General features: G+C 71.6%; 186 protein-coding genes, 2 tRNA genes, 2 pseudogenes and 1 riboswitch (1 of these 191 cut by a window edge). Of the genes and pseudogenes, 113 read left to right on the top strand and 77 right to left on the bottom strand.

What is annotated here, in order from left to right; translation table 11 throughout:
• The 6 genes from ACIQPT_RS08425 to ACIQPT_RS08400 form a co-directional block, all read left to right on the top strand.
• On the top strand, positions 1-723 hold the 3' portion of the coding sequence (locus ACIQPT_RS08425; protein WP_401153909.1) for a PmoA family protein. It extends 159 nt beyond the left edge of the window; the window shows 723 of its 882 coding nt (coding positions 160-882); its start codon lies off the left edge, out of view; the stop codon is at positions 721-723.
• The gene (locus ACIQPT_RS08420; RefSeq protein WP_401153906.1) at positions 720-2,276 is read left to right on the top strand and encodes a family 43 glycosylhydrolase; all 1,557 of its coding nucleotides are present in this window, start codon (positions 720-722) and stop codon (positions 2,274-2,276) included. Before ACIQPT_RS08425 ends, ACIQPT_RS08420 begins: the two co-directional genes overlap by 4 nt.
• A gap of 62 nt (positions 2,277-2,338) precedes the next feature.
• Positions 2,339-3,673 (top strand): ABC transporter substrate-binding protein, encoded by a 1,335-nt coding sequence (locus tag ACIQPT_RS08415; protein WP_401153903.1) that lies wholly within the window; start codon positions 2,339-2,341, stop codon positions 3,671-3,673.
• Between the two features lie 188 nt (positions 3,674-3,861).
• Positions 3,862-4,710, top strand: coding sequence for a rhamnogalacturonan acetylesterase (locus tag ACIQPT_RS08410; RefSeq protein ID WP_401153900.1), 849 nt, complete (start codon positions 3,862-3,864; stop codon positions 4,708-4,710).
• Positions 4,711-4,863: 153 nt separating this feature from the next.
• Positions 4,864-6,207: a polysaccharide lyase family 1 protein gene (locus tag ACIQPT_RS08405; RefSeq protein ID WP_401153898.1), complete on the top strand. Its 1,344-nt coding sequence runs from the start codon at positions 4,864-4,866 to the stop codon at positions 6,205-6,207.
• A 119-nt stretch (positions 6,208-6,326) separates the two neighbouring features.
• Positions 6,327-7,439: a pectinesterase family protein gene (locus tag ACIQPT_RS08400; RefSeq protein ID WP_401153895.1), complete on the top strand. Its 1,113-nt coding sequence runs from the start codon at positions 6,327-6,329 to the stop codon at positions 7,437-7,439.
• Positions 7,440-7,585: 146 nt separating this feature from the next.
• Here the strand turns inward: ACIQPT_RS08400 and ACIQPT_RS08395 are convergent.
• Positions 7,586-8,797, bottom strand: a pseudogene (locus ACIQPT_RS08395) (polysaccharide lyase family 1 protein); the annotation flags it as partial.
• 423 nt (positions 8,798-9,220) lie between these two features.
• Between ACIQPT_RS08395 and ACIQPT_RS08390 the strand changes: the two are divergent.
• From ACIQPT_RS08390 to ACIQPT_RS08360, 7 genes are all read left to right on the top strand, one after another.
• The gene (locus ACIQPT_RS08390; RefSeq protein WP_401153893.1) at positions 9,221-10,165 is read left to right on the top strand and encodes a TIGR03619 family F420-dependent LLM class oxidoreductase; all 945 of its coding nucleotides are present in this window, start codon (positions 9,221-9,223) and stop codon (positions 10,163-10,165) included.
• A gap of 11 nt (positions 10,166-10,176) precedes the next feature.
• Positions 10,177-10,986, top strand: coding sequence for an SDR family NAD(P)-dependent oxidoreductase (locus ACIQPT_RS08385; RefSeq protein WP_401153890.1), 810 nt, complete (start codon positions 10,177-10,179; stop codon positions 10,984-10,986).
• Between the two features lie 109 nt (positions 10,987-11,095).
• Positions 11,096-12,223: an LLM class flavin-dependent oxidoreductase gene (locus ACIQPT_RS08380; RefSeq protein WP_401153887.1), complete on the top strand. Its 1,128-nt coding sequence runs from the start codon at positions 11,096-11,098 to the stop codon at positions 12,221-12,223.
• Positions 12,224-12,472: 249 nt separating this feature from the next.
• Positions 12,473-14,212: an amidohydrolase family protein gene (locus ACIQPT_RS08375; protein ID WP_401153886.1), complete on the top strand. Its 1,740-nt coding sequence runs from the start codon at positions 12,473-12,475 to the stop codon at positions 14,210-14,212.
• Entirely contained in the window at positions 14,209-15,672 is a 1,464-nt protein-coding gene (locus ACIQPT_RS08370; RefSeq protein ID WP_401153884.1) for an aldehyde dehydrogenase family protein, read from the top strand. The genes ACIQPT_RS08375 and ACIQPT_RS08370 overlap by 4 nt, the downstream gene beginning before the upstream one ends.
• A gap of 239 nt (positions 15,673-15,911) precedes the next feature.
• Positions 15,912-17,501 (top strand): APC family permease, encoded by a 1,590-nt coding sequence (locus ACIQPT_RS08365; RefSeq protein ID WP_401153881.1) that lies wholly within the window; start codon positions 15,912-15,914, stop codon positions 17,499-17,501.
• 80 nt (positions 17,502-17,581) lie between these two features.
• The gene (locus ACIQPT_RS08360; RefSeq protein ID WP_401153880.1) at positions 17,582-17,944 is read left to right on the top strand and encodes a DUF6463 family protein; all 363 of its coding nucleotides are present in this window, start codon (positions 17,582-17,584) and stop codon (positions 17,942-17,944) included.
• An 86-nt stretch (positions 17,945-18,030) separates the two neighbouring features.
• On the opposite strand, the gene ACIQPT_RS08355 is transcribed toward ACIQPT_RS08360, so the two are convergent.
• On the bottom strand, positions 18,031-18,759 hold the full coding sequence (locus tag ACIQPT_RS08355) for a siderophore-interacting protein (protein ID WP_401153877.1): 729 nt from the start codon (positions 18,757-18,759) through the stop codon (positions 18,031-18,033).
• A gap of 124 nt (positions 18,760-18,883) precedes the next feature.
• Here ACIQPT_RS08355 and ACIQPT_RS08350 point away from each other — a divergent pair, with 124 nt between their 5' ends.
• Positions 18,884-21,757 carry a GNAT family N-acetyltransferase gene (locus ACIQPT_RS08350; RefSeq protein WP_401153875.1) on the top strand — a complete coding sequence of 958 codons (2,874 nt, stop codon included), beginning with the start codon at positions 18,884-18,886 and terminating at the stop codon, positions 21,755-21,757.
• A 120-nt stretch (positions 21,758-21,877) separates the two neighbouring features.
• Here the strand turns inward: ACIQPT_RS08350 and ACIQPT_RS08345 are convergent, their stop codons facing one another.
• Together ACIQPT_RS08345 and ACIQPT_RS08340 are read right to left on the bottom strand one after the other, a co-directional pair.
• Positions 21,878-22,360, bottom strand: a complete 483-nt coding sequence (locus tag ACIQPT_RS08345) for a sel1 repeat family protein (protein ID WP_401153873.1) — start codon at positions 22,358-22,360, stop codon at positions 21,878-21,880.
• Between the two features lie 63 nt (positions 22,361-22,423).
• Positions 22,424-23,959, bottom strand: coding sequence for a CehA/McbA family metallohydrolase (locus ACIQPT_RS08340; protein ID WP_401153871.1), 1,536 nt, complete (start codon positions 23,957-23,959; stop codon positions 22,424-22,426).
• Here ACIQPT_RS08340 and ACIQPT_RS08335 point away from each other — a divergent pair.
• Entirely contained in the window at positions 23,952-24,206 is a 255-nt protein-coding gene (locus ACIQPT_RS08335; RefSeq protein WP_401153868.1) for a hypothetical protein, read from the top strand. The genes ACIQPT_RS08340 and ACIQPT_RS08335 overlap by 8 nt on opposite strands.
• Before the next feature lie 83 nt (positions 24,207-24,289).
• Complete coding sequence (locus ACIQPT_RS08330; protein WP_401153865.1) at positions 24,290-25,135, top strand: LLM class F420-dependent oxidoreductase; 846 nt, start codon at positions 24,290-24,292, stop codon at positions 25,133-25,135.
• 12 nt (positions 25,136-25,147) lie between these two features.
• On the opposite strand, the gene ACIQPT_RS08325 is transcribed toward ACIQPT_RS08330, so the two are convergent.
• Together ACIQPT_RS08325 and ACIQPT_RS08320 are read right to left on the bottom strand one after the other, a co-directional pair.
• Entirely contained in the window at positions 25,148-25,372 is a 225-nt protein-coding gene (locus ACIQPT_RS08325) for a tautomerase pptA (protein WP_401153864.1), read from the bottom strand.
• 1 nt (position 25,373) lies between these two features.
• Positions 25,374-29,228: an amino acid adenylation domain-containing protein gene (locus ACIQPT_RS08320; protein ID WP_401153861.1), complete on the bottom strand. Its 3,855-nt coding sequence runs from the start codon at positions 29,226-29,228 to the stop codon at positions 25,374-25,376.
• 304 nt (positions 29,229-29,532) lie between these two features.
• Here ACIQPT_RS08320 and ACIQPT_RS08315 point away from each other — a divergent pair, with 304 nt between their 5' ends.
• The 14 genes from ACIQPT_RS08315 (at position 29,533) to ACIQPT_RS08250 (ending at position 46,472) form a co-directional block, all read left to right on the top strand.
• Positions 29,533-29,838, top strand: coding sequence for a chorismate mutase family protein (locus tag ACIQPT_RS08315; protein ID WP_401153858.1), 306 nt, complete (start codon positions 29,533-29,535; stop codon positions 29,836-29,838).
• Entirely contained in the window at positions 29,835-31,910 is a 2,076-nt protein-coding gene (gene pabB, locus ACIQPT_RS08310) for an aminodeoxychorismate synthase component I (protein ID WP_401153855.1), read from the top strand. Before ACIQPT_RS08315 ends, pabB begins: the two co-directional genes overlap by 4 nt.
• Positions 31,907-32,782: a prephenate dehydrogenase/arogenate dehydrogenase family protein gene (locus ACIQPT_RS08305; protein WP_401153852.1), complete on the top strand. Its 876-nt coding sequence runs from the start codon at positions 31,907-31,909 to the stop codon at positions 32,780-32,782. Before pabB ends, ACIQPT_RS08305 begins: the two co-directional genes overlap by 4 nt.
• 51 nt (positions 32,783-32,833) lie before the next feature.
• On the top strand, positions 32,834-34,510 hold the full coding sequence (locus ACIQPT_RS08300) for an AMP-binding protein (RefSeq protein ID WP_401153849.1): 1,677 nt from the start codon (positions 32,834-32,836) through the stop codon (positions 34,508-34,510).
• Positions 34,507-35,127, top strand: coding sequence for a DsbA family protein (locus ACIQPT_RS08295; RefSeq protein ID WP_401153847.1), 621 nt, complete (start codon positions 34,507-34,509; stop codon positions 35,125-35,127). Before ACIQPT_RS08300 ends, ACIQPT_RS08295 begins: the two co-directional genes overlap by 4 nt.
• A 117-nt stretch (positions 35,128-35,244) precedes the next feature.
• Positions 35,245-37,860: an ATP-grasp domain-containing protein gene (locus tag ACIQPT_RS08290; protein ID WP_401153845.1), complete on the top strand. Its 2,616-nt coding sequence runs from the start codon at positions 35,245-35,247 to the stop codon at positions 37,858-37,860.
• The gene (locus tag ACIQPT_RS08285) at positions 37,860-39,101 is read left to right on the top strand and encodes an MFS transporter (protein ID WP_401153842.1); all 1,242 of its coding nucleotides are present in this window, start codon (positions 37,860-37,862) and stop codon (positions 39,099-39,101) included. Before ACIQPT_RS08290 ends, ACIQPT_RS08285 begins: the two co-directional genes overlap by 1 nt.
• Positions 39,098-40,300: an ATP-grasp domain-containing protein gene (locus ACIQPT_RS08280; RefSeq protein ID WP_401153840.1), complete on the top strand. Its 1,203-nt coding sequence runs from the start codon at positions 39,098-39,100 to the stop codon at positions 40,298-40,300. Before ACIQPT_RS08285 ends, ACIQPT_RS08280 begins: the two co-directional genes overlap by 4 nt.
• A gap of 14 nt (positions 40,301-40,314) precedes the next feature.
• The gene (locus tag ACIQPT_RS08275) at positions 40,315-41,268 is read left to right on the top strand and encodes a PLP-dependent cysteine synthase family protein (RefSeq protein ID WP_401153838.1); all 954 of its coding nucleotides are present in this window, start codon (positions 40,315-40,317) and stop codon (positions 41,266-41,268) included.
• A 26-nt stretch (positions 41,269-41,294) separates the two neighbouring features.
• Complete coding sequence (gene epsC / locus ACIQPT_RS08270; RefSeq protein WP_401153836.1) at positions 41,295-41,864, top strand: serine O-acetyltransferase EpsC; 570 nt, start codon at positions 41,295-41,297, stop codon at positions 41,862-41,864.
• Entirely contained in the window at positions 41,861-43,159 is a 1,299-nt protein-coding gene (locus tag ACIQPT_RS08265) for an ATP-grasp domain-containing protein (RefSeq protein WP_401153833.1), read from the top strand. The genes epsC and ACIQPT_RS08265 overlap by 4 nt, the downstream gene beginning before the upstream one ends.
• On the top strand, positions 43,156-44,424 hold the full coding sequence (locus tag ACIQPT_RS08260; RefSeq protein WP_401153830.1) for an acetyl-CoA carboxylase biotin carboxylase subunit family protein: 1,269 nt from the start codon (positions 43,156-43,158) through the stop codon (positions 44,422-44,424). The genes ACIQPT_RS08265 and ACIQPT_RS08260 overlap by 4 nt, the downstream gene beginning before the upstream one ends.
• On the top strand, positions 44,421-45,671 hold the full coding sequence (locus ACIQPT_RS08255) for an MFS transporter (protein ID WP_401153829.1): 1,251 nt from the start codon (positions 44,421-44,423) through the stop codon (positions 45,669-45,671). Before ACIQPT_RS08260 ends, ACIQPT_RS08255 begins: the two co-directional genes overlap by 4 nt.
• A gap of 123 nt (positions 45,672-45,794) precedes the next feature.
• Positions 45,795-46,472 carry a TRM11 family SAM-dependent methyltransferase gene (locus ACIQPT_RS08250; protein ID WP_401153827.1) on the top strand — a complete coding sequence of 226 codons (678 nt, stop codon included), beginning with the start codon at positions 45,795-45,797 and terminating at the stop codon, positions 46,470-46,472.
• A 64-nt stretch (positions 46,473-46,536) separates the two neighbouring features.
• Here ACIQPT_RS08250 and ACIQPT_RS08245 read toward each other — a convergent pair whose 3' ends face one another.
• Complete coding sequence (locus tag ACIQPT_RS08245; RefSeq protein ID WP_401153825.1) at positions 46,537-47,670, bottom strand: histidinol-phosphate transaminase; 1,134 nt, start codon at positions 47,668-47,670, stop codon at positions 46,537-46,539.
• An 87-nt stretch (positions 47,671-47,757) separates the two neighbouring features.
• Positions 47,758-48,549: a LuxR family transcriptional regulator gene (locus ACIQPT_RS08240; protein WP_401153822.1), complete on the bottom strand. Its 792-nt coding sequence runs from the start codon at positions 48,547-48,549 to the stop codon at positions 47,758-47,760.
• 648 nt (positions 48,550-49,197) lie between these two features.
• Between ACIQPT_RS08240 and ACIQPT_RS08235 the strand changes: the two are divergent.
• The 5 genes and pseudogenes from ACIQPT_RS08235 to ACIQPT_RS08215 form a co-directional block, all read left to right on the top strand.
• Positions 49,198-51,138 (top strand): annotated as a pseudogene (locus ACIQPT_RS08235) (FAD/NAD(P)-binding protein); the annotation flags it as partial.
• Between the two features lie 132 nt (positions 51,139-51,270).
• Positions 51,271-52,629: a lyase family protein gene (locus ACIQPT_RS08230; RefSeq protein WP_401154196.1), complete on the top strand. Its 1,359-nt coding sequence runs from the start codon at positions 51,271-51,273 to the stop codon at positions 52,627-52,629.
• The gene (locus ACIQPT_RS08225; RefSeq protein WP_401153820.1) at positions 52,626-53,867 is read left to right on the top strand and encodes a 3-deoxy-7-phosphoheptulonate synthase; all 1,242 of its coding nucleotides are present in this window, start codon (positions 52,626-52,628) and stop codon (positions 53,865-53,867) included. Before ACIQPT_RS08230 ends, ACIQPT_RS08225 begins: the two co-directional genes overlap by 4 nt.
• Before the next feature lie 2 nt (positions 53,868-53,869).
• The gene (locus tag ACIQPT_RS08220; RefSeq protein ID WP_401153818.1) at positions 53,870-54,595 is read left to right on the top strand and encodes an isocitrate lyase/phosphoenolpyruvate mutase family protein; all 726 of its coding nucleotides are present in this window, start codon (positions 53,870-53,872) and stop codon (positions 54,593-54,595) included.
• Positions 54,596-54,824: 229 nt separating this feature from the next.
• Positions 54,825-56,309, top strand: a complete 1,485-nt coding sequence (locus tag ACIQPT_RS08215) for a peptidoglycan D,D-transpeptidase FtsI family protein (protein WP_401153815.1) — start codon at positions 54,825-54,827, stop codon at positions 56,307-56,309.
• 146 nt (positions 56,310-56,455) lie between these two features.
• Here ACIQPT_RS08215 and ACIQPT_RS08210 read toward each other — a convergent pair whose 3' ends face one another.
• A complete protein-coding gene (locus ACIQPT_RS08210; protein ID WP_401153813.1) occupies positions 56,456-57,595 on the bottom strand; it encodes an Lrp/AsnC family transcriptional regulator in 1,140 nt (379 codons plus the stop codon).
• A gap of 86 nt (positions 57,596-57,681) precedes the next feature.
• On the opposite strand from ACIQPT_RS08210, the gene ACIQPT_RS08205 reads away from it, so the two are divergent.
• Both ACIQPT_RS08205 and ACIQPT_RS08200 read left to right on the top strand, forming a co-directional pair.
• Positions 57,682-58,941: a M20 family metallopeptidase gene (locus tag ACIQPT_RS08205; RefSeq protein ID WP_401154193.1), complete on the top strand. Its 1,260-nt coding sequence runs from the start codon at positions 57,682-57,684 to the stop codon at positions 58,939-58,941.
• Positions 58,938-60,380, top strand: coding sequence for an MFS transporter (locus tag ACIQPT_RS08200; RefSeq protein ID WP_401153810.1), 1,443 nt, complete (start codon positions 58,938-58,940; stop codon positions 60,378-60,380). Before ACIQPT_RS08205 ends, ACIQPT_RS08200 begins: the two co-directional genes overlap by 4 nt.
• Positions 60,381-60,405: 25 nt before the next feature.
• Here ACIQPT_RS08200 and ACIQPT_RS08195 read toward each other — a convergent pair whose 3' ends face one another.
• Complete coding sequence (locus tag ACIQPT_RS08195) at positions 60,406-61,323, bottom strand: SMP-30/gluconolactonase/LRE family protein (protein WP_401154190.1); 918 nt, start codon at positions 61,321-61,323, stop codon at positions 60,406-60,408.
• A 127-nt stretch (positions 61,324-61,450) separates the two neighbouring features.
• On the opposite strand from ACIQPT_RS08195, the gene ACIQPT_RS08190 reads away from it, so the two are divergent.
• A complete protein-coding gene (locus tag ACIQPT_RS08190) occupies positions 61,451-61,909 on the top strand; it encodes an Lrp/AsnC family transcriptional regulator (RefSeq protein ID WP_401153808.1) in 459 nt (152 codons plus the stop codon).
• An 82-nt stretch (positions 61,910-61,991) separates the two neighbouring features.
• Here ACIQPT_RS08190 and ACIQPT_RS08185 read toward each other — a convergent pair whose 3' ends face one another.
• Positions 61,992-62,717 (bottom strand): HAD family hydrolase, encoded by a 726-nt coding sequence (locus ACIQPT_RS08185; RefSeq protein ID WP_401154188.1) that lies wholly within the window; start codon positions 62,715-62,717, stop codon positions 61,992-61,994.
• 150 nt (positions 62,718-62,867) lie between these two features.
• On the opposite strand from ACIQPT_RS08185, the gene ACIQPT_RS08180 reads away from it, so the two are divergent.
• Together ACIQPT_RS08180 and ACIQPT_RS08175 are read left to right on the top strand one after the other, a co-directional pair.
• Positions 62,868-65,450, top strand: a complete 2,583-nt coding sequence (locus ACIQPT_RS08180; RefSeq protein ID WP_401153805.1) for a bifunctional FO biosynthesis protein CofGH — start codon at positions 62,868-62,870, stop codon at positions 65,448-65,450.
• 166 nt (positions 65,451-65,616) lie between these two features.
• The gene (locus tag ACIQPT_RS08175) at positions 65,617-66,285 is read left to right on the top strand and encodes a class I SAM-dependent methyltransferase (RefSeq protein WP_401153803.1); all 669 of its coding nucleotides are present in this window, start codon (positions 65,617-65,619) and stop codon (positions 66,283-66,285) included.
• A gap of 74 nt (positions 66,286-66,359) precedes the next feature.
• Here ACIQPT_RS08175 and ACIQPT_RS08170 read toward each other — a convergent pair whose 3' ends face one another.
• Positions 66,360-67,412 carry an aldo/keto reductase gene (locus tag ACIQPT_RS08170; RefSeq protein ID WP_401153800.1) on the bottom strand — a complete coding sequence of 351 codons (1,053 nt, stop codon included), beginning with the start codon at positions 67,410-67,412 and terminating at the stop codon, positions 66,360-66,362.
• Between the two features lie 176 nt (positions 67,413-67,588).
• Between ACIQPT_RS08170 and ACIQPT_RS08165 the strand changes: the two genes are divergently transcribed.
• Complete coding sequence (locus tag ACIQPT_RS08165; RefSeq protein ID WP_401153797.1) at positions 67,589-68,488, top strand: NPP1 family protein; 900 nt, start codon at positions 67,589-67,591, stop codon at positions 68,486-68,488.
• Between the two features lie 16 nt (positions 68,489-68,504).
• Here the strand turns inward: ACIQPT_RS08165 and ACIQPT_RS08160 are convergent, their stop codons facing one another.
• Positions 68,505-69,518 carry a GlxA family transcriptional regulator gene (locus tag ACIQPT_RS08160; protein WP_401153794.1) on the bottom strand — a complete coding sequence of 338 codons (1,014 nt, stop codon included), beginning with the start codon at positions 69,516-69,518 and terminating at the stop codon, positions 68,505-68,507.
• Between the two features lie 149 nt (positions 69,519-69,667).
• Between ACIQPT_RS08160 and ACIQPT_RS08155 the strand changes: the two genes are divergently transcribed.
• On the top strand, positions 69,668-70,552 hold the full coding sequence (locus ACIQPT_RS08155; RefSeq protein ID WP_401153791.1) for an NAD(P)-dependent oxidoreductase: 885 nt from the start codon (positions 69,668-69,670) through the stop codon (positions 70,550-70,552).
• Entirely contained in the window at positions 70,549-71,184 is a 636-nt protein-coding gene (locus ACIQPT_RS08150) for a maleylpyruvate isomerase N-terminal domain-containing protein (RefSeq protein WP_401153789.1), read from the top strand. Before ACIQPT_RS08155 ends, ACIQPT_RS08150 begins: the two co-directional genes overlap by 4 nt.
• A gap of 23 nt (positions 71,185-71,207) precedes the next feature.
• On the opposite strand, the gene ACIQPT_RS08145 is transcribed toward ACIQPT_RS08150, so the two are convergent.
• Entirely contained in the window at positions 71,208-72,104 is an 897-nt protein-coding gene (locus ACIQPT_RS08145) for a MerR family transcriptional regulator (protein WP_401153786.1), read from the bottom strand.
• A 107-nt stretch (positions 72,105-72,211) separates the two neighbouring features.
• Between ACIQPT_RS08145 and ACIQPT_RS08140 the strand changes: the two genes are divergently transcribed.
• Both ACIQPT_RS08140 and ACIQPT_RS08135 read left to right on the top strand, forming a co-directional pair.
• On the top strand, positions 72,212-73,489 hold the full coding sequence (locus ACIQPT_RS08140; protein WP_401153783.1) for a hypothetical protein: 1,278 nt from the start codon (positions 72,212-72,214) through the stop codon (positions 73,487-73,489).
• Positions 73,490-73,600: 111 nt separating this feature from the next.
• The gene (locus tag ACIQPT_RS08135) at positions 73,601-74,467 is read left to right on the top strand and encodes an effector binding domain-containing protein (protein WP_401153780.1); all 867 of its coding nucleotides are present in this window, start codon (positions 73,601-73,603) and stop codon (positions 74,465-74,467) included.
• 24 nt (positions 74,468-74,491) lie between these two features.
• Here ACIQPT_RS08135 and ACIQPT_RS08130 read toward each other — a convergent pair whose 3' ends face one another.
• The 4 genes from ACIQPT_RS08130 to ACIQPT_RS08115 form a co-directional block, all read right to left on the bottom strand.
• Positions 74,492-75,079 (bottom strand): hypothetical protein, encoded by a 588-nt coding sequence (locus ACIQPT_RS08130; protein ID WP_401153777.1) that lies wholly within the window; start codon positions 75,077-75,079, stop codon positions 74,492-74,494.
• 112 nt (positions 75,080-75,191) lie between these two features.
• Complete coding sequence (locus ACIQPT_RS08125) at positions 75,192-75,725, bottom strand: GNAT family N-acetyltransferase (protein WP_401153774.1); 534 nt, start codon at positions 75,723-75,725, stop codon at positions 75,192-75,194.
• 102 nt (positions 75,726-75,827) lie between these two features.
• Positions 75,828-76,031: a DUF397 domain-containing protein gene (locus ACIQPT_RS08120; RefSeq protein ID WP_401153772.1), complete on the bottom strand. Its 204-nt coding sequence runs from the start codon at positions 76,029-76,031 to the stop codon at positions 75,828-75,830.
• Positions 76,028-76,855, bottom strand: coding sequence for a helix-turn-helix domain-containing protein (locus tag ACIQPT_RS08115; protein WP_401153769.1), 828 nt, complete (start codon positions 76,853-76,855; stop codon positions 76,028-76,030). Before ACIQPT_RS08115 ends, ACIQPT_RS08120 begins: the two co-directional genes overlap by 4 nt.
• Positions 76,856-77,003: 148 nt before the next feature.
• Here ACIQPT_RS08115 and ACIQPT_RS08110 point away from each other — a divergent pair, with 148 nt between their 5' ends.
• Positions 77,004-77,300 (top strand): sulfatase, encoded by a 297-nt coding sequence (locus tag ACIQPT_RS08110; RefSeq protein WP_401153766.1) that lies wholly within the window; start codon positions 77,004-77,006, stop codon positions 77,298-77,300.
• Between the two features lie 60 nt (positions 77,301-77,360).
• Here ACIQPT_RS08110 and ACIQPT_RS08105 read toward each other — a convergent pair whose 3' ends face one another.
• Positions 77,361-77,735, bottom strand: coding sequence for a MerR family transcriptional regulator (locus ACIQPT_RS08105; RefSeq protein WP_401153764.1), 375 nt, complete (start codon positions 77,733-77,735; stop codon positions 77,361-77,363).
• Between the two features lie 60 nt (positions 77,736-77,795).
• On the opposite strand from ACIQPT_RS08105, the gene ACIQPT_RS08100 reads away from it, so the two are divergent.
• From ACIQPT_RS08100 to ACIQPT_RS08065, 8 genes are all read left to right on the top strand, one after another.
• Positions 77,796-78,593 (top strand): SDR family NAD(P)-dependent oxidoreductase, encoded by a 798-nt coding sequence (locus ACIQPT_RS08100; protein WP_401153762.1) that lies wholly within the window; start codon positions 77,796-77,798, stop codon positions 78,591-78,593.
• A gap of 62 nt (positions 78,594-78,655) precedes the next feature.
• On the top strand, positions 78,656-81,061 hold the full coding sequence (locus tag ACIQPT_RS08095) for a tetratricopeptide repeat protein (protein WP_401153759.1): 2,406 nt from the start codon (positions 78,656-78,658) through the stop codon (positions 81,059-81,061).
• A gap of 497 nt (positions 81,062-81,558) precedes the next feature.
• Entirely contained in the window at positions 81,559-82,572 is a 1,014-nt protein-coding gene (locus tag ACIQPT_RS08090) for a hypothetical protein (protein WP_401153757.1), read from the top strand.
• 70 nt (positions 82,573-82,642) lie between these two features.
• The gene (locus ACIQPT_RS08085) at positions 82,643-83,908 is read left to right on the top strand and encodes a DUF4145 domain-containing protein (RefSeq protein WP_401153755.1); all 1,266 of its coding nucleotides are present in this window, start codon (positions 82,643-82,645) and stop codon (positions 83,906-83,908) included.
• Between the two features lie 2 nt (positions 83,909-83,910).
• Positions 83,911-84,768 (top strand): carbohydrate kinase family protein, encoded by an 858-nt coding sequence (locus ACIQPT_RS08080; protein ID WP_401153753.1) that lies wholly within the window; start codon positions 83,911-83,913, stop codon positions 84,766-84,768.
• Positions 84,765-85,391, top strand: a complete 627-nt coding sequence (locus tag ACIQPT_RS08075) for a 2'-5' RNA ligase family protein (protein WP_401153750.1) — start codon at positions 84,765-84,767, stop codon at positions 85,389-85,391. Before ACIQPT_RS08080 ends, ACIQPT_RS08075 begins: the two co-directional genes overlap by 4 nt.
• Entirely contained in the window at positions 85,388-86,176 is a 789-nt protein-coding gene (locus ACIQPT_RS08070; protein ID WP_401153748.1) for an inositol monophosphatase family protein, read from the top strand. Before ACIQPT_RS08075 ends, ACIQPT_RS08070 begins: the two co-directional genes overlap by 4 nt.
• A gap of 189 nt (positions 86,177-86,365) precedes the next feature.
• Positions 86,366-87,481: an ADP-ribosylglycohydrolase family protein gene (locus tag ACIQPT_RS08065; protein WP_401153745.1), complete on the top strand. Its 1,116-nt coding sequence runs from the start codon at positions 86,366-86,368 to the stop codon at positions 87,479-87,481.
• A gap of 36 nt (positions 87,482-87,517) precedes the next feature.
• Here the strand turns inward: ACIQPT_RS08065 and ACIQPT_RS08060 are convergent, their stop codons facing one another.
• Positions 87,518-89,110: a sodium:solute symporter family protein gene (locus ACIQPT_RS08060; protein WP_401153742.1), complete on the bottom strand. Its 1,593-nt coding sequence runs from the start codon at positions 89,108-89,110 to the stop codon at positions 87,518-87,520.
• A 390-nt stretch (positions 89,111-89,500) separates the two neighbouring features.
• Positions 89,501-90,283 carry an SDR family oxidoreductase gene (locus tag ACIQPT_RS08055; protein WP_401154186.1) on the bottom strand — a complete coding sequence of 261 codons (783 nt, stop codon included), beginning with the start codon at positions 90,281-90,283 and terminating at the stop codon, positions 89,501-89,503.
• A 100-nt stretch (positions 90,284-90,383) separates the two neighbouring features.
• Here ACIQPT_RS08055 and ACIQPT_RS08050 point away from each other — a divergent pair, with 100 nt between their 5' ends.
• Positions 90,384-91,223 (top strand): hypothetical protein, encoded by an 840-nt coding sequence (locus ACIQPT_RS08050; protein WP_401154184.1) that lies wholly within the window; start codon positions 90,384-90,386, stop codon positions 91,221-91,223.
• Positions 91,224-91,374: 151 nt separating this feature from the next.
• On the opposite strand, the gene ACIQPT_RS08045 is transcribed toward ACIQPT_RS08050, so the two are convergent.
• The 3 genes from ACIQPT_RS08045 to ACIQPT_RS08035 all read right to left on the bottom strand — a co-directional run bounded on the left by ACIQPT_RS08045 (position 91,375) and on the right by ACIQPT_RS08035 (position 93,648).
• Positions 91,375-91,581, bottom strand: a complete 207-nt coding sequence (locus ACIQPT_RS08045) for a DUF397 domain-containing protein (protein WP_030576821.1) — start codon at positions 91,579-91,581, stop codon at positions 91,375-91,377.
• A 221-nt stretch (positions 91,582-91,802) separates the two neighbouring features.
• Complete coding sequence (locus ACIQPT_RS08040) at positions 91,803-92,660, bottom strand: helix-turn-helix domain-containing protein (protein ID WP_401153739.1); 858 nt, start codon at positions 92,658-92,660, stop codon at positions 91,803-91,805.
• A 268-nt stretch (positions 92,661-92,928) separates the two neighbouring features.
• Positions 92,929-93,648 (bottom strand): GPP34 family phosphoprotein, encoded by a 720-nt coding sequence (locus tag ACIQPT_RS08035; RefSeq protein WP_003968450.1) that lies wholly within the window; start codon positions 93,646-93,648, stop codon positions 92,929-92,931.
• A gap of 192 nt (positions 93,649-93,840) precedes the next feature.
• On the opposite strand from ACIQPT_RS08035, the gene ACIQPT_RS08030 reads away from it, so the two are divergent.
• The 3 genes from ACIQPT_RS08030 (at position 93,841) to ACIQPT_RS08020 (ending at position 99,355) form a co-directional block, all read left to right on the top strand.
• Entirely contained in the window at positions 93,841-96,207 is a 2,367-nt protein-coding gene (locus ACIQPT_RS08030; RefSeq protein WP_401153736.1) for a serine hydrolase, read from the top strand.
• Between the two features lie 201 nt (positions 96,208-96,408).
• The gene (locus ACIQPT_RS08025; protein ID WP_401153734.1) at positions 96,409-98,322 is read left to right on the top strand and encodes an MFS transporter; all 1,914 of its coding nucleotides are present in this window, start codon (positions 96,409-96,411) and stop codon (positions 98,320-98,322) included.
• Between the two features lie 163 nt (positions 98,323-98,485).
• Positions 98,486-99,355, top strand: a complete 870-nt coding sequence (locus tag ACIQPT_RS08020; protein WP_401154182.1) for an adhesin — start codon at positions 98,486-98,488, stop codon at positions 99,353-99,355.
• 113 nt (positions 99,356-99,468) lie between these two features.
• Here the strand turns inward: ACIQPT_RS08020 and ACIQPT_RS08015 are convergent, their stop codons facing one another.
• Entirely contained in the window at positions 99,469-100,257 is a 789-nt protein-coding gene (locus tag ACIQPT_RS08015) for an ATP-grasp domain-containing protein (RefSeq protein ID WP_401153731.1), read from the bottom strand.
• Between the two features lie 136 nt (positions 100,258-100,393).
• On the opposite strand from ACIQPT_RS08015, the gene ACIQPT_RS08010 reads away from it, so the two are divergent.
• Positions 100,394-101,272 carry an aminoglycoside phosphotransferase family protein gene (locus ACIQPT_RS08010; RefSeq protein ID WP_401153728.1) on the top strand — a complete coding sequence of 293 codons (879 nt, stop codon included), beginning with the start codon at positions 100,394-100,396 and terminating at the stop codon, positions 101,270-101,272.
• Positions 101,273-101,384: 112 nt separating this feature from the next.
• Positions 101,385-102,050, top strand: a complete 666-nt coding sequence (locus ACIQPT_RS08005) for a DUF4333 domain-containing protein (protein WP_401153725.1) — start codon at positions 101,385-101,387, stop codon at positions 102,048-102,050.
• A 77-nt stretch (positions 102,051-102,127) separates the two neighbouring features.
• Here the strand turns inward: ACIQPT_RS08005 and ACIQPT_RS08000 are convergent, their stop codons facing one another.
• Positions 102,128-104,368, bottom strand: a complete 2,241-nt coding sequence (locus ACIQPT_RS08000) for an MMPL family transporter (RefSeq protein ID WP_401153722.1) — start codon at positions 104,366-104,368, stop codon at positions 102,128-102,130.
• A gap of 277 nt (positions 104,369-104,645) precedes the next feature.
• Here ACIQPT_RS08000 and ACIQPT_RS07995 point away from each other — a divergent pair, with 277 nt between their 5' ends.
• A complete protein-coding gene (locus tag ACIQPT_RS07995) occupies positions 104,646-105,428 on the top strand; it encodes a TetR/AcrR family transcriptional regulator (protein WP_401153719.1) in 783 nt (260 codons plus the stop codon).
• Between the two features lie 60 nt (positions 105,429-105,488).
• Here the strand turns inward: ACIQPT_RS07995 and ACIQPT_RS07990 are convergent, their stop codons facing one another.
• The gene (locus ACIQPT_RS07990; RefSeq protein ID WP_401153716.1) at positions 105,489-106,424 is read right to left on the bottom strand and encodes a helix-turn-helix domain-containing protein; all 936 of its coding nucleotides are present in this window, start codon (positions 106,422-106,424) and stop codon (positions 105,489-105,491) included.
• Positions 106,425-106,561: 137 nt separating this feature from the next.
• On the opposite strand from ACIQPT_RS07990, the gene ACIQPT_RS07985 reads away from it, so the two are divergent.
• On the top strand, positions 106,562-107,611 hold the full coding sequence (locus ACIQPT_RS07985; protein WP_401153713.1) for a saccharopine dehydrogenase family protein: 1,050 nt from the start codon (positions 106,562-106,564) through the stop codon (positions 107,609-107,611).
• A 116-nt stretch (positions 107,612-107,727) separates the two neighbouring features.
• Here ACIQPT_RS07985 and ACIQPT_RS07980 read toward each other — a convergent pair.
• The 10 genes from ACIQPT_RS07980 to ACIQPT_RS07935 form a co-directional block, all read right to left on the bottom strand.
• Positions 107,728-107,800 (bottom strand) — tRNA-Arg (locus tag ACIQPT_RS07980).
• A 103-nt stretch (positions 107,801-107,903) separates the two neighbouring features.
• A complete protein-coding gene (locus tag ACIQPT_RS07975; protein ID WP_401153711.1) occupies positions 107,904-109,154 on the bottom strand; it encodes an acetyl-CoA carboxylase biotin carboxylase subunit family protein in 1,251 nt (416 codons plus the stop codon).
• 56 nt (positions 109,155-109,210) lie between these two features.
• Positions 109,211-110,521, bottom strand: a complete 1,311-nt coding sequence (locus ACIQPT_RS07970; RefSeq protein ID WP_401153709.1) for an MFS transporter — start codon at positions 110,519-110,521, stop codon at positions 109,211-109,213.
• Positions 110,514-111,260: a thioesterase II family protein gene (locus ACIQPT_RS07965; RefSeq protein ID WP_401153708.1), complete on the bottom strand. Its 747-nt coding sequence runs from the start codon at positions 111,258-111,260 to the stop codon at positions 110,514-110,516. Before ACIQPT_RS07965 ends, ACIQPT_RS07970 begins: the two co-directional genes overlap by 8 nt.
• The gene (locus ACIQPT_RS07960; protein WP_401153706.1) at positions 111,257-114,310 is read right to left on the bottom strand and encodes a type I polyketide synthase; all 3,054 of its coding nucleotides are present in this window, start codon (positions 114,308-114,310) and stop codon (positions 111,257-111,259) included. The genes ACIQPT_RS07965 and ACIQPT_RS07960 overlap by 4 nt, the downstream gene beginning before the upstream one ends.
• Positions 114,310-116,337, bottom strand: a complete 2,028-nt coding sequence (locus ACIQPT_RS07955) for a non-ribosomal peptide synthetase (protein ID WP_401153705.1) — start codon at positions 116,335-116,337, stop codon at positions 114,310-114,312. The genes ACIQPT_RS07960 and ACIQPT_RS07955 overlap by 1 nt, the downstream gene beginning before the upstream one ends.
• Before the next feature lie 41 nt (positions 116,338-116,378).
• The gene (locus ACIQPT_RS07950) at positions 116,379-116,951 is read right to left on the bottom strand and encodes a hypothetical protein (protein WP_401153704.1); all 573 of its coding nucleotides are present in this window, start codon (positions 116,949-116,951) and stop codon (positions 116,379-116,381) included.
• Between the two features lie 58 nt (positions 116,952-117,009).
• Positions 117,010-118,287: an MFS transporter gene (locus ACIQPT_RS07945; RefSeq protein ID WP_401153702.1), complete on the bottom strand. Its 1,278-nt coding sequence runs from the start codon at positions 118,285-118,287 to the stop codon at positions 117,010-117,012.
• Positions 118,278-120,902: an ATP-grasp domain-containing protein gene (locus ACIQPT_RS07940; RefSeq protein ID WP_401153700.1), complete on the bottom strand. Its 2,625-nt coding sequence runs from the start codon at positions 120,900-120,902 to the stop codon at positions 118,278-118,280. Before ACIQPT_RS07940 ends, ACIQPT_RS07945 begins: the two co-directional genes overlap by 10 nt.
• A gap of 11 nt (positions 120,903-120,913) precedes the next feature.
• Entirely contained in the window at positions 120,914-121,141 is a 228-nt protein-coding gene (locus ACIQPT_RS07935) for a hypothetical protein (protein WP_401153698.1), read from the bottom strand.
• Between the two features lie 292 nt (positions 121,142-121,433).
• Here ACIQPT_RS07935 and ACIQPT_RS07930 point away from each other — a divergent pair, with 292 nt between their 5' ends.
• Positions 121,434-122,654, top strand: coding sequence for a helix-turn-helix domain-containing protein (locus ACIQPT_RS07930; protein ID WP_401153697.1), 1,221 nt, complete (start codon positions 121,434-121,436; stop codon positions 122,652-122,654).
• Here ACIQPT_RS07930 and ACIQPT_RS07925 read toward each other — a convergent pair.
• Positions 122,651-123,859 carry an MFS transporter gene (locus ACIQPT_RS07925; RefSeq protein WP_401153695.1) on the bottom strand — a complete coding sequence of 403 codons (1,209 nt, stop codon included), beginning with the start codon at positions 123,857-123,859 and terminating at the stop codon, positions 122,651-122,653. The two genes, ACIQPT_RS07930 and ACIQPT_RS07925, sit on opposite strands and share 4 nt — an antisense overlap.
• A 147-nt stretch (positions 123,860-124,006) precedes the next feature.
• On the opposite strand from ACIQPT_RS07925, the gene ACIQPT_RS07920 reads away from it, so the two are divergent.
• The 9 genes from ACIQPT_RS07920 to ACIQPT_RS07880 all read left to right on the top strand — a co-directional run bounded on the left by ACIQPT_RS07920 (position 124,007) and on the right by ACIQPT_RS07880 (position 139,498).
• Complete coding sequence (locus ACIQPT_RS07920) at positions 124,007-125,287, top strand: ATP-grasp domain-containing protein (RefSeq protein ID WP_401153693.1); 1,281 nt, start codon at positions 124,007-124,009, stop codon at positions 125,285-125,287.
• Positions 125,284-127,608 carry an ATP-grasp domain-containing protein gene (locus ACIQPT_RS07915; protein WP_401153691.1) on the top strand — a complete coding sequence of 775 codons (2,325 nt, stop codon included), beginning with the start codon at positions 125,284-125,286 and terminating at the stop codon, positions 127,606-127,608. The genes ACIQPT_RS07920 and ACIQPT_RS07915 overlap by 4 nt, the downstream gene beginning before the upstream one ends.
• Entirely contained in the window at positions 127,605-129,599 is a 1,995-nt protein-coding gene (locus ACIQPT_RS07910) for an alpha/beta hydrolase family protein (RefSeq protein WP_401153690.1), read from the top strand. The genes ACIQPT_RS07915 and ACIQPT_RS07910 overlap by 4 nt, the downstream gene beginning before the upstream one ends.
• 54 nt (positions 129,600-129,653) lie before the next feature.
• Positions 129,654-130,841, top strand: a complete 1,188-nt coding sequence (locus ACIQPT_RS07905; RefSeq protein ID WP_401153688.1) for a fatty acid desaturase family protein — start codon at positions 129,654-129,656, stop codon at positions 130,839-130,841.
• Positions 130,838-131,833: a proline dehydrogenase family protein gene (locus ACIQPT_RS07900; RefSeq protein WP_401153686.1), complete on the top strand. Its 996-nt coding sequence runs from the start codon at positions 130,838-130,840 to the stop codon at positions 131,831-131,833. Before ACIQPT_RS07905 ends, ACIQPT_RS07900 begins: the two co-directional genes overlap by 4 nt.
• A gap of 92 nt (positions 131,834-131,925) precedes the next feature.
• Positions 131,926-133,056 (top strand): aminotransferase class V-fold PLP-dependent enzyme, encoded by a 1,131-nt coding sequence (locus tag ACIQPT_RS07895; RefSeq protein ID WP_401153685.1) that lies wholly within the window; start codon positions 131,926-131,928, stop codon positions 133,054-133,056.
• The gene (locus ACIQPT_RS07890) at positions 133,053-136,406 is read left to right on the top strand and encodes an AMP-binding protein (RefSeq protein ID WP_401153683.1); all 3,354 of its coding nucleotides are present in this window, start codon (positions 133,053-133,055) and stop codon (positions 136,404-136,406) included. Before ACIQPT_RS07895 ends, ACIQPT_RS07890 begins: the two co-directional genes overlap by 4 nt.
• Entirely contained in the window at positions 136,403-137,596 is a 1,194-nt protein-coding gene (locus ACIQPT_RS07885; RefSeq protein WP_401153681.1) for a cytochrome P450, read from the top strand. The genes ACIQPT_RS07890 and ACIQPT_RS07885 overlap by 4 nt, the downstream gene beginning before the upstream one ends.
• A gap of 150 nt (positions 137,597-137,746) precedes the next feature.
• On the top strand, positions 137,747-139,498 hold the full coding sequence (locus ACIQPT_RS07880; RefSeq protein WP_401153679.1) for a class I adenylate-forming enzyme family protein: 1,752 nt from the start codon (positions 137,747-137,749) through the stop codon (positions 139,496-139,498).
• Here the strand turns inward: ACIQPT_RS07880 and ACIQPT_RS07875 are convergent.
• Entirely contained in the window at positions 139,485-140,762 is a 1,278-nt protein-coding gene (locus ACIQPT_RS07875; protein ID WP_401153677.1) for a M6 family metalloprotease domain-containing protein, read from the bottom strand. The two genes, ACIQPT_RS07880 and ACIQPT_RS07875, sit on opposite strands and share 14 nt — an antisense overlap.
• Before the next feature lie 266 nt (positions 140,763-141,028).
• Between ACIQPT_RS07875 and ACIQPT_RS07870 the strand changes: the two genes are divergently transcribed.
• Both ACIQPT_RS07870 and ACIQPT_RS07865 read left to right on the top strand, forming a co-directional pair.
• Positions 141,029-141,724, top strand: coding sequence for a TetR/AcrR family transcriptional regulator (locus tag ACIQPT_RS07870; RefSeq protein WP_401153676.1), 696 nt, complete (start codon positions 141,029-141,031; stop codon positions 141,722-141,724).
• Between the two features lie 182 nt (positions 141,725-141,906).
• On the top strand, positions 141,907-143,433 hold the full coding sequence (locus ACIQPT_RS07865) for an MFS transporter (protein ID WP_401153674.1): 1,527 nt from the start codon (positions 141,907-141,909) through the stop codon (positions 143,431-143,433).
• Positions 143,434-143,529: 96 nt separating this feature from the next.
• Here the strand turns inward: ACIQPT_RS07865 and ACIQPT_RS07860 are convergent, their stop codons facing one another.
• Positions 143,530-144,042, bottom strand: coding sequence for a MarR family winged helix-turn-helix transcriptional regulator (locus tag ACIQPT_RS07860; RefSeq protein WP_401153672.1), 513 nt, complete (start codon positions 144,040-144,042; stop codon positions 143,530-143,532).
• Positions 144,043-144,306: 264 nt separating this feature from the next.
• On the opposite strand from ACIQPT_RS07860, the gene ACIQPT_RS07855 reads away from it, so the two are divergent.
• On the top strand, positions 144,307-145,089 hold the full coding sequence (locus ACIQPT_RS07855; RefSeq protein ID WP_401153671.1) for a dioxygenase: 783 nt from the start codon (positions 144,307-144,309) through the stop codon (positions 145,087-145,089).
• A gap of 50 nt (positions 145,090-145,139) precedes the next feature.
• Here ACIQPT_RS07855 and ACIQPT_RS07850 read toward each other — a convergent pair whose 3' ends face one another.
• Complete coding sequence (locus ACIQPT_RS07850) at positions 145,140-146,219, bottom strand: questin oxidase family protein (protein ID WP_401153670.1); 1,080 nt, start codon at positions 146,217-146,219, stop codon at positions 145,140-145,142.
• A 628-nt stretch (positions 146,220-146,847) separates the two neighbouring features.
• Here ACIQPT_RS07850 and ACIQPT_RS07845 point away from each other — a divergent pair.
• Positions 146,848-147,849 (top strand): RNA polymerase sigma factor RpoD/SigA, encoded by a 1,002-nt coding sequence (locus tag ACIQPT_RS07845; RefSeq protein WP_401153669.1) that lies wholly within the window; start codon positions 146,848-146,850, stop codon positions 147,847-147,849.
• Between the two features lie 130 nt (positions 147,850-147,979).
• On the opposite strand, the gene ACIQPT_RS07840 is transcribed toward ACIQPT_RS07845, so the two are convergent.
• A complete protein-coding gene (locus ACIQPT_RS07840; RefSeq protein ID WP_401153667.1) occupies positions 147,980-149,065 on the bottom strand; it encodes a helix-turn-helix transcriptional regulator in 1,086 nt (361 codons plus the stop codon).
• Between the two features lie 61 nt (positions 149,066-149,126).
• Here ACIQPT_RS07840 and ACIQPT_RS07835 point away from each other — a divergent pair, with 61 nt between their 5' ends.
• On the top strand, positions 149,127-150,653 hold the full coding sequence (locus ACIQPT_RS07835) for an MFS transporter (protein WP_401153665.1): 1,527 nt from the start codon (positions 149,127-149,129) through the stop codon (positions 150,651-150,653).
• Positions 150,654-150,719: 66 nt separating this feature from the next.
• Here the strand turns inward: ACIQPT_RS07835 and ACIQPT_RS07830 are convergent, their stop codons facing one another.
• Positions 150,720-151,487, bottom strand: a complete 768-nt coding sequence (locus ACIQPT_RS07830) for a DUF6227 family protein (RefSeq protein WP_401153663.1) — start codon at positions 151,485-151,487, stop codon at positions 150,720-150,722.
• 305 nt (positions 151,488-151,792) lie between these two features.
• Positions 151,793-152,890 (bottom strand): P1 family peptidase, encoded by a 1,098-nt coding sequence (locus tag ACIQPT_RS07825; protein ID WP_401153662.1) that lies wholly within the window; start codon positions 152,888-152,890, stop codon positions 151,793-151,795.
• A gap of 217 nt (positions 152,891-153,107) precedes the next feature.
• Between ACIQPT_RS07825 and ACIQPT_RS07820 the strand changes: the two genes are divergently transcribed.
• The 6 genes from ACIQPT_RS07820 to ACIQPT_RS07795 all read left to right on the top strand — a co-directional run bounded on the left by ACIQPT_RS07820 (position 153,108) and on the right by ACIQPT_RS07795 (position 158,582).
• Positions 153,108-154,217 carry an MFS transporter gene (locus ACIQPT_RS07820; RefSeq protein ID WP_401153660.1) on the top strand — a complete coding sequence of 370 codons (1,110 nt, stop codon included), beginning with the start codon at positions 153,108-153,110 and terminating at the stop codon, positions 154,215-154,217.
• Entirely contained in the window at positions 154,214-156,541 is a 2,328-nt protein-coding gene (locus ACIQPT_RS07815) for a molybdopterin oxidoreductase family protein (RefSeq protein ID WP_401153658.1), read from the top strand. The genes ACIQPT_RS07820 and ACIQPT_RS07815 overlap by 4 nt, the downstream gene beginning before the upstream one ends.
• Before the next feature lie 8 nt (positions 156,542-156,549).
• Positions 156,550-157,152: a 4Fe-4S dicluster domain-containing protein gene (locus ACIQPT_RS07810; RefSeq protein WP_007452552.1), complete on the top strand. Its 603-nt coding sequence runs from the start codon at positions 156,550-156,552 to the stop codon at positions 157,150-157,152.
• Positions 157,149-157,901, top strand: a complete 753-nt coding sequence (locus ACIQPT_RS07805; protein ID WP_401153656.1) for a Rieske (2Fe-2S) protein — start codon at positions 157,149-157,151, stop codon at positions 157,899-157,901. The genes ACIQPT_RS07810 and ACIQPT_RS07805 overlap by 4 nt, the downstream gene beginning before the upstream one ends.
• On the top strand, positions 157,898-158,293 hold the full coding sequence (locus ACIQPT_RS07800) for a hypothetical protein (RefSeq protein WP_401153654.1): 396 nt from the start codon (positions 157,898-157,900) through the stop codon (positions 158,291-158,293). Before ACIQPT_RS07805 ends, ACIQPT_RS07800 begins: the two co-directional genes overlap by 4 nt.
• A gap of 61 nt (positions 158,294-158,354) precedes the next feature.
• Positions 158,355-158,582 carry a hypothetical protein gene (locus ACIQPT_RS07795; RefSeq protein WP_401153653.1) on the top strand — a complete coding sequence of 76 codons (228 nt, stop codon included), beginning with the start codon at positions 158,355-158,357 and terminating at the stop codon, positions 158,580-158,582.
• A 16-nt stretch (positions 158,583-158,598) separates the two neighbouring features.
• On the opposite strand, the gene ACIQPT_RS07790 is transcribed toward ACIQPT_RS07795, so the two are convergent.
• The 6 genes from ACIQPT_RS07790 to ACIQPT_RS07765 all read right to left on the bottom strand — a co-directional run bounded on the left by ACIQPT_RS07790 (position 158,599) and on the right by ACIQPT_RS07765 (position 164,592).
• Positions 158,599-159,141, bottom strand: a complete 543-nt coding sequence (locus tag ACIQPT_RS07790) for an MscL family protein (RefSeq protein ID WP_401153651.1) — start codon at positions 159,139-159,141, stop codon at positions 158,599-158,601.
• Between the two features lie 113 nt (positions 159,142-159,254).
• The gene (locus ACIQPT_RS07785) at positions 159,255-159,734 is read right to left on the bottom strand and encodes an RcpC/CpaB family pilus assembly protein (RefSeq protein ID WP_401154179.1); all 480 of its coding nucleotides are present in this window, start codon (positions 159,732-159,734) and stop codon (positions 159,255-159,257) included.
• Between the two features lie 278 nt (positions 159,735-160,012).
• Entirely contained in the window at positions 160,013-160,897 is an 885-nt protein-coding gene (locus ACIQPT_RS07780; RefSeq protein ID WP_401153649.1) for an S-methyl-5'-thioadenosine phosphorylase, read from the bottom strand.
• A gap of 103 nt (positions 160,898-161,000) precedes the next feature.
• Positions 161,001-161,351 (bottom strand): FmdB family zinc ribbon protein, encoded by a 351-nt coding sequence (locus ACIQPT_RS07775; RefSeq protein WP_401153647.1) that lies wholly within the window; start codon positions 161,349-161,351, stop codon positions 161,001-161,003.
• A 66-nt stretch (positions 161,352-161,417) separates the two neighbouring features.
• Positions 161,418-162,698: an MFS transporter gene (locus tag ACIQPT_RS07770; RefSeq protein ID WP_401153646.1), complete on the bottom strand. Its 1,281-nt coding sequence runs from the start codon at positions 162,696-162,698 to the stop codon at positions 161,418-161,420.
• 310 nt (positions 162,699-163,008) lie between these two features.
• Positions 163,009-164,592, bottom strand: coding sequence for a potassium/proton antiporter (locus ACIQPT_RS07765; RefSeq protein ID WP_401153645.1), 1,584 nt, complete (start codon positions 164,590-164,592; stop codon positions 163,009-163,011).
• Between the two features lie 277 nt (positions 164,593-164,869).
• On the opposite strand from ACIQPT_RS07765, the gene ACIQPT_RS07760 reads away from it, so the two are divergent.
• The gene (locus tag ACIQPT_RS07760; RefSeq protein WP_401153644.1) at positions 164,870-167,614 is read left to right on the top strand and encodes a penicillin acylase family protein; all 2,745 of its coding nucleotides are present in this window, start codon (positions 164,870-164,872) and stop codon (positions 167,612-167,614) included.
• Positions 167,615-167,660: 46 nt separating this feature from the next.
• Here ACIQPT_RS07760 and ACIQPT_RS07755 read toward each other — a convergent pair whose 3' ends face one another.
• Positions 167,661-168,272: a 5-formyltetrahydrofolate cyclo-ligase gene (locus ACIQPT_RS07755; RefSeq protein WP_401153642.1), complete on the bottom strand. Its 612-nt coding sequence runs from the start codon at positions 168,270-168,272 to the stop codon at positions 167,661-167,663.
• 93 nt (positions 168,273-168,365) lie between these two features.
• Here ACIQPT_RS07755 and galU point away from each other — a divergent pair, with 93 nt between their 5' ends.
• From galU to ACIQPT_RS07720, 7 genes are all read left to right on the top strand, one after another.
• Positions 168,366-169,268 carry a UTP--glucose-1-phosphate uridylyltransferase GalU gene (gene galU / locus ACIQPT_RS07750; protein WP_103511285.1) on the top strand — a complete coding sequence of 301 codons (903 nt, stop codon included), beginning with the start codon at positions 168,366-168,368 and terminating at the stop codon, positions 169,266-169,268.
• 4 nt (positions 169,269-169,272) lie between these two features.
• Positions 169,273-170,583, top strand: a complete 1,311-nt coding sequence (gene glp / locus ACIQPT_RS07745; RefSeq protein WP_401153641.1) for a gephyrin-like molybdotransferase Glp — start codon at positions 169,273-169,275, stop codon at positions 170,581-170,583.
• 101 nt (positions 170,584-170,684) lie between these two features.
• Entirely contained in the window at positions 170,685-171,194 is a 510-nt protein-coding gene (gene moaC / locus ACIQPT_RS07740; protein ID WP_401153639.1) for a cyclic pyranopterin monophosphate synthase MoaC, read from the top strand.
• On the top strand, positions 171,191-171,721 hold the full coding sequence (locus ACIQPT_RS07735; protein WP_401153637.1) for a molybdenum cofactor biosynthesis protein B: 531 nt from the start codon (positions 171,191-171,193) through the stop codon (positions 171,719-171,721). Before moaC ends, ACIQPT_RS07735 begins: the two co-directional genes overlap by 4 nt.
• Positions 171,722-171,738: 17 nt before the next feature.
• The gene (locus tag ACIQPT_RS07730) at positions 171,739-172,365 is read left to right on the top strand and encodes a GNAT family N-acetyltransferase (RefSeq protein ID WP_401153636.1); all 627 of its coding nucleotides are present in this window, start codon (positions 171,739-171,741) and stop codon (positions 172,363-172,365) included.
• Positions 172,366-172,526: 161 nt separating this feature from the next.
• Entirely contained in the window at positions 172,527-173,738 is a 1,212-nt protein-coding gene (glpR, locus tag ACIQPT_RS07725) for a gephyrin-like molybdotransferase receptor GlpR (RefSeq protein ID WP_401153634.1), read from the top strand.
• 104 nt (positions 173,739-173,842) lie between these two features.
• Positions 173,843-173,916, top strand: a tRNA-Ala gene (locus ACIQPT_RS07720).
• 549 nt (positions 173,917-174,465) lie between these two features.
• Here the strand turns inward: ACIQPT_RS07720 and ACIQPT_RS07715 are convergent.
• From ACIQPT_RS07715 to ACIQPT_RS07650, 14 genes are all read right to left on the bottom strand, one after another.
• A complete protein-coding gene (locus tag ACIQPT_RS07715) occupies positions 174,466-175,677 on the bottom strand; it encodes a glycosyltransferase (RefSeq protein ID WP_401153632.1) in 1,212 nt (403 codons plus the stop codon).
• A 149-nt stretch (positions 175,678-175,826) separates the two neighbouring features.
• Positions 175,827-176,900, bottom strand: a complete 1,074-nt coding sequence (locus ACIQPT_RS07710; RefSeq protein WP_401153630.1) for a glycosyltransferase — start codon at positions 176,898-176,900, stop codon at positions 175,827-175,829.
• A complete protein-coding gene (locus ACIQPT_RS07705; protein ID WP_401153628.1) occupies positions 176,897-178,222 on the bottom strand; it encodes a bifunctional folylpolyglutamate synthase/dihydrofolate synthase in 1,326 nt (441 codons plus the stop codon). The genes ACIQPT_RS07710 and ACIQPT_RS07705 overlap by 4 nt, the downstream gene beginning before the upstream one ends.
• The gene (locus ACIQPT_RS07700; protein WP_401153627.1) at positions 178,219-180,018 is read right to left on the bottom strand and encodes an AMP-binding protein; all 1,800 of its coding nucleotides are present in this window, start codon (positions 180,016-180,018) and stop codon (positions 178,219-178,221) included. Before ACIQPT_RS07700 ends, ACIQPT_RS07705 begins: the two co-directional genes overlap by 4 nt.
• Before the next feature lie 4 nt (positions 180,019-180,022).
• Positions 180,023-180,844 carry a phytanoyl-CoA dioxygenase family protein gene (locus ACIQPT_RS07695; RefSeq protein WP_401153625.1) on the bottom strand — a complete coding sequence of 274 codons (822 nt, stop codon included), beginning with the start codon at positions 180,842-180,844 and terminating at the stop codon, positions 180,023-180,025.
• 43 nt (positions 180,845-180,887) lie between these two features.
• Entirely contained in the window at positions 180,888-182,060 is a 1,173-nt protein-coding gene (locus ACIQPT_RS07690) for an acyl-CoA dehydrogenase family protein (protein WP_401153623.1), read from the bottom strand.
• A 52-nt stretch (positions 182,061-182,112) separates the two neighbouring features.
• On the bottom strand, positions 182,113-182,898 hold the full coding sequence (locus tag ACIQPT_RS07685) for an SDR family NAD(P)-dependent oxidoreductase (RefSeq protein ID WP_401153622.1): 786 nt from the start codon (positions 182,896-182,898) through the stop codon (positions 182,113-182,115).
• A gap of 14 nt (positions 182,899-182,912) precedes the next feature.
• On the bottom strand, positions 182,913-183,452 hold the full coding sequence (folE, locus tag ACIQPT_RS07680) for a GTP cyclohydrolase I FolE (RefSeq protein WP_401154176.1): 540 nt from the start codon (positions 183,450-183,452) through the stop codon (positions 182,913-182,915).
• Positions 183,453-183,582: 130 nt separating this feature from the next.
• Positions 183,583-184,488: a dihydropteroate synthase gene (folP, locus tag ACIQPT_RS07675; RefSeq protein WP_401153620.1), complete on the bottom strand. Its 906-nt coding sequence runs from the start codon at positions 184,486-184,488 to the stop codon at positions 183,583-183,585.
• 27 nt (positions 184,489-184,515) lie between these two features.
• On the bottom strand, positions 184,516-184,851 hold the full coding sequence (locus ACIQPT_RS07670; RefSeq protein ID WP_401153618.1) for a 4a-hydroxytetrahydrobiopterin dehydratase: 336 nt from the start codon (positions 184,849-184,851) through the stop codon (positions 184,516-184,518).
• Positions 184,852-185,150: 299 nt separating this feature from the next.
• Entirely contained in the window at positions 185,151-186,308 is a 1,158-nt protein-coding gene (locus tag ACIQPT_RS07665; RefSeq protein WP_401153616.1) for a phosphoribosylaminoimidazolecarboxamide formyltransferase, read from the bottom strand.
• Positions 186,309-186,339: 31 nt separating this feature from the next.
• Positions 186,340-186,425, bottom strand: a riboswitch (ZMP/ZTP riboswitch).
• Between the two features lie 61 nt (positions 186,426-186,486).
• Entirely contained in the window at positions 186,487-188,001 is a 1,515-nt protein-coding gene (locus ACIQPT_RS07660; RefSeq protein ID WP_401153614.1) for a phosphopantetheine-binding protein, read from the bottom strand.
• Complete coding sequence (locus ACIQPT_RS07655; protein ID WP_401153613.1) at positions 187,998-189,470, bottom strand: class I adenylate-forming enzyme family protein; 1,473 nt, start codon at positions 189,468-189,470, stop codon at positions 187,998-188,000. The genes ACIQPT_RS07660 and ACIQPT_RS07655 overlap by 4 nt, the downstream gene beginning before the upstream one ends.
• Positions 189,467-190,381 carry a transglutaminase domain-containing protein gene (locus tag ACIQPT_RS07650; protein ID WP_401153612.1) on the bottom strand — a complete coding sequence of 305 codons (915 nt, stop codon included), beginning with the start codon at positions 190,379-190,381 and terminating at the stop codon, positions 189,467-189,469. Before ACIQPT_RS07650 ends, ACIQPT_RS07655 begins: the two co-directional genes overlap by 4 nt.
• A 384-nt stretch (positions 190,382-190,765) precedes the next feature.
• On the opposite strand from ACIQPT_RS07650, the gene ACIQPT_RS07645 reads away from it, so the two are divergent.
• The 5 genes from ACIQPT_RS07645 (at position 190,766) to ACIQPT_RS07625 (ending at position 198,841) form a co-directional block, all read left to right on the top strand.
• Positions 190,766-192,493: a condensation domain-containing protein gene (locus ACIQPT_RS07645; RefSeq protein ID WP_401153610.1), complete on the top strand. Its 1,728-nt coding sequence runs from the start codon at positions 190,766-190,768 to the stop codon at positions 192,491-192,493.
• A 48-nt stretch (positions 192,494-192,541) separates the two neighbouring features.
• Positions 192,542-194,506 (top strand): ABC transporter ATP-binding protein, encoded by a 1,965-nt coding sequence (locus ACIQPT_RS07640; RefSeq protein WP_401153608.1) that lies wholly within the window; start codon positions 192,542-192,544, stop codon positions 194,504-194,506.
• Entirely contained in the window at positions 194,503-196,293 is a 1,791-nt protein-coding gene (locus tag ACIQPT_RS07635; protein WP_401153607.1) for an ATP-binding cassette domain-containing protein, read from the top strand. Before ACIQPT_RS07640 ends, ACIQPT_RS07635 begins: the two co-directional genes overlap by 4 nt.
• 77 nt (positions 196,294-196,370) lie before the next feature.
• Positions 196,371-197,372, top strand: coding sequence for a proline racemase family protein (locus ACIQPT_RS07630; protein ID WP_401153605.1), 1,002 nt, complete (start codon positions 196,371-196,373; stop codon positions 197,370-197,372).
• A 248-nt stretch (positions 197,373-197,620) separates the two neighbouring features.
• Positions 197,621-198,841 carry a S1 family peptidase gene (locus ACIQPT_RS07625; RefSeq protein WP_401153603.1) on the top strand — a complete coding sequence of 407 codons (1,221 nt, stop codon included), beginning with the start codon at positions 197,621-197,623 and terminating at the stop codon, positions 198,839-198,841.
• 58 nt (positions 198,842-198,899) lie between these two features.
• On the opposite strand, the gene ACIQPT_RS07620 is transcribed toward ACIQPT_RS07625, so the two are convergent.
• Positions 198,900-199,913, bottom strand: coding sequence for a multiprotein-bridging factor 1 family protein (locus ACIQPT_RS07620; protein ID WP_401153601.1), 1,014 nt, complete (start codon positions 199,911-199,913; stop codon positions 198,900-198,902).
• A 138-nt stretch (positions 199,914-200,051) separates the two neighbouring features.
• Between ACIQPT_RS07620 and ACIQPT_RS07615 the strand changes: the two genes are divergently transcribed.
• The 3 genes from ACIQPT_RS07615 to ACIQPT_RS07605 all read left to right on the top strand — a co-directional run bounded on the left by ACIQPT_RS07615 (position 200,052) and on the right by ACIQPT_RS07605 (position 202,982).
• Entirely contained in the window at positions 200,052-201,581 is a 1,530-nt protein-coding gene (locus ACIQPT_RS07615) for a sigma-70 family RNA polymerase sigma factor (RefSeq protein WP_401154173.1), read from the top strand.
• Positions 201,582-201,641: 60 nt separating this feature from the next.
• Positions 201,642-202,103, top strand: a complete 462-nt coding sequence (locus ACIQPT_RS07610; protein ID WP_401154170.1) for a GNAT family N-acetyltransferase — start codon at positions 201,642-201,644, stop codon at positions 202,101-202,103.
• 102 nt (positions 202,104-202,205) lie between these two features.
• On the top strand, positions 202,206-202,982 hold the full coding sequence (locus ACIQPT_RS07605; protein ID WP_401153600.1) for an SAM-dependent methyltransferase: 777 nt from the start codon (positions 202,206-202,208) through the stop codon (positions 202,980-202,982).
• A 34-nt stretch (positions 202,983-203,016) separates the two neighbouring features.
• Here ACIQPT_RS07605 and ACIQPT_RS07600 read toward each other — a convergent pair whose 3' ends face one another.
• Complete coding sequence (locus ACIQPT_RS07600) at positions 203,017-203,508, bottom strand: GNAT family N-acetyltransferase (protein WP_401153599.1); 492 nt, start codon at positions 203,506-203,508, stop codon at positions 203,017-203,019.
• Between the two features lie 50 nt (positions 203,509-203,558).
• Between ACIQPT_RS07600 and ACIQPT_RS07595 the strand changes: the two genes are divergently transcribed.
• Positions 203,559-204,374 (top strand): exodeoxyribonuclease III, encoded by an 816-nt coding sequence (locus tag ACIQPT_RS07595; RefSeq protein WP_401153597.1) that lies wholly within the window; start codon positions 203,559-203,561, stop codon positions 204,372-204,374.
• Positions 204,375-204,383: 9 nt separating this feature from the next.
• Here ACIQPT_RS07595 and ACIQPT_RS07590 read toward each other — a convergent pair whose 3' ends face one another.
• Complete coding sequence (locus ACIQPT_RS07590; RefSeq protein WP_401154168.1) at positions 204,384-205,025, bottom strand: MerR family transcriptional regulator; 642 nt, start codon at positions 205,023-205,025, stop codon at positions 204,384-204,386.
• A 168-nt stretch (positions 205,026-205,193) separates the two neighbouring features.
• Between ACIQPT_RS07590 and ACIQPT_RS07585 the strand changes: the two genes are divergently transcribed.
• The 4 genes from ACIQPT_RS07585 to ACIQPT_RS07570 all read left to right on the top strand — a co-directional run bounded on the left by ACIQPT_RS07585 (position 205,194) and on the right by ACIQPT_RS07570 (position 208,938).
• Positions 205,194-206,792: a flavin-containing monooxygenase gene (locus ACIQPT_RS07585; protein ID WP_401153595.1), complete on the top strand. Its 1,599-nt coding sequence runs from the start codon at positions 205,194-205,196 to the stop codon at positions 206,790-206,792.
• Entirely contained in the window at positions 206,789-207,742 is a 954-nt protein-coding gene (locus ACIQPT_RS07580) for an alpha/beta fold hydrolase (RefSeq protein ID WP_401153594.1), read from the top strand. Before ACIQPT_RS07585 ends, ACIQPT_RS07580 begins: the two co-directional genes overlap by 4 nt.
• Positions 207,739-208,632, top strand: coding sequence for an SDR family oxidoreductase (locus ACIQPT_RS07575; protein ID WP_401153593.1), 894 nt, complete (start codon positions 207,739-207,741; stop codon positions 208,630-208,632). The genes ACIQPT_RS07580 and ACIQPT_RS07575 overlap by 4 nt, the downstream gene beginning before the upstream one ends.
• A gap of 111 nt (positions 208,633-208,743) precedes the next feature.
• Positions 208,744-208,938, top strand: a complete 195-nt coding sequence (locus ACIQPT_RS07570) for a hypothetical protein (protein WP_401153591.1) — start codon at positions 208,744-208,746, stop codon at positions 208,936-208,938.
• A 151-nt stretch (positions 208,939-209,089) separates the two neighbouring features.
• On the opposite strand, the gene ACIQPT_RS07565 is transcribed toward ACIQPT_RS07570, so the two are convergent.
• Together ACIQPT_RS07565 and ACIQPT_RS07560 are read right to left on the bottom strand one after the other, a co-directional pair.
• Entirely contained in the window at positions 209,090-209,743 is a 654-nt protein-coding gene (locus ACIQPT_RS07565) for a hypothetical protein (protein ID WP_401153590.1), read from the bottom strand.
• A 74-nt stretch (positions 209,744-209,817) separates the two neighbouring features.
• Positions 209,818-213,222: a S41 family peptidase gene (locus ACIQPT_RS07560; protein WP_401153588.1), complete on the bottom strand. Its 3,405-nt coding sequence runs from the start codon at positions 213,220-213,222 to the stop codon at positions 209,818-209,820.
• Positions 213,223-213,406: 184 nt separating this feature from the next.
• Between ACIQPT_RS07560 and ACIQPT_RS07555 the strand changes: the two genes are divergently transcribed.
• A complete protein-coding gene (locus ACIQPT_RS07555; protein WP_401153586.1) occupies positions 213,407-213,979 on the top strand; it encodes a TetR/AcrR family transcriptional regulator in 573 nt (190 codons plus the stop codon).
• A 120-nt stretch (positions 213,980-214,099) separates the two neighbouring features.
• The gene (locus ACIQPT_RS07550; RefSeq protein ID WP_401153584.1) at positions 214,100-216,334 is read left to right on the top strand and encodes an MMPL family transporter; all 2,235 of its coding nucleotides are present in this window, start codon (positions 214,100-214,102) and stop codon (positions 216,332-216,334) included.
• 208 nt (positions 216,335-216,542) lie between these two features.
• Here ACIQPT_RS07550 and ACIQPT_RS07545 read toward each other — a convergent pair whose 3' ends face one another.
• Positions 216,543-216,974, bottom strand: a complete 432-nt coding sequence (locus ACIQPT_RS07545; protein ID WP_401153583.1) for an SsgA family sporulation/cell division regulator — start codon at positions 216,972-216,974, stop codon at positions 216,543-216,545.
• A gap of 222 nt (positions 216,975-217,196) precedes the next feature.
• On the opposite strand from ACIQPT_RS07545, the gene ACIQPT_RS07540 reads away from it, so the two are divergent.
• The 7 genes from ACIQPT_RS07540 to ACIQPT_RS07510 all read left to right on the top strand — a co-directional run bounded on the left by ACIQPT_RS07540 (position 217,197) and on the right by ACIQPT_RS07510 (position 224,234).
• The gene (locus tag ACIQPT_RS07540) at positions 217,197-218,258 is read left to right on the top strand and encodes an energy-coupling factor ABC transporter permease (protein WP_401153581.1); all 1,062 of its coding nucleotides are present in this window, start codon (positions 217,197-217,199) and stop codon (positions 218,256-218,258) included.
• 1 nt (position 218,259) lies between these two features.
• Positions 218,260-219,021, top strand: a complete 762-nt coding sequence (gene cbiQ, locus ACIQPT_RS07535; protein WP_401153580.1) for a cobalt ECF transporter T component CbiQ — start codon at positions 218,260-218,262, stop codon at positions 219,019-219,021.
• On the top strand, positions 219,009-219,800 hold the full coding sequence (locus ACIQPT_RS07530; RefSeq protein WP_401153578.1) for an energy-coupling factor ABC transporter ATP-binding protein: 792 nt from the start codon (positions 219,009-219,011) through the stop codon (positions 219,798-219,800). Before cbiQ ends, ACIQPT_RS07530 begins: the two co-directional genes overlap by 13 nt.
• Before the next feature lie 208 nt (positions 219,801-220,008).
• Positions 220,009-221,175, top strand: coding sequence for a serine hydrolase domain-containing protein (locus tag ACIQPT_RS07525; RefSeq protein WP_401154165.1), 1,167 nt, complete (start codon positions 220,009-220,011; stop codon positions 221,173-221,175).
• Entirely contained in the window at positions 221,172-221,957 is a 786-nt protein-coding gene (locus ACIQPT_RS07520) for an SDR family NAD(P)-dependent oxidoreductase (protein ID WP_401153576.1), read from the top strand. The genes ACIQPT_RS07525 and ACIQPT_RS07520 overlap by 4 nt, the downstream gene beginning before the upstream one ends.
• A gap of 41 nt (positions 221,958-221,998) precedes the next feature.
• Positions 221,999-222,484, top strand: coding sequence for a GNAT family N-acetyltransferase (locus ACIQPT_RS07515; protein WP_401153575.1), 486 nt, complete (start codon positions 221,999-222,001; stop codon positions 222,482-222,484).
• Between the two features lie 154 nt (positions 222,485-222,638).
• Positions 222,639-224,234 (top strand): DUF4157 domain-containing protein, encoded by a 1,596-nt coding sequence (locus ACIQPT_RS07510; protein ID WP_401153573.1) that lies wholly within the window; start codon positions 222,639-222,641, stop codon positions 224,232-224,234.
• A 17-nt stretch (positions 224,235-224,251) separates the two neighbouring features.
• On the opposite strand, the gene ACIQPT_RS07505 is transcribed toward ACIQPT_RS07510, so the two are convergent.
• The 6 genes from ACIQPT_RS07505 to ACIQPT_RS07480 all read right to left on the bottom strand — a co-directional run.
• Positions 224,252-224,743: a GNAT family N-acetyltransferase gene (locus ACIQPT_RS07505; protein WP_401153571.1), complete on the bottom strand. Its 492-nt coding sequence runs from the start codon at positions 224,741-224,743 to the stop codon at positions 224,252-224,254.
• Positions 224,740-225,288 carry a hypothetical protein gene (locus tag ACIQPT_RS07500; protein WP_401153570.1) on the bottom strand — a complete coding sequence of 183 codons (549 nt, stop codon included), beginning with the start codon at positions 225,286-225,288 and terminating at the stop codon, positions 224,740-224,742. The genes ACIQPT_RS07505 and ACIQPT_RS07500 overlap by 4 nt, the downstream gene beginning before the upstream one ends.
• 538 nt (positions 225,289-225,826) lie before the next feature.
• Positions 225,827-227,995 (bottom strand): permease, encoded by a 2,169-nt coding sequence (locus tag ACIQPT_RS07495; protein WP_401153568.1) that lies wholly within the window; start codon positions 227,993-227,995, stop codon positions 225,827-225,829.
• The gene (locus ACIQPT_RS07490) at positions 227,995-228,648 is read right to left on the bottom strand and encodes an ABC transporter ATP-binding protein (protein WP_401153567.1); all 654 of its coding nucleotides are present in this window, start codon (positions 228,646-228,648) and stop codon (positions 227,995-227,997) included. The genes ACIQPT_RS07495 and ACIQPT_RS07490 overlap by 1 nt, the downstream gene beginning before the upstream one ends.
• A 112-nt stretch (positions 228,649-228,760) precedes the next feature.
• Positions 228,761-228,934, bottom strand: a complete 174-nt coding sequence (locus ACIQPT_RS07485) for a hypothetical protein (RefSeq protein WP_319272376.1) — start codon at positions 228,932-228,934, stop codon at positions 228,761-228,763.
• 750 nt (positions 228,935-229,684) lie between these two features.
• A partial coding sequence (locus tag ACIQPT_RS07480) for a hypothetical protein (protein ID WP_401153565.1) occupies positions 229,685-230,686 on the bottom strand: 1,002 nt, incomplete at its 5' end.

Here is a 230,686-nt window from a genome sequence, read left to right as displayed (position 1 = left end):
GCCGGCCGCACCGTCACCCAGGACCGCCCCGCCGACCACCGGCACCACCTTGGCGTCTCCGTCGCCGTGCCCGACGTGGCCGGCCGCAACTTCTGGGGCGGCCGCACCTACGTCCGGGGGCAGGGACCCACCGAGCTCGACAACCACGGCGTCCAGCGCAGTCTCGGCCTGGAACGGCACGGGCCCGGCGGGTTCGCGCAGTCGCTCGCCTGGGAGGCGGACGGCGTCGAGCTGCTCCGCGAGCACCGCACGGTGAACGCGGTCGAACTCTCTGCCACCGCCTGGGCGTTGGGCCTCTCCTTCGCGCTCACCAACCACGCGGCCGACGGCCTCTCGCTCGGCAGCCCCGCGACCAACGGCCGCCCCGGCGCCGGTTACGGCGGCTTCTTCTGGCGTGCCCCCAAGGAGGCCGTGCCGCCGGACGTGTTCACCGCCGACCGGGTGGGCGAGGAGGCCGTGCACGGCCGGACCGCCGACTGGGTCGCCCTCGCCGGGGACGGCTGGACCCTCGTCCTCGCCGGGGCGGACGAGGAGACCCGGCGTGACCCGTGGTTCGTGCGGACGGCCGAGTACCCGGGCGTCGGCTCCTCCCTCGCGGCGGACGCACGGCTGCCCGTGCCCGCCGGAGCCACCGTCGTACGCCGGATCGTCACCGTCGTCGCCGACGGCAGGCTGGACCGGGAGACCGCCGCCGGGTACGCCCGACGGGCGGTGACCTCGTGAACCGGCCCTGGACCGCCGACCTCGGCGACGGCACGTACCGCAACCCCGTGCTCAACGCCGACTGGTCCGACCCGGACGTCGTCCGCGTCGGTGCGGACCACTACCTCACCGCGTCCAGCTTCGGCCGGGCCCCGGGGCTGCCGCTCCTGCACTCCCGCGACCTGGTCAACTGGACGCTCGTCGGGCACGCCCTGGACCGGATCGAGCCCGCCGCCGACTTCGCCCGGCCCCGCCACGACGCCGGGGTGTGGGCGCCCTCCCTGCGGCACCACGCCGGCCGGTTCTGGATCTTCTGGGGCGACCCCGACCACGGCGTCCAGCAGATCAACGCCGAGCACATCGAAGGACCGTGGAGCGCCCCGCACCTGCTCAAGCCCGGCCGCGGGTACATCGACGCCTGCCCCCTGTGGGACGAGGAGACCGGCGAGGCCTACCTCGTCCACGCTTGGGCCAAGTCCCGCTCCGGGATCAAGAACCGCCTCACCGGGCACCGCATGAGCGCCGACGGACGCGCACTCCTCGACGCGGGCCGGACCCTGATCGACGCCGACCGGATACCCGGCTGGTTCACCCTGGAAGGCCCCAAACTCCACCGCCACGACGGGCACTTCTGGATCTTCGCCCCGGCCGGCGGGGTGGAGAGCGGCTGGCAGGGCGCGTTCCGGTCGCGGGACTTCTCCGGCCCGTACGAGGAACGCGTCGTGCTGTCCCAGGGGCGCACCGACGTCAACGGCCCGCACCAGGGCGCCTGGGTGCGGACCGCCGCGGGCGAGGACTGGTTCCTGCACTTCCAGGCGCGCGGGGCGTACGGGCGGGTCGTCCACCTCCAGCCCATGGGCTGGGACGCGGAGGGCTGGCCCGTCATCGGGGACGCGGGCGAACCCGTCTCCACGCACCGCAAACCGGCCGCCCCCGAGCAGCCCGTGGCCGCGCCCGCCGTGGACGACGACTTCCCCGGCGGCGCCCACGGCAAGCAGTGGCAGTGGACGGCCAACCCCCGCCCCGACGTGCGGACCGAGCGCCCCGAGAACCCCGCGTACCCCGGGCGTTTTGCCGATGGGCTGCGGCTCGCCTGCGTACGCACGCCGGACGCGCACGACCTGCGGCTGCTGCCCGACGTCCTGGTCCAGCGGCTGCCCGCCGAGGAGTTCACCGTCGAGGTGGACCTCGTGCTGGACAGCGACGAGCCGGGCGCGAAAGCGGGCCTGGCCGTGCTCGGGGACGCCTTCTGCTGGATCGGTCTGGAGGCCGGGGCGGACGGGACGCCCCGGCTCGTGCACCGGTACGCCGAGGGCGTCGCGGAGAGCGAACGCGACGCGGCCGAGGCCCGCGCCTCGCCCGGCGGCCGGGCCCGGCTGCGTATCGAGGTCACGGCCGGGGCCCGCTGCCGCTTCTCCGCCGACACGGGCGACGGGTTCCGGCCCTCGGGGCAGGTCTTCGCCGCCACCCCGTGGCGCTGGGTCGCCGCGCTCCTCGGCCTCTTCGCCACCGCGCCGGCCGGGACGGGCCCCGCCGGCACGGCGCTGTTCACCACCTTCCGCGCCACTCACTGACCCCCCGCAGAAGCGCAGACGTACGGAACCACCCCGACACATCCGACAGGGAAGAGCCGACCATGACCATCTCGAAGACCCGGCGGGGGCGTACCGCATCCGCTGTCTCCCTCGTAGCAGCCCTCGCGCTGACGGCCGCCGCGTGCGGCGACGACGGCAGCGGAGCCGGTACGGAAGGAAGCGGAAAGGGCGAGATCACCTTCTGGGACAACAACGGCGGGCCGCGCACCGCCATCTGGACCGAGATCATCAAGGACTTCGAGAAGCAGCACCCGGACATCAAGGTGAAGTACGTCCCGATCCCCATCGCCGACGTCCAGTCCAAGTACGACACCGCTATCGCCGGCGGCGGACTGCCCGACGTGGGCGGGGTCGGCACCGCCTACCTCGCCAACATGGTCTCGCAGGAAGCCCTGGAGCCGGTCAACAAGCGGCTGAAGGGATCGGCCCTGGAGGGCAAGCTCGTCGACTCCATGGTCGAGAGCGTCAGATCGGCCGCCGGACGGGGCGACGACATCTACTCCGTCCCGACCTCCGCGAACAACGGCGTGCTCTGGTACCGCACCGACCTGTTCGAGCAGGCCGGGCTGAAGGCCCCCGACACCTGGGCCAACTTCTACACCGCGGCCGAGAAGCTCACCGACGCCAGGAACAACAAGTTCGGCTACACCATCCGCGGCGGCGCCGGCTCCATCGCCCAGGCCCTGGACGCCGTCTACGGCCAGTCCGGCATCACGGAGTTCTGGGACGGCGACAGGACGACGCTCAACGACCCCAAGAACGTCACCGCGCTGGAGAAGTACGCGGGCCTCTTCAAGAGGACCACGCCCGCCGCCGACGTCAACAACGACTTCACCAAGATGGTCGCCCAGTGGGACACCGGCACCATCGGCATGCTGAGCCACAACCTCGGCTCCTACCAGGACCACGCGAAGGCCCTGGGCGACAGCAAGTTCGCGGGCATCCCGGCCCCCATCGGGGACAGCGGCACCCGCGTGCAGGTCTCCAACCCCGTCGACGGACTCGGCCTCTTCCGGTCGAGCGACAACAAGACCGCGGCGTGGAAGTTCATCGAGTTCGCCGCCTCCCACGCGTCCAACAGCAAGTGGAACGAGTCGGCGGGCGCCATCCCGGCCAACGTCGAAGCGGCGAAGGACCCGTGGATCAACGAGACCGAGTCGACCGCGCTGGCCGCGAAGGCGCTGACGGACGGCTCCACCGAGGTCGTCGACCTGCCGTACTACCTGCCCGACTGGAACAACATCAGCAAGGCGGACAACGAGCCGGAGTTCCAGAAGCTGCTCCTCGGCAAGATCACGGCCAAGCAGTTCCTGGACAAGATGGCCGAGGAGCTGAACGCTGCCAACAAGGAGTGGGCGGAACTGGGCAACGGCTGAGTCCCCGCTGTCCCCACCCGTCTCCGCCCCGATGACGGGAGACCGGCGGCGGCCCGGAGCGTCGCGCCCGGCCGCCGGTCCCCTTCCCCGGGAGTGGGTTCCCCCGGAAGCGAGTCCCCCAGAAGCGCGATCCCCCGTTGGCGAGTTCCCCCGAACGCGAGCACGCCCTTCGAGAGAGGCAGCTCCTCGTGTCACTCACCCGCAGACAGACGGCCACCGCCCTGCTCACCCTCCCGCTCACTCTCCCTCTCGCCCTCACCGCCGCCGCACCGGCGTTCGCCCACAGCGGCGGCGGAACGGGCCGGCCCCGCCCCCGTACGCTCCACATCGCCGGCGACTCCACCGCCGCCACGAAGACCGCCGACGCCGCGCCCGAGACGGGCTGGGGCATGGCGCTCCCCTTCTTCCTCGCCCACCACCTCCGGGTCGCCAACCACGCGGTGAACGGCCGCAGTTCCAAGAGCTTCATCGACGAGGGCCGCCTCACCGCACTCCTGGACGGCGTCCGTCCTGGTGATCTGCTCCTCGTCCAGTTCGGGCACAACGACGAGAAGACCGAGGACCCGGCCCGCGGCACCGACCCCGACACCACCTACCGGGAATACCTGCGCCAGTACGTCCGGGGAGCCCGGGCCCGGCAGGCCCGGCCCGTGCTCCTCACCTCCGTCGAGCGGCGCCGGTTCGCCCCCGACGGCACCGCCCGGCCCACCCACGGCGAGTATCCCGCCGCGATGCGCGCCCTGGCGGCCGAGGAGGGCGTCCCGCTGCTCGACCTCCAGGCGCTGTCCCTCGCCCGCTGGCAGCAGCTGGGCCCGGACGGCACCCTGCCGCTCTTCCTGTGGCTGAAGCCGGGCGAGTCGCCCAACCACCCGGACGGCACGGAGGACAACACGCACTTCAGGCCGCCGGGCGCGGTCGACGCGGCCCGGATGACGGCACGTGCCCTGCTGGACGCGGGCGTACTCGCGGCCCGCGACCTCCGCCGCCTCGACGATCCGGTCCCGGACGAGTGGATCACCTGGGACCGACCGGCCTGACCGGTACCGGACCGGACCGCACCGCACCGCACCTCGCGCCTCACCACACCACACCTCGCGCCTCACTGCACGTCATCTGCTCCCGCCATCTCCGCTCCCGCCATCTCCGCTTCCTCCGACTCCGCTTCCTCCGACGACAGAGAAGGTTTCGCCATGCCCGCACGCACGCGTCACACCCGCGCCGTCGCCGTCACCCTGGGCTGCGCCTCGCTGGCCCTCGCACTGAGCGTTCCCGCCCAGGCCACCCCCCGGCCGGGCCCCCACAGCACGGGGATCGAGCGCGCCGTCCTGCCCGCCGGGGACGGCTGGGCCGCCGCCGAGGGCTCCACCACGGGAGGCGCGGCCGCCGCACCCGAGCACGTCTACACCGTGACCGACCGGGCCGAACTCGTCGCCGCCTTCGAGGAGGCGGGCGACGCGCCGAAGATCGTCAGAGTCGCCGGCACCATCCACGGCAACTCCGACGCCGACGGCACCCCGATCGGCTGCGAGCAGTACGAGACCGACGGCTACACCCTGGAGAAGTACCTCGCCGCCTACGATCCGGAGGTCTGGGGCAGCGACCGGGTCCCCGAGGGCCCGCTGGAGGACGCCCGCGCGGCCTCCGCGAAGCTTCAGCAGGCGGCCGTCGAGGTCCGGGTCCCGTCCAACACCACCCTGATCGGGGTCGGCGCGAACCCCGAGATCATCGGCGCCAGTCTGCAGGTCCGGGACGTCTCCAACGTCATCGTCCGCAACATCTCCTTCGAGGACACCTACGACTGCTTCCCCCAGTGGGACCCCACGGACGGCGACGAGGGCGCCTGGAACTCGGAGTACGACAACCTCGTCGTGTACGGCTCCCGCCACGTCTGGGTCGACCACAACACCTTCAGCGACGGCGACCGCCCCGACGCCGACCAGCCCCGGTACTTCGGTCAGCTGTACCAGCAGCACGACGGCCTCTTCGACATCGTGCGCGGCGCCGACCTGGTCACCGTGTCGTGGAACGTCCTCAAGGACCACGACAAGACGATGCTCATCGGCAACAGCGACAGCGCCGGCGCGACCGACCGCGGCAAGCTCCGGGTGACGCTCCACCACAACCTGTTCAAGGACGTCAAGGAGCGCGCTCCCCGCGTCCGCTTCGGCCGGGTCGACTCGTACAACAACCACTTCGTCGCCACGCGCGGCAGTTCCTACGGCTACTCCTACGGCATCGGCGCCGAGTCCCGCCTGGTCGCCGAGCACAACGCGTTCACCCTGGCCGGCGACGTGGACCGGGCCACCGTCCTGAAGAAGTGGTCGGAGGCCCCGCTCACCGCGGCGAACAACTACGTCAACGGACGCAGGACCGATCTGATCGCCGTGCACAACGCCGGAGTCCCCGGCGAGCAGCTCGCCGAGGGCGCGGGCTGGACCCCCGGACTGCGCACGACGGTCCACCACCCCTGGACCGTCCCCGTACTGGTCGGCCTCAAGGCCGGGGCGGGCAGGGCGTCGGCGTCCGGCCGCTGACGCCCGGCGCGTACGCCCGAAGAACCGGCCGGAGCGGCACCGCATGCTTTCCCCCACCCCGGAGAGCGCCGCTCCGGCCCTTCGCCGTTCACTCCCTTCCCCCTTGGAGGAGTACCGCCATGCCCACCCGACGTACCGCCCTGTACCTGATCGCAGGCACGGGCGCGGGCGCCACGCTCGCCCTCGGCGCACCGGCCGCCCTTGCCCGGTCCGCCACGGCCCCCCGCCCCTTCGGCCGCTACGGCTCACCGGCCCGTCGCCTCGACCCCCGCACGCTGTACGTCGACGCGCACGGCCGGGGCGACCACGCCGATGTCCAGGCCGCCGTCGACGCGGCCACCGGAACCGGCCGCACCATCGTGATCGCCGCGGGCGTCCACCGGGCCACGGTCGTCATCGGCGCCGCCCACCGCGACCTCACGCTGGTCGGCGCGAGCGCCGACGCCCGCGACACGGTCCTGGTGTACGGCAACGCGGCGGGCACGCCCCGGCCGGACGGCTCCGGGACCCTGGGCACCAGCGGATCGGCCTCCGTCACGGTCGGGGCCGAGGGCTTCACCGCCCGCGACCTGACCTTCGCCAACGACTGGCTGCGCTCCGACAACCCCGAGTACACCGGCACCCAGGCGGTGGCGATCAAGGTCCAGGGCGACCGGTCGGCGTTCCACGGCTGCCGGTTCCTCGGCCACCAGGACACGCTGTACGCGGACTCACCCTCCCTCGACGTGTTCGCCCGGCAGTACTACCGCGACTGCTACATGGAGGGGGACGTGGACTTCGTCTTCGGCCGCGCCTCCGCCGTCTACGACCGCTGCCACTTCCGCACCCTCGCCCGCCCCGACCTGCCGGCCGCGCCCCACGGCTTCGTCTTCGCGCCCAGTACCGCCGGGGCCCATCCGTACGGCTACCTGGTCCTGCGCTCCCGCGTGACGAGCACGGCCCCCGACGGGTACTACAAGCTGGCGCGCCCCTGGGTGCCGTCCTCCGACCTCACCGCGCACCCGATGCTCACCGTCCGCGAAAGCCGTCTCGACGCGGGCATCGACGCGTCCGCGCCGTACGCCACGATGTCCGCCGGCCACCCGTGGCAGGAGCAGCGCTTCGCCGAGCACCGCAACTTCGGTCCCGGCGCCCGGATCACCGTCCCGGCGAACCGGCCCCAGCTCAGCGCCTCCGAGGCCCGTGCGCACACGCCGGCCCGCTGGCTGGGCGACTGGCGCCCGTTCGGATGACCGGGAGGCGCACCGCCGCCGGGCGCTCCACACCGCGCAGGGCCCGTACTCCCCGCCGAGCGGGGAGTACGGGCCCGGGCCGGTGCGCGGGGAGCGGGCCGACCGCTCTAGGAGGCGTAGGTCTCGTACTCGGCGATCCTCGGGGTGCCGATGCTGAGGCTGGTCCCGCTCGGCGGCGTGGGGTCGGTGGGGTCGGGGGCCGGGTCCGTCGGGTCCGTCGGGTCCGGTGCGGGCTCGGTCGGCGGCTGGGTCGCGCAGGCGCCGTCCGAGACCTTCAGGCCCTTGCCGGCGCCCGCCGTCCGGCTCACGACGTCCGGCACACAGCCGGCCGCGTCGGGGGTGTAGGCGTAGGGGATGCTGACGGTGGTGGTGGACTTCATGTCCGGTCCGGCGGGGTTGTTGTCCTTGCCGGGGCTCGACCAGGTCACGTTGTCCAGCGTGTTGCCGTCGGCCTGCCAGTAGCCGGCGGCGTCGGTGTAGAAGGTGCCCAGGACGTCCTTGGAGTCCTCGAAGTAGTTGTTCTCCACCTTGGCGCGCGCGCCGGCGCGGGAGTTGATGCCGGACGAGTTGAGCCGCACGTAGTGGTTGTTGTACATGTGGCCGATGCCGCCCCGCAGCAGGGGCGCGCGGGAGTCGATGTTCTCGTACAGGTTGTGGTGGTACGTGACGAACCCGTTGGAGACGTCGCTCTCGCTCGACCCCACCAGGCCGCCGCGCCCCGAGTTGCGCAGGACGCTGTAGGAGAGGGTCACGTACCGGGTGTCGGCCTTCATGTCGAAGAGGCCGTCGTACCCTTCGGACTCGCCGCCCGACGCCTCCAGCGTCGTGTGGTCGACCCAGACGTTGCGGACGCCGGACTCCATGCCGATGGCGTCACCGCCGTTGGAGGTGGGGGACCCCGACTTCTTGACGTTCCGGACGGTCACGTTCTGGATGACGATGTTGCTGGACTCGCGTATGTGGATGCCGATCTGGTCGAAGACGGCGCCCCCGCCGACGCCCACGATCGTGACGTTGCTGATCTGCTTCAGCTCGATCACGCCGTCGGCCGTGTTGCAGCTGCCGCCGGACACCTTGCTGGTGTTGCCGTGGTTGATGGTGCCTTCGACCTCGATGACGATCGGCGTGCTCTTCGCGGCGCGGCCGCACAGGGCGGCGTGGATCGCGGTGCCGGTGGTGGCCCGCACGGTCTGTCCGCCGGCGCCGCCGGTGGTTCCGCCGTTCTGGGTGGCGTAGCCCGTGGCGCTGCCGGCCGCCGCCGACGCCTCGGGCGCCGTCAGGACGATGCCGCCGGCCGCGGCCGCGAGGGCCAGGGTGGCCAGTGCCGCTTGAAGCCGTCGTGTGACGGGTTGCCTCATGTTCTTCTCCCTGCGTCTTCGGGGGTGGGCGATGTTCCGGCCGTGACGCCGACTGCGCGTAAAACTGTCAGGGGCATGTCAAATAGGAGCGCTCCCATGCATGCCGACACGACCCTTCGTTCGAGAAGGGGTTCTCCTGTGATTAGAAAGCGCTTACTGCGCTCTTCTCCAGTGAACATAGGGGGAGTCGGAGGCTCTGGCAAGGTGTGTGCGGCGGTCGAATTCCGCGTGGAAGCGCTCCCATTTCCCGCTTTCACTCGCTCCTGAAAGCGCTCGGCTCGTCGCTGCGGCGTGTCCGGGGGTATGCCCCGGGGTGTGCCCGGGGGTATGCCCGCACCCCTTGTCTGATGACCCGTCAGGTACGACGATGGCGGCCGTCACCCGGGGCGGGACCGTCCCGGGCCTGAGGGGAAGGAGGCCGCCGTGCCGATACTGCCCAGCGGGCCGCTGTCGTACGGGATGCAGCTGCCGGTCCAGTCGCAGAGCGTCATCTACGCGGAGTCCTGGGAGGCGGCGGCGACCCCCGCCGATCTCGTCCGCACAGCCCGCGCCGCCGATGACGGCGGCTTCGCCTACATCGCCGGCTGTGACCATGTCGCCATCCCGCGGCGGCTCGCGGACGGCATGAGCACCGTCTGGTACGACCCCGTCGCCACGCTCTCGTTCCTCGCCGGGGTGACGAGCCGTGTCCTCCTGATGAGCCATGTCGCCGTCGTCGGGCTGCGCCACCCGCTCGTCACCGCCAAGCAGTACGCCACCCTCGACCACCTCAGCGGCGGGCGGCTGATCCTCGGGGTCGGGGCCGGGCACGTACGGGAGGAGTTCGAGGCGGTCGGGGCGGACTTCGACGGGCGCGGGGCCGTGCTGGACGAGTCGATCGACGCGCTGCGGGCCGCGCTCGGGCCCGAGGAGTACCCGGAGTTCGCGGGGGAGCGGTTCTCGTTCGGCGGGCTCGGGCAGCTGCCCCGGCCCGCCCAGGAACGGGTGCCGGTCTGGGTGGGCGGCTCGTCGCCCGCCGCCACGCGCCGGGCCGCCGTACGCGGCGACGGGTGGCTGCCGCAGGGCGATTCCCGGGAGCGGCTGCCCGCGCAGATCGCCCGGGTGCACGCCCTGCGGGAGGAGGCGGGCGTCGAGCAGCCGATCGTCATCGGCGCGATCACCGAACCGCTGTACGTCGGTGAGCCCGGGTGGCCCGTCGGGCGGCGGACGCTCGCCGGAAAGCCCGAGGTGCTCGCGGAGTCGCTGCGGGAGTACGCGGCGATCGGCGTGCATCAGATCCAGGTGCGCTTCCGCAGCCGGAGCGTGGACGAACTGACCGATCAGATGGCGGCGTTCGGGGCGGACGTGGCCCCTCATCTCGACAGGTAGGGGAGAGCGTTATGGGCAAGCTGGACGGGCGGGTCGTCCTCGTCACCGGGGCGGCGCGCGGGCAGGGCGAGCAGGAGGCGCGGCTCTTCGCGGCCGAGGGCGCGCGGGTGGTCGTCGCCGATGTGCTGGTCGAGCAAGGGGAGGCGCTGGCCAAGGAGTTGGGCGAGGAGTTCGGTGAGGGGCCCGGTGCGGACGTCGCCCGGTTCGTCCGGCTGGACGTGGGGAGCGAGGACGACTGGGCCGCCGCCGTCGCCGTGGCCAAGGAGGCTTTCGGGAAGATCGACGGGCTCGTCAACAACGCGGGCATCCTGCGCTTCAACGAACTGGTCAACACCCCGCTGGAGGAGTTCCAGCAGGTGGTCCAGGTCAATCTGACGGGGGGCTTTCTCGGGATCCGGGCCGTCGCGCCGGAGATCGAGGCCGCGGGCGGCGGGACGATCGTCAACACGTCCTCGTACACCGGTCTGACCGGGATGCCGCTGGTCGGCGCGTACGCCGCGACCAAGCACGCGGTGCTGGGCCTCACCAAGGTCGCCGCCATGGAGCTGGCGGGGAAGGGCATCCGGGTCAACGCCGTCTGCCCGGGTGCCGTCGACACCGCGATGAGCAACCCGGCCCTGCTGGACGCGGACGCCGACCTGGCGGCGTCGAGCTCCGCCCTGGACGCCTACTACCGCAAGCTCGTGCCGATGGGGCGGATCGGCCGGCCCGAGGAGGTCGCCGCGCTGGTCCTGTTCCTGACCGGCCCGGACTCGTCGTACATCACCGGGCAGCCGTTCGTCATCGACGGGGGATGGCTGGCCGGGGTCAGCCCCTTCTGACGAAGCGTCAGCTATTGACGGGTCGCGGTGGCGGTGGAACAGTCGGTCGCATCACAATCTGACGATGCGTCAGAAAGTTGCCAGGCAAACTTGAGGACGGTGAACCTCCGTGGAATTCGGGCTCTTTGTTCAGGGGTACGTGCCCGCCGCGCGTGCCAAGGTGGACCCCGAGGCAGAGCACAAGGCGCTGATCGAGGAGACCGAGTACGTCATCCAGGCGGACAAGTCCGGCTTCAAGTACGCCTGGGCCTCCGAGCACCACTTCCTGGAGGAGTACTCGCACCTCTCCGCCAACGACGTGTACCTCGGCTACCTCGCGCACGCCACCGAGCGGATCCACCTCGGTTCCGGCATCTTCAACCCGCTCGCGCCGGTCAATCACCCGGTGAAGGTCGCGGAGAAGGTCGCGATGCTCGACCATCTCTCCGAGGGACGCTTCGAGTTCGGCACCGGACGGGGTGCGGGCAGCCACGAGATCCTCGGGTTCATGCCGGGCATCACCGACATGAACCACACGAAGGAGCTGTGGGAGGAGACGATCGCCGAGTTCCCCAAGATGTGGCTCCAGGACGAGTACGTCGGCTTCCAGGGCAAGCACTGGTCGCTGCCGCCGCGCAAGATCCTGCCGAAGCCGTACGGGAAGTCCCACCCGGCCATGTGGTATGCGGCCGGGTCGCCGTCCTCGTACGCCATGGCGGGCAAGAAGGGGCTCGGGGTGCTGGGCTTCAGCGTGCAGAAGGTCTCCGACATGGAGTGGGTCGTCGAGTCCTACAAGAACGCGGTCAAGGACGCGGAGCCGGTGGGGGCGTTCGTCAACGACAACGTGATGGTGACGTCCACCGCGATCTGCGCGGAGACGCACGCCAAGGCGGTGGAGATCGCGGTGGGCGGCGGGCTGAACTACCTGCAGTCGCTGCTGTTCCGCTACCACGACACGTTCCCCCGGCCGGAGGGGATTCCGGAGTGGCCGCAGCTGCTGCCGGAGTACACCGAGGAGATCGTCGAGCTGCTCATCGCGGAGGAGCTGATGATCTGCGGTGACCCGGACGAGGTGCTGAAGCAGTGCCGGCGGTGGGACCGGGCGGGGGCGGACCAGTTGAGCTTCGGGCTGCCGATCGGGATCAGTCCGGAGGACACGATGAACACGATCAAGCTGATCGGGGAGCACGTGATTCCGCAGATCGACACGGATCCCGTGCATCGGACCTCGCGGTTCCGGGCCGCCGCCACGGACTGAACTCCTCGGGCACACGTCGGGGCTCCGCCCCGAGCCCCGCGCCTCAAACGCCGGCGAGGCTGGATTTGCCCCGCTCCTCAATCGCCGGAGGGGCTGAAAAGACTCGCCTTTTCAAGCCCCTGCCGATAAGCCGGGCGGCGTCTTCCCGGACCGTCGCCCTGTGAGCCGGGGTGCGTACCGCGGCCCAAAGCGTGCGCACCCCGGCTGTCCCACCGAGCCCAAGAAGGAACCCACCGGAAGGGAACCGTCATGCTCGACCACCTCATCCGCCGCGCGACCGTCGTGGACGGCACCGGCGGCCCCGCCCGCACCGCCGACGTCGGGATCCGCGACGGCAGGATCGCCGTCATCGCCGAGCCGGGGACGGTCACCGAGGAGGCCGTGACCAGCGAGGACGCCGACGGGCTCGTCCTCGCCCCCGGGTTCGTCGACCCGCACACCCACTACGACGCCCAGCTCTTCTGGGACCCGTACGCCACCCCCTCCATGAACCACGGCGTCACCACCGTCGCGGGTGGCAACTGCGGGTTCACCCTCGCGCCCCTGCACCCCGACCGGCCCGAGGACGCCGACTACACCCGGCGGATGATGTCCCGGGTCGAGGGCATGGCGCTGAAAGCCCTGGAGGAGGGCGTCGACTGGACCTGGTCGACCTTCCGCGAGTACCTCGACGCCCTCGACGGCCGCATCGCCGTCAACGCCGGGTTCATGGTCGGGCACTGCGCCCTGAGGCGGCACGTCATGGGCGCGGACGCGGTCGGTGGGCAGCCGACCCCCGCGCAGATGGACGCCATGCTCGCCCTCTTCCACGACGCCATGGACGCCGGCGCCTGGGGGCTCTCCACCACCCAGTCCTCCACGCACTCCGACGGCGACGGCGAGCCCGTCGCCTCCCGGCACGCCCTCCCCGAGGAGCTGCTCGCCCTCTCCCGGGCGGTCGGCGAGCACGAGGGGACGCAGCTGGAGGCGATCGTCGCCGGGTGCCTGGACCAGTTCTCCGACGAGGAGATCGACCTCTTCGTCGACATGACCGCCGCCGCCGGACGCCCGCTCAACTGGAACGTCCTCACCATCGACGCCGCCGTCCCCGAACGCGTACCGCGCCAGTTGATACCGAGCGAACGTGCCCGCGCGGCCGGGGGCCGGATCGTCGCCCTCACCATGCCGATCCTCACCCCCATGAACATGTCCCTCGGCACCTTCTGCGCCCTCAACCTCATCCCCGGCTGGGGCGAGATCCTTGCCCTCCCCGTCCCCGAACGCATCGAACGGCTCCGGGACGCCGGCACCCGCGCCGAGATGCTGCGCCGCGCCGACAGCAAGGAGGCCGGGGTCTTCCGGCGGCTCGCGAACTTCGGCCGGTATGTCATCGGGGACACCTACAGCGCCGCCAACGAAGGCCTCAGCGGGCGCGTCGTCAACGACATCGCGGCCGAGCGCGGCCAGGACGCCTTCCACTGCCTGGTCGAGATCTGCGCCGCCGACGACCTGCGGACGGTCCTGTGGCCGATGCCCACCGACAACGACCCGGACTCCTGGGCGCTGCGGCAGCGGACCTGGGAGCACGAGGACGTCATGCTCGGCGGCTCCGACGCGGGCGCGCACCTGGACCGGATGTGCGGGGCCCCGTACACCACCCGCTTCCTCGGCGACTGTCTGCGCGGGCGGAAACTCGTCCCGCTCCCCGCCGCCGTCAAGATGCTCACCGACGACCCCGCCCGCCTCTTCGGGCTGCGCGAACGCGGCCGGATCGAGGAGGGCTTCCACGCCGACCTCGTCCTCTTCGACCCCGAGCGCATCGACGCCGGACCCGCCACCCTCGTCCACGACCTGCCCGGGGACAGCCCGCGCCTGGACTCCAAGGCCATCGGGATCGTCTCCGTACGCGTCAACGGCGTCGAGACCCTGCGCGACGACAAGGTGACGGGGGCGGTGCCGGGGACGGTGCTGCGCTCGGGCCGCGACACCCGGACGGTGAGTACGGCGTGAGCCCCGCACCTGAGCGGCTGTTCATCGGCGGGGAGTGGGTCGAGCCCGCCGACGGCCACTACGAGATCGTCGACCCCGCCACCGAGGAGGTCGTCGGCCTCGCCCCCGAGGCGAGCCGCGCCCAGGTGTACGAGGCGGCCGCGGCCGCCGAGGAGGCCTTCGGTCCCTGGTCGCGCACCCGCCCCGAGGAGCGCGCCGCGATCCTCGACCGGGCGGCGGACCTCGTCCAGCGCGACTTCCTCGCCCACGCCGACGTCGCCCGCGCGGAGAGCGGAGCCACCGCCTCCACCGCCCGGGGCATGCAGGTGGGGGTGGGCATCGCGCGCTTCCGGCGGTACGCGAAGGGCGCCCTGGAGCCCGTCGAGGACGCCATCGCGCCCCAGATCAACGAGGCCGGACCGATGGGCCGGGCCGGGGTCTTCGGGGCGCTGGCCGTCCGCCGGCCGGTCGGCGTGGTCACCTGCATCACCTCGTACAACAACCCCTGGGCCAACCCGGCCGGCAAGATCGCGCCCGCGCTCGCGATGGGCAACACGGTGGTGGTGAAGCCCGCCCCGCAGGACCCGCTCTCCGTCTACCGGATGGCCGCAGCCCTCGCGGAGGCGGGCGTTCCGCCGGGCGTCGTGAACGTCGTCACCGGCTCGGGCGCGGAGGCGGGGGAGGCCGCGGTCGACTCCCCGGACGTCGACATGGTCAGCTTCACCGGCTCCACCGCCGTCGGGCAGCGCATCGGGGAGGTGTGCGGGCGCGGGATGAAGCGGCAGTTGATGGAGCTGGGCGGCAAAGGCGCCGCGCTCGTCATGGAGGACGCGGACCTGGACTCGGCCGTCGCGGGCATCGGGACGACGTTCTCCTTCTACAGCGGACAGATCTGTACGGCTCCGACCCGCGTCCTGGTCCACCGGTCCCGCCAGGACGAGCTGATCGCGAAGCTGGCCGCGTACGCGAACGCGCTCACCGTCGGCGACCCCTCCGACCGGGCCACCGTGGTCGGCCCGGTCATCTCCGCCGCCCACCGCGACCGCGTCGAGGCGTACGTGGAGCTGGGCCGTAAGGAAGGGGCGCGGGTCGTCACGGGCGGCGTCCGGCCCGGCCACCTGGACCGGGGGTTCTACGTGGCCCCCACCCTCCTCGCCGACTGCACGCACGACATGCGGGTCGTCCGCGAGGAGATCTTCGGGCCGGTCGTCGTGGTCGTCCCCTTCGACGACGAGGAGGAGGCCGTGGCGCTGGCCAACGACAGCGACTACGGCCTCATCGACTACGTGTGGTCCGGCGACGTGGCCCGCGCCTTCCGGATCGCCGGCCGGCTGCGCGCGGGCGGGGTCGGCGTCAACACGGTCGGCCGGAACATGGAGGCGCCCTTCGGCGGGTTCAAGAAGAGCGGGGTGGGGCGGGACGTGGGCTCGTACGCGCTGCACGCCTACAGCGAGACGCAGGCGATCGTCTGGCCCGGCTGACGGTCCGGCCGAGGGCGTTCCCAGGTGGCGCGGGAAATTTTTGAACCGGCATAAAACGGACAGTGCTTCGATTACCGTACGTGGCCGCCCTCGCGCGCCCGGCATGCATTGCAAGGCTTCATGCTCATGTGGCCTTGAATTGATGAAGTGTTCATCGAGAATCGGTCGGGGTAATCAAGGGTGAGACGTTGGAGTCTCACGCTCCGGATGTGGATATCGCAGCGCATAGCGTCCTTCTCATGACTCAGCTGGACGCGCGGCCACAGGCCGGAGACGCGGTACGGGGAAGCGCCCCGGCCGACGGCGGTGGCGGCCGCGACGGCCGTGTACGCGGCAAGGGGCTCGGCGGGAACTCCGTCGGCCTGACGGGCAGCGCCGTCATCGGCATCTCCACCGTCGCCCCCGTCTACTGCCTGACCTCGACCCTCGGCTCCACCGCCGGTGAGGTCGGCGTGCAGATGCCCGCCGTCTTCCTGGCCGGGTTCCTGCCGATGCTGCTCGTCGCCTTCGCCTACCGCGAGCTCAACAAGGTCATGCCGGACTGCGGCACCTCCTTCACCTGGACGGTGAAGGCGTTCGGCCCGCGCGTCGGCTGGATGTGCGGCTGGGGCCTGGTCATCGCGACGATCATCGTCCTGTCCAACCTGGCGGGCGTCGCCACTTCGTTCTTCTGGCTGCTGGCGGGCGAGGTCACGGGCAGTCCCTCCGTCGCCGCCCTGGACGACAACAAGCTGGTCCACATCGGCACCTGCCTCGCCCTCATCGCCGCCGCCACCGCCATCAGCTACCGGGGCATGACCGCCACCAAGGGCATCCAGTACGCCCTGGTCGGTCTGCAACTCGCCGTGCTGGCACTCTTCGTGACGATGGCCCTGAACAAGGCCGGCAGCGGCGGCGCGGACTTCGCCACCTCGCTCGACTTCTCCTGGTCCTGGCTGAACCCGTTCGCCGTCCAGTCCTTCGCGGCCTTCACCGCCGGTCTCTCCCTCTCCATCTTCATGTTCTGGGGCTGGGACACCTGTCTGACCGCCAACGAGGAGACCACCGGCAGCGACAAGACGCCCGGCCGCGCCGCCCTCATCGCCATGGTCGTCCTGGTCGGCGCCTACCTGGCCACCGCCGTCGCCGCCCAGATGGCCGTCGGCTCCGGCACCACCGGGCTCGGCCTCGCCAACCCGGAGACCGGCGAGAACGTCTTCTCCGCCCTCGCCGGACCGATCATGGGCTCCGGGCTCGGCGTGCTGCTCTTCGTCGCCGTCCTCGCCTCGGCCGCCGCCAGCCTCCAGACCACGTTCATCCCGGTGGCCCGCACGGTCCTCGCGATGTCGACGTACGAGGCGATGCCGGCCTCGTACGCGAAGGTCCACCCCCGCTTCAAGACGCCCGGCCGGGCGACGGTCGTGGCGGGCATCGGGACCGGCGTCTTCTACACCGTGATGACCCTGGTCAGCGAGCACGTGCTGATCGACACCATCTACGCGCTCGGCCTCATGATCTGCTTCTACTACGCGCTGACCGCCTTCGCCTGCGCCTGGTACTTCCGCGCCGAACTGACCCGCTCCGCCCGGGACCTGGTCTTCAAGGGCCTCTTCCCGCTCGTCGGCGGCATCCTGCTCGCCGCCGTCTTCGCCAAGACCCTCTACGACATGTGGGACCCGGCGTACGGCTCCGGCTCCTCGGTCCTCGGCGTCGGCTCGGTGTTCGTCATCGGGGTGGGGCTGCTGCTCCTCGGCGTGGTGCTGATGGTCGCGATGGAGCGCCGCAGCCCGGCGTTCTTCCGGGGCGAGATCCTGACGAAGGAGACCCCGGCCCTCGTGGTCGAGGACTGAGGTCTCCGGCAGAACTCCGGCAGGACTCCGGCAGGACTCCGGTGCGGCGCCGGGCCGTGCGGGACCCGTACGCTGAGGCCATGAAGCAAGCTTCGGCGGGGCGCTGGCTCCAGGTGGTCGGTATCGCCCATGGCGCCATCGGTGCGGTGATCTACCGCGACGTGCTCGCCGACATGGGCCGGCACGTGGTCGGCTCCGTGCCCGAACGGGGCGACCGCGCCGCCGCGTTCTGGTTCATGGCCGCCGCCCCCACCCTGTGGCTGGGCGGCCGGCTGCTGCGGTCGGCGGAGGAGCACGACGACCTCCCGGCCCAGCGCGCCGCGGGCATCGCCCTGGCCGGCGTCGGCGTGGTGGGCACGGTGGCCATGCCGAAGAGCGGCTTCCCTAGCCTGGTGGGCATCGGCGGGGTCCTGCTGCACAGGTCGCGCAGGTCGCACGGGTAGCGCAGACCGCACAGACCGCACGGGTAGCGCAGACCGCACGGGTAGCGCAGACCGCACGGGTGGCGCAGGTCGCTGCGGTCCGGGATCTACGGCCGCCAGTAGCCCAGCGCGTTCACCCGGTCCTTGGGCAGGCCCAGCTCCTTGCGGAGGTACGCCGACAGGGTCCGGGTCGTCGACGTGTCGCAGGCGACCCAGACGTACGCGTCCGAGTGGTCCTCGCCCAGCAGCTCCGGCAGGGCCGCCTTCACCTCGGAGACGAGGTGCGCGCCTCCCTCGCGGCGCTCCACGTGGTGCAGGGTGTGGTGGGCCTCGTCGAGGCGGAACGGCAGTTTCCGGTCCTCCTCGTGCGCGGTCTCGAACCAGATCGTCGCCGGGGTCGAAGGGATCGCGTCCAGCAGGGAGTTGACCGCGGGCAGCGCCGCCGCGTCACCGATCACGAAGAGCCGCGAGGGCGCCGGGTCGGGCAGGGTGAAACCGGTGCCCTGGAGCGTCGCGTCGATCGTGTCGCCGGCCTTCGCCTCCCGCGCCCAGGTGCACGCGGCCCCTTCGTGCAGGGCGAATTCCAGACTGAAGGTGCCGGCCTCGGGGTCCGGGTCGACCAGGGTGTAGGCCCGCTGATGCGGTTTGCCGTCCTTCTCGAACCACAGCCGCACCCACATGGTCGGGTGGGCCCCGCCGGTCGCGGCGAGCAGCCCGCCGTCGGTCACGTGCACCCGGCGGAAGCGGTCGGTGACCTGTTCCGTGCCGGTCACCGTGAAGGTGAAATCACGCCCCCGGAACAGTTTGAGAACGACGCCTTCCCAGCCATGCCCCATGGTGTCTCCTGCCTCGCCCCGGTGCCCGGGCCCACTGCCCAAAGGGTCACTTTAGGTTAGGCTAACCTAAATTCCGGGGGCTGGGGAGTGGCTGAAAAGCACCGGAAGTGGGGATGGGCAAGCGATGACCGCCGACGTCGACAGCGACAGACCGAGCGACAGACCGAACGAGGGGCCGGGCGCGAAGGCGAGGGCGCGGCCGGACGAGGAGTCGGGCGAGAGACCGGGCGAGAGACCGGGCCGGGCGCCGGGGGCCGCCTTCGAGGTGTTCCGCGACGACTGGGGGATCCCGCACCTGCGGGCCGCCGACGCCCTCGCGCTGGCCCGCGCCCAGGGCCACGTCACCGCCCTGGACCGGGCCTGGCAGCTGGAGACCGAGCGGCACCGGATACTCGGCACCTCCGCGTCCCACCTCGGCGCGGACGCCGTCGACTGGGACCGGTTCGTCCGGCGGGCCCGGATCGCCGACACCGCCCGCCGCTGTTTCGACCGCCTCGCACCGGAGACCGCCGCCTGGGTCGGCGCGTACGCCGACGGCGTCAACGAGGGCCTCACCGAAGGGGCCGCCCTCGCCCCCGAGTTCGCCGCGGTGGGCCTCGCCCCCGGCCGCTGGGAGCCCTGGACCCCGCTCGGCGTCTGGCTCTCCACCCACATCCTGTTCGCGGGGTTCCCGACCAAACTCTGGCGCGAAGAGGTCGCCCGCCGACTCGGCGAGGAGCGCCTGACGCTCTTCGCCACCGACGGCCCCGGCACGGCCGGCAGCAACGGCTGGCTGCTCACCGGCGCCCGCACCGCCACCGGAGCGCCCCTGATCGCGGGCGACCCGCACCGCTTCATCGAGGACCCCGGCGTCTACCAGCAGATCCGCCTCGCCTGCCCCGAGTTCGACGTCGTCGGCCTCGCGGTCCCGGGCGTCCCCGGCATCGCTCACTTCGGGCACACCGGCGGCGTCGCCTGGGCGATCACCAACGCCATGGCCGACTACCAGGACCTGTACCGGGAGCGGATGCGCCGCACCCCGGACGGCGGGGTGGAGGCGCTCGGCCCGGACGGCTGGTACCGCGCCCACGCCCACACCGAGACGATCGAGGTGGCGGGTGCGGACCCGGAGACGGTCGAGGTGATCGAGACGGACCGGGGCCCGGTGGTCATCGGCGACGATCCCGGGTCCGACGCGCCCACCGCACGCCCCTTCATCAGCCTGCGCTACCCGCCCCGCGTCACCGGCGAGTCGGGCTTCGACGCGCTGCCCGCACTGCTCCGGGCCCGTACGGTCGCCGACCTCGACACCGCCCTCGACCGCTGGGCCGAGCCCGTCAACGTGGTCCTGGCCGCCGACACCGCCGGAGGCACCCTGCACCGGGTCGCCGGACACGTCCCGGTGCGCCCGTACGTCAACCGGCTGCGGGTCGTCCCGGCCGAGGATCCCGCGTACGCCTGGCGCGAGGGCGAGGCCGTCCCCCTGCCCCGTACCGACGTGGACGGCCCCGGCGGGATCGCCGTGATGGCCAATGAGCGCGGCCTCGCCACCCCGCTCGGCGTCGAGTTCGCGCCCCCGCACCGGGCCCGCCGGATACGGGAGTTGCTCGACGCGCGCACCGACTGGACCCCCGAGGCCCAGGCCGCCGTCCACACCGACACCCGCCTCGCCTCGTCCCGCCCGCTGCTCTCCCTGCTGGCCTGGGCCCCCGACCTCGGGCCCGCCGCCGAACGCCTCCGGGACCGGCTGCTGCGCTGGGACCGCCACATGGACGCGGACAGCACCGACGCGACCCTCTACGCCCGCCTGCGCACCGACGTCGTCCACCGGCTGGCCGGCCACCCCGCCCTGCGGCCCGTCACGGGCGACGCCGACCCCTGGCGCTCGACCGCCTACCCGGCGCTCTTCCGCCCCTGGCTCGCCGCCGTCCCCCGGATCGGCTATGCCCTGGAGAGCCTGCTCTCCGTCGGACTCCTGCCGTACGAGGACCGGTTGGCGGTGGTCGCGGCCTCGGCCGAGGCGGTCGCCGCGGCGGCCGAGGAGTCTCCGCCGGGCCCGTGGGGCGAACTGCACCGGCTGTCCCCCTGGCAGGCCCTGCCGGGCTCCGCACCCGACGAGGACGCGATCCGGCCGGGGCTCGCGGGCGACCACGACTGCGTGCTGTCCACCTCCAGCGTCCCTGGCGTCACCGACCTGTTCGCCCGTGGCCCGGCCGCCCGTTACGTCTGGGACCTGGCCCGCCGTGAGAACAGCCGGTGGGTGGTCCCGTTCGGTGCGTCCGGAGTCCCCGGATCCGCCCACCACCGCGACCAGACGTCCCTGTGGGCGCGGGGAGCACTCGCCCCGGTGGTCACCGACTGGAACCTGCTGCACCGCACGAAGCGCCACGGCACGAAGCACCACGGCACGTCGCACCACCCCGAGGAGAACGCCGCCATGACCGCAGCCCCCGCCCTCCGCGCCGCCGTTCACGAGCAGAAGGTGGAGGGCTTCGGAGTGGTCCGCCTGGTCCCGGTCGTCCCGGCGGCCGACGCCGACCTGCTGCACGGCTGGGTCACCGAGGAGCGGGCCCGCTTCTGGGGCATGGGCGACCACACCCGCGAACAGGTCCTGGAGATCTACGAGTTCGTCGACTCACTCCCCACCCACCACGCCTACCTCGCGCTCCGCGACGGGGCCCCGGCCGCGCTCTTCCAGACGTACGAGCCGGACGCCGACCCGGTCGGCGAGTGCTACGACGTCCGGCCCGGCGACTTCGGCATCCACCTGCTGATCGCGCCCGCCGAGGGCGAAGCGGCGGTGAAGGGATACACGGACGCTCTCCTCACCGCGTTCATCGGCTTCGTCTTCAGCGACCCGGCCCACCTGCGGGTCGTCGTGGAGCCCGACGCCCGCAACGAGAGAGCCCTCGCCCGGATGGTCCGGGTCGGCTTCGAGCTGGGGCCGGAGATCGTGAAGCCGGAGAAGACGGCCCGGCTCGCGTTCCTGACGAGAGAAGCCGCGCTGGGACTCGCGTAGGCGTCGACCCGGGCGGACGGAAACGGGCGGACGGAGACGGGCGGGCCCCACGGGGGTGGGACTGCCCGTCTCCGTCCGCCCGTATGCGTCCGCGCATGCGCATGCGGACGGGCCTATGGGTTACGGCGCCGGGTCCGCCCCGTCCGGGTGCAGCGCGCCGCCCGGCCGGAACAGCCGCTTGGCCACCGCGTGCCCGCCCTCCGCCGCCATCCGGAACCACGGTTCCGCCTCCGCCAGGCCCTCGCGCTGCTCGACCAGGCGGCCCAGCTCCCACATCGACTCCACGTCGCCGGCCTGTACCGCCTGCCGCAGCAGCCGCTCGGCGGCGTCGGGACGCCCCTCGGCGCGCGCGGCCAGGGCGAGTGCGCGCAGCTTCCGTACCGCCCGGGCGTCCCCTGCGGCAGCCGCCGCCGCGAGTACCCGTGGATCGACGGCGCGGCGGGAACGGTTCCGGAACAGCAGCAGGATCCCGAGCACCCACATGATCCAGCTCAGGCTGATCAGCGTGGCGTTGCCGGTGATGACCCCGGTCAGGCTCAGCGCGCCGCCCGCAGGCAACAGGAAGTACCCCAGCCCCGGTCCCGATCCCGAACCCGGTTCCATCGCAGTTCCTCTCCGTCCGGTCCACCCGGCCTCCGTTACGCCTGCATCGTCCCTTCCCGCTTCTCAGCCCGGTGTACCGGCCTCCGTGTCGAGGAAGACCGGGTTGGTGAGCGCCGCGAACGCACCCGGCAGCTCCGGAGGCCCCGGAACGGCCGGAGCATGCCGGACCTCGGCACGGACGTAGGCGGCGTGGGCGGGAGTCGTACGCCACTCCACCACGCCCGTGCCCGAGGCGGGCAGCGAGGTGGTCAGCAGGGTCCCCTGATCGGTGACCAGCCGCACGGTGCCGTCGGCGGGTGCGCCCGTCACCTCCAGCCGCACGGTCACGGGGGCGTCCGCGGCCGCCCGCAGCCGCTCGCCGATGCCCGCGTACCGGCCCCGCCCGTCCGTCGCGCCGAAGGAGAGGGACAGATCGGCGGACTCGGCGAGGTAGGAGCGCCCGGCCCGGATGCCGGCGAGGACCGCCTGCCGCGACAGCGCGTCGGCCAGGACGACGGTCTGCGGGTGGCCCACGCGGTCCGGCTCGCGGTGGGCGTCGCTGTTGCCCATCGCGGGGAGCCAGCGCCGGGACCGTGCCCCCTGCCCCGACCCCGACCCCTGCCCCGACCCCGGGTCCGGGCCCCGGTCCCGTACGGAGGCCACCAGCGTGTTGTCCCACTCCGCGAGGGCGATCTCGTCGTCCGGGGTCCAGGGCCCGTTCCACACCTCGACCGCGTCCGCGTCCGCGAGGCCGAACTTCCAGTTGCAGCCGATGCAGGTGGCGTGCGGATGGGCGGGCACGACGAGCCCGCCGGCCCGGCGCACCTGTCGCGCGTACCGGCCGAAGCGGTCGTCGCGGGCCCGGTAGCGCCAGTCGACGAAGACACCCGGATCGGTGCCGATGGCCAGCACGTGCCCGTTGCGGGTGGTGACCTCCTCGCCGGTCAGGATCAGCAGGTCGTCACCCCACAGCCCCTCCCACGCGGCGTGCGCGGAGGTGGTGTTGTGCTCGCTGCTGTTGATGAAGTCGAGCCCGGCGGCCCGCGCCGCGGCGGCGACCTCGGCCGGGGTGCGCCGCCCGTCGGAGTGCGTGGAGTGGACGTGGCAGTCGCCCCGGTACCAGGCCCGGCCGCGCCCCTTCGCCCGCTCGGGCGGATAGACGGGCGCGGGGGTGCGGGCGCCCTCCCCGAAGCGCAGCGTGACGGTCACCTCGTACGGCAGCCCCTCGGGGGCCACGGTGTAGGGGGCCAGGGCGATGTGCCAGGTCCCGGGGCGTACGGGGCCGGGGAGATAGCCGGGTGTCGCGGTGTCGCCCCGGACGAAGAACGAGGTGCGGGCCCCGCCGGACCAGCCGCGGAAGCCCCGCCCGCCGAGCTCCGTACCGCGTTCGTCGAAGAGGCCGATGTCGAGGGCGTTGCCCTGGACGCCGGGCGGCACGGGCGGCTTGCCGTAGGAGTACGAGACGGCGAACTCGGCCACCCCGTCCGGCACGTCGACCGGCAGGTACACATAGTCGGGAGACCCGGCGGGCAGCGTCCCGCGCACGGTCCGGGTGCGGTGGGGGCCGCCGGGCCCGGATCCGGTGCGGTCCCCGGCGTGGGCGAAGCTCACGGTGGCCAACGTTAAGCCCGTCGCGGCGGTCCCGGCGAGCAGGCTGCGCCGGGCGATCGGGGGCGAGGGCGGAAGCGGGGCCGGGGCCGGGGGCGGTTTCTGGGCATTCGGTTCGCGGTCGCTGTTCATGGCTGTCACGGTCTCGGATTTCATCGACGTACGGCTTACGTTGGCGCTTCGCACGGACGACGTACTGAAGGACGACGTACTGAAGGACGACGTACTGAAGGACGACGTACTGAAGACGACGTACTGAAGACGACGTACTGAAGGACTGCGTGCGGACCGGCGACGTACCGGCCGGCGACGTACCGGCCGACGACCACGGAGGTGTTCTCGATGCGGATCGCCACAACGATCTTCCTCACCGACGAGACGGTGACCCCGGTCAGGCTCGCCCGCGAGCTGGAGCGGCGGGGGTTCGCCGGGCTGTATCTGCCCGAGCACACGCATATCCCGGTGAGCCGGCGCACGCCGTACCCGATGGGCGGTGAGCTGCCCCGCGAGTACGGCCGCACGCTGGACCCCTTCGTCGCCCTCGGCCAGGCCGCCGCCGTCACCGAGCGCCTCACGCTGGGAACCGGCATCACGCTGGTCGCCCAGCACGACCCGATCGACCTGGCCAAGCAGGCGGCCACCCTGGACCACCTCTCCGGCGGCCGGTTCACCCTCGGCATCGGCTACGGCTGGAACGTCGAGGAGGCGGCCGACCACGGGGTGGAGTGGGCGACGCGCCGGGACCTGGGGCGGGACCGAATGGCCCTGATGCGGGCGCTGTGGGCGGACGAACCGACCGGTTACGAGGGCGAGTTCGGGTCGGTGCAGGCGAGCGAGGCGCACCCGAAGCCGGCCCAGCGGCCCCGGGGCCCGGTCAACGGCCCGCGCACCCTGATCGGCGGCGGGGCGGGCCCGAAGCTGTTCGCGCACATCGCGGAGTACGCGGACGGCTGGCTGCCCATCGGCGGCGGAGGCCTCACCGAGTCCCTGCCGAAGCTGCGGGCGGCCTGGGAGGAGGCCGGGCGCGACCCGAAGGATCTCCAGGTGGTGCCGTACGCGGTCCTGCCCAGCCCCGGGAAGCTCGCCCACTACGCGGAGCTGGGCATCGAGGAGGTCGTGCTCCAGCTGCCCCCGGCGGACGAGGCGGAGGTCCTGAGGACGTTGGACACGTACGCCGCGTACCTCTGACGCCGCCCCGGGTCAGTAGACGGGTGTCTTGATCAAGGCGTCCCGGCCGTCCGTGATCTCGGGGCGGTAGACCTGTTCGTCCCAGAGTTCGGGAGCGACGGGCTGGAGAGCGATGGAGACAGCACCTTCGTCGCAGGCGAAGGCTTCCTGGACCGCCACCGTCAGCGCCTCGGCGAGCCGGGCCTGCTGGTCAGGTGCGAGGGACTTCGGGAAGTGCTTGATGGACACGTGCGGCATATCAGTTCCTTGTCTGTCGGGTGGTCTCGCTGAGGACGGCCCTGGCGAGTTCGTCGATGCCCGGGTCCCGGAGCACCTCGTAGTGGTCCGCCTCCAGGCGGACCACTACGGGAGCGGCGGACACATGGGCGGGATCGCGCTCGATGAAGGAGGGTGTGTCGCCACGGGCCTTGAAGATCGTCACGGGCGCTCGCAGACGGCGCCGGCCGGGACCGGTGAGGTCGTCCGGGAAGCCGTGGGTGAGGCACACCACCGCGATCACCCGGCGGATCAGCCCCGCGTCGAGCTGCGGAAACCGGCGGATCACGAACTCCGTGAAGCTCTGCGCGTCGTGGGTGGCCCGCAGACAGGCGTCCAGGAGCGGGCCGCTGGTGGTGGCGGCGAAGACGGAGAAGAGGAGGGTGACGAAGTCCGGGGAAGTGAAGTCGGCGTCGGCCCGGGGCCGGGTGTTCCCGCCGGGGAGGCGCGGCGACCCCGGCGCCAGCAGGAACAGGTGGTCCACCTGGGCGCCCGACCGCTCCAGCTGCCGGGCCGCCTCGAAGGCGACGCGGGAGCCGAAGGAGTAACCCCACAGGCTGTAGGGACCGTTGGGCTGGACCCGGCGCAGTTCCTCGATATCGGCCCGGGCCATCTCCTCGATGCTGGAGTACGGCGTCTCGCCGCTGTTGATGCCGTGGGACTGGATGCCGTGGAACGGGCGGTCCCCGGCGGTCCGGTCCGCCAGCAGGCGGAGGTTCATCGCGTAGCCGCCGAGCCCGGGCCAGCAGAAGACCGGCGGGGCGGAGCCTTCGGTGCCCAGCGGGATCAGCCGGGACGACGCCGCGCTGCCCGGGCCGTCGACGCGTACGGCCAGCTGTTCCACGGTCGGCGATTCGAAGATCACCTGGAGGGGGAGGGAGCGGCCGAACGCGCGGTTGATCCGGTGCACCAGGGCGACCGCGATCAGAGAGTTGCCCCCGCATGCGAAGAAGTCGTCCTGGACGGAGACGACATCGCGTTTCATCGCCGCCTTCCACAGGTCGCAGATTCTCGATTCGGTCTTCGTGCGTGGGGGGACGACCCGGCGGCTGCCCGAGCTGGCGGTCCGGTCGACGTGTGCTTCCAGGGCCTTGTGGTCGATCTTGCCGTTGGCGGTGTGCGGCAGCCGGTCCATGACCAGGATCCTGTTGGGCAGCATGAACTCGGGCAGGAGAGCCGCCAGGTCCTCCTTGACCAGTTCCGCCGGACCCTTCATATGGACGGTGTCCTCGTTCATGCCCTCGTGGGCGAGCTGTTCGTCGTTCACCGCGCCGCCGACGGAGAAGTACGACGGGCCGGCAGGCCGGCCGGCGTCGCGGAGGATGCCGGTCATCCGCCGGGCGGCCGGAAGGTCGTTGCCGGTACGTGAGCTGTAACCGGACGACATGAACCCGAGGTTGCCCGTGTTCAGCATCAGGTGCTGGAGCCTTCGGCCCAGGTCCAGATAGCTGCGGTGCTCCTGATCGGTCCGGCTGACGATCGTGATGCCGAACCGGGCCCGCTCGTACACCGCCTGGTTGATGGCGATGACATGGCGTTTGAGAATCAGCTCGTCGGAGACCCGCTCCAGCCGTCCGTCCACGTACAGGTACTGGCCGGCGGGAAGGCCGGCCCCGCTGCCCGGGTGGAACTGGACATAGATATCGGCCATGTCCCGCTCCCGGGGACCGGGTTCCGTGTCCCGGGGAGCCAGGGCGAAGCTGCCCAGGTAGTAGTCGTCGGGCGCGCACTTCAGCTGCTCCCGCCGGCCGGGATCGTGGGGTGCGGGGACGGCAGCGAGGCCGTAGGCCGGCAGAAGTTCGTCGAACAGCCCGACCATGTGGCCGGCTTCGATCTCCAGGACTTCACGGATGTTGTTCCGGTAGACCGGCTCGATCGCCCGTCTGCGGCCGATGAAGTGCAGGCGGACCCCGGACGGTGCCCCGGCCTCGGCCCCGGCTTCCTCGATCGGATACAGCTCGTGGTGGACCGGGTGGTAGTAATAGGACCCCGGGCGAAGGCCGTCGATCCCCGCGATCTCCAGGTGGAGCTGCACCGCGTAGAGCGATCCGGGCGATGCGTAGGCGTACTTCGGCAGCAGCCGCTCCTGGCTGTGGAACTGGCCGAAGTTGCGCAGCAGTTCACCGAGTTCGTCGAGCGTGATCTCTTCGGGGGAGCGCGGTGAGGCGCCCTCCGCGCGGCGTCCCAGGGCCGCCAGCAGGTCCGGGGAGCCGACGTGTTTGCCGTCGTAGAAGCGGTACGTCTTCCGGGCGAACGCACGGCGACGCTGCTGCGGCGTGGCCGTGGCGCCGGGCAGGCTGACCGCCGCCCCGGCCGACTCCGTGAGATCCCGGACGCCGGGGCTCGACAGCTGGGCCCTGACCTGGAGCTTGGACTCCTTCGACAGATGATGGGTGTCGTGGTTGCCCTGGTCCATCAACGCGGCTTCACGGGGACTGAGTTCGATGCAGACGACGAGGTTCTGGAAGCCGGTGTGCGGGTCGTCGCGCACCAGGACCGCCGCGTTCTTCACCCAGTCGTGGGCCTCGATGGCCAGGCGTATCTCGTCCAGTTCGATGCGGAAGCCGCGCAGCTTGACCTGGTTGTCCGCCCGTCCCGCGAACTGCAGAGTGCCGTCCGGGTTCCAGTACGCCAGATCACCCGTGCGGTAGAGCCGGTCGTGGGGGGCGGGATCCCCGAAAGGGCTGGTCACGAAGCGGTCCGCCGTGAGGTCCGGGCGGTGCAGGTACCCGCGGGCCAGCTGGATGCCGCTGATGTACAGCTCGCCCGTCTCGCCGGGCTTCAGGGGCCGGCGGTGAGCGTCCAGGACGTGGTGTCGCAGCCCGGCCACGGGGGTGCCGATGGGAACGGACAGCGGGCCGTCGCCGAGAGCCGCCGGATCGACGGTGTGGGCCGAGGTGTTGATGGTGCACTCGGTCGGTCCGTAGACATTGACGACGGTACAGTCCGGCAGGATTTCCGTGCACTGCCGTGCGAGATTACGGGAGAGGGCTTCGCCGCCGCTGAATATATGTGTCAGAGAGAGACATCGGTGCAGTTCGTCGGTTTCGACGAGTGCTTGCAGCAAAGTGGGGACGCACTGGACCGTGGTGATCTGTTCGCGGATCACAGTCTGGATGAGCAGATGCGGATCGCGGTGGATTCCCGGTGCCCCAAAAATGACTGTGCTGCCGCAGGAAGAGGCCAGGAACTCCCACTGTGCCGCGTCGAAACTCATCGGGGTCTTCTGGAGTACGACGCTCGTGGAGTCGAGGTGGTAGGTGTGCCGGAGCCAGTTCATCTGGTGCACGATGCTGCGGTGCTCGATCATCACACCCTTGGGTTTTCCGGTGGATCCCGAGGTGTAGATGATGTAGGCGATGCTTCGTGGATCGGGGTTCTCGAGAGGGTCGCTCTGCGTTTCGCCGAAGTTGGCCTTCCGGTATTCCGCCGCATTTTCCGGTGTGGTGATCTTCACGTGCGGGGGAGCCAGGTCCTCAAGACGGCTCCGCAGTGACTCCTGACAGAAGACGACCGTGACTCCGGCGTCCTCCAGCATGTACCGAAGGCGTTCATCCGGATAATCGGGCGACAGCGGAAGATAAGCGGATCCGGCGAAAAGAACACCCCAGGTGCCTACCGCGAGATCGAGTGAGGGGTCGACCAGGACGCCCACGCGGCTGTCCCGCTCCGCCCCGAGATGTCTGAGATGGTGGGCCAGATCAACGCTGTCGGCGACCAGTTCGCGGTACGTCAGGCTGTCGTCCCCGTGCCGGACGGCGATGTCGTCCGGCCGTTTCCTTGCCTGTTCGATCAGCAGGTCCGTCAGGCATCTCTCCACGATAATCGGGTCTTCCATCGTGTTTCCCCCCATGGCCATACGTCTGCCCGCTGCCGTAATGCTGGAGAGTATGCGATCAGGAATCTGCATTTGGCAACCGGGCGGATGTTGATGGGCCGGACGCCCGGGCCGACGCTTGCGGCCGGCTCGATATTCGATCTCTGGCCCTCGACTCCTGCGTCGATTTGTACCCTTTTGCATCTGTATCTCAACCCCTGAATTATGTGCAGTGCGGTGACCCGAGCCATGAAAGTCGTGGCGGATCGGCTGGGTGCCCGGGCAGGATTCAGGGGAGCGGAATATCCGGGGAGAGGGCCCAATCATGCTGGAGAGACACCCGGCGTCAGAAGCGACGATCGAAGACTTGCGGGCGCAGCTCGACGCGATCGACGAGCGCCTCCTTCAGGAGCTGCGTAATCGTATCGAACTGTGCGTGGAGATCGGTCACTTCAAGCGAGAGCGCAATGTTCCGATGATGCAGCCGCATCGCATCGGTATTGTCCAAGCGCGTGCAGCCCGGTTCGGCGATCAGCACGGGATCGATCAGGAATTCCTCCGGCGGCTGTACGAGCTGATCATCGAGGAGACCTGTCGTGTCGAGGATCTCATCATTGGGGACCCCGTATGAGAACCCTGCTGATCGACAACTACGACTCCTTCACCTATAACCTTTACCAACTTCTCGGCGAGGTGAACGGCCGCCCGCCGGTGGTCGTCCGCAACGGAGCCGACTGGTCGGACCTCCGCTTCGAGGAATTCGACGCGGTCGTCATCTCGCCCGGCCCCGGTCGGCCCGACCGGGAGCGTGACTTCGGGATCAGCGCCCGGGCCATCCTGGACAGCGGGCTGCCGGTGCTCGGGGTCTGCCTCGGTCACCAGGGCATCACCCATCTCTTCGGGGGCCGGGTCGGACTCGCTCCTGAGCCGGTCCACGGCAGGGTCTCCCAGGTGCACCACACGGGTGAAGGCGTCTTCGCGGGCCTGCCCTCCCCGTTCGAGGTGGTGCGCTACCACTCGCTGGCCGCCACCGAGGTCCCCGACGAGCTGGAGATCACCGCCCGCATTGAGGACGGCGTCGTCATGGGGGTGCGGCACCGCACCCGTCCCATCTGGGGCGTGCAGTTCCACCCCGAGTCCATCAGCAGCCAGTACGGCCGCGAACTGCTCGCCAACTTCCGGGACCTGGCGCTCGCTCACGGCCGGGAGCGGAAGCCCGTCCGCACCGTGCACGTACGCAAGGTCGCCGTGCGGCCCGACACGGAGGCCGCCTACCGTGAGCTCTTCGCCGCCGACGACCACAGCTTCTGGCTGGACAGCTCGAACGTCGTCGAGGGCCTGTCCCGGTTCTCCTTCCTCGGCGACGGCTCCGGCCCGCTGGCCGAGTACGTCACCTACCGGATCAGCGACGGCGTCGTCACGATCATTGCCCCGGGCCGGGCCGGCCGGGGCGAGGAGATCGTCGGGCAGAGCTTCTTCGACTACCTCGACGCGCAGCTGAGGGCGCGTGAGGTGCCGGTCCCCGAAGGCCTGCCCTTCGAGTTCAACCTCGGCTATGTCGGCTTCCTCGGGTACGAGATGAAGGCCGAGACCGGCTGCGGCGCCGTGCACAAGTCCGAAACCCCCGACGCCGCCTTCCTGTTCGCGGACCGGATGCTCGTTGTCGACCACGTCCAGGGCGACAGCTACCTCCTCGCGCTCTCCCAGGGCGACGACACCGAGGCCCGGCGGTGGATGGCGGAGACCGAGGGCCGGCTGCTGCGCCTGCCGCAGGCCGCGGAGCCCGATCCACTGCCGTTCGACGGCGTGGGCATGACCGATCCCGCCGCCGAGGGAACCGCCGTGCTGCGCCACGGCAAGGACGCCTACCTGGAGCGGATCGCCGAGAGCCTGGAGGAGATCCGGCAGGGCGAGACGTACGAGGTGTGCCTGACCAACTCGGTCACGCTCAAGGCCCGGATCGACCCTTTGAGCACCTACTCCCGACTGCGCCGCATCAGCCCCGTCCCTTACGGGGCGCTGCTCGACTACCCGGGGGTGGCGGTCCTCAGCGCCTCGCCCGAGCGGTTCCTCACCGTGGGTACGGACGGGGTCGCCGAGTCCAAGCCGATCAAGGGCACCCGGCCCCGGGGCGCGACGCCCGCCGAGGACGAGGCACTGCGCCAGGACCTCCTCGGCCATGAGAAGGACCGCGCCGAGAACCTGATGATCGTGGACCTGATCCGCAACGACCTCAACACGGTCTGCGAGGTCGGCTCGGTGCATGTGCCGCGGCTCTTCGACGTCGAGACCTACGCGCCCGTTCACCAGCTGGTGTCCACGATCCGTGGCACCCTGCGGCCCGAGGAGTCGGCGGTCTCCTGCGTCCGTGCGGCATTCCCCGGCGGGTCCATGACCGGTGCCCCCAAACTGCGTACGACGGAGATCATCGACCGGCTCGAAGAGGGGCCGCGCGGGGTCTACTCCGGGTCGATCGGCTGGTTCTCGCTCAGCGGCGCGACGGACCTCAACATCGTCATCCGCACCCTGGTCGCCACCGAGGACCAGCTCAGCTTCGGTGTCGGCGGCGCGATCATCGCCCTGTCGGACCCCGAGGAGGAGTTCGAGGAGACGGTCGTGAAGTCCCGGGCGGTGGTGACCGCGGTCCTCGCGACGGCGCTGACCTCCGCAACGCTCCCGGACGGGCGGGGAGGCGACCGGTGATCCGGCGTGCTGTCGTCATCGGCGGGGCGGGTGCGGTCGGCACTCTGTTCACCGGACGGCTCCTGGAGGCGGGTGTGGCGGTCACCGTCGTGGACCGTGCCGCCGCCACGTCGTCCGACGAGCGGGTCCGGCGGATTCGCGGGGATGCCACGGCCGTCGGCCCGGGCTTCGCCGCCGAGCTGGCACGGGCCGACGTCGTCGTCCTCGCCCTGCCGGACGCGGTGGCCCTGGTGGCGGTCCCCGGGCTGGCCGGCGCATTGCGGTCCGACACTCTGCTCGTGGACACCCTGTCCGTCAAACAACCCATCGCCGAAGCCGTCCGCACCCACGCGCCGGGGGTCCAAGCCGTCAGCGTGAACCCCATGTTCGCGCCCTCCCTCGGCTTCCCGGGGCGGCCCGTGGTGGCCGTCACGGTCAACGACGGCCCGCGCGTGGCGGAGTTCCTGTCGCTCGTCGAGGACTGGGGCTCCCCTGTCGTACGGGTCGGCGCGGCAGAGCACGACCGGCTGGTCGGCGCCGCACAGGTGCTGCCCCATGCCGCCGTCCTCGGCTTCGGGCTGGCCCTCGCAGGACTCGGCGTCCCCGCCGTCGGCCTGCGTGAGATCGCCCCGCCGCCCATGAACACCCTGCTGGCCCTGCTCGCCCGGATCGCCTCCGGAACCCCGGAGGTCTACTGGGATGTGCAGGCCGCCAATCCCGAGGCCCCGGCGGCGCGCAAGGCGCTCGCCGAAAGCCTCCACCGGCTCGCCGGAGTCGTCGAAGCGGGCTCCGAGGCCGGCTTCGCCGCGGTGCTCACCGAGCTGCGCGACTACCTGGGCGACGACCTCGCCCACCACCGGGACTCCTGCGCCCGGCTCTTCACTCATATCTGAGTCGGCCCAGCCCCGGCTTCATCACTCATGCGTGCTTTGGAAGGTGTACACGTGACCAGTTTTGCCCCCAGCGTCCTGAACCCGCAGCAGCGGGCGGATCTCGCCGCCGATGCCACCGTGGGCGGCGGCAACCTGCTGCGCTCCGCGACAGCCGCCAACCCGCGGCCCGACGAGCGGTTCATCCACTCCTCCCGCCCCATCGCGACCGCCACCGGTGAGCTGCGCCAGGACTTCAGCCTGCTGGAGTTCGACGCCCTCGCCCAGGCGTGGTCGGCCTGGTACCTGGCGCAGGGAGTGCAGACCCGCGACCGGGTGGCGGTCTGGTTCGAGGACTCGATCGCCTACTCCCTGCACTTCCACGCGCTCGCCCAGATCGGCGCCGTGGCGGTGCTGATCAACTCCAATGCCCCGCAGACGATCGCCACGTCCCTGATCGAGCAGACCACCCCGGTCGGCCTCTACGCCGACCGGGCACGGCTGGACATCCTGGGCGACACCGGTGAACTGGGCCTGCGCTGGGTGCAGTCGCTGGAGGAGTTGCCCGCTCCGCCCGCCGCCACGCTGGAGGAGCCCTCGTACTGGAACCACCACGACGAGGACCCGGTCGTCATCCTGCACTCCTCCGGTACCACCGGACGCCCGAAGCCGACGCTGCACACCCATAAGTCGATCGTGGCCGGACCGAAGTTCCGCCTGGTGGACCACACGGAGCAGCCCGGCGCCCTGATGATGACCGCCCTGCCCCAGTCCCACCTGGGCTGCGTCGCGTACACCGTGTACGCCGTTCTCGGCGGCACCCCGATCGTCGCCCTGAGCGACAGCAGCGGCCCCGCGCTGTCCGCCGCCGTCCAGAAGTTCCAGCCGACAGCGGTCATGTCCTTCGCGCACGGCTACGCCGAACTCGCCAACCTTGACCTGCCCGTCGGCTCGCTCGACTCGGTTCAGGTATGGACGTCCATCGGTGACGCCGTCCACCAGTCGCACATCACCAAGGTCCTCGCCCTGCGCAGCCCGGAGTTGAAGCCCTCCGCGTTCTTCGACCGGCTGGGCACCACCGAGCTGGGCTGGGGCGTGCTGCTCAAGGTCCGCACGCTGGAGACCGAGCGCAACGACCGCTGCGCGGGCAAGCCGGTCGGCGTGGCCGAGGTCGCCATCCTGCGCGAGGACGGCAGTCCCGCCGACGACAACGAGGTCGGTTTCCTCGCCGCCAAGGGCCCGGCCATCACCCCCGGGTACTGGGCGGACTCCAACACCACCTACCGCTACAAGCTGGCCGGCTACTGGCTGCCGGGCGACATGGCCTACCGGGACTCCGAGGGCGACCACTACCTGGTCGACCGGGCCGCGGACGCCATCGTGACCGAAGCGGGCACCGGCTACACGGTGTTCATGGAGGAGGTCATCCTCAACGAGGTGCCCGAGGTCGGCGACGTCGCCGTGATCGCCGGTCGCCGCGGCGAGAGGGTCCTGCCGGTCGCCGTGGTCACCGCCGCACAGGGCTCCGGCGAGCCGGCGAAGCTGCTGCTGCGGGCCAACGAGGCGCTGGAGGCGGCCGGTCACCCGAAGCTCGCGGTCCTGGAGATCGCCCGTACGGAGGCGGATTTCCCGGTCGGCGTCACCGGCAAGGTCCTCAAGCGCGAACTGCGAGAGAAGTACGCGGACCTCACCTCCTACGTCCAGCAGGCCGACCGTGCGTACCTGGCGGCCACGGCGGAGGCCGGCGCATGAGTACCGGCACCACAGGTCCCGCACGGGTCGACTTCTACTTCGACCCGGCCTGCCCGTTCGCCTGGATCACCTCGCGGTGGATCCTGGAGGTGCAGCGCCACCGTGAACTGGAGCTGCGCTTCCGGCTGATGAGCCTGTACGTGCTCAACGAGAACCGTGAGCTGCCGGATTGGTACCGCACGCTGGTGGACAACTCGCTCGCGCTGAACCGCATCTGCACCGCAGCCGCGGAGCGGCACGGCGAGGAGATTCTGGGCAGTCTCTACACCGCGCTCGGAACCAGGATTCACAACGGGGGGAACAAGGACTACCGGGCCGTCGCCGCCGAGGCGCTCGACGAAGTGGGCCTGCCGGCCGAACTGCTGGACGCGGCCGACTCGGAGAAGCACGACGAGCAGTTGCGCCGCAGTCACCACGAGGGCATGGACCCGGTCGGTGGGGACGTGGGCACGCCAACGATCCACCTCGACGGGGTGGCCTTCTTCGGGCCCGTGCTCAACTCGATTCCCCGAGGTGAGGAGGGCGCGCGCCTCTTCGATGGTGCGCGCGCCCTCGCGAACTATCCGGACTTCTTCGAGTTGAAGAGAACCCGGACAGGGAAGCTCAATTTCGGCTGAGTTTCCGCGATTTGGTGGCCGCTTTTCGACTGCTTGCGCGGTCGGAACGTGGCCACCAAGCTTCACCGTACGGCTGGACGGCCGGATCAGCGAACCGACGAGGGAACCAAGGACGACATGAACACAACGCCTCCAGCCGCGGTGGCGGCCTCCTCCCCGGAACGACCGGACGCCTTCTTGCTCACCGGCTCGTTCCTCGTGGTGTGCCGCGCCCCCCAGTACTTGTCGGAGCTGTCGCGCCGGGGCCTGAAGATCCTTCTGATCACACCGTCCGCCTGGCGCGAGGAGGCCCGTCCGGCGATGCAGGACCCGGCCCATCCCGCCTTCGCCATCGATGAGATCGCCTTCGTCGACGGCGATGTCGCCCGGGAGAACTCCTACCTGCCCGGTGCCGTATCGGCGGGCCGTCACTGGCGTGATGCGTACAACATCGTCGGGGCCTACGCGGTGGGCGAGACCCAGGTCGAGCCGACCGGACTGCTGGCCGACGCGCTCGGCCTGCCAGGCCCGGGGCTGCGAGCCACCCGTGCCTGCCGGAGCAAGTACCTCCAGCGCTGGTACCTGCCCGAGTTCAGCCCTCCCTGGCTGGTTGTCGCGGGCGGGGACCGCGACGGTGTCGACGCGCAGGCCGTGCCGTACCCGGCAGTCGTCAAGCCCGCCGGCCGCCACTCCAGCTCGGGCGTGGTGACCGTCGGCGGCCCCGACGAGCTGCGGTCCGCGCTCGTCGCCTACCCGCCGTACGAGACCGTGCTGATAGAGGAGAAGATCGTCGGCCAGGAGTATTCGGTGGAGAGTCTGGTCCAGAACGGCTCCATCGTCTTCGCCTCCGCCACCCGCAAGGACACCACGGACTCCCGCGCGGACACCTTCGTCGAGCTCGCCCACACCGTGCCCAGCGACCGTCCGGACGCCGACGAGGTCCTCCTGGACGCGAACGCGCGGGCGCTGGGACTCCTGGAGTTCCGGGACGGTATCGCGCACTCCGAGTGGCGCATCGACTCCTCCGGGCGCGCCCACCTCATGGAGGTCGCCGCCCGTACGCCGGGGGACGGCCTGTGCGTCCTGTACGAACTGGTCACCGGTGCCCCGCTCGAACCCGAGATCCTCAAGACGGCCCTGGGCGAGCCCGCCGCCTATCCGGCCCCGCGCCGGGTGGCCCGCCAGGTGTATCCGGAGCACGTCCCCGGAGTCCTCAAGGACGTCGTGGTGGACGGCTTCGCCATCGAGCCCGCCTGGGTCGGCGACGGCGGACTGTGGCCGCGCATAGAACCGGGCGCGCACGACGACCCGCCCGCGCTGCGCGCCGTGTTCGTCCACAAGGGCCGTGGCACCCGGCTCGGCCCGCTGCGCAGCTCCGAGGACCGGGCGGTCTCCTTCTTCATCGACGCGCCGAGCGTCGAGGAGCTCGACGCGCTGGAGGAGCGGGTACGCGGGGCGCTGACCATCGAGACCACCCCCTCGGTGCCGGACACCGTCACCCATGTCCTGGTCGGCTACAGCCCGGTGATGCTCGCCAAGCTCGACGGGCGGCTGCCCGCGGACTCGGTGCTCGTGCTGGAGGAGCCGGCGGTCATCGCGACCCGGGACCTCGCGGACCTCGCCGACCGGCATGCCTGCGTCGGCGCGCTGCTGGCCGCGCCCAGCCAGGACGAGTCGCGCCCCGACCGGGTCGTGGCCCACGTCCCCCGGCCGCCGCAGGTGAAGGTGGTCGTCCCCGTCGTCGAGTACGCGGTGGTGGCCGCCGCCGCGCTGGCCGAGGCATGGGGGTTGCCCGGAGCCGGCCCCAAGGCCGCCGGGGTCCTGCGTGACAAGGGACTGCTCCGCGCGGCCCTGACCGGCACCTCGATCGCCCAGCCCGCCTGGCAGGTCGCCGAGCACGCCGCGGACGTCGCCGCGTTCCGGGTCGCCCAGGGCGGGCGGTGCGTGCTGAAGCCGGCCAACCGGCAGGCCAGTCTGGGCGTTCAGCTGCTCGGCCCGGACGACGACGTGAACGCGGCGTGGGTGCACAGCGTCACTGCCGACGAGCCGACACTGCGCGCCCCCAAGGATCAGGGCACCGACCGCTTTCTGGTGGAGCAGCTGCTGTCCGGACCGGAGGTGAGCGTCGAGGCCGTGGTGCACGAGGGCGTCGTCGGCTTCACCAACATCACCGCCAAGAACGTCCAGGACTCCCGCTACCCCGTCGAGACGGGCCACACCGTGCCCGCCGACCTGCCCGAGGAGACCGCGGACGCTCTGCGCGGGGCGCTCGTCGCCCTGGTCGAAGCCGTGGATTTCCGCTCCGGGGTGCTGCACTCCGAATGGATACTGCAGGACGGCCGACCGCATCTGGTCGAGTGCGCCGGCCGGCTTCCGGGCGGCGGCATCACCGTGCTGATCGACCTCGCCTACGGCACCGACATCCTGGACGGCCTGCTGTACGTCCTGGAGGGCAGGGGCCGGGTGGAGGCGATGCCCGCACGGCAGGGCGCGGCCGTACGGTTCCTCACCACGGCCCCGGGACAGGTCCGGGAGATCACCGGCGAGGCGGAGGCCCGAGCCGCCGACGGTGTGCACGCCGTCCATCTCGCGGTCGCCCGCGGTGAGACTGTCCTGCCCACCGTCAGCTCCTGGGAGCGGGCCGGGTTCGTCATCGCCACCGGTGCGGACGGCGCGGCGGCCGGGCGGAGCGCGGAGCGGGCCGCCGCGCTGATCGCCGTGACGACGGAACCGGGGACGGGGGAGTCCCTGTGATGCGGGTGTCCTGGCGGGACTACGTGCCCGCGACTCCGGAGGGTCGTTCCTTCACCGTCATCTCCATGATCAACGCGGTCGGGAGCGGCCTCTTCCTTGCCGCCTCCGCGGTGTTCTTCGTCCGCTCGGTGGGCCTGACGCCCGTCGAGGTGGGCACCGGACTGGCCATCGCCGGCTTCGTCGGCTTCCTGACGACGGTGCCGATCGGTTCGGTGGCCGACCGGTTCGGCGCCCGGCGCACCTTGATCGTGCTCCAGCTCTGGCGGGCCGGCGGATTCGCCGCGCTGTGCCTGGTGCACGGTCCGGTCGGCTTCACGATCGTCTCGTCCTGCCTGGCCGCGGCGGAGGCCGCGACCCAGCCGATGACGCAGGCCGTGGCCTCCGCGACGGTGGCCGGTACCGACCGCACGCGCACCATGGCGATCATCCGTACGGTGCGCAACGTCGGCTTCTCCGTGGGTGCGCTGCTCGCGGCGCCGCTGCTGGCGGCCGACAGCATCTGGGCCTACCGGAGCATCGTCCTCACCACGGCCGCCGTCTTCGTCGTCTCGGCGCTGATGCTCACCCGGCTGCGCGTCGGCGGTGCCGACGCGGTCCAGCGCAAGGTCGGTCCGCTGGCCGCGCTCAAGGACTTCCGGGACTGGCGGTATCTGCTGCTGGCCGGGCTGAACGGCGTGCTCAACCTGCATGTGACGATCCTGGCGGTGGGCATCCCGCTCTGGGCCATCGGCTCGACGTCGATGCCGGCGGGACTGCTGCCCGCCCTGATCCTGATCAACACCCTGATGTCGATCGCGCTCCAGGTCCCCATCGCGCGGGCGGCCGAGACCGTGGGCGGCGCGGCCCGCGCGCTGCGTCTGGGCGGCCTCGCGATGGTCCTGTGCTGCGTCGCGCTCGCGGCCGCCGCGGGGCCCGCCTCCGCGTGGGCGGCGGCCGGGGTCCTGGTCGTGGCCTGCCTGCTGCTGACGTTCGGAGAGATGTGGCAGGCCACGGGCGGCTGGGAACTCTCCTACGCCTACGCCCCCGAGGACCGTAAGGGCGTCTATCTCTCGGTCTTCAGCCTGGGCGGCACCGGCCAGCGCATCGTCGGCCCCGCTCTCGTCACCTCCGTGGTGATCGCGGCGGGCCCGGCGGGCTGGCTGGGCCTCGCGGTCGTGTTCGGCCTGGCCGCCGTTCTGGTCACTCCCGTGACCCGCAGGCTGCGGGTCACTCCCCCGGTGGAAGAAGGACTCGCCTCATGAACGACCCCAGGGATCTGCTGCTCGTCGGCATCGGCACGATGGGCCGCCCCTACCTCGACGCGGCGGCTCGGCTCGGACTGCGGGTGCGCGCCGTGGAGTCGGCCGCAGCCTGGGAGAACCGGCCGGTCGATCTCGCCGAGCGTTTCCACCGCGTCGAGGGCGGCCAGGACGAATCCTGGGCCAGGGGAGTGTCCGAGGCCGTCGCCGAGCGGCGGCCGGACGGTCTGGTGGCCTTCGCCGAGCCCCATGTGATCTCGGCGGCGCTCGCCCAGGACCGCCTGGACCTGCGCGGCCCCTCCCTCCACGCGGCGGTGATCTCCCGCAACAAGGCATTGCAGCGGGCGACGTTCGGCGCGTACGGAGTGCCGCAGCCGGAGTATCTTCAGGTCTCCTCCGTCGACCGGGCCCGCGCGTGGATGCTGGAGCGGCTGCCCGTGGTAGTGAAGCCGTTGACGCTCGTCGGAAGCGAGGGCGTCGAGCTGGTCCGTACCGAGGCGGCGGCCGAGGACGTCATCGCGCGCCGCTCCGGCGAGGGTGCGGTGCTCGTCGAAGAGGCCGTCGGGGGACCGGAGTACAGCTGGGAGGCGCTGGTCCGGGACGGCGAGGTGCTGTTCGAGAACGTCACCGCGAAGGAGACCACCGCTCCGCCGTACTTCGTGGAACTGTGCCACCGCGTCGGCCATGTCTTCGAGCCGGCGCTCGCGGACCGGGTCACCTCCCTCACCAGATCCGTGCTCGACGCGATCGGGATGCGGACGGGCCTGGTCCACCTGGAGTTCAAGGTGGGCACGCGCGGCCCGGTGCTGATCGAGATCGCGGTGCGCACGCCCGGCGACTACCTGCCGGACGCGATCGGTCTGGCGTACGGCTTCGACCTGTACGAAGCCGTACTCCGGATCTCCCTGGGGCTGACCCTGGAGGGTGTGGTGAACAGCCGCCCGGTGTCCTGGTCCGCCACGGTCTTCCCGACGGCCGCGCCCGGCACGATCACGGAGATCACCGGGGTACCGGAGGCGCTCGAACACCCGGACGTCGTACGGGTCCGGCTGCGCAAGGGAGTCGGCGACACCGTGCTGCCCCTGACCTCCTCGTCCCAGCGGATGGGCCATGTCCTGATCAACGCCTCCTCGCCGGAAGAGCGCGAGAAGGCCCTGTTGCATGTGCGTGACAGCCTGCTGATTCATGTCGCGCAGAACTGATTTCGGAGGAAAACGTGGTGAACTCATCGACCGTCGGCGTCGCCCAGTCGTCCGAGGACCTCATCGGTGACACCCCGCTCCTGAAGCTGCGCCTCGACGGGCTGCCCGCCGACACCGACACACTGGCGAAGCTGGAGGCGGCCAACCCGCTCTCCAGCATCAAGGACCGGGTCGCGCTGTTCATGATGCGGGCCGCCGAGGAATCCGGTGCGTTGCGGCCCGGCGCGACCGTCATCGAGTCGACGTCGGGCAACACGGGGATCGCGCTGGCCTCGCTGGCCGCCGCACGCGGTTACCCGTGCCGGATCGTGCTGCCCGACAACGCCTCCCGAGAACGCGTCCTGACCCTGCGGATGCTGGGGGCCGAGGTCGAGTTCACCGACCACACCCTGGGCTTCGCCGGCTGTGTGGAGCGCGCGGCGCAGCTGCACGCGGGGACACCGGGGTCCTGGTACGCGCGACAACACGAGAACCCCGACAACGTGCGGGCCCACTACGAGTCCACCGGACCCGAGATCTGGCGGGACACCGGAGGCCGTATCGACCACCTGGTGTGCACCGTGGGCACCGGCGGCACCCTCACCGGCATCGCCCGCTTCCTGCGCGAGCGCAATCCGGACCTCAAGGTCGTCGCCGTCGAGCCGGAGGGTTCGGCGCTGCTGTCGGGAGGCCCGCCGGGCCCCCACCGCATACCCGGCCTCAACGGCGGCTTCATCAGCCCGGTCACCGACACCAGCCTCATCGACGAGGTCATCATGGTCTCCGACAAGGACGCCGCGGCCACCACCCGGGCCATCGCCGCCACCAGCGGTCTCCTCGTCGGCGTCTCCTCGGGCGCCGCGGCGTACGGCTGCGTCGAACTGGCCCGTCGCCACGACCTGTCGGGTGCCACCGTCGTGACGGTCTTCCCCGACACCGGGGAGCGGTACCTCAGCTGGTGGCCGGCCGAGGCCGAGCCGGCCGGATGAGAGGCGCGAGAGGACTGCGCCGCCGGGTGCGGGAGACACTGGACGTCGTCGTCGCCCGTGATCCCTCGATCCGCTCCCGGAGCGAGGCGCTGCTGCATCCCACCCCGATGGCGCTCGTCGGACACCGCACGGGCAACTACCTCTACCGGAACCGTTGTTACCGTTCCGCGCGGCTGATCTGCCTGGTGACCAGGGTGCTCACCGGCGGTATCGAGATCCACCCGGGCGCGCAGATCGGGCGCCGCTTCTTCATCGATCACGGCTGTGGCGTGGTGATCGGGGAGACGGCCGTCATCGGTGACGACGTATCGCTGTTCCACCAGGTCACGCTCGGCTCCACCGGCTGGTGGCAGGACCGCGAGCGGGACCCGGCGGGCACCGGCAGGCGTCATCCGCGGCTCGGCAACGGCGTGACGGTGGGCGCCGGGGCCACGCTGCTGGGGCCGATCACCATCGGCGACGACGCCCTGATCGGCGCGCTGTCGCTCGTCCTGGACGACGTACCCAAAGGCGCACGCGTACGGGTTTCGGGAGCCCGGACCTCCACCGCCACACCCCCACCGACACTCCTTCCCGAGAATGGAACGGACCGATGAACCCCGAACGGACCCTGTTGCTCGTCGGCGCCACCGACGAGACCGTCACCAAGGCCAAGGCGCTCGGCCTGCACGTCCTGCTGCTCCAGCACCCCACCAAGATCACCCCGGAGCAGGAGCGCCTGGCCGATCTCGTGCGGGTCGTGGACTACACGCGCTGGGACCTGGTGGAACCCATCGCCCGCGAACTGCACGAGGCGCCCGGCTTCGCCGCCGCGCTCTCCCTGACCGAGCCGGGCCTGGAGGGAGCCGCGTCGGTCAACGACCTGTTCGGTCTCGGCGGCACCGGCCACGAAGTCGCACTGAGGTTCCGCGACAAGGGAGTGATGCGCCGCCATTTCGCTGCCCTGGAACCCGATGCGGTCCGCTCGGCGCCGCTGCGCGACCGCGAGGACCTCTCCCTGTTCGGCGGCCGCCACGGCTACCCGTTCATCGTCAAGCCGACCGACGCCACCGCGAGCATCGGGGTGCGCCGGGTCGACGGTCCCGCGGACATCGACCGGGTGTGGGACGAGGTGCGCAGGCTCTCCGGCACGCGGACCGACCGGGTCACGACGCTCTTCGTCCTGAAGGACTTCATCATGGAGGAGTACCTGGACGGCCCCGAGTACAGCGTGGAGTCCTTCAGCTTCGGGGGCCGCCATGTCGTCGTGGCGGTCACCGAGAAGTTCACCGACCCGGCCCACTGCGCCGAACTGGGCCACGCGATGCCCGCCCGGCTGCCGTCCGGTACGGAGGAGACGGTACGGGAGAGCGTGAGCCGCTTCCTCGACCGGATCGGCTACCGGGACGGCGTCTCCCACACCGAGATACGGATCGGCGAGAAGGGCCCGAGGGTGATCGAGAGCCACAACCGGGTCGCGGGTGACGCCATTCCGGACCTCGTCAGGAGCGCGTACGGCATCGACCTGATGACCCTCGCCCTCGGGTGGCCGTTCGGGCTGGCCGACGAACTGCCCGACCGGCCGGTGGCACGGGCCGGGGCCAGTGTGCGGGTTCTGGTGGGGGAGCCCGGGCGCGTGGAGTCGGTCGACGGCGTGGCGGAGGCGCTGCGCCAGGAGGGTGTGATCGACGTACGGATCAGCGCCGAGCCCGGTGACACGGTCCGTCCCGTCCGGGACAACTGGGACCGGCTCGGCCTGGTGGCGGTGGCGGGCCCCGACACGGCGGCGGCCGTCCGGCGGGGGGCGGAGGTCATCTCCGACACGATCAGGGTGCGGGTGCTGGGCGATGACGGCCGGGCGGGCCTGGCCGGGGTGGCGCAGGTGACGGAGCGGACGGTGGAGTCGGCATGAGCGTCCTCATCCTGCACCGCAACCCGTTCGGGCCGTTCCCCTACCGGGACTGGCTGGCCGGCCACACCGGCGACGTGGTCGTCCTGGCGGCCCGCGACAAGATCGAGCTGTCCGGCGAGGACGTGCCGGAAGACGACCTCGGCTACACCCACCTGGAGATATTCGACGACTTCGACGACGCGGCCGTCATGACCCGGGCGCTGGCACTGGCCGAGAAGTTCGGCACCACCCACGTCGTCGCCCTGCACGAGGCGGATGTGGTCCGCGCCGCCGAACTCCGCGAACGCCTCGGCCTGGACGGGGCCTGGACCGCGGACGTCCGACCGTTCCGGGACAAGGCTCTGATGAAGGAGCGCGCGCTGCGGGCCGGCCTGGAGGTCGCCCCGCACATCGTGGCGTCCACTGCCGGGGAGGTCCATGACTTCGCCGGCCGGCACGGATTCCCACTGGTGTTCAAGGAGCGGGCCGGGTTCAACTCCGTAGGACTGCGCATCCTCGGGGACGAGGACGAACTGGCGGACTGCGTCCGGGAGGAGTTCTCGGGGCCGCCGCGCGACGACGTGCTGCTGGAGGCGTTCGTCCCGGGCCGGATGTGCCACATCGACGGGCTGGTGACCGGCGGCCGGGTCGCGGCGGCCTGGCCTTCCCAGTACCAGTACGATCTGTCCTCGTTCGCGGCCGATCCCGGACCGCGCGTCGACGTGACGCTCGATACCGACGACCCGCTCACCCCCCGGCTGCTGGACCTGGCCGACCAGGTCCTGGCGGCGCTGAAGCCGCAGGACTCCCGGCTGCGCGATCACGCGTTCCACGCGGAGGTCTTCCACACCCCGGACGGGCGGCTCGTCCTGTGCGAGATCGCCTGCCGGTCCGGCGGCGCGAAGATCCGGGAGGTGTTCCTGACGCTGTTCGGCATCCACCTCGCCGAGTACGTGACCCGAGCGGAAGCGGGCCTGCCGCTTCCCGGGTACGAGGACGGCGCGGGCGACGGGCCGCTGCCCCGGCCGCGCTGCATGTCCGGCCAGGTGCTCACGATGAAGCGGCCGGGTCTGGTGCGTTCGTTGCCCGCGATGCCCGAGGACTCCTGGGTGGAGGGCTTCTGGCTCTTCGCCGAGCCGGGCCAGGTGATCGCTCCCGCCTCGGGGTCGGCGGACTTCCTGACCGCGGCGGTGGTCTCGGCGCCCACCCGGGTCGAGTGCGAGCGCAGGCTGCGTGAACTCGGCGCCCGCGTGCAGGCCCAGACGGACATCGTGGGTGCTCCGTGAGGAAGCCTTCGAGCCACGTCAGGTACATGGTCGGGATGGTGGTCGACGCCACCGGCAGCGGCATGTACCTCCCACTGTCGCTGCTGTACTTCCACCACGTCACCGGGCTGCCGATCACCCAGATCGGCGCCATCATGACCTCCGCCGCGGTGGTCGGCCTGGTGAGCAACCCGGCCGCCGGGATGCTCATCGACCGGTTCGGCGCCCGCACCGTCGTCATCGGCGGGTACGTGGTGCGCGCCGCCGGGTTCTGCGTCTACCCGTTCGTGGACAACGGGACGGTCATGTTCGCGGCGGTTCTGCTGGTCGGGCTGGGGGACATGTCCTTCCCGCCGGCCATCCAGTCCTTCGTGGCCGAGATCGCGCAGGGAACCGACCGGGACAAGCTGCTCGCCGCGCAGCGCAGCCTGCGCAACGCCGGTATGGGCGTGGGCGGACTGCTCGCGGGTGCGGCCCTGGCGCTGGGCAGCGACTCCGCGTACTACCTGATCGTGCTCTCCGTGGCCGTCGGCTACCTGGTGGCCGCCGCGTTCATCCGGACGATTCCCACCGACCGGGCGGCCCCGCCGGCCGGCGCCCGGGTCACCCGCAAGGGCGGCTATCGGCTGGTGGCCCGCAACCGGCCGTTCATGGCTCTGTCCCTGCTGAACGTGCCCACCGCCTTCGGGTACATGGTGCTTTCGGTGAGTCTCCCGGTCTACCTCACCCAGGAACTGGGCGCGTCGAAGTCCCTGGTGGGTGTCCTGTACGCGGTGAACACCGTGGGTATCGCGCTCCTGCAGATTCCGGTCACCCGGAGACTGGGCGCGTATCGCAGGACCCGGGCCGTGGCGCTGGGCGGGGCGGTCTTCGCCGTCTCCTTCGGCATCTTCGCGGTGCTCGACGCCTTCCCTGCCGGCACCGCTGTGATCGTCGGCGTCTTCGCCGCCACCATGGTCTTCACCGCGGGGGAGCTGTTCCACGGAGCCACGGCGTCGGCCCTGGTGGCGCACACGGCACCGGAGGAGACCCGCGGCCGTCATCTGGCGGTCTACCAGCTCTCCTGGGCGGTCCCGATCGCCCTCGCCCCGGCGGTCCTGACCGCCCTGATGGCCGTGTCCGCGATCGGCATGTGGCTGCTCCTGGCGGCCGGTGTGGCCGTGTCCGCGCTGGGTGTGCTCCGTCTGGAACGGCACCTGCCGGAGCCGGCGGTGCATCCGCGGCCGAAGGCCGAGCCGACCGGAGAGCGGTTCCCGGTGGAGTCCTGAACCGCCGGGTTCACCGACGGGCCGGTCCTGAACGAGCGGCCCCGAAAGATGTGTTCACCTCGAAAGGCCGCCCCGGTGGGCAACCGGTGGCGGCGATATTCACGGAAAGGTTGCGTGAGCCCGATGGGAGTTTCCAGTTGGCTGGTCCTGGGGGACGAGGACCCGGAGTACGCCCTGGCCGAGGCGGCCGGGCAGAGCGGCCTGGTCAGCCAGTTGCGCCCGTTGATCGTCGAGCTGAGCGCCCCCGGCGACCTGGTATTCGACCCGTTCGCCGGATGGGGGACGACGCTGGTGGCGTGCGCGGCCGAGGGCCGGCGGGGGGTCGGGCTGGAGATCAACGAGTCCCGCGCCGAGGAGGCCCGCCGGCGGGTCGAGTCCTGCCCCGGGCAGCGGATGCTGTGGGGGGACGCCCGCAAGCCGCCGCTGGAGCAGGGTTCGGTGGACCTGGTCCTGTGTGACCTCCCCTATTTCGGCACCGACCTGGACGTCGAGGCCGCGGGGACGGGCCAGATGTACGCGCTGCGCGACTACGACGACTACCTGAGCGCACTCGACGAGACGTTCGCCGCCATCGCCGGGGTGATGCGGCCGGGTGCGTACGCGGTGATCGCTGTCCAGAACCGCCGGGTGGCGGGCACCTTCGTGCCGCTTGCCTGGGACGCCTCGCGTGTGCTGGGCCGTCACCTGACGCTCGGTGACGAGCGTGTCCACCTCTACGAGCGGAAGGTGGGCGGCGACGACCCGATGCTGTCGAACCGTTCGCACGAGTACCTCCTGATGGCCGTGAAGCCCGCTCCGTAGCAACGGAACGGCCCCGGCTCGACGGAGCCGGGGCCGCTGTCCGAGGTGTCCGCCAGGAGCGGTGTCAGGCCTTTGAACCGACGAAGCGGCCGGCGACGTCCAGCACGATGTCGTTGGCCTCGGGCTCGCCGATGGTGACCCGGGCCCCCTCTCCGGGGAAGGCCCGCACCCGCACCCCCGCCGTCGCGCAGGCTTCCGCGAAGTCCTCGGTGTCCGCGCCCAGCGGCAGCCACACGAAGTTGGCCTGCGAAGGCGGGACGGGGAGCCCGGCCTCGCGCAGCCCGTCCTGCACGCGCTCGCGCTCCTTGACCAACTCATCGACTCGCTCCAGCAGTTCGGCCTCGGCAGCGAGCGAGGCCACGGCCGCGCTCTGCGCCAGGGCGCTGACGCCGAACGGAACGGACGACTTTCGTATGCGGGCCGCGACCGGTTCGTGGCAGACCGCGAAACCGACCCGCAGGCCGGCCAGGCCGTACGCCTTGGAGAAGGTGCGCAGCACGATCAGCCGGGGGCGGTCCCGGTAGAGTGAGATGCCGTCCGGGACGGCCTGTGGGTCACGGACGAACTCCTGGTAGGCCTCGTCCAGGACGACGAGCACATGACCGGGGAGCTGGTCCAGGAAGTGTTCCAGCTCCGCTCGGGCGACGACGGTGCCCGTGGGGTTGTTGGGGTTGCAGACGATCACCAGCCGGGTCCGGTCGGTCACCGCCCGGGCCATCGCGTCCAGGTCGTGCCGGTGTCCCGACCGGAGCGGCAGCTGTACGGAGGTGCCGCCGTACAACTGAGTGAGGTGCGGGTACGCCTCGAACGAGGGCCAGGCGTACACGACTTCACCGCCTGCCTCGCCCAGGACGGAGTGCAGGAGGTGGGCGGTGACCCCCACCGAGCCGACGCCGATGGCCAGGTGGGCGGCGGGCACGGAGAGATGCTCGGACAGCGCACCGGCCAGCTCGGTGACGAAGCGGTCGGGATAGCGGTTTATCCGGCCGCTTTCCTTCTCGATCAGGTCCCGGACCGAGGGGAGGGGCGGAAAGGGATTCTCATTGGCCGACAGGGAAAAAGGCAGCACGCGACACCTTCCGACACCGAAGGGCGCGGAACCGGAATCCGGGTCACGCGCGCTGCGGCGTATGCGTGGGTATGAGGAATGCGCGCCTGCATCCGAGGAATTGACAACTCGGGGGCGTCGCTGCCGCAATCATACGAGGCGACTCCGCGCCCCGCAAGATTCTCCCGACAAGGCATCGCGTCCCCGTGCGGGCGGCGCGGGCCCCGGCGGTGCCGGTCAGGGAGAAGGACTGGTCCCGGCGGGTGTTCCGGCTGTCTCGGCACGTGCCATCAGGTAGCCGAGCTGGAGTCTGTGCTGTGCGGAGTAGGAGTCCTTGAGCCGCGCTATGTGGGACTGCAGCGTCCGCAGGCTGAGCCCCAGGCGGCGGGCGATTTCCCGGTCGGAGCGTCCTTCGATGAGCAATTTGCATATGGCCTCCCGCATATCAGGAATGACTTCTGTGGCGGCGTCGGCAGCTCGGACGGGGAGGAACGGGTAGGGCTCGGCCCGGTCCCAGGCCCGCTCGAACATGTCGGTCAGAAATCTCACGACGGCGGGCTCCGTGGCGATCACCATCACGGTGCGGTCGGCGCTGGCGGGTATGAAGGCCATGCGCTGGTCGACGATGATCAGGCGGTCGAAGAACTCCGCGAGCGTCCTGACCTGCCCGCCGTATCCGGCGACCGTTCGCACGTACTCCTTGGTCGGCTCGTCGAACCGGGTGCTGTGCTGGTAGAGGGTGCGCATGGACACCCCCGCGTCGATCTGCTTGCGTACCCCGTCCAGCGCCTTGTCCAGGACGACGCTGGGGCGCGGCCCGTCCGGCTGGGCCGTGAGGATCTCCTTCCTTGCCCCGTCCACGACCTCCTGGATCGCCGCGCCGATCTCCGGCAGTCCGTGGACGTAGGTGAACCCGGGGTCGGCGTGCGCTCCGGGCGGCGAGGGCTGCCATGCCGGCGGGGTGCCGGACGCGGCCTCGGACGTGAGGGCGCGAGAGAGTTCGGTAAGTGTCTCGGCCAGACGCAGCATGGTTTTCCCATGGCCGGATGCCAATGTGGCGCCGGGCTCGTCGCGGGACGCGCGGGCGAGATGCTCCGCGGCCTCGGAAGCGACGTCCGGCAGTCCTCTTGTGGTGCCCTTTGATCCCATTTGAATCCCCCGTTTCATGGCATTGCACTGACCCGAAGTATCCGTGATCCCACCTCGACACTCCAAGGGTGTCAGGCTTATTTCCAGATCATACGATTGCGCAGTCTGGCTGGAAAGAGACCCTTTCGGGACGCCGCCTGCGCCGCTCCTGCTCTGTCGCTGGTCACCGTCAAAGGGGACCAGGCATTCCGCTTAGGTAATTCACGCAGCGTTCACTCCTCGCTCGTCGGCCATGGCATGGCCGACGAGCGGCTCGGAGAGCAGACCTATGTCCTGGGGGGACTTCATGTTGGTTCGGTCGGCATCTGTTCGATTGGTGCACAGTGCACTCGTTGCTGCATTCGCCCTGGTCGCCGGCGGCTCCGTCGTCGCGACGGGCGGTGCCGGTGGCGTCGCAGGGAAAGCGGTTCAGGCATCGGCCACCCACGACATCGGGTGGAACGGGATACACCCCTAGGGCTCGTGAATCCGCCCGCGCCGTTCCGGTCCTATCTGTACATCCGTCCCACGTCACGCGGAGATCGATACGTGAACACCAGATATGTGGAACTCTCCATCATCGGGGCCGGGCCCCGCGGTGTGTCCGTACTGGAGCGGCTGTGCGCCCAGGAGCGGAAGTCACCGTCATGCGAACGGCTGACCGTCCATGTCGTCGACCCCGAGGCGCCCGGCGCCGGTGCGGTCTGGCGTACCGGGCAGTCCCGGCACCTGCTGATGAACACCGTCGCCTCCCAGGTCACCGCCTTCACCGACGCCAGCGTGACCATGGTGGGCCCGATCGAGGAGGGGCCGAGCCTCTACGAGTGGGCCCAGCGCCTGCTGTCCGGGAGCGAGATCCTGTCCGGCGGACCGGACAGCACCGCCCTGTCCGAAGCCCGCGCCCTGGGCCCCGACACATATCCGACCCGGGCCTTCTACGGCCGCTACCTGGAATGGGTCTTCCGGCGCCTGGTCGCCACCGCACCTGCCCATGTCACCGTCCGGGTGCACGCCTCGCGCGCCGTCGCCCTCCACGGTGAGCCGGACGCCCGAGGCGCGCAGGAGGTTCTGCTCGCCGACGGTACCCGGCTGACCGGGCTGGACGCGGTGGTGCTCGCCCAGGGCCACGTGGCGGCCCTGCCGACCCGCACCGAGGCCGAACTGGCCCGCTTCGCGGCCCGCCACGCGCTGACCTACCTGCCGCCCGCCAACCCGGCGGACGTCGACCTCGGCGCCGTCCGACCCGGCCAGCGCGTCGTGATGCGGGGGATGGGGCTCAACTTCTTCGACTACACGGCCCTGTTCACGCTCGGCCGCGGCGGCTCCTTCGTCCGCGAGGGGGACCAGCTGGTGTACCGGCCGTCCGGTGAGGAGCCACTGCTGTACGCCGGTTCCCGGCGCGGCATCCCCTACCACGCCCGCGGCGAGAACGAGAAGGGCGCGCACGGCCGGTACTTCCCGCGGCTGCTGACCGCCGAGCGGGCGCTCGCGCTGCGCGAGCGGGCCCGCGACGGCGACTGGGTGTACTTCGGTGCCGACCTGTGGCCGCTGATCACCAAGGAAGTGGCGAGCGTCTACTACGCGGCGCTCCTCACCGCGCGCGGTGAGGACGGCGCCGCCTTCGCCGACAGCTACCTGTCCGCCGAGCCCGGCCCTCAGGAGGAGCGGCTCCTGTCCGGAGCCGGTATCGGCCCTGCCGACCGGTGGTCCTGGGAACAGGTGGAACGGCCGTACGCCGCACAGGACTTCGCGGACCACGCCGACTACCGCAGCTGGCTCCTGGAGTACCTGCGCGCCGACGTGGCCCACGCCCGCCTCGGCAATGTCTCGGGGCCGCTCAAGGCCGCGCTCGACGTGCTGCGGGACCTCCGGAACGAGATAAGGCTCGCCGTGGACCACGGCGGGCTCGAAGGCAACTCGCACCGCGACGAACTCGAGGGCTGGTACACACCGCTCAACGCGTACCTGTCGATCGGCCCGCCCGCCTCCCGCATCGAGGAGCTGATCGCGCTCATCGAGGCCGGCATCGTCGTGCCGACCGGGCCCGGGATGCGCGTCGAGACCGTGGAGGACGAGGACGGGGCGGCGTTCACCGTCGTGCCCTCGGAGTTCCCCGGGGGCAGCCTGCGGGCCACGGCGCTCATCGAGGCACGGCTGCCCGAGCCCGACCTGGCCCGTACCGCGGACCCGCTCCTGCGCAGCCTGCTCGACACCGGGCAGGCCGCCCCGTACCGCATAGCCGGTGAGTGCGGCACCCGCTACACGACCGGTGGGCTCGCGGTGACCGAGCGGCCCTACCGACTGCTGGACGCCGAGGGCCGCCCGCATCCCCGGCGCTTCGCCTACGGGGTGCCCACCGAGTCCGTGCACTGGGTCACCGCCGCCGGAATCCGGCCGGGCGTCGGCTCGGTGACGCTGGAGGACTCCGACGCCATCGCGGCGGCCGTCCTGGCGCTGCCGCCCGCGCGCAAGGTCCGTGGAGAGGCCAGGGCCCAGGCCCGGCCCCGGGCCGCGGCCTCGGCCCAGGACGTCACGGAGTCGGTCGACTCCGGCCTGCTCTCGCCCGTCCGGGCCGGCACCCCCGTCGAAGCTGCGACCAGCGACCGGGCCTGGCTCCAGGCCATGCTCGACGCTGAGGCGGCGCTGGCCCGCGCCCAGGCCGGGCTCGGCACCCTGCCGGCCTCCGCCGCCTCGGCGATCACCGCCGCCGCGCGGGCCGACCGGCTCGATATCCGCGCCCTCGCCGTCGCCTCCCGCGAGTCGGCCAACCCCGTCGTGGGCCTGGTCGCCGCTCTCACCGAGGTGGTCGAGGCCACGGCCCCCGAGGCGGCCGAGTACGTTCACCGCGGCTCCACCAGCCAGGACATCTTCGACACCGGTGCGATGCTGGTGGCCTCCCAGGCCCTGAAGGGCATCATCGCCGACCTGCACCGCACGGCCGACGCCTTCGCGCTGCTCGCGACGGAGCACCGGGACACGCCGCAGGCCGGGCGCACCCTCGCACTGCACGCCGTGCCCACCACGTTCGGCCTCAAGGCCGCCGGCTGGCGATACCTCGTCCTCGACTCCGCGGCCCGGCTGACCCGGGTCCGGGACGAGCTGCCGGTCTCCCTGGGCGGCGCGGCCGGCACGCTCGCGGGCTACCTGGAGTACGCCACGATCGGCGGGCCCGCAACGGCCGGGGACGCGGCTCCCGAAGGCACCGCGCCCGCAACCACAGCATCCGACAGCGTGACCCGCGGCGACTACGCCGACCAGCTCACCGCTGCCTACGCCCGGGAGACCGGCCTCACCGCACCCGTGCTGCCCTGGCACTCGCTGCGCACCCCCCTCGCCGACCTCGGTGCCGCGCTCGCGCACACCGCCGCGGCGCTCGGCAAGATCGCCCTCGACGTGCAGGTACTCGCCCGTACCGAGATCGCCGAGGCCACCGAGCCGGGCCCGGCCGGGCGGGGCGCCTCGTCCGCGATGCCGCACAAGCGCAACCCCGTCCTGACCACCCTGATCCGGTCCGCCGCACTACAGGTGCCGGCGCTGGCCACGGTGCTGACCCAGAGCCTGACCACCGAGGACGAGCGCTCCGCCGGGGCGTGGCACGCCGAATGGTTCCCGTTGCGCGAGTGCCTGCGGCTCACCGGTGGAGCGGCCCATACCGCGGTCGAGCTGTCGGAAGGGCTCCAGGTCAGTCCGGAGCGGATGCGGATCAACCTCGGCCTCACCGGCAGCCGGATCGTCTCCGAGCGGATCGCCGCCGCCCTCGCCCCGACTCTGGGCAAGGTGGCCGCCAAGCAGCTGCTGACCCGGGCCTCCGCCCGCGCCGACCGGGACGGCCTTGAGCTCGGCGCCGTATTGGCGCAACTCCCGGAACTGGACGGCGTCTTCAGTGCGGACGTCCTGGCCGGCCTGCTCGACCCCGCCCGGTACACCGGTGTGGCGGGCTCACTCGTCGACCGATCGCTGCGCAGAGGCAGGACCGCGTGACCGACACCATCAGCACCACCTTTCCCGGACCCACCGTTCCCGGACCCGGTGAGGCCGGGGCCACCCCGCGACCGCGGCCGGCGGCGCAGCAGCCCGACTGGCCCGACCGGCCCGTGCTGCGCGCCGTCACCGAGGAACTCGCCGCCCTGCCGGGCCTGGTGCTCGCCGAGGAGTGCGACCGGCTGACGGACCGACTGGCCGCCGTGGCACGCGGCGAGGCCGTGCTGCTCCAGGGCGGCGACTGTGCCGAGACTTTCGACGGGGTGACCGAGGAGCACGTACGCGGCATCTTCGGCACGCTGGCCGAGATGCGGGCCTTGATCGCCGAGGGTGCGCGGCTGCCCGTGGTGCAAGTGGGCCGGATCGCCGGCCAGTACGCCAAGCCCCGCTCCAGCCCGTGGGAGACCCGGAACGGGGAGACCCTGCCCGCCTACCGGGGCGACCTGGTCAACGGTCTGGCCTTCACCTCCCGGTCCCGCACCCCGGACGCCGGGCGCCTGCGCCTCGGGTACCGCGTCTCGGCGACCACGCTCAATCTGCTGCGTGCTCTCGCGGCGCGGCGGGACGGCGAGTTCTGGACCAGCCACGAGGCGCTGGTCCTGGAGTACGAGAGGGCGCTGACCCGCGAGACCCCCTCGGGTGTCTACGACCTCTCCGCCCATCTGGTGTGGGTCGGCGAGCGCACTCGCCAACCGGACGGTGCCCACCTCGACTTCGTTGCGGGCATCCGCAATCCGGTGGCGGTGAAGCTCGGACCCACCACCACGGCCGACGAGGCCCTGACGATGGTGGACCAACTCGATCCGGACCGCACGCCGGGCCGATTGACGTTCATCTCCCGCATGGGCGCGGACGCCGTACGCGACCGGCTGCCCGAACTGGTCTCCAAGGTGGAGGCATCGGGCGCCCGGGTGGTGTGGATGTGCGACCCGATGCACGGCAACACCTTCGTCATGCCGAGCGGCTACAAGACGCGGGACCTCGACCGGGTCATGGACGAGGTCCGGGGGTTCTTCGAGGTGCACGCCGGACTCGGTACCCATCCGGGAGGGCTTCACGTGGAGATGACGGGCGAGCCCGTCACCGAGTGCTTGGGCGGTACGCCGCCGGTCACCCCCGACGATGTCCCCATCCGCTACGAGACCGCATGCGATCCGCGACTGAACAGGCGTCAGTCCTTGGACCTGGCAAGGGTTCTGGCGGAACTGTATACAGAGCAACCACCCTGCAGGAGGTAACCATGGCAGCCTTGAAGGCCGCCGATTCGTTTCTGGCCATGCACGACCGTACGGACTCCGACGGGCCGCTGGTTATCCCCAACGTATGGGACGCGGGCAGTGCGCGCGCCTTCGCCGGGGCGGGGTTTCCCGCTCTCGCCACGTCCAGCGCCGCGATCGCGGCTTCGCTGGGGTACGCGGACGGGGGCGACACCCCTCCCGACGAGATGTTCGCCGCGATCGCCCGCATCGTGCGGTCGGTCGATGTCCCGGTGACCGCCGACATCGAGAACGGCTACGGACTGGCCCCGCAGGAGATCATCGACCGGCTGCTGGAAGCGGGTGCCGTCGGCTGCAACCTGGAGGACTCCGACCCGTCGGCGGGAGTGGTCAAGGACGCGCAGGAGCACGCGAACTGGCTCGCCGAGGTCAGTGTGGCCGCGGGTGACCGGATCGTTCTCAACGCCCGCATCGACACGTTCCTGTACGGGGACAGGTCCGTGGAGTCAGTGGTTCGCCGGGCCCGCCTCTACATCGAGGCCGGTGCCGATGTGATCTTCCCGATCCTGGCTCCGGCCGAGCTGCTGCCCGACATCGTGGTCTGCGTACCACGGCCGGTGAACGCTCTCCGGCTACCGGGCGGCGCGCCGCCGAAGGAGCTCGGCGCGCTGGGAGCGGCCCGCGTCACCTTCGGCGGCGCCCTGTACAGTCACGCCGTGGACGCGGCGCTGAACATGATCGAACGGTGACCGCGTGAACACGTCAGAACGGTGACCAGGGCGACAGGCGGCAGCGTGGCCGCCCGCTGAGGGCGGCCGGAGGCATGCGCCCCGGGCCCGTGCAACCAGGCCCGGGGAATCGGGCCGGGTGCAACCGGGCACGCCCACAGGGCATCCTTACTCACCGGGATCGCATACGCGGGCCCGGTCGGCAGGCACCTCGCCGCGCGGACCGGAGCCCGCCCGGGTGGGGAGTGGAATGAACAGGCCGTTGCGGCACATAGCCATCTTCTGCGGGCTGCTGGTGCTGGCCCTGCTGCTGCGGGCGAACTGGCTCCAGCACGTGGACCGCCAGGAGCTGGCCCAGCACGAGAACAACGCCCGGGTGCGGTTCGAACGGTTCTCCACTCCGCGAGGCGACATCATCGTCGGCGGCAAGGCGATCACCGGGTCGAAGGAGACCGAGAGCCGGGACTACGCGTTCCGCCGGACCTCCAAGGAAGGCCCGATGTACGCGCCCGTCACCGGTTACGCCTCCCAGGCCCGGGGCACCTCGCTGCTGGAGCGGACCTACGACAGCATCCTCAGCGGCCAGGACGACCGCTTCGCCTTCCGGCACGCCAAGGACGTCCTGACCGGCCAGCCCCGGCGCGGCGGCGACGTGATCACCACGATCGACGCCAAGGCGCAGAAGGCCGGCTACAAGGGGCTGACCGACCTGGGCGCCCGGGGCGCGGTCGTCGCCCTGGACCCGGGCACCGGCAAGGTGCTGGCCCTGGTCTCCACGCCCTCGTACAACCCGGAGGTCTTCGCCGGGATCTCGTTCAAGGAGAGCGACCGCTTCACGGCGCTGGAGAAGAAGAAGAGCAAGCCGCTGGCCAACCGCCCGCTCCGCGAGACGTACCCGCCCGGCTCCACCTTCAAGATCCTCACGGCCGCGGCGGCGCTGGAGCACGGCGTGGTCACCGATGTGGACGCCAGGACGGACGCGGTCTCGCCGTACCCGCTGCCGCTCTCCACGAACAAGATCGGCAGCGAGGCGGGTGACGCGGTCTGCAACAAGGCGTCCATGAAGACCGCCATGCAGTACTCCTGCAACAACGTCTTCCTCGACGCGGCGGCCGAGCTGGGCGAGGACCGGATGCGGGAGACGGCGGAGAAGTTCGGCTTCAACGAGGACGTCTACTCGGACGACTTCGGCGACCTGCTCGCCACGAAGAGCCTCTACCCGCCGAAGCTCGACAAGCCCGGCACGGCCCTCACCGGCATGGGCCAGGGCAGCCTCACCAGCACCCCGATGCAGATGGCGATGGTCACTGCGGCCCTCGCCAACGACGGCAAGCTGATGCAGCCCTACATCGTCGACGAGCTGCGCGGCCCGGACCTCTCCACGCTGGAGAAGAACGAGCCGGCGGAGATGAGCCAGGCCGTATCGCCCGAGACGGCGAAGAAGGTCCAGGAGATGATGGAGCACACCGCGAAGGAGGGCAGCGCCCAGCGCGCCCTGATCGACGGTGTCACGGTCGGCGGCAAGACGGGCACCGCCCAGCGCGGCGTGAACGTGCAGGACGAGGTCCCGTACGGCTGGTTCGTCAGCTACGGCAAGAAGGACGACGGCCGCTCGGTCGCGGTCGCCGTGTTCATCGACCCGACGGACATGGACATCTCCCGCTCCGACATCTCGGGCGGCCGGCTCGGCGCCCCGATCGCGAAGAGCGTGATGCAGGCGGTGCTGGGCGACTAGGGGGCGGCCACTCCAGCCCGTCCGGCTCACCCAGCCCGTCCGGCGTTTGAGGACGGACCCCTTGCTCAGGTGGGCGGGAGGCCGGCGAGGGACCTGGGGCACAGCACCCCTTTGCGGCACCCAGGTCCAGCCGAACGGTCCCGTCCTCAAACGCCGGACGGGCTGAAAGGCGCCCCCGACCGCAGCCGCTCCAGCAGATCCCCCTCCGCCCGCTCGGCCACCGGGTCCTCCCAGAACCGCACCGGTACGCCCCGCAGATGGCGGCCCCGCGGGTCCAGGATCTGGCCCGCCAGCTTCAGCGGCCACAGGGTCACCGCCCGGTCGGCGATGGTGAGTTCGGGGAAGCGGGCGCCGAGCCGGGCCTCGAACGCGGCGATGTCCTCCGCCGAGCGCAGCCAGACCGTGAGCAGCAGGTTGTGGGGGCCGGACAGCGAGGCGCACAGCCGCGTCTCGCGCATCCCGATCAGCTGCGAGGCGATCCGGGCGGTGTCCCCGGGTGGGGCGATGCCCCACATCGTGACGGAGACCGGCCAGCCGGAGAGATAGCGGGCGACCTCGCAGCGGTAGACGAGGGCGTCCTCGCGGTGCATGCGCTCCAGCCGCCGCCGGACCGTGCTCGCGCTCACCCCCGTACGTTCCGCGAGGCGGGCGGCCGGCTGGCGGCAGTCCTCGGCGAGCAGCATGCACAGCCGGGTGTCCAGCTCGTCCGGGGACGGCAGGCCGCGCCGGGGCCCCGGGTGCGGGCGGTCCCTGGTCAGGGCTGACCGGCCGTCCGGGTCCAGCCGGTCGAGCCGCCAGCGGCTGCCCTCCGCGTGGACGGCGGTCGCGATCTGGGAGCGGGTGGCGGCGACGCCGGGCAGGGTGTCAAGGCGGAAGCCCACGTAGCGGGCCAGGGCGGACTGGTCGGGGAAGGCCGCGGTGAGGATCAGGTCCCGGGAGCCGGTGACGTGGTCGACGGTGATCAGGTGCGGGTCGTCCGCGATCTCGACCGCCACGTCGTGCAGAGCGCCCGCCGCGCAGTCCACCTCGATGAACGCGACGATCGGCACGGCGGGCCCCACCGCGACCGAGTAGCAGCTCAGCCAGGCGTGACCGGCCTCGGTCAGCCGGTTCCAGCGGCGGGCGGCGGTCGAGGCGTCGACCCCGAGCACCTTGCCGATCTGCTGCCACTCGGCCCGGGGCGAGGTCTGGAGCGCGGTGATGAGGAGGTAGTCCAGCTCGTCGAGGACGGGCTCCGGCCCGTCGGCAGCGTCGGCGGTGGCGGATTCCTGCGTCGAGGGCGCCATCCGTGCACCTTTCCTGCGGACGATCATGAGCTGAGGGGGGTGCTCCGCACCATACGCCCATGCCTTCGCTGCCCGACGCCCACGCCATGTCCTTGCTGCCCGACGCCCACGCCATCGCCGCCGACCTCACCGCCCTGCGCCACGCCCTGCACCGCGAACCCGAACTCGGCCTCGACCTCCCCCGTACCCAGGCCAAGGTCCTCGCCGCCCTGGAGGGCCTCGGCCTGGAGATCACCCTCGGCACGGCCCTCAGCTCCGTCACCGCCGTCCTGCGCGGCGGCCGGCCCGGGCCCGCCGTCCTGCTGCGCGGCGACATGGACGCACTGCCCGTCCGGGAGGAGACCGGCCTCCCGTACGCCTCCGTCATCGACGGCCGGATGCACGCCTGCGGCCACGACCTCCATGTCACCGGCCTCGTCGGCGCCGCCCGGCTGCTGGCCGCCCGGCGCGCGGAACTGGCCGGGGACGTGGTGTTCATGTTCCAGCCCGGCGAGGAGGGCCAGGGCGGCGCGAAGCTCATGATCGATGAGGGCGTCCTCGATGCGGCGGGGGAGCGGGTCGTCGCCGCGTACGCCCTGCACGTCGTCTCCACCGGCGCTCCGACCGGCTTCGCCGCCACCCGGCCGGGCCCGATGCTCGCCGCCTCCGACGCGGTCCACGTCACCGTGCACGGCCGGGGCGGGCACGGCTCCTCGCCGCACTCCGCGACCGACCCGGTGCCCGCGATGTGCGCCATGGTCACCGCGCTCCAGACGCTCGTCACCCGCGAGATCGACATCTTCGACCCGGCCGTCGTCACCGTCGGCCGGCTCCACGCGGGCACCGCCGCCAACGTCATCCCCGCCACCGCGCACTTCGACGCGACGGTCCGGACCTTCTCCGACGCCGCCCACGCCACGGTCCGCGCGGCCTTCGAACGGACCGTGCACGGGATCGCCGCCGCCCACGGGGTACGCGCGGAGGTCGACTACGTCGAGCAGTACCCGCCGACCGTCAACCACACCGACGAGGCCGCCTTCGCCCTGGCCACCGCCCGCGACATCCTCGGCGCCGACCACGCCTTCGAGTCACCGAAGCCGATGGCCGGGTCCGAGGACTTCTCGTTCGTGCTGCGCGAGGTGCCCGGCGCGTTCGTCGGGCTCGGCGCCTGCCCGCCCGGCACCGACCCGGCCACCGCGCCGATGAACCACTCGCCGCAGGCGGTGTACGACGACGGCGCACTGCCCCACGCGGCGGCCCTGCTCGCGGGCCTGGCCCTGCGCCGCCTGGCCGCCACGTCTCCCACCGCACCGCTGTCCGCACCGCTGTCCGCACCGCTGACCGACGAGGAGCCCGCCCGCCCATGACCGCCACCGCCCCCGGCCGGGCCGCCGCCCCGCCGCCCGCCGCACCGCCCCGCTCCGTGACCGCCGTCGTCGGCCTGCTGATCTTCTTCGAGGTGATGAGCGGCTTCCTCCAGGTCGGCATCGCCCCGCTCCTGCCGGACCTCGCCGAGCACCTGGACATCGGCTCCGCCGACCTCAACTGGGTGGTCTCCGTACAGCTGTTGGCGGCAGCCGTGTGCGTACCGCTGTTCGGCCGGCTAGGCGACCTGTACGGGCACCGCCGCATGCTGCGGATCGCACTGGCGCTGATCGCCGTGGGCACGGTGGTGGTCGCTCTCGCCCCGGGGTACGAAGTCCTGCTCCTGGGGCGGGTGCTGCAGGGGCCGATCGCCGCCCTGCTCCCGCTGGAGATCGCCCTCGTACGGGACCGGCTCCCGGTCGCCGACGCGCGCCGGGCCATCGCCCGCCTGGTCGGGGCGCTCACGCTCGGCGCGATGGCCGGAGGCGTGGTCATGGGCCTCGTCGACTCCGCGTTCGACGATCTGCGCCTGACGCTCCTGGTCCCGGCGGCGCTCGCGGTGATCTGTGTGCCGATCTCCTTCGTCGCCGTACCGGAGTCGGAGGGCCGCACGGGCGGTCGGGTCGACTGGGCGGGCGTGGCCCTGCTCAGCGCCGCGATGGTCGCCCTGCTCGGCGGGGTCGGCGGCGCGAAGGGCGGCTCCTGGCTCACGGCGGGTGTGCTCGGCCCGATCCTGCTCGGGGCGGTGCTGCTGGTGGTGTGGGTGGTGGTCGAACTGCGCAGCGCGGAACCGCTGGTGGACGTCCGGGCGCTGGCCGACCGCCGTACGGCCCCCTTCTACGCGGCCGCGTTCCTGTTCGGCGTCTTCTTCTTCGGCAGCCAGGCCCCCAACTCCACGTTCTACGCGGCGGATCCGGACGTGACGGGGTACGGGTTCGGGCTCGGCGCCCTGGCGATCTCCCTGGTGCTCCTCCCGGCGTCCGTCGGCAGTGTCATCGGATCGCTGGGCACGGCGGCGCTCGCCCGGCGGATCGGCTACCGTCCGACCCTGATGGGGGCCTTCGGCCTGGTGGCGCTGAGCTTCCTCCAATTCGCGCTGCTGCACGGCTCGGTGGGGCAGATGGCGGTGGGCTCGGCCTTCCTGGGCCTCGGCATCGGGCTGGCGCTGGGGGCCATGCCGACGGTGATCGTGGAGGCCACGGAACCGGCGCGCACGGGGATCGCCGCCGCGCTCTACAACAACGTGAAGACGCTGGGCGGTGCGGTGGCGGGCGGAGTCTTCGCCTCGGTCCTGGGCGCGTTCACGGGCGGCGCGACGGGCTCCACGGGGGAGCCGAGCGAGGGCGGGTACGTGGCGGTGTGGCTGGTGGGGGCTGTGTGCGCGGGGGTGGCGGTGGTGATGACGGCTGTCGCCCGCCGCGACGAACGCCCGGCCGGCTGATCCGGCGCGCCCGGCAACCCCAGCCTCAAACGCCGGACGGGCTCGAAGGCGTCCCGGTCAGGTGCGTGCCCGTCACGCCCATGACCAGGGAGTAGAGACTGGTCTCCGCCGTGATGAAGAGCCGGTTCCGCTTGGCCCCGCCCCAGGCGATGTTGGACACCTTCTCGGGTACGGCGAGCCGCCCGATCAGCGTCCCGTCGGGGTCGTAACAGTGCACGCCGTCGTCCATCGCGGCCGCCCAGAGCCGCCCCTCGTCGTCGAAGCGGAGGTTGTCGAAGCGGGCGGCCTCACGGGCCCCGGCCTCGGCGAAGACCGTGCCGTCCGACAGCGTCCCGTCCTGGCGGACGTCGAAGCACCGGATGAACCCCGCCCGGGTGTCGGAGACGTACAACTGCCTCTCGTCGTGCGAGAGGACGAGCCCGTTGGGGGCGCCGAAGCCGTCCGCGGCCAGGTGCACGTCGCCCGTCGCGGGATCGATGCGGTAGACGTTGTTGGAGCCGATCTCGCCCGCCGCGCGGTGGCCCTCGTAGTCGCTGGTGATGCCGAAGTCCGGGTCGGAGAAGTAGACGGAGCCGTCGGACCGGACCGCCGCGTCGTTGGGGCTGTTCAGGAGCTTGCCCTGCCAGCGGTCGGCCAGCACCGTGACGGTGCCGTCGTGTTCGGTCCGGGTGACCCGGCGGTTGCCCTGCTCGCAGCTGATCAGCCGGCCCCGGCGGTCCAGGGTGTTGCCGTTGGTGTATCCGGCGGAGCGGCGGAAGACGCCGACGGCACCGGTCTCCTCGTCCCAGCGCAGCATCCGGTCGTTGGGGATGTCGCTCCAGATCACCTGCCGCCAGGCGGGCACGTACAGGGGGCCTTCGGCCCAACGGCAGCCGGTGTACAGCACTTCCAGGCCGGCGTCGCCGTTCATGCACCGCCCGGTGCGGAACCGGTCGTCGAACATCTCGTACACGAGCCCTCCCCATCCTGATCCTGATCCTGGTCCTGATGTCGGCCGAATGATCTACGGCTCGAATGGGAGATTGCCGTATGAGATATGGTCACGGCAAGTGAATGCCGAATGGAGAGTTGTGGATCACATAGATCGTTCCTTGCTGGCACATCTTCAGCAGGACGCCACCCAGTCCTATGCCGCGTTGGGCCGGGCCGTGGGCCTCTCGGCCGGTGCCGCCCACGAACGCGTACGGAAGCTGCGCGAGAGCGGGGTGATCCGGCGTACCACCGTCGAGGTGGACCCGGTGGCGGCCGGGCGCGCCGTCCTGGCCTACGTCATGGTCGACTCGGTCTCCTGGATGGGCGATGCGGCGGAGGACTTCGCCGCGCTCCCCGAGATCGTCGAGGCGCATGTCATCGCCGGCAGCGCGTCGGTGCTGGTGAAGGTCAGGACCGCGACCACCGAGCAGCTGCAGGACGTGCTCCGCCGGATCTACGCGATCGACGGGGTCAGCGGGACGCAGGCCACGGTCGTGCTGGAGACGTTCTTCGAGCGCCCGGTCCCCCTGGAGGCGGAGGCTGCCGCCCAGGAGTGAGCGCAGGGTCCCGGGCCGGGCCCTGGCCGTCACGAGCCGGACCCCCCGGACCCCCGGGAACCCGGACCCCCACGCGAACGCTCTACCGCACCGACCTCAGCCCGCCCCGCCGCACCACCTTCGCCTCGCCGCCGGGCGAAGCATCCGACGCATCCGGGCCCGCTGCCTCGGCCACCCCCGTCAACCCCGCCAGATCCGTCAACGCGTCGATGCGGAAGTCCGCCGTCTCCACCACGTCCGGATGGTCCGCCCACCAGTGCCCGTAGGGCCCACGCCGCAGATGCGCCGTCCGCATCCCCGCCGCCGCGGCCGGGAACAGGTCGTCGGCCGGGTGGTCGCCCACGTACAGCGTCGCCTCCGGGGCCGCGCCCGCCACCTCGGCCACCCGCGCGAAGAACTCCGGGTCCGGCTTCCGTACGCCCCACTCGTCCGAGGCGACCACCAGATCGGCGGGCAGATCCAGCGCCCGCAGCAGCTCCCCGGCCCGGACCGTGCCGTTCCCGGCCACCACGACCCGGATGCCCGCGGCCCGCAGTTCGCCCAGCGCGGGCCGGACGTCCTGGTAGAGATCCGACTCGTCGAGGTGTTCTCCGCGCCCGGCGGCGGCCCGCGCGCGATACGCCTCCTCGACGTCCATGTCGGGCCGCAGGATCCGCAGCGCGTCCGTGGCCTCGCGGCCCTGGGCGACGGCCGCGCCCACCAGCGCACTGAGCGTGTGCGGCGGTACGCCGAGCCAGTTGGCCCAGGACGCCCAGTGCCGGTCGTCGCGTACGAGGGTTTCGCCGATGTCGAGGACGATCGTTTCCATCACCGTTCCGACACTAAGCGTGAGGACACCGTCGGCGGGCTCTCATCCGGGTGAGTCGGCCCGCACGAGTGACCACGGCCACCCCACAACCTGCGAATCCCGGCCCCAGGCCCTGGTCCGGCGCACGCGCCTCGCTCGTATGCTCGGTTCATGACCGATCCTCAGAGCGGACGCCCCACCTCCAACGCCATGCGGCGCGCGCTCAAACGTGCCCGTGACGGTGTCGCCCTCGATGTCACCGAGGCCGCCGTCCTGCTCCAGGCGCGCGGCGACGATCTGACGGACCTCGCCGCCTCGGCGGCCCGCGTCCGGGACGCGGGCCTGGAAGCGGCGGGCCGGCCGGGCGTGATCACGTACTCGCGCAAGGTCTTCATCCCGCTCACCCGCCTCTGCCGCGACAAGTGCCACTACTGCACCTTCGTCACCGTCCCCGGAAAGCTCCGCCGGGCCGGCCACGGCATGTTCCTCTCGCCCGACGAGGTGCTCGCCATCGCCCGCGAAGGCGCCGCGATGGGCTGCAAGGAAGCGCTGTTCACGCTCGGCGACCGCCCCGAGGACCGCTGGCCCGAGGCGCGGGAGTGGCTGGAGGCCGAGGGGTACGACGACACGCTCGCGTACGTACGCGCCATGGCGATCCGGGTCCTGGAGGAGACGGGCCTGCTGCCCCACCTCAACCCGGGCGTGATGACCTGGACCGACCTCCAGCGCCTCAAGCCCGTCGCGCCCTCGATGGGGATGATGCTGGAGACGACGGCGACCCGCCTGTGGTCCGAGCCGGGCGGCCCGCACCACGGCTCCCCGGACAAGGAGCCGGCCGTACGGCTGCGGGTCCTGGAGGACGCGGGCCGCTCCAACGTCCCCTTCACCACCGGCATCCTGATCGGCATCGGCGAGTCGTACGAGGAGCGCGCCGATTCCCTCTTCGAGCTGCGCAAGACGGCCCGCGCCTACCACGGCATCCAGGAAGTCATCGTGCAGAACTTCCGCGCCAAGCCGGACACGGCGATGCGCGGGATGCCCGACGCGGAGCTGGAGGAGCTGGCCGCCGCCATCGCGGTGGCCCGGCACATCCTCGGCCCCTCCGCCCGGATCCAGGCCCCGCCGAACCTGGTGGACGCCGAGTACGCGCTCCTCATCGGCGCGGGCATCGACGACTGGGGCGGGGTCTCCCCGCTCACCCCCGACCACGTCAACCCCGAACGCCCCTGGCCCCACATCGACGAACTGGCGGAGCGGACGGCCGAGTCGGGCTTCACGCTCCGCGAACGCCTCACCATCTACCCGGAGTTCATCCAGCGCGGCGAGCCCTGGCTCGACCCCCGCCTCCTCCCGCACGTCCGCGCCCTGGCCGACCCGGAGACGGGCCTGGCCCGCGAGGACGCGCTGCCCGTCGGCCTGCCCTGGCAGGAGCCGGACGAGGGGTTCACCTCCTCCGGCCGCACCGACCTCCACGCCACCATCGACACCGAGGGCCGCACCGGCGACCGCCGCAACGACTTCGACGAGGTGTACGGGGACTGGGAGGCGCTCCGCGAGGCGGCGGCCCCCGGCATGGTCCCGTCCCGCATCGACGCCGACGTACGCCAGGCGCTGAGCCAGGCCGCCGACGACCCGACGAAGCTCACCGACGACCAGGCGCTCGCCCTGCTCCACGCGGACGGCCCGGCGCTGGACGAGCTGTGCCGGATCGCGGACGCGCTGCGCCGGGACGTGGTCGGCGACGACGTCACGTACATCGTCACGCGGAACATCAACTTCACCAACGTCTGCTACACCGGCTGCCGCTTCTGCGCCTTCGCCCAGCGCCGCACGGACGCCGACGCGTACACCCTCTCGCTGGACCAGGTCGCGGACCGGGCGGCGCAGGCGTGGGACGTCGGCGCGGTCGAGGTCTGCATGCAGGGCGGTATCCACCCGGACCTGCCCGGGACGGCGTACTTCGACATCGCGCGGGCGGTGAAGGAACGGGTCCCCGGCATGCACGTGCACGCCTTCTCGCCCATGGAGGTCGTCAACGGCGCGACCCGCACGGGGATGTCGATCCGCGATTGGCTGACGGCCGCCAAGGAGGCCGGGCTGGACTCGATCCCCGGTACGGCGGCGGAGATCCTGGACGACGAGGTCCGCTGGGTCCTGACCAAGGGCAAGCTGCCCACGGCCACCTGGCTGGAGGTCATCAAGACCGCGCACGAGGTGGGTCTGCGCTCGTCCTCGACGATGATGTACGGGCACGTCGACCAGCCCCGCCACTGGCTGGGCCACTTCCGTACGCTCTCTCAACTCCAGCAGGAGACAGGCGGGTTGACGGAGTTCGTCACGCTCCCCTTCATCCACACCAACGCCCCGGTCTACCTGGCCGGCATCGCCCGCCCGGGCCCGACGGACCGCGACAATCGGGCGGTGACGGCGATGGCGCGGCTCCTCCTCCACCCGCACATCACCAACATCCAGACCAGCTGGGTGAAGTTGGGCACGGAGGGCGCGGCGGAGATGCTCCGCTCGGGCGCGAACGACCTGGGCGGCACGCTGATGGAGGAGACCATCTCCCGTATGGCGGGGTCGAGTTACGGCTCGTACCGCTCCATCCAGGGCCTGGAGGCCATCGCCGAGCTCGCGGGCCGTCCGTCCCGCCCGCGTACGACGCTGTACGGGGAGGTCCCGGCCGAACGCGTCGCGGCGGCCACGGCCTCGGACGGTCATCTGCCGGAACTGCTGCCGGTGCTGCCGAGCTGAGGGAGGGGAGGGGAGGGAGGGGGTGGGGGACGGGGTGCCCCACCCCCTCCGCTCGGCAGCCCATGGCGGCGGGACCGGTCGGCGGGCCTCCCGCTCCTCGCGTACGCCGGAACGTCGCACTTCCGTTGCCCGGAACAGCCCGGTGGTCGCATAACCTCGCGGGGTGATGGAACCGTTGCACCTGGACACGATCCGGCAGTCGTACGACGCCGTCGCCGCCGACTACGCGCGGTTCGTCAAGGACCCCGCCGAGCTGGACCCGATGTCGCGTGCCGTGCTGGCCGCGTTCGCCGAGCTCGTCACGTCGGCGGACCTCGGGCCGACGGCCGATGTGGGCTGCGGACCGGGCAAGGTGACCGCGTACCTGTCCGGGCTGGGCGTTTCCGCCTTCGGGGTCGACCTGTCACCGAGGATGGTCGGGCTGGCCCGCGCGGCCTATCCGGACCTGCGCTTCGAGGTCGGCTCGATGACCGCGCTGGAGTCGGGTGACGACGGACTCGGCGGCATCCTGGCGTTCTACTCCACGCACCACCTGCCGCCGGAGGCGCTGCCCGCCGCGTTCGCCGAGTTCCACCGGACGCTGGCGCCCGGCGGGCACCTGTTGCTCGTCACCCGGGTCGGCGACGACGGGCACCAGCGTCGGACGTACGGCTACGGGGGCGACCCGGCCCCCTTCGACAGCTACCGGCTGCCCGCCGACCGGATCGCCGAGCTGCTGGAGCGGGCGGGGTTCGTCGTCACGGATCGGACGCTCCAGGCGCCCGAGGCGGGCGCGAAGCGGCCGGTGGCCGGGTTCTTGGCCCACAAGCCGGAAGCCGCAGCTTCACCGAAGTAGCCCGCCGGCCCCGCTGCCCGCCTGCCCTCCCTTCGCCGCCTCCGGGGCCCCTACGCCGCCCCCGGCCCCGCCCCCTACACGGCCGCCGCGCGCTCGCCCACCGGTCGCCTGCGCTGCGCGACATCGGTCAGGGAGGGCGGCGTCCACACGCCGTCCGGCGGGTAGACGTCGGTCCCGGGTGCGACGATCGCGTCGATCCGGTCGAGCGTCTCGTCGTCCAGCGTGAGCGAGGCGCCCTTCACCAGCCCCTCCAGTTGCTCCATCGTGCGCGGTCCGATGATCACCGAGGTGACCGCCGGGTGTGCCAGGGGGAAGGCGACGGCCAGCTCGGGCAGGGTGGTCCCGATGCTGTCGGCCACGGCGACGAGCTGCTCGACGACCTCCAGCTTGGCGGCGGTCAGCGGGGACTTAGGGTCGAACCGGTGCGGTTGCAGCGCCGCCCGCCCGGTGGACAGGTCGATGGTCCCGCCCTTGCGGTACTTGCCGGTCAGGAAGCCGGAGGCGAGCGGGCTCCAGGTGAGCACGCCCATCCCGTAGCGCCGGCAGACCGGCAGGACGGCCCGCTCGATGCCCCGGGCGAGGATCGAGTACGGCGGCTGCTCGGTCCGGAACCGTCCGAGGCCACGCCGCTCGGCCACCACGTGCGACTCGACGATCTCCTCGGCCGGGAACGTGGAGCAGCCGAAGGCGCGGATCTTGCCCGCGTGCACGAGGTCGGTCAGCGCGGAGAGGGTCTCCTCGATGTCCGTGGTGTGGTCGGGGCGGTGGACCTGGTAGAGGTCGATCCGGTCGGTGCCGAGGCGGCGCAGGCTCTCCTCGACTTCCTGGACGATCCAACGCCGGGAGTTACCACCCCGGTTGGGGCCTTCGCCCATCGGGAAGTGGACCTTGGTGGCGAGGACGACATCGTCGCGCCGCCCCTTCAGCGCCTTGCCGACGATCGTCTCGGACTCGCCGGCGGAGTACATGTCCGCCGTGTCGACGAAGTTGATGCCCGCGTCGAGGGCGGCGTGAATGACGCGTACGGAGTCGGCGTGGTCGGGGTTGCCGACCGAGCCGAACATCATGGTGCCGAGACAGTGCGCGCTGACCTCGATGCCGGTGCCGCCGAGTGTGCGGTAGAGCATGGTCGAGCTCCCTGGTGGGTGTGCGGGGTGCGGGGTGAGGGGTGCGGTGTGCTGGGATCGGACCTGCCGCACTTTAGGACTTCGAGTGCGTTCTAGGGCAAGACCTCCGTGGCGAGTGCCGGCGTCGATTCCTCCGAAGTGAACTCCGTTTCGCTCTGTCATGTCCCGGGCAACTCATGCGGGATGCCACCCCACCGTCCCGTGCCGACGCGTCAGGAGCGCCACCCGTGCGAAATCAGCTGATTCCTCTGTCCGTACCCTCCGCACCATCCATCGCACCCGTCCCGAGTGCGCCTCCCGGCAGGCGCCGGGCCACCCGCACCGCCGCCGTCCTCGCCGCGGCAGGTCTCCTCGTGCTGGGCACCGCCTCCGCCGCCCACGCCGACCCGCCGCAGAACCTTCCCCAGAGCGCGGGCGGTTACGAGCAGGCGTTCTCGCCCGCCTTCGACTACGACGGCGACGGCTGCTACGCCACCCCCGCCATCGGCCCGGACGGCACGCTCGCTCCCGGCCTGAACACGACCGGCGCGATCAACGGCAGCTGCCGGGACCAGTGGGACCTGGACAACTCCCAGACGTACGCCCGCTCCAAGTGCAACAACGGCTGGTGCGGCATCGTCTACGCGAGCTACTTCGAGAAGGACCAGGCCGTCCACGGCAGCGGACTCGGCGGCCACCGCCACGACTTCGAGCATGTGATCTCCTGGGTCAACCAGGACTCCGACCAGGTCGATTACGTCTCGACGACGCAGCACAGCACCGTCAAGACCTACCCGCGCTCACAGGTGCGGTTCGACGGCTCGCACCCCAAGGCCGTCTACCACAAGGACGGTCCGAGCACGCATTTCTTCCGCCTCGCCAACGACAACGACGAGCCGCCGGAGAACCACTACGGCGACTGGCGCTACCCGCCGATCGTCGACTGGAACGGCTTCCCCAGCACGGAGTTGCGCGACAGGCTCATGAACGCCGACTTCGGGTCCGCGACCATCAAGGTCACCGACAAGGACGACCGCTTCCGCAACCTGCTCAACAACTCCAAGCCCGCCGGAATCCCCTTCGACCCCTGGGCCTGAGCAGGCCGAAGGGCCGCTACGCCAAGGGAAAGGCGCGCCGGTAGTCGCTCGGCGACACCCCGATCTGCTTGAGGAAGTGGTGGCGGAGGTTGTTCGCGGTGCCGAGGCCGCTCAGCTCCCCGATCCTGGAGACCGGCAGGTCCGTCGATTCCAGCAGGCTCTGGGCCCGGCGCAGCCGCTGGTTGAGCAGCCATTGCAGCGGCGTCACCCCGGTGGCCGCCTGGAGCCGCCGGTAGAGGGTGCGCGGGCTCATCGCGGCCCGCCGGGCCAGGTCCTCGACCGTCAGCGGCTCGTCGAGGTGCGCCCGTGCCCAGTCCAGCACGGGCGCCAGGCCCCGGTCGTCCGTGGCGGGCATCGGCTGGTCGATGAACTGCGCCTGGCCGCCCGGGCGGTGGGCCGGGACCACCATGCGGCGGGCCAGTTGGTTGGCCACGTGCGCGCCGAGGTCGCGGCGTACGAGGTGGAGGCAGAGGTCGAGCCCGGCGGTCAGGCCCGCGCTGGTGAGGACGTCGCCGTCGTCCACGTACAGCACCGAGTCGTCGACCCGCACCTTCGGGTAGCGGGCGGCCAGTTGGGCGGTGTGCATCCAGTGGGCGGTCGCGCGACGGCCGTCGAGGATGCCCGCCTCGGCGAGGGCGAAGGCACCCGTGCACAAGGACACCATGCGGGCGCCGGCGTCATGGGCGAGGCGCAGCGCCGCGATCAACTCCGGGTCCAGCGGCCGGTTTTCGTCCACGCAGGGGTCGGGCACCGAGGGCACGATGACCGTGTCGGCGTCGACGAGATCGGCGAGGCCGTAGCGGGTACGCAAGGACAGCCCGGCCCCGGCCCCGGCCTCGGACCCGTTCGCGGAAGCGCCCAGGTCCTGACCGGGCTCCCGCGTGCCGCACAGCCGCAGGTCGTACCAGGGGTCCGCCAGGTCGGGCTGCGGCTTTCCGAACACCGTGCAGGGGATGCTCAGTTCGTACAGATCCCAGGAGGGGACGTGCATCTCCTCGGTCACGACCACGGCGACGGAACCAGCGCTCATGCCCGTCAGCGTATGGCAGGAATTTGGTGGTCGCCGTCATCACTGTCACTTTTCCCGCCTCTCCCGTGCTGCGAGCGTGGTCCGTACGTGATCAATCAACGGGGCCCAGGCGTGGGCAGACGGACAGATCGACAGGGAGTTGCTGAGGCATGGGTACCGAGCGTTCGGCCGTGACGGTCATCGGACTGGGGCAGATGGGATCGGCGCTTGCCGCCACCTTGTTGGAGAGGGGCCACCCGACCACCGTGTGGAACCGTTCGACGGCGAAGGCGGAGCCGCTGGTCGAGCGGGGCGCCCGGCAGGCCGCGACACCCGAGGAGGCCGTCGCGGCGAGTTCGTTGATCATCGTGTGCGTGCTGGACTACGACGCGCTGCACGCCACCCTCGACCCCGTCGCGGCCTCCCTCGCGGGCAAGTCCCTGGTCAACCTCACCTCCGGGTCCCCGGAGCAGGCCCAGGAGGTCGCCGCGTGGGCCCGCTCGCACTCCGCCGACTATCTCGACGGCGCGATCATGACCACCCCGCCGGGCGTCGGCAGCCCCGAGATGATGTTCCTCTACAGCGGGTCGCACGCCGTCTTCGCGACCCACCGCCCGACCCTGGCGGCCCTCGGTGACCCCCTGCACCTGGGCACCGAGCCGGGTCTGGCCTCCCTCTACGACGCCGCGTTGCTCGGCCTGATGTGGTCCACCATGACCGGCTGGCTGCACGGCACCGCCCTGGTCGGCGCGGAGAGGACCGAGGCCACGGCCTTCACCCCGGTCGCGATCCGCTGGCTGAGCGCCGTGACCGGATTCCTGACCACGTACGCCACCCAGGTCGACGCCGGCCACTACCCGGGCGACGACGCCACCGTCGACGTACAGATCGCTGCCATCGACCATCTCCTCCACGCCGCATCCGCCCGGGGCATCGACAACGCCCTGCCCGAACTCCTCAAGGCCACCATGGAACGCACCCGGGACGCGGGCCACGGATCCGACAGCTACGCGAGCGTCATCGAGGTTCTGAGGAAGGGGGCGGCCGGCGCATGACCGTGATCCCGTCGACCACCACAACTCGCTCTCCGGACGCACTCCTTGACCCGCCCCCGCGATGGCCGGACCTGATCGCGACCGCCACCGACGACAGCCTGGCCGCCCTGGCGGAGGTGACCGGGCGGGACTGGTCGCGCCCCGCCCACGGCCTCGACTGGACCTGCCGCCAGACCCTGGACCACCTCGCGCTCGGCCTGACCGGTTATGCGGGCCTGCTCATCGCCCGCCCCACCGACCGCTACATCACCCTCTTCGCCTCCCTCGACCCCCAGGCCCCCGTCCGTGACTGCCTGGACGGCCTCCGTATCGCCGCGACCCTCGCCGCCTCCACCGTCCGCGACACGGACCCCGACGTACGGGCCTGGCACCCCTGGGGCACCTCCGACGCGACCGGTTTCGCCGCCATGGCGATCACCGAACTGACCCTCCACACCTACGACATCACCCGCGCCCTCGGCGTGCCCCGGCCCCCGCCCGACACCGCCGCCGCAGCCGTCCTGGCCCGCCTCTTCCCCGAAGCGCCTTCCGGGCGCCGCCCGTCCGACACGCTGCTGTGGTGCACGGGCCGCGCCGCGCTTCCGGGGCTGCCCCGGCGCGTGGAGTGGCAGTGGGACGGGACGGTGCGCTGACGTTCATCGGCTCTGGCGGTCCGTCAGAGATACTCCTGCGTCAGGTAGTCCAGGTGCTCAACGTCTCCCGGTCGTACGGCATCGCGCGGCAGCCGGCGCAGAGCGGCGATGTCCTCGGCCTCGAGCAGGCCGGTCGTCGAGAGTTCGCCCAGCGCGTTCAGCTCGCACTCCCGGCAGTCCGCGTCCTGCTCCACGACGGCGGCCGAGGCGAGGAGCGAGGCCAGTGTCCGGACCTCCCGTCGGTCGAAGGACCGCACCCAGTCGCAGATCGTCTCGCACGCACGCTCCCGGACCTTCGCCGTGGCCGACACCAGGTCCCGGGTGAGGGCGAGCAGGCGCTCGTCGCCGATGGAGCGGGAGGCGGACCGGACGGCAGCGGGGTGGGAGGCGGACCGGACGGCGGCGGGGTGGGAGGCGGACCGGGCGGCGGCGGACGCGGGCACGGCCGCGCAACCCGCTGCGGCTCCTCGCCCCTCGGCGAACTCCTCCGGCCAGAAGCCCGTCGGCTCCGGCGTCCCGTCCAGCGCCGCATCGACCCGCCCCCGGATGTACGCCCCGGTCATCGGGCACTCCAGCGCCCGGTCCGTCCGGCAGTCGAGCATGTGGGTGAGCACCCCCACGGCCCGCTCCAGCCTCCCGATCCGCGCACGCAGCGCGTCCCGCTGGCCGGCGATCAGGGCCAGCCGGTCGTCCAGTCGGTCGCTGTCCACGATGGCGCTCGTCTCCGCGAGCGTGAGCAGACCGTCCTCGTGCCAGAGCTGCGCGTACGCCAGCCGGGACAGGTCGGCGCGGCGGTAGTGCCGGACGCGGCCCCGGCGCTCGCTGTGCCGGACGAGGCCGCGCTCCTCGTAGAAGCGCAGGGCCGCCACCGTCAGCCCGAAGGCCTCCGCGACCTCGCTGATCGAATACAGATCCCGCACGGGCACCTCCGGAACCGCGATCCATCCATCCAGCGCTTGCGCTCAAGCTTACTTGAGCGTGAAGGCTGTGCCGGGTCGTCGCACCCACCGGAAGGTCCAGGTCAGCCATGCCGGCCCAGCCACAGCCCCTCACCACTCCCGCCTCCCCGTCCCGCACCCCCGGCCCCGGACCGTCCGCCCCGGCAAGGGCGTCGGCCGCCCTCCTGACCGCCGGATTCGTCCTGGTCGCCCTCAACACCCGGGTGGCGTTCGGGCAGCTCGGGCCGCTCGCCCCGGTCGCCGGCTTCGGAACCGGCACGCTGACGGTCCTCGGGCTGCTGCCCCCGCTCTGCATGGGCCTCTTCGCCCCGCTCGCCGTGACCGTACGGCGTCGGCTCGGCGAGGAGCGCGGTCTGTTCTGGGCGAGCGTTCTCCTGCTCGCCGGGGCGGTCGTCCGGGTCATCGGCCTGCCGGGTCTCTTCGCCGGCACCGTGCTCGTCAGCATCGCCACGGCCGTGGTGAACGTCCTGATCCCGGTGTTCGTGCGCAGCCGGTTCGCTCCGCGCCGGGCCGGCGTGATGATGGGCGTCTACGCGCTGTCGATGGGCGCCGGATCCGCTCTCGTCGCCGCGCTGATGGTGCCCGTCTGGCAGGCGTCCGGCCACTCCTGGCGTACGGCCGTGGCCCTGGCGGTCATTCCGGCCGCGCTCGCCGCTGTGGGTATCGCTCCCCAACTGCCGTACGGGAGAGGGGGGAAGTGCCCGGACCCGGCACGGGCCCGGGCCGGGGCCGGTGTCGGCGTCGGGTCCGGGGCTGGCGTCGGTGTCGGGCCCGGGGTGGGCGTCCTCGTCGGGCGCGGGAAGGGCCTTGCCTGGAGCCTGATCGGCTACTTCGGCCTGCAGACGCTGCTCTTCTACACCACCCTCGCCTGGCTGCCCGCGATCCTCGTCGACGCGGGGGTGGCCGAGGCGACGGCCGGGACCATGCAGTCCCTGTTCATCCTCGGCGTCGCGGCGGGCGGCTTCCTCACCCCCGTCCTGGCCGCCGCCCGTACCGACCAGCGCCCGCACCTGCTCGCCGTCCTCCTGGTCTGCGGCCTCGGCTACGCCGGTCTCCTCGCCGCCCCCGCCGCGCTCCCTGCCCTCTGGGCGCTCGTCCTCGGAGCGGGCCTCGGCGGCGGGCAGGCGGTCGCCGGAGTCCTGTACGTGAAGCGGGGCCGGGACCAGGACCACGTCGCCGCCCTGTCCACGGCGGCCCAGACGGGCGGCTACCTGATCGCCGCCACCGGCCCGCTCGCCGCGTCCGTCCTGCACACCGTGACGGGCGCGTGGACCGCGCCGCTGCTCGCCTTCCTCGGCGTACTGCTGCTCAGCACCGTGGCGAGCCTGCGGGCCGGGCACGGCTGAGGGCGGGGCCCGGCCCGGACGGCGACCCGACCGCACCGGGCACAGGATGTCGGGTCCGGCACAGTGGGTCTTTCCTAGCGTGGAGATCAGTAAAGGGAAGGACGGCCAGGAGTGCTGGAACGGCTGAACGAGGCCATGGACCACATCGAGGACCATCTCGATGAGCCCATCGAAGCGGCCGAGCTGGCCCGTATCGCCATGACGTCGGAGTACCACTTCCGGCGGATGTTCTCCGCACTGGCGGGCATCCCGCTCTCCGAGTACATCCGCCGCCGGCGGCTGACGCTCGCCGGGGCCGAGGTGCTCGCCGGGGAACGGACGCTGCTCGATGTCGCGGTGCGGTACGGGTACAGCTCGGGCGAGGCGTTCGCGCGTGCCTTCCGCGCCGTGCACGGGGTCGGCCCCGGCGAGGCGCGGCGGACGGGTGCGGCGCTGCACTCCCAGCCGAAGATGTCCTTCCGCCTGATCGTCGAAGGGAGCAGCAGCATGCGGTACCGGGTAGTGGAGAAGGACAGGTTCCGGCTCGTCGGCAGGGGGACACGGATCCCGCTGGTCTACGAGGGGATGAACCCGGCCATCGTGGAGTTCGTCAAGAGCATCGGCAAGGAGACGCTGGGGCGCTGGGAGGAGCAGGCGGCCGGGGAGCCCGACGGTGTCGTGGCCGCCGTCAGCAACCACTCGGCGGAAGACGCGGAAGGCACCGAGCTCGACTACTTCCACGGAGTGGTGAGCGAAGCGGAGGTGCCCGGGGCTTCGGAGAGCCTCGACATCGAGCCGGGGACGTGGGCGGTGTTCGAGTCCTCGGGCGAGTTTCCGCAGGCGGTCCAGTACCTCTGGCGGGACGTGTACACGCAGTGGTTCCCGTCGAACCCGTACCGGAGCCGGCCGGGCCCGTCGCTCTCGCGCACCCGGGTGTCCGAGGACGGTACGCACGCGGACGCGGAGGTGTGGATCCCGGTGGAGCGAGCCGGCGACTGACCCCGGCCGGTCGCGGGCGGCCCGTCAGCCCAGGGTGAGCTGGAAGTGGGCCGTCTCCCGGTAGTTGGAGTTCGGAGGGGTGATCTCCAGTGTGACGGGGTCGCCCTTCCGCTCCGGCTTCAGACGGACCGGGACGGTGCGCTCGTCGCCCTCAGGAAGAGGCAGTACGAGGGCGTGGCGCGCACCGTCCCGGTTCAGCCAGTCCACGTAGTGGCCGGGGGCGTAGTCCTTGCCGGATTCGCCGGACTCGACGTCGAGCGTGGCGGAGTACGCCTCCTCGCCGAGGAGCAGTTCCTCGTCGGTGCCGTTCTTGAAGGTCACGGTGAGGCTGTAGGTCCCGTCGTCGTGCCGCTCGGGGATGCTGACGGTGACCCACAGGCCGTCCTCGTACCGTGCCGTCATGCCGGGGCCGAGCGGTTGGTACGAGCTGCCCGAGAGGCCGGGCTGCTCCAGCTGTCCGTCACCGTCGAGGCCCTTCTCGAACTCCGTGAGCGCATGCGCTCCCAGCGCGATCAGTGTGAAGAAGGCGATCAGGGCGATCACGCAGCCGTAGAACCCCCGCGAGCTCGCGGCGGGTGACGTGTGTGCTGCGGTGACTTCTTCCGTGTCCATGGGCGCCACGTTAGGCAGCGGCCGGGGCGAGATCATGAGCGCCCGTACTCAGCTTGTTCGTCCCGTTGTTCGCCCCGGAAACGGAGCCTCCGCAAGCGGAGCATCGGGTGCGTCAGAGCTGTTTCACGGTGAACAGCGTGATCCCGTGCACCGCGTCCACTTCCTGCCGGTCGGTCTCGGTGAACCCGATCTTGGCCAGCACACGGCGAGAAGCGGAGTTCCAGTCCCAGACCGTGGCCCACAGACGTTCGTACCCGGAGGCTCTCGCCCCTTCCAGAACCGCCGACGCGGCCTCGGTCGCATACCCCTGACACCAGACTCGGCGCAGCAGCTCGAACGCCAACTCCGGTTCCCCTGCCGGTCCTCGCCCGCTGTCGACAATCCCGCAGTAGCCGACGACGTCACGAGTGGCCTTCCGCTCGACCGCCAGCAGGCCGCTCGACCACAGCTCGTTGGTCCGGATCGAATCCTCGAGCTCCGCGACCGTGGGGTGCCCATCCGCGTCGATTCGGCGATGCGGGGGCACGCGTGGATCACGTTCGGTCCACAGCTCACGCTGGACGGCAGCCTCGGCTACCCGCCAAGGCCTGAGCAGCAGGCGACTCGTCTCAAGAACAACCTCGCTGCCCGGCGTGCCGATTGACATGCCGGCCACCATCTCACGGGCGACCGGCCGTCGCGCCACGAGGGCCCGCGCCCCCGCCCGGGGAGGGCTGGGGGCACGGTCCCTGCGGTGTACGAGGGTGGGTCAGCGCTCGGCCGCGAACTCCACGAAGGCCGCCCAGGCGGGGGCGGTGACGAGGAGCGCGGGGCCGGTGGGGGCCGCCTTGCTGTCGCGTACGGGGACGAGGCCGGGGTAGCCGTCGGCCACCTCGACGCAGTTGTTTGCGCCCCCGTCGCTGTAGCTCGACTTGCGCCAGGTCGCGGTGGAGAGGTCGGGCGTGCGCTTCATGATCCTCTGAACTCCTTCAGGACGCCCCTGATGAACGCGATGGAGTCGGGCGGGGGCAACGCCAGATCCCGTCCCCGATCGTAGGACAGCCGGGCGCGCGTGACGTCTGCCGGATCTTCGAGCAACTCGGAGCATTGATTGCCTTCCATGTAGGCAACGGCACTCCCGTCTTCCTGCCACATCAGCGTGAGAGAGCCGTCCATCAGGTGGTGGGCTCCGGCTGCGAACGGCAGCACCTGAAGGGTGACCATCGGCAGCTCCGCGATCTTGATCAGATGCTCCAACTGGGCTTCCCACACCTTCGCGTCACCTACCGGACGACGCAACCCGTACTCGTCCATGATGATGCGGACGGTGGGGGCCGGACTACGGAAGAGCAACTGCTGGCGGCCCAGACGCGCTATGACCTGTTCCTCGACCGACTCCGCCTCGCTCTCTGTTTCCTGGTCGCCGGACAACATCGCACGCGCCACATCCTCGGTCTGGAGCAGCCCCGGGATGCCTAGCGTGAACAGGTGCATGATGCGCGCCCCGAACTCCAGCCGCATGAACTCCTTGTACTTGTCCTTGAAGACTTCTCGCCGCGCCACCTTCCACAGCTCGACCAGCAGCCCGCCCGTGTCGTAGAACCGGTCCAGGTCCTCCATCACCGCCAGCTTCGAGAGCCGTTTCCCCGCCTCAAGGCGTGACAGGTAGCTCTTGTCGTAGCGCGTCTTCTCGGCGAGCTGGCCGAGCGACAGCCCCGCCTTCTGCCGTAAGTACCGCAGGGCGCTCCCCAGTGCCGCGCGCCCCGACTCCGCTTCCGCTTCCGCGACTTCGGTCATCCCCGCATCCCCGACCCCTCGCCGTTGTCCTGTTCGCAGGCAATCGCGTGCCTCTGTCGAGCGTAGGGCGGCGAGCGTGACGATGAGGGCACGAACGGTAATCGCCACCCGTCAGGGTCACGCACCCCCACGCGCTAAGGACACCGACATGATCGACACCTCGCAACTCCGCCTCCTCCCCTGGAGGTCCGCCGAAGGCAAGCCCTGCTACCTCAGCACCCGCGACCCGAACAGCAGGCTCTCCCGGCTCGCCGACGACATGGAGGAGGAGCAGATCGAGTGCGGCAACGTCGTACTCGAAGGAGCGCAGGAAGTGCTGGCCGACCAGGCGGCCGGCGAGGTCGCCGTACGGTTCGCGCTGACGCAGGCCGTCGTGTCCCTGCGGGAGGTGCTGGTCGTCGCGGACAGCCGGGGGCGGCGGCTCCCGGACGCCGGTGACCGATGACCGGCGCGGGCCTCGGGCCGGCCCGGCGGACGGGTTCCCGGCCGCCCCGGAGCGGGTGACTCAGGCGGGCCGGCTGCCGGTGAGCGCTTCGCCGGCGTGGATGATCGAGCTGAGCATGGCGTGGGCGTCCTGGAGTTGTTGGATGGAGCTGCTCATGCGCTCGCGTTCGTGTTTGAGGTCCTGGGCCATCTCCTCGCAGGTCGGCGCCAGGATGGCTCCCTCTTCGGCCATGCAGGGCAGCACTTCCCGGATCAGGTCGGTGTTCAGCCCGGCCGCGAGCAGGATCCGGATCCGGCGTACGGCGGCCACGTCGGGTTCGTCGAACTCGCGGTAGCCGCTGGCTCGCCGCTGCGGTCGCAGCAACCCCTGCTGCTCGTAGTACCGCAGGCTCCTCGTGCTGACGCCGGTGCGCTTCGACAGCTCGCCGATGAACATATGACTCCCCGGCACAGAAGGTTGACTTTGACATCAATGTCAAGGTCTAGCTTAACGGCCATGGCAACCAACCACAGCACCCAACTTCGTTCCACCATCGACCCGAAGGCCCTGGCCGGTAAGAAGGCGGTCGTCACCGGCGGCACCATCGGCATGGGCCGGTCCATCGTCCAGGCACTCACCGACCGCGGCGCCGAAGTGATGTACACCGGGCGCAGCGACCAGCGGCTCGCCGAGGCGCAGGCGGCGCTCGGCACCCCGCTGGCGCACCCGGTGTGCTCCGACGCCACGGACGCGGGGGCCATCGACGCCCTCCGCGACCAGGTCGCCGGCCAACTCGGCGGCATCGACTACCTGTTCGTCAACCAGGGCATCGCCGAGTTCCAGACGCTCGAAGAGGTCACCGAGGAGTCGTGGGACCGCATCTTCGACGTGAACGCCAAGGGGGCCTTCTTCACCGTCCAGCGACTGGCGCCGCTGATGTCCGAGGGCGGTTCGATCGTGTTCACCACCGTCTCCAACGACCAGATCTTCCCCGGTCTCAGCGCCTACTCGGCGGCGAAGGAAGCCGTCTCCGCCTTCGCGAAGGTGCTCGCCGCCGAGCTGCTTCCGCGCGGGATCCGCGTCAACGCGATCGCCCCCGGATTCATCCTCACCCCGACGATGGGCGTCGCCGAACTGACCGAGGAGCAGCGCGCCGAGTTCATCGAACAGGGCAACGCCTCCACGCCGATGGGCCGGGGAGGCACCGTGGAAGAGGTGACCGCCGCCGCGCTGTACCTGGCCGTCGAGGCCACCTTCACCACCGGCGTGGAACTGCCCGTGGACGGCGGGTTCGGCCAGGGCCTCGGCGTATGACGGTCACGGGCCGGAAGGCGTACGGCTCCCCGTGCGCCCCGGTCCGCTGACAGACTGGCCCCATGCCGCCGTCCAGCCCCCGTCGCCTCTCCCTCCAGCAGATCATCGAAGGGCAGCGTCGCGCCGCCTTCGTCGGTCGGGAGGCCGAACTCACCCTGTTCCGCGCCAATTTCGCGCTGCCGCCCGAGGATCCCCGGCACCGGTTCGTCTTCCATGTGCGGGGCAACGCCGGGGTCGGCAAGACCTCGCTCGTACGGGAATGGCGGGAGGTGGCGGGGGAGTTCGGGGCGCTGACCGCGTCGGTCGACGAGAGCGCCGACTCCGTGCCGGACGTACTCGCCGCCATCGCCGCGCAGTTCGCCGAGCAGGGGCACCCGCTCAAGGCGCTGGACCGGCTGCTCGTCGCGTACCGGCGGGCCCTCCACGACGCGGCCGGCCGGCTCGCGGCGGACAACGAGACGGCCTCGGCCGGGGGCCCTTCGCCCGGGGCGCTCGCCGCCGCGCAGGCCGGGCTGATCGCGGCCGGGGCGATACCGGTCGTCGGGGCGCTGGCCGGCGGCATCGACCCGGCGGTCGTGGCGCGGGGCGCGGGCGGGCTGCGGGCGGTGTTCGGGGGGCGGGCCCGACAGCAGGAGGAGGCCCGGCTGCTGGCGGAACCGGTACGGGCCCTCACGCCGGTGTTCGTCGCCGAGATCGACCGGGTCGCGGACGCGGTGCCCTGGGTCGCCCTGTTCCTGGACACCTACGAACGCACCGCGCCCCAACTGGACCGGTGGCTGGCGGACCTGCTGACCCCCGGGCGGTACGGCGAACTGCCCGCCAACCTCGTCCTGACCCTGGCCGGTCAGCGCCGCCTCGACCCCGTGCACTGGGGCGACCGGGGCCGGCTCGTCGCCGACGTACCGCTCGGGCCGTTCACCGAGGCCGAGTCGCGCCAACTCCTGTGGGGGCGCGGTGTGGTGACGGAGTCCGTCGTACGGGAGGTGCTGCGGCTCTCCGGCGGGCTGCCGGTCCTGGTTTCGACGCTCGCCGCCAACCCGGGCGCGGCCGGAGAGGCGAACGCCACCGCCGTCGAACGCTTCCTGGCCGGCGAGAGCGACCCGGTCCGCCGGGCGGCCGCGCTCGCCTGCGCGCTGCCCCGCCGGTTCGACGAGGACCTGGTGGCCGTGGCCGTGGCCGCACCCCGGAACGGGCCGCACGCCGTGCCCGATCTCTACGACTGGCTGCACGAACTGCCGTTCGTCGCCGAGCGGCACTCCGGCCACTCCCGCTACCACGCCGTCGTCCGGGCCCCGATGCTCCGCCTCCAGCGCACCGGATCGCCGCGGCGCTGGAAGGCGGCGCACGACCGGCTGGCCGAGGCCTTCGCCGCCCGCCGGGACGCGGCGGCCGAGGGCCTCGACCCGGAACGCCTCTGGGCCTCCCAGCCCTGGCGCCGGGCGGCCCTGGACGTGCTCTACCACCGGCTCTGCGCCCGCCCCCGCACCGCGCTCCCCGAGGCCCTGCGTGCCGGGATCGCGCTGTGCGACCAGCGGCCGTCCCGTGCCCGGCACTGGGCCCAGACCCTCGCGGAGGCGGGCGAGGACGCCGACAACGCCGTACTGCGGGAGTGGGGCCGGGACCTGCTCGCCGCCATAGCCGAGCACGGGCCCCGCCCCACCGCCGCCCTCGGGCTCCTGCTGACCCGCGCCGAGCTGACCGACACCGACCGGGCGGCCGCCCTCGTGGCGCGGGCCTGGGACCGCTTTCGGGCCGGGGAGCTGGACGCCGCACTGTCCGACCACGGGCGGGCCATCGCCGTGGACCCGCGCAGCGAACGCGCCCACCAGGGCCGGGCGGTGATCCTGCGGTCGCTCGGCCGCTACGAGGAGGCCCTCGCCGACCTGGACCGGGCCGAGGAGATCGCGCCGGACTGGGCCTGGGCGGTGCGCGAGCGCGGTGAGACGTACCGGCGGATGGGCCGCCCGGAGGAGGCCCTGACCGTCCTGGACCGGGCGCACGCCCTGGACCCGTCCGACGCGGTGCCCCTCGGCAGCCGGGGCCTGGTCCGCCACGTCCTGGGCCGCTACGAGGACGCGCTCGACGACTTCGACCGGGCGCTCGCGCTGTGGCCGGAGTACACCTGGGCGCTGGTCCGGCGGGCCCGGGTCCGCACCGCGCTCGGCGACCCGGTGGGCGCCCTCGCCGACCTGGACCGGGCCGAGGAACTGTCCCCCGGGCTCGCCGGGACGGAGGGGGAGCGGGGTGAGGTGTACCGGGCGACGGGCCGGCACGAGGAGGCCGTGGGCTGCTACGACCGGGCGCTGGCCCTGGACCCCGACTACGCCTGGGCACACGGCAGCAGGGCCCTCGCGCTGGAGGCCCTGGGCCGGATCCCGGAGGCGCGCGCGGACCTGGACCGGGCGCTGGAGCTGGACCCGGGATATGCGTGGGCGCGGGCGCAGCGCCGGCGGCTGGGCGGCGGCTGAACGCGAAGCCCGGGGCCCGGGGCGGCTCGTAGGGTCGGGCGCGGCCATGCAATCCGGGCGCTCCGTTGCTGCCGCGACAAGGGGCATGGCGAGGAACGTGGCGATGTCGAAGCGGCCACGAAATTCCTGCCGTGGGTGGAGCGGAACCCGGTAACCTTTCCCTGCTTCGTACAGCGAGCACTGAAGACGGGGGTGTCGGTGCGCGAACACCGTATGCACGGAGGTCGTTCTTACCGGGCAGGTCGCGGATGACCGGCGACATGGGTTCAGGCGTCGGCTTACGGCAGTCAGTCAGCCTCATCATTCCGATCCGGCTCCACGCCGCCCCCGATGTGTGGGCCGAGGGCCCCATTCCTTTCGAGGCCGGCGGCCATCGGACGGATGTGTCCTCGCGCCAGACGTATTTCACACCGGCCGCGGGTCGTGCGCTGTACGGGTCGCCGCAACGGCCGCGTCGCTGGCATCTGTTCGTCGACGTTGTCCACGGACCCCTCCATTTGCACGGCCTGGAGATCCTCCGCACCCCGACGGACCTGCATCCGCACCACGCCCAGGCGGTCCTGCATTTCAGCGTCCCCTCGGCGGGGTTGCTGGACGTGCTCCGGGCGCTGGGAGGCCGGGCCGGTGCCGGGCCCGATCCGCTGGACGGCCCGCTCGCACCGGATGCCCTTCTCGCGGGCGTTGCTTCACCGACGGACCCGGGTGCCGCCACGCGCCCGTACACCGTTGCCTTCCTGACCCCCGGCCCCGCCGAGACCGCCGCTCTGCGCTCCGGCGGTGTGCTTCCGGAGACGGCCGACCGCTGGCTCTGGGCACTGGCTTCCCGGTCCAACGAGGCGGACTTTCCCATCGCCCCGGAGCAGCTGCCCGGCCAGGCCGAGCGTGCCGTGCGGATCTCGGCCGACTGGAGCGCTCTTGTCCTCCGCCACGGTGCCGCCTTCCTCGGCCACCGTCCCGACGAGGGCGACGGAGACTTCTACGATTTCGCTGCCCTGCACGTCCGTTCCGTCTACCTGGACGCCCTCCTTCTCGGTATCGCCCAGCGGGACCACATCGACGAGCTGACCGACGGGCTCTCCGGGATCTTCGACGGACCTGGGCTCGCCCGCCGTGTCACCGACCTCGAACGGGACATCGCCGGGTTCCGGAGTACCTATTGGCGTCAACACCTCACCGCCCACGGCCCGGCCAACGAGTTGTTGCTCGCCTATCACGAGCAGTACCGGCTGCCCGCCCGGTTCCAGGAGATCCTCGCGGAGGCCGCCGACTACTCCCGGCTCGTCCAGACGCAGGACGGGCAGCAGATCGCCGGTGCCCTCGGCGTGCTCACGATCCTCGGACTGCCGCTCGGCACCGTACTGAGCATCCTCCAGGTGCTCGGCGACGATGACGTCCGCCACCTCCTGCTCGCCCTGGTCATCGCCTTCGTCGCCACGGCAGCCGCCTTCACCACTCGGTACGGGCGCCTCGTCCTCGCCTCGCTGCGCGGGAGCCGCACCTCCGGCGAGTGAGGACAACCGATGTTCTCCAAAGCCCAGTTGTTAGCATCAGGTACAAACTGCCGAACAGGACACGGTCGACGTGACGGTCAACGAGGGCGAGCCCCTCCGGCTCTACAAGAAGGCACTGCGCTATGCCGAATCGGATCCAGAGGTGTTCCTCAGTACGGCACGGCGGGCAGCAGAGGCGATTCTTCTGGACCTTGCCTTGAGGGAAGCCGTCGGCTCAAAGCGGACGCTCGAGCCTCTACTCACGGCCCTCACTGCCAAAGGGATCGTGCCGCCGAAGATGGTGCTCGCCATCCGCACGATCCAGAACTACGGCAACTTCGGCAGCCACGCACTCGACGGCTCGGGCGACGAGATCTCCGCCGAGGACGTACAGCCCTGTCTCAACGCCCTGACGCAGCTGGCGGCCTGGTACGGACGGACCAGCTCGTCGTTCGCCGAGAGCGAGGGGCGTGAGGCGCTGGCCGCCGTGCAGAACACGGCCGGGACGAGCCGTCTGGCCGACTCCACCCTGATCGTGGTGAAGGCGCTGATTCTGGGCTGCGACTTCGACGAGGTGCTCGCCCGACGCAACCACCGCCTCGTGCGCGTACAGCTTCCGTGGTCGGACCAGTTGGTCGAGGAAGTCGCGGAGGGGCGACTGGACCTGGCGATCTACAACGAGCAACGCCTCCTGAGCATGATCGAGGAGGATGGGGAGCTGGCGCACCGGGTGGCCTCCGTGGGCCGCCTCGGCCACTCGATGGGGGGCCGGAACTTCTACCTCCTCGCGGCGCGCGGTGGGCGCTGGGGCGGCGCGACGGCCGAGGAGTTCCTTGCCGACCCGGCAGGCGCGGAGATTGCCGTACCGAGGCACAGCGACATGTTCGCCAACGTTCTCACCGCCTTCGCCACCGACGAGGCCGGGCTGCGGGAGAGAGGGGTACGGATTCTCGACGTGCCGCATCACCTCGGGCTCGAACTCTTCCATCTGAACCCGGACGTCCTGGCCGTCGGCGGACAGAACCTTCGGATGCATGCCCGGGACGAGGACGGCTACTTCGAGCTGCTGAATTCCGACATGCTTCCGGCTCCGGCCCAGGCACGGTTACGGTCGGCGGCTGCCAACGTGCTCATCGCGAATCGAGCCTGGCTGTCCTCCATCGGCTTCCGACCGAACGACCTCTTCCGTGAACTGATGCGCCGCTTCCATGACATGGGTGCCGACGCGGACCGCTTCGAGGCCACCGTCGATGAGCTGATCGCGCATGCCTCGTTCCCTCTCCAGAGCACTCGAAGCAGCCGGGAGCGGCTGGTGCGGCACGTCCTGTTCGAGAGCTACCGCCTGGGAGACCCGTGACCGTGACCGGCGAGAAACGCGTCCTTGTGCTGGGCGGGACCAATTTCGACATCATCGTGCAGGCGGAGAACTTCCCCCAGGAACACGAGAAGGTCCGGGGCGAGGCCTGTGAGGCGCGTCCCGGTGGGTCGGCGGCGAACACGGCCCTGGGGCTCGCCCGTCAGGGCTGCGAGGTCAGGCTCGTGTCAGCGGTGGGGGATGACGCGCTGGGACGCCTGTGTCTGGACGACCTGCGGGACGGAGGCGTGGACACAGCGCTGATGCGCGTGGATGCCTCCTTGCGGACGAGTATGGCCATTGTGATCTCGTCCGGGACGGGCAAACGGATGATGACGTTCGCCGGTGCCGACCGCGATCAGGCGTTCCTGGCAGTGACGGAGTCGGACGTGGTGGCCGTGGACCATGTCCACGTCGTCGGAGTGCCCACGCCCGAGCTCGGCCGCGTCGTGGGTCTCGCACGCCGGACCGGCCGTACCGTCTCGGTCGAGTGGAACGGCCGGGACATGAGCGAGCTGGCGGAAGGACCGGGGCTGAACCTGATGAACGCCGACGAGGCGGGCCGGCTTCCCCGCGCCCTGCCGGGGGACGCCGCCGGTACCGCCCTGCGCTACGCGGAGCGGCTGTCGGGAGAAGTGATCCTTACGCAGGGTGCCGAGGGCGCCCTCTGGGCCGCGCAGTCCGGTGCCCTGGTGCGCGAACCGACGACAGTCGTGGAGCCCGTGGACCGTACCGGGGGCGGTGACGCCTTCAACGCTGGGGTCATCGCCGGCTGGCTGTTCGGCGAGCCGCCGTCCGCGTGCATGCGCAGAGGGCTCGATGCCGCGTTGCACGTGATCACGAAGATAGGAGCTCATCCATGACCAGGTGGCTTGGCGTCGCCCTGCTTCCGCGCGCGGACCACACGCGCGCCGCCATCCGGCTGCAACAGAGTCTGGGGAGTGACCGCCCCCTGCAACCACTACTGAGCGAGGACGGCAACCTTCCCCATCTGACCGTTTTCCAGGGGCCTTTCGAAGACGATCTGGACCCCGAGCGGGAACTGGCGAGGATCGGAGCATCCGCGAGCCTGCCCGGGCAGCTGTGGCTCGCGTCCGTCGGCATCGTGTACCAGCCGACCGGCTGGCTGTTCATGTCCGTCGAACGGCCCGCGCTGCTGGAGAAGCTCCAGGAAGTCGTCCTCGCCGGCCTCGCCCCCCACCTCGACCGGCAGGCGTTCGACACCTCGAAGGACACCTCCAGGTTCACGGAGTCCGAACGCGTCAGCTTCGACCGGTACGGCTACCGCTACACCGGCGATGCCTACGCTCCCCACATCACGCTCGGGCGCACCGACGAGGCCACGGCCCTCGAACTCGTACGGACCGCACCCGAGCGCACTCACGTACCCGACGGGTGGACCTTCGACCGGCTCAGCTTCTACGTGATGGGGGAGCACGGCGCCCACGCGGAGAAGTTGGCAGAGCGACCGGTCGCCGCCGTATGAGTCCCCGGCACACGCTGTACGACGCGCCCGCCCTGCACCGCTTCGCCCGGGATGCCGTGGACGCGGGGGCGGAGTGGCTGGCCGGGGAGGGGTCGGGCCGGATCTGGACGCACAGGCGGTTCAAGCCTTCGGGGGAGGAAGTCACCGCTGCCGATATCGAGGTGGAACGTCGGATGACCCGTATCCTCGTGGACCGCACACCGGAGATCCCCGTCGTCGGGGAGGAATCGGCGGGCGCGGGCCCGGTACCCGAAACGTGCTGGCTGCTGGACCCCATCGACGGCACGATGAACTTCACCCGCGGAGCCCCCGGGTACGCCGTCTCGCTCGCCTGCGTCGTGGACGGGACGCCAGTGCTCGGCGTGGTGCACGCACCCGCTCTCGGCCGGCGCTGGACCACGGGAGTCGGGGGAGCGAAGGCTGCGGGCGTGCAGGGCAGCCGCAGTCTCACCCGGGCGGTGGTCGGCTTGACGGGAACGGGCTCCGGCCGTCCACGCTCCGCCCGGCTCATCGGCCGGCTGTACGAGGTGGCCCACCGGATCAGGCTGCAAGGTGCGATGAGCCTGGATCTGGTGGGGGTGGCGGAGGGCTGGCTGGACGCCTGCGTCTGCCTCGACCCGGGCCCCTGGGACGTGGCGGCGGGCGTCGCCCTGGTGAGGGAGCGCGGCGGGGCGGTGCTGGGGGCGGGCGGGGGCGCCTTCACCTCGCAGTCCTCGATCCTGGCTGCGGGCGCCGATCCGGTCGCCCGGGAGCTCATCGCGCTCTGGGAGTCGCTCGACAGCTGACGGCCCTCCACGGGATGCGGGACAGGTGAGGGTGCGGCGCACCCGACCGGCCCAAAAGTGACCTCAAGGACGTCCGTCGACATACCCGTACGTACCCGGGTCGCGCCCTCTACCGCCCGTTCCCGTTCGATTACAGTGCTTGCGCGGTCGCCCGCAGAGGCGAGCACGTGGTGACGGGGAGGGGGCGGGGTGAGCACAGGGACCACGGCGGTCTGGGGCCGGGCCGAGCAGCAGGACTTTCGCAGCCGGGTCCGCGGGGCCCTGCTCGGCGGGGCGGTCGGGGACGCGCTCGGGGCCGGGGTCAGCGGGCTCGTGCTGGAGGAGATCCGCGCCGCCCACGGGGTCGAAGGGGTCACCGACTATGTCGTCGCGCACGGCAGACGCGGCGCCGTCACCGCCCTCACCCAGCTCACCCTGTTCACCGTCGACGGACTGATCCGCGCCCAGGTCCGCCGCGACACCGGAGCCTGGCACCCGCCCACCGATGTGCACCGGGCCCATCTGCGCTGGGCCGCCACCCAGCACGACTGGGGGCCCGACGAACGGCGCGAGGACAACGGCTGGCTGGCCGCCGAGGAGTGGCTCTACGCCCGCCGCGACCCCGCGCGGGAATGCCTGGGCGGCTTCGGCGACACCGTCATGGGCACCCTGGACCGGCCCAAGAACCCCGCCGCCCGGGACGCGGGCGCGCTCACCCGGTCCGCGCCGTTCGGGCTCCTCGTGGGGTGGGAGCCGGGGCTCGTGTTCCAACTGGCCGTGGAGTGCGCGGCCCAGTCCCACGGGCACCCCGCCGCCCAGCTGGCCGCCGGAGCCTTCGCCGTACTCGTGCACGGGCTCGCGCGCGGCGACAGCCTGGACGGTTCCGTGCAGCACACGCTGGCCCTGCTCGCCGAACGCCCCGGCCACGAACCGGTGATCGAGGCCCTGCGGCAGGCGCTGGGCTCCGTGCGGCAGGGGATCCCGGGCCCGGCCCTGATCGAGGCGCTGGGCGCGAGCGACGCCGCCGAGGAGGTCCTCGCCGTCGCCGTGTACTGCGCGCTGGTCAGCGAGGACATCCGGCACGGGCTGCGGCTCGCGGTGAACCACAGCGGCCCCTCCCGTGCCACCGGGTCGGTCTGCGGGGCGCTGCTCGGGGCGCTGCACGGCGAGACCGCGCTGCCGCCGGCCTGGCTCGCGGAGCTGGAGGGGCGGTCCACCCTCCTCGAACTGGCCGACGACTTCGCGATGGAGATGACCCAGGGCCCCGCCCTGCACAGCCCGGCGGCCGTCGCCCCGGGCTGGCTGGCCCGCTACCCGCGCGGCTGAGGGGCGGCCGGCCCGCTATCGGCTACCCGCTATCCGCTACCCGCGCGGCTGAGGGGCCGGGGTCGGGCCTCCGTCCTGGGCGGGGATCGCGGCGGCGGACGGCGTACCGTCACCGCCGTCATCCCCGTCGTCGTCCCCGTCTCCCTCGTTGATCTTCGTCAGGACCGCGTCGCGCTCCGGGGTGTCCTCCGGCTTCACGAAGCCGATCAGGATGTAGAGCACGAGCGAGACGGCCAGCGGTACGGACACCTGGTACTGGAGCGGGACTCCGCCCTCGACGGCCCAGTTGATCGGGTAGTTGACCAGCCAGAAGGCGAACAGGCCCGAGGCCCAGCTGACCAGCGCCGCCGTCGGACCGGACTTCCGGAACGGGCGCAGCAGGCCCAGCATGAACGGGATCGCGATCGGACCCATCAGCCCGGCGACCCACTTGATCACGACGGTGATGATGTCCTTGAACGCCGGAGAGTTGATCTGCGTGGCGATCGCCATCGACAGGGCCAGGAAGGCGACCGTGGTCCAGCGGGCCGCGATCAGCCCGGCACGCTCGCTCCAGCCGCGCGCCGCCTTCGAGAGGGTCGGGGCGATGTCCCGGGTGAAGACGGCCGCGATGGCGTTGGCGTCCGAGGAGCACATGGCCATCGTGTGGGAGAAGAAGCCGACGATGACCAGGCCCAACAGCCCGTGCGGCAGCAGTTGTTCGGTCATCAGGGCGTAGCTGTCGGAGGCGTCCGGCTTCTGCGCGTCGACCAGCAGCGGGGCGCACCACATCGGGAAGAACAGCACTGCCGGCCAGACGAGCCACAGGGCCGCCGAGAGCCGCGCGGAGCGGGTCGCGGAGGCGGCCGAGTCGGTCGCCATGTACCGCTGGGCCTGGTTCCACATGCCGCCGTTGTACTCGAAGGTCTTGATGAACAGGAACGCCATCAGGAACGTCACCGTGTACGGGCCCGCGGTCGGGTCCGCGTGTCCTTCCGGGAGCTTGTCCCAGACCGTCCACAGGGTGGAGAAGCCGTCGAGCTTGCTCATCACGGCGAACAGCATCGCCAGTCCGGCGAACAACTGGATGATGAACTGGCCCAGTTCGGTGAGGGCGTCCGCCCACAGCCCGCCGACCGTGCAGTAGATCCCGGTGACGACGCCGGTGATCAGGATGCCCTGGGTGAGGGAGAGGCCGGTGAACACGGACAACAGGGTGGCGATGGCCGCCCACTTGGCGCCGACGTCCACGACCTTCAGCAGCAGCCCCGACCAGGCGAGCGCCTGCTGGGTCTGGATGTTGTAGCGGTTCTTGAGATATTCGAGCGGCGAGGCGACATGGAGTCGCGAGCGCAGCCGGTTCAGCCGGGGCGCGAAGAGCTTCGCGCCGATGAAGATGCCGATGGCGATCGGCAGTGACCAGGTCACGAAGGACGTGACCCCGTACTGGTACGCGATGCCGGCGTAACCGGTGAACATCACCGCGCTGTAGCCGGACATGTGGTGCGAGATGCCCGACAGCCACCACGGCATCTTGCCGCCGGCCGTGAAGAAGTCGCTGACGTTGTCCACGCGTTTGTGCGACCAGAGTCCGATCGCGACCATCACGCCGAAGTAGCCGATGAGTACAGCCCAGTCGAGACTGTTCATGTCCCCCTCCAGGGGTCCGCCTTGTGAACGGGAACGCACTTCGTCGGTACGGCCGTTCAGCGGTGTCCCCGTGCGGGAGCGGGGACTTCGGGGATTGAACCCTCTGGGAGGGGCCTCGGTCAAGGCTATCGGCGGTCATGGATGTGAACGACAATCAACAAGGCGAACGATTTTACTTGGTCTTGACCTTGTGGGGCGTTGTCGCGACCGTGATCGCGGCCACACGATGGGCGGGCACTTCGTCAGGCTGTGCAGAGCTGTGCAGAGAAGTTCGGAGAAGTCGGGGAGCGCGCGACAGCGCGTTTCGACGACGCGCGAAGGCCGCACGGGATGCGGGTCCCGTGCGGCCTTCGCGAAGTCGAGAGGGAGGGTGCCTCGTGTACGAGTACGTCAGCGCATCAGTTCGCCCGCGTTGACCAGCAACGACTGGCCGGTGATCGCCCGGGCCCGGTCGGAGGCCAGAAAGGCGACGGCCTCCGCCACATCCCCGTCCGTGGCCAGCTCCGGCAGCGCCATCCGCTCGGTGAGCCGGGCCAGCACCTCGGACTCCGGTACGCCTTCGGAGTGCGCGGCGAACTGGACGTACGCCTGCACCGGCGGCCCCCACATCCACCCCGGCAGCACCGTGTTGACCCGGATCCTGTCCGGGCCCAGCTCCCGGGCCAGCGAGTACATCGCCGAGGTGAGCGCCCCCTTGGACGCCGCGTACGCCGCCTGCCACACCTGGGAGGGGGCGGCCACCGCGGACTGGGTGCCGATCACCACCACCGAGCCGCCCCGCTCCTTGAGTGCGGGCAGGCAGGCCCGGGTCATCCGCAGCGTGCCCAGGAGGTTCACGTCGATGACCGACTGCCAGGTGGCGAAGTCCGCGTCCTGGAGCCCGCCGAAGTAGCTGTCCCAGGCGGCCACATGCGCCACCGCGTCGATCCCGCCGAACCGCTCCACCGCCAGCGCGGCCAGCGCCTCGCACTGCGTCTCGTCCGTGATGTCGGTGGGCAGATGGGCCGTGTGCCGGCCCTCCGGGTCGATCTCCGCCGCCGACTTGGCCAGATTCGCCGCCGTACGCGCGCCGAGCACCGCACGCCCGCCGTCCCGGACCACGGTCTCCGCGACCCGGTGCCCGAGCCCCGGGCCGACGCCCGACACGATGACGGTCTTCCCCGCGAGCAACATCGGCGCCTCCCGGCCCTGGAAGTTCATCTGACGGAGCGTCAGAGTAAGGGGGAGCGCGAGCCGATGGAAGGGGAAGGGAGACACGGTGGGCGATGACGGGATGCAGGGTGAGAGGTACAGCGAGAGGTATGCGGAGCTGGCTGCGGTCGGGCCTTACGGGGTCCGGCCGGGGCATGCCCTGATCACCATGGTCGAACCGCATCCTGGTCATGAGTACGCGTACAACCGCTGGTACGAGGACGACCACTACTACGCGGGTGCGACGGCGATGCCGTGGATGTTCGCCGGGCGGCGCTGGGTGGCCACCAAGGACCTCCAGGAGCTGCGCTATCCGGAGAAGTCGGCGGTGGCCCGGCCGGTCGGCGCGGGATGCTATCTGTCGACGTACTGGGTGACCGAGGGCCGCTACGACGAGCACATGAAGTGGACCGTCGCCATCAACAAGCGGCTCAACCGCGACGGCCGGGTCTACCAGGACCGGACCCACGTCTTCACGGCCTTCCAGGACCACGAGGCCACCGTCTACCGCGATGGAGCCGCCGGCCCCCGGGACTTCCACGCGCTCGACCACCCGTACGCGGGCCTCGTCCTCCAGGTCGTCGACGCCGAGGGGCCCGAACAGCGGGCGGAGCTGCTGGAATGGCTGCGTTCGCGCCATCTTCCGAAGCGGCTGAAGGGGTCGCCCGCGGCCATGGTCACGGTGTTCCGGCCGACGCCGCTGCCCGGCGACCGGATGACGTACGTGAAGCAGGTCGAGGGGGTCGGCACCCGGCTGACGCTGCTGTGGTTCCTCCAGGAGGATCCGCGGACCTGCTGGGAGGAGCACTTCACCGGCCTGGACGCGGCGGTCGCGGAGTCCGGTCTCGGGCGGGTCGAGCTGGTCGCGCCGTTCGTGCCGACCGTGCCGGGGACGGACCGGTACGTCGATCAACTGCGGTGACGCCGGGTGCGACGCCGGGGAGCGGCATCCGATCGTGCCGAGCCCCCTCGGCCAGGACGGCGAACCGGTCGAGAGGGCTCCATCAGGTGGTGCGGTGGTGCGGTGGTGCTTTGACGTGGTGACGCGGTGACGCGCGATCGGTGGTGCGTGATCAGGCGTCGACCGTGCCCGTGGCGACATCGCGCACGAACGCGTTCCACGCGCCGGGGACGAAGGTCAGCGAGGGGCCCTCGGGGGCCTTCGAGTCACGTACGGCGATGGACAGAGCGACCGGGGACTTGACCTCGACGCACGCGCCGTTGCCCCCGGAGTACGACGACTTCGTCCACTTGTCCGTAGCACCCTGAAGAATTGCCATGTTCACTCCGGTTCAGAGAGTTGGGTGAGTCGCACCAACCTGATTCCGATTGGCGTGATCGACGCTACTCGCCAAGCCCCGTCCATGAGATGGCCGTTCACTCGACCGGATGGTCTTTCCCTGGTAAGCCTTCCGCGGGGAGTGGGCGGCGGTGTACCATCCCGCCGCCCCATCACTCTCCATCGCCCCCGAGCGCTCCGGGATGGCTCGTATACGGCGTGTCAGCTCGTGTACGACTTGGCGATCTTGCTGATGAACTCCCGGGTCTGCTCCACGTTCAGCGCCTGCGCCCGCAGGTGCTCGTACATCACGCTGTAGCGCTGCACGTCGTTCGCCTTCTCCAGGTAGAGATCGCTCGTGACGCCCTCGATGTAGACGACGCTGGAGTCCGCCGCGTCCGGGAACTCCAGGATCGCGTACTGGCCGTTGATGCCGGGGTGCGCGCCCATGTCGAACGGCAGCACCTGCACGGTGACGTGCGGCAGGTGCGACTGCTCGACGAGGTGTTCCAGCTGGTCGATCATCACCTGCTTGTCACCGACCCGCCGGCGCAGCGCCGACTCGTCGATCACGGCCCACAGCCGCAGCGGATTCTCCGGCGCGTTGACCCGGTCCTGCCGCCGCGACCGTACGTTGACGCGCTTCTCGATGTCCGACGGAGGAGCCTCGGGAAGCGCGCCGCTGATCAGGGCCTCGGCGTACGCCCGGGTCTGGAGCAGGCCGGGAACCATCTGGGGCTCGTACACCCGCAGAGACTCCGCGTCGGTCTCCAGGCCGATGTAGACGCTGTACGGGATGTCGCCGAAGGCATGCCACCAGCCCTGCTGGCGGGAGTCCTTGGCCATCTGCATGAGCGAGTCGACGATGCGGACGTCCTCGACCTCGTAGACGCCGCAGAGGTCGCGCACATCGCGCTGGCTGATGGAGCGGCGCCCGTTCTCCAGGCGGCTGATCTTCGACTGCGAGACCAGCAGTCGCTCCGCCACCTCTTCGGCCGTCATGCCTTTGAGCTCGCGCAGGCGGCGCAATTCCTGGCCCAACCTGCGTCGCCTGACAGTGGGATTGACGTTGGACGCCACGGGGACGGCACCTCCGGCTATGTAGCTGTGCGTATCTACTGCTCAGCAGATTGCCACCCCTTGCCCCGGCCGCGCTGGAAAACGGCCACACGCAGGCCGCGGGGGGCGTGCGCACCGGTGCGCGGGACGGCGCACAAGCGCACGGGGCAGCCGGTGATGGTGACTACCGGCTGCCCCGTGCGTGGTGCGGCTCCCGGACCGGGTCCTGTGATGACTGACGACGGTACGGCGGTGTGCTGTTGTTTCCGGTGTTTCCAGGTCCGGGCGGTCAGCTTGCGGCGGTGTGCGCCATGCTGCCGCGACGGGCCTGTGCTTGCGGCTGCAACGGAACGCCCGCTGCCTGCTGCGTACGGCGCGGCTGGACGGCCACACCGTTCTGGACGTCCATCACGGCGTGCGCCACGAGACCGCCCATGGGGTCGTGCCTGATCAGGTCCCGGAGCCGGGAGCGCGATGAGCGCCCCTCGTTTCCGGGGTACAGATGCTTGCCGAGTCCGACCGCGTGGGCCAGTGCGGCGAGCGCCGCGGTCCGCGGGTCCGGCGGTACGCCGGTGCGGATCGCACTGTCCAGCCGGTTCCTGATGTCCCGGCTGATCGCCGTCTCCGTCGCTTGGTAGCGAGTCGTCGGCAGCACTCCGCACATCTGGCCCGCCACGGCATGAACCATGCCGCACCGCTCCAGATGAGCGAGATAGATCTGGCGCAGCCCCAGGCGGGGCCCGCCGATCCAGTGGACCGCCCGAACCGGACTGCCACGACGGCGCAGCAGTTCCAGTGCGGAGTCCAGAGTCGGATCTCCTGTCGGCCGTGGCATCACCACGGCGATACGATCCCCGTCAGGGGCTATCCGTCCTGCCAGAGCCAGCTCCACTAGCTGTGCCCCGGCCAGGCCGAGGTCGAGCGACTGCGGCTGCGCTGTGGTACCCGTGGTCGGGTCCAGAGCGAGCAGCAAAAGCTCCTCCGGGATTGTTCTGCGGCTCCTGCCCATCCATGCCTCCCCGCGTGGATGTCTGACAGGGTGACCCCTCTCACATTCATCTGTCGAGAGCGCCTGACTGCTTTGTACGGGAACCAGTAGGTATGTCGTTCTCGTCTAGCAGCTCGGCCAGGGGTTCACACAGGACACTGGTAGATGGTTCGGACAGCGCGGGGTTGCCCCGCAGCGCATGAGGAGGCATCGGTGGCGGGCGAGTCCCCCGACAAAACGGAGCAGCAGAAGTCGTCGGGGACGGCTGCGGAGGAACGCGACCCGCGCTTCGCCGTGTTCCGTGATCCCGGCGTGGACACGGATGCGGCCGCGGACGCGGGTGCGGCAGCGGGTGCGGGCTCGGGAGCCACGTCCGATACGGCGACCGCTGTGTTCCGCCCCCGGCTTCCGGAGGACGCCGCCCGGCGCGAGCCTGAGGCGGAGCCGGGGCCCGAGGAGGAGCCGGAGAGCGCGTCCGAGCCGGAGAGTGCGGCTGTAGCGGCCTCCACGGCCTCTGAGGAGGCCGCCGAGCCTTCGAAGGCCGCGGGAGCCGCTGAGGACCGCACGGGCCCGGACGCGGACGCGGAGGGGCCGGCGGACGAGGCCGAGAGCGAGCCCGAGGGCGGGGACGGGGACGGCCGGCTGCGTGCCGCGGTGGCCGCCTGGGTCGATGCCGCGGCCGATGACAAGCCGACGGCGGACGCCGAGGGCGACGATTCCGATTCCGGTGCGGACTCCGGTGCGGACTCCGACGCTGGCTCCGGTGCGGAGCCCGAGCCGGAGGTGGAGGCGGACGACAAGCCGAAGGCCGACGCGGAGCCGGACGCCAAGCCCGAGCCCACGCCCGAGGCCGAGGCGGACGTCGAGCCGAAGCCCGAGCCGGACGCCGACGAGGCCTCTGACCTGCGAGGAATCGATCAGCCGACCGCCATCTTCAAGGCGGTCAAGCCGACCGAGCGGGTCGACCAGGCCACGACCGCGCTGAAGCTCCCGCCGCCCGAGGACAAGAGCAAGCCCGGGGACAAGAGCAAGCCCGAGAGCGAGGCCGAGCGCACGAGCACGTTCGTGCCGCTGCGCTCCGACGACGTACGGTCCGCCCCCGCGCCCCGCAAGCCGGAGCCGGAGCCGGAGACCAAGCCGGAGCCGGAGGCCAAGCCGGAATCGGAGGCCAAGCCGGAGTCGGAGACCGAGGCGCCCGTGCGCACCCCGGAGACCGGCTCGCCCGCCTCTCCGGTGCCCGCCGCCCCCTCCTGGGCCGCGGCCGAGCGGACCCGGCAGCAGCCGTTGCCGCCGAGGCCGCCGCTCGACCTGCTCGCCGAGCTGACGAACACCCCGCCGCCCCCGGAGACCCCGGTCCGGACCGCCGTCCGACGGGTCAAGATCTGGACCCCGCTGGTGCTCCTCCTGCTGATCGTCTTTGCGATCGTGCAGGTGATGCGCCCGCTCCCGGAGCCCTCGCTGGAGCTCACGGCGAAGCCGACGTACACCTTCGAGGGCGGGGCGACGAAGCTGACCTGGCCGGGCCAGGGACAGTCGGCCGTGATGGTGGACGGCGTCGGCTCGCTCGGTTCCGAGGGTGCGCAGAAGCCGGCCCCGATCGCGAGCGTCGCGAAGGTCATGACCGCCTACGTGATCCTCAAGGAGCACCCCCTCAAGGGTGACGAGGAGGGCGAGACGATCGTCGTCGACCAGAAGGCCGAGGACGAGTCCAAGCGTCCCGACGAGTCGACGGCCCCGCTGACCAAGGGGCAGGAGCTCACCCAGCGGCAGATGCTCCAGCTGCTCATGATCCCCTCGGGGAACAACGCGGCGCGGCTGCTCGCCCGCTGGGACGCGGACACCGAGGACGCCTTCATCGACAAGATGAACGAGGCGGCCAAGGACCTCGGGATGACCGGGTCGACGTACACGGACCCGAGCGGCCTGGAGAAGACCACCGTCTCCACCGCCACCGACCAGCTGAAGCTGGCGCAGGCGGTCATGCGCAACGAGGTCTTCCGGGAGATCGTGGACATGCCCGAGGTCGAGATCGAGGGCATCGACGGCAAGATCTACAACAACAACAACCTGCTGCTGCAGCCGGGCGTGAGCGGCATCAAGACCGGCTCCTCCACCCCGGCGGGCGGCAACCTGCTCTGGTCCGCGAACACCAAGGTCGACGGCAAGGTGCTGTGGATCTACGGAGCGGTCATGGGCCAGCAGGCCGGTACCGGCCGGGTCTACGACAGCCTGGAGCTGTCCCTCCAGAACAGCCTGAAGCTGATCAAGGACGCGCAGGAGGCCGCCACCTCGACGACGGTGGTGAAGAAGGGCGATGTCGTCGGGTACGTGGACAACGGATTCGGCGGGCAGACCCCGGTGGTCGCCACCAAGGACCTCAAGGCGGTCGGCTGGTCCGGCCTGGAGGTCGAGCTCAAGGTCACGGACAACGGCAAGGGCATCGACCACGCCGCGAAGGCCGGGAGCGAGGTCGGCATGGTGACCGTGGGCACCGGCACCGGGAAGGTCACGGCACCGGTGGTGCTGCAGAGTGATCTGAGCGAGCCGGCCTTCGGCGACAAGCTGACCAGGATCGGCTGAGCCACCGGATCCGGGGAAGCCGGGGAAGCCGGGGAAGCCAGGGAAGCGGGGGAGGGGCCGGCGGCGCCGTCAGCCCCTCCCTCCCCCGTTTATGACAGAGATAGGTGTCAGAGGTACGTGTTAGCGTCCCCGGACAACTCAGGGACGCTGGGACGCGTCCTTGAAGAGGTACGGGGCCGGCGGAGGACGGGGAGAGCCGTAGTGACCACCGCGGAGCCGAAGCCCGGCCGCGAGGCGGACGAGAGTGCCGGGGGCGGGGGCGACGCCCTGCACGCTCGCGTGCCGTCTCCCCGTATCCCGGAGCCCCCCGAATCTGCTGAGTCGTCCGAGTCGCCTGAGTCATCCGAATCGGATGACTCCCTCGACTCGCTCGGTTCCCCCGAGCCGCCCTCGCCGCACGCCCGGGCCCGACGGCTGCTGCGGCACCCCGTCACCATCGCGACGGCGGCCGCCGCGGTCCTCCACGTCCTCTGGTTCTTCTTCTTCGCCAACACCGGCGGCGACATCGCCGCGCAGGACGCCTGGGCCGAGTTCGTGGGCCGGCACCCCGGCACCGCGTACAACCTGGCCTGGTACGGGGGCATGCACCCCGTCTCGTACAGCGTGGTCTCGCCCTACCTGATGTCGCTGCTCGGCGTCCGTACGACGATGATGATCGTCGGCACGGTCTCCTCCGCGCTGACCGCGCTGATCCTCGTGCGGGTCCCGGCCGTCCGCAATCCGCTGGCCTGCTCGCTCGCCGGGGTCTTCGCGTTCCTGTGCAACGCGCTGTCGGGCCGGGTGACGTTCGGGCTCGGCATGATGTTCGCCGTCGGTGCGGTGGCCGCGGTGTTCTGCTGGCCCTACCGGTGGCGGTACAAGCGGTGGGCCAAGGCCGGCGTCGCCGCCCCGCTCGCCGCGCTCGCGACCGCGTCCAGCCCGGTCGCCGGACTCTTCCTGGGCGTCGTCGCGGCGGCGCTGTTCCTCCACAAACGACGCCCCGGGGCGTACGCGATCGGGCTCGCCCCGGTCGCCGTGGTCGGGGTGTCGGCCTGGCTCTTCCCGTTCTCCGGCACGCAGCCGATGTCGCTCGGGACGCTGTCGCTGCCGTTCCTCTTCGCGGCCCTCGTCTTCTTCCTCGTACCGCGCGACTGGAGCACGGTCCGCACCGCCGCCGCCGTCTACGGGCTCGGCACGCTGCTCACGTACGTCGTCGACTCGCAGATCGGGTCGAACATCACGCGCATGGCGATGCTGTTCGCCGGGGTGGCGCTGCTCGCCGCGCTGCCGTACACGGCGCCGCGCAGCCGCCGCTGGTACGCCCTGGTCCTGGCCTTCGTCGGCCTCAACTTCTGGATCGGCTTCAAGGGCGTCGACGACATCGTCCGGACCGCGCCCGCCGCGTCCTGGAACCGCGAACTGGCCCCGCTGATCAACCAGCTCCAGCAGGTGGAGGCGGAGCGCGGCCGGGTCGAGGTGGTGCCCGCGAGCAGTCACCGCGAGTCATCGGCGCTCGCCCCGTACGTCAACCTGGCGCGCGGCTGGAACCGCCAGGCGGACATGAAGCGCAACCCGCTCTTCTACGACGACACGCTCGACCCGGTGAACTACCGGGAGTGGCTGGACCGCTGGGCCGTGCACTACGTGGTGCTGCCCAAGGACCGCCCGGACAACGGGGCGATCCAGGAGGCGGAGCTGGTCGAGCAGGGGCAGCCGTACCTGCGCGAGATCTGGGGCGACGCGAACTGGAAGCTCTTCCGGGTCCTGGACCCGGTGCCGCTGGCCGACCCGCCCGCGACGGTGGAACGGGCGGGCGCGGACGAGCTGACGATCACCGTGAAGTCGGCGGGCCGGGTGCTGGTCCGGATCCCGTACACGCGCTGGCTCGCCCTCGTCGACGAGGACGGCACGAGCGTGGAGCGCCCGCAGGAGACCGAGGAGTCGAAGGAGCGGTCGGCGGTGGACGAGACCGCGCCGAAGACCTATCTCAACACCCACGGCTGCCTGAACAAGGTGGAAGAGGGCCCGTACGGCGACGAGTGGACCGAACTGCTCGCACCGCGGCCGGGCGTGTACCGGCTGGCGGCCCCGTACCAGCTCCAGCCGGGCACGCCCTGCCCCGAAGAACTGAGCTGAGCCGGAGACGGCGGCTCTCCCCCGGGAGCCCCGTCGGCGTCCCGTGTACGAGCCATCGGATACGGCATCTCCCTCTGCGGGCGGCGCACTGGCAAGGTGTCCTGCCATGAGGGCCACGAAGTGCCAACACTGCGGCGGCGGGCGACGAGGTCCGCTGCCCGGAATGGTCTGCCCCGGTTGCGGTGCGGGGGCGTCCCGGGTGCCCGACGCGGCCGGTTCCTGGGTCGTGCGCGAGACGCTGACGGGCCGTCTCTCCACGCTGCCCCGCCGGCGCAAGGCCCTGCTCACGGCGGGTGTCGTGGTGGCGGCCGGAGGCCTGGTCACCGTCGCCTCGCTGCTGGTCTCCGGCGGCGGGAGCGTGGGCGGCGGAGGCAGCCGTACGGACGCGGCGGGCCGGGCGGGCGCGCTGCCCGACCGGGTCGGCGGCGCGGCCCCCACGAGGATCGGCCCGGGAACGGACGATACGGGGACGGGTGCGGGAGCGCCTGACACTCCCGGCCCGTCGGAGTCCTCGGCGGACGGGCCCCGCTTCTCCCAGTGGGCGGGCCCCGGCTGCGCGGACGGTACGTACAAGGAGCGCGGCCGTTTCGAGAGCGGGGACGCGGGCTGGTACACGGTCGACTCCGGCGGCTTCGACGGCGGCGGGTGCGACGGCCGGTTCAGCGCGGTCCCGATGTCGGGCAGCCCGACGGAGGACCAGGGCTCCACGGCCACCTGGTCCTGGCGGCCGGGCCGGGGGTTCAGCGAGTGCGCGCTGACCGTCTTCGTCCCCGGGGGCGGCCGCCCGCGCGACGCCGCCGGGGACCCGACGGTCTACCGGGTGCTCTCCGACCCGGACGACGCGGACTCCGCGTACACCGGTTTCGCGGTGCTCCAGACGGAACACCGGGGGAGCGCGGTCCCGGTGGGCAGCTACCCGGTCAAGGGAGACGTCTTCGCCGTCCAGCTCCTCGACCGGGGCCGGGACTGGGGCGACGCGGGGCGGGTCGGCGCGCACCACGCGGCGGCCCAGGTGAGAGCGGCCTGCCACTGAGGGCGGCCGTCACCGGGGGCGGCCTCGCTGGGGGCGGCCGTCGCTGAGAACGCCCTGCCACTGAGAACGCCCTGCCACTGAGAACGCCCTGCCACTGAGCGGCGGCAGGGTCCTTACCGGATGAACGCGCGGTCGTGCCGCGACAGCTCCGACGTGGGCCCGGCGGCGCGGAGGACCGTGTCCAGGGCCCGCTCCGGATCGGCCGAGTAACACCCGCTGGCCCAGGCCGCGTTGGCTTCGATCACCGCCCATCTTCCTGTGTCGTCCCGGCCGATGTCGACGACGATCGCGGAGGGCAGGGTCTCCCCGGCGGTCGCCAGGACCTCACGCCCGAAGGCGAGCGCGTCCCCGTCCGGCGGCCCGAGCCGGAGCCGGCCGCCCTCGGCGTACCGCGCGGCCGTGTGGACGGCCCCGTCGAGCAGATGGAGCCGGTACTCGACGGCGAACGTCATCACGTCGCTCACCAGCACCACGGTCGCCGGGTCGACGGCATCCGGTCCGGGCAGCCGGGACCCGTCCGCGTACACGAGCGCCGAAATGCTCTTGTCGTTGGGCGACTTGACGAAGGCGGGGCGCCGCAGCCGGTACGCCTCACCGATGGGCATCGCCTGGATCTCCCGCCGGGTGAGCGCCCGGGGGAGCCGTGCGAGCCAGTCGGCGGGCGCCTCCAGGAGGGCGACACCGAGCGCGGGGGCCACGACGTCGGCGAAGGAGGGCCCGGCGTGCAGATGCACGGCATGGCCTGCGCGCTCGGTGCTTCCCGGGCTGCCCAGCCCTTCCGATACGGCGGAGGCCGTCGCCTCCACGATGCGCAGCCCGCGCCGCAGCGCGGTGGTGCGTAACGTCCGGGCGGAGGCGGTGAGTCGGGGCGGGAGGACGAGGATGCGCGGGGGGCGGGTCATGGGCGCTGATCCTCCCGTACGGGGTGCGGCGCGCCCCACCGATTTTCCGGGGCGGGGGCGCGGCGGGACGGCCCCGGAAGAAGGATGCGCGAGGGGATGCGTTGTGCGGGCCCGGGCCACCTGGTTCGATCGCCGCATGATCATTGAACCGTCGCTCGTACGCGGCCTGATCGCCGCCCAGTTCCCGCACTGGGCGGACCTGCCCGTGGAGGCGGTCGACGCGAGCGGGACCGCCAACGCGATCTACCGTCTGGGAGCCGACAAGGCCGTACGGCTGCCGCGTACCGAGGGCAGTGCGGCGGATGTGGCGACGGAGCACCGCTGGCTGCCGCTGCTGGCTGCGCGGCTGCCCGTCCCCGTACCGGTACCGCTCGCGCAGGGCGTTCCGGGCGCCGGTTTTCCCCGGCCCTGGTCGGTCTGCACCTGGCTGGACGGTACGAACCCGGGCCCCGGCGACCGCTCTTCGGCCTCCGACCTGCTCGCGGCGGATCTGGCGGAGTTCGTGCTGGCGCTCCGCCGGACCGACCCGGCGGACGCCCCGCCCGCCTATCGCGGCGAGCCGCTGGCCTCCCGTGACCGGGCGACCCGCGAGGCGCTCGCGACCCTGGAGGCGGTCCTGGACGCGGAGGCCGTCGCAGCGGCCTGGAGCGAGTCCCTGTCCGCCCCACCCTGCACGTCCGCCCCCGTCTGGGTGCACGGGGACCTCCAGCCGGGCAACGTCCTGGTCGCGGACGGCCGCCTCACCGGGGTCATCGACTTCGGCTGCACCGGCCTGGCCGATCCCGCCGTGGACCTGATCGCGGCCTGGTACCTGCTGACCGCCGGGGCCAGGGAGACGTTCCGTACGGCGGTCGCGGCCGACGACGCGACCTGGACGCGGGGGCGGGGCTGGGCGCTGTCCATCGCGCTGATGGAGCTCGCGCACTACCGGGACACGAACCCGGTGATGGCGGGGATCGCGGCGCACGTGATCGACGAGATCCTGACGGAGGGAGGACGAAAGGCGCAGGGCTGAGGAGGGAATCCGGTCGCGCGGTGAGGCCGGAGCCGAGTGAGCCGTGAGGCCGGAACCGAGTGATACGTTGACCGGCCAGAGGCTTGACATGAGCATATCTTGGGGGAGTTCGATGCAGCAGTCAGCACGGAGCCGGATCGTGGCGCGAGCGGCAGCGGGGGTGCTGGCGGTGCTGGTCGTCGCGGGCTGCTCGGTGAGTGTGGGCAGCCCCAAGGCGGTGAGCAAGGACGAGGTCGCGAAGCAGGCGTCGGCGGCCCTGAGCAAGAAGATCGGCCGGGAGGTCGACGACGTCACCTGCGAGGACGACCTCAAGGCCAAGAAGGGCGAGACCACGCGCTGCGAGCTGACCGTGGGCGGCCAGAAGCAGGGGATGACGGCCACGGCGGCGTCGGTCGACGGCGACAAGGTCAAGATCGACTTCAAGGTCGACGACGCTCCCGGCGCGGGCAGCTCCGCAGACCCGGAGCCCACCGGGTCCACCCAGCCCACCGAGCCCGCTCAGCCCTCCGGCACGCCGAGTGCCGGTGGCGGTGGCGGGGAGCCGGCGGTGGACAAGGCGGAGGTCGCCCGGCAGGGCAAGGCCGCCCTGACGGCGCAGACGGGCCAGGCCCCCGACGCCTTCTCCTGCCCCCAGGACCTCCCGGCCCGGGTGAACGCCACCGTCCGCTGCCAACTGGCTGCGGACGGCAAGCAGTACGGCGTGACGGTCACCGCGACGTCGGTCCTCAACGGCACCGTCCAGATGAGCTTCAAGGTCGACGCCACGCCGGGCGGCTGACCCCGAGGCCCGAGCCCGTGCGCCCGCGCCCACCGAACCGGTGGGGGCGGGCGCACGGGTTCGGGTCTCCGTACGGCTCAGACCCTGGTCGGGTCCTTCACCCGTGACGGATCCGGATCCACGGCGTCGGCCGCCGGCGCGACCCCGGGGCCGCCTTCGCTGAGCCCGAACCGGTCGTGGAACCTGCGCAGGGGCCCGGGCGCGTACCAGGCCGAGCGGCCGAGCAGACGCATCGCGGCGGGGACGAGCACCCCGCGTACGGCGATGGCATCGATGAGGATGGCCAGCCCGCTGCCCAGGCCGAACATCTGCATGAAGCTGATCTCGGCCGTACCGAAGGCGAAGAAGCTCACCGCGAGCAGGAGCGCCGCCGCGCTGACGATGCGCCCGGTGCGGCCGAGGCCGTTGGTGACGGCGGACTCGTTGTCCTCGCCGAGATCGTGGAGTTCCTTGATCCGGCTGGTGACGAACACCTCGTAATCCATCGAGAGACCGAAGGCGATGCAGAACATCAGGACGGTCATCGACATCTCCATGGGCTGCGCGGTGAAGCCGAGCAGCGAGGAGAGGTTGCCGTCCTGGAAGATCCAGGTCATCACGCCGAGGGTCGCCGCCAGGCTGACGATGTTGAGGACCAGGGCCCGCAGCGGCTGCACGACGCTGCCGGTGAAGAGGAAGAGCAGGACGAACGTGGTGAGGGCGATCAGGCCCAGGGCGAGGGGAAGCCGGTCGCCGATGGAGGTCCTGGAGTCGATCAACTGGGCATCGGTGCCGCCCACCAGAGGACTCGCCCCGGCGGGCGGGTCGGCCGCCCGCACCTCCTTCACCAGGCTCTGGGCGGCGTCGGACTTCGGTTCCAGAGCGCTCACCACGGTGATCTGCTGCGCGTCCGGCCGGCCGAGGGCGGGGTTGCCGGGGCCGGCCGCGGTGGGCTCTCCGCCGGCGTAACTTCCGGAGCTGGTCTCGACGCGTACGACACCGTCGAGCCCGGACAGTCCGACCGCGTACGACGCCAACGGGGCCCGGGCCACCGGCTGGTCGATGACGACGTGGACGGCCGATTCCTCGCTGCCGTCGAAGTCCTCCCGCAGCGCCGTCGCGACCTGGCGGCTCTCGGCGCCCTCGGGCAGCACGCGCTCGTCCGGTGTGCCGAAGGTGATGCCGAGCAGCGGGCTCGCCGCGAGCAGCAGCACGGCGAGCGCGGGCAGCGCGGTGATCGCGGGCCGCCGCATGACGGTGCGGGCCAGCCGCCCCCACAGGGGCGTCCGCCCATCGACGCGCCGCCGCCCCGCCCACGGGAGCCGGCCGCTGTTGACGCGGTGCCCCAGGACGACGAACAGGGCCGGCATCACGAACAGGGTGCTGACGGCGGCGACGGCGACGACACCGACTCCGGCGAATCCGAACGAGCGGAGGAAGTACTGGGGGAACACCAGGAGCGACCCGAGGGCCGCCGCCACGGTCGCGGCGGAGAACGCGACGGTGCGGCCCGCGGTGCTCACCGTGCGCCGGACGGCGTCGTCCACGCTCGCCCCCGCCGACAACTGCTCCCGGAAGCGGCTGACCATCAACAGGGCGTAGTCGATGCCGAGTCCGAGGCCCAGGGCGGTGGTGAGGTTGGTCGCGGTGTTGGCGACATCGGTGACGCTGCCGAGCAGGGAGAGCTGGGCGAACGAGCCGAGGATGGCGATGACGGCGATGGCCAGCGGCAACAGGGCCGAGACCACGCTGCCGAAGACGAACAGGAGCAGGATCAGGGTGAGCGGTATCGCGATGGCCTCGGCCAGGATCAGATCGTCGACCACCTGCTTCGACAGATCGCTGCCCACGGCCGCGCCGCCCCCGGCCCGGACCGTGAGGGAGCCGTCCCGCGTTCCGGCGTAGGCGTCGATGATCTGCTGGGCGTTCTCCTGCTGCCGCGTCTCGTCGCCGGTCACATGGGCGAGCACCATGGCTTCCCGGCCGTCCTCGGAGCGGAGGTCGGGGCTGCCGGTGTCCCAGTACGAGACGACGTTGGTGAGCCCCTTCTCCTCCTTGAGGTCGGCGACCAGGCGTTGCCCGTTCTGCCGTACGGCGGGGGAGTCGACGGCCCCGTCGGCGGCTCGGACCAGCAGCACCAGGTTCGTCTCGCCCCCGAACTTCTCGTCGATGACCACGGCGGCCCGGGAGGACGGGGAGGACGGATCGTCGAAGCCCCCGCCGAGCAACTTGCCGAACGCGCCCGCGCCCACCACGCCCATGAGGACCACGGCCAGGGCGGCCACGACGAGTACCGACCGGGCACGGCGAATCGCCAGTTCGGCCAAGCGTTCAAACACGCCAGAACTCCTTTGCGTCCAACAGTGAGAACGACGTGTGTCTGCCCGGTGCACAGGGGAGCCGGCGCAGTGCCCCGCAGAGCCCTTCTCCCCGTCGGGGAGGGGCGCGGTGTCGCATGCTTCGTCGCCGTGAACGACGTTAGTGAGGCGGCGGATTGTTGAGCAGTGCGAGATTTATCTGACACCGTCAAGTTTTCCGGTCGGGCGGTCGTCGATGCCTCCCCCGGCACGGCCGGTGCCTCCTCGGCGCTGCCGGGTCCGTCGTAGGCTCGGCCGCATGCCCGCAGACGAACACGCGCCGCCCGTGCCGCCCGTGCCGCCCGTGCCTTCGCTGCGCCAGCGGCGCCGGGCCGTCGCCACCCAGGAGATCGTGGACGCCGCCGAGCGCCACATCACCGAACACGGCCCGGCGGCCCTGTCCTTGCGCGCGGTAGCCCGCAGCCTCGGCATGAGCGTGCAGGCGCTCTACCACTACTTCCCGGACCGGGACGCCCTCGTCACGGTGCTCATAGCCAAGGCGTACGAGGACCTCGCCACCGCCGTACAGACCGCCGCCGACACCACCCCGCCGGACCCGGCCGTGCCACGCTTCGTGATCGCGGCCGAGGGCTACCGCCGGTGGGCGATCTCCCACCCCGAGCGGTTCCAACTCCTGTACGGGACACCGCTGCGGAGCTACGCGGCACCCGTCGAGGGCCCGACCACCCGCGCGGTGCGGCAGATGAGCATGGTCTTCCAGCGCGTACTGTTCGGCGACTTCACCCCGGAGCAACTGGCCGCGGCGGACACCCGCACACTTTCGCCCGCGTTCCGCGCCCGTCTGGAACACCGGCCGGCGGACGACCTGGCGACCCTGCCGCCCCCGGCGACCGCGCTCTTCTTCAGCGCCTGGGGCCACATGCACGGCCTCGTCGTCCTGGAGGTGTTCGGGCACACGGCGTTCCTCGGCGACCACCAGGCCGAGATCTTCCACATGGCGATGTGCGACCTGCTGACGGACATCCACCGGCGTATCCCGGCCGTTCGGATCCCTTCCTCTCAGGAGAGGCGTCAGGAGTAGTTGGCCGGCGTGTGCTGATCAGGGTTCGGGTGGCTGCGCCGCCGGCCGGTAGGGCCGGGCTCAGGGGCGGAAGGTGCGGCGGTAGGAGTCGGGTGGGACCCCTACGCTGCGGTGGAAGTGGCGGCGCAGGGTGGTGGCGGTGCCCATGCCGGTGGTCGTGGCGATGGTGTCGACGGTGGCGTCGGTGGTTTCCAGGAGTTCCTGGGCGCGGCGGATGCGCTGGGTGTGGAGCCACTGCAGTGGTGTGGTGCCGGTGAGGTGTTTGAACTGGCGGGCAAGGTGGCGTGAGCTCATGCGGGCCTGGCGGGCCAGGTCCTCCACGGACAGCGGTTGGTCCAGTCGCTCCAGCGCCCAGGGGAAGAGGTCACGCAGGGGGTGGTTGCCGGGCTCCGGCAGGGGGGTGGCGATGAACTGGGCCTGGCCGCCGTCGCGGTGGGGCGGGATGACCAGACGGCGGGCGATCTTGTTGGCGTTGGCCGAACCGTGGTCGAGGCGGACCAGGTGCAGGCACAGGTCCATGGCGGCGGCCTTGCCCGCGGAGGTGAGGACGTCACCGTTGTCGACGTAGAGGACGTCCGGATCGACGGTGGCCGCCGGGTGGCGCCGGGCCAGTTCCCGCGTGTGCGCCCAGTGTGTGGTGGCTCGCCGGTCGTCGAGCAGTCCTGCGGCTCCAAGGACGAAGGCGCCCGTGCACAGTGAGGCCACGCGGGCACCGGCCTCGTGGGCGGAACGCACCGCGTCGACCAGTTCGGCGGGCGGTTCGCGATCGGTGTCGGCCCAGCCCGGGACGATCACCGTGTCCGCGTGCGCGAGGTGGTCGAGTCCGTGGTCCGGATCGATGCGGAAGCGGTCGATGCGGACCGGGCCGCTTCCGCAGAGGGAGAAGTCGTACCAGGGGTTCACGATGTGGGTCAGGTCGGCCCCGAAGATCTCGACGGCCACGGACAGCTCGTAGTGAAGCATGCCGTCCGTCATCGCCAGCGCGACTTTATGCATGTCCGAAACTGTACGCACCATGGCGTTTCCGACGCTCGTGCGGGGTGCTGCCCAGAGGACAGGATTCAGGTGTCGGACCGCGGCGGATCGAGATCGCGGCGGGTGTTCGGCGCCTTCGTAGTGCAGGGGAGAGTCTCATGGGTTCGGAACAGCAGTCGGGTCAACTGGTGGCGGTGTTCGGCGCGTACGGTCACACCGGGCGGTTCGTTGTCGCGGAGCTGGCAGCGCGTGGGTTCGTCCCGGTGCTGTCCGGGCGTAACGAGCAGGCCCTGCGGAAGCCGGCCGACGAGCACGGACTCGAGGCCCGGGTGGCGACGGTCGAGGACCCGGCCTCGCTGGACCGGGCCCTGGCGGGGACGGTCGCGGTCATCAACACCGCGGGACCCTTCGCCTCGACCACCGGCCCCGTGATCGAGGCCGCGCTGCGCGCGGGGATCCCGTACCTGGACGTGGCCGCCGAGCTCGAGGCCAACCTCGACACGTTCGCCCACTACCGGGACCGAGCCCGGGAAGCAGGCGCGGTCATCGTCCCGGCCATGGCCTTCTTCGGCGGTCTCGGCGATCTGCTCGCCACCGCGGCGATGGGCGACTGGACCGAAGCCGACGAGGCCCACATCGCCTACGCGCTCAGCAACTGGCACCCCACCGCCGGCACCCGGCTCTCGGGCGCGGTCTCCCGCGAGCGGCGCGGCGAGGTCCGGCTGCGCTACAAGGGCGGACAGTGGGAGCGCCGCACCGACGACGCGCCCACCCTTCAGTGGACCTTCCCCCATCCGATGGGAGTCCGGGAAGTGATCGGAGAGTTCACGATGGCGGACGTCGTCACCGTCCCCCAGCACCTGTCGATCCCCGACGTGATCACCTACATGAACGCCGAGGCGGTCCGCGACGTCGCCGCCCCGCACACGCCGGCCCCCACCGCCGCCGACAGGCGCGGGCGCTCGGACCAGACCTTCCTCGTCGACGTCGTCGTACGCTCCGGCGGAGTCGAACGCCGGGCCACGGCCAGTGGCCAGGACATCTACGCCGTCACCGCGCCTCTCGTCGTAGAGGCCCTCGAACGTGTCCTGACCGGCCGTACCAAGACCGTCGGCGTCGCCTCCGCCGGTGAGATCTTTGACGCACCGAACTTCCTGCACGCACTCGCCCCGCACATCTCGCTCGACTCCCACCCACGCCATACCTGACTGCGACGCTCCACGACGCAGGATCTTTGTCCCCTGCTGGCCCCGGGCAAGGCAAATCGCCCCCTCGGAAGACCTCTCCGAGGGGGCGAAATATGCTCTGACCTGTGCAAACACTGTGCCCCCGGCAGGATTCGAACCTGCGACACCCGCTTTAGGAGAGCGGTGCTCTATCCCCTGAGCTACGAAGGCCGGAATGTGTCGGAGGCCCCGTCGCGAGGACTGGGCCGCCGCCGACATTGTAGCGGGTGAGGCGGCGGCCGGTCCTCGGGCCGGCGGCAGCGTCTCCGGCCCGTCAGACTGTCCCGGGTTCGTCCGACGAGACGGTGAACAGGAACGAGAGGCCGTTCACCGTCGAGCGGGCCTTCTCCAGGGCCTGGGCCGCGGTGGGGGCCGAGGACCTGGCGCGGGCGATGCGGGCGAAGGAGCCGTGGCCCGTCAGTTCCGAGCCCGGGGTGAGGAGCACCGCGATGTCCGGGTTGCGGTTGACCGCCTCGGCGTCCGCGGGGCCGATGAACGTGCCGTGCGCCTTCGGGGCGGTGTACCAGATCGCCTCGCAGCGGGGCTCGCGGTCCGACTCCAGGATGGCCCGGATGTCCGGGAGGACCTTCTCGCCGAATGTCTGGCGGGTCTGGAAGTCGAGCATGTCCACGCCGACGGCGTCCTTGACCAGATTGAAGATGTCGTCGCCGCCCACCCGCAGGTGCGTCTCGATGATCCTCGGGCCCTCGTCGGTCAGCACGATCTCCGTGTGCGTCGGACCGAACTCCACTCCCAGGGCCTCCAGGACGCGGGAGACATGGGCTCCGATCGCTTCCTGGTCCGCGGGGTCCAGCGGGGCCGGCAGGACGTGGCCGAGCTCCACCATGTTCTCCGGATCCGAGTACTTCCGGGTGACGGCGACGATCACGTGCTCGCCGGTCTCCGAGAACGCCTCCACGCTGTACTGCGGCCCTTCGTGGTACTGCTCCGCCAGGACGCCGAGCCGGGTGATCCCCGGGAAGTCGCCGGTCGCCCTGCGGTACGCCTCCGCGGCCTCCTGCGGTGAGTGGACCAGGGTGACGCCGAAGCTCGCCGTGCCCGCCGTCGGCTTCACGATGAAGGGGTATCCAGCGCTCTCGCCGAAGGCCACCAGGTCCGCCTCACCATAGGCCCTGCCGGCCGCCGTCTCCTCGACGCCCGTCGCCCGCAGCCGCTCGCGCATCGCGTGCTTGTCCTGCACCAGGGACACGGTCTCGGGCAGGTGTGTCGCGACACCGAGCGCGGCTCCGACGGCGGCGGCGCGGTCCTGGTCGTGCTCCCAGAACGTCGTGATCCGGGTCACCGGCTCCAGGGCGTGCACCGCCCGAGCCAGGGCCAGGACCTCGTCCATCGGGGCGTCCTGGCGTACGGCGACGACCCGCTGGTAGTTGCCGGACTCCGTGATCCGGGCCAGGTGCTCGGGGCGGCAGACCACCGAGATCCGCGCCGACTCGTCCAGGGCGCGCAGACGGGCGGCGAAGTCGAGCTTGGGGCCGATCGCGAACATCAGGAAGTGGTCCGACATGGCGGGTGCCTGCCTTTCAGAGGGAGATGGGGAGGAGATGGAGAGGGGAGCGTGCTTCAGGAGGGGACCGCGGCACCGCTCGGTGTGCCGGTGCGCTGGGACGTCGGCGTTTCCGCGGTGTGCCCGCCCGTCGCTGTGGGCGGCCTCGTGGCGTACGGCCTTGCCGCCAGCGAGAACGCCGCCGTCGCCGCCGCGAACAGCAGGGCGACGACCAGCCAGCCGACGGTCCCCGCGGACAGCACGAACGCCGTCATCATGAAGGGGCCCACGATCAGCTGCGCGCTCATGCCCATGCCGAACAGGGACAGGTACTGCGGTCGCGATTCCGGGTGGGCCATCTCGTACGACAGCTCCCAAGCGGCCACCGCGTGCAGGTTCTCGCCGACCGTCAGCGCCACCACCGCCAGGCCGACCGCCACCAGGGCGACGGCCATGCTCCGGCCGTCCGCCGCCGCGAACAGCACGCAGCTCAGGACCAGCGGCAGACAGGCCAGCCGCAACAGGCGCAGCGATCTGGTGACGCCCTGCGCGAAGCGGGCGACGTACACCTGGAGCACCACGGTCAGCACGGTGTTGACGGCGAGGACCACCGAACTCGCCCCGCCGGGCAGGCCGGCCTGCTGGGTGATCCACAGGGGTACGAGGATGAACAGGATCGAATCGTGCAGGAGGAGTACGGAGTTGGCGAGCGCCGCCGTGAGGAACCTGCGGTCCCGGTAGGGGGAGCGGCCGCCCCGGCGCACGACACCGGAGGGGGGCGGTGCCGTCTTCCGGGGCGGGGCGGGGCGCACGGTCGTGGAGCGGCCCGCCTTGCCGATCAGCAGAGCCACCGCCACGAACGCCGCGCCGTTGAAGCCGAAGAGCGCCATGAACGCGGGGCGGGAGCCGGATGCCTGGACGACGGCCGCGAGCAGGAAGCCCGCGGTCATGCCGATGTTGCTCACCGCGCGCAGCGACGCCATGGTCCGGGTGCGGCGGTCCGCCGGTTCGAGTTCGCCCACGATCACCTGGAGCAACGGCATCGCCGCGCGGGTGGCCGCCGTGATGAGACAGGTGACGACGAAGTAGCCGGCGTAGCCGTCCACGAAGGCGTACGCCACGAAGCCGACGGCCCGGACCAGCGTCAGGCCCACATAGACCGGGAGGGAGCCGATCCGGCCCGCCAGGGCGCCGGTCGGCGCCGGGCTGAGCAGCCCGAGCACGTTGGCGACCGTGAGCGCGCCGCCCACCGCCACCGCCGGAATGCCGACGATGCCGACGAAGTAGAGCGTGGCGGCGGCGAGGAACATGCCGACCGCGACCGCCTCCACCGCCGATCCGGCCGCGATGATCCGGCCGTTCCTGGATGCCGGGAGCAGATCAGCCAACACGGTGCACCCCCGGGTGCGAGAAGGCCTCTTCGACCAGCCGGAACGGCGGACGAGGCGTCAGGTAGAAGTGGTCCCCGGGCACGGTGTGGTGCGTGAACGGGCCTTCGGTCGCCGCCGCCCACGCTGCCGCCTCCCGCGGGCCCACCTGGGGATCCGCGTCCCCGGCCACGGCGGTGACCGGGCAGGTCAGCGGTGCCCCGGGGCGGTGGACGTACGCGTCGAACATCCGGAAGTCCCCGCAGACGTACGGGAGGACGAGCTCGCGGAAGTCGGGGTCCGCCAGCAGCTCGGCATCCGTCCCGCCCAGTTCCGTGAGGGCATCCGCGATGGCGTCGTCGTCCATGGCCGCCGCGCCGGGGCCCTCGGGGTGCGCGAGCTGCGGGGCGCGGGCCCCGGACGCGAACAGGTGCGTCACGGGAGTGCCCTCCGCCTGGAGCAGCCGCGCGGTCTCGTAGGCGACCACCGCGCCCATGCTGTGCCCCAGCAGGGCCACGGGCCGGTCCAGCAACGGCCGCAGCGCCCTCGCGATGTCGGCGGCCAGCGCCCGCAGGTCGGTGGGCAGCGGCTCCTCCAGCCGGGCCGCGCGCCCCGGGTAGCGGACGGCGTGCACCTCGTGGCCCGGCAGGCCCTCGGTCCAGTCGCGGAAGAAGGAGGCCGAGCCTCCGGCGTGCGGGAAGCAGATCAGCCGGTCGTTCGCATCGGGGCGCGGGGCTGCGCACTGCAGCCACCTGTTCATCGCCGGTCTCCTGCCGGGACGAGGGAATCCACCAGGGCCGTCTGCCGGGCCAGCGTGGTGGCGGTCATCAGGGCGCGGACCGGGACGCGGACGTCCAGGTCCTCTCCCAGCCGCCTGGCGAGTCGGACCACGAGGAGCGAGTCCCCGCCGAGTTCGAAGAAGTCGGAGTCCGCCGACAGATCGGACCAGCCGAGCAGTTCGGTCCACCGGGCGGCCACGGCCTCCGCCGCCGAGGGGGGTGTGCCCGCCGGTGCGGCCGAAGGGGTGCCCGCCGGTGCTGTCCCGGTGGAGAGTGCCGGGGTGGGGGCGGTCCGCCCGTCCGTCGGCGGGTTCCCGGGCGGGGGCGTCCGGTCCGGGGTCCTTCGTACCGCCGCCGGGGCCAGCAGGCGCGGGCCCGCGAACACATGGCCGGGCAGGTGTGCCGGGCGGCCCGGCGCGGTCAGCGCGGCCGGGGACAGCGGCAGGCCCGCCGACCACAGGTCCGCCAGGGCGAGGAGAGATTCCACGGCAGGGCGCTCGGAACGCCCCGCGGCGAGCGGGACCGTGGTCAGCCCGGCCGCCTCCGCCATCCCGCTCAGCGCCTTGCCGGGGCCCGTCTCGATCGCCACGGCGCCGGGGAAGGTATGGGCGAGGTCGGCCAGGCCGGCCGCGAACCGGACGGTGGCGCGGGCCTGTTCGGCGAACGAGCCGGGCTCGACCGTGCTGCCCGCGGGCAGCAGCGCGCCCGTGACGTTGGAGAGGTACGGCAGCGCGGGCCGGCCGATGCGGAGCTTCTGTGCCGACTCGCGCAGCCGGTCGGCGGCCGGGGCGAGCATGGTCGTGTGGAAGGCGTGGCTGGTACGCAGCCGGCGCGCGGTCAGCCCGTCGCCGAGCCAGGCCTCGAAGGCGTCCACGGAGTCCACCGGGCCGGCCAGCACCACGCTCTCGTCGGTGTTCACGGCCGCGAGTTCCAGCCGGTGCCCGTGGGCCGAAAAGGCGAACCGTTCCGCCAGTGCCAGCGCCCGCTCCTCGCTCACCGCCAGGGAGACCATCGCGCCCGGCGGACACTCCTGCATCGACCGGCCCCGTACGGCGACCAGTTCGGCGGCGTCCGCGAGCCCGAGCACACCGGACAGGGCCGCGGCCGTGACCTCGCCCAGGCTGTGCCCGGCGAGCGCCACCGGGGCGGGACCCAGCGCGGTGAGCGCCGTCGCCGCCGCGTACTCGACGCAGAACAGCGCGGGCTGCGCCAGTTCCGTACGGGCCAGTTCGCCGGCCGGGAAGCCCGCAGTGAACAGAGCGGAGCGCAGCCGGGCCACGAGAGCCGGCTCGAAGTGCTCCAGGCACTCCTCCAGCGCCTCGGCGAACCCGGGCAGCGCGTCCCGCAGCGGCAGGGCCATGCCCGGGTACTGGCTGCCCTGGCCGGGGAGCAGGAACACCACGGGCGGCGGCGGTCCGGCCGCCCGCACGGGGGCGGCCCGTAGCCGGTCGGCCAGCTCGCGGTGGGTGCGCCCCGCCACGGCGGTGCGGTACGGGAGACGGGGCCGTCCGGTGGCCAGGGTGTGGGCGATGTCGGTGAGCGGCACGGCGGCCAGGTCTCCGGACAGCCGGTCGGCGAGCCGCTCGACGGTCCGGCCGAGGGCCTCGGGGCTTGCGGCCGAGAGCAGCAGCAGGCGGTCGCCCGCAGGGTCCGGCTCCGCCTCGCCGGTAGGGGGCCGGGCCGGGGGCTGCTCGACGACGACGTGGGCGTTCGTGCCGCCGATGCCGAAGGAGCTGACTCCCGCACGACGCGGGCCGGCCGGGCCGCCGGGCCAATCCTGGCGTCCGGTCGGGATATAGAGCGGTGAACCCGATGGTTCCAGAAGGGGGTTGAGGCTGCGGAAACCGGCCACCGGCGGCACCTGGCCGTCGCGGACGACCAGCAGGGCCTTCATCAGCGATACGAGGCCCGAAGCCGCGTCGAGGTGGCCGATGTTGGCCTTGACCGCGCCGACCGCGATCTGTCCCGGCCCGGCGCCGAGTTCGCCGAGGACGGCCGAGGCCGCCGACCACTCGATGGGGTCGCCGACCCGCGTTCCCGTGGCGTGCGCTTCCAGATAGCCGAGGGAACCGGCGTCGATGCCGGCGGCGCCGAGGGCGGAACGGATGACCGACTCCTGGCCGGTGGCGGACGGGGCCTGGTAACCGGCCTTCGCGGAACCGTCGTTGTTGACGGCTGTGCCGAGGATGACGCCGTAGGCGTCGGCGCCCTCGGTGACCGCGTCCTCGTACGGGCGGAGCACCACGGCCACGACACCCGATCCCGCGAGCGCGCCGTCGGCCTCCGCGTCGAACGGGCGGCACTCGCCCGACGCGGACAGGATGCCGCCCGGCAGGTGCAGGTGTCCCGTCTGCGGGAAGTCGACGGCCGCCGCGACGACCACGGCCTGCTCGCACTCGCCGTTCAGCAGCGCCTGGACGGCGAGATGGACCGCGACGAGGGAGGAGGAGCAGGCGGTCAGCACGCTGAGGGCGGGGCCGGTGAGGCCGAGCCGGTAGGCGATGCGGGTGGCCATGTAGTCGGGCTCATTGGCGCGCAGGGCCTCTTCGACGCCGGCCGCGTCCAGCGTGCCGGACGTGAGCATCGCACGCAGATACGCGCTGCTGCTCGCCGAGGCGTAGACGCCGGTGACCCGGGACTCGGCGGTCGGGTCGCAGCCCGCGTCCTCCAGCGCCGTCCAGGCCGCCTCCAGCATCAACCGGTGCTGGGGGTCCATGAGTTCGGCCTCGCGCGGGCTGATGCCGAACAGCTCGTGGTCGAACCGGTCGGCGTCGTCGAGCAGTCCCCGTACGGGTACGTAGTCCGGGTCGTCGACGACCGGGGCGGCTTCGCCCACGGCCAGCAGGCCCGCCCGGTCGAGGCGGGTGGTCAGGATCTCCCCACGGAGCAGGGCCTGCCACCAGGACGCGATGTCGGGGCTGCCGGGGAAGCGTCCGGCCATGCCGGTGACGGCGATGTCCAGGGAGCGGTCGCGGTCCGGTTCCGTGCCGTCCGGCGCGGGTCCGGCGGGGGTGTGCGGTGACGCGGTCATCAGGCTGCTCCCTGCTCGACGCGGCGGCGGCGGGCGCGGGCGGCGCGTTCCTGGCGGGCCCGCTGCGCGCGGCCGGTGTCCGGGGTTCCGGGGCCTGTGCCCGCCGCGGCGCCTTCCCGGACCAGTTCGGCCTGGGCGGCCACGGTGGTGCGGCGGAACAGCGCGACCACGGATGGCCGCACACCGGCGTGCCGTCCGAGCGCCTCCTGGAGCCGGATGATCAGCAGCGAGTGGCCCCCGAGGTCGAAGAAGTTCACGTCGGAGGGCACCGCGGAGATCTCCAGCACTTCCGCCCACGCGGCCGAGACCTGTGCGACGGGGTCCGCCGCCGCGGTCCGTACCGGGGCCGGCTTCTCGGCCGCCGGGTCCGGGAGTGCCTTCGGGTCCGGGAGTGCCGCGAGCGCGGCCCGGTCCGCCTTGCCGTTGACCGTGAGGGGGAAGGAGTCCAGTGCCCGCAGCCGGGCCGGGACGGCCGCCTCCGGCAGCACCCGCGCCAGGCTCTCGCGTACTCCGGGGAGTGCGTCGGGTGCGTCCGTGAGGACGAACGCGGTCAGCCGGGCGCCCGCCGCGTCCGCCACGGCCACCGCGTCGCGGATGCCGTCGCAGGCGCGCAACGCGGCTTCCACCGCACCGAGTTCCACGCGATGGCCACGGATCTTGACCTGGTTGTCGCGGCGCCCGAGGAACTCCAGCCCGCCGGTTTCGCTCCAGCGCACCATGTCCCCGGTGCGGTACATCCGGGCGGGGGCGCCGTCCGGCGCGGCCTCGGCGAACGGATCCGGGGTGAAGACGCGGGCGGTGGCGTCGGGGCGGTCGAAGTAGCCCCGGGCGACACCGGAGCCGCCGATGTACAGCTCGCCCGTGACGCCGCGCGGCGCCGGACGGCCCGCCTCGTCCAGGACGTACAGGCGGACTCCGGGCACGGGGCCGCCGATGTCGACGGGGCCGGGCTCCTCGAACCGCCGGTAGCTGGACCACACGGTGGCCTCGGTGGGCCCGTACTCGTTGACGAGCGCGGTGCCGGATCCGAAGGCCCGGAAGTGCCGCCGTACCAGGGCCTCGGGCAGCGGCTCGCCGGCCGTGATGACCGTGGTGAGCGAGGCGAGGCGGGCGGGACCGGCCTGCTCGGCGGCCGCGAGGAGCGCGTCGTACAGCGAGGGGACGCCCAGCAGGTGGGTCACGCCGTGCCGTTCGGCGAGGCCGAGCAGGGCCCGGGGGTCGCGGTACTCGTCAGGTCCCGCGACGACCAGCAGACCGCCCGCCGTCAGCGTGCCCCAGAGGCCGGCCACCGAGGAGTCGAAGGCGAGCGGGGAGAGCAGCAGGAAGACCGGCTCGCCGGGGTAGACCTCACGGCGGGCCCGGGTGGACGCGGACAGCTGCCCGTGTTCGACGACGACGCCCTTGGGGGCCCCGGTGGATCCGGAGGTGTAGATGAGGTACGCCGCGTCCTGCCGGCCGACCGGTGCGGACGGCGGGATCTCCCCCCGGCCGCGCACGTCCGCGCCGTCGACGCGCAGCACCTGGGGAGCGTGGTCCGGTACCCGGTGGGCGGTGTCATCGGTCACCAGGACGGCGGCGACCCGGGCGTCGGCGAGTACCGCGGCGATCCGCTCTTGCGGGTTCGCCGGATCGACGGGAACGTAGGCGGCCCCGGCCCGCATCGCGCCGAGCGCGGCGGCGACCATCGCCGTCGAGCGGTCGGCGAGGATGCCGACGCGGTCCCCGGCGGCGATTCCGGCAGCCGCCAGCCGGGCGGCGATCCGCCCGGCCCAGGCGTCGAGTTCGCCCCGGGTCACGCGGTCCTCGCCGCAGACCACGGCGGAGCGGCCGGGGTCGGCCGCGGCGAGCGAGGCCACCTGGGCGGGTACGGCCACGTGGCCGGTCTCCGGCAGCGGGCTGCCGGTTCCCAGGGCGAGCAGAGCCCGCAGGTCGGCGGCGGCGCGGACCTCGTCGGCCCCCTGCCGGAACTCCTCGTTGCGGCCCCCGGCCGGGGGCCGGCCGTGGTCTGCGGCGGACGGCGATGACATCAGAACTCCTTGGGTGACGGTCGGGACGCGGGGCGGCGGGGTCAGTCGGCCAGCGTCATCGTGAGATGGACGCGCTCCGTGCCGCCCGCGTTGTAAGCGGAGTGGTGGCGCAGGGTATTGAGGATGTGGACCCGGCCGTCGGTGGGCACGTGGTACGTGTGACCGCTGCGGAAGAGCAGCCGGCTGTCCTCGTTGGTCGTGATCGACACATGGGCGACCCGGGAGTGGTCGGTGTGCATGTGGTAGATCTCGCCCGGGTTCAGCGTGACCAGGCGCATCCGGCCAGCGCGGAAGGGGAGTTGGCGGTACAGCTCGTAGAAGTAGGTGTCCTTCAGCGCTTCGTTGAAGAACGCGAACTCCCGCTCCTCGAAGTTCTTCTCCCCGGTCCGCTGGTCGAACTGGCCGGTGCCGGCGTCGCGCCACGGGTCCTCCGCTCCGGCGCGGTGGGTCAGACCCAGTCGCCGCAGCCGGTCCTCGGGCTTGCCCGACGGCGCGTCCGGGAGGCGGTCGAGGTACTGCGCGTACGCCGTGACGATCTCGTCGTGGTCGAGCCGGATGCTGTCGACGATCTCGACCAGATCGGTGTCGATGGTGCTGAGGGTGGGCGTGGCCATGGTGATCTCCGAGGTGTGAGAGAGAGGGAGTGCGGATGCGGGCGCGGTGCGTCTGCGGTTACGCGGAGGCGACTTCGTACGTCCTGGTCCGCGGTGACGTACGCACGGCCCAGGCGACGAGCGGGCGGCTGACGAAGCCGACGAGGAGGAACAGTCCGCCCAGCAGGAACCAGCCGGGCCGGCCCAGGCTGAAGGCGAGGAGACCCAGCAGGGCGGGGGCCAGGGCCTCCGCGACGCCGCTGCCGAGCCCGAAGACTCCGGAGTACTGGCCCTGTGCGTGCGGGGCGGCGAGCCCGAAGGAGTACTCCATCGCGGCCGCGGCGTGCCACAGCTCGCCGAGCGTGTAGACGGCCGTCGCGGCGACGAGCAGGGCCGCCGCAGCCCAGGTGGAGACGTCCCCGGCCGCCATCATCAGCAGCAGTCCGGCGCCGACGGCGATACCGGCCCAGCGCATGCGGGTGCCCGCCGAGCCGGGGTCGGAGACGTTCTTGCTGACCGCCACCTGGAGCGTGATGACGAGCACGGTGTTGAGCACCAGCACCCCGGAGACCATCCAGCGGGGAGCGTCGGTGTGCTCGACGATCCACAGCGGCAGGAGGAACGTGGGCACCGCGAAGTGCAGGGACATCAGGCAGTTGAGGACGGTCGCCGCCAGGTAGGGACGGTCCCGCAGAGCCTCCCAGCGGCCGCTCAGCGGTGGTACGGGGATACGCGGCGGGCGGGGGAGCCACAGCAGGGCCACCGCACAGCCCGCGAAGGCCAGGGCCCGTCCGCCGACCAGGCTCAGATAGGCGGGCGCGGTGTCCAGCTGGATGGCAACGCCCGCGCCGAGTGCGCCGAGCGAGATGCCGAGGTTGGTGGAGGCCCGCAGATAGGCACGGAAGCGGGCCGGGTCGTCGCCCCCGAAGGCGCGGATCAGCGGGGCCCGGCTGGATTTGTCGGCGGCGAAGACCACACCGGTGAGGACCGAGATCAGGACGAACGACCAGAAGGCGTCGACCAGCAGGAAGCAGCCCATGAAGACGGTGCCGGCGGACATGACCCCGATCTGGGTCTCCCGGGCGCCCCAGCGGTCGGCGACCCGGCCGCCGAGAATCCCGGCGACCAGGCCGACCATCGCGCCGGCGAACAGCCCGAACGCGACCTGGGACATCGGCAGCTGCACGACCCGGGTGAAGTAGAGGGCGCTGGAGGACATGAACATGCCGCTGCCGAGGGCGTTCACGAAGGTCGCTCCGGCCAGGACGCGCCGGGGGCCCCGGTCCGGGAGGAGGCGGGCGATCGGCCCGGGACGGCCGGCGGGCGCGCCCGCCGGCGGCTTCGAGGTCAGTTCCACAGCGGGTCCCGGAAGTCGGCGTCGGGGCGGGTCTCGCGTCCCCAGGCCCGCAGTTCGCGGCCGGTGACATTCTGCGGGGCGACGATCAGGCGTTCGTCGAACCAGGCGCGTACCTCGTCGAACCGGGCGGCGAGCTCGTCCTCGCTGTCGGCCGACACCAGGACCTGGCCCATCCGGTGGTTGGTGTTGTCGATGTCCCCGAGGAACGTGCCGCCCGCCGGGAACTCCACCCGGGCGAACTCGACCCCGGGCAGGGCCCGTAGTTCGGCGGGCGTGGGGCAGGAGAACAGTGTGCCCGCCCGGCCCTTGAGGTAGGTGGTTCCGAACAGCCCGGGGCGGTGGTCGACCTCCGCGCGGGGTTCCCGGCCGAGCGCGCCGAACAGGGCCACTTCGCCCAGGTGCACGCCGAACTTCGCCTGGACCTGTTCGTGGAGCAGGGCGCCGCCGCGCCGGGCCGCGCACTCGCTGAAGGTGAGGCGGCCGGTCTCCGGGTCGTGGAAGAGCTCCATGTGGAAGACGCCGTCCCGCAGGCCGAGCGCCTCCAGGCAGCGGCGGACCACCGGTTCGGCCCGGTCGTAGGCCCAGCTTTCGGACTTGGGGTCGAAGTGCCGCATCCACAGCGGCGTCTGCTCGTCGATCATGGTGAGGCAGGGGGCGCCGTACCGGCCGACGGCCAGGAAGCGCAGTTCGCCGTCGTGCAGGAAGCCGTCGGCGATCCATTCCTCGCCGCCGACGTACTCCTCCAGGACGAAGGTGCGCTGCGCGGTGCGGTCGTCGCGGTAGCGGCGGCTCAGGGCTGCGAGGGCCTCGGGGCTCTCGACGATGGCGGTCCGCGCGGTCGCCGCGCCGGCCACCGGCTTGAGCACGGCCTTTTCGTACTCCCAGGGGACGTCGGAGACGTCGTGCACGTCGTCGACGACGGTGACGCGGGCAGTGGGGACGCCTGCCTCGGCGACCTTGCGCTTCTGGAGCGACTTGTCCCGGAAATGGACGGCGGTCGCCGGGTCGAGGGCGCGGCAGCCGAGGTGGGCGGCGAGGACGCCCGCCGTCACCAGGCCCCATTCGTCGGAGGTGTGGACGGCGTCGAACCGGTGCTCGCCGAGCCCGGCGCGGTGCAGGGCCATGAGGATGGCCTCCGGGCTGTTCTGGTCGTCGACGAACAGCCGGTCGAGCTCCTCGGGGATCTCGGCGAGTCCGTGGTCGTAACCGCCGGGGCCCTGGACGACGACCGCCGGGATCCCGTGGCGCACGCAGGCCTGCATCACGTACTTGTCGGTGCCCAGCAGCAGCACGCGGGGGCCCGTTTCGGCCACCCGGTAGACCGCGTCCTTGAGGTCCTGGATACGGGTGTGGTCCGCGCGGACCGTCGCGAGGTCGGGGGCGGTCAGGAAGATGCGCAGGGGGCTGGTGAGCAGGTCGGCCGTGGGGCTGATCCGCTTGCCCGCGGTGAGTTTGACGCCGACCAGATGGACGCTGGGCAGGGCCGCGATGCGGTCGACCGCCTCCCGGTCGACGGATTCCACTACGCCGTCGCGGTCCGTACGGGTGCTGTGGACGGCGGCCGCGGCGCGCGGGGAGTAGACGCGGCCCGCGTAGCGGCGTGTGAACTCCTCGGGGTCGGCGTACGCGAGGGCGGTGAGGTCTGCCTGGTTCGTGCCGAGGCACTGGTCGTGGAAGCCGGGGTTCATGTTGCCGTTGAGCCGGGCGCCGATCTCGACGAGCGCCGGGCCCTCGGGGGTCATGATGACCTCGGCGTGGGCGGGGCCCTGGCGGATGCCGAGGGCCTCCAGCACCGTGTCCACGTAGGCGATCAGCTCGGGTACCGGATCGGCGTCCGGCGCGAGCAGCACGTCGAGGTCGTAGATGTTCCTGCCGCCGGGGAGGATCTGCTTCTCGTACTCCCAGACCCCGCAGACGTACCGCTCACCGTCGACGCTGACGGTGTCGACGATGTACTCGGTGCCGTGCAGGAACGACTGGAGGAGTGCTTCGGTGTTGGGCCGGCCGAAGATGTCCGTGGAGCCGGTCACGGAGCGGGCCGCGGCCAGCACCTCGGCCCGGTCGTGGCAGCGGTAGACGTGGTCCGTGGAGGCCGAACTGAGCGGCTTGACGACGACGGGGTACGAGCCGGCCCGCTCGGCCCGGTCGGCGAGAGCCTGCGGATCGTCGCTCTTGTACTGGTCGGCGCAGCGCACCCCGGCACGGCGCAGTGCCTCGATCATCTCGTACTTGTCCCGGCGGGCGGTGGACAGCGCGGTGCCGTTGCCGGCCAGTCCGAGGCGTTCGCCCAGTGCGTCGGCGAGCGGGACCCCGGGCTCCTGACCGGCCAGGACAGCCACCGGAGCGAGAGCGGCGAGGGCGTCGGCGGTCTGCTCGAAGGCGTCGGGCGGACAGCTGAAGCCCGCCCGGTAGGCGTCGAGGTCCGGCTGGAGCATCGTCGTCATGGGTTCGGCGGTGCTGTGGACGTGCACCACGTCGATGCCGAGGCGGGCGAAGGCCGGGGGCAGGAAGGTACCGGTCGAGTACCCGTCGACGATCACTGCGGTCCTGCCCGCGGGAGCGGGGGGCGAGTCGGAAGCCATCGGGTCCATCACTCTCTGTGCGGGGTCGGGCATGGGGCGTTCGGTCAGGCGGTGGGCGGGGCGGGCCAGCCGATGTCGCCGTCCGCGAGGATGCGCGCGTTCGCTCCCGGAGCCGGTGCGGGCCAGCCGATGTCGGTCGCGACGACGGATCCGGCGGGCGAGAGGGGCCGGTCGATGTCCGCCCCCACCCCGGCGGCGACGGCGAACAGGGCCACGAAGGCGAAGGCGCCGGCGGCGACACGGATCCGGGTGACACGCAGGAAGGACTGCACAACTACTCCTAGGCGGAAGCGGAAGAATCTTGCGCGGCGTGCCCTCGGCAGCGCCGCTTGCCGAGGAAACTAGTCGAGCGGTCACTGACTTGGCAAGATATTGCCAGAGTCTTGGCAATTCTGGTCGAGCAGGGGCGTGCACATTCCCCGCCAACTCTGTCCACATCCGGGGCAAGAATTTGCCCAGCCAGCCTGATCCTGGCTAGCCTCGTCCTCAATCACGAACCAAGGCGCGCTTACGGGCGCCCCCCTCCCGCTCCCCCTTCCCAGTGCGACCAATGGGGTTGATCACGTGTTGGAACAGCCTTACTTCGGGCGGCGGCTCAAGCAGCTGCGGAGCGAGCGGGGCCTGTCACAAGCCGCGCTCGCGGGCGACGGCATGTCCACCGGTTATGTCTCCCGGCTGGAGTCCGGAGCGCGGCAGCCGACCGCGCGCGCCGTGCAGCACCTGGCCTCCCGGCTGGGCATCAACGCCGCCGCGTTCGAGGAGGAGGGTCCCGCCGACTCGCTGGCGCAGGCCCTCGCCATCGCGGCTTCCGCCGATTCCGACGAGACCCTCGAAGCGCTGGAACGCGCGCTGCACCCGGCCGAGGGGCAGGATCCTCTGCTGCGCTGGCAGGCCCTCTGGCTGGTGGCGCAGGGGCTGCGGCGGCACAGCGAACACGCCAGGGAGCGGGTCGTCCTGGAGGAGCTCGTCGCGCTGGGTGACGAGCTCGGCCTGCCGGCCCTGCGGGCCCGCGGCTCCACCCAGCTGGCACGCTGCCTGCGCGCGTGCGGCGAGATCGTCCCCGCCGTCGAGGCGGCCACGACGGCCCACGGGCTGGCCCGGGAGCACGAGCTCCCGGTGCCGGACGTGGCGACCAGCCTGCTGGCCCTGGTGTCGGCCGAGGCCGAGGCGGGGCGGCTGGCCGAAGCCCGGGTCCACGCCGACGAGCTGACGGCGCTGAACGTGCCCCGGTCGGAACCGCTGAGGGCGGAAGTTCTGTGGACGGCGGCCGCCGTACGGGTGCGGCAGGGCGATCTCGACTCCGCGCAGAAGCTGCTGGAGGAGGCGCTCGACGGCTTCGCCGGAGCGGAGAACCTGACGCTCTGGACCCGGCTGCGCGTCGCGGCGGCACGGCTGCATCTGCAGAAGTCCCCGCCGGGGCTGGACGCTTCGGAGCGGTACACCGAGCAGGCCGAGACGGGTGTGGCCTTCGTCGGCATTCCCGCGCTGGAGCAGGAGGTGACCTTCAGCAAGGCTGAAATCTCCTTCAAGCGGGGGCGGTTCGCCGATGCCCGCGTCCTGCTGGACCGGGTACGCGCGGCCGATCCGCGCATGACGTACCGCAACCGGGTGAGCCTGGAGATCCTCGACAGCCGCCTGCTGGTCATCGAGGGCCGTGAGCAGGAGGGGGTGGAGCGGATGCGGGCCCTGGCGGAGGAGGCCCAGGCGGCTTCCAGCATCGATCTCGCCGCCGACATCTGGCGGCTGCTGGCCGAGACGCTGGCCGCCTCTCGCGCCAGGCCCTAGCCGAAGCGGCGTCCGCGCGCCAGTGCGACGGCCGCGGGCAGCAGGAAGCCCCCGCAGCCCAGGACCATCCCGGTCCAGCCCCAGCGCGCGTACAGTGCGGCGCCGGTGAGTGAACCCACCGCTCCGCCGGTGAAACTCGCCAGCATGAACAGGGTGTTGAGCCGCGCGCGGACCTTCTCGCCCAGCCGGAACACCCGCACCTGGTTGGCGATCTGCGAGGAACTGCTCCCGTACACCAGCAGGTTGGCGCTGATGACCAGCGCGGTCATGGAGTCGCCGCACACCCCCATGACCAGGAACGCGGCGCTGACGCAGACCAGGGCCACCGTGTTGACGTACCGGGGGCCGCGCCGGTCGCTCAGCCGGCCCGCCGCGTACGAGAGCAGCGCCGCGGGCAGACTGAACAGGCCGAACAGCCCCGCCCACGCCACTCCCCGGTCGAACGGCGGCCCGGCCAGGTGGAAGGCGAGCGTCGCCCAGAAGGCGCTGAAGGCGGCGAAGACGGTCGCTCCCAGGAAGGCGGAGAACCGCAGGCCGGGATGGGCGAGAACCAGCCGGGGCAGCGATCCGATCAGCTGCCGGTACGGCACGGAGCGGTCGTCGCCGTACGCGGGAAGCAGCCGCGGCAGGACGAACACCAGGCCGCCGGTGAGCGCCGCCGCGACCAGATAGGCGGTGCGCCAGTCGCCGCTGAGCCCGGCGACCGTGCCGGAGAGCGTGCGCGAGAGCGTCGAGCCCAGGGTGATGCCGATGCCGATCGCCCCCACGGCGCGCCCGCTGTGGTCGGGCCCGGCCAGGGAGGCGGCCGTCGGTACGAGGATCTGCGGCAGCACGGTCGTGGTGGACAGGGCGATCGTGGCGACGGTGAGGGTGGCCATGTTCGGCGCGGCCGCCGCGGTCAGCAGCCCGGCCGTCGTCAGCAGCAGCAGCGCGGTCGCCAGCCGCCGCAGCCGCGCCACGTCGGCGAGCGGCACCACCAGGGCGATGCCCAGGGCGTACCCGACCTGCGCGGCGGTGGCGATCAGGCCCGCGGCCGGCCCCGGGACGCCCAGTCCCGACGCGATGGCGTCCAGCAGGGGCTGCGGGAAGTAGATGTTGGCGACCGTGAGCGCGCTCGCGCCCGCGAACGCCAGCGCGGCGGGCCGCCCCAGGCCGGAACGGGACGGTGCGCCGGGTGGTGCTGCGGACGGTGCGGCGGAGGTCATGGCCGGTCCTCCCTGGTGGCTGGCACTACCGATGATGCCTAAGACATTGCCATTGATGTCAACGGTGTGGCAATGTTTTGCCAACCCCCGCGAGCCACTCTGGCCGAATCCGGCTGTGGTTGACCCCTGAGCGCAAGGTGAAGAAACATGAGGAGCCCCGGAACACGCCCTGTGGCGGTGCTGGTTGACGCCTACACCACCGGAAATCATTTGCCTCCGGCATTTGCCAAATTGGGGGTGGATGTGGTGCATGTCCAGAGCAGCCCCGAGCTGATGACCTCGATGAAACTGCCCGATCTCTCCGCATACCGGGCGGCCGTGCCGTACGGCACCCCGGCCGAAACCGCCGCGCGGCTGGCGGAGTTCGCCCCGATCTGCGTGGTCGCCGGACAGGAACCCGGCGTACCGCTTGCCGACGAGCTCTCCGAACTGCTCGGGTTGCCAGGAAACGGAACAGCCCAGTCCGTCGCCCGCCGGGACAAGTACGAGATGATCGAGGCGCTGCGTCGCGCCGGCGTCCGCTGTGCCGAGCAGTTCAAGAGCGACGACGCCGAGGAGCTTGTCGCCTGGGCCGAGTCCCGCGGCTCATACCCCGTCGTCGTCAAGCCGATGTCCTCCGCCGCCAGCGACGGAGTCGCCATCTGCGCCGGTCCCGAAGAGGTCCGCAAGGCGGCCGAAGCCGTCCTCGGCACCGTCAACATCTTCCACGAGCGCAACGACGAAGTCCTGATCCAGTCCTTCCTCCAGGGCGAGGAGTACATGGTCGACTTCGTCTCGTACGGCGGGCAGCGGCACGCCTGCGGCATCTGGCAGTACCACAAGCGGCTCAAGGGCACCCACCGCATCTACGACCGCGACTCGATCACCCCACCCGACTCCGGCCCGGGGCCCGCGATCCTCGCGTACATGCACGAGGCGCTCGACGCCTTGGGCATCCAGTACGGCCCCACCCACGCCGAGGTCATCGTCACCCCCGAGGGTCCCACCCTCGTCGAGGTCGGGGCGCGGCTCAGCGGCGGACTGCTGCCCGACTTCCACGACATCTGCCTCGGCGGAAACCAGGCCGACGTCACCGCGCTCGCCTTCGCCCGGCCGCAGGAGTTCCTCGACCGGTACGCCGGCGGGACGTACCGCAAGCTGACCCACGCCACCTGGATCCTCGCCGCCACCGAACTCGACGGCGTGGTCGAGGCGATCGACGCCGACGTCGTCGCGGAGATCGAGGCCCTGCCGACGGTCCACACCTTCGTCCCCAAGTCGGGCCCCGGCAAGCGCCTCCGCCCGACCGTCGACCTGTACACCGCCACCTTCGCCGTGCACCTGTGCGACGCGTCGGCCGAGGCCGTGGAACGGGACTACGCGCGCATCCAGGAGCTCAAGGACCGCGTCTACCGCCTGCGCGACGACTCGGGGCGGGCCGCCGCATGACCACAGCGCCCCACCCCCGCGAACTGCTGCTCATCGGCGGCGGCGGCGAGATGACCCTCAGCGTCGACGTCGCCGTCCAGGCGCTGGAGCAGGCGCGCGCCCGCGGCCTGCGCACCCACGTCACCAACCGGGCCGACACCCTCGCCGCCACCCCGGCCGTCACCGCCGCCGCCGACACGGCCACCGCCGTCGACTTCGCCCGCCCCGGCGACACAGCCGACTGGGCGGCCGGGCGGGCCGCCGACGGGGAGCGCCCCGCCCTCGTCTTCGGCGTGCGCGAGATGGCCCAGGAGGCCGTCGCCGCCACCGCGCACGCCCTGGAACTGCCCGGCAACCCGCCCGCCGCCGTGCGCCGGATCCGTACCAAGGACGCCTGCCGGGCGGCACTGGCCGCCGCCGGATTCCGCCAGCCCGCCGTGCGGGTGTGCCGGGACGCGGCCGAGGCCCGCGCCTTCCTCGCCGCCACGGCGGGACCGTGGGTCGTCAAGCCGCGCGACGGCGCGGACAGCGCGGGCGTACGCAAGGTGACCGGACCGGAGGACCTGTCCGCCGCGCTCGACCAGCTTCCCGACCGTGCAGCGCCCTTCCTCGTCGAGGAGTTCGTCGAGGGCAGGGAATTCAGCGTCGAGGGCGTCTTCGCCGGCGGCGGCCCGCGCGTCCTGGCGGTCACCGCCAAGGAGAAGCTGCCGCCCCCGTACTTCGTCGAGATCGGGCACGTCCTGCCCGCCGACCTCCCCGAGGACACCCGCCGGGACATCGAGGACACCGTCACCGCCGCGCTCACCGCCCTGGAACTTCGCTTCGGCCTGTTCCACGTCGAGCTGTGGCTCACCGGCGAGGGCATCGTCCTCGGCGAGGTGCACGTTCGGGTCGGCGGCGGCTGGATCCACCGGATGCTGCCCCACGTCCGGCCCGGTCTGGAGCTGTACGGAACCGTCTACGACGACGCGCTCGGCCTGCCCGTCGACCTCCCCGAACGGCTGCCTGCCCCCGAACGGGCCGCCGCCGCACGCTACTTCGCGCCGCCGGCGGGCCGGGTGACCGCCATCGACGGCTGGGACGCGGTCCGGGCGCACCCCGCCGTGCTCCACGCCGAACTGCGCGTCGGACCCGGCGACGTCGTCCGCGACTTCCGCAGCGGCGGCGACCGGGTGGGTGCGGTGGTCGTCGGCTCGGCCACCCCGGCCGAGGCACGGGAACTCGCCCGCGAACTGGTCGCGTCGGTGCGCTTCACGGTCGAGCCGGTCGGGGAGGCCCGGTCGGCCGAGTCGGCCGAAGCGCCCGAGGTGTGCGTCAGCCTCGAACCCCGGCCGCTGACCAGCTCGTTCCGGATCTCCCACATGACCATCGAGACGGTCGACCACCTCCGGCTTCGGCTCCTGCACGACGGCCGGACCGTCGGCGAGGGCGAGATCACCGCCGACAGCGGCTACGGCCAGGACGGCCCGGCCATCGCCGCCGAGGCGGAGGCGCTCGCCCGCACCCTGGCCGGGAGCTGCGACGACGTTCACCACCGGGAGCACGGGTCCGATCCGGTCGCGCCGCTCCGCGCGGGCCTGGAGAAGGCAGCGGCCGACGGGGTCGGGGCGCCTGCCCGGATGCTCGTGGAGATGGCCTTCCTGGACCGCGCCGCCCGGCGGGCCGGCGTACCGGTGTGGCGGCTGCTCGGGCTGCCGGAGCCGGGACGCGTCCGGCTCCTGCACACCGTGCCCATCGGAGAGGACATCCCGCTCGACGGCCGACCGCTCAAGATCAAGCTGGGCGGCGCCGACGACGAGCAGATCCTGCGCTCGCTGCTCGGCGTCCCCGCACCGCTGATCCTCGACGCCAACCGGGGCTGGGACCGGCAGGACTGGGAGCGGCTGCGCCCCCTGCTCGCCGAACTGGCCCCCGCCGTCCTGGAGGATCCGGTGCGCGACCCGGCGCTGCTGCCCGCGATCCGCGCGGCGCTGCCCGGCACCGCGATCGTCCTCGACGAGGGCATCGCCTCCGCCGAGGACGCGGCGTTCGCCGTCGGCACGGCAGGCGGCCTCAACGTCAAACTGATGCGTTTCGGCGGGATCCTCCCCGCGCTCGACGCCCTCACGGACGCCACCGAGAGGGGCGCCGCCCGGATGCTGGGCTGCTTCCTGGAGCCGCCCCGGGCCATCGCGTACGCCGCCCAGCTCGCGGGCCTGTGCGACTGGTCCGACCTGGACGGCCACTTCTGGGTCGGCGACGACCGGCCCGTCCCCTCCTACGAGCTGGACAGCGACGCCCCGGGCATCCCTCGGATCGCGTACACCCCGGAGCCCGCCCGTGCGGAGGTGCTGCCGGCATGAGCGACCGCAAGAGGGTGCTCCCGTACGGGAGCTGGCCCTCCCCGATCGAGGCCGACGACGCCGCCCGGGGCGACGCCCTGCTGGAGTGGGTCGGCTTCCTCGGCGACGACGTCTGCTGGACCGAGGTGCTTCCCGAGGAGGACGGCCGCAGTGGTCTGATGCGGCGGACCGCCGACGGCGTCGAGGAAGTGCTGCCGCCGGGCTGGGACGTCCGCACCCGGGTCATCGAGTACGGCGGCCGGCCCTGGCTGGCGCTGTCCGGCCGGGCGGCGGACGGCCTGGTCTTCACGCACGGGCCCGACCAGCGCGTCCACCGCTGGCGGCCCGGCTCCGCACCCGTACCGCTGAGCCCTCCGGGTGAGTGGCCCGGTGCGCTGCGGTACGCGGACTTCGCCGTCCACGGCGACGAGGTCTGGTGCCTGCGCGAGACCGTGACGGACGACACCGCCCGCACCGCCCGACGCCACCTGGTGGCGATCCCGCTGGACGGCAGCGCGGCCGAAGATCCCTCCCGGGTCCGCGAACTGGCCGCCACCCACCACTTCATGACCGGCCCGCGCGTCGAGCCCGGCGGCGACCGGGTGGCCTGGCTCGGCTGGGACCATCCCGACATGCCGTGGGACACCACCCGGCTGATGGTCGCCGCCGTCCGCCCCGACGGCACGCTGGACACGCCCGTCGTCCGGATGGGCGGCGAGGGCGAGGCGGTGACCCAGGCGGACTGGGCCGCCGACGGCTCGGGCGCCCTGTACGCGGTCAGCGACCCGGACGGCTGGTGGAACGTCCACGCGGTCGACCGGGACGGCGGGATCCGGTCGCTCTGTCCCCGCCCGGAGGAGTTCGGCGAGGCGCTGTGGCGGATCGGCCTGCGCTGGTGCCTTCCGCTGCTGGACGGCACGCTCGCGGTGATCCACGGCGTCGGCGAGCGGCGCCTCGGCATCCTCGCGGCGGACGGGGGCCTCACCGATTTCGCGGACCCCGCCACGGAATGGCACTTCGCCGCGACCGACGGCCGCCGGATCGCCGCGGTGGCCTCCTCGCCCGGCCGTCGGCGCACCGTCGTCCTGGCGGACCCGGCCGACGGCAGCGTACGGACCGTCCGGGCCCCGTCGTCGGCGGGAGCGTCCCCGCGGTCCCCGTCGGCGGACGCACCCGCCTCGGCCGCACCCGCGACGGACGTCTACGCCACCACCCCGTACCGGCGCACCTACCGCGGCGCCGACGGCGAACCCGTCCACGCCCACGTGTACCCGCCCCACCACCCGGCGGTCACCGGGCCCGGCGACGAACTCCCGCCCTACCTGGTCTTCGCGCACGGCGGGCCGACCAGCCGCTCCCATCTGGTGCTCCACCAGGAGATCTCGTACTTCACCAGCCGGGGCATCGGCGTCCTGGACGTCCAGTACGGCGGCTCCACCGGATACGGCCGGGCCTACCGCGAACGGCTCCGCCACCGCTGGGGTCTGACCGACGTCCAGGACTGCGCCACCGCAGCCCGCGGTCTGATCGCCGAAGGTATCGCCGACCCGGACCGCATCGCGATCCGCGGCGGCAGCGCGGGCGGCTGGACGGCCGTGGCGTCCATCGCCGCCGAACCCGGGCTCTACCGGGCCGCCGCCGTCTACTACCCGGTGCTCGACCCGGTGAGCTGGCGCGAGGAGACCCACGACTTCGAATCCCGCTACCTCGACGGACTGATCGGCCCCTGGCCGGAGGCCGCCGACCGGTACGCGCGGCAGTCGCCGCTGCGCGAGGCCGACCGCATCCGCACCCCCTTCGTGCTCCTCCAGGGTCTCGACGACACGGTCTGCCCGCCCGCCCAGGCCGAACGCCTGCTCCGGCGGATCGGCCCCGACACGGTCCCGTACCGCTTTCTGACCTTCGAGGGCGAGGGGCACGGGTTCCGCCGCTCTGCCACCGTCGCCGACTCGCTGCGGGCGGAACTGCGCCTGTACGCCGACGCGCTGGGCTTCACACCCGCCCCCTCCTGAGCTCCCGCAACACCCTTCCCTCCCGACCTTCCCGTACCGAACGGAGGCTTCGTCATGTCCACATTCGAGCAGCTGAACTTCGACCGGCTCGCCCCGGACATCCGCAAGGAACTGCGTCATCTGCGCACCTTGGACAACCACCACGCACCGCTCGCGATCCTCTTCGAATACGCGCTGATCGCCGGCTGCGTGCTGCTGTGCACCCAGGTCTCGTACGTCTTCTATCCGGTGGCCCTGCTCGTCATCGGCTCCGTGCAGCGTTTCCTGGCCCACTTCCTGCACGAGTCCAGCCACAAGGTGTTCGCCCGGAACAGGACGCTGAACCTGGTCGGCGGCTCCCTGTTCTCCGGCTACCTCGTCTGGCACCTGTACGGGCCCTACCGCAGCTCCCACGTCGGCAACCACCACCGGAATCTGGGCGACGCCGTCAACGACCCGGACTACAGCTTCCACATCGAGTGCGGCCTCTACGACACCGAACGCTCCGACCGGCACTTCTTCCTCAAGGAGGTCGTCGCCTCCGCGCTGGGCCTGCGCACCGTCACATACCTCGGCTACATAGCCCGCGAGCGGGTCTTCTGCGACAGCTCACAGATCACGGTGTCCGTGCCCGTCCCGCTCCGCACCGAGCAGAAGGTGTTCGTCGCCCAGTGGGCCGCGATCTTCGGCGCCTGCGCCTGGTTCGGCGTGCTGCCCGAGCTGCTGCTGTTCTGGTTCGTCCCGCTGTTCACCACCAACGTGGCCATCGGCTGGCTCGCCGAGCTCTCCGAGCACTACCCGATGCCGGAGAGCGAGAACAAGCAGATCCTGCTGACCCGCAACCGGCACGGGATCCTCCTGGAGCGCTTCTTCCTCAGCCGCCACAACGACCGCTACCACCTGGTCCACCACATGAACGCCGGCATCCCGTTCTGGAACCTCGGCCGCGCGCACAAGGTGCTCCTCGGCGATCCCGGCTACGCCGCCTGGGACGGTCTGTGGGCAGGCGCGTTCACCCGGCCGCGGGACCGCCGCGACAAGGAGACCGTGATCAGTTACGCCGCCAAGTACCGCACCTGGCGACAGCTCGGCGGCGACCCGGCCGCGGCCGGGCCCAGCTTCGCCCAGCTCATGGTGGCCGCCGCCCGGTCCGGCGCTCCCGATCCGGCCGCCTCGGTCCTCGCCGAGGCCGGCCTGCCCACCGACGGTCACATCAGCCGCAACGCCTCCGGCGACGACGCAAAGGCCAAGGTCCTCTCATGAACACGGCACTCCCCGAGCACGCGCCCGTCTCCCGGCGCACCCTGCACGAGGCCGCCGGCCGCGGCCTGCGCATGCTGGCCGCCGACCCTCGGTGCCGCTCCGCTTTCACCTCCCCCGGATCGCTTCTCCAGGACCTCCTGTCGCCCGCCGCGCACCGGTACGTCCTCGCAGCCGACCGGGACGCCTTCCTCGACCACCTCGGGGTCCTGCGGGCCAAGTCGTACCGGATCGCTGTGGAGTTCGTCGGCGAGGAGGCCGCCGACCCCGCAGAGGTCCAGCGGGTCGTGGACGAGTACCTGGCGGTCCTCGCCCATGAACCGGTCCCCGAGCAGCTCGGCTTCGACCTCTCCAACGTGGGCCTCGCCCTCTCGCGGGAGCTCTGCGCGGCCAACACCGCGCGGATCACCGCGGCGGCGGCGGCCCGGGGCAGCGAGGTCGTCCTCAGCATGGAACGGGCGGCCGCCGTGGACGACGTTCTCGGGACCTACCGCGAGCTCGCCGCCGGTCACGCCAACCTCGGCGTCACCCTCCAGGCCTATCTGCACCGCACCGAGGCCGACCTCGACGCCGTTCCGGTCGCCGGCCGCCGGATCCGTCTGGTCAAGGGCGCCTTCGTCGCGCCCGCCGAGGTGGCCCTGGGGCGCGGCCCGGCCCTCGACGCCCGCTACCTGAAGCTCGCCGCCGCGCTGGTGGACCGGGGTGCCCGGCTCAGTCTGGCCACCCAGGACCCCGCGATCCTCGAGGCCGCCGCGGCGAGCGGGCTGCTGGACCGCGTCGAGGAGATCGAGATGCTCCACGGCGTACGCCCCGAACTGCTGCGCTCTTACCGCGAAGCGGGTCACGCCTGCCGCATCTACGCCACCTACGGCGAGAACTGGTGGCTGCATCTGCTGCACCGCCTCGCCGAGCACCCGCCGATGGTGCTCACCGCCCTGGCCGACATCGCCGAGCGCGGGCAGGCGGAGGGCCGCACCGTGGGCGCGGGCTACTAGCGGCCGGCCGGCCGGCCGTCCTTCCCGCACCCGTACCCCGACGCACCCGTACCCCGATCACGAAACCGAATCCAACGGAGCGAGCGCACAGCATGATTCACCTGAACACTGCCGGAGCGGGCCTGGTCCCCGCCGAGGTGCGGCGGACCATGGGCGAGGTCCTCGACCGCGAGGCGGCCACCGGCTGCTATGAGACCGAGAGTTTCTACGACGGCGTCGTCAACGACGAGGTCTACCGCCGGCTCGCCCGGATCCTCGACGCCCCGGTCGCCGACGTCGCCCTGTTCGACAGCGCCACCCGTGCCTGGTGTGCCGTCGTGCCCCGGCTGAACCTCGGCCCCGGCGACCGGGTCTGGGTCACGCCCTACGAGTACGCGGGCAACCTCATCTCCCTGTTCGACCTGCGCGACCGGACCGGCTGCACGATCGAGGTCGTCCCCCTTCGCCCGGGCGGCGACCTCGACCTCGACTGGATGGCCGCCCACATCACCGACGACGTCGCCCTCGTCTCCGTGACGCACATCCCGTCCGGCTGCGGCATCGTCAACCCGGTCGAGGAGATCGGCCGCCTGCTCGCCCCCTACCGCTGCTTCTACGCCGTCGACGCCTGCCAGTCGATCGGCCAGGCGCCCGTCAGCGCGGCCCGTATCGGCTGCCAGCTGCTCACCGGAGCGGGCCGCAAGTTCCTGCGCGGCCCGCGCGGCACCGCGTTCGCCTATGTCGCGCCCGAACTGCGGGCCGCCCTGCTGCCGGGCTTCCATGATCTGCACGTGGCCCACATCGACTCGGCCACGGGCTACCGGATCGACGACCGCAGCGCCCGCTCCCTGGAGCTGGCCGAGCGCAGCACCGCCGCCGTGGCCGGTCTCAACACGGCGCTCACCCTCTTCGAGGAGGGCACGCCGTTCGACCACGAAGATGTGTTCCAGGCCCTGCGGGCCGCGGTGACCGGCGCCCCGGGCGTCGAGCTCATCGCCCCCGGCGCGGAACAGTCCGGCATCCTCACCTTCCGCCACTTCGGCGTAGAGGCCGGGACGGTGATGGCCCGCCTCGCCGAGCGGCGGATCAATGTCTGGAAGATCGTCGGTCACCACACCCCGATCTATATGGCGGACCGCGGAGTGGATACCGCCGTGCGCGTCTCGGCCCACTACTACAACACCCCGGAGGAGATGGACGTCTTCGGGCGTGCCCTGCGTGAGGTTCTGGGGGCGGGGGCATGAGCGCGGCCACGGGGGTGATCACCGGTCGGGCGTCGGGCACGCGAACGGAGACCGGTGCGGGCAGGCCTGCGGAGCCCGGTGCGGGCGAGCGGGCGGAGACCCTGCACGGGACCGTTGCCCGGTGGGCGGCGAAGACCCCGGCGGCGACCGCCGTCGTGCACGGGGCGGGCCGGCTGAGCTACGCCGAGCTCGACCGCGCCGCCGGCATCCGGGCCGCTTCCCTCGCGCGGCGGGGCGTCGTCGCCGGCGACCTCGTCCCCGTCCTGCTGCCGCGCGGCGTGGAGCTGATCGTCTCGGTCCTCGCCGTCCTCAAGCTGGGTGCCGCCTATGCCCTGCTCGACCCCGCCTGGCCGGACGGGCGGATCCGGGAGGTCACCGGACAGCTCGGCGCGCGGCTGATCGTCACGGGGGACCCGGAGTGCGAGCGGTCGGGCCTGCCGGTCTGGTCGCCCACCGGCGGGGAGGCGTCCGCGCCGCCGGCCGCCGCCCCGGTCCCGGCCACGCGGCCGTCCGGTGGCGAGGTCTCCGCCGAGCCTCTGGTCCTGGCCGGTGGCGAGGTCTCCTCCGCCGCCCCGGCCTGCGTCTTCTTCACCTCCGGGACGACCGGCCGGCCGAAAGGCGTGCTGACCCCGCACCGGGCCACCGCGCGCCTGGTGCGCCCGGGTACCTTCGCCCGCTTCGGCACCGGCACCGTGATCCCGCTGGCCGCGGCGCTTCCCTGGGACGCGTTCTCGCTGGAGCTGTGGGGCGCCCTGCTCAGCGGCGGCACCTCCCTCGTCGTCGACGAGCCGTACCTGTCCGGCCAGGCCCTGCGCGAGGCGGTCGCCGTACACGGGACCGACACGGTGTGGCTCACCAGCAGCCTGCTCAACATGATCATGGACGAGGATCCGGACGCGTTCCGCGGGCTGGCCCAGGTGATGACCGGCGGCGAACGGCTGTCCGTCCCGCATGTGCGCGCCTTCGTCCGCCGCCACCCCGGGATCGCCCTGATCAACGGGTACGGGCCGGTCGAGAGCACCGTCTTCGCCACCACGCACCGCGTCACCGAGGCGGACTGCGATCTGCCCGGCGGCATCCCCGTCGGCCGCCCGGTGCCCGGCACCCGTATCCACGTCATCGCCGGCGAGATCTGCGTGGCGGGCGACGGGCTGGCCCTGCGCTATCTCGGCGAACCGGAGCTCACCGAGGCCAGGTTCCCCCGGGTGCGGGTCGACGGCGAGGAGGTCCGGGTCTACCGCACCGGCGACCTCGGCCGGCTGGACGAGGACGGCGTGCTGCACTACCGGGGGCGGGCCGACCGGCAGGTGAAGGTGCGCGGCCACCGCATCGAACCGGCAGAGGTGGAACGCCGGATCCAGGATCTGCTACCCGGGGTCCGCGACTGCCGGGTGGTGGCACGCCGCGACGGGGCGGGCCATGCGGAGGGCCTGGTGGCGTTCTGCGTGCCCGAGCGGCCGGGGGACCCGCTGAGCGGGGCCGCCGGGGCGCTGGCGGCGGAACTGGTCGCCTACCAGCGGCCGGACGCCGTGGTGGCGGTGGCCGGGTTCCCGCTGACCGCCCAGGGCAAGCTGGACGAGCGGGCCCTGCTGGACCTGCTGCCCCCGGGGACGGCCGACGGCGCGGCGGCGCACCCGGCCGTGACCGCCGCCGCGGTGTCCTCCGGCGGGGGAGCGGCGCTCGGCGCGTACGTCGAAGGGGCGTCGCCGGTCCACCGCGCCGCGGCCGTCTTCGCGGCGGTCCTGGGCCTGCCCGCCGTTCCGCTCGACACCTCCTTCACGGACCTCGGCGGCACGTCCCTGGCCGCGGGCCGTGTCTGCGCCCGGCTCGCCTCGGAACTGGGGCGGCCCGTCCCCCTGTCCCGGCTGTACGAGCATCCGACCGCCCGGGGCCTCGGCCAGTGGCTGGCGGAGGCACTGCCCGCCGCATCGGCCCCCGCACCGGCAGGGGGCGACATCCCGCTGACGCCCATGCAGACCGGCTATCTCACCAACCACCTCCTGAGCCCGCAGGACCGGTCCGCGCACTGCCTGCTGCTCTTCCGGATCGACGGCGACCTCGACCTGGACGCCCTCGACAGCGCCGTCGAGGCCGTGCACGACCGCCACGAAACTCTGCGGACGGCCTATGTGGCCGCACCGCACCCCGTGGCCCGCGCGGCGCACCTCCCCGCCCCGGTCCTGGAGGTCCTGGAGCCGGAACCGGACGCGGATCGTGCGGTCGAGGCACTCCGCACGATCCTGGGCGAACCCCTGGCCCTCGACGAGGGCGAGGTGTGGCGGACCGCGCTGGTCCCACTGGAGCCCGGCCGGGCCTGGGTGTTCGGCTGCGTGGTGCACCACATCGCTTTCGACGGATGGTCGGAGTCGGTGCTCGCCGCAGACCTGGCGGCGGGTTACAACGCCGCCTGCGCCGCCGCCGACGAAGCGTCCGGCGCACCGCTTCCGACCTCGGCGCTCTCCGTGGCCGCGACCGCGCGGCTGCGGGAGGAGCGCCTGGCGCATGCCGATGCGGAGCGCCAACGCGCCACGCTGCTCGATGAGCTGGCGAACGTACCGGAACTGGCTTGGCCGGACCGGTCCGACCCGGCTGACCGGGCGGCCCCGGCTGACCGGGCGAACCCGGCACCCCCAACGGCCCCGGCAGACCCCGCAGACCCGACGGCCCCGACGCTCCTGACGGACCGGGCGGCCCCCGCTGACAGCGGCCTCCCGTCCGCTCTGCGCATCGAGCGCCTGCTGGAGCCGGGAGCTCCGGCGCGTCTGGACGCCGCCGCCGCCCGGGCCGGCGTCACGCGGTACGCCGTCCTGCTGGCCTGCTACGCACAGGTGCTCGCCGAGCTCACGGGCCGGCGCGACTTCGCGGTCGGCGTTCCGGTGGCCCAGCGTTTCGACCCCCGCCTCGACGACGCGGTCGGCTGCCACATCGAGATGGCCTGCCTGCGACTTCGCGGTGCGGTCCTCGACGGCGGGCCGGCGGCGTCCGCCGAAGCGGGCCGTGTTCTCGACCGGGCCTTCGGGGCCCAGGACGTGTCCTTCCACGAGCTGGTCCGGCTGCTCAACCCCCCGCGCACCGGGCGGCCCCCGCTCTTCCAGACCCTGCTGGTGCTCCAGGACAACGCGATCCCCGACCTGCCCCTGACCGGACTCGGGACCACGCTGCTGCGCCCGCCCTACCTGGACATCCCGCTGGAGGTCCAGACCGAGTTCTGGCCGCTGCCCGACGGCCGGCTCCGGCTCGCCGTCAACTACCGCCCCGAGGTGGTCGGCCACGCCACCGCCCACGAGCTGGCCGAGCGGCTCGCCGGCCTCGTCCACACTCTGCCGTCGCACGAAGGAGACCTGTCATGAACGTCCTCGCCCCCGAGACCGTCAGCCTCGTCGAACCCGAGCTGTACGCGACCGGCGATCCCCACCCCGTCTGGCGGTGGATGCGCGACCACGACCCGGTCCGCCGCCACGAGGCGGGGGAGTACCCGGCGTTCTGGTCGGTCACCCGGTACGAGGACGTCCGCACCGTCTACCAGGACGCCAAGGTGTTCAGCTCGGCGCAGGGCATCCTGCTGCGTCCCCGGTCGCACGGCCGGGACCCGGGCGGCGGCCGCACCCTCGCCCTCACCGACCCGCCCCGTCACAAGGCCCTGCGGTCGCTGGTCGCCGACTGGTTCACCACCCGTTCGGTGCGGGCGCTGGAGGACGCGATGCGCGGGGCGGTGCGCCAGGTGGTGGCGCGCGCGGCCGGACTGGGCACGTGCGACTTCGTCACCGACGTGGCGGCGCGGCTGCCGCTCTATGTGATCTGCCGGCTGATGGGGGTGCCGGACCATGAGCAGGAGATGCTCTTCGCCCTCACCAGCAGGGCGTTCGGGGCGGGCGAACCGGAGGTCCGCAGCGTCGCGCACCAGGAGATCATGGCGTACTTCGTCGAGCTGATGTACCGGCGGATGGACCGGCCCGAGGACGACCTGGTCAGCGCGCTGGTCAACGGCGAGGTCGACGGGGAGCTGCTCACCGAGGAGGACATCCTCCTGAACTGCGACAACCTCCTGGTCGGCGGCACCGAGAACGTCCGTCTCGCGGTGGCCGGCGGGATGAAGACCTTCCTCGACCGGCCGGACGCGTGGGAGCGTTTGCGCGCGGACCGGGGGCTGATGCCGACGGCGGTGGAGGAAGTACTGCGCTGGACCTCCAGCGCGACCCACATCATGCGGACGGTGACCGAGCCGGTGATGCTGCGCGACCGCCCGCTGGAGGCGGGCGACCGCGTCGTGCTGTGGACCCCGTCGGCCAACCGGGACGAGCGGCACTTCGAGAACCCGGACCTGTTCGACATCGCCCGCCGCCCCAATCGTCACCTGGCGCTGGGTGCCGGAACGCACTTCTGCCTCGGGGCGATGATGACCCGCACCGAGATGCGGATCCTGTTCACGGAGCTGCTGGACTCGGTGAGCTCCATCGAACAGACGGGCCCCGCCGTGCCGTTGAGCTCGATCGTCGTGAACGGACTGGAGAGCCTTCCGGTGAGGATCACGGCGAAGTGAACCTCTACACCCTCATCGGCCTGACCGCCGCGGGCGCCCCGCGCCCGCCCGTCGTGGCGAAGGCCCGACGGCGGCCTTGGCGCTTCGGCCCCGCCCGCATAGCGTCGCGTGTGTCAGTCAGTGTCAGAGCCAGCGCGAGAGAGGCCGTCCGTGCCGCACACCGTCCCGTCCCCGGACCCCGAAGCAGCCGCATCGGCTGAGCTCGCCCGGCGCGCCGCGCGCATCGAGGCCTCCCTCACCGCGCCCGGCGCGCCCTTCGCCGTGGTCATCGGCGAGCAGGGGACGCCGGAGTACGCCGACGGGCCCCGGACACTCCGGGAGTTCGTGGAGACCACCTGGGCCTACGGGGACGCGCCGTTCCTGATCGCGGGGGAACGGTCGTACTCCTACGGGGAGTTCTTCGCCGCCGCTTCCGCCCTCGCCGTACGCCTGCGGGAGGGGTACGGGCTGCGCTCCGGCGACCGGGCCGTGATCGCGATGCGGAACCATCCCGAGTGGCAGATCGCCTTCTGGGCCGCCCAGTTGGCCGGTCTCGTCGCCGTACCGCTCAACGCCTGGTGGACCGAGGACGAGCTCGTCCACGTCCTCGACGACTGCGAGCCGGGCGTGCTCCTCGTGGACGGGGAGCGGCTGGGGCGGGTCGCCGGCTGGGCCCGGCGGACCGGGACGCGCGTCGTCCTCTTCCACGGCTCCGACGGTGTGGGGGGCGGGGCTTCGGGCCTGCGCCTCGAGCGGTACGAGGAGTTCCCCGCGCCCGATCCGCTGGCCGCGCCGCCCGACGTGGAGCCCCGGCCCGAGGACGACGCCACGATCCTCTACACCTCCGGCACCACCGGCCGCCCCAAGGGCGCGGTGGCCACCCATCTCGCCCAGGCCGGGGCCGCGCTCAATCCCCGCTACCACGCGGCGGCCTCCGCACTGGCGCGCGGCGTCATTCCGGGGATGGGGCCCGCACCGGTCTCCCTGATGACGTTCCCGTTCTTCCACGTCGCCGCGTTCACCGGGTTCTACGGTGCGATGGCGGCCGGCGGCACCCTCGTCCTGATGCACAAGTGGGACGCGGACGAGGCGCTGCGGCTGATCCGTACGCACCGCGTCACGCACTTCGCCGGGGTCCCCGCCACCGGGCTCCAGCTGCTGGAGGCCGGTGAGCGGGCGGGGGACGGGCTGGAGAGCCTCACCCTGTTCAGCACCGGGGGAGCCGCGCCCCCGCCCGCCCTGGTCGCCCGCCTCACCGCCCGGTACGGCAAGCGTGTCGAGCCCCGCAACGGCTACGGGCTCACCGAGACCAGCGGCGGGGTCCTCGCGCACTTCGGGGACGCGTACCGGGCGGAGCCCGGCGGCGCGGGGCGGCCCACCCCGGTCACGGAAGTGCGGGTCGCCGGGCCCTCGGGCGATGAACTGCCCGACGGGGAGGCGGGAGAGCTGTGGCTGCGCGGCCAGTCGCTGTTCCGGGGCTACTGGCGCGACGCGGCGGCGACCGAGGAGGCCTTCGGGGACGGCGGCTGGTTCCGTACGGGGGACCTCGCCGTACGCCGCGAGGGGCGGATCTCGGTCGTCGACCGGCTCAAGGACGTGGTGATCCGGGGCGGCGAGAACGTGTACTGCGTCGAGGTGGAGGGCGTCCTGCACGACCATCCCGACGTGGCCGACGCCGCCGTCCTCGGCATCCCGCACCCGGTGCTGGGGGAGGAGGTGGCGGCCGTCGTCCGGCTGCGCCCTGGGGCCGCCGTCACCGCCGAGGCCCTGTGCGAGCACGTCGGCGGGCGGCTCGCCGCCTTCAAGGTGCCCGCCCGGGTGCTGTTCACCGACGAGCCGCTCCCGCGCAACGCCACCGGGAAGCTCCTCAAGGATCAGATCCGAGTCCTGCTGGAAGCGTCCCCGCCGCTCACGGGCGCGTGACCCGTATCCGGTAGTTCCCGTCGTCGTCCTCGTCCAGCACGGATATCCGTACGCCGTTGGCCCGGTCGGTGAACGTCTGGCCGGGGCGGAACGGGGCGTCGGACAGTTCGGCGTGCACGTTGGGGCGCCGGGTGCAGCCGCCGCTGTCCTCGGTGGCGTCGGCGACGGAGACCGGGCCCTGGCCGGTGTCCACATCGGAGCTGACCTTGTAGATCAGCACCCCGGGCCGGCAGACCGCCTCGTCGTTCCCCGCCGCCGTACGGACCTCCACGGCGTAGCCGGACTGGGCGCTCAGCGGGACGAAGGCGAGCTTCGTGCCGCCCTCGGTGGCCAGCGGGCCGAGCGTGTGCTCGCTGACGCCGGGCTGCGAGGCGCAGCTGATCTGCTCGTTGTCGAGCCAGCCGAGCTTCCACTTGTGCCAGGCGAGGAAGTCGTTGTTGGCGCCCCAGTCCTCGGACATGATGTCCCAGTGCCCCACCGAGCCGCCGCCCTCCATCGTGTAGAGATCGGGCAGCCCGAAGACATGGCCGTTCTCGTGCGGCAGGACGCGGTAGCCGGTCTCGGCGTACGACCCCGATCCGTCGTCCTGGCGGCTGTAGACGAACGAGGTGTTGGCGAGCGGGACGCCGTCCGCCTCCGGGGCCTCGTCGTTGCCGGAGAAGGTCACCGAGAGCACGGTGTCCAGCGCGGAGGGCCCGGCGTTCGGGCTGACCAGGATGTTGACCAGGTCGTACGCGGAGAAGTCGACCCGGGGGTCGGCGGCCGCGACGATGTCCTTCACCAGCTGGCGGTAGCCCGGCTCGAACGGTGAGCCGCGCTCTATCCCGTACTCCGTGAACGGCATCGGCATCCGCAGCCAGTCCTTGACGGGGGCTTCGGGCCGGTAGACGAGCCGGCCGTAGGAGCTGGCCCTGAACCACTCGGAGGTCTGTGGGAAGAACTCCGCGTACCGGTCCGTCGCGGGTTCCGTGCCCTCCGCGTCCGGGAAGTCGATCATCAGGTTGAGCGCCCTGACCTCGCCGGTCGACCGGGCGTAGCCGGGCGGGGTCGGCAGGCCCTCCGACATCTGTACGCCCATGGTGGCGGAGATCCGGCACGGGGCGAGCGCGGCGTCCTGGGAGGTGGCCGCCGGTCCCGCCGAGGCGCGGCCGGCGCTGGGAAGCGTGGTGCTGGCCGAGGCCATGGCTGCTATGACCAGCGCGGTCGCTCCGGCCAGGGCGACCGGGCGGCGGTGACTGCGTATCCGGTGGCGGGGCTGCTGCATAGAGGCGCCTTCGGGGTCCGCGGCAGTCGGCCGACCCCTGACTGCGCTCTGGCGATCAGCCTGTGCCGGGTGGTCCGGGCCCGCTCGCTGGGTGCGCCGATCGGAGGGTTTTCCCGCGAAGCGATGTGACTCAGGCCACAGTGTGGCCGGAAATAACCGGGGAGCCTCTCCCCGTTTGCATACGTGTCCCCGCTAAACGGGGAAGTGGTCCCCGGTTACGTACAGGGGCCGCCCGGCTACACAGGGGGAAGGGAAGGAACGCCGTCGTGGAGACCGTCGCCGAGAGCACCGCACCCGCAGCGCAGTGCGGCACCGCACCCGGCACCGCACCCGCAGCGCAGTGCCGCACGGCCCGCCCGCGGGCCGACGCGCTGCGCAACCGTGAGCGGATCGTCACGGCCGCACGCGAGCTGTTCGTCGAGTTCGGGCCGGACGTGGCGCTGGACGACGTCGCACGGCGGGCGGGCGTCGGCAACGCCACGCTCTACCGGAACTTCCCCGACCGGGCCGCCCTCACCCATGAGGTCGTCCTCGCGGTCACCTCCCGCACCACCCTCCGGGCCGAAGAGGCCGTCGCCGCGGAGTCCGACCCGTTCGCCGCGCTCAGCCGCTTCGTGCACGCGGCCGCCGACGAACGGATCGGCGCCCTGTGCCCGATGCTTTCCGGCGTCTTCGACAAGGACAACCCCGAACTGCTCGCCGAGCGCCGGCGCCTCGAAGAGGCCGTCGAAGGGCTCGTGGCGCGCGCCATGTCCGCGGGGCGGCTGCGTACCGACATCGGTGTCGGTGACGTACTCGTCGCCCTCTCCCAGCTCACCCGGCCGCTCCCCGGCATCGCCTGCCAGGGCATCGACCGGTTCACCCACCGCCATCTGCAGTTGTTCCTGGACGGCCTGGAGGCTCCGGCCCGCTCCGAACTGCCCGGATCGGCGGCGACCTTGGAGGACCTGCGGCGCCCCTGACGCCCGCACCGACCTGAACCTTCCGGCCCTGCTCCGAGGGGCCCTGCTCTGAGGGCCCCGGCCCCCACCGGTCCGCTTCACCTTCACCTTCACTTCACCCGTCGCGCGTACACAAGCACGTACCGCCGACGCCCACTTCGCGACGCCTCGGCGCCCTCGCACGTCCTTAGGTGGCTACACCCATGTCAAAAACGGCTGACACGGCCCTTCCCGATCCGAGTCGCTGGAAAGCGCTGGCCTTCATCGCGCTCGCCCAGCTGATGGTCGTCCTCGACGCGACCATCGTGAACATCGCGCTGCCCTCCGCCCAGACCGACCTTGGCATCTCCGACGGCAACAAGCAGTGGGTCATCACCGCCTACGCCCTCGCCTTCGGCGGGCTCCTCCTCTTCGGTGGCCGGATCGCCGACCTCTGGGGCCGCAAGCGCACCTTCGTCGTCGGTCTGATCGGCTTCGCGCTGGCCTCCGCGCTCGGCGGTGCCGCCCAGAACGAGGCGATGATGTTCGGCTCCCGGGCCCTCCAGGGTGTCTTCGGCGCCCTGCTCGCCCCGGCCGCCCTGTCCCTGCTCGCCGTGATGTTCACCGACGCCAAGGAGCGCGCCAAGGCGTTCGGCATCTACGGGGCCATCGCCGGTGGCGGTGGCGCGGTCGGCCTGATCCTCGGCGGCTTCCTCACCGAGTACCTGAACTGGCGCTGGACGTTCTTCGTCAACATCCCGTTCGCCATCGTCGCCGCCGCGGGCGCGTACTTCGTCATCCGTGAGCCCTCCGGCGCCCGCAACCGCGCACCGCTGGACATCCCCGGCGTCGTGCTCTCCACGCTCGGCCTGGTCGCCCTCGTCTACGGCTTCACCCGCGCCGAGTCGGCCGGCTGGTCGGACGCGCTGACCGTCTCCATGTTCATCGCCGCCGCCGTGCTGCTGGTGACCTTCGTCGTCGTCGAGTCGCGGGTGAAGTCGCCGCTGCTGCCGCTGCGCGTCCTCACCGAGCGCAACCGGGGCGGGGTCTACCTCTCGCTGGGTCTCGCCATCATCGCGATGTTCGGGCTCTTCCTCTTCCTGACCTACTACCTCCAGGTCGTGAAGGGCTACTCCCCGGTCAGGACCGGCTTCGCGTTCATGCCCATGATCGTGGGCATGATCACCGGCTCCACCCAGATCGGCACCCGGCTGATGACCCGGGTCCCGCCGCGGCTGCTGATGGGCCCCGGATTCCTGGTCGCCGCGGTCGGCATGCTGCTCCTGACCCAGCTGGACCTGAACACCAGCTACACGGCCGTCATCCTGCCCGGCATGCTGCTGCTCGGCCTCGGTATGGGTACGGCGTTCATGCCGGCGATGTCCCTGGCCACGCACGGCATCGAGCCGCGTGACGCGGGAGTGGCCTCCGCGATGGTCAACACCTCGCAGCAGGTCGGCGGCGCCATCGGCACCGCCCTGCTGAACACCATCGCCGCGAGCGCCACCACCGCGTACGTCGCCGATCACGCGGCCCGCGCCACGGACCCGGAGCTTCTGCAGCTTCAGGCCATGGTCAGCGGTTTCGCCGCCGCGATCTGGTGGGCGGTCGGCATCCTCGTCGCCGCGGCCGCCATCGCGATCGCCCTCATCAACACCGGCCGCCCCGGAACGGGGTCGGGCGGCGGGGAGCGCGGCGCCTCCGACGCGGGCGCCGATGAGGAGGTCAGGATCCCGGTCGTCGCCCACTGACGGCGGCCCGATCCTTCTCCGTACTCGCTACTCGCTACTTGCCAGTCGCTAGTTGCTAGTCGCTCTCTGCCCTGGTTCCGCTCGGCGATCGTTCGCTCAGCGGAGCCAGGGCAGATCCGCGTCCGTGCCCTCCGGCTCCAGGCCGGTCGCGAGCACCCGCATGATCTCCCCGAGGCTGCTCACCTGCTCGGGCGTGAGCCGGTCGAACATCGCCTGCCGTACAGCCTCGACATGCCCCGGCGCCGAGCGGCGGAGCATCGCGAGGCCGTCGTCGGTGAGCACCGCGTTCTGGCCGCGCTTGTCGGAGGGGCAGTCCTCGCGGCGCACCCAGCCGTTCTTCTCCAGCCGGGCGATGGCGTGGGAGAGCCGGGAACGGGTGATCTTCGCGTTCCGGGCCAGCTCCGTCATCCGCATCCGGCGGCGGGGGGCCTGGGAGAGCTGGACGAGTAGCCCGTAATAGATGTGCGGCATGCCGGCGTCGCGCTGCAACTGGCGGTCGAGGTGATCCTCCAGCAGCGTGGTGGCATGCAGATAGGCGCGCCAGGCGTGCTGCTCCTCGTCGGTGAGCCAGCGCGGCGCGCTGGTGGGTGCCGTGGTCATGTACTCCACTGTACGACCTTTTCTTGAAAGTTTAACTAGATAGGGCTAAGGTCTCCGAAGGTAGGAACTTGAAGTTTCAAGAGACCTGCCGAGGAGGTTCCCGAAGGGGATCCTGCATGGATGCGCCAGGGTTCCGCAGGACCCCTGAACAACGATCCCCCGGATGACCTCGGGGAACTCCTGCTCGGACGAACTCGTGACCGGATCCCGTGCCCGGTGCGCCCAGCGCGGCGCCCGCCGCCCCGGGGTCCGCGTCCAGTGGATGGGAGTGCCATGACAGCCACCGCGGAGCGGATGCCCGCCCTCTACCTCTCGCACGGCGCACCGCCGCTGGCCGACGATCCGGTCTGGCCCGGTGAGCTCGCCGCCTGGTCCGCGGGCCTGCCCCGCCCCCGCGCGATCCTGATGGTCTCCGCCCACTGGGAGGAGGCGCCGCTCGCGCTGGGCGCCACCGAGGCCGTGCCGCTCGTGTACGACTTCTGGGGCTTCCCCGAGCACTATTACGCGGTGCGGTACGGGGCCCCCGGCGCGCCGGGGCTCGCCGACAGCGTCCGCAAGCTGCTGCGCGGCGCCGGTACGCCGGTCCAGGACATCCCGGACCGCGGCCTCGACCACGGGGCGTACGTACCGCTGGTGGAGATGTTCCCGGACGCGGACATCCCCGTACTCCAGATCTCGATGCCGACGCTCGACCCGCAGAAGCTGATGGACATCGGGCGCAAACTCGCCCCTCTGCGCGACGAGGGCGTACTGATCGTCGGCAGCGGCTTCTTCACCCACAACCTGGCCGCGCTGCGGCACCGGGGCGGCGGGGTGCCCGGCTGGTCGGCGGAGTTCGACGACTGGGGCGACCGCGCGCTGCGGGCCCGGGACATCGACGCGCTGATCGACTTCGAGCACACGTCCCCGGCCGGAAAGCTGGCCCATCCGCGCACCGAGCACTTCGCGCCGCTGTTCGTGACGCTGGGCGCGGCCGAGGACGAGCTGGACCGGGGGCGGAGCGTCATCGACGGGTTCTGGATGGGGCTGGCGAAGCGCTCGGTGCAGTTCGGCTGAGGGGTACGGGGTACGGGGTACGGGGTTCGGGGGCCGGGGGCCTCGCCGTCCTAGAACACCGGCGGGTTCAGCTCGATCGCGCGCCCGGCGGCGGAGAACGCGAGCGCGTCGCCCACATCCAGCGCCGTGTCGGTGAACTTGATGGTGTGGTCGTCGCCGTGCGCCGCCGCCCGGGCGAACAGCTCCCCGGCGTCCGGAGCGCCCGCGGCCGACGCGGGCACCGGGGCCGCCTCGCGGGGCGCGTAGGCGGCGGTGACCGCGGCGCTCGCCGCCCAGGCGGCCCGCAGGCTCGGCGTCCACAGGTCGCCGGGGAGGGCCGGCAGGGTGCGCAGGACCGCGTTGGGCGCGGTCGCCGCGTGGACCAGCATGATCGGCTCGCCGTGCGCGTGGGTCGCGTACCGGTGCGTCGAGGCCCGGACCAGCTCCCGGAGCGCGGACCGGGCGGCCTCCGGGGAAGCGGTGGGGCCCTGCCCAGGCCCCGGGGCGGACTCCTCGCCCGGGCGCGGGACCATGTCCTGCGCAGGTGCCGGCCACTCCGGGAACCCGGTTAGCTGCGCGAACCGGTCCCGGATGCCACCGCTCTGGTCGGGCACCGGCGGCACCCGGTCCAGCGCCGCCGCCGCGCTCGGGGCCGGGCCGAGCGGTGTGAGGGCGGGCAGCGGCTGGTGCCGGGCGGCCCAGTAGCCGAGGGCGTGGGCCAGCTCCCGGACGCGCGGGGCGGTCTCCTCGCCCGTCAGCAGGGTCCGTACGGAGTGACCCACCCGGATCACCGGATGCGTGGCGCCCGCGGCGATGCCCGGCAGCAGCCGGGGCCACCACACGGCGAGCACGTCCCGCCAGGGCGCCTGGGCCGTCTCCCGCTCGAAGTACGCCGTCCAGTCGGCGACGCGGCGCGGGTCGCCGAGCGCCTCGTGCCAGTTCAGTGCGGTCACCGGGGCGCCGGTGACCGGCATCTCCTCCAGCTTCGGGCCGTAACGGTCCAGCCAGCGGTGCACGGCCGAGGCCTGGCCGTGCCGCACCAGAGCCTCCACGGCCATCGGCGCGTGATTGCTGAGCCAGCCGTCGCGCTCCGGTCCCGAGACGTGGATGCGCTCCAGCGCCTCGTCGAGGGTGCCCGTGGTGTCGTCCATGCCGATCACACTCCCGTGGTGTCCGTGCCGGTCACGGCCGTGCGTGCCGTGTGTGCCGTGTGTGCCGTGTGTGCCGTGCGTGCTGTCGTGCCGTCCGGTGCTGTGTGTGCCGTCGTGCCGATCACGGTAGGCAGGCGCGGGCCGGGGCGGATCGGGCTGCGGTCCCGGTCGGCCTCCGACCGCGGTCCCGGTACGCCGGGACGCGGTTACCGGCCGGATGGGTCGGCGGTCCTAGGTCCGGAGGCCCCGGGTGCACATCGCGGACATCCTGAGCAACCCGAACGACGCCCGGTACGTCTTTCACGGCGGGAGCGCGGCCCTCCTGGATCCCGGGACGGCCGCGTGGGGGAGAAGCGGGCGCGTATGTGAGCGCGGTCTCACGGACGCGCTGATTCCGGGGGCCGGGCCGGAGCACCGGAAAGCGGCCGGATCGTCCCCGGCACCGGCTCTGACCTGCGGGTCCGGCGGAACCTGGAAGTGGAATCCAGCGGTCGGCGCCGGACAGGGTACTGCATGGTCACGAAAATGAATGTGCGGCATGGGAATTCTGTCCGGATTCCAGTCGTTGTTTCCATCGGATGCAGGGCACCCGAAAAGGTGTCGCGACCTACTCAGCAAGGGAGCACGCATGGCAACCCGTGCCGTCGCCCGTCGTACGTCCACCACCTCCGGTGGGACCGGCCGGGCAAGCAGTGTTCGCGCCGGAGGCGGGGAAATCGCCGATCGCGACCTGGTCGGCATGTACCTGGACGAGATCGCCCGCACACCGCTGCTCGACGCCGCCAAGGAAGTCGACCTCTCCCAGACCATCGAGGCGGGCGTCTACGCCCAGCAGATCCTCGACGGCGAGGTGGAGAGCGACGCCGGTGACGCGAAGCGTGAGGAGCTGGAGGCGCTGGTCGCCGAGGGCGAGCGCGCCAAGGACATATTCATCCGTTCCAACCTCCGGCTCGTCGTCGCCGTGGCCCGCCGCTACCCGCGCGCGGGGCTCCCTCTGCTCGACCTGATCCAGGAGGGCAACGCGGGCCTGGTGCGCGCGGTCGAGAAGTTCGACTACGCCAAGGGCTTCAAGTTCTCCACGTACGCCACCTGGTGGATCCGGCAGGCCATCACCCGGTCCATCGCCGACCAGTCCCGCACGATCCGGCTCCCCGTCCACCTGGTGGAGGAGCTCGGCCGGATCCGCCGGGTCCAGCGCGAGTTCAACCGCGAGCACGGGCGCGACCCGGAGCACGCGGAGATCGCCGCCGAGCTCGACTCCAACACCGAGCGCGTGGGCAACGTCCTGGACTGGGCCCGCGACCCGGTCAGCCTCAACATGTCCGTGGACGACGACGGCGACACCCAGTTCGGCGACCTCCTGGAGGACACCTCCGCCGTCTCGCCCGAGCAGTCGGTGATGACCCTGCTCCGCAGCGAGGAGCTGGAGGACCTGATCGGCAAGCTCGACAACCGGACCGCCTCCATCATCAAGATGCGGTACGGCATCGAGGACGGACGCGAGCGGACCCTGACCGAGGTGGGCAAGCAGCACGGCCTCACCCGGGAGCGGATCCGCCAGATAGAGAAGCACGCACTGCTCGAATTGAAGCGAATGGCTCACGACACGGGCTTTGACGCTGCGGCGTGAGCCAATAACCCGTAATCTCCCCATCAAGCCGGTTCGCACCGGCTGACCGACCGGGTCATTCCGGTCACCCGACCGGTTTTCACCGGTCCCTGAGCTGAGCCCCGGCGCCCACCCCCCCCGGCGCCGGGGCTCATCCCTGTTCCGGCCCCGGTCCCTGCCCCTGCCCCTGCCCCGGTCCCTGTTCCGGTCCCTGTTCCGGGGCGGTGGGCCCGGGCCGGGCGGCGCGGGTCAGCCGGGCGCCGAGACTCTCCAGGTACGCGACCAGCTGCGGCGGCCCCTGTACGGAGAACTCGCAGTCCACCAACGCCAGCCGCAGTGCCACCCACTCCAGCGAGTCGGTGCACGAGGACCGCAGCCGGCAGCCGCCCTCCCCGCCTTCCCCGTCCGGCTCGGGCACCCCGAGATGCGCGGGCAGCCGCGCCGCCACGAACTCCGCCGGCGCCCCGAACCACACATCGAGGCGCAGTTCCGGCTGCATCCGCCTCATCGAGCGCGCCAGGAACCTCGCCGCGTCCCCGCCGCCGCTGCTCCTCGCGTCGCTCTCCGCGCCCTCGACGGGCAGCGGCCTCGGCGCGAAGCGGGCCCCCGTCGCGTACGGCTCGCCGACCCGGTCCACCCGGAACGTACGCCAGTCCTCCCGGTCGAGGTCGTACGCCACCAGATACCAGCGCTGCCCGGTGCTCACCAGCCGGTACGGCTCGACCTGCCGCTTCGTCCGGGTGCCGTCGCCGCTGCGGTACGCGAACCTCAGCCGCTCCCGCCCGGTGGCCGCCGAAGCCAGCGTCGTCAGGGTCCGCGGGTCGATGGTGGAGCCGTCGCCCCGGGTCAGCGGCACGGTGGCGTTCTGGAGCGCCGAGACCCGGTGCCGCAGCCGCGAGGGCAGCACCTGTTCCAGCTTCGCCAGCGCCCGTACGGAGGCCTCGTCGACGCCCTCGATCGCGTGCCCCGCCCCGGCCCGCAGCCCCACGGCGATGGCCACCGCCTCCTCGTCGTCCAGCAGGAGAGGCGGCATGGCGGCGCCCGCCACCAGGCGGTACCCGCCCACCGAGCCGCGCGAGGCCTCGACCGGATAGCCCAGGTCGCGCAGCCGGTCGACGTCGCGGCGGATCGTGCGCGGGCTCACCTCCAGCCGCTCGGCCAGCTCACCGCCCGGCCACTCGCGCGGGGTCTGGAGGAGCGACAGCAGCTTCAGCAGTCGTGCGGGGGTATCGGACATGGCCCCAGGATGCCGGTCCATCAGGTCATGATCTGACCTAATGGCTGCATAGGTTCTTCCCATGCCTTCTTCCGCACCCCCGCTGCCCGGGGCAACGCACCCCGTACCGCCCACCACGCCCGTAACACCTGTGCTGCCCGCGACACCCGCCCCGGCGGACCGGCGTCGCTGGTTCGCGCTCGCCATCGTGATGACCGCGGCCTTCATGGACCTGGTCGACGTCACGATCGTCAACATCGCGATCCCCAGCATCAAGCGCGAGACCGGGGCATCGCTCTCCGCGATCCAGTGGATCACCGCCGGTTACGCCCTCGCGTTCGCGGCCGGGCTGATCACGGGCGGCCGGCTCGGCGACATCTACGGGCGCAAGCGGCTCTTCCTCATCGGCATCGGCGGATTCACCCTCGCCTCCGCCCTGTGCGGCTTCGCGCCCAGCCCCGAGATACTGGTCGCCGCCCGCATCCTCCAGGGCGCGACGGCAGCCCTGATGGTGCCCCAGGTCCTCTCGATCGTGCACGCCACCTTCCCGGCCCATGAGCGCGGCAAGGTCTTCGGACTCTTCGGCGCGATCGTCGGGCTCGGCGCGGTCTCCGGCCCGCTGCTGGGCGCGCTGCTCACCGAGTGGGACCTCTTCGGGCTCGGCTGGCGGCCGATCTTCCTGATCAACCTGCCCGTCGGCATCGCCGGTCTGCTCCTCGGCGCGAAGTACATCACCGAGTCCAAGGCCCCCAAGGCGGTCCGTCTCGACCTCGTCGGCGTCGCCCTGATCACCCTGGCGATGCTGATGCTCATCTACCCGCTCACCCGGGGACACGAGCTGGGCTGGCCGCTCTGGGGTCATCTGTCGATGGTGGGCAGCCTGTTCGTCTTCGCGGCGCTGGTCCTGTACCAGCGGCAGAAGGCGCTGACCGACGGCTCCCCGCTGATCGAACTGTCCCTGTTCCGGGTGAAGAGCTTCGCCGCCGGCATCGCGGTGCAGCTGACCTTCGGCGTCGGCCTCGGCATCTTCTTCCTGGTCTGGACCCTCTACATGCAGATGGGGCTCGGCTGGAGCGTGCTGCGCGCCGGCACGACGGGCATCCCGTTCTCCGTCGCCGTCTCGGTGGCCGCCGGGATCTCCGTGCAGAAGCTGGTGCCCCGCTTCGGCCGTAAGGTCCTCCAGGCCGGTGCGCTCCTCATGATCGCCGGACTGCTGATCTACCTCTGGGAGAGCGAGCAGTACGGCATGGGCATCACGTCCTGGCAGATGGCCGTCCCGCTGGTGGTCATGGGCGCGGGCATGGGACTGATCGTGGCCCCGCTGACCGACGCGGTGCTCTCCGAGGTGCCCAAGGAGCACGCCGGTTCGGCATCCGGACTGATCAACACCGTGCAGCAGATGGGAACGGCGCTCGGCCTCGGCCTGGTGTCCGTCGTCTTCTTCGGCGCGATCGGCGACCGGCTGGCCCCCGAAGCGGTCGGCCCGGCGTTCGTCGACGCGTTCCAGCAGTCGCTGTGGTGGGTGGCCGGGGTGCTCGCGGTGATCTTCCTGGTGATGTTCGCCCTGCCTACCCGGCCGCGCGCCCATGTGGAGGGCGACGCGAACTGACCTGCGCGGGCGGCGGATTTGCGCCTCGGGTCTGCAGGGCTGGCAGGGTCAGCAGATCTGGCAGGGTCAGCAGATCCGGGTGCGGCTCTCCATCGCCGCACGGGCGGTGTGCTCGTCCTCGTACACCTCGCACATGTGGCGGCCGTCGGGCGTCGCCGTGTGCTCGACCTCCCACAGGCTCGTCTCGCTGCCGTCCAGCAGCAGGAACGCGTGCTCGTAGAGCGTGAATCCGGCGGCCCGGCCGTCGACGTGGCACTGACGCCCGAAGATCTGGGTGATGTGGTGGGCGAAGGCGGACCGGAGCAGCCCCGTCTTCTGCTCGCCCGGCCGGTCGGCGTTCTCCGCTCGGCGCAGCACCCGGCGGGCGTGGTCCGCGGAATTGTCGGGCGCGTACGTCCGGGGGAGCGGGGCCGGCGGGGCGGACATCAGGAGCGTCAGCATCTCCAGATCCCCCTGCGCCTCCTGTCCTTCCCGCATCATCCCGTCGTCGCCGAAGGCCGGGGAGTCGGAGAAGCTCCCGGCCAGCCGGGACGCGGCGACGCGGGCATCGCCCTCCTCGTCGTACAGCTCGTGCCGGCGCGGGGTCCGCAGGTCGCGGCCTCCGCTGTGCACCAGCTCCCACAGGGTCAGGGCGGAGCCGTCGGCGAGGAGATACGTGTGACGGTAGGTCTCGCGGTGCAGCACGGAGCTGTGGTGCGACGAGTGCAGCGAACTGCTGTGGGCGAGCGCCGTGCCGAGGCGGTCGACCGTACTGTCGGGAAGGTCGAAGGAGTTGAGGGCGCGTCGCAGGAGTCGGTCGAGGTGGTGCTCGGTTGTCTCGTACGGATCGCTCAAGGTGGTGTCTCCAGGCCGTCGCCGCGTGTTACTTGATGCGTGCTTAACGTAGTCCCTGGGTCCGACATCGTGACCGGGGTTGGTAAAAACGTAGGGCGCACGCAGAAAGTTCCCCGCTTGTTCCCGGTGCATTTCGGGCGGTTGGGATGAACTCCCTTGCGTGGACGACGAGTCGGCCGCCCGCGCGCCCCTCGCTCGCGCCGCGCGCCCCCTGGTGCCCATCGCGCGGATCAGGCCCCGAGGGGCGTCCGGTCCCAAGGGGTGTCCGGCCCTAAGGGGTGTCCGGCCCCAAGAGGCGTCCGATCCTAAGGGGTGTCCGGCGCTCCCCGGTCGCCGTACAACTCCGTGTACGAGAGGAGCCTGCCGCCCGGCCCCTCGATGCTCCGGGCCGCGCGCACCGCCTTCACGATGGCCCGCGACAGGACGTCGGCGCCCGCCGCCAGGATCTCGTTGACGGCGACCGGATCCCCCGGCTCCACCCGCACCTGCCTGGTGGCCAGCGTGAACACAGTGTCCCCGTCGGTCAGCAGATGGACCGGGCGCACCGCGCGGGCCAGGCCGTCGTGTGCGGTGCCCGCCAGCTTCTGGGCCTGTGCCCGGGTCAGGTCCGCGTCCGTGGCGACGACCGCGATCGTCGTGTTGAACGGCGGGGCCCCGCCCCCGGCCGCCTCCATCGCCTCCCGCTCCCGCGTGAGACGCCGCTCCGCCGCCGCGTGCACCTCGGCCGGGGGGTGCGCCGGTGGCTCCCCGGCCCCGTACTCCCCGAACAGCACCCCGGTCCGGGGATCGACCACCGAGCCCGCCGCGTTCACCGCGACGAGGGCGGCCACCGTGACCCCGGAGGCGAGGCGGGCGCTCGCCGTGCCGATGCCGCCCTTGAGCTGCCCGGCCACCGCACCGGTGCCCGCGCCCACGCCGCCCTCGGTGACGGGCTCCCCGGGCTCCGTGGCGGCCGCGGCCTCGACCGCCGCGCGGCCGGTCGACGCGTCGGGGCGGGCCCGCCAGTCGCCACCCCGGCCCAGGTCGAAGAGGGCAGCGGCCGGAACGACCGGGACCACCTGCCTGGGGCCCGCGCCGACCCGGACGCCCCGGCCCTGCTCCTCCAGCCAGGCCATCACCCCGGACGCGGCGTCGAGCCCGTACGCACTGCCGCCCGTGAGGACGACGGCGTCGACCCGCTGCACCAGATTGCGCGGGTCCAGCGCGTCCGTCTCCCGCGTACCCGGCCCGCCGCCCCGTACGTCCACGGCGGCCACGGCCCCGCCCTCGGGCGCCAGGACGACGGTCGTGCCGCTCAACGCGCCCGCACCCGCGACCTCGGCATGGCCGACACGGATCCCGGCCACATCGGTCAACGCGTCCAGCAGGGGCGGGCGGGCGGGTGCCTTGCCATCGCGGGTCATGTGCGGCTCCTCCGGTCGGGATCGCGGCCCGCGGGGGAGTGCGGGCCGATGCGCCTCGAACGTACCGGCGAGCCGGGAGCGGTGCGCAAGGCCCGCGCGAGCAGGGTGCCCGGACCCGGCCCGGGCAAGGCGACCCTTGCGACTGTCCGGGCGACCCGCTCACCCTCTCACCCCCTAAAACGGGTTCAATCGGCCCAAACGGTCCTACGGTGGCCGGGTGACCGAGCCCTCAGAAGCCACCGCAGCAGCCGAGCCCCACGCGCCCGACGGCACTGCGGCCACGCCCCCCGCCGCGACCGGCCCCCGGTCCGTCACCACCCGGGCCACGCTCGCCGGAGTGGCTGTCTCCGCCCTGCTGATTCTCGCGATCGTGCTCGGCAGCCGGATGCTCCGCAACTTCGACTCGGCCCTCCTCCCCTATGCCGTGGCGACGGTCTTCCTCGCCTTCGGCGTCGCCTACCGGTACACCGTCTGGATCTCCGCCCCCGGCGCCCGGCGCCTCTTCAAACAGGGCTGGCGCAGCCTCTTCTCCCTGGACAACTTCCGCAGAGCCCCCACCGCCCTGCCGAAGATGATCGCCACCTACCTCGGCTTCCAGAAGTTCCTCGGCGCCCGCTCCCATGCTCGCTGGGCCGCCCACCAGCTGATCTTCTGGGGCTGCATCCTCGCCGCCCTGATCACCTTCCCGCTCACCTGGGGCTGGTTCACCTTCACCTCCGGCAGCGGCTCGGGACCCGGCTACGAGATGCGGATCTGGGGCTTCAAGATCCTCGGCTTCGACTCACTCTCCCTCCTCGGCTGGCTGATGTTCCACGGCCTGGACATCGCCGCCGTCCTCGTCATCCCCGGCGCCTCGTACTTCCTGTGGCGCCGGATGAAGGACCGCGGCGCCATCACCGGCCAGCGCTTCGCCTACGACCTGGTGCCGCTGATCGCGCTCATCGTCATCTCCGTGACGGGCCTGCTGCTCACCTTCTCCTCGGTCTTCCTGCACGGCGGCGGCTACCAGTTCCTGGCGATCCTGCACATGGTCTCGGTGGTCTTCACCCTGATCTACATCCCGTTCGGCAAGTTCTTCCACATCGTCCAGCGCCCGGCCGCGGTCGGCATGCAGCTGTTCAAGTACACCGGCCGCAAGGACGACGAGGTGTTCGCCTGCCGCCGCTGCGAGGAACCCATCGACACCGGGCCCTACGTCGAGAACCTGCGCGGCACCATGCGCGACCTCCGGCTCGGCTTCGACTCCTGGGCCGAGTACTGCCCGCGCTGCAAGCGGGTGCTGCGCGGCAGCGCCTACCTCTCCCATGTGAAGAAGGGCTTCAAGTGACCGCGGATCCGCGAGCTGCTGCCGACCGCCGCACCTTCATCCCCCTGGACCCCTCCCTCGCCCCACCCGGCACCCGCGCCTTCCGGGACGCCGGCGGCATCCCGGCTGACCAGTGGCACGCCGACCAGAACGGCGAAACGCTCGTACCGACCCACTGCTGCTTCTGCGGAGTCCAGTGTGGGATGTATCTGCGCGTGGACCGGGGCGGCAAGGTCTTCGGCGTCGAACCCCGCAACCACGACATCAACCGGATGCGGCTCTGCCCCAAGGGCATCAACGCCTATCAGCAGGTCAACCACCCCGACCGGCTCACCGCCCCGCTGATGCGACGCTCCCGCGACGAGGAGTTCCGCGAGGTCTCCTGGGACGAGGCGCTCGACTTCACCGTCTCCGAGATCAAGCGCATCCAGCAGAAGCACGGCAACGACGCCTTCGGGCTCCTCGGCGGGGCCAGCCTGTTCTCCGAGAAGACCTATCTGGTGGGCAAGTTCGCCCGGGTCGCGCTCAAGACCCGGCACGTCGACTACAACGGCCGCCTCTGCATGGTCAGCGCGGCGGGCGCCAACAAGCTGGCCTTCGGCATCGACCGGGCCGGCAACCCCTTCTCCGACATCCTCCTCACCGACTGCCTGCTCATCGCCGGCTCCAACGTCGGCGAGTGCTTCCCCGTGATGACCCAGTACGTCTGGGGAGCCCGGGACCGCGGGGCCAGCCTCATCGTCATCGACCCGCGCGAGACCGCCATCGCCCGGACCGCCGACATCCACGTCGCCCTCAAGCCCGGCACCGACTCCGCCTTCTTCACCTCCGTCCTGCACGTCGTCATCGAGGAAGGGCTCACCGACGAGAACTACCTCGCCGCCCACGCCACCGGCTGGGAGGAGGTCAAGGCCAAGGCCGCCGAATACCCGCCCTCCCGCGCCGCCGCGATCTGCGGGATCCCCGCCGAGCAGATCGTCCAGGTCGCCCGGACCTTCGCCCGCGCACCCAAGGCCATGGCCTGGCACGCCCGGGGCATCGAACACCACTCGCAGGGCGTGGAGAACTGCCTCTCCGTGATCAGCCTCTGCGCCGCCACCGGCCACATCGGCAAACCCGGCGCCGGCTACGGCACCATCACCGGCCAGGGCAACGGGCAGGGCGGCCGCGAGCACGGCCAGAAGTCCGACCTCCTCCCCGGCGGACGCTCCATCATGAACGAGGAGCACCGCCGCCAGATCTGCGAGATCTGGGGCATCGAGGAGTCCGAACTCCCGCTCGCCGGGACCTCCATGATGGAAATGGTCTGGCAGATGCAGCGCCGCGAGATCCGCGGCCTGATCGGCATCTGCAACAACCCCTTCGTCTCCCTGCCCAACTACCGGGTGGTCAAGGAGGGGTACGACACCACCGAGTTCCACGCGCAATTCGACTTCTTCCTCTCCGAGACCGCCGCCAACGCCCATGTCGTCTTCCCCGTCACCACCTGGGCCGAGGACGAAGGCGTGATGGCCAACGCGGAAGCCCGCGTGGTCAAGCACAACAAGGCCCAGGACCCGCCGCCCGGCGTCCGCACCGACACCTGGGCGATCTGCGAACTCGCCCGCCGGCTCGGCGCCGGCGACAAGTTCGACTTCCCCGACTCCCGGTCGGTCTTCGACGAGCTGCGCATCGCCTCCGCCGGCACCGTCAACGACTACTACGGCATCACCTACGAACGGCTGGAGGAGACCGGCGGCATCGCCTGGCCCTGCCCCACCACCGACCACCCCGGCACCCCCCGGCTCTTCGAGGACGGAAAGACCTACCACCCCGACGGCAAGATCCACCTCCAGGTCGTCGAATGGCACCCGCCGATGGACCCGTACGACGACGAGCACCCCATGTCCCTCACCACCGGCCGCACCGTCGCCCACTTCCTCTCCGGCAACCAGACCCGCAGGCTCGGCGCCCTCGTCGAACAGACCCCGCGCCCCTGGGCCGAGATCCACCCCTCCCACGGCTTCCGCAACGGTGAGCCCGTCCGCGTCGTCACCCGGCGCGGCAGCGAGGTCTTCCCCGCCCTGGTCACCGAGGCGATCCGCCCCGACACCGTGTTCGTCCCCTACCACTGGCCCGTCCCCACCGCGGCCAACGCCCTCACCATCGACGCCCTCGACCCCCGGTCCAAGATCCCCGAGTACAAGGTGTGCGCCTGCCGCATCGAGCACGCCGAACGGATCGACGAGGTCCCCGCCCCGCCGGTCGCCCCCGGCCATGTCGCCTACCCGGAGACCCAGGTCTCCCGTACCGACCCGCTGCCTCCCACGGCCCCCCAGGGCCGTGGCACCTCGGAGAGGAGCTGATCCCCCCCATGATGGGCAGAACGATCTTCATCGACCCGGGGCGCTGCATCGGCTGCCAGGCCTGTGTCTCCGCCTGCCGCGAATGCGACTCGCACCGCGGCAAATCGATGATCCACCTCGACTACACCGACGAGGGCCACTCCGTCGCCTCCCTCCCCACCGTCTGCATGCACTGCGAGGACCCGGTCGCCCCGTGCGCCGAGGTCTGTCCCGCCGACGCGATCCTGGTGACCGCCGACGGTGTGGTGCAGCAGGCCGACACCACCCGCTGCATCGGCTGCTCCAACTGCGTCAACGCCTGCCCCTTCGGCGTACCGAAGATCGACCTCCAGGCGAAGCTGCAGATGAAGTGCAACCTCTGCTACGACCGCACCGCCTACGGCCTCGCCCCCATGTGCGCCACCGTCTGCCCGACCGGGGCCCTCTTCTACGGAACCGTCGAGGAGCTCCAGGCGGAGCGCCCCGGCGTCCAGGTCGCCGACACCTTCGTCTTCGGCGAGACCGAGGTCCGCACCGGCGTGGCCATGGTCGTCCCCGCCGAACGCGTCCAGTGGCCGGTCCCCGGCGGTCTTCCCGTCGTCGAGATCAACGGGAAGGACGTCCGCCGATGAGCGTCACCGACCAGCAGCCGGGCGGCGAGCACCCCGCCGGGGGAGACCCGCGCGAGGCACTCCAGGACCGGATCGCCGCCGACTCCCTCACCACCCGGCGGGACTACCTCCGGATCGTCACCACCGTCTCCGGCGGTCTCGCCGTCGGCGGCATCGGCGTGGCGGCCGGCATCCTCCACCGCCACGGCGACGGCGAGGACGGCAAGGCCCCCGAGCCGAAGCGCATCGCCCCGCGACTCCTGCCCGGCGAGTCGATCGCCTTCCGCTACCCGGGCGAGGAGGACCGGGCCGTCGCCGTCCGCCTCGACGACGGCACCCTCGTCGGCTACTCCGCCGTCTGCACCCACCTCGCGTGCGCCGTCATCTGGCGCAAGGACCGGGGCAGCGAGGGCGAGCTGTACTGCCCGTGCCACGAAGGAGTCTTCGACGCCCGGTCCGGCGAGGTCACCGCCGGACCCCCGCCCCGGGGGCTGCCGAAGGTCGTGGTCGTCGAGCAGGGCGACGGAAGCGTCTGGGCCGTGGGCACCACCCGCTCCGGCGAGAGCGTCGAGGAAGGCCTCTGCCGTCAGCTCGGCGGCGAGCGGCCCGACCTCGCGACCCGTATCGGCTGCCCCGACATCGGCGGCGGAGCCGAATCCCCGCCCCGGGCCCTCGGCAGCGGAGCCGAGTCCCCGCCCCGGGCCGCCCGCCCCGGCCGGCGGACCGGCGCTGCGTCCGCCTCCGCCGAGAACCCGGGCGGGCGGGCATGAACGACGCCCCGCACCCCGAGCAGCCGCTGCCTCCCCCGGGCAGCCACTACCCCACCTACCACCCCGGCAGCGCCGACCCCGAGCTGAACCGGCCCGTCCACGAGCGCTATCCGCAGATCCGCCCCACCAGCGGATACGGGGACCCCCGCGTCCGGCACACCGGCCCCGGGCCCGGAGCGGGCACCGACCAGAACCCCGAGCGCTCCTCGAAACTGACCGCCCGGCTCACCCTGGCCATGACGGTCGTCATCGGCCAGCTCTGGGGACTGACGGTCCTGATCGACGAGTGGATGGAGGGCAACACCGGCACGGCCTGGTGGGGGGCCGGCTTCCTCTGTCTGTCGTTCCTCGTCGTGCTCGGCCTGTGGCTCATCGACCCGAAGGACCGCTGACGCCCGCCGCCCGGATCCACGGCGGCTCACACCTCGTGGTGGGCCGCCGTACCCTGGAGACATGAGCGCCGCCCCCGCCCCCCGCCCGCGAGATGCGAAGCAGCAGCAGCCGCCGCACCTGCGGCCGCCACAGGAACCGAAGCCCAAGCCGGTTCTGGTCTTCGACGATCCGCTGGACCGGCAGTCCGCGGACGATACGGACCAGGGGTGGGGCGAGCGGCCTCTGACCGGCGGCAGCGCCGCGGACCTCGCGCGCTTCCTGGACGAGAAGCCGCCCCACCACATCTGAGCGGTCGCCCGGAGGGCTACCGGTCCTCGACCGGGCCCGCCCCGGCCCCGCCGGTCCCGCCCGGGCCCTCGCCCGAGTCCGGCCCGATCCGGCCCGGTGCGCCACCGATGCGCTGCGCGACGAGGGCGTCGCGGATCTCCTTCAGCACCTCCAGCTCGCTCACTTCGAGCGTCTCCTGCACGCCTTCCTTGGCGGCCTGCATCGCCGCCCGCCTGGCCAGATACTTGGCCATCGGCAGCACCATCAGGAAGTACACGACGGCAGCGGTGATCAGGAAGCTGAGGGCGGCGCTGAGCACCGAGCCCCACAGGATCTCGATCCCGTCCATCTCCCCGGTCTTCGGGTCGGTCGTGCAGGGGCCCTGGAGGCAGGAGCTGTAGTTGTCCAGGTCCTGGGTTCCGAACGCCCCGACCAGGGGGTTGATGACGCCCTTGACGACCGCGTTCACGATATTGGTGAACGCGGCGCCGATGACGACGGCCACCGCGAGGTCGATCACATTGCCGCGCGTCAGGAAGGCTTTGAAGCCGTCCAGCAGACTGACCTTCTTCTCGCTCACAGGTGAGCCTTCTTTCGCATGGGCGGTAGGGGGAGCAAACTGCTCCGTCACCTAAGGCGGGCGAAGGCGACACTGTCCAATCCGCTGATTCCCACGGGTGACGTGAGAGGGCGTCAGTTCGCATCGGACACCGCCACGGCCAGCCGTGCCGACGTGCCCGCGCCGAGCAGCGCCGTGGCCGTCGACCGCTCCACGGACAACACCACCAGCGCCCCGGCCCCCGCCTCGCCGATACCGCCCGCCGCGTGGCCGCCGGGCCCCGCGGCCGTCCGTGGCACCTTCGCCACGCGCACCCCCCGTGCCACCACGCGCGCGTCGTCGCCGCCCCTGTCACCGACCGCGATCACATCGACCCGGTCACCCGGCCGCAGCAGCCGTACCGTCTCCGGGTCCGCGATCCGGACCGGCGCGGAGACCAGCCGCCCGGACGACCGGCCGGCCCCCGGCGGATCGTCCGGCGCGCGGGCCTCCCCGGCGGCGCTGCTCAGGCCCGTGGTGGCCAGCGCGGCACCCGCCAGCGCGAGCCCGGCCGCCGCCGCACGCCGCTGCCTGCGCAGTATCCGCCGCAGCCGGTCCGCGCCGGCGCCCCGCACGCGCAGAGGTGGGAACGGCCCCACCCCGCACGGCGCAGGCACCGGCGCGGGGAAGGAGCGGGCGGCCGGGGGAGTGGGCAGGGACGAGGACATGGCACCACCTGGGATCGGGGCGGACGAGCGCAGGGAAAGCGCAAGGGAAAGGGGAGTCCGGCCGGTGCGACCCGGCCGAACTCCCCTCACTTTCCCCCGTCCGAGCAGATCCCGCCGAGGCCTGTGGACAGTCCTCGCGCTGTGGACAACTCCGTCACCTGATCCGGTGAGGCCCGCTCTGCCGGCTACGGCAGCGTGATCCCCGTGTCGATCCCGTCCAGCGCGTGGGCGCAGGTGCAGTTGCGGCTCCCGGTCTCCGGCAGCCCGGCCACCGCGTCGAACAGCACCGAGCGCAGCCGGTCCACATTGGCCGCGAACACCTGGAGCACCTCCTCGTGCGAGACGCCCTCGCCCGCCTCGGCGCCCGCGTCCAGGTCGGTCACCAGGGTCATTGTGGTGTAGCAGAGGCCCAGCTCCCGGGCGAGGACCGCTTCGGGGTGCCCGGTCATGCCCACGACCGACCAGCCCATCGCCGCGTGCCAGCGCGATTCCGCGCGGGTCGAGAAGCGGGGTCCCTCGACCACCACCAGGGTGCCGCCGTCCACCGGCTCCCAGTCGCGCCCACGGGCCGCGGCGAGCGCCGCCTTGCGCCCCTCGGGGCAGTACGGGTCGGCGAAGCCCAGGTGGACGACGTTCGGCACGGTCCCGTCGGCCCGGGGCTCACCGTCGTAATAGGTCTGCACGCGGGTCTTGGTGCGGTCCACCAGCTGGTCGGGGACGAGCAGGGTCCCCGGCCCGAACTCCGGCCGCAGCCCGCCCACCGCGCACGGCCCGAGCACCTGCCGGACCCCGACGGAGCGCAGCGCCCACAGGTTGGCCCGGTAGTTGATGCGGTGCGGCGGCAGATGGTGGCCGCGTCCGTGGCGGGGCAGGAAGGCCACCCGCCGGCCGCCGAGCTCGCCGAGGAAGACCGAGTCGCTCGGCTTCCCGTAGGGGGTGTCGACGGAGACCTCGGTGACATCCTCCAGGAAGGAGTAGAAGCCCGAGCCGCCGATGACACCGATCTCCGCGGAACTCTCGGTACCCGCCGTACCCGTACCGGAGCCCGTTTCCGTATGTGCGTTCACCATGCGGTCACCGTATCCGGCGGAGCGTTTCCCGGGGCGGACGGCCGGACCCCGCCGAGTGGCCTCGGCGGGGTCCGGTGGAAAAGCGGGTGGGGCGTACGCGGGCTCAGGCGGCCGACGTACCGCTCGACGAGGCCGGCGCGGAGGCCGACGACGAGGAGGAGCCGGACGAAGAGGACGACGACGATGCGCTCGCCTTCGTGTCCGAACCCGACGACGAGGACGACGCGGAGTCGGACGACTTCGAGGTCGCCGACGCCGGCGTGCTGCTCGACGAGGAGCCGCGGCTGTCGTTCCGGTAGAAACCGGAACCCTTGAAGACGATGCCGACCGCGGAGAACACCTTCTTGAGGCGTCCGTCGCAGCTCGGGCACACGGTCAGGGCATCATCGGTGAACTTCTGCACCGCCTCGAGGCCCTCGCCGCACTCGGTGCACTGGTACTGATAGGTCGGCACTTGCTCCTCCTGGCACTCTCACTCAATGAGTGCTAACGACGCTCCATACTGACGTATTCCGTTGAATCAGTCCACCGTGACCGGCTCGCGGTGACCGATCCCACGTGCCACGGTGCGTCCCGCGGACCGGGGAGTCAGCCGTGAGCGCAGGGCCAGCAGGGTCACCAGAGCCAGTGCGGTTCCGGCCAGCGGCACCAGGAATCCGGTGCTCGCGCCGTGGGCGTCGGCGAGTTGCCCCGCCACGGTCACGGCCGCGGCCTGTCCGAGCGCCACGGCGCCCGTCAGCCAGGTGAAGGCCTCGGTGCGGGCGGTGGCGGGCACCAGCGACTCGACCAGGGTGTAGCCGCTGATCAGCGCCGGGGCGATGCAGAGGCCGACCAGCAGGCCGAGCCCGGCCAGCAGCGGCACCGAGTGCACGGCCCACAGGCCGGACGCGGTCAGGGTCAGGGCCACGTACCCGACGATCAGCCGGCGGCGCGGGCTGCTCTTCCAGGCGATGGCGCCGCAGGCGATGCCGGCCAGCATGTTTCCCGCCGCGAAGATCCCGTAGAGCACACCGTTCACCCCGGGGTGGCCGATCTCCTCGGAGAACGCGGTCAGCGAGACCTGCATCCCGCCGAAGACCGCGCCGATGCCCAGGAAGGTGACGGCCAGGACGCGCACGCCAGGAATGGAGAGCGCGGAGGCGTGCGGTTCGGCCGCGGTGGCCGCGTTGCGGGGCAAGGGCTGGGTGGCGCGCTGCGCGGCGAAGAACAGGCCGCCGATCAGGGTCAGGGCGGCTTCCGTGATCAGTCCGGCCGCCGGGTGCACGCCGGTGCACAGCGCGGTGGCGATCACCGGGCCGAGGACGAACGTGAACTCGTCCGTCACCGACTCGAACGCGGCCGCGGTGGACATGAGCGGAGAGGCGGGCCGGTCGGGGGTCGCCCCCAGCATCGCCGCCCAGCGGGCCCGCACCATGGGGCCGATCTGCGGGATCGACGCACCGGTCGGCACGGCGGCGACGAACAGCACCCACAGGGGTGCGTCCGCCAGCGCCAGTACGGTCAGGGCGCTCACGGAGACGGCGTGGAGGAGGACCCCGGGGAGCAGGACGGAGCGCTGGCCGAAGCGGTCGGCGAGCTTGCCGCTCTGCGGGGCGAACAGCGCCATGGAGACGCCGGAGACCGCCGCGACGGCGCCCGCGCTGCCGTACGAGCCGGTCGTGTGCTGCACGAGGAGGACGATGCCGATAGTGAGCATCGCGAAGGGCTGCCGTGCGGCGAAGCCCGGGAGGAGGAAGGTCCACGCACCGGGGGTGCGCAGCAGTTGCCCGTATCCGGGGCGGTCGGAGACCGTGGTTGCCACGGTCCTTGCCTTTCTGCCGCCTGGTAGCCCTGCTTCCCGGCGCCCTTGTGGGGCGGGCCGGACGGAAGCGGCCGAGAGCTGTCCTCTTCGCGCGGAACTGCGGTAGATGCCGGGCGACTCGCTGCAATCGGCGAAGAAACGCCGGGCGAAGAGACACCACGACCGCCATACGGTCGGCGCCAGCTCTGCTTCAGACAGAGTTGGTCGATCAGGTCGATCTGGTTTGCCTTCATGCTACAGGCAGAAAGCCCTGTGCGCCTGTGATCTGCGCATAGGGCTTCCGTTTCAGCCTGTGATCTGCGACGCCCTCTCAGGGGCGCGTCTTCGTGCCGCTTCCGCTTCCGTTGGCACCGGCTTTGGCGCCCGCGCCGGCACCGCCGAGCTTCTTGGCCAGCTTCATCCCCTGGGGGATGGTGGACCCGCCATGGGGGCCCGCCGCACCGGGTGTGCCGGAAGCGGGCGGTCCGCCCGTGCCCAGCCAGCCGGCCAGCTTGCCGCCCTCGCCGACCGCTCTCAGGCGTTCCTCCGCCCGGTCGCGGACCGGATCGGTGGCCACCACCAGCAGCTCGTCCCCGCGTCGCAGCACCGTCGCCGGTGACGGCACGAAACTCTGGTCCTCCCGGACCACCAGCGTGACCGCCGCGCCGGCCGGGAGCCGGAGCTCGCCGACCTCCACACCGTGCATCTTCGACTTCGGGGGGATGGCGACCGACAGCAGGTGCCCGCGCAGCCGCTCCAGCGGGGCCGACTCGACGCCCAGGTCGTCGGCCTCGGCCGGGTCCTCGGCGATCTTCAGCTTGCTCGCGACCCAGGGCAGCGTCGGGCCCTGGATCAGGGTGTAGACGATGACCAGGACGAAGACGATGTTGAAGATTCTCGTACTGCCCGCCACCCCGGACACCATCGGAATGGTCGCCAGGATGATGGGCACCGCCCCGCGCAGCCCGGCCCAGGACATCAGGACCTTCTCGCGGGCCGGCATCCGGAACGGCGCGAGGCTCAGGAAGACCGACACGGGTCGCGCCACCATGGTCAGGACCAGGCCCACGACGATCGCGGGCCAGAAGTCGTCGACCAGGTCGTGCGGGGTGACCAGCAGGCCGAGCAGCACGAACATGCCGATCTGGGCCAGCCAGCCGAGCCCGTCGGCGAATCCGCGCGTGGCGGGCCAGTGCGGCAGCTTGGAGTTGCCGAGGATCATCGCGGCCAGGTAGACGGCGAGGAACCCGCTGCCGTGGGCCATGGCGCCCGCCGCGTACGCGGAGACGGCGATGGCCATCACGGCGATCGGGTAGAGGCCGGAGGCGGGCAGCGCCACGTGCCGCAGCCCCAGGGACCCCAGCCAGCCCACCGCGATGCCGATCGCGGCGCCGATGGCCAGCTCCAGGGCGATCTCGCCGACCAGGAGATACCAGTGCTCGACCGGGCCGACCGCGGAGAACGCGACGACCAGGATGACGACGGGCGCGTCGTTGAAGCCGGACTCGGCCTCCAGGACGCCGGTGATCCGGGGCGGCAGGGGCACTCTGCGCAGGACGGAGAAGACGGCCGCCGCATCGGTCGAGGAGACGACCGCGCCGATGATGAGGGCCTGGCGCCAGTCGAGGCCGACGAGGTAGTGCGCGGCCGAGGCGGTGATGCCCACGCTGATGGCGACGCCGACGGTCGAGACCACCGCGGCGGCGGGCAGGACGGGGCGGACCTCTTTCCACTTCGCTCCGAGTCCGCCCTCGGCCAGGATGACGACCAGGGCGGCGTAGCCGATCACCTGCGTCAGCTCGGCGTTGTCGAACTTGACGTCGAAGATGCCGTCCTGTCCCAGGGCGATCCCGATGCCGAGATACAGGAGCAGGCTGGGGAGCCCGCTGCGCGAGGAGATCCGTACCGCCGCCACGGCGACGAGCAGGACGAGCGAGCAGACGAGCAGGAGTTCGTTGAGCGCGTGGACAGTCAGGGTCCGTTCCTTCCCTGCGTGCGCCTGCCGGATCGTCCTCCGGCAGCCAGTTACTTCGTTACCTTACCTAATCGTTAACGATTCCTTGACGGCTTCGAGTGTTCGTACGAGGAAGACGCAAATGGATGCATCCCTATACCGCGTCCGAGTGGCTTCTCCGCTGCGCCTATGGTTGCTCCTGCACTCCCAGGACCACCCTGCCCCTCGAAGGACAGCGATGCCCGCCAACACAACCGCCTCTTCCGGCCCTTCCGACGCGAAGAAGCCCGGCAGGAAGAAGGGGCGACGCGCCCGCCTGATCGTGCTCGTCCTGGTGCTGGCGCTCGTCGCGGGTGTCGGGTACGGGGCGTACTGGTCCGTGTCCACCGTGCGGGCCTCGTACCCGCAGACCACCGGCTCGATGACGCTCGACGGCCTCAGCGGCGACGTCGAGGTCAAACGCGACTCCTACGGAATTCCGCAGATCTACGCGGACACCGACGCCGACCTCTTCCGCGCCCAGGGCTTCGTCCAGGCCCAGGACCGCTTCTGGGAGATGGACGTCCGGCGGCACATGACGTCCGGCCGGCTCTCCGAGATGTTCGGTTCCGGCCAGGTGGAGACCGATTCCTTCCTGCGCACGCTCGGCTGGCGGCAGGTGGCGCAGAAGGAGTACGACGAGGTCCTCGACGAGGGCACCAAGAAGAACCTCCAGTCGTACGCGGAGGGCGTCAACGCGTATCTGAAGGGCAAGGAAGGCCGGGACATCTCGGTCGAGTACGCGGCGCTGGGCTTCACCAACGACTACAAGCCCGGCGAGTGGACCCCGGTCGACTCGGTGGCCTGGCTCAAGGCGATGGCCTGGGACCTGCGCGGCAACATGCAGGACGAGATCGACCGGTCGCTGCTGACCAGCCGCCTCGACCAGGACCAGATCAAGGACCTGTACCCCGGCTACCCGTACAAGCAGCACAAACCGATCGTCGAGCAGGGCGCGATCTCCCCGGTCACCGGCAAGTTCGACCCCGAGGCGACCCCGTCGGACAACGTCGGCGCCACGACCCCCGAGGGCGCCACCGAGGGCCTGAACACCCAGCTCTCCGCCCTCTCCGACACCCTCGACGAGATCCCGGCGCTGCTCGGCCCCAACGGCAACGGCATCGGCTCGAACTCCTGGGTCGTCGACGGCAAGCACACGACGTCCGGCAAGGCGCTGCTCGCGAACGACCCGCACCTCGCACCGATGCTGCCCTCCCTCTGGTACCAGATGGGGCTGCACTGCCGGGAGCTCTCCAAGACCTGCCAGTACGACACGGCCGGATACACGTTCTCCGGCATGCCCGGTGTGATCATCGGCCACAACCAGGACATCGCGTGGGGCCTCACCAACCTGGGCGCCGACGTCACCGACCTCTTCCTGGAGAAGGTCTCCGGCGACGGCTATCTGTACGACGGGAAGACCAAGTCCTTCAAGACCCGCGAGGAGACCATCAAGGTCGCCGGCGGCCGGGACCGGACGATCACGGTCCGTGAGACGAACAACGGTCCCCTGGTCTCCGACCGCAGCAAGGAGCTGGACAAGGTCGGCCAGAAGGCGCCTGTCAGCAACGCGGCCCCCGACCGGGCCGACGGCTACGCGGTGGCGCTGAAGTGGACCGCGCTGGAGCCGGGCAAGTCCATGGACGCGGTCTTCGCGCTCAACCGGGCCAAGGACTTCACCACCTTCCGGGCGGCCGCCGAGAACTTCGAGGTCCCCTCGCAGAACCTCATCTACGCCGACACCGACGGCAACATCGGCTACCAGGCCCCCGGTAAGATCCCGGTCCGCTCCGCGGGCTACGACGGAACGGCCCCGGCCCCGGGCTGGGACCCGAAGTACGGGTGGAAGGGCTACATCCCCTTCGATGAGCTGCCCTACGAGTACAACCCGGACCGCGGCTTCATCGTCACCGCCAACCAGGCCGTCATCGACGAGAAGAAGTACCCCCACCTCCTGACCAAGGACTGGGGCTACGGCGCCCGCAGTCAGCGGATCAACGACCTCCTGACCCAGAAGATCAAGGGTGGCGAGAAGGTCTCGACCGATGACATGCAGAAGATGCAGATGGACAACTTCAGCGAGATCGCGGCGCTGCTGGTGCCCGAGCTGAAGAAGATCAACATCTCGGACCCGAGCGTCCGCGAGGCCCAGAAGCTGCTGGAGGGCTGGGACTACTCCCAGGAATCCGACTCGGCGGCCGCCGCGTACTTCAACGGCGTCTGGCGCAACATTCTGAAGCTCGCCTTCGGCAACAAGCTGCCCAAGGAGATGCGGGTCGAGGGCGACTGCATCAATGTGCCGCCGGCCAAGAACAGCGGCCCGGCCGACCAGCAGAAGAAGCTCGTGCGCGAGTGCGGTCAGCGCGACGGCGACACCGCGCAGCCGGACGGCGGCGACCGCTGGTTCCAGGTGGTCCGCGACATCGTGGACGACCAGGACAACGCGTGGTGGAAGGCGCCCGCCCGGGGCCGCGAGGACGCCCTGGAGAGCCGGGACGACCTGTTCGCCCGGGCGATGGAGGACGCCCGCTGGGAGCTGACCTCCAAGCTCGGCAAGAACATCGACACCTGGAGCTGGGGCCGGCTGCACCGGCTGACGCTGAAGAACCAGACCCTCGGTACCGAGGGCCCCGGCCTGCTCCAGCGGGCGCTCAACCGCGGCCCCTGGAACCTCGGCGGCGGCGAGGCGGCGGTCAACGCCACCGGCTGGAACGCGGCGAGTGGTTACGAGGTCGTCTGGGTGCCGTCGATGCGCATGGTCGTCAACGTGGGTGACTGGGACAAGTCCCGCTGGATCAACCTCAGCGGGGCCTCCGGGCACGCGTTCAGCGCGCACTACACCGACCAGACCGACAAGTGGGTCGACGGTGAACTGCTCGACTGGTCCTTCGGTACGGACGCGGTCGACGCGTCCACCGTCGACACGCTGACGCTGAAACCGTAGCCGCCGAAACCGGTGGCTCCCGTAGCTGCTCCGGTAGCTCCGGTGGCTACGGACGGCTCACGAAGCGCCGCGCTCCGGCCGGTGTGACCACGGCGTCCACGGGGTGGTCGTGCGGTTCCGAGGGGACCCGCGCGACCACCTCGTCGTCGTACAGGAGGACGACGAGCGACGGGTGCGCCCCGGCGGCCGTCAGCCGGGCCAGCACCCGGTCGTAGCTGCCGCCGCCCCGCCCGAGCCGCATCCCGGCCCCGTCCACCGCCAGGCCGGGCAGCAGCACCGTGTCGGCGTCCAGGACGGCGGCGGGGCCGAGGGGTGGGCCGTCCGGCTCAAGGAGCCCCCGCCCGGCCGGCAGCAGGTGCTCCGGACCCTCGTAGACCGCCCAGTCCAGGTCGTTGTCGGCCAGGAGGACCGGCAGCAGCACCCGCACGCCGCGCCCGCGCAGCGCTTCCAGGAGGGCACGGGTGCCCGGCTCACGCCCCACGGAGACATACGCGGCGACCGTACGGGCGTCGGCCAGTTCGGGCAGGCCCAGCGCCTCGGCGGCGAGAACCGCGGCGGCCCGGACGGCGTCCTCCTTAGTCAGGAGGGCCCGCGCGGCGAGCAGTTCGCGCCGCAGGGAGCTCTTCGCGGACGCCTTTCCGGACTTGTCGGTGTTCACAGCAGACTCGCACGATTCTCGTATGGGCATATTTAAGGACGAAGTTAACCGGAATATCAGCTTCCGGCCGTGTGCAGCCGTTAAGGTCTGCACATGACTCAGTCGCCCTCCAGGATCAGCAAGGCCGTCATCCCGGCAGCAGGTCTCGGTACCCGGTTCCTGCCCGCCACGAAGGCCACTCCGAAAGAGATGCTGCCTGTCGTCGACAAGCCGGCCATTCAGTATGTCGTCGAGGAGGCCGTGGCAGCGGGCCTCTCCGACGTGCTGATGATCACCGGCCGCAACAAGCGCCCTCTTGAGGACCACTTCGACCGCAACTACGAGCTGGAGTCCGCGCTCACCCGCAAGGGCGACGCCGAACGCCTCGCCAAGGTCCAGGAGTCCAGCGACCTCGCCACCATGCACTACGTGCGCCAGGGCGACCCCCGGGGCCTCGGACACGCCGTGCTGTGCGCCGCCCCGCACGTGGGCGACCAGCCCTTCGCGGTGCTCCTCGGCGACGACCTGATCGACCCGCGCGACGCACTGCTGGCCCGGATGGTCGAGGTCCAGGAGCGCGAGGGCGGCAGCGTCATCGCGCTGATGGAGGTCGACCCCTCGCAGGTCCACCTCTACGGCTGCGCCGCCGCGGACGCCACCGTCGACAGCGACGTGGTCCGCATCACCGACCTGGTCGAGAAGCCGGACCCGGCCGACGCCCCCAGCAACCTCGCCATCATCGGCCGGTACGTCCTGGACCCCGCCGTCTTCGACATACTGCGACACACCGAGCCGGGCCGCGGCGGCGAGATCCAGCTCACCGACGCGCTCCAGCTGCTCGCCGCGGACGAGAAGATCGGCGGCCCCGTGCACGGCGTCGTCTTCAAGGGCCGCCGCTATGACACCGGCGACCGCAGCGACTATCTGCGCGCCATTGTCAGACTGGCGTGCGAACGTGAAGACCTGGGGCCGGACTTCCGGACCTGGCTGCGTAAGTACGTCGCTGAGGAGATGTAACCCTGTGAGCAGCACGATCTGGTCGGTGGACGAGCACCTGGACGACATCCTCGCCGCGGTGCGGCCGTTGGAGCCCATCGAGCTGCAGCTGCCGGACGCCCAGGGCTGCGTCCTCGTCAAGGACGTCGTCGTGGAGGTGGCCCTGCCGCCGTTCGACAACAGCTCCATGGACGGTTACGCGGTCCGCGTCGCCGATGTCGAGGGCGCGAGCGAGGAGTTCCCCGCGGTCCTCACCGTCATCGGCGACGTCGCCGCGGGCAGTGCGGGGCTCGCCGACGACCAGGTCGTGGGACCGGGACAGGCCGCCCGCATCATGACGGGCGCACCGCTGCCCGCCGGTGCGGAGGCCGTGGTCCCGGTCGAGTGGACCGACGGCGGTACGGGCGAGGGCCCGGCCGCCACCATGCGCGCCCACAGCGACGCGCCCGAGGGCGCCACCGGCGAGGTCAGGGTGTACCGGCCCGTCGTGGCCGGTGCCCATGTGCGCGAGCGCGGCAGCGACGTCAAGCCGGGCGATCTGGCGCTGGCCGCCGGGTCGGTCGTCGGCCCGCCGCAGATCGGGCTGCTCGCGGCGATCGGCTGCTCCACCGTGGTCGTACGGCCCCGCCCCCGGGTGGTCGTCCTGTCCACCGGCAGCGAACTGGTCCAGCCCGGCGAGACGCTGAAGGGCGGTCAGATCTACGACTCCAACAGCTTCGCGCTGACGGCCGCCGCCCGGGACGCCGGAGCCATCGCCTACCGGGTCGGCGCGGTCGCCGACGACGCCGAGACGCTCCGCGCCACGATCGAGGACCAGCTGATCCGCGCGGACATCGTCGTCACCACGGGCGGCGTCAGCGTCGGCGCGTACGACGTCGTCAAGGAGGCGCTGTCCTCCGTCGGCGACGAGGACGAGCCGGGCAGCGGGATCGAGTTCCGCAAGCTCGCCATGCAGCCGGGCAAGCCGCAGGGCTTCGGTTCGATCGGCCCGGACCACACCCCGCTGCTGGCCCTGCCGGGCAACCCGGTCTCCTCCTACGTCTCCTTCGAGTTGTTCGTCCGCCCCGCCATCCGCGCCCTGATGGGCCTCACCGACGTGCACCGCCCCACCGCCCGCGCCGAGCTGAGCGCGGACAAGGCGCTCACCTCGCCGGACGGCCGCCGCCAGTTCCTGCGCGGCCGTTACGACGCGGAGGCGGGCACGGTCACTCCCGTCGGCGGTTCCGGATCGCATCTGATCGCCGCGCTCGCGCAGGCGGACGCGCTGATCGTGGTGCCCGAGGACGTCACCTCGGTCGAGCCCGGCACGGAGACGGACGTGATCCTGCTCGGCTGACCGCCGCCCGGTGGCGGTACGGTATCTGCCGCCGTGCCTTCCGGGGGACCCCCTCCGGTTCCCCGAGGCCCATCGGCGCCCCTACCGCTAGGCGGAGTGAGTTGAGTACGCAGAACAGGCTGACGCACATCGACGAGGCGGGCGCGGCCCGCATGGTCGACGTGTCGGAGAAGGACGTCACCACCCGCGTCGCCCGCGCCGGCGGCCGGGTGCTCGTCTCGCCGCGCGTGATCGAGCTGCTGCGTGGCGAGGGAGTCCCCAAGGGCGACGCCCTCGCCACCGCCCGGATCGCCGGGATCATGGGGGCCAAGCGCACCCCGGAGCTGATCCCGCTCTGCCATCCGCTGGCCGTCTCCGGCGTGACGGTCGACCTGAGCGTGGCCGACGACGCGGTGGAGATCACGGCCACCGTGAAGACGACGGACCGCACGGGCGTCGAGATGGAGGCCCTGACCGCGGTGTCGGTGGCGGCCCTGACCGTCGTCGACATGATCAAGGCGGTCGACAAGAACGCGGTCATCACCGACGTACGGGTCGAGGCGAAGTCGGGCGGCAAGTCCGGCGACTACCGGCGCACCGCACCGTCGGACCCGTCGGGACCGGACGCGTGACGCCGCCCGGGCCCACGGGCGCGCCGGCGCACTCCTCGTACCGCGCCCTCGTCGTCACCGCCTCCAACCGGGCCTCCGCCGGGGTGTACGCGGACAAGGGCGGCCCCTTGATCGCCGAGGCGCTGACCGGCCTCGGCTTCACGGTCGAAGGACCGCAGGTCGTCCCCGACGGCGACCCGGTCGAGGCGGCCCTGCGCGCGGGCGTCGCCGCCGGGTACGACGTGATCGTCACCACCGGCGGTACGGGCATCTCGCCCACCGACGCCACCCCCGAGGCCACCCGCCGCGTCCTCGACCACGAGATCCCCGGCATCCCGGAGGCGATCCGGGCCGAGGGGATCGCCAAGGTCCCGACCGCCGCCCTCTCCCGGGGCCTGGCCGGTGTGGCCTCCCGCACCCTGATCGTCAACCTCCCCGGATCCACCGGCGGGGTGAAGGACGGGCTCGCGGTCCTCGGCCGGCTCCTGGTGCACGCCGTCGACCAGCTCCGCGGCGGCGATCACCCCCGACCGGGGAGCCCGAGCTGAACATCGCGACCTGGCCGGTGACGCTGACCGACGGCGAGATCGTCCTGCGCCCGATAAAGATGCGTGACCAGCGGGTGTGGCGTGAGGTCAACCGGCGCAACCGCGACTGGCTGCGCCCCTGGGAGGCCACCGTCCCGCCGCCCGCCCCCGGCGGTCCGATGGCGCAGCGCCCCACGTACCGGCAGATGGTCCGCCATCTGCGCGCCGAGGCGAACGCGGGGCGGATGCTGCCGTTCGCCATCGAGTACGAGGGCCGGCTCGTCGGCCAGCTCACGGTCGCGGGGATCACCTGGGGCTCGATGTGCTCCGGTCATATCGGCTACTGGGTCGACCAGTCCGTCGCCGGGCGCGGGGTCATGCCGACGGCCGTGGCACTCGCCGTGGACCACTGCTTCCGCTCGGTGGGCCTGCACCGCATCGAGGTCTGCATTCGCCCGGAGAACGCGCCCAGCCGCAGAGTGGTGGAGAAACTCGGATTCCGTTCCGAGGGCGTGCGCCCGCGCTATCTCCACATCGACGGCGCCTGGCGCGACCATCTGATCTTCGCCCTCACCGCCGAGGAAGTGCCCGAGGGGATGCTCCGGCGCTGGCGCAGGTCGCGCCCCGTGCCGCCGCGGGACCACGGCCCCGCTCCGGACAAATAAAATAAGTGTTCGAATTTGATCGCCCGTGACCGCAATGGGTCGGGCTATCGGCGGCTGTTGATCCGAACAATCACAAAAAAAGTCCGTGATATCAGCCGGATCGTGCGACACACCGGGCCAATTGGCGGATCCTTCCGCGCAAACCCCTCTACGGTGTGAGCGTGAGCAGCAGCGGCCTCATCTACGCAGTCATCGTCGGGGCCTGGGCCGCCTACTTGGTGCCGATGTGGCTCCGCAGGCAGGACGAGCTCAACGAGGCCCGTCCGACGGAACGCTTCAGCACCGCCATCCGGCTGCTGTCCGGACGGGCGGCGATGGAGCGCCGGTACGCCAAGGAGCTGCGGGAGCGCACCGCCGAGGAGGCGGCGCCCGACGTCGACCCGGACCGGGAAACGGACCGTATGGAATCCGTGGACGTCCGGGCCTTTGCCGCGCCTCCGGCGCACACGGAAGCCAGACTGAGCGACCCGGCGCACGCGCCCGAGCGCACCCCGGGCCACCAGGCCTCCGACCGCCCGGCGCACGACCGCCCGGCGCGGCACCAGCCGCCGGACCGTCAGCCGCACGAACGCCGGTCCGGGGAGCGCCCCGCGGAACACGCGCCCCCCGCCCAGCGACGCCCCCGCTCCGGCGCGGCCGACGCCGAGCGGGCCCGGCGCGCCCAGCGCTCCCAGGTCCTGGCGCGGCGCAGGCGGACCACCGTCGTCCTCTTCCTGGCCTTCACCCTCGGCGCGGTCGTCGCGGCGGTCGGCGGCCTCGGATTCCTGTGGGCGCCCGCGGCTCCGGCCGTGCTGCTGAGCACGTACATCGTGCATCTGCGCGCCCAGGAACGCCGACGGTTCGCCTTCACGATGGACCGCCGCCGGGCCGAGGTCGCGGCGCAGCGGCTCCGCGAGAACCGCCCTCGCAGGCACCAGCCCGCGGCCCCCGCCCCCGCCGAGCCCGACGACGACTCCGAAGCCCACCACGCGGAGCCGGAGCCCACGCCCACGGTCTCCCCCCAGGAGGCCGGCCGACGCGCCCTCGTCGAGCAGACGGACCACGCGGAGTGGGTGGACCAGCAGCGCGAACGCGGCCGCGTCCAGGGCGACAGCTGGGAGCCCGTCCCCGTACCGCTGCCGACCTACGTCACCGCACCCGTCGCCCCCCGGGCCACGGGCGGCGTGGAGGTCGGCGACCCGGAGACCTGGAGCGCGGCCCGCTCCAGCACGGCCGAGCCCACCCAGACCGGCACGTCGCACCCGACGACCCCCGCGGTCGACCCGGCCCCGCGCCAGCGCACGAACCAGTCCCGCCGCAACCGCGACCGGGGCCGGACCCCGCTCTTCGATCAGTACGACGACGAGGACCGGCCGCGTGCGGCCAATGAGTGAGGCGGCGGGGGTGCCGGAACCCCGGGAAACCCGACACCGCTGACCAGCGGAGGAACGGATTTCCAAGCACCCCTGTGGGGGTGCTAGAGTTTCACACGTCGCAAGGGCCTGTGGCGCAGTCTGGTAGCGCACCTCGTTCGCATCGAGGGGGTCTGGGGTTCAAATCCCCACAGGTCCACAACCGACAGTTCTTGAGTAGCTCTCAAGAAACGTCACGAGATCCCGTTCCGCCGGAAGGCGGGGCGGGATCTCGGCGTTTGTGAGGTGCGTTCGAGGTGATGTCCGAACGCGGACGGGGCTTTGGGCGGTTGCCTGGCGGAGGATCGGTCTCGGGGTGCGGGGTGGTTCGGGCGCGTGAGGGGCGTTGCAGGTTGGCGCCGCAGACCATCAGGGCGAGGGGGATGGTCTGCGCGACGCGGCCGTGGGCGAGCCGCTTGCGGGGGTCGGCGATGTTGATGCCGTGGCTCTTGAGCCTCCCGTCCGCCCCTTCGATGGTGGCCCGGTCGGGCCGGTCGGGTGCCTTCGGCCGGCGGCGACGAGGAGGAATGCCGAGCGAGCCTCCGAAGTACTTCCTGAACTCCGTACGAGCCGGCGAAGTACGTACCGGCCGCGTCATCAGCAGCGAGGACCGGGAGGTCCTCGTCGAACTGGACGGGTTCTCCGGCCTCGGTAAAGCGGTGGGGTGTAATGCGGAGACGGCGGAGCGGCCGCTGAAGGTCCGAAGGATTCAGCGGACGGGGACGATGCCCACCGAGGGGCCGTCCGGTGCGCCGTAGCCGTCCTCGCCTGTCCAGCTTCCGACCGGGATATGGGCGTTGAACGGTTCGCCGTCCGATGACCGCATGGCGGGGCGGCGGTGGGCCAGGTGGACCATGACGTCGTCGAACTGCGTGATCGAGCCGGCGGCGGCCATCCGCACGATCATGTCCTCGTCCTCGCCGCCCCAGCCCGCGTACCGCTCGTCCAGTCCGCCGATCCGGTGGAACAGCGTGGACCGGATCCACACACAGCCCCCGGGGGCGTGACGCAGCACCAGGCCGCGTGCCGCGGTCAGCGGAGGCTCGGACGCGCCCGCGAAGCACCGCTCGTCGATCAAGCGGTTGCTCGACTCCTCATCCATGGACAGGGCCTCGGTGTGCGTGAGGTGGCCGTCGTGCCCGGGGTCGAGGAAGCGGTGCACGTTGCGCTCGAGGAACTGCCGGTCCACCAGGAGGTCCGCGTCGAGGAGGCAGATCAGGGGCGCTTCCCCGGGGGTGCGGCGGACGCCGACGTTGAGCGTCCAGGACTTGTTGAAACGGCCGTCCCCCGGGATGTGGACGTAGTGGTCGACCAGTGGTTCCACGACATGCCGCCAGCGTGGTTCGGTGTCGGACTCCACGACGGTGACGCGGTAGGCCGTGTCGGACAGCGACTGGTCCCGGAGCGCCCGCAAACACGCCACGAGATTGCGGATGCGCCCCGTGTCGCCGGTGTCCCGCAGCGGGATGATCACGAAGACCGTGGCGGGGCCGCCGGCCCTGACCGGCGGGGCCGCGGGCGCGGCGAGCAGGTCGGCGAGTTGGACCCGGCCGACTCCGGAGCGGTGGCCGGCGCCGCGGTGGTAGTCGATGTAGATGTTGTCGTCGGCGTGGCCGAGCGTGGGCTCCACGCGCGGGCCCTGCTCCGGGTGGGCGTCCAGCAGGGCTTCGAGTTCGTTCTCCAGCCGGCGCTCGGCCGCGGTGTCGCCCGGTTCGTCCACGAGCCGGGCGAGGGCCAGCCGGGCGGCGGGGTGGGGCGCCACGAGGTTCGTCAGCTCCGCCATGACTCCTCGGTAGTAGGGCTCGCTGTGCAGCCAGTAGTCGGCTGCCACCTCGCGCACGGTCGGTTCGTGGGCGAGGACCGCGTATCTCGTCAGCCGCCGGGCGATGGTGTGGCCGCCCGTGTCCGCGCTGCGGTACACCGATGGGCGGGCGAAGGGTGACGGTCCTGTTCGGGTCATTCGGATGTCGACCGGGTTCGTGCTGCGCAGTACGCACATGGGTGTGCAGGTGCAGGGCCGCAGTTGCATGGCTCTCCTCGGCTGGTTCAGGAACGTGGCGGGGTGACGGCTCAGCCTCCGCCGACCGGCTGTGCGACCAGTGGCGGCGTCGACGCCCGGCCGTACGGCGGCGCGGACCGCTTCTTCGCGAGAGCGTCGAAGACCGACGCGTAGGCGGTGTACTCCACGCGTGGCCCATGGGCTGCCAGCGCGCACTTCGCGGCCTCCCGGCCGAGCTCGGCGCGGAGTCGGGGGTCGTCGATCAGTCGCTGGACGTGGTCGCGGAACTCTTCAGGCCGGTCGAAGACCAGTCCGGTCTCCCCGTGACGGACGAGGCAGGTGTTGCCGGGGATGTCGCGCACCACGACGGGGCAGTGCAGACGCATCGCCTCCAGCACCGCGTTCGGGCTGCACTCGCTGAGCGAGGTGTTGAGCACCGCGGTCGACTCGCGCATCGCCGCGTGCAGCAGTCCGCGCGGCAGCGGCCCGACGTAGCGGACCCCGGGGCCGGCCGAGCACCGGCGGCGGACGATCCCCTCGAATTCGGCGTCGTAGCTCAGCCCCGCGATGATCAGGTGGATCCTCGGGTCGGCCTCGTGCCACCGGCGTACGCAGTCGACGAGCATCAGCGGATCCTTCACGGGGCGCAGCCCCGACGGGAGCAGCAGCAGCTCGGATTCGGGCGGCAGCCCCAGCCACCGCCTCATCGAGAAGTCGCGCTCGGGCCGGGTCTCCACCCCCTGCGGGATGTGGTGGAGCCTCTCCCGCACGTGTGGCCACAGCTTCAGACAGCGCCGTACGAAGTCGGCGTTGAACGCGACCAGGGCGGCGGCGCGGTCGACGGTGTGGGTCATGGTCGCCAGCGCCTCGGGGTCGAGAGCGTACTCGTTGAGGTCCGTTCCGCCGAAGACGATGACGTACGGCAGTCCGGTGGCGCTGAACGACGCCGCGCAGATCAGGGCGTGCGTGCCGATCAGCATGTCGATGTCGTGGCTGTGCGCCAGCGCGGCCAGGGCCTCGGGATCACCCGGATCGGGAGCGAGCAGCACCGAGTGGCCGGCCTTGCGGAGGTGGCCGGCGATCCTGAGGATCGTGGTGGCGCTGCCGCTGCCGGCGGGGCTGTGGAGAACGGCAAGCAGCTTCATCGGTCCCCGAGCCGGTTCCGTATCTCGCTGACGAGGTTGAACGACCCGGTGACGCAGATCAGATCGGTTTCCTCGGCGAGCGACAGGGCCAGGTGGTAGGCGTCCCACGGCATCGGAACTTGATGTACCGGCAGCTCCGGGCGCAGCCGGCCGAGCATGCCGGCGATCTCGTGGGTGGGGCAGCCGGTGATCGCACCGAATTCGGTGGTGGCCCGGTAGGTGGTGGCGATCACGAGATCGAAGGCGTCGGCCGCGACTTCCAGCGAGCGCTCGCTGTCATGCCCGGGGGACAGTGCGATCACCCCTATCCGGCGGCGGTAGCCGTGGTAGATCTCGTCGAGGGCCTGGGTCAGGGCCGCCAGTTTGGGTGGGCAGTGGGCCCCGTCGAGCACGGTCCTGGGCGTGCTCCGGACGGTTTCCAGCCGGCCGGGGATGGTCACGGCGGCCAGCGCGCTCGTCCAGTCCGGTTCGGCGACCGGGAGCCCATGGCCGCTCAGGGCCTCGACCGCCGTCACCGCGAGGGCGGCGTTGCGGACCTGATGGCGGCCCTGGGTCCGCAGCCGCAGGTCACGCCGGCGGCCGCGGGTGTCGGACAGCTGCCATGAGGTGCCGTCGGCGTCGATGGACGCGACGTCCGCGGTGAAGTCCCGGTCGAGTTCGAGCAGCCGGGAGCCGGTCACGGCGGCGCGGGCCCGGATCACCTCGGCCAGGTCGGGCTGGGTGACACCGCTGACCGCGGTCACGCCGGGCTTGATGATGCCGGCCTTGTGACCGGCGACCGTGCGCAGGCTTCCGCCGAGCATGTCGACGTGGTCGTCGCCGACATTGGTCACCACCGTGATCAGCGGTTCGACCACATTGGTCGCGTCGGTGGCGCCTCCCATGCCCACCTCGACCACCGCCACGTCGACCTCGGCGTCGGCGAAATACCGCAGGGCGAGGGCCGAGACGGACTCGAACCAGGTGGGGCCGATGCCGTCGATCAGCCGGCCGAGGCTCCGGGCGCGGTCCATCAGCTCGTCCGCGCCGATCGCCGTGCCGTCGACGAGGAAGCGTTCGGTCAGGCTCCGCAGGTGGGGCTTCGTGTAGAGCCCGACCCGGTGTCCTCCGGCACCCAGCATGTCGGCGATCATCCGGGCGGTGGAGCCCTTGCCGGCGGTGCCGCCGACATGGACGACCGGGAGGCCGCGGTGCGGATCGCCGAGCACCGCCATCAGGCGGTGGACCCTCTCCAGCTCGAACACCTCGTCCCAGTGCCGGGGCCGGGACGAGGCCAGCACCGCGTCGTAGAGGTCCTGGGGGCTGACCGTATCGGGGTTCATGAGCGCATTTCTCCCCGCGGCGACGGGAGCGGTGTCGCGCTCCCGGTGGTGAGTTCGGCCATGAGCCGGAGGAACTCGGTCAGGGTCGGGTGGGTGTAGAGGGCGTCGGCGGGCAACTCGACGCCGAACTCCTCCTCGACACGGGTCATCAGCGTCATCGCGTCGAGGGAGGTGCCGCCGAGGTCGAAGAAGGTCGCACCGGGATTCAGGACGTCCGTGGTGTGCTGTGCCCACTGCGCGCGGACGAAGGCCGCCGGATCGGTCCGGTCGGCCTGCCCCGGTGTCGGTGTCGGCGTCGGCTCGGAAGGGTCGGGGTGCGGTTGGTGCAGGAGGTGCCGGGCCACCTTGCCGGTGACTCCACGCGGCAGCTCCGGTACGAACCGGACCACGGAAGGGACCTTGTGCCTGGCCAGGCGGGCGGCGGCGAACCGTCGGAGCTCGGCGGCGGCCATCGTCCGGCGGGTGACGACGAGGGCCGTGACCCGGTCGCCCGCCGCACCGTCCGGCTCGCCGTGGACAGCGGTCTCCGCCACCGCGGGATGCTCGGCGAGCACGGCTTCGATCTCGCCCGGCGACACCCGCATCCCTCCGACGTTCAGTACGTCGTCGGCCCGGCCGTCGATGTGGAGGAGCCCGGCCCCATCGGCCGACCCCAGGTCCCCGGCCCACAGCCAGCCCTCGCGGTCGAGGTCCCGGACGTCGTCGGGGGACACCCAGAGCCTGCGCGGCGGGGCGCCGGCGTAGCGCAGCCAGACCCTGCCGGGGGAACCCGGCGGCAGTTCGGTGAAGTTCTCGTCGCGGACGGAGATCAGGGTCCGGCCGACCGGAGCGCCGACGGCGTCGGGCTGTTCGGGGTCGAAGACCATGGCCGCGCCGGCGGGCAGGATCTCGGTGGCGCCGTACATGCGGACCACCTCCGCCCGGGGGAAGAGCCGTTGGACGGCGGTGAGCAGGGCAGGGGTGGCGGCCGCGGTCGACACGGTCACCACGCGTACGCTCCCGAGGTCGCGCTCGGCGGTGTCCGACTCCAGGAGTGCGGAGGCGGACGCGGGTACCAGCCCGACCCGGTCGGGGCGGTGCCGCTCGATCGCGTCCAGCAAGCGGCGTGGACCCGCGTCGGCCAAGGAGATGTAGGTGCTCCCGCCGCCGGTGTAGGCGCCGTTGAGGATGCGCTGGCCACCGGCGGTTCCGATGACCGTGGAGTGCAACGACCGCTCCGGCGTCGCGGGGACGACGAGACCGGAATCCGCGTCGACGGCGAGCGGGGCGAGCAGGTTGGCCTCCGAGCACGCGATGATCTTGGACTGTCCGGTGGTACCGGAGGTGCACACGAGTTCGGAGATCCCGGGCGTCGGGGCGTCCGCCGGCGCGGGGCCGCCGGGCGCCGGGACCGTATGCGGATCCAGCCGGACCACGCCCGCGGGAAGGCCCGCCGGCGGCTCGGCGGAGACCACGTGCGAAGGCCTTACCGCCGCCGTGAGCTGGGCGACCTCGGCCGGGGTGAAGCGGGCGGACACCGGGAGGACGGTGACTCCCGCTCTGAGTGCCGCGGCGTGCCAGCAGGCGAACAGCACCCACTCCTCCTGGGGGAACACCAGAACGATCCTGCCGCCCGGGCGTGCGCCCCGCTCGGCCAGATACCGCGCGAGCGCCGCCGACCGGGCGTCCCAGTCGGCATAGGTCAGGGAGGGGCCGTCCACCGACTCGAACACCACATGCTCGGGGGTCTCCGCGGCGGCTCGCCGCAGCAGTGCCACCCGGGTGATCGCGGTCGGGTGGGTCGCGTAACCGGTCATGCCGTCATCTCACCTGGCGCAGGGTCAGCCGGGCGTCCGCACCGGGCGTCACGGGGGCGATGTCACGGGACACCAGGAAGTCCGGCCGGGCGGGGGCGGCGGGCGCGTTGGTCACGGCGTTGTAGGTGATGAGGAGCAGGGCCCTGCGGTCGGGGGAGAGATTGTCGGTCGAGGAGTGAACGATGCTGGGATGAAAGGCGTGCACGGTGCCGGCCGGGCCGACGAGCAGTTCGGTGCCGAGCTCGGCGGACAGCCGGGCGGCCCGGTCGGGCGAGACGGTGTACGCGAGGTCCGAGGAGACGTGGTCCCGCCAGTCTCCGGTGCGGGTGTCCGACGCCGGGAGATCGAGGAGTCCCAGCCGATGGGAGCCGGGGATCACGGTCAGCGGCCCGTTGCCCTCGTGCGCGTGGTCCAGGGCGATGGCTATGTTCACCGCGTCCGGGCGGGGCATGCCGTCCTCCTCCTGCCAGAACGCGTAGTCCTGGTGCCAGGGCCAGGCGGCCCCCTCGTACGGCTGCTTGAAGTTGACCTTGAACTGGTAGGTGTAGACCGGGCCTCCCAGCAGGGACATGGCGAGGCCGACCAGCTCCGGCAGGCCGACCAGCGCGGCGCACAGGTCGTCCCACGCATGACATCCGTGGATGGCTCGGGTGGCCCCGCCCTCCTTCTCCTGTACGACCTCGGGGCGCCGCTGCTCGCCGAGCGCGGTGATACGGCTGCGGAGTGCCGATACGGAGCGGTGGTCGAGGGAGAAGTCCGCCGCGTACCAGCCGGTCTCGTGGTAGCGGGCGGCGGCGTCCAGGGTGGTGCCGGGTGCTTGTGACATCAGAGCTGCCTCCGGAGCGGTGTGGGAATGGGCGGGCTCGACGTCACAGGAAGGTGCTCTGCGGGTCGAGCCCCAGGGCGACCCGCCCCTGGAGTTCCAGCGCGGTGTCCGGGTTGAGCGCCGCGTGCAGGCAGAGTGCCTGGATGTCACGCCGCAGTCGCTGGATGGGAACCTCGGAACGGATGGACGACGCGCCGGCGGCGGAGCTGACGATCTCGACGGCTTCTCGGCACAGCCGGGCGACGTGGGCGGCGGACGACCTCGCGGTCGAGCGCTCGGGGATCGAGTGGAGTACGTGGGACGCGCCCAGGCGTTCGGTGCGTCCGGCCAGGTCGTCGGCGAGCAGGTCCGCCAGCCGGAGTTTGAGGTCGACCTCACCGAGCTGCCGGTGGGTGATCGGGGCGAGACTCTGGTCCGGGTAGGGGCTGAAGGTGATCTGCCTGCCGGGGGCCCGCTCGACGAGAAACTCGAAGGCGGCCCGGGCGATGCCCAGCGGCGTTCCTGCGTTGAGCGTCGAGAACAGCGGGAAGACCTCGTAGCGGGGCAGGTCGGGGGCGGCCTCCGGGGCGCCGCCCGGCAGCGCGGCGCCGGTCGGGAAGGGCAGCACTCGCTCGGCCGGAATATTCAGGTCCGCGCAGGCGACGGTATTGCTGCCGGTGCCCTGGAGGCCGCTGGCGTACCAGTCGTCGTGGATGTGGAGTTCGGCCGTGGGCACCAGCACCAGGACCTGTTCGCGGCCGCCGTCCGCGGTCTGCCGGAACGCCCCCAGAATGTCCCAGCGGGACTCCAGGACACCGGTGTTGAACCCCCATCGGCCGTTCAGCCGAAGGCCGCCCGGCCCGTCCGTGAGTACGCCGGTGGGGCTGAGGCTGACCGATATCGGCGTCGCGGGAACGGCGAACACCTCGGCCGCCACCCGGTCCGGGAACAGACCGGCCAGCCAGCAGCCGGTGAGGTAGATGGAGGCGGTCCAGGAGGTGGAGCCACAGCCGCGGGCCAGCTCGGCCAGTGCCCGCACCTGAGTCGGCAGGCCGGCCTGCTTGCCGCCGTGACGCTTGGCCACGGCGAGTTCGAACAGCCCCGCGTCCCCGAGCGCCTCCACCACCTCGGGAACCAGTCTGCGGCGGCGCTCGGTCTCGGCGGCGTGGGCCCGCAGGGTGGGCACCAGAGCGGCCAGCGGCTCGATCTCGGCATGGTTCGCGCCCGATACGTACATGAGTTCTCCTAGAGCGTGGGTTCCGGCTCCGGACGGCGGGACAACGGGCCGCTCACCTGGAAGGGGGCTCGAAGCGTCCGTCGGCGACCGTCCACCCGCCGTCGACGGCGAGCACCGCGCCGGTGACGAAGCTGGACGCGTCCGACGCGAGGTAGACCACGGCGCCCGCGATCTCCTCCGCGCGGCCCCACCGGTTGAGCACGCTCTTCTCGGCGTACGCCCGGTACCAGTCGGGCTCCGCCATGATCTGTGCGGTGAGCGGGGTCTCCACGATGCCGGGGGCGATCGCGTTGACCCGTACGCCGCTCGTTCCGAACTCGGTCGCCGCCGCCCGGAGCAGTTGCGTCACGCCTGCCTTGCTCGCCGAGTAGACGCCCTGGCCGGGTTCGAGGGCCACCGCCCGCATGGAGGAGAAGCCGATGATGCTGCCCCGGCCCCGGCGGGCCATCGGCCCGCCGAACGCCCGGATCACGTCGAAGGCGCCCCGGAGGTTCAGCGTGACCACGCGGTCGAACTCCTCGGGCGAGTAGTCGAGCAGCCGCTTGCGGACATGGGTGCCCGCGGTGAGCACCAGGACGTCGACCTCACCGAGGTCGTTCGCCACCCGCTCCAGCGCGGAGCGGTCCAGGACGTCCATCTCCAGAACGGTGGTCTTCGGACCGGCCAGCTCGGCCGTCCGGGCGGCCCCGGCCAGGTCGATGTCGGCGCAGACGACTTCGGCCCCCTGGGCCGCCAGCGCCTTGGCGGCCTCCCGGCCGAGGCCGCTGCCGGCGCCCAGGACGACCGCCCGGCGGCCGTCCAGCCGGAACATCGTCGTGTAGTCCAATGCGGTTGTCATGTTCGAAGCGCCCCTCAGGACTGGGTGAGTGCCAGGAACTCCTGGCGCGATCGGGCGTCGCTGCGCAGGGTGCCCAGCAAGGTGGATGTCACCGTGTCGGATCCCCCGGCCCGGACGCCGCGCAGGCTCATGCAGGTGTGCTCCGCCTCGATGACCACGCCGACGCCCCGGGGGCTGAGCTGGGTGTCGAGCCAGTCGGCGATCTGCTTGGTGAGGCGCTCCTGGACCTGGGGCCGGTAGGCGAAGTGCTCGACCACGCGCGCCAGTTTGGACAGGCCGAGGATGCGGTCCTTCGGCAGATACCCGACGTGGGCGACCCCGACGAAGGGCAGGAGGTGGTGCTCGCACACCGAGCGCAGCGGGATGCGCCGGGCCAGGACGAGCTCGTCGTAGCCCTCGTCGTTGGGGAAGGTGGTCAGGTCGAACGGCCGGGGGGAGAAGAGCTCCGCGTAGGCCTTGGCCATCCGGCGCGGAGTGTCGCGCAGGCTCTCCGATTCGGTCGGCACACCGAGGGCCTGGAGGAACAGTCCCGCGGCCTGTTCGGCCGCCGCCATGTCGACGGTGTTCTCGTGCGCTACGTACAGATGGCATGCGGCGGCGGGGTCGGCCACCCCACCGGCAGGTGCGGCAACAGGCATGGGTTCCTCCGGGAGTCGGGGCCCGAGGGCCCGGGTTTCGCCGTGCTCAGCCGACGGGAACGGTCTGCGGGGTGCGCAGCAGGCGGTCGCACATGACCGAGGCCTGCTTGTTCAGCGGGACGTTGTGGATGCGCAGCATGTCGACACCCGCCGCGATGCCGAGGGCGGTGGTGGCGATCGTGGCCCCGTCCCGCTCGGCGGGGGCGCCGCCGACGACCTCGCCGATGAAGTTCTTCCGGGAGTGCGACAGGAGCGCCGGGGCGTCGAGGTCACGCATGCGTTCGAGGTTCTGGAAGAGCACCAGATTCTGTGCGGGCGCCTTGCCCATGCCGAGTCCGAAGTCGGCGATCAGCCGGTCGCGGGGGATGCCCTGGTCCTGCGCGTAGGCCAACTGGTCGCGCAGGTCGGCCATGACCTCGGCGACGACGTCCTGGTAGCCGGCGTCCAGCCAGTAGCCGCCGTTGGGGCCGGTGACGGAGACGGACTTGCGGTTGTGGGTCAGGACGAGGGGGACCCGGCGTTCGGCGACCACCCGGGCGAGGTCGGCGTTCCAGCGTCCGTCGGTGGTGCGCAGTCCCCAGCAGCTGTTGATCATGTGGGCGCCGGCGTCGAGAGCGGCCTCGGCGACCTTGGCCTGACACGTGTCGACGGAGATGGGAACCGGCAGCTCCTGGCTGATCGCCCGCACGATCGGGGCGACCCGCTCGCGCTCCTCCTCCCACGGCACCGGTGCCGCGCCGGGGAAGGTCGGCACGCCGCCGATGTCGACCACGTCGGCTCCGTCGGCCAGCGCACGCGAGGCGATCCTGACCGCCCGGTCGGCTCCGGCCGAGGTGGCGTAGACGCCGTCGCCGCTGAACGAGTCGGGGGTGGCGTTGATGATGGCCAGGAGGTAGGTGCGGCTCCCCCAGTGGATGTCCAGTGGACCGACGGTGGTGATTGCGGTGGGCACGGTGCGTTCCTCCTTCACGGGCGGCTGTCAGCCGGCCGGACTCAGCGCGGTCTCGATGGACTTGGCCAGGGCGGCATCGGCCTGGGTCACGGTGGAGAGGGTGTGGGTGTTGCAGCGGAGGACGAGGGACAGGACGGCGGGCAGTTTCACCGCCGGGTCGTCCGCCGCGGTGCGCACGGGCGGCCGCCAGCGGATCTCGATGTCGGGGTGGTGGTTCGCCGCTTCGGCGACCCGCTCGACGCGGCTGACCGCTTCCAGAAGCTCGGGGAAGCTGGGCGGCTCGAAGGTGCGTACCAGGGCATTGTCGACAAACTGCCAGTTGGCAGGCACGTCGAAGGGCAGGGAGGAAGAAGGGTTCGTCACAGGTCATTCCAGGTGTGGGCGCGCTGTCGGGCAGCAGTGGGTTCACATGGTCAGCCGCACCGGGCGACTCGCCGGGGGCAGAAACACGGTGTGCCGTATCGGCGGGGGCGAGTGCCATGTCTTCGGGCGGCCTGGTTCACGCATCGCCCTGAGGTGGTGGTTTCAAGCTAGCCAGGCCGGGAGTATTTGTCTAGACCAAATGTGATCTCTGGTCGTCTCAACCCCCTTGACCTGCAAGGGAGTTGAAAAGCGGGGCGCCGCCATGTGAGACGGACGGCGCCCGGGACGGACCGGCGGGCTCAGTGGTGGAAGAGTCGCAGCCCGGTGCGGGCCAGGGCGATGCCGTGCTCCCGGCAGGCCTCCTCGACATCGCCCGAGCGGATCGACCCGCCCGGCTCCGCGATGCTGGTGACACCGTGACGACGGGCGTGGTCGACGTTGTCCCTGAACGGCAGCGAGCCGTCCGAGACGAAGGAGACCCGGCTGAGCCGGGTGAGCCACTCCGTGCGCTCGTCGGCGCCGAGTTCACCGGGATCGCCGATGACCGCCGCACGGAAGCGCGCGCGCTCGTCCGGTGTCAGATCGCCCTCGATGAAGCGGATCTGCCAGTTGACGCGATCCTGCCGGCGGACTCCCGGCCGGAATTCGAGGCTCCGCACACGCGGATGACGGCGCAGCCACCAGGTGTCGACCTTGGCGCCGGCCAGCCTGGTGCAGTCCACCCGCGACTGCTGTCCGGCGCCGATGCCGAGAGTCATGCCGTCCCGCAGGTAGCAGACGGAGTTGGACTGGGTGTGGCGGAGCACGGCCAGGCCCAGCAGCAGGTCGCTCTCCGCCTCCTTCGGCAGGGTGCCGACCTGTACGTCCGACAGGAGGTCCGGGGTCAGGGCGACGCGGTCACGCTCCTGGGTGAGCCGCATCCCGAAGACGTCCCGGGACTCCTGGTCCGGGGGCTCGAAGCCCGCGTCCGCCTCCATGACGAGGAAGCGGCCGTTCTTCTTCTTCGCGAGGATCTCCCGTACGCCGGGGGCGTAGCCGGGTGCGACGATCCCGTCGGAGACGACCCGGGCCAGCAGCTCGGCCAGCTCCACATCGACCTCGTGGGACACGGCGACGAAGTCGCCGTAGGACGACTTCGGGTCGGCGTCCCGTGCGCGCAGATAGGCGCTGGTGAGTTCCCCGACCGAGGCCGGGTCCACGTCGTGGAGCCGGGCGGTCACCTCGTCGACCTCGCCCGCCAGTGCGGCGCCGGCCGGAGAGACATGCTTGAACGAGGCGGCGGCCGGCCGCTCCAGGGTGCGAGCGGCCTCGTCGACCAGTTGCCAGGAGTTCAGGGCGTCCAGCAGATTGATGTACGAGGGCTGCCCCTGCAACAGCCGGATCGGCGGGCGTTGCGGGTTCACCGGAACGGCGTGTGCGGCCGACTGTTGGGGGTTGATTCCATAGCGCATGTCCACAGTGAGTCTCCTGGATCGGCAGAACAACTGCGGGAGGCGCCCAGGCGGTCGACGTCAGCTCCTCGGAATGTGCCGCTCCCCGGTGGTTCTCCACCCTCGCCAGTCGCGGTCGATCGAGTCTATCGGCGGCGGCGGCTCCGTTGGACAACGAGCGCCGGGGCCGGTCGACTTGGGATACTCACCCGGACCCCCCGTCCACCGCTGCGGCCTCGACGAACGCCCACACGTCCGCCGGGGTGGCGAAGGTGTCATGGGTGATCAGCTCGTCCGGCAGCATCCGGGCGAACACTTCCTCCAGCACCACCAGCAGTTGGACGGTGGCCATCGAGTCCAGGCCGAGTTCGGCGAGCCTGGTGTCCGGGAGGAGCGCTTCCGAGGGTTCCAGCAGCGGCAGGCTCTGCCGGAGCGCGTTCTCGAATGCGGGTGGCCAGGAGGCTGTCATGGTGGAGGTTCCTTTCCCTGGGGTGGCGGGGGTGCGACGGAGCTGGAGCGAGCTGGCGCTGACCAACCGCCCCTGATGAACGGCGATTTCGACCGGCGTCGGCCGGCTCAGGAAGCCGAGCAGCCCGGTGGTGAGCCCGTAGGCGCCGACGTTGGGGACCGCCAGCAGATCCCCGGGCTCGGGCAGCGGCAGCACCGCATCGTGGGCCAGCACATCGCTCGGCGTGCACAGGGGTCCGACGAGGGTCAGCCTCTCGGTCGCGCCGGGCGGGCGCCCGGCCGGCGAACCGTCCGGGTCCACCGGTGCGGCCGCGACCGGTGGGAGCCGCCGCAGACCGGAGAGACCGCCGAAATGATGAACCCCGGTATCCAGGACGACGTACGTGCGGCCCTTGCTGCGCTTCGTGTCCGTCACCCGGGTGAGCAACTGCCCGCATGCCCCGGTGAGATACCGGCCGGACTCGAAGGCCAGCTCCACCGGGGTGCTCGCCCCGGTGGGCAGCAGCCGGGCCACGGCGGCTTCCATGCGCTCACGGAAACGCGGGTAAGGGGGCCTGGCGCCGGGAACGGCGTACGGGTGGGCGAAGCCACCGCCCAGATCCAGGGTCTCCACCGGAAGCCCGTGCCGGAGCGCCACCTCGATGATCGCGGCCAGACTCGCCTCGGTCTCCCCGAACAGGGCCTCTTCGTCGACGGCGTTCGTCATGGCGAACGCGTGGAATCCCGCCAGGTCCACCCCCGGCACCTCGACCGCCTCGGGCGCCCAGTCGGCGGCGGTCTCCAGCGGCAGGCCGAACTGCGAGGGCACCCCCGTCATCCGCAGTCCGCCGCCCCCGCCGTGCGTGCCGTTGACCCGGAGCAGGCAGCGCGCCCGTCGGCCGTGGGCCAGTGCCACGGAACCGAGGCGGCGCAGGTCCTGGAGCGACTCCGCCGAGAAGGTGCCGACCCCGGAACGGACCGCGAGCCCGATCTCCCCGGCCGTCTTGCCCGGGCCGGTGTAGAGGATCTCCGCGGGGTCGAACCCCGACTCCAGGGCCGCGGTCAGCTCCCCGGTGGAGCTGACCTCGCCCCGGCATCCCGCGGCCGCGAGCGTACGGGCGATGTCCGGATGGGGATTGGCCTTCAGCGAGTAGAAGAGGGCCGCCCCCTCGGGCAGGATCGCGCGCAGTTCCTGGTGGGCGGCCTCGACCTCGTCGAGGTCGTAGACGTAGAGGGGCGTGCCGTACGTGTCGGCCAGCTCACTGTGGTTCATCGGTGCCCTCCGGCGAGTTCGGCCAGCCGGCCGCGGTCGGTCTTGCCGTGGGCCGTGACGGGCAGCTCGGGCAGGATGCTGACCATCGGCGGCACCTTGTACTGCTCCAGGCGGTCGTTCAGATCGCGCAGGAACTCCGCTCGGGTACGGCCGGTCACCAGGAAGAGGCAGGCGGGCCGGTCGCCCGACGGCGGCAGCACGGCCGCCTCGGTGACGCCGGGAACGGCCAGGGCGGCACACTCCACCTCGATCGCGCCCACGCGGAAGCCGTTCTGTTTGTAGATGTCGTCGGTGCGGCCCCGCACGTAGAGGAAGCCTTCGCGGTCCATCCAGCCGAAGTCGCCGGTGCGCAGCTCGGCCGTCCCGTCCGGCCGGCGGGCGAAGCGGGCCGCCGTCAGCTCTTCGGACAGCCAGTAGCCCGCCATGAGATGCGGACCGCGCACGATGATCTCGCCCTCGTCGCCGGGGCGTACCTCGGCGCCTTCGGGGTCCACGACCAGGACCTGGGTTCCCGACAGCGGGCGTCCCACCGAGCCGGGCCGGTGGGCGCGCTCCTCCGGGGTGAGCACCGAGACCCGTTTGCATTCGGTCAGCCCGTACATCAGGGCGAGCCGGGTGCCCGGAAGGGCGCCCAGCAGGGCGTCCGTGAGCGGTTCGGAGAAGGCCGCGCCGGTACTCGTCACCAGGCGCAGCCCGGGAGGCGGGGCGCCCGCGCGATCGATGAGCCGGACGAGTGCGGCCGCCATGGTGGGCACCAGCGGCAGTACGGTGGCCGCGCTGCCGGTGAGCGCGGCCAGCAGGCGCGGGCCGCTGTCCACGGCGGACGGCAGGACGAGTCGGGCACCCGCGAAGGTCGACAGCAGCAACTGGTAGAGGCCGTAGTCGAAGGAGAACGGCAGCGGGCAGAACACCGTGTCGTCGGCGCGGTAGCCCAGCCGCTCGGCGATGGCCCGCACGGCGAACAGCATCGGGGCGTGCGGCGAGACCACGGCCTTGGGTGCGCCGGTACTGCCGGAGGTGTAGATCAGCGCGGCCGGCCGGGCGGGGTCGGCCCCGGGTTCGGGGAGTCGCGGTCCGGGGACCGGGCCGACGGGCATGGTCAGCGGCAGGACCGGTACCCCGGAGTCCTGGTGGAGGTCCGACAGCGCGGGGTCGACGAGGGCGAGCGCGGGAGTGCAGTCCTGGACGATGTGCGCGAGCTGGGCCGGACGGATGCCGGGGTGCATCGGGACGCCTACGAGACCGGCCCGGGAGCAGCCGTAGACAGCGGCGGCCAGGGCGCCGGAGCCCGCACCGTGGAGCAGGACCCGGTCCCCTTCCTTCGCGCCGCGGCGGACCAGCAGCGAGGCCACGGCCTCGGCGGCCAGCCGCAGTTCCCGGTAGGTGTACCGGCCGTCGGCCGCCTCGACGGCGGGCGCGTCGGGCGTCAGGCCCGCCTGGTGGCCGAGCAGGTCGTGCAGGTGTCTCACGAGGGTTCCTCCCTGGTCCGTAGCGAGACGCCGCAGGCACGGCCCGCATGGGTGACCATGTCGCGGGGCGCCCCGGCGAGTCGGTGAAAGAGGCCGTTCGGCGCCAGGGTCACCGGCCAGTCCCCGGCCTTCGGCACGCCCCAGGCTGACAGGGCCCTGGGCAGCAGCGGGTCGGCCGGCAGCCACGCGCCGTCCACCTCGAACTCGGCCCAGGTGTGAGCGGTGGAGAAGGGGACGGCGATGATCAGCCCGGCTGCGAAGCGGGCGTTCAGGCCGTGGCGCAGGCCTTCGTCGACCAGCGCCCGGGCCATCAGTGTGCAGTCGGCCATGCCGGTGCGTCGCAGGAAGCCGGAGTCACGGGTGGTCTCCCTGGGCAGCCGGTAGTAGTCGACGTGGTGAAAGTCGCGGAGCAGATCGCGGACGACGGTGGGGAGTTCACGCGGGCGGCCGCCCGGTGGGGTCCTGAGCGTTCCCAGCCGAACGGATTCGGGCCGGTCGGCGCGGCAAACGGAACGCGGCCCGTCGTCGAGTGCCACTCCGTAGGCGCAGGGGCCGTCGTGCCCGGGGTCGGGGCAGGCCGCGGTGACCTCGACGCGGTGCGCCGACGGAGCGTGGGCCGTGCGCAGCCGGTGCAGGGCACGGAGCCAGAACGTCATCATGCTCCGCCGCGCGGACGGCAGCCGCAGGTAGAGCGATGCCGAGGCGACATCGTTCTCGTCGAGGAGCGGGCCGTCGGCCGCGGCATGAAACGGAATTCCCGCGTCGATGAGCTCGCGGGCGATCTCGATAGTTATTCCATGGGTCTTCTCCAGCGCTTCGATGGGCAGGGAGAAAACCCGGTGAGAATTCGGGATCCGGAGCAATGAAGCGATGATCCGCTCCGGGGGGAGGCCTTCGTCCGGGATGGTCAAGCTGGCCCTCCTGGGTGCCGTGGCCGGTCGGGCCGACCGGCTGGCGAAGTCGGCTGCCGTCGCACCGGAGGGGCTGGATGTCGGCGGTCGGCAACTGGCAGCGGAGCTTAGAGCAGGGCTGTTCGTTGCTGCAACTAGCCTTATTCCAGGGCAAAGTGACTCACCGGGTGCTCGCGGGGCGGTGGGCGGTGGGGATCTTGATTTGGTCTAGACAATCTCAGTTGGGTGCTGCTAGCGTCCGTCACCGGATAGCCGCCGATGATCAACAGCCTCACTGGGCATTTCATCGGCCCGCACCGCAGGCGAATACACCGACGCCTTTTCCCAGCCGTATCTCACGCCTGGATCCCTCGCTCCCCGATGTAAGGTTTCGAAGGAATTCGCATGGCAATTTCTGAGCCCAGCAGTACGGTGATCGAATTCCTCGGAAGTTCCGGTCGTGCCCCGTCCACCTGGGGGCAGCGGGCGATCTGGCGTTCCATCAGGTGGATGCGCTCCGACAGCGCCTACTTCAACCTTCAGCGCTGCGTCGCCGTGCCTGACGGCGTGCCGGCCGAACAGGTGCTGGCGGCGCTGCGGGCGGTGGTGGAGCGGCACGAAGTGCTGCGCACCCTGTTCACCGACACCACCGACTGCACTGTTCAGGAAGTTGTGGCCCACGGCGCCATCGCCGTGACGCTGCGCTCGTCGCCGGACGAGCCGACGAAGTCGGCGGCCGCCGCGCTGGCCGCGGAGCTCGTGTCCCGCCCCTTCCGTCACGAGCGCGAGTTCGGGTTGCGCCTCGCCGTCCTCTCCCACGGCGACGCGCCGAGGTGGATCGCCATCGCGGTCTCTCATTTGATCATGGACATGACAGCGTTGCATGTGGTGGAGCGCGACCTGACGGCCCTGCTCGGCGGCGCCGAGCTCCCGCCACCGCGGTGGACCCCCCGCCAGGAAGCCGAACGCCAGGCGGATCCGTCGGGCGCCGCACGCGGCCGGGCCGCCCTGCGGTTCTGGGAGCGCGGGCTGACCGCCGTCCCGCGCAGTCACTTCGACCACCCGCCGGCCCCCGGAGCGGCGGCGGACGACCCCGAACGCTTCCTGCGGCTGCGACTGGAGTCACCGGCGGGCGCGGTCGCCGCGAGCGCCCTCGCCGACCGTTGTTCCACCACGACCAGCGTCGTCCTGCTGGCCGCCGCCGCGGTGGTGCTGGCCGGGCGTTCCCGCCACCCCGTGGCCGCACTCCAGCTGATCGCCGGCAACCGTAACGAGGACCGGCTGCGCGAGCTCGTCGGCGCCCAGGCGGAGAACGCGCTGTTCGTCCTGGACCTGCCGGACGGCGACTTCGAGGACGCGATACGGGCGTCGTACCGGCCGGCGCTGTCCGCGTACCGGCACAGCGGCTACGACCCGATGGCGTGGGCCGAGCTGCTCGACCGGGTCGCCCTGCGCCGCGGCAGCCCGCCGGATCTCGCCGCGTTCTTCAACGACGCGCGTATGGGCGACCGTTGGGATGACCTCGAAGCGGCCCGCGGAGCCGAGGCGTTCCACTCCCGAACGGCCCTGGAGGCGCTGGCCGCCAAGAGCGCCGTCCGGTTCATCGGCTCCTGGCCACGCCAGGACGCCCGGTACTTCGTGCACGCCTCCTACTCCCCGGACGCACTGCACCTGAACCTGATGGCCGACACCCACTACCTCTCCCGGCCCGAGCTGGAGCGGCTTCTGTTCTCCATGGAACGGCTGCTGCTGGACAGCGTCTTCGACCGTGTCCACATCCGCGACGCCGTCGAGCCGGAGCTCCGGGTCGGCAGGCCCGCCGACTGGATCCTGGCGGACGGCTCATGGTGCGACCCCGGGGCGGTGGCCCATCAGGTGTCCGAGGCCGCCGGAGGGGCCCGGGTCGTCATGGAGACGGCGCCGACCGGTCCGACGGCCGGCCACCCCGACCGGCCGCTCACCGCGGTGGTCACCGGCGGTCCCGAGGGTCTCTCGATCCAGGAACTGCACGCCCGGGTCGTCGACGGATCGCAGGGCGCGCCGCACATCACCGCACCCCAGTGGTACGTGCTGCGGACAGCGGCGGGCCTGACCGTCGCGGAGGGCAGCGGCCGGCCGGACGGCGAGGGCTGACACGTGCCACGTTCCACACCCACCCCCCGTGCCCCACGAGAGGACCCCGTGTCCGACGTGCCTGTCACCCCGCTGCGCGCGTTCGTGGCGCGCCGTACCGGGCAGTGGCTGCCCATCCTGGGCCTGATGCCCGCCGCAGGACCCGCGACGGTCGCGGCCACCGCCCTGTTCAACGTGGTGCTCGGCCTGCTGCCACTCGGGTTCGCGGTCGGCATGGCGGCAATGATCGCGCGGGTGCCCGCGGCGCTGGACAGCTCCGGCTCCGATTGGGCGCAGGTGCTCACCCCGTTCGGGCTGGGCGCCGGAGCTCTGCTGCTGCAGCAGGTCCTCGCACCCTTCCAGGGGTATCTGACCCGGGTGATCGCCCGACGGGTCGATGTCCACTGCGCCGAGCGGCTCATGACCGCCTCGCTGAGCGAGGTCGGCATCCCGACGCTCGAGGAACCCCGGGCGCTCACCCTGCTCGCGGACGCGCGTGACGCCTTCAACCGCTCCACGCTGACGCCCGGCGAAGCGGTCGCGGGCGCACTGTCCCTGGTCGCTCGTTACAGTCAACTCGCCGGTGCGGTCACCCTGTTGATGGTTGTCCTCGGCCCATGGCCCGGGCTGCTCGCCGGCGGGGTCGCCCTGGTGATCCGGTTCGGTCAGCGCGGCTCCCTCAGCCGGTTCGCCGATCTGTGGCGGGACCTCGGGGGCCGGCGCCGCGAACTGGCCTACCTGCGCTCGATCGGATCGGGCCCGTCCGCAGCCAAGGAGATCAGAATCCTGGGCATCTTCGACTGGCTGGCAGCGCGGCACGACGAGGAGAGCGATCGCTACCTCCAGGCGCTCTGGGAAGGGCGCCGCCGGCTGCTGTTCGCCCCGTTCATCTGGTTCACCGCCGCCGGCCTGGTGGGAGCGGTCCTGCTCCTGCTGACCGCCGTACGGCAGGCCGTCGCGGGTGACCTCGGACTCTTCGGCATCGTGGTGATGCTGCAGACCGTGCTGGTGCCCATGCGCTTCGGCGTGTACTTCCCCGAGAGCGACACGCAGACCCAGTTCGGGCTGCAGGCCTTCCACGCGCTCCGCGACTTCGAACAGCACGCGTTGCCCGCCGCCGCCCGGCCCGAGGAACCGGCCGCGGGGGAGTCGGCCACCGGGGAGCCGGTCCCTGGGAAACCTGCCGCGGAACCCGTGACCTCGATCCGGTTCGAGGGTGTCGGCTTCCGGTACCCGCGCACGGACCGCGCCGTCCTGGACGGCCTCGACCTCGACATCCCGGTCGGCCGGTCCACCGCCATCGTCGGTCTCAACGGCGCCGGCAAGACCACGGTGGTCAAGCTGCTGACCAAGCTGTACGGGCCGGACAGCGGCCGGCTCACCGTGGACGGCCATGACCTCGCCACCATCGACACCGTCGCCTGGCAGCGGCGGCTCGCGGTGATCTTCCAGGACTACATCCGCTACGAACTCTCCGCTCGCCACAACATCACGATGGGCGCGAGCGGCCGTCCCGGCGACCCCTCCGACGGCCTGGACGCCGCCATCGACCGGGCCATCGACCGGGCCGGCGCCCGGGAGCTGCTCGACGGGCTGCCGCAGGGCCTGGACACCGTGCTCTCCCAGCGCTACGAGGGCGGACAGGACCTGTCCGGCGGTCAGTGGCAGCGCATCGCCCTCGCCCGAGCCTTCCACGCGGTCGAATCGGGTGCCCGGGTGCTGGTGCTGGACGAGCCCACGGCTCAGCTCGACGTACGCGCCGAGAACGAGTTCTACAACCGCTTCCTGGCCCTGACCGAGGGGCTGACCAGCGTCATCATCTCGCACCGCTTCTCGACCGTCCGGCGGGCCGACCACATCGTCGTCCTCGACGGCGGCCGGGTGTCCGAACGGGGCAGCCACGACGAACTGCTGGACCTCGACGGAACGTACGCCCAGCTGTTCCGCCTTCAGGCGGCCCGCTTCGACGACTCCGCCGCGCCCGACGACCGGCCGGACGGGACCGCACAGCCGACTCTGGAGCCTGCCCAGTGACCCTCACATTGCGCGCCGCCCGCCTGCTGGGAGGACTCGCCCTCCGCCACGGCGGCCGTCGGCTGGTGATCGCGGCCCTCCTGCTGCTTCTCGGATACCTGGCCACCCCCGGCATTGCGCTCTGCCTGCGCCTGCTCACCGACGAGGCCCTGGCGGGCCATGCCGCCGCGGCCTCGGCCGCCGCCGTGGCCGTGGCCTCCCTGCTCCTCGCGGAGCTGATGCTCAGTCACTTCGCGCACCTCTACTACTTCGAGGTCGGTGAGCAGCTCGAGACCCGCCTCCACCGTGAACTGTGCGAAGTCTCCAACGGAGTGCCCGGACTGGCACACGCCGACCGGCCGCGGTTCGCCAACGGGACGACGCTGGTCCGGGACGAACTCTTCCGCGTACGCGCCGCCCTGGAGGCCCTGCTCCAAGTCGTCGGGCTGACCCTGCAGACCACGGTCACCACCCTGCTGCTCGGCTCCGTCAACCCGTGGCTGATGCTGCTGCCGCTGGTCGCCGTCATCCCCGTATGGCTGGGACGCCGTGCCCAGGAGGTGTCGGACGGCGCCCGCGAACTGTCGGCCGAGCGCACCCGGCTGGGCCAGCACCTGCTGACCCTGGCCACCTCGGCGCAGCCGGTGATGGAGCTGCGGCTGTCCGGCGGCGCGCAGGCCCTCATCCACCGGTACCGGGCCAACTGGGCTGCGATCTCCCGTACGTTGACCCGCGCCGAGGCGAAGGCATCGGCTCTGCGGGCGGCCGGGCAGGTCTGCTTCGCCGGTGCCTACGGCGGTGCGGTGCTCACCGTCGCGGCCCAGGCCGCCGACGGGTCGTCCGGAATCGGTGACGTGGTGCTGGTCATCGCGCTCGCCATTCAGGTGGCGGTGCAGGTCTCCGGGGCGGTCGGGCTGTTCGGCGTTCTGCAGGGCGCGGGGCGGACCGCCGAGCGGCTGGACCGGCTGCGTGACTGGGCCGGCGGCGATGACGCGAAACCCACCGGACCCGCCCGGCCGGGCCCGGACCGGCTGCGGGACGGCATCCGGCTGGACGGCGTCGGCTTCCGCTACCCGGGCAGCGACCGGGCCGTGCTGCACCAGGTGAACCTGTCGATCCCGGCCGGCTCGACGGTGGCCCTGGTGGGGGAGAACGGGGCGGGCAAGAGCACCCTGGTCAAGCTTCTGTGCGGTCTCTACCGACCCACCGAGGGCCGGATCCTGGTGGACGGGACAGATCTCCGGGAACTGTCGCCGAGCGACTGGCACGCACGGGTCGCCCCCCTGTTCCAGGACTTCGCCCGGCTGGAACTGCTCGTCAGGGAGAGCGTCGGCGTGGGAGCGGTCGATGTGATGGGCGATGACGATGCGGTCCTCGCGGCGCTTGCCGCGGCCCGTGGCGAATCCGTCCTGGAGAAGGTTCCCGGTGGGCTGGACGGTCTGCTCGGCCGCGGCTACGGCGACGGCGCCGAACTGTCCGGCGGCCAGTGGCAGACGCTGGGGCTCGCCCGCTGCCTGATCCGCCGCGACCCCCTCCTGCTTCTCCTGGACGAGCCCGCGGCGGCGCTCGACCCCGCGGCCGAGCACGCGCTCTTCCAGCGCTTCGAACGCAACGCGGAATCGGCGTCCCGGGAGAACGGCGCGATCGTGATGTTCACGTCGCACCGCTTCTCGACCGTCCGGCAGGCCGACCTGATCGTCGTGCTGGAGGACGGCGCGGTCCGTGAGTCGGGCAGCCACAGCGAGCTGATGGAACAGGACGGTTTGTACAGCGAACTGTTCGAACTCCAGGCCCGTGCCTACCGCTGAGCCGGCCCGCCTGATCCGCTGAGCCGGCCCGCCCCGGCCGAGCAGTCCGACACAGCAACAGCAGGGGAGAATCCCGCATGCGCAGCCGACTCGTCCTCCACACCGTCGACTCCCACACCGAGGGCATGCCCACCCGGGTGGTGACGGGCGGCGTCGGAACGATCCCGGGCGCCACGATGGCCGAGCGGCGCGGCTACTTCATGGCCCACCTGGATCACCTGCGGACGCTCCTGATGTACGAACCGCGCGGACACTCCGCGATGAGCGGTGCGATCCTGCAGCCGCCGACCCGTGCCGACGCGGACTGGGGTGTGCTGTTCATCGAGGTCTCCGGCTGTCTGCCGATGTGCGGGCACGGCACCATAGGCGTCGCGACCGTGCTGGTCGAGACCGGCATGGTGCCCGTCACCGAGCCCCGCACCGTGATCCGACTGGACACGCCCGCCGGGCTCGTCGTGGCCGAGGTGGAGGTGGCGGACGGCGCGGCCCTGAGCGTGACGCTGCGGAACGTCCCCTCGTTCATGGACCGGCAGGACGCCGTCGTGGACGTACCGGAGTACGGTCCGTTGCTCCTGGACCTGGCCTACGGCGGCAATTTCTACGCCATTCTTCCGCTGGACCGGGTGGGCCTGCCCTTCGACCGGCGGGAAGGGCCGCGCATTCTCGCCGCGGGACTCGCGGTCATGGATGCCGTCAACGAACAGCTTCGTCCCGTCCATCCGGAGTCGCCGGACATCTCCGGCTGCCATCATGTGCAGTTCACCGCGCCGGGCTCGGACGCCCGCCACTCGCGACACGCGATGGCCATTCATCCGGGGTGGTTCGACCGCTCTCCCTGCGGTACGGGGACGAGTGCCCGGGTCGCCCAATTGCATGCCCGGGGCGAACTGGGCATCGACGAGGTCCTGGTCAACGAGTCCTTCATCGGTACGCGATTCACCGCCCGGATTCTGGAGGAGACGACGCTGGCAGGGCGGCCCGCGGTGATTCCCTCGATAGCCGGCCGGGCCTGGGTGACCGCGACCGCACAGTTCTTCCTCGATCCTGACGACCCGTTCCCGGCCGGCTTCCTTCTCTGAGCGTGATATGCGACGGCTGAGTGCCGGAGCCGGACGTTTCTCTACAGTTCTCGGCCAGTTCTGTAGAAAAGAGCCCCACCGCCGCTTCTTGTCGCGGCACTTCCGGCTGCGCCAGAGTTCGAGGCGCGGCGACAGGAACATGTCATCGCCGCCGGGCAGTGTCCATGGAACACATCACGCTTCCCCAGGCGTGGTGTGGCCACCCCCCCCATTGTCTGGACGCTCGCCTGCGTAGCGGAAGGAATCGCGTGAAGCACGGAAAGAAGAACGCGCGCAGATACATCGTCGCCGCCTCCGTCGGCGCCCTCCTGTCGGCCGGAGTCGCCACAGGTGCTTACGCCGGTACGACGATGGAACCCTCGGCCCCCGCGGCGGCGCCGGCCTACCAGCCGGAGATGGTCAAGGCGCTCGCCACGACCCTCGGCGTCAGCGAGAAGGCCGCAGTGCGGCGGCTGGACCGCGAGGCCCAGCAGCAGGACCGGTTCGCGGAGTTGCGGAAGGACCGGGTCAGCACGCTCGGGGCCTTCTTCGCCGAGGACGGTTCACTGGTCGTCAACGCCGCCGACGCCGATGCGGCGAAGGAGGTCCGGGCAGCCGGTCTCCAGGCCAGGGTCCCCGAGCGGGGCGAGAGCAAGCTCGGCCGCATCAAGGCCGAGCTCGACGCCAAGGCGCTCAAGAGCGCCCCGGCCGGAGTGTCGGCCTGGTCGGTCGACCTCGCGTCGGACACCGTGACCGTCGAGGTCAACGGCGACTCCGACGCCGCGACCCGCAGCTTCCTGAAGGCCGCGCAGAGCAACGGCGACGCCGTACGCGTCGTCAAGGGGCAGGAGAAGCTGGAGACCCAGGCCGTCGTTCCGCCCGGCAGCCGGATGACCTTCAACGGCTACCTCTGCTCCGTCGGCTACGGCGCCAAGGACAGCTCCGGCAAGGAGGTGCTCGTGACCGCCGGGCACTGCATCGAGGACCTGCCCGAACTGGCCTACAACGGCACCCGCTTCGCCAAGGGCACCCACACCCGCTTCGCGCTGGGCACCCGCAGCGTGGACATGGGCATCGCCGCCGTCGACTCCGGCAACTCGATCGGCCTCGACGTCACCACGTACGGCAAGGCCGGCACCGTCCCGGTCAAGGGCAGCACACGGGCCCCCTCCGGCGCGGCGCTCTGCAAGTCCGGCCAGACCACCCAGTGGACCTGCGGCAAGGTCGGCTCGTACAACGTCAGCGTCACCTACACCGACCAGAACGGCGGCCCGGACACCGTCGTGACCGGCCTGGCGAGCTCCAGCGTCTGCACCCAGGGAGGGGACAGCGGAGGCGCGTACATCTCCGGTGACCAGGCCCAGGGCATGACGTCCGGCGGTCCCAGCAACCAGCGCTGCAACGGCCAGGTCGACTCGCCCGGCTCCTCCTACTTCCAGCCGCTCGACGACGCCCTCGCGTACTACGGGCTGACGCTCAACACCAAGTAACCGAAGCCGGGTTACCGGCCGGCCCGAGGCCACCCCCCACACGCGGGAGGCCGTCCACTCATCCTGGGCGGCCTCCCGTTCCATCTGTTCCCGTCCCGTAGTCCCACGCCACCCCGTGGACACCGGGCTTGCACCGGGAGGTGAGCACATGGACGTTGTGCGCGTCGCTCAGCGGGATGCGCCGCCGGCCCCGGGGCGGGGCGCCGACCTTCTCCCGGACATAGCGGTGGCAGTCCGTCGGCAGGGCGCCCGGGTGGAAGAAGACCTGCTGGAGGTATTCGTGGAGGTTCGTCCGCGACCAGCGCTCGTAATGCGTGGCCGGCGTCTCGGACGGGCTCACATCGACCGCGTAACTCACCACCGTGGTGTCCAGCTTGGCGAGCTCCCGGCCGAAGTGGATCTCCAGCACCAGGGATTTGAGCCCCTTCAGATACGTGGCCTCGACCAGGCGTCCGCAGGTGACCCTGATGTCGACGGGCTCGGCCGCCTCGTCGTCGAAGCTGAGCACGAAGATCGCCCGGTCCGCCCCCGCCCGGCTGGCCCGCAGCACGTTCGTGGTGGAGATCCCGGTCATCGTGCCGCTCTCGCCGATCTTCACGATGTCGTGGACGACCAGCGAACCGGTCTCCTGGTTGAAGTGGCGGAAGCGCGCGCCGAGCGCCTTCTCCACCACCGAGTCCTCCCCGAGGATCTGGAGCGCCGCCCCCTCCGCGCCCGGCGGTGTGATCCGGCCGCGCGGGCGGCGCGGCCCGAGCAGCGAGCGCAGAGCCCCGGCGGGCAGCTCCAGGATCTCCTCCAGCACCTCCACCGCCCGCAGGGACCGGGCCCGTTCGGGCTGGCTGCGGCCGCGCTGCCAGCTGCTGAGGGTCGCCTGGCTGATGGCGATGCCGCGCACCCTGAGCCGTTCGCTCACCCGCTCCAGGGACAGCCCGCGGCGGTTCAGCGCCTCCCGCAGGACCCCGGGGAAGGTGTCGGCGCCGGTCGCCGCCGCGTGCAGGGCCGAGGTGGTGATGGCCTCGCCCGTCCGCGCCGCGGTGACGTGCGCCTCGTCGATGTCCGTTCTGCTCGACATGTCCCTCCCGTTCCCGGCACTCTCTCGGCGGGACGGCCGACAGGCCCCCGCATACTGGTTGACCACCGGACGGGGGACGGATAACAAATCTCCCAGGGGTGACCTGTCCCACATCCGGTGGCGAACCGAACGAAGGGCGTGAACGGCGTGGACAGCACCGCTCTGGTCATCGCGGCGAGGAACGGCGACCGGGCCGCCGGGGAACGGCTGGCCGCCCAGTACCTCCCCCTGGTCTACAACGTCGTCGGGCGCGCCCTCAACGGCCATCCCGACGTGGACGACGTGGTGCAGGAGACCATGCTCCGGGCGCTGTCCGGACTGCCCTCCCTGCGCGATCCGGCCCGCTTCCGCTCCTGGCTCGTCGCCATCGCCATGAACCAGGTCCGCACCCGCTGGTCCGGCCTCGGCCACCGCCCCGCCCCGCTGGAGGCGACCGAGGAGCCCGCCGACCCCGCCGCCGACTTCGTCGACCTGACGATCCTGCGCCTCGAACTCTCCGGGCAGCGGCGCGAGACGGCCGAGGCGACCCGCTGGCTGGACGACTCCGAACGCGATGTGCTGTCGCTGTGGTGGCTGGAGACGACCGGCGACCTCACCCGGCCCGAGCTCGCCGAGGCGCTCGGGCTCTCCCCGCAGCACGCCGCCGTACGCGTCCAGCGGGTGAAGAACCAGCTCGACGTCGGCCGCGCGGTCGTCCGGGCCCTGGCCTCCGAACCCCGCTGCCCGGCCCTGGAGGAGCTGCTGGGCGACTGGGACGGTACGCCGACGCCGCTGTGGCGCAAGCGGATCGCCCGCCATGTACGGGGCTGCGCCTCCTGCTCCGACGGCAGCGCGGGGCTGGTCCCGCCGGAGGGCCTGCTCTCCGGGCTCGCCCTGGTGGTGCCGTTCTACGACAGCGGGCAGTCGGCGGCGGTGGCCGTCGCCTCCTCGGCCGCACCGGCCGGCGCGGCCGCCGCCGCCCCTTCCGCCGCCGCTCCTTCCGCCTCCGCGTCCGCCGCGTTCTCGGCCGGGAAGGCGGCGGGGCTCATAGCCGGGGCGGCCGCCGTGACCGCCCTCGCCGTACTGATCTGGCCCTCCGCCCCCGCCCCGCCCGAATCCCGGGGCGGCGGCGTCACGTACAGCCCCTCGCCCCCGCCGCCCGCGAACGCCCCCGCCGAGCCGCTCCCCTCGCCCTCCACGGTCTCGCCCACGCCCTCGCCGTCACCGAGCCGTACGGTCTCCGCCTCCCGGCCGCCCGTCGCCGCCCCGTCGCCCTCCGCGTCGCCCGCGCCCAGCACGCCGCGCCCCGGCCCGGACGCCGGTGTGGTCACCCGGGTCAACACCCTGCGCGCCGCGAACGGCTGCCCGGAGCTGGAGACCGACCCCCGGCTGACCGGGGTCGCCCAGCGGCACTCCGAGGACATGGCCGCGCGGAACTACTTCGACCACACCGACTCCTCGGGCCGGGGCGCGGGCGACCGGGTCGGCGCCACGGGCTACGACTGGTCGGCCGTCGGGGAGACCATCGCGACGGGCATGAGCGATCCGGCCGCCGTCGTCGAGGAGTGGCGCAACAGCCCGGGCCGCGACGACGACATCTTCAACTGCGACTTCGTCCACGTGGGCGTGGGCATCGCCGACTCCCCGCGCGGCCCCTACTGGACCCAGGTGCTGGCCACCCCGCGCTGAGCGGCGGGCCGTTGTCAGTGGCGGGTGCCAGACTCGGTGGGCATGGAGAGCATGGGGAACATGGAGACCGGCGTGCGGCTCAGGGATGTCGAACAAGCCGACCTGGAGGCTTTTCTCGCGTACGAGCACGACCCGGAGGCGGTCCGGAGATCGCGCTTCCCGCCCCGGGAGCGGGAGGCGTTCATGGCGCACTGGAAGGCGAAGGTGCTGGGGGACCCCACCGTCTTCGTGCAGACGGTGGTCGTGGACGGCGAGACGGCGGGGAACATCGTGGCCTGGTGGGAGGGGGAGCGGCGCTACATCGGCTATTGGTTCGGCCGTCCGTACTGGGGCCGGGGCACCGGCACCGGGGCGCTGACCGCGTTCCTGGAGCGGGAGACGGTCCGCCCGCTGTACGCGGACCCCGTCATCGGGAACACCGGATCGGTGCGCCTGCTGGAGAAGTGCGGTTTCGTGGCGACCGGCACGGTGAAGCACGGGGAGAACGAGCATGTGGTTCTGGTGCTCGGCGGGTCCGCGTGACCAACCGCCCTGCCCAGGTGGTTGGTTGACGGTCGGCGGCGTACGCTTTCCGGGGCGTCGGCGAAGGTGCCGGCGCCGGTTCCGTACGGAGGAGTGGCTGCTGTGACGTCCGCCGACCCGATCGACACGAGCAAGCCCCACCCGGCGCGCGTCTACGACTGGCTGCTCGGCGGCAAGGACAACTACCCGGTCGACCAGGAGGTCGGGGAGAAGCTGCCCGCCGAGGCGCGGGCCAACGCCGCGCGGAACCGGGCCTTCATGCACCGGGCCGCCGCCTGGCTGGCGCGCGAGGGCGTGGACCAGTTCCTGGACGTGGGCACCGGCATACCCACCGCCCCCAATCTCCACCAGATCGTCCAGCGGATCACCCCGGCGGCCCGGATCGTCTACGCGGACAACGACCCCATCGTCCTGCGGCACGCGGAGGCGCTGCTGGTCAGCAGCCCCGAGGGGGCGACGGACTATCTGCACGCCGATGTGCGCGAGCCGGAGGCGATCCTCGGACAGGCGCGGAAGGCGCTGGACTTCGACCGGCCGATCGCCCTGTCGCTGATCGCGCTGATGCACTTCCTGCGGGACGAGGACGATCCGTACGGCATCACGCGGACGCTCGTCGGCGCGCTGGCCCCGGGCAGCTTCCTCGTGCTGTCGCACGGCACGGCGGACCAGCACCCGGAGCTGCGGGAGGAGACGGAGAGGGCGTACCGGAAGGGGGCCATCGCCCTGCGGATGCGGACCCGCGCGGAGGTCGAGCCGTTCTTCGAGGGGCTGGAGCTGGTCGCGCCGGGTCTGGTGCCCGCCGCCGAGTGGTACCAGGAGCGGCCCGCGCCCGCCCAGGAGCGCAGTGGGTTCTACGTGGGGGTCGCGCGGGTGCGCTGACCCCCGCCCCGGAGCCGTACCCCGGGGCGAAGGATCACGCCCCGGGCTGCTGGAGCGGCTTGGCCATGCAGATGCTGCTCTCGTACTCCCGGTAGTGGCCGAACTTCTCGCACACCGTGTAGCCGCTGGACGCGTACAGCGCGATGGCCTCGGGCTGCTGGTCGCCGGTCTCCAGCACCATCCGGATCCGGCCGGCGGCGCGCGCGTCCTCCTCCAGGGCGGCCAGCATCCGCCGGGCCAGACCCCTGCCGCGCCCCTCGGGGATCACGAACATCCGCTTGATCTCGGCGTCGCCGTCCCAGTAGCCCTGGTCGTTGCGGTCCTGGGTCCGCCAGCCGCCGGTCGCCACCGGGCGTTCCCGCTCGTCGTAGGCGAGCAGGTACAGGCCGCGCGGCGGGAGGAACATCGAGGGGTCGAGCGGTGTGAGATCGCCCCCATCGCCGTAGCGCTCGTCGTATTCGAGCTGCACCTGGTCGTTGAGTTTGACGGCGTCGGGGTGGTCGAAGGGGCGTGGCTGAATAAGCATGCTGTGTATCGTATATCTACGCGTAGGGGTGGAGTGGGTACTGTTTCGGGATGCTCACAGTGACCTCCGTGAATGTTAATGGGCTCCGTGCCGCCGCGAAGAAGGGCTTCGTCGAGTGGCTGGCGGGGACCGACGCCGATGTGGTCTGCCTCCAGGAAGTGCGGGCCGAGCTCGCCCAGCTGCCCGAAGGGGTGGGCACCCCCGAAGGGTGGCACACCGTCCACGCGCCCGCCGCGGCCAAGGGCCGCGCCGGTGTCTCGCTCTACTCGCGGCAGGCGCCCGAGCGGGTCCAGATCGGCTTCGGCGGCTTCGGGGTCCCCGGGGCGGAGGAGTTCGACACGAGCGGCCGCTATGTGGAGATCGACCTCCCCGGCGTCACCGTCGCGAGCCTGTATCTGCCCTCCGGCGAGGTCGGCACCGAGCGGCAGGACGAGAAGGAGCGCTTCATGGCCGCCTTCCTGCCCTACCTCCAGGGCCTGAAGGCGCGGGCCGCTGCGGACGGCCGTGAGGTCGTGGTCTGCGGTGACTGGAACATCGCCCACCAGGAGGCCGACCTGAAGAACTGGAAGGCCAACCGCAAGAGCTCCGGCTTCCTCCCCGAGGAGCGCGCCTGGCTGACCCGCGTCCTGGAGGAGGCCGCGTACGTCGACGTCGTGCGCACGCTGCACCCGGACGTCGAAGGCCCGTACAGCTGGTGGTCCTACCGTGGCCGCGCCTTCGACAACGACAGCGGCTGGCGGATCGACTACCAGATGGCGACCCCGGGGCTGGCCGGGCGCGCGGTGAAGGCCTGGGTCGAGCGGGCGGCCACGCACGGCGAGCGCTGGAGCGACCACGCGCCGGTGACGGTCGTCTACGAGCGGTAGCGCGGGCTGTTACGCCTTCGGGGGCTGTGTGCCGTCCTCGCGGCGCAGCCTCCGGTCCAGGGCCATGGACAGCTCCGCGTCCACCACCGCGCGGGCCAGCGGCCGCAGTTGGGCCGGTTCGGTCTCGGCGGCGTGGGCATGGAGTACGCGTACGAAGATCTCGGCGAGCGCGTCCGCGTGCTCGCGGACGCGGCGGCCCGAGGAGAGCACCGTGGACAGCGGCACCCCTTCCCGTACGAGCTCGGCCGACACCTCCAGGAGGCGGCGGCTGATGTGCACGATCTCGTCCCCGTCGGTGGCGAGATAGCCCAGGTCCAGTGCGGTGGCGAGGTTCTCGGGCGTGACCTCGCCCTCGAAGTAGTCCGCGAGCTGCTCCGGGGTGAGCCGGACCGGGGTCTCCTCGGTCGGCTCCCCGAGCCCCAGCACCTCGGCGACATCGCGGCCGCTCTCGAAGGTGGCGGCCAGGTCGGCGATGCCGTTGAGGGTGTGGCCGCGCTCCAGCAGGCCCGTGATGGTCCGCAGCCGGGCCAGGTGGTGGTCGTCGTACCAGGCGATGCGGCCCTCGCGGCGAGGCGGCGGGATCAGTCCGCGCTCCCGGTAGAAGCGCAGGGTCCGCACGGTGATGCCGGCCTCCTCGGCCAGCTCCTCCATGCGGTATTCGCGGTGCTCGCGTCCTTCAGCCACAGGGGCACCCTATGTTGTACCGCCGGTAACTTTCCTCGGTCCGCCCCCTACCCATCAGTACGGTCCTGCTCTACTCTCCGAACAATGCCAGTGATTGCTGGCAGAGTCGTGTGACGTACCGCGGGAGGCGGCAGCATGGCCCAGCAGGAGCACGTACGTGTGGCGGTGATCGGAACCGGATTCGGGGGCCTGGGGGCCGCCGTCCGGCTGCGCCGCGAAGGCATCACCGATTTCGTCGTCCTGGAGCGGGCCGACTCGGTGGGCGGCACCTGGCGCGACAACAGCTATCCCGGCTGCGCCTGCGACGTACCGTCCCACCTCTACTCGTTCTCGTTCGCGCCCAACCCCGACTGGCCGCGCACCTTCTCCGGCCAGGAGCACATCCGGGCCTACCTGGAGCGCGTCGCCGACACCTTCGGGCTCCGCCCGCACATCAGGCTGAACCACGAGGTGAAGCTGATGAGCTGGGACAAGGAGAACCTGTACTGGGTGATCGAGTCCGCCAACGGCACGACCCTCCACGCGGATGTCGTCGTCTCCGCCACCGGTCCGCTCTCCGACCCGAAGATGCCGGACATACCCGGGCTCGACTCCTTCCCCGGCAAGGTCTTCCACTCCGCGCGCTGGGACCACGACTACGACCTGGCCGGCAAGCGCGTCGCGATGGTCGGAACGGGCGCGTCCGCGATCCAGATCGTCCCGGCGATACAGCCGAAGACCGCGAAGCTCACGCTCTTCCAGCGCACCCCGCCGTGGGTCATGCCGCGCATGGACCGCACGATCAGCAAGGCCGAGCGCGCGCTCCACCGGGCCGTCCCCGTCACCGGCACCGCACGCCGTGGACTGCTGTGGGGCATACGGGAGTTGCAGGTCAGCGCCTTCACCAAGCACCCCGACCAGCTCGGCCTGGTGGAGAAGATAGCCAAGTCCAACATGGCGCGGGCGATCAAGGACCCGGCCCTGCGGGCCAAGCTGACCCCCGACTACCGCATCGGCTGCAAGCGGATCCTGCTCTCCAGCACCTATTACCCGGCGCTCGCCCAGCCCAATGTGGACGTGGTCGCCTCCGGACTCAGCGAGATACGCGGCAACACGGTGGTCGCCGCCGACGGCACCGAGGCGGAGGTCGACGCGATCATCTTCGGCACCGGCTTCCATGTGACGGACATGCCGATCGCGGAACGGGTCGTCGGCGAGGAGGGCATCACGCTCGCCGAGTCCTGGAAGGACGGGATGAACTCGCTGCGCGGCGCGACCGCCGCCGGGTTCCCCAACTGGATGACGATCATCGGCCCCAACACCGGGCTCGGCAACTCCTCGATGATCCTGATGATCGAGTCCCAGCTGAACTACATGGCCGACTATCTGCGGCAGTTGAACGTGCTGGGCGGCCGCGCCGCGCTCGGCGCCCGCTCCACCGCCGTCACCACGTGGAACAACCGCGTCCAGCAGCGGATGAAGCGCACGGTGTGGAACACCGGCGGCTGCACCAGCTGGTACCTGGACGAGGCGGGCCGCAATACGACGGTCTGGCCGGGCACGACGGGCGAGTTCCGGCGGCAGACGCGTTCGGTGGACCTCGCGGAGTACGACGTCATACGGGCCGGCGCGACGGGCGGCACGCAGCGGGCCGCCGGGTCCGGGCGCGTACCCGAACAGCCCGGCCGCACCGACCGCGAGACCGTGACCGCCGCTTCGGACAGCGGATCCGTCGCCGAGGAGGCCACCCGATGAGCCGCCTCCCGCACCACGACACGGCCGCCCCGGTGCCCGCGGCCGAACTGACCGTACGGTCGGCCGACGGCTCGCGGATACACGTAGAACTGCACGGCCCCGAGGACGCCCCGGCCGTCGTCCTGGCCCACGGCTGGACCTGCAACACCCGTTTCTGGGACGCCCAGATACGCGATCTCGCCGCCGACCACCGGGTCATCGCCTACGACCAGCGAGGCCACGGGCTCACCCCCGAACCGGGCCCCGGCGGCTACAGCACGGACGCCCTGGCCGACGACCTCGAAGCGGTCCTCGCCGGGACGCTCGCCCCGGGCCGCAGGGCGGTGCTCGCCGGGCACTCCATGGGTGGAATGACGCTGATGGCCGCCGCCGCCCGCCCGGGACTGCGCGAGCACGCCGCCGCCGTGCTGCTCTGCTCCACCGGCAGTACGCGGCTGACCGCCGAGGCGCGCGTCCTGCCGCTGCGCGCGGGCGCGCTGCGCACCCGGCTCACCACCGCCGTACTGGGCGCGAAAGCACCGCTGGGCCCGGTCAACCCGGTCTCGAGGAAGATCCTCAAGTGCGCGACGATGGGCCGGGGTTCGGCCCCGGACCGGGTCGATGCCTGCGCCCGCATCGTGCACGCCTGCCCGCGCCGCGCGAGGGTGGAGTGGGGCCATGTGCTCGCCGAGCTGGACCTCGCGGCGGGTGTGCGCGAGCTGCGGGTGCCGACCGCGGTGATCGCCGGCGCGGACGACCGGCTGACCCCGCCGGTCCACGCGCGGGCCATAGCGGCCGCGCTGCCGGTCGGTCTCGGCCTGACCGAGCTGACGGGCATGGGGCACATGACGCCGGTGGAGGCCCCGGAGGCGGTCACGGGGAAAATACGGGAGCTGGTCACCCGGTACGTCACGACGGGGACGGCCACCACGGGGACGGCCGCCACGGCCGCGAAGGAGGATGTCGCATGAGCAGCAGGCGGAGTCTGGAGGGCCAGGTCGTCGTCGTCACCGGCGCGGCCCGGGGCGTGGGCGAACTGCTGGCCCGCAAGCTGTCGGCGCGCGGCGCGACCCTCGCCCTGGTCGGACTGGAGGCGGACGAGCTGAAGCACGTCTCCGAGCGGCTGCACGGCGAGAGCGACCACTGGTTCGCCGATGTCACCGACCACGAGGCGATGGCCCAGGTGGCACGCGAGGTGAAGGAACGCTTCGGCAAGGTCGACGTGGTCGTCGCCAACGCGGGCGTCGCCTCGGGCGGCCCCTTCGTCGACTCCGACCCGGACGCCTGGCGGCGGGTCATCGAGGTGAACCTCATCGGCGGCGCGGTCACCGGCCGGGCCTTCCTGCCGGTGCTGATGGAGAGCCGCGGCTACTTCCTCCAGATAGCGTCGCTGGCCGCGATCACCCCGGCCCCGATGATGACCGCGTACTGCGCGTCGAAGTCGGGCGTCGAGGCCTTCGCGCACAGCCTGCGCGCCGAGGTCGGCTACAAGGGCGTCAAGGTCGGCGTCGGCTATCTCTCCTGGACCGACACCGACATGGTGCGCGGCGCGGACCAGGACGACGTGATGCGCGAACTGCGCCAGCGGCTGCCGTGGCCGATGAACCGTACGTACCCGCTGGGCCCGGCCGTCGACCGGATCGTGGACGGCATCGCCCGCCGCTCCCCGCATGTGTACGCCCAGTGGTGGCTGCGCGGGATGCAGTCGGTCCGCGGCTATCTGCCCTCGGTCATCGCGATCGGCGGACAGCGCGAGATGCGGCGCTTCGAGCCGCGCCTCCACACCGTGTCGAAGGGCCTGGTGGGGGCCGGGGGAGTGGCGGACCAGGACGCGCGTGCGGAGCGCGCGGACCGTGGGTGACGGTGGGTAGCGGTCCGAAATGCGCGGGATGTCGGGTCGTGTAACGCTGAGCACGGCCCCGCAGGGGGCCACCCCACACGTACCCCCACGCATCCCACAGGAGTGAACAGCATGGGTATCGCAGACCAGTTCAAGGACAAGGCGCAGGAGCTCGCCGACCAGGCCAAGCAGAAGGCCGGCCAGGGCAAGGACGAGGCTCAGGAGCGCGGCCAGCAGGCCCGCGACAAGAAGCCGGGCTCCTCCTCGGGCATGAAGGACCGTGCCCAGGACGCGGCGGACCAGGCGCGCGAGCGTTTTGACCGTTGACGGTCGTTGAGGTGTGACGCGTGCGCGCTGCGCTGTGCGCGTGCGTACGCGTTACGTCAGGAGGCGCATCCGGGTGACCGGGTGCGCCTCCTTCTTGTTGCCCGCTGGTCGGTGGACCGGTTTCGGAGTGCTGTCATGAATGCTCGCGCTGTCATGAATGCTCGCGCCGCATGTGGTCGTTGACCGTGTCGATCAGTTCCAGAAGCCCGTCGCGAGTGGCCCAGATGAGATGCCGCGCGACGCACCGCTCTCCGGGGAAGAGCGCGAGGGCGCGTTGCGCTTCTGTGGACAGGGCGGCCGCGCGCTCGTGGCAGTACGGGTGCTCCGCGGCCACGAACCTCCCGACCAGGCCGGAGAAGGGAAGGCCGTCCTCATCTATGAGGATGGCGTTGAAGCCGTAGAGCGACGGGAAGGTCTGCAGGAACTCCCATCCTGCCATGGGGAGTTCGTCGTATTCTGGATAGGGGCTGCGGTTCAGTACTCTCACTGTTTCCGCGAGGATGTGGAGGTATTCCGACGGATTCATGCCTTCGGCCGCCCTTGCGACCTTCTCTCTGAATTCCGGAGGGTAGCCATCGAGTGATCCTGATGACGCCACGGACTCTCCGGCATGGTCCAGCGCAGCCGCTGCCGTGTAGACCGGGCAGTTCCAGTCCGCGGTCCAATTCGTTTCGATCACCCGGATGTAGCGCCGGATCTCGTCATCGAGGGAGAGTTGCCCCTTCGAATCCTGCACCGTTATGGCGAGGTCGATCAGTCGCCTCACCGGGCCGTTCGAGAACAGGCCGACCGTCGATGTCCGCACTGGAGCCGCCTACCTATGGTCTGTTCGGGCTGCCGGCGCCCGTCGATTGCCCATGAACTCTACGGAGCCCCGGGTCACCGCGGCGGCAGCGGTGGCCGCCGCAGGTTCGGGGCCGTGTCGTACGACGGTGGGGTCGCCGCCGGGTGGGCGGCCAGGAGGTCCAGGGCCAGGCGGACCGCGTCGTCGAGGACGCGGTAGCGGCCCTCCGCCCAGTCCAGTGGGGTGCGCAGGGCCTCCACGTCCGGTTCCACGCCGTGGTTCTCCACCGACCAGCCGTACGTGTCGAACCAGGCCGCGTTCATCGGCACCGTGATCACCGTGCCGTCGCCCAGGCGGTGGCGGCCGGTCATGCCGACCACGCCGCCCCAGGTGCGCTGGCCCACCACCGGGCCCAGCTTCAGCAGCCGGAACGCGGCGGTGATCATGTCGCCGTCCGATGAGGTCGCCTCGTCGGCCAGGGCGACGACCGGGCCGCGCGGGGCGTTGGAGGCGTAGCTCACCGCCTGGGCGTTGCGGGTCAGGTCCCAGCCGAGGATCCTGCGGGTCAGCTTCTCGACGACCAGCTCGCTGATGTGGCCGCCCGCGTTGCCCCGGACGTCCACGATCAGGGCGGGGCGGGAGACCTCCAGGCGCAGGTCCCGGTTGAACTGGGCCCAGCCCGAGCCGCCCATGTCCGGGATGTGCAGGTAGCCGCACTTGCCGCCGCTCAACTCCCGTACGACGTCACGGCGTTTGGCCACCCAGTCCTGATAGCGCAGGGGGCGTTCGTCGATCAGGGGCATGATCGCCACCCGGCGGGAGGGGCCTCCTCCGGCCGGGGAGAACGTCAGCTCGACCGTGGTGCCGCCGGCCGCCGTCAGCAGTGGGTACGGGCCCGTCACCGGGTCCACCGGGCGGCCGTCGACGTGGGTGAGGACCGCGCCCTCCCTGATTCCCGTACCCGCCAGAGGCGAACGCGCCTTGGAGTCCGAGGAGTCGCCGGGCAGGATGCGCTGGACGATCCAGGAGCCCTCCCGGCAGACCAGGTTGGCGCCGAGCAGGCCGATCGCCCGCTGGTAGTGCGGCGGGCCCTCGTTGCGGCGGGCGGGGGAGACGTACGCGTGCGAGGTGCCCAGCTCGCCCAGTACCTCGCGCAGCAGGTCCGCGAACTCGTCGGGGGAGGCCACCCGTTGGACCAGCGGGCGGTACTGGTCCAGTACGCCGTCCCAGTCGATGCCGCACATGTCCGGCTCCCAGAAGTAGGAGCGGATGATCCGGCCCGCCTCCCCGTACGCCTGCCGCCACTCCGCCCCCGGGTCGACCTCGTGCAGGATGCGGCGCAGGTCCAGGAAGACCGTGGAATCGGTGTCGCCCGGCTCGGTCGCCGGCAGGGCGCGCAGTTCGCCGTCGTCCATCACGACCAGGCGGGACGCGTCGCCGCTGACCGCGAACCAGTCGAGGTGGTCGACCAGTTCGGTCTTCCGGGCCTTCGCGATGTTGAAGTGCTCCAGGGTCGGCCGCCCCGACATGTCGGCCGGGTTCGCGAACGTCTCGCCCAGCGCCCCCGAGATCGGCCAGCGCAGCCAGACCAGACCGCCGCCGCTCACGGGGGCGAGGGCCGAGTACTTGGAGGCGGAGACCGGGAACGGCGTCACCCGGCTCTCCAGGCCCTCGAACTCGACCATGACCGTGGAGCCCTCGCCCGTACCTCCTGCTTCCGGAACGTCTATCGGGTCCAGGCCGCCCGCCGCCGGGCGGCCGTCGGGCGAGAGGGCGAAGGGGGAGGGCGTCGCCGAGGAGAGCGGCACCAGATACGGGCGGCAGCCGAGCGGGAAGGACAGGTCGCCGGTGTGGACGTCGTACACCGGGTCGAAGCCGCGCCAGGAGAGGAAGGCGAGATAGCGGCCGTCCTCCGTGAAGACCGGGTTCTCGTCCTCGAAGCGGCCGTTGGTGACGTCCACGATCACCGGGGCGCCGGGGCCGGAGATCCGGGCCAGTTTGATCTGCCGCAGCGAGCGGCCGACGCCCGGGTGCGACCAGGTCAGCCAGTCGCCGTCGGGGGAGAAGGCCAGATCGCGGACCGGGCCGTTCACCGAGCGGATCAGCTCCGTGAGGCCGGGGTGCTCGTCGACCGGCGCCGCGCTGTCCGGGGCCGCCGCGCCCGTGGCCGCGTGGAGGTCGGCGCGGGTCGATCCGCTGGGGGGCTTCGCTGCGGTTTCCGAGGGTTCCGAGGGTTCCGCCTCCACCTCGGGCTCCGCCGTGTCCAGGAGCAGCAGGCGGCCGTCGTTCGACGCGATGGCGAGGCGCTCGCCCTCCGGGTCGGAGATCATCTCCTGGACCCGGCCCAGCAGCCCCGAGGCCAGCCTGCGCGGCGGGCGGTCGCCGCTGGCGCGGGGCAGGTAGGCGATCTCGACCGCGTCCGGGCCGTCCGCGTCGGTGACGTACGCGACCTGCCCGCCGCTGCCGAGCATCTCCGGCTGCCGCACCCGTACGCCCGGGGTGTCGGCGATGGTGCGGGCGGGGCCGTCGCGGTGGGTGAGCCAGTAGAGGCTGCCGCGCACGGTGACGGCGCTGGCCCGGCCCGTCTCGTCGACGGAGAGCGAGTCGACGTTGCTGGCGGCGGGCACCTGGTGGACGCGCCGGCCGGTGCGCGGGCCCCCGAGGCGTACCTCCAGCTTGCGCGGGGTGGCGTCGGGCGCCTCCAGGTCCTCGACCAGCCAGAGGTCGCCGGCGCACTGGTAGATCACCCGGTGGCCGTCGCTGGAGGCGTTCCGGGCGTAGAACGCGTCGTGGTCGGTGTGCCGGCGCAGATCGGTGCCGTCCATCAGGCAGGAGTAGAGGTTGCCGACGCCCTCGTGGTCGGAGAGGAACGCGATGCGACGGCCGACGAACATCGGGTTGGCGAGGTGGCCGTCGATGTCCGGGAGCAGGCGTTCGCCGTGCAGCCACAGGCGGCCCATGGCCCCGCCCCGGTAGCGCTTCCAGGCGGCCGGTTCGTGCGGGGGCGTGCCGGTGAGCAGCAGGGTGCGGCGCTCGCCGTCGATGTCGGCGACCGCGATGTCGGAGACCGGGCCCCAGGGGAGCCTGCCGCCGGGGCCGCCGTCGGTGGGGACGCTGTAGGCCCAGGAGAAGTACGAGAACGGCTGGTTGTGCGAGGACACGGCGAGGATCTGGCAGGCCTCGCCCGGATCGGGGCTCCAGCCGCAGACCCGGGCGTCCGTCGAGCCCCAGTGGGTGAGCCGGCGGGCCGGGCCGCCGTCCACCGGGGCGAGGTGGATCTCGGGGTCCAGGGTGCGCCAGGTGGTGTAGGCGATGGAGGAGCCGTCGGGCGAGAAGCGTGGATGGCTGACCCGGGTCCGGTCGACGGTGACCCGCCAGGCCCGTCCTGGGCGGTGCCCCGCGGGGGCGAGGGGGGCGACCCAGAGGTCGTCCTCGGCCGCGAAGCACAGCAAGTCCTGGTGGAGGTGCGGGAAACGGAGATACGCGACGTCGTCACTCACCCCCCAATGTTTTCGGTGCGCGGGTCCCGGGGCAACTTGTGGTGCAGGACACAAGCGAAACGATTTCGTTTCGCTGGGGGATGGGGGTACGGTTCAGGTGTACGAAACAGTTTCGTTCGATGCTGAGCGGGACTGAGCGAGAATGAGCGGGACACCGGACAGGTGAAGCGAAGGAGGTCGGCACATGGCACGCACCAGGCTGACCCCCGAGCGTGAGGGCGAGCTGTACGAGGCCGTCCTCGACCTGCTCCGCGAGGTCGGCTACGACGCCCTGACCATGGACGCCATCGCCGCCCGCACCCGGTCGAGCAAGGCCACCCTCTACCGCCAGTGGGGCTCCAAGCCCGAGCTGGTGGCGAAGGCGCTGCGGCACAACAAGCCGGGGAGCCTCTCGGACATCGACACCGGTTCGCTGCGCGGGGACTTCCATGCCGCGCTGAGCCGGACCGACGACTGCCAGATGGAGAAGGACGCCGCGCTGATGCGGGGTCTGAGCCATGCCGTCCATGAGTTCCCCGAGCTGCTCCAGGCCCTGCGCGAGCTGCTGATCGAACCGGAGATGACCGGTCTCGACCAGCTGCTGCAACGGGCGGTGGACCGGGGTGAGCTGCGCCCGGACAATCCGGCGCTGAAATACATCCCGCACATGCTGGTCGGCGCGCTGGCCGCCCGGCAGCTGATCGAGGACCGCCCGCTGGACCAGGCGTTCCTCGTCGATTACGTGGACTCCGTGATTCTCCCCGCTCTCGGTGTCTGACGTCCCCGTCCCACCTGTACGGCCCTCTCCCCGACGCTCCACCTGACACGCCGCTCTCGTCGTCGGGCTGGTTCCTCACGCCCAATTCCACTCATACGACCTGACCGGGAGTACGCCCCCGTGGCCACTTTCCTCTACAAGCTCGGACGGCTCACCTTCCGCCGCCGCCGCTTCGTCGCCCTGATCTGGGTGGCGTTGCTGGCGGTCGCCGGAATCGGTGCGGCCACCGCGTCCACCGCCACCTCCAGTTCCTTCTCGATTCCCGGTACGGAGGCGCAGCGCGCCTTCGACCTGCTGGAAGAGCGCAACCCCGGCTCCAGTGCCGACGGTGCCACCGCCCGCGTCGTCTTCAAGGCCCCCACCGGTGAGAAGGTGACCGACGCGGAGAACAAGCGCGCGATCACCGGCATCGTCAAGGAGCTGGAGTCCGGCTCGGACCAGATCGCCTCGGTCGCCGACCCGTTCGAGCAGCAGGCCGTGAGCCAGAACGGTTCGACGGCGTACATCTCGGTCTCCTACAAGGTCAACTCCATGGAGCTGACCGACAAGACCACGGACTCCCTGAAGGACGCGGGCAAGGACGCGCAGAGCAGCGGTATGAAGGTGGAGATCGGCGGTGACGCCCTCCAGGTCATGCCGCACACCGGGGCCGCCGAGATCATCGGTGTCGCCATCGCCGCCGTCGTTCTCGTCATCACCTTCGGCTCGCTGATCGCCGCCGGGCTGCCGCTGCTGACCGCCCTGATCGGGGTCGGCATCGGGGTCTCGTCGATCACCGCGCTGGCCAACGTCCTGGATCTCGGCTCGACCACCTCGACCCTCGCCATGATGATCGGCCTCGCGGTCGGCATCGACTACGCCCTGTTCATCGTCTCCCGCTACCGCGCCGAGCTGGCCGAGGGCCGGGAGCGCGAGGAGGCCGCAGGGCGGGCCGTCGGCACGGCCGGATCGGCGGTCGTCTTCGCGGGTCTGACCGTGGTCATCGCCCTGGTGGGCCTCGCCGTCGTCAACATCCCGATGCTGACGAAGATGGGCTTCGCCGCCGCCGGTACGGTCGCCATCGCGGTCGTCATCGCCCTGACCCTCGTCCCGGCCCTGCTGGGCTTCGCGGGCAAGCGGGTCATGGGCCGCAAGGCGCGCAAGGCCGCCGAGGCGGAGAAGAGCCCCGAGGCCAAGCCGAACATGGGCACCCGCTGGGCGCGGTTCGTGCTGCGCAAGCCGGTCTGGGTCATGCTCGTCGGCGTCCTCGGCCTCGGCATCATCGCCGTACCGGCCGCCTCGCTGGAGATGGGTCTGCCCGACGACGGCGCCCAGCCGAAGTCGACCACGCAGCGTCAGGCGTACGACATGCTCTCGGACGGCTTCGGCCCCGGGTTCAACGGTCCGCTGATGGTCGTCGTCGACACGAAGAACAGCTCCGACGGCAAGGCCGCCGCCGCGCGGGTCTCCGAGGAGATCGAGTCCATCGGCGTCGGCGCCGTCGTCCCGGCCGAGTTCAACAAGGCCGGCGACACCGCGACGATCGTGGTCATTCCGAAGGACCGGCCCTCCTCGGCCGGTACGGAGAACGTCGTCCACTCCATCCGTGACGCGGGTGCGGACATCACGTCCGACACCGGTGCCGAGGTGCTGGTCACCGGCGCCACCGCGATGAACATCGACTTCTCGCAGAAGATGAACGACGCGCTGCTGCCCTACCTGGCGCTCGTCGTCGGCCTCGCGTTCCTGCTGCTGATGCTGGTCTTCCGCTCGATCCTCGTTCCGCTGAAGGCGGCCCTGGGCTTCCTGCTCTCGGTGGTCGCGGCCCTCGGCGCGGTCGTCGCGGTCTTCCAGTGGGGCTGGCTCGGCTCGCTCTTCGGTGTCGAGCAGACCGGTCCGATCATGAGCATGATGCCGATCTTCATGGTCGGCGTGGTCTTCGGTCTCGCGATGGACTACGAGGTCTTCCTCGTCACCCGGATGCGCGAGGCGTACGTCCACGGCGAGAGCCCGGGCCAGGCCATCGTCACCGGCTTCCAGCACGGCGCACGGGTGGTCACGGCCGCGGCCGTGATCATGATGGCGGTCTTCGCCGGCTTCATCGGCTCCAGCGAGCAGATGATCAAGATGATCGGCTTCTCGCTCGCCATCGCCGTCTTCTTCGACGCCTTCGTGGTGCGGATGGCGATCGTGCCCGCCGTCCTGGCCCTGCTCGGCAAGAAGGCCTGGTGGCTGCCGCGCTGGCTGGACCGGGCGCTGCCCAACGTGGACGTGGAGGGCGAGAAGCTGCAGAAGCAGCTGACCGACGAGCCCGGTTCCGCGCAGGGGCCCGGCGACGGCGGCGGCGAGGGTGAGCGCGAGCTCGTCCGCGTCTGACCCGATCCGCGTGGGGCCTGTGAGCCCTCCGAACTCCGGGGTCCGCGTCTGAGCGGAGCGCGGCCCCGGAAGCGCCGGTTACCTGTGGGGACGGGGGCCGGGGCACAGCGAAAGCCCCCGTGCGAACAGCACGGGGGCTTTCCTCGTTCCTCCCGGCGTCTCCTCCCGGCGTTTCCCGGCCTTCTCTCGGCGTTCTCTCGGCGTTCTCTCAGCCGCGGGCCGGCTGGGCGCCCCGTTCCGGGCGGGTGGCGGTGGCGGTGGTGGTGCGGGACGGCGGCTGTGGCTCCCGGTCGGCGTCCGGTGGCGTGGCCGGTGTCTGCGCGCGGGTCCGGGCGAGGAAGCGGATCAGCGTCCGGATCTCGAACTGGAACACCTCGACCCCGTCCGTCGAGTGCAGCTCCACGATCAGCTGCGTACGGCCGCACGGCCAGACGCGGACGGCGCCGCGCTCGATCGGGGTGCGCAGGCCGCGTTCCAGGAGATCGCGGCCGAACGCCCAGTCGGTGCCGTCGGGCAGCCCGATGTGGACGGTGCGCCGCTCGTCGGCCGGGTCGTAGCGCAGGTCCACGGGGACCGGACGGGTCAGAGGGCCATCGGTGATGAGCCGGGCTCGTGCATGTACTTCGACGACAGGGGACATAGGCCGGCTCCTCCTATATGTGTAGCTCTGCCCTCTAATGTCCCATATTTTACGGAAGTGGCGCGGTGAGCCCGGGGTCGCGCTGGGTACAAGTGCCGGGCTGCCGCTCTTGCGCATGGTTCGCAGGAGAGCACTATTATTGATGGGTTCATGACCCCGCCCGCGGGACCGCGTCCACACGGGCGCGGAGACCGTGCGGACCCGCAGAAAGCGGAGCCTCCCATGCATGTACCCGATGGTTTCATCGATGCACCTGTCTCCGTGGCCGCCGGGGTGATCGCCGCCGGCGCCGTCGCCGTCAGCCTGCGCGGCGCGCGCCGCGAGCTGGACGAGCGCACCGCCCCGCTCGCCGGGCTCGTCGCCGCCTTCATCTTCGCCGTGCAGATGCTGAACTTCCCCGTCGCGGCCGGCACCAGCGGGCACCTCATGGGCGGGGCGCTGGCCGCGATCCTCGTCGGGCCCTATACGGGGGTGCTCTGCGTCGCGGTGGTGCTGCTGATGCAGGGCATCTTCTTCGCCGACGGAGGCCTGACCGCCCTCGGCGTCAACATCACCGTCATGGGCGTCGTCACCGTCGTCGTCGCGTACGCCCTGTTCCGGCTGCTGACAGGGGTGCTCCCGCGCACCCGCAGGTCCGCCACCGCTTCCGCCTTCGTCGCCGCACTGATCTCCGTACCGGCCGCGGCCGCCGCCTTCACCCTCCTCTACTGGATCGGCGGCACCACCGACATCCCGATCGGCAAGGTCTTCACGGCCATGGTCGGCGTCCACGTCCTGATCGGCATCGGCGAGGCGGTCATCACCGCGCTGACCGTGGGCGCGGTCCTCGCCGTACGCCCCGACCTCGTCCACGGCGTCAGCGGAATCGCCGCCCCCCTCAAGCTCCGGATCGACGGCGAACTGGTCGACGCCCCCGCCGCCACCCGCGAACCCGAGCCGGTCGCCCACCGCTCCACCCGCGGCTTCTGGATCACCGGCCTGGTCTCCGCGTTCCTGCTCGCCGGCGTCGTCTCCTTCTACGCCTCCGCCAACCCGGACGGCCTGGAGAAGGTCGCCGCCGACCAGGGCATCGACGAGAAGGCCGAGGAGCACGGCGCGGCCGACTCCCCGCTCGCCGACTACGGCGTCGGCGACATCGCCAACGCCCGGCTCTCCGGCGGCCTCGCCGGAGTGATCGGCGTCAGCGCCACCGTCGTCGTCGGCACCGGCGTGTTCTGGGTCGTCCGCCGCCGCCGCGAGGGGGACGAGCGGAACAACGCCTCCCGCGATCACGAGAACGCCTGACATGGGTGCGGGCCACGCCCACAAGCTCTACCGGCACGGACACTCGCCGGTCCACGACCTGCCCCCGCACTGCAAACTCGCGGCCGTCTTCTGCTTCGTGCTCGTGGTCGTCTCCACCCCGCGCGAGGCGATGTGGGCCTTCGGGCTGTACGCGGCGCTGCTCGCCGCCGTCGCCGCCGTGGCCCACGTCCCCGCCGGCTTCCTGCTGAAGCGACTCGTCGTCGAGGTGCCGTTCGTCGCGTTCGCCCTGCTCATGCCCTTCGTGGTGCCGGGCGAGCAGACGAGCGTCCTCGGCGTCTCCGTCAGCGTCCCTGGCCTCTGGGGCGCCTGGAACGTGCTGGCCAAGGCCACCCTCGGCGTCGCCGCCTCCGTGCTCCTGGCCTCCACCACCGAACTGCGCGCCGTCCTGCTCGGCCTCCAGCGCCTCAAGCTGCCGCCGTTGCTCGTGCAGATCGCCTCGTTCATGATCCGGTACGGGGACGTCGTCACCGACGAGATGCGGCGCATGTCGATCGCCCGCCGCTCCCGGGGCTTCGAGGCGCGCGGCGTACGGCAGTGGCGGGTGCTCGCCGCCTCGGCGGGCGCCCTGTTCATCCGCTCCTACGAACGCGGCGAACGCGTCCACCTCGCCATGGTCAGCCGCGGCTACACGGGCACGATGCCGGTGATCGACGAGGCGACCGCCACCCGCACCCAGTGGGCGTACGCGGCGGCCCTCCCCGCACTCGCCCTCGCCGTCTGTCTGCTGGGATGGACCCTGTGACCACCTCTACGGATGACACGCCGGCCGACGCCCCGTCGCTCGAGGTCAGCGGCCTCGCCTACGCCTACCCCGACGGCCACCAGGCCCTCTTCGGGGTGAACCTGACCGTCGGACGCGGCGAACGCGTCGCGCTCCTCGGCCCCAACGGGGCGGGCAAGACCACGCTCGTCCTGCACCTCAACGGCATCCTGGACGCCGGCTCGGGCACGGTGCGCGTCGCCGGACTCCCGGTGGCCAAACGGAATCTGGCCGAGATCCGCCGCCGCGTCGGCATCGTCTTCCAGGACCCGGACGACCAGCTGTTCATGCCCACCGTCCGCGAGGACGTCGCGTTCGGCCCGGCCTCCGCCGGACTGCGCGGCCCGGAGCTGGAGGAGCGGGTCCTGCACGCCCTGAAACAGGTCGGCATGGAGGAGTACGTTGCCCGGCCGCCGCACCACCTCTCCTTCGGGCAGCGCCGCCGCGTCGCCGTGGCCACCGTCCTCGCGATGGAGCCGGAGATCCTCGTCCTGGACGAACCCTCGTCCAACCTGGACCCGGCCTCCCGCCGCGAACTGGCCGATATCCTGCGCTCCTTGGACGTCACCGTGCTGATGGTCACCCATGACCTGCCGTACGCCCTGGAGCTCTGCCCGCGCGCTGTCATCCTCAGCGAGGGCGTCATCGCCGCCGACGACCGTACGCAGGACCTCCTCTGCGACGAGAAACTGATGCGCTCCCACCGGCTGGAGCTGCCGTTCGGCTTCGATCCGCGGTCGGTCACCGTTCCATCGCCGTAAACAGATCGTGACAGTGCGGTGGTCACGGCGACCCGCCCCCCGAACACCCCGCCGGGGCGTGCACCATGGGGGGATGAGCGGGAGCGCGGGAGTGAGCACGGCGGGCGCGGAAGCGGAACCGGAACGGGACACAGGGGCAGGAGCAGGCGCGGAGGCGGAGGCGGCGGAGGCCGTGACCGCGTCCGTGACCGCGTCCGTGACCGCGTCCGTGGACGTACGGGGCACGGTGGCGCCCGGATTCGAAGCGGTCGCGGACGCGTTCGTCCGCAACTTCGAGCAGCGCGGGGAGCGCGGCGCGGCCGTCGCCGTCTACCGCCACGGGCGCAAGGTCGTCGACCTGTGGGCCGGTACGCGAGACGTCGACGGCACCGAGCCGTGGGCCGTCGACACCGTCCAGATCGTCCGCTCGGCCGGCAAGGGCATCGCCGCCGCCGTGCCGCTCCTCCTCCACCAGCGCGGGCAGGTCGACCTGGACGCCCCCGTCTCCACCTACTGGCCGGAGTTCAAGCAGAACGGCAAGGAACGCGTCCTCGTCCGCGACCTCCTCGCCCACCGGGCCGGGGTCCCCGCCCTGGACACCGCCCTCACCCCCGCCGAGGCCGCCGACGGGGTCTCCGGGCCCGCCGCCGTCGCCGCCCAGCGCCCGCAGTGGGAGCCCGGCACCGACCACGGCTACCACGCCCAGACCTACAGCTGGCTGATCGGCGAACTGGTCCGCCGCGCCACCGGCCGCACCATCGGCCGCTGGATCGCCGAGGAGATCGCCCGCCCGCTCGGCCTCGACTTCTGGTTCGGGCTCCCCACCGACGAGGCCCACCGCATCGGCCGCATCGGCCCCGTGGAACCCCCGTCGTCCGCCGCCGCCTCGGGCGCCCTGCGCGTACGCCCCAAACGCTCCGTCGTCGAGGCCTACCGCGACCCGGACTCGCTCACCCGCCGGGCGTTCGGCGCGATCGACCCGTTCCCCGACGAGAACGACCCCGCCTACCGCGCGGCCGAACTCCCCGCGTCGGGCGGCATCGCGACCGCCCGGGGCCTGGCCCGCTGCTACGCCGCGATGATCGGCCCGGTCGACGGCCACCGCCGCCTGTTCGCCCCCGCCACGCTGACCCTGGCCCGTACCGAGGAGTCGGCGGGCCCGGACCGGGTCCTGGTCGTCAACACCCGCTTCGGCCTGGGCTACATGCTGCACGGCCCGGCGGCGCCGCTGCTGGGCCCCGGCTCGTTCGGCCACCCGGGCCGGGGCGGCTCCCTCGGCTTCGCGGACCCGGAATCGGGCATCGCGCTGGGCTACGTGACCAACGGCCTCCAGAAGGGAGTCACCGCCGACCCCCGTGCCCAGGCCCTGGTCAGAGCAGTACGGTCGGCGCTATGACACGACTCCGCTTTGATGGCTACAGCGTCCTGATCACCGCCGCCGGCCAGGGCATCGGCGCGGCAACGGCCCACCGCCTGGCGGCGGAAGGGGCCTCCGTCCTCGTCACCGACCTGGACGCGAAGCGCGCGTCGGACACGGCGGCGGCGATACGCGAGGCGGGCGGCACGGCTGCCTCCCTGGCCTGCGACGTGGCCGACCGGACGGCGGTCGAGGCGGCGGTGGCGTACGCGGTCGAGACCTTCGGCCGACTCGACGTCCTGGTCAACAACGCCTACGCGGCGAGCGAGGACGAGACGCTCTTCGAGGACGAGACGGACGAGGCCTGGGAACGCGACCTGGACATCACCCTCTCCGGCCCGTTCCGCTGCGCCCGCGCCGCCCTGCCGCACCTGGTCGCCTCCGGCCGGGGCGCGATCGTCACCATCGGCTCGGTCAACGGCGAACAGGACTTCGGCGGCCACGCCTACAGCGCGGCGAAGGCGGGCCTGACCAGCCTGACCCGTACGCTCGCGGGCCACGCGGGACCGCGCGGTGTACGCGTCAACCTGGTCGCCCCCGGCACGATCCGCACCGACGCCTGGGCGGGCCGCGACGCCGAACTGGCCCGGGCCGCCGCCCTCTACCCGCTCGGCCGCGTCGGCACCCCCGAGGACATCGCGTCCGCCGTCGCCTTCCTCGCCTCCACCGACGCGGCCTGGATCACCGGCACGACGCTGCGCGTGGACGGCGGGATCCTCGCGGTGAACACGGGCTTCCGGCAGGCGATGGCGCAGCCGTAAATCCGTGGTGGCTCGCGACCGGGCGGTCCTACCCTGCGCGGATGATCGACCACGGACACACCGACAGCACCGGCCGCCCCGTCACCCTCCACGCGGTGGACGCGGACAACTGGCGGGCGGTCGCCGACAGCGCGCCCCACGACGACCAGCGCGCCTGGGTCCCGGCCCTGGCCGCCCGCTATCTGCTGCTGAGCAGCCGCGAGGACACCTGGACCTCGCTGGCCGTCCGCGCGGGCGACGAGGTGACCGGGCACATCATGTGGGCCCGGGACGAGGAGGACGGTTCGTACTGGATCGGCGGCATGCTGATCGACGCCGCCCACCAGGGCACGGGCATCGGCCGCGCAGCCGTACGCACCCTGGCGGCCTGGCTCGCGGCCCGCGAGGACTCCACGGCCGTACGCCTCTCGTACGCCCCGGCCAACGTGCCCGCCGCGCACCTGTACACCTCGCTCGGCTTCCGCCCGACGGGGGTGGAGGAGGACGGGGAGGTGGTGGCGGAGCTGGTCACGAGCTCCGCTCGGTAGGCCGGTCGATGAGGCATGCTCCGCGCAGGAACGCCGAAGGGGCCGACCGGCAGGTGATCCCCGGCCAGTCAACTGTGCCCTTGAGGACCTGGAATCGGGGCCGTGCCTCCGCGTATGAAGGGAGAGCCATTCCCTCAGCCGCGAAGAGGTCTCCATGTACAGCCAGGACGGGGCCCGAGAGGCCGGTGCGAAGAACAGCAAGGCTCAGGCGCAGCCCCGTAAGCCCGTTGAGCCGGGCGGGGCGTCGCCCAACGGCCCTCTCGCCCTCCAGAGCACGATGGGGAACGCGGCCGTCGTCCAGATGATGCGGGCCGCCGCGGGCGGTCAGGAGGACCGGCACCGGCACGGCGACGGCTGCGGCCACGAACAGGCCGAGCAGGCCGGACAGGCCGGGCAGTCAGCCCCGGCCCCCGTGCAGCGTTCCGCCGTCCACGGCGTGCTGCGGGGCGCGGGCCGGCCGCTGGACCGTGCCACCCGCAGCGACATGGAGGGCCGTCTCGGCGCGGACTTCTCCGACGTACGCATCCACAACGACGCCGCCGCCAAGGCCTCCGCCGCCGAGATCGGCGCCCGCGCCTACACCTCCGGCAGCCATGTCGTCATCGGCAACGGCGGCAACGACAAACACACCCTCGCCCACGAGCTCACGCACGTCATCCAGCAGCGCCAGGGGCAGGTCGCGGGCACGGACACCGGTGACGGGCTGAAGGTCTCCGATCCGTCCGACCGCTTCGAACGCGCGGCGGAAGCGAACGCGACGCGGGTGATGCGTGCCCCTGCGGTACGGGAGGCGGCCGTTCAGCGGCAGGCGACGGAAGCTCCCGGGCCGTACGCCCACGACCTGGGCCACGCCGTCCAGCGGGTGGCGGAGGCCAAGCCGAACCGGCTGTTCCCCCAGCAAGGACCTTCGTGCTGGCTCTTCGTCCTCGAGGCCATCGCCCAGGCCTACGGCATCGACACCACGTACCTGCGCCTGGCCATGGGCACCCACCCGACGGGTTCGGCCCTCGCGACCAGGGTGGCCGGTGACAAGGCCGCCGGCCGGGAGCAGAGCCGCCGCAAGACGTCGATGACCATGATGGTCGAGCGCCTGGAAAAGCTGCTGGGTCTCCTGCGGGGCCTCCCCGGAGACAGCATTTCGGAAACCCAGCTCAGGGACTTCGGCCGTCAGATCGAGATGGGCACGGCATGGGTGCACATCCTGGAATTCGACCAGAACGGAAACGCTGACCTCCAGGACATCGTGGAGAACTTCGAGAAGGCTCACGCCCGGGCGGAGATCCTGACCCAGCATGTCGGCGGAGAAGGCGACGAGGTCGCGGAGTTCCTGAAGATGGGAGTGTCCCGGGTCGACTTCACCGACGACGTCGACGACGTCAAGATGTCCCTGGGAAACCAGGAGAAGTTCCCCATGTTCCTCAGCGTGCGTGCCGTCCTGAAGCCCACCACCGCGGAGGTGGCGGAAATGAGGGCGGCCGGGCAGGAGATCTTGAGGGGTCAGTACAAGAAGACGTTCGACTGGACCGGAAGGGAGGGGGAATCGCTGGACAGCACCGTCCACGCGGTCCTTCTGACCAACTACGACAAGTCCACCGGGCACGTCACCTACAAGGACCCCAACCGCGGTAACGCGGAATTCAAGATCACCATCAAGACGTTCATCAAGATGGCCGGATCCAAGCAAGGGTCCGACAGACTGACCATGCGCCCGTTCAGCGACAACGGAGCACTCAACTCCCTGGGTGCGTGAGCTCACGAGCTCCCGAGCTACGGCATCGGGCCCAGGATCATCAGCCTCGTGGGATCGGACACGGGGACGAACCCGACCTTGGCGTACAGCTCGTGGGCGTCGAGCGTGGCGAGAAGGGTCCGCTTGAGCTCGTACGGGGCGAGGTGATCGCGTACGGCGGTCGCCAGCCGTACGCCGAGGCCCCGGCCGCGGTGCGCGGGGTCCACGTAGACGTCGCAGAGCCAGGCGAAGGTCGCCCGGTCCGTGACGACGCGGGCGTAGGCGACCTGCGTGCCCTCGGCGTCGTAGACCCCGAAGTTGAGCGATCCGCGCATGGACCGCTCGACGAGGTCACGACTGCGGCCGAGCGCCCAGAAGGCGTCGGTGGAGAGCCAGTGGTGCACCCGGCCGATGTCGATGCGGTCCGGGTCGGTGTCGATGGCGTATCCGTCCACGAGTCCGTTCCCGGGCCCGGACCCGAGGCCGTCCTGCTCCCCGTAGGCGTTCTCGTCGCGCGTGGTGGTGGTCATGGGCGGGATGGTAGCCGTGGCGGCAGGCGGACGACCTCGCGCTCCGACCGCGACTGCGACTGCGGCTGTGACCCGGCTCCGGCTCCGGCTCTGGCTCCGGCATCAGCCGTGGGGCCGCTCAGTTCCGCTCTCCCGAGAGTTGCCGCCACCATGTGCCGGGCATCGAACTTCCAGGCGACCAGGTCCACGCAGGTATGCACGCTGGATCCGAGGTCCAGGTTCCGGCGGGCGGCGACCCACTCGACCAGGGCGCCGGGATCCGCGGGCAACCCGGTGAAGTGGACCAGGTTCGCGTACCAGATGTCACGGTTGAACCCGGCTTCGAACCAGCCGTCATCCGCCAGCTCTTCCGCCAGGCACTCGGCGAACTGCTCGACGGCGGGGCCTGACGGAGAGGCGCACAGCATGACACTCGCGGGAGTGAGCGTCAGCCCTGTCAGCTCCAGCCGGATGCTGCCCACCCGGGCAGACGACTGCCGAAGTGCTGCCTGATAGCGCATGACCCGCTCGTCACCCTCCGGGATGGATGACCGGTAATTCTCCAATGTGCGGATGGTGAAATGCGAGGAGGCCGCGGCACCTGTCGGCCAATGCGAGTCTCCCGCTACGGCCATGGCCTCGGAGGTAACGCGTTCCATGCGTCGCGCGACGGATGGGTCCGGTCGCAGAGCGGCAGTGATCCCCCACCGTCCGCCACCGTCCAGGGGTGGCTCCTGGCAGGGGACTTCTCCGGACAGGAATGCATCCCGTCCACGTTCGAACAACTCCGAAAACCGCGCGCTTCCCATGCGCCTGATCCTGCCTCTGCCCCTGCAGCCAGTCCAGATCCAGGCTGAGTTCAAAGGCAGGGACTGAGCTTGTCGTTTAACCGGTGGCCTCGAACGGCTTCTCGTACCTGGCCCCTCACCTGGGGACACGCCGGACGTGAGGGTGGCCCCTGCCTGAATCATGCGCTCCGACCCTGATCGAGGTCGGCGCGACGGCAGCGGCAGAACCACCGCGCCCGCGCGAGGCTCTCACGCGTGCGGAACCGGGTTCCTGCACGCTCACTCGTCCCGGGCAGCCGGCCGGGGTGTGTTTCGTTCAATCGGCTGAGGGGCGCCACAGGTTGGCCTCCCGGGCAGCCGCTCGCGCGCCGAGGAACCCGACGGTCAGGGAAACCGCAGCACACACGGTGATCCCGAATCCGAGAACCGTCCAGGACACGGAGCCTTCCTGGACCAGGGCGATGAAGAAGACCGAATGCCACGCCGTCACGGCCCCCGTGACCACGGTGGAGATGAGCAACGGGACGGTCAGGTGCCAGGAGGTCACGGAGCGGAAGACCCGGCGGTGGCCGGTCAGGACGGTAAGCGGGGCCAGGGCGTGGCGGACCCGGACGAACTCTGCCGCTGCACTCATCGAACCGGCCACGAGAATGAACAGGATCCCAGTGACGCCGAACAGCTGGATCCAGTTCGGCAGGTGGGAACGCGAGGACCCCAACCAGTTTCCGCCGAGGGCCTCGACCTGCAGCGAGGGGTGGGGAAGGGTGAACGCAGCCTGCTTCACCGCAACGAGTTGCCCCGGTGTGGGGGTCACGACAACGAGAGACTGCGTGCCGTCCGGCTTCACGCTGATGCGGGGGATCTCTGCGAATCTGAGGTCGCCGTACCAGCGACCCATCTCTTCCACCTTGGCCGACGACGTGCTGTTCCTCGTTTCTGCCTTGGTGTCACCGCCACAGGTCACTTGCAACCTGCGTAGATCGCGGCAAGATCCTCCTATGGTCGTCCAGGGGTCTTCGGACGTTCCGGGATCGTGAAAAGTCCGGTTCAGCAGTATCGAACCGGCCGGAAGCTTTGAGCGGAACCGATCCGTTTCCGACACGCTCATGCCGCCGACGGTCACCTCGATCACCGTGTCTTTGATCCGCTGGTGGGTGGCGACTGCCGCCTGAGAATGCACTCCGAGCCTGCTGGTCCACACCTGCATCTGGGCGACGATCCCGATACCGATCACCATGGCCAGAGCGAGGCGCACGATCACGCCGGGATGCGCGTGCGTCCACCGTCCGCCGATCAGACGGCCCGCATGCCCCCTGCGATGCCCGTTGGCGGCGAGCCAGGAGCCCAGGTGGCGGGTGAGGAGCGCCACGACCGAGGAAAGAAAGGCCCACATCACGACGGTCCCGAAGGTGAACACGACGAGCTGGGCCTTGCGGGGCACGTACTGGCTCGTCAGGACCAGCGCGACGCCGACACCGCAGGCGACCAGGCGCCACGCGGGAACACGGGAGGTGAAAGAGGCGGGGCGGGTGGACCTGCCGTCCCGGCTGATGCGGTGCGTACCCACCACGATGCCCAGCACGATCAGCAGAGACACAGCCGCCGACGCCATGGCGGTCGGCCATGCCGCCCACAGGTCACGGTGATCGAGGATGTATCCGGTGGGCGCAAGGCGAATGTCCCACACGGAAGCCACGGCATACGGGACGAATGCGATGAGCGTGCCCAGGGCTGCGGGAATCGCGGCTTCACCGATGTTGACGATCATCCGGTGCCGCCATGTACCACCCAGGGCTTGCAGCAGGCTGCTGCGTCGGTCACGGGTGCGGGAGCCGACCCGAGCGGCAACCACAGCCAGGGCGAGGGCGGGTAGCCCGGTCAGTGCCCACAGAGCCAGGACGGGGGACGTCACAGGGGGCTGATCGGCCATCTCTCCCGTCGCTCCGCCGCCGCTACCGAAGGCGGAAACCCCCATCCACCTGGGATCATCCTTCGGCGGAGTGTCCGTTGCCCGGACATAGGCGATCCGCTCGGAGGGGGTGACCAGCCCATCGTTGGTGATGGTTCCGGCCAACCGTCCATACCGGTTCAGGATGCCCTCGTCGCCCCCGGTCCTGACAACCTCGGGAGAGAGCAGGACCTCGCCCGGGTCCGGCCAGCGGGCCACACCGGCAGGAAGAGGAGCCTCGGGTGTGAGCGGGTGGAGGAACACGACGGATACGGGCCTGGAGCCGACAGAGTCGATCCCCTCCCGGTACAGCAGCTTGGCGTCCTTGCTGAAAGTGATCACCGGCCCTCTGGCATCCGATCTGGTCTCGCGGCCGTGATACGTCGCAACGGTGGCCGCGGTCGCCAAGGTGACGAAGGCGACCGCGGCGGCGGCGCAGAACAGACCCCACCAGCGCAGACGGTCGCCGGGAGTGGAGCGGCCCGCTGCGAGACCGATCCTGAACAGCTTTCCCGCGGTTCGGACTCTTTCCTGCATCAGAGGGCTCCTGCTTCGGCCAGGATTCCGCCGAGGAGCTCGTGCCGGCGGTCGGCCCGAGCAGCCACCGTCAGGTCGTGCGTGACCAGTAGCAGTGCGCAGCCGCGCTCGCGGGCAGTCGTGAACAGCAGCCGGGCGACTCCCTCCTTGGCGTCGGGGTCCAAGGCTCCCGTGGGCTCATCGGCGAGGAGGACGTCCGGCTCGGTGATCAGGGCCCGTGCGACGGCCGTGCGCTGGCGTTCGCCGCCCGAGAGCATGCCGGTCGGGGTGGAACCGGCAGGGACGCCGAGTTCGTCGAGGAGCTCCTCCGCACGTCGGTAGGCATCCTGGTGGCGGCCTCCGTCGAGCAGGATCGGCAGGGCGACGTTCTCTACCGGACTGAGTTCGGGAAGGAGCTCACCGAACTGGAACACCATGCCCAGAGTCTCCCGCCGTACCTGCGCAAGCTGCGTGGGTCTGAGCCCGGTGATCTCCCGCCCCCCGGCGGTGATGGTGCCTGTCTGCGGCTTTATCAGGCCGAGGATGCACATGAGCAGCGTCGATTTGCCGGACCCGCTGGGACCGGTCACTGCGACCGACTCGCCGGGAGACACGGACAACTCCACGCTGTCGAGGAGGGTCCGGCCCTCGATCCGATAGCAGAGGCCGCTCACGCGGAGCCCCGGCGAATCACTTTGCTTCACAGAATTTTGCCTTTGTCAGAAAATGGGGGCACCGCGCCGGCCCGGTACGGGCCGGCGCGGCATATTGGGGTGGAGAGCAGACTTACGGGATGACCCAGCCCGAGCAGTCGTCCGGCGATCCGTAGTTCTCGTCACATGCCTTGAACTTGTAGATTCTGGATCCGTCGCCGGAGGTGGCCTTGGTCCCCGGGCCACTGTGGTTCCACAGGGTTCGCTTGGTCTCCGAGCTGGACGTCCGGTAGTACTCGGCCTTCACCGGGTCCCCGTCCTTGCTGTTGTCCTTGCATACCAGAGAGGCGGCGGTGGCGTGATCGCCGATTGATGCACATCCCTATTCTGGCGACGTCCATGCCGGGGCCCAGTGTGACGCAACGATCACCATAAACAAGTGAGGCGCTTGTATGCAGAGTTGGCCTATCAAAGGCTCAAAATCGATCACGGTGCGCCAGCCTGGCCTTTAACTGATGCGTGTACACAAACGCTACCTATGACGCTGGTAACCATGGGGAGTTTTGGCCTGAATCCAGTCTTCGGAATAGGAGCCTCCGTGCCAGCCGACGAGATCGCATCGCGCGCTGGGCTGCTCTGTCCCTGAAGTGATGATCGGGACAGATGCCGCGTAGTTCCATGGTGCCCATGTGACCCGTTGCGCGAGTGGCCCTACGCTTCGGCCACGTGGCCACCGTCTACGACCAATCAGGCAACGAGGTGGACTGCGGGCATCAGCGCCCCCTCGAAGTCCTGCGCGCTTGGACCGAGTCGGCCGAGGCCGCCGCCCGGCGAAACGCCGAGTCACCCACGCTTCGAGACGGGACCCGCGAGCATGCCCAGCACATGCGGTGGGCACTGACACGAGCCGAAGCTACCGACCGGCCGACACAAGAAGCCCCCTCCGCACCATGACCACGCGACAGGTCAGTGGATGAACGACAAGTTGAAGGGGCCTACGCGTCGGCCGTCGGTGAATTGACAGTCAGTTGTGAGCCTCGCCCGTCCTGTATGCCCATCAGGCTGCGGTTGGCATGTCGTCGGTTCGGTGCTCGTGGTGTGCGCGGGTTTCGCGGCAGTCGCGGCAGTGGCCGGGGGTGGGGGAGCGGAAGGCGCGGTCGCAGTCGTCGCAGGTCTGGAAGGGGGTGACGGTGACGCGGGGGCGGTGGGTGAGTGTGTCGAGTGCGGTGAGGTCGTGGGTGCCGGGGGGTGGGGGTGGGAGGAGTTCGGTGAGCCGGTATTTGAGGAGGCTGGCGGGGTGGTTGAGGGGGTTGGGCAGGTCGTCGGTGAGGGTGCGGCGGATGGTGTCGGGGTGGGTGGCGCGTTCGAGCCAGGCGGCGACTGCGGGGGCGAGTCGGTGGATGTCGTTCTCGGAGAGGGTGAACTGGGGTGTGTGGCGGGGGAGGTCGCTGAGGAAGGTGGTGGCTGCGTGCTGGAGTTCCGGGGTGAGTTCGCTGGGTTGGGGGAGGGGTTTGCGCGGGGGCTTGGGCGCGGTCGGGGGCGGTACGAGCGGTAGCGGGGGCGGCAGTGGTACGGAGGGTGGGGTCGGCGGCAGCGGCAGCGGCAGCGGGGGCGGTGCGAGCAGGGCTGCGGGCGTCTGCGGCGTTGGTGCGAGGGTCTGGGCCGGGGCCGGCGCGGGGATCTCGCTCGGGGCGGTGGGTTGTTGTGGGGCTGCCGGGTGGGGGAGGAGCAGTGCGGTGGGCTGGTTGCAGAAGACGGTGCGGGTGATGAACTTGCCGTTGGGGCGTCGGTCGCGGGCTCGTTGGAGGTAGCCGTGGTCTTCCAGTTCGCGCAGGGCGGCGGCGATGCGCTTCTCGCCCTCTTTGCAGTGGGCGGCGAGTGCTTTGATGCCGACCCTGGTTCCTTGGGGTAGCGACTGGATGCGTACGGCGAGGCCGACGGCGGTGCAGCTGAGGTCGGGGTGTTGGGCGAGGTGGTTGCCGACCACGGTGAAGTGGGTGGTGTGCGGGATCTCGATGTGGATCACGCCTCGGGCCGGGAGAGGCCCGGGAATCTCTGC

The organism is Streptomyces sp. NPDC091289 (genome assembly GCF_044757365.1).
In the GTDB taxonomy this organism is placed as follows: domain Bacteria; phylum Actinomycetota; class Actinomycetes; order Streptomycetales; family Streptomycetaceae; genus Streptomyces.
Note: the sequence above shows the minus strand (reverse complement) of the source record. Positions and strands in the feature narration are given on the sequence as shown.

Excerpts from the sequence above, each read along its gene's own strand:
- ACIQPT_RS08415 (WP_401153903.1), top strand. The coding sequence starts at position 2,339 with ATGACCATCTCGAAGACCCGGCGGGGGCGTACCGCATCCGCTGTCTCC.
- ACIQPT_RS08405 (WP_401153898.1), top strand. The coding sequence starts at position 4,864 with ATGCCCGCACGCACGCGTCACACCCGCGCCGTCGCCGTCACCCTGGGC.
- ACIQPT_RS08400 (WP_401153895.1), top strand. The coding sequence starts at position 6,327 with ATGCCCACCCGACGTACCGCCCTGTACCTGATCGCAGGCACGGGCGCG.
- ACIQPT_RS08385 (WP_401153890.1), top strand. The coding sequence starts at position 10,177 with ATGGGCAAGCTGGACGGGCGGGTCGTCCTCGTCACCGGGGCGGCGCGC.
- ACIQPT_RS08375 (WP_401153886.1), top strand. The coding sequence starts at position 12,473 with ATGCTCGACCACCTCATCCGCCGCGCGACCGTCGTGGACGGCACCGGC.
- ACIQPT_RS08365 (WP_401153881.1), top strand. The coding sequence starts at position 15,912 with ATGACTCAGCTGGACGCGCGGCCACAGGCCGGAGACGCGGTACGGGGA.
- ACIQPT_RS08360 (WP_401153880.1), top strand. The coding sequence starts at position 17,582 with ATGAAGCAAGCTTCGGCGGGGCGCTGGCTCCAGGTGGTCGGTATCGCC.
- ACIQPT_RS08355 (WP_401153877.1), bottom strand. The coding sequence starts at position 18,759 with ATGGGGCATGGCTGGGAAGGCGTCGTTCTCAAACTGTTCCGGGGGCGT.
- ACIQPT_RS08350 (WP_401153875.1), top strand. The coding sequence starts at position 18,884 with ATGACCGCCGACGTCGACAGCGACAGACCGAGCGACAGACCGAACGAG.
- ACIQPT_RS08345 (WP_401153873.1), bottom strand. The coding sequence starts at position 22,360 with ATGGAACCGGGTTCGGGATCGGGACCGGGGCTGGGGTACTTCCTGTTG.
- ACIQPT_RS08330 (WP_401153865.1), top strand. The coding sequence starts at position 24,290 with ATGCGGATCGCCACAACGATCTTCCTCACCGACGAGACGGTGACCCCG.
- ACIQPT_RS08325 (WP_401153864.1), bottom strand. The coding sequence starts at position 25,372 with ATGCCGCACGTGTCCATCAAGCACTTCCCGAAGTCCCTCGCACCTGAC.
- ACIQPT_RS08320 (WP_401153861.1), bottom strand. The coding sequence starts at position 29,228 with ATGGAAGACCCGATTATCGTGGAGAGATGCCTGACGGACCTGCTGATC.
- ACIQPT_RS08315 (WP_401153858.1), top strand. The coding sequence starts at position 29,533 with ATGCTGGAGAGACACCCGGCGTCAGAAGCGACGATCGAAGACTTGCGG.
- pabB (WP_401153855.1), top strand. The coding sequence starts at position 29,835 with ATGAGAACCCTGCTGATCGACAACTACGACTCCTTCACCTATAACCTT.
- ACIQPT_RS08295 (WP_401153847.1), top strand. The coding sequence starts at position 34,507 with ATGAGTACCGGCACCACAGGTCCCGCACGGGTCGACTTCTACTTCGAC.
- ACIQPT_RS08290 (WP_401153845.1), top strand. The coding sequence starts at position 35,245 with ATGAACACAACGCCTCCAGCCGCGGTGGCGGCCTCCTCCCCGGAACGA.
- ACIQPT_RS08285 (WP_401153842.1), top strand. The coding sequence starts at position 37,860 with ATGCGGGTGTCCTGGCGGGACTACGTGCCCGCGACTCCGGAGGGTCGT.
- ACIQPT_RS08280 (WP_401153840.1), top strand. The coding sequence starts at position 39,098 with ATGAACGACCCCAGGGATCTGCTGCTCGTCGGCATCGGCACGATGGGC.
- ACIQPT_RS08265 (WP_401153833.1), top strand. The coding sequence starts at position 41,861 with ATGAACCCCGAACGGACCCTGTTGCTCGTCGGCGCCACCGACGAGACC.
- ACIQPT_RS08260 (WP_401153830.1), top strand. The coding sequence starts at position 43,156 with ATGAGCGTCCTCATCCTGCACCGCAACCCGTTCGGGCCGTTCCCCTAC.
- ACIQPT_RS08250 (WP_401153827.1), top strand. The coding sequence starts at position 45,795 with ATGGGAGTTTCCAGTTGGCTGGTCCTGGGGGACGAGGACCCGGAGTAC.
- ACIQPT_RS08240 (WP_401153822.1), bottom strand. The coding sequence starts at position 48,549 with ATGCTGCGTCTGGCCGAGACACTTACCGAACTCTCTCGCGCCCTCACG.
- ACIQPT_RS08230 (WP_401154196.1), top strand. The coding sequence starts at position 51,271 with ATGCTCGACGCTGAGGCGGCGCTGGCCCGCGCCCAGGCCGGGCTCGGC.
- ACIQPT_RS08220 (WP_401153818.1), top strand. The coding sequence starts at position 53,870 with ATGGCAGCCTTGAAGGCCGCCGATTCGTTTCTGGCCATGCACGACCGT.
- ACIQPT_RS08215 (WP_401153815.1), top strand. The coding sequence starts at position 54,825 with ATGAACAGGCCGTTGCGGCACATAGCCATCTTCTGCGGGCTGCTGGTG.
- ACIQPT_RS08210 (WP_401153813.1), bottom strand. The coding sequence starts at position 57,595 with ATGGCGCCCTCGACGCAGGAATCCGCCACCGCCGACGCTGCCGACGGG.
- ACIQPT_RS08205 (WP_401154193.1), top strand. The coding sequence starts at position 57,682 with ATGTCCTTGCTGCCCGACGCCCACGCCATCGCCGCCGACCTCACCGCC.
- ACIQPT_RS08200 (WP_401153810.1), top strand. The coding sequence starts at position 58,938 with ATGACCGCCACCGCCCCCGGCCGGGCCGCCGCCCCGCCGCCCGCCGCA.
- ACIQPT_RS08195 (WP_401154190.1), bottom strand. The coding sequence starts at position 61,323 with ATGTTCGACGACCGGTTCCGCACCGGGCGGTGCATGAACGGCGACGCC.
- ACIQPT_RS08185 (WP_401154188.1), bottom strand. The coding sequence starts at position 62,717 with ATGGAAACGATCGTCCTCGACATCGGCGAAACCCTCGTACGCGACGAC.
- ACIQPT_RS08180 (WP_401153805.1), top strand. The coding sequence starts at position 62,868 with ATGACCGATCCTCAGAGCGGACGCCCCACCTCCAACGCCATGCGGCGC.
- ACIQPT_RS08175 (WP_401153803.1), top strand. The coding sequence starts at position 65,617 with ATGGAACCGTTGCACCTGGACACGATCCGGCAGTCGTACGACGCCGTC.
- ACIQPT_RS08170 (WP_401153800.1), bottom strand. The coding sequence starts at position 67,412 with ATGCTCTACCGCACACTCGGCGGCACCGGCATCGAGGTCAGCGCGCAC.
- ACIQPT_RS08165 (WP_401153797.1), top strand. The coding sequence starts at position 67,589 with ATGCGGGATGCCACCCCACCGTCCCGTGCCGACGCGTCAGGAGCGCCA.
- ACIQPT_RS08160 (WP_401153794.1), bottom strand. The coding sequence starts at position 69,518 with ATGAGCGCTGGTTCCGTCGCCGTGGTCGTGACCGAGGAGATGCACGTC.
- ACIQPT_RS08155 (WP_401153791.1), top strand. The coding sequence starts at position 69,668 with ATGGGTACCGAGCGTTCGGCCGTGACGGTCATCGGACTGGGGCAGATG.
- ACIQPT_RS08150 (WP_401153789.1), top strand. The coding sequence starts at position 70,549 with ATGACCGTGATCCCGTCGACCACCACAACTCGCTCTCCGGACGCACTC.
- ACIQPT_RS08140 (WP_401153783.1), top strand. The coding sequence starts at position 72,212 with ATGCCGGCCCAGCCACAGCCCCTCACCACTCCCGCCTCCCCGTCCCGC.
- ACIQPT_RS08130 (WP_401153777.1), bottom strand. The coding sequence starts at position 75,079 with ATGGACACGGAAGAAGTCACCGCAGCACACACGTCACCCGCCGCGAGC.
- ACIQPT_RS08125 (WP_401153774.1), bottom strand. The coding sequence starts at position 75,725 with ATGTCAATCGGCACGCCGGGCAGCGAGGTTGTTCTTGAGACGAGTCGC.
- ACIQPT_RS08120 (WP_401153772.1), bottom strand. The coding sequence starts at position 76,031 with ATGAAGCGCACGCCCGACCTCTCCACCGCGACCTGGCGCAAGTCGAGC.
- ACIQPT_RS08115 (WP_401153769.1), bottom strand. The coding sequence starts at position 76,855 with ATGACCGAAGTCGCGGAAGCGGAAGCGGAGTCGGGGCGCGCGGCACTG.
- ACIQPT_RS08110 (WP_401153766.1), top strand. The coding sequence starts at position 77,004 with ATGATCGACACCTCGCAACTCCGCCTCCTCCCCTGGAGGTCCGCCGAA.
- ACIQPT_RS08105 (WP_401153764.1), bottom strand. The coding sequence starts at position 77,735 with ATGTTCATCGGCGAGCTGTCGAAGCGCACCGGCGTCAGCACGAGGAGC.
- ACIQPT_RS08100 (WP_401153762.1), top strand. The coding sequence starts at position 77,796 with ATGGCAACCAACCACAGCACCCAACTTCGTTCCACCATCGACCCGAAG.
- ACIQPT_RS08095 (WP_401153759.1), top strand. The coding sequence starts at position 78,656 with ATGCCGCCGTCCAGCCCCCGTCGCCTCTCCCTCCAGCAGATCATCGAA.
- ACIQPT_RS08075 (WP_401153750.1), top strand. The coding sequence starts at position 84,765 with ATGACCAGGTGGCTTGGCGTCGCCCTGCTTCCGCGCGCGGACCACACG.
- ACIQPT_RS08070 (WP_401153748.1), top strand. The coding sequence starts at position 85,388 with ATGAGTCCCCGGCACACGCTGTACGACGCGCCCGCCCTGCACCGCTTC.
- ACIQPT_RS08060 (WP_401153742.1), bottom strand. The coding sequence starts at position 89,110 with ATGAACAGTCTCGACTGGGCTGTACTCATCGGCTACTTCGGCGTGATG.
- ACIQPT_RS08055 (WP_401154186.1), bottom strand. The coding sequence starts at position 90,283 with ATGTTGCTCGCGGGGAAGACCGTCATCGTGTCGGGCGTCGGCCCGGGG.
- ACIQPT_RS08050 (WP_401154184.1), top strand. The coding sequence starts at position 90,384 with ATGCAGGGTGAGAGGTACAGCGAGAGGTATGCGGAGCTGGCTGCGGTC.
- ACIQPT_RS08045 (WP_030576821.1), bottom strand. The coding sequence starts at position 91,581 with ATGGCAATTCTTCAGGGTGCTACGGACAAGTGGACGAAGTCGTCGTAC.
- ACIQPT_RS08035 (WP_003968450.1), bottom strand. The coding sequence starts at position 93,648 with ATGGGCAGGAGCCGCAGAACAATCCCGGAGGAGCTTTTGCTGCTCGCT.
- ACIQPT_RS08020 (WP_401154182.1), top strand. The coding sequence starts at position 98,486 with ATGGTCTGCCCCGGTTGCGGTGCGGGGGCGTCCCGGGTGCCCGACGCG.
- ACIQPT_RS08015 (WP_401153731.1), bottom strand. The coding sequence starts at position 100,257 with ATGACCCGCCCCCCGCGCATCCTCGTCCTCCCGCCCCGACTCACCGCC.
- ACIQPT_RS08010 (WP_401153728.1), top strand. The coding sequence starts at position 100,394 with ATGATCATTGAACCGTCGCTCGTACGCGGCCTGATCGCCGCCCAGTTC.
- ACIQPT_RS08005 (WP_401153725.1), top strand. The coding sequence starts at position 101,385 with ATGCAGCAGTCAGCACGGAGCCGGATCGTGGCGCGAGCGGCAGCGGGG.
- ACIQPT_RS07995 (WP_401153719.1), top strand. The coding sequence starts at position 104,646 with ATGCCCGCAGACGAACACGCGCCGCCCGTGCCGCCCGTGCCGCCCGTG.
- ACIQPT_RS07990 (WP_401153716.1), bottom strand. The coding sequence starts at position 106,424 with ATGCATAAAGTCGCGCTGGCGATGACGGACGGCATGCTTCACTACGAG.
- ACIQPT_RS07985 (WP_401153713.1), top strand. The coding sequence starts at position 106,562 with ATGGGTTCGGAACAGCAGTCGGGTCAACTGGTGGCGGTGTTCGGCGCG.
- ACIQPT_RS07975 (WP_401153711.1), bottom strand. The coding sequence starts at position 109,154 with ATGTCGGACCACTTCCTGATGTTCGCGATCGGCCCCAAGCTCGACTTC.
- ACIQPT_RS07965 (WP_401153708.1), bottom strand. The coding sequence starts at position 111,260 with ATGAACAGGTGGCTGCAGTGCGCAGCCCCGCGCCCCGATGCGAACGAC.
- ACIQPT_RS07960 (WP_401153706.1), bottom strand. The coding sequence starts at position 114,310 with ATGACCGCGTCACCGCACACCCCCGCCGGACCCGCGCCGGACGGCACG.
- ACIQPT_RS07955 (WP_401153705.1), bottom strand. The coding sequence starts at position 116,337 with ATGTCATCGCCGTCCGCCGCAGACCACGGCCGGCCCCCGGCCGGGGGC.
- ACIQPT_RS07950 (WP_401153704.1), bottom strand. The coding sequence starts at position 116,951 with ATGGCCACGCCCACCCTCAGCACCATCGACACCGATCTGGTCGAGATC.
- ACIQPT_RS07940 (WP_401153700.1), bottom strand. The coding sequence starts at position 120,902 with ATGCCCGACCCCGCACAGAGAGTGATGGACCCGATGGCTTCCGACTCG.
- ACIQPT_RS07925 (WP_401153695.1), bottom strand. The coding sequence starts at position 123,859 with ATGACCTCCGCCGCACCGTCCGCAGCACCACCCGGCGCACCGTCCCGT.
- ACIQPT_RS07920 (WP_401153693.1), top strand. The coding sequence starts at position 124,007 with ATGAGGAGCCCCGGAACACGCCCTGTGGCGGTGCTGGTTGACGCCTAC.
- ACIQPT_RS07915 (WP_401153691.1), top strand. The coding sequence starts at position 125,284 with ATGACCACAGCGCCCCACCCCCGCGAACTGCTGCTCATCGGCGGCGGC.
- ACIQPT_RS07910 (WP_401153690.1), top strand. The coding sequence starts at position 127,605 with ATGAGCGACCGCAAGAGGGTGCTCCCGTACGGGAGCTGGCCCTCCCCG.
- ACIQPT_RS07905 (WP_401153688.1), top strand. The coding sequence starts at position 129,654 with ATGTCCACATTCGAGCAGCTGAACTTCGACCGGCTCGCCCCGGACATC.
- ACIQPT_RS07900 (WP_401153686.1), top strand. The coding sequence starts at position 130,838 with ATGAACACGGCACTCCCCGAGCACGCGCCCGTCTCCCGGCGCACCCTG.
- ACIQPT_RS07895 (WP_401153685.1), top strand. The coding sequence starts at position 131,926 with ATGATTCACCTGAACACTGCCGGAGCGGGCCTGGTCCCCGCCGAGGTG.
- ACIQPT_RS07890 (WP_401153683.1), top strand. The coding sequence starts at position 133,053 with ATGAGCGCGGCCACGGGGGTGATCACCGGTCGGGCGTCGGGCACGCGA.
- ACIQPT_RS07885 (WP_401153681.1), top strand. The coding sequence starts at position 136,403 with ATGAACGTCCTCGCCCCCGAGACCGTCAGCCTCGTCGAACCCGAGCTG.
- ACIQPT_RS07875 (WP_401153677.1), bottom strand. The coding sequence starts at position 140,762 with ATGCAGCAGCCCCGCCACCGGATACGCAGTCACCGCCGCCCGGTCGCC.
- ACIQPT_RS07865 (WP_401153674.1), top strand. The coding sequence starts at position 141,907 with ATGTCAAAAACGGCTGACACGGCCCTTCCCGATCCGAGTCGCTGGAAA.
- ACIQPT_RS07855 (WP_401153671.1), top strand. The coding sequence starts at position 144,307 with ATGACAGCCACCGCGGAGCGGATGCCCGCCCTCTACCTCTCGCACGGC.
- ACIQPT_RS07850 (WP_401153670.1), bottom strand. The coding sequence starts at position 146,219 with ATGGACGACACCACGGGCACCCTCGACGAGGCGCTGGAGCGCATCCAC.
- ACIQPT_RS07845 (WP_401153669.1), top strand. The coding sequence starts at position 146,848 with ATGGCAACCCGTGCCGTCGCCCGTCGTACGTCCACCACCTCCGGTGGG.
- ACIQPT_RS07840 (WP_401153667.1), bottom strand. The coding sequence starts at position 149,065 with ATGTCCGATACCCCCGCACGACTGCTGAAGCTGCTGTCGCTCCTCCAG.
- ACIQPT_RS07835 (WP_401153665.1), top strand. The coding sequence starts at position 149,127 with ATGCCTTCTTCCGCACCCCCGCTGCCCGGGGCAACGCACCCCGTACCG.
- ACIQPT_RS07825 (WP_401153662.1), bottom strand. The coding sequence starts at position 152,890 with ATGACCCGCGATGGCAAGGCACCCGCCCGCCCGCCCCTGCTGGACGCG.
- ACIQPT_RS07810 (WP_007452552.1), top strand. The coding sequence starts at position 156,550 with ATGATGGGCAGAACGATCTTCATCGACCCGGGGCGCTGCATCGGCTGC.
- ACIQPT_RS07805 (WP_401153656.1), top strand. The coding sequence starts at position 157,149 with ATGAGCGTCACCGACCAGCAGCCGGGCGGCGAGCACCCCGCCGGGGGA.
- ACIQPT_RS07800 (WP_401153654.1), top strand. The coding sequence starts at position 157,898 with ATGAACGACGCCCCGCACCCCGAGCAGCCGCTGCCTCCCCCGGGCAGC.
- ACIQPT_RS07795 (WP_401153653.1), top strand. The coding sequence starts at position 158,355 with ATGAGCGCCGCCCCCGCCCCCCGCCCGCGAGATGCGAAGCAGCAGCAG.
- ACIQPT_RS07780 (WP_401153649.1), bottom strand. The coding sequence starts at position 160,897 with ATGGTGAACGCACATACGGAAACGGGCTCCGGTACGGGTACGGCGGGT.
- ACIQPT_RS07760 (WP_401153644.1), top strand. The coding sequence starts at position 164,870 with ATGCCCGCCAACACAACCGCCTCTTCCGGCCCTTCCGACGCGAAGAAG.
- galU (WP_103511285.1), top strand. The coding sequence starts at position 168,366 with ATGACTCAGTCGCCCTCCAGGATCAGCAAGGCCGTCATCCCGGCAGCA.
- ACIQPT_RS07710 (WP_401153630.1), bottom strand. The coding sequence starts at position 176,900 with ATGAAGCTGCTTGCCGTTCTCCACAGCCCCGCCGGCAGCGGCAGCGCC.
- ACIQPT_RS07705 (WP_401153628.1), bottom strand. The coding sequence starts at position 178,222 with ATGAACCCCGATACGGTCAGCCCCCAGGACCTCTACGACGCGGTGCTG.
- ACIQPT_RS07700 (WP_401153627.1), bottom strand. The coding sequence starts at position 180,018 with ATGACCGGTTACGCGACCCACCCGACCGCGATCACCCGGGTGGCACTG.
- ACIQPT_RS07695 (WP_401153625.1), bottom strand. The coding sequence starts at position 180,844 with ATGTCACAAGCACCCGGCACCACCCTGGACGCCGCCGCCCGCTACCAC.
- ACIQPT_RS07690 (WP_401153623.1), bottom strand. The coding sequence starts at position 182,060 with ATGTACGTATCGGGCGCGAACCATGCCGAGATCGAGCCGCTGGCCGCT.
- ACIQPT_RS07685 (WP_401153622.1), bottom strand. The coding sequence starts at position 182,898 with ATGACAACCGCATTGGACTACACGACGATGTTCCGGCTGGACGGCCGC.
- folE (WP_401154176.1), bottom strand. The coding sequence starts at position 183,452 with ATGGCGGCGGCCGAACAGGCCGCGGGACTGTTCCTCCAGGCCCTCGGT.
- ACIQPT_RS07660 (WP_401153614.1), bottom strand. The coding sequence starts at position 188,001 with ATGAACCACAGTGAGCTGGCCGACACGTACGGCACGCCCCTCTACGTC.
- ACIQPT_RS07645 (WP_401153610.1), top strand. The coding sequence starts at position 190,766 with ATGGCAATTTCTGAGCCCAGCAGTACGGTGATCGAATTCCTCGGAAGT.
- ACIQPT_RS07630 (WP_401153605.1), top strand. The coding sequence starts at position 196,371 with ATGCGCAGCCGACTCGTCCTCCACACCGTCGACTCCCACACCGAGGGC.
- ACIQPT_RS07620 (WP_401153601.1), bottom strand. The coding sequence starts at position 199,913 with ATGTCGAGCAGAACGGACATCGACGAGGCGCACGTCACCGCGGCGCGG.
- ACIQPT_RS07610 (WP_401154170.1), top strand. The coding sequence starts at position 201,642 with ATGGAGACCGGCGTGCGGCTCAGGGATGTCGAACAAGCCGACCTGGAG.
- ACIQPT_RS07600 (WP_401153599.1), bottom strand. The coding sequence starts at position 203,508 with ATGCTTATTCAGCCACGCCCCTTCGACCACCCCGACGCCGTCAAACTC.
- ACIQPT_RS07595 (WP_401153597.1), top strand. The coding sequence starts at position 203,559 with ATGCTCACAGTGACCTCCGTGAATGTTAATGGGCTCCGTGCCGCCGCG.
- ACIQPT_RS07590 (WP_401154168.1), bottom strand. The coding sequence starts at position 205,025 with ATGGAGGAGCTGGCCGAGGAGGCCGGCATCACCGTGCGGACCCTGCGC.
- ACIQPT_RS07585 (WP_401153595.1), top strand. The coding sequence starts at position 205,194 with ATGGCCCAGCAGGAGCACGTACGTGTGGCGGTGATCGGAACCGGATTC.
- ACIQPT_RS07580 (WP_401153594.1), top strand. The coding sequence starts at position 206,789 with ATGAGCCGCCTCCCGCACCACGACACGGCCGCCCCGGTGCCCGCGGCC.
- ACIQPT_RS07575 (WP_401153593.1), top strand. The coding sequence starts at position 207,739 with ATGAGCAGCAGGCGGAGTCTGGAGGGCCAGGTCGTCGTCGTCACCGGC.
- ACIQPT_RS07570 (WP_401153591.1), top strand. The coding sequence starts at position 208,744 with ATGGGTATCGCAGACCAGTTCAAGGACAAGGCGCAGGAGCTCGCCGAC.
- ACIQPT_RS07555 (WP_401153586.1), top strand. The coding sequence starts at position 213,407 with ATGGCACGCACCAGGCTGACCCCCGAGCGTGAGGGCGAGCTGTACGAG.
- ACIQPT_RS07545 (WP_401153583.1), bottom strand. The coding sequence starts at position 216,974 with ATGTCCCCTGTCGTCGAAGTACATGCACGAGCCCGGCTCATCACCGAT.
- ACIQPT_RS07540 (WP_401153581.1), top strand. The coding sequence starts at position 217,197 with ATGCATGTACCCGATGGTTTCATCGATGCACCTGTCTCCGTGGCCGCC.
- cbiQ (WP_401153580.1), top strand. The coding sequence starts at position 218,260 with ATGGGTGCGGGCCACGCCCACAAGCTCTACCGGCACGGACACTCGCCG.
- ACIQPT_RS07530 (WP_401153578.1), top strand. The coding sequence starts at position 219,009 with ATGGACCCTGTGACCACCTCTACGGATGACACGCCGGCCGACGCCCCG.
- ACIQPT_RS07520 (WP_401153576.1), top strand. The coding sequence starts at position 221,172 with ATGACACGACTCCGCTTTGATGGCTACAGCGTCCTGATCACCGCCGCC.
- ACIQPT_RS07515 (WP_401153575.1), top strand. The coding sequence starts at position 221,999 with ATGATCGACCACGGACACACCGACAGCACCGGCCGCCCCGTCACCCTC.
- ACIQPT_RS07510 (WP_401153573.1), top strand. The coding sequence starts at position 222,639 with ATGTACAGCCAGGACGGGGCCCGAGAGGCCGGTGCGAAGAACAGCAAG.
- ACIQPT_RS07505 (WP_401153571.1), bottom strand. The coding sequence starts at position 224,743 with ATGACCACCACCACGCGCGACGAGAACGCCTACGGGGAGCAGGACGGC.
- ACIQPT_RS07495 (WP_401153568.1), bottom strand. The coding sequence starts at position 227,995 with ATGCAGGAAAGAGTCCGAACCGCGGGAAAGCTGTTCAGGATCGGTCTC.